The sequence below is a fragment of the Achromobacter sp. ISS7 genome, from assembly GCF_056523125.1.
This window is the reverse complement of the sequence record NZ_JAWRZD010000001.1, coordinates 4,107,530-4,332,905: the sequence shown is the minus strand read 5'-3', so window position 1 is coordinate 4,332,905 and position 225,376 is coordinate 4,107,530. Positions and strand designations below refer to the sequence as shown.

199 protein-coding genes, 2 tRNA genes and 1 pseudogene (1 of these 202 only partly in view) are annotated in these 225,376 nt (G+C 68.7%); 130 read left to right on the top strand and 72 right to left on the bottom strand.

Translation table 11 applies throughout. The features are described from left to right. From glmS to AC1HFW_RS19475, 7 genes are all read left to right on the top strand, one after another. Positions 1–1,734 carry the 3' portion of a glutamine--fructose-6-phosphate transaminase (isomerizing) gene (glmS, locus tag AC1HFW_RS19505; RefSeq protein ID WP_479284992.1) on the top strand. It extends 99 nt beyond the left edge of the window, so 1,734 of the gene's 1,833 nt are visible here — the last part of the coding sequence; its start codon lies beyond the left edge, outside the window; it ends in the stop codon at positions 1,732–1,734. A 404-nt stretch (positions 1,735–2,138) separates the two neighbouring features. Then, positions 2,139–3,122 carry a DUF1852 domain-containing protein gene (locus AC1HFW_RS19500; protein ID WP_061072715.1) on the top strand — a complete coding sequence of 328 codons (984 nt, stop codon included), beginning with the start codon at positions 2,139–2,141 and terminating at the stop codon, positions 3,120–3,122. A gap of 25 nt (positions 3,123–3,147) precedes the next feature. Continuing rightward, the gene (locus tag AC1HFW_RS19495; protein ID WP_479284991.1) at positions 3,148–4,176 is read left to right on the top strand and encodes a methionine synthase; all 1,029 of its coding nucleotides are present in this window, start codon (positions 3,148–3,150) and stop codon (positions 4,174–4,176) included. 108 nt (positions 4,177–4,284) lie between these two features. After that, a complete protein-coding gene (locus AC1HFW_RS19490; RefSeq protein WP_035359870.1) occupies positions 4,285–4,794 on the top strand; it encodes a flavin reductase family protein in 510 nt (169 codons plus the stop codon). A gap of 79 nt (positions 4,795–4,873) precedes the next feature. After that, on the top strand, positions 4,874–6,355 hold the full coding sequence (locus AC1HFW_RS19485; protein ID WP_479284990.1) for a methylenetetrahydrofolate reductase C-terminal domain-containing protein: 1,482 nt from the start codon (positions 4,874–4,876) through the stop codon (positions 6,353–6,355). A gap of 73 nt (positions 6,356–6,428) precedes the next feature. Further along, positions 6,429–7,202, top strand: a complete 774-nt coding sequence (locus tag AC1HFW_RS19480) for a hypothetical protein (RefSeq protein WP_479284989.1) — start codon at positions 6,429–6,431, stop codon at positions 7,200–7,202. Positions 7,203–7,338: 136 nt separating this feature from the next. After that, positions 7,339–8,121 carry a hypothetical protein gene (locus AC1HFW_RS19475; RefSeq protein ID WP_479284988.1) on the top strand — a complete coding sequence of 261 codons (783 nt, stop codon included), beginning with the start codon at positions 7,339–7,341 and terminating at the stop codon, positions 8,119–8,121. A 69-nt stretch (positions 8,122–8,190) separates the two neighbouring features. Here the strand turns inward: AC1HFW_RS19475 and AC1HFW_RS19470 are convergent, their stop codons facing one another. After that, positions 8,191–9,630, bottom strand: coding sequence for a DUF1254 domain-containing protein (locus AC1HFW_RS19470; RefSeq protein WP_479284987.1), 1,440 nt, complete (start codon positions 9,628–9,630; stop codon positions 8,191–8,193). A gap of 40 nt (positions 9,631–9,670) precedes the next feature. Further along, positions 9,671–11,200, bottom strand: a complete 1,530-nt coding sequence (locus tag AC1HFW_RS19465; protein ID WP_479284986.1) for a DUF1254 domain-containing protein — start codon at positions 11,198–11,200, stop codon at positions 9,671–9,673. 47 nt (positions 11,201–11,247) lie between these two features. On the opposite strand from AC1HFW_RS19465, the gene AC1HFW_RS19460 reads away from it, so the two are divergent. Further along, positions 11,248–11,505 (top strand): hypothetical protein, encoded by a 258-nt coding sequence (locus tag AC1HFW_RS19460; protein ID WP_479284985.1) that lies wholly within the window; start codon positions 11,248–11,250, stop codon positions 11,503–11,505. A 188-nt stretch (positions 11,506–11,693) separates the two neighbouring features. Here AC1HFW_RS19460 and AC1HFW_RS19455 read toward each other — a convergent pair whose 3' ends face one another. Beyond that, a complete protein-coding gene (locus AC1HFW_RS19455) occupies positions 11,694–12,182 on the bottom strand; it encodes a hypothetical protein (protein ID WP_479284984.1) in 489 nt (162 codons plus the stop codon). Between the two features lie 164 nt (positions 12,183–12,346). Continuing rightward, positions 12,347–13,432: a hypothetical protein gene (locus AC1HFW_RS19450; RefSeq protein ID WP_479284983.1), complete on the bottom strand. Its 1,086-nt coding sequence runs from the start codon at positions 13,430–13,432 to the stop codon at positions 12,347–12,349. Between the two features lie 179 nt (positions 13,433–13,611). Here AC1HFW_RS19450 and AC1HFW_RS19445 point away from each other — a divergent pair, with 179 nt between their 5' ends. Together AC1HFW_RS19445 and AC1HFW_RS19440 are read left to right on the top strand one after the other, a co-directional pair. After that, positions 13,612–14,409 carry a fused MFS/spermidine synthase gene (locus tag AC1HFW_RS19445; protein WP_479284982.1) on the top strand — a complete coding sequence of 266 codons (798 nt, stop codon included), beginning with the start codon at positions 13,612–13,614 and terminating at the stop codon, positions 14,407–14,409. Positions 14,410–14,558: 149 nt separating this feature from the next. Then, positions 14,559–15,467, top strand: a complete 909-nt coding sequence (locus tag AC1HFW_RS19440; RefSeq protein WP_061072706.1) for a DUF4261 domain-containing protein — start codon at positions 14,559–14,561, stop codon at positions 15,465–15,467. On the opposite strand, the gene AC1HFW_RS19435 is transcribed toward AC1HFW_RS19440, so the two are convergent. Then, positions 15,436–16,677, bottom strand: coding sequence for an MFS transporter (locus AC1HFW_RS19435; RefSeq protein WP_061072705.1), 1,242 nt, complete (start codon positions 16,675–16,677; stop codon positions 15,436–15,438). The genes AC1HFW_RS19440 and AC1HFW_RS19435 overlap by 32 nt on opposite strands. Before the next feature lie 113 nt (positions 16,678–16,790). On the opposite strand from AC1HFW_RS19435, the gene AC1HFW_RS19430 reads away from it, so the two are divergent. Both AC1HFW_RS19430 and AC1HFW_RS19425 read left to right on the top strand, forming a co-directional pair. Beyond that, positions 16,791–17,735, top strand: a complete 945-nt coding sequence (locus AC1HFW_RS19430; RefSeq protein WP_479284981.1) for a LysR family transcriptional regulator — start codon at positions 16,791–16,793, stop codon at positions 17,733–17,735. Positions 17,736–17,907: 172 nt separating this feature from the next. Continuing rightward, complete coding sequence (locus AC1HFW_RS19425) at positions 17,908–18,978, top strand: ornithine cyclodeaminase (RefSeq protein ID WP_241067318.1); 1,071 nt, start codon at positions 17,908–17,910, stop codon at positions 18,976–18,978. A 22-nt stretch (positions 18,979–19,000) separates the two neighbouring features. Here AC1HFW_RS19425 and AC1HFW_RS19420 read toward each other — a convergent pair whose 3' ends face one another. The 4 genes from AC1HFW_RS19420 to AC1HFW_RS19405 all read right to left on the bottom strand — a co-directional run bounded on the left by AC1HFW_RS19420 (position 19,001) and on the right by AC1HFW_RS19405 (position 24,240). Further along, complete coding sequence (locus AC1HFW_RS19420; protein WP_479284980.1) at positions 19,001–21,082, bottom strand: sensor domain-containing protein; 2,082 nt, start codon at positions 21,080–21,082, stop codon at positions 19,001–19,003. 139 nt (positions 21,083–21,221) lie between these two features. Further along, positions 21,222–22,331, bottom strand: a complete 1,110-nt coding sequence (locus AC1HFW_RS19415; protein WP_479284979.1) for a YcjF family protein — start codon at positions 22,329–22,331, stop codon at positions 21,222–21,224. 99 nt (positions 22,332–22,430) lie between these two features. Continuing rightward, on the bottom strand, positions 22,431–23,261 hold the full coding sequence (panB, locus tag AC1HFW_RS19410; protein WP_431194597.1) for a 3-methyl-2-oxobutanoate hydroxymethyltransferase: 831 nt from the start codon (positions 23,259–23,261) through the stop codon (positions 22,431–22,433). A gap of 61 nt (positions 23,262–23,322) precedes the next feature. After that, positions 23,323–24,240: a LysR family transcriptional regulator gene (locus AC1HFW_RS19405; RefSeq protein ID WP_479284978.1), complete on the bottom strand. Its 918-nt coding sequence runs from the start codon at positions 24,238–24,240 to the stop codon at positions 23,323–23,325. A gap of 259 nt (positions 24,241–24,499) precedes the next feature. Between AC1HFW_RS19405 and AC1HFW_RS19400 the strand changes: the two genes are divergently transcribed. Further along, positions 24,500–25,900 carry a sodium:solute symporter family protein gene (locus tag AC1HFW_RS19400; protein ID WP_479284977.1) on the top strand — a complete coding sequence of 467 codons (1,401 nt, stop codon included), beginning with the start codon at positions 24,500–24,502 and terminating at the stop codon, positions 25,898–25,900. Then, the gene (speB, locus tag AC1HFW_RS19395) at positions 25,897–26,943 is read left to right on the top strand and encodes an agmatinase (protein ID WP_479284976.1); all 1,047 of its coding nucleotides are present in this window, start codon (positions 25,897–25,899) and stop codon (positions 26,941–26,943) included. The genes AC1HFW_RS19400 and speB overlap by 4 nt, the downstream gene beginning before the upstream one ends. 21 nt (positions 26,944–26,964) lie before the next feature. On the opposite strand, the gene AC1HFW_RS19390 is transcribed toward speB, so the two are convergent. From AC1HFW_RS19390 to AC1HFW_RS19370, 5 genes are all read right to left on the bottom strand, one after another. Then, positions 26,965–28,419, bottom strand: a complete 1,455-nt coding sequence (locus AC1HFW_RS19390; RefSeq protein WP_479284975.1) for an ArnT family glycosyltransferase — start codon at positions 28,417–28,419, stop codon at positions 26,965–26,967. Further along, a complete protein-coding gene (locus AC1HFW_RS19385; protein ID WP_479284974.1) occupies positions 28,403–29,434 on the bottom strand; it encodes a glycosyltransferase family 2 protein in 1,032 nt (343 codons plus the stop codon). The genes AC1HFW_RS19390 and AC1HFW_RS19385 overlap by 17 nt, the downstream gene beginning before the upstream one ends. A 133-nt stretch (positions 29,435–29,567) precedes the next feature. After that, complete coding sequence (locus AC1HFW_RS19380; protein WP_479284973.1) at positions 29,568–32,750, bottom strand: CusA/CzcA family heavy metal efflux RND transporter; 3,183 nt, start codon at positions 32,748–32,750, stop codon at positions 29,568–29,570. Positions 32,751–32,766: 16 nt separating this feature from the next. Continuing rightward, a complete protein-coding gene (locus AC1HFW_RS19375; protein WP_479286529.1) occupies positions 32,767–33,990 on the bottom strand; it encodes an efflux RND transporter periplasmic adaptor subunit in 1,224 nt (407 codons plus the stop codon). A 14-nt stretch (positions 33,991–34,004) separates the two neighbouring features. After that, on the bottom strand, positions 34,005–35,258 hold the full coding sequence (locus tag AC1HFW_RS19370) for a TolC family protein (RefSeq protein ID WP_479284972.1): 1,254 nt from the start codon (positions 35,256–35,258) through the stop codon (positions 34,005–34,007). Positions 35,259–35,523: 265 nt separating this feature from the next. On the opposite strand from AC1HFW_RS19370, the gene AC1HFW_RS19365 reads away from it, so the two are divergent. The 5 genes from AC1HFW_RS19365 (at position 35,524) to AC1HFW_RS19345 (ending at position 39,741) form a co-directional block, all read left to right on the top strand. Then, positions 35,524–35,862 (top strand): hypothetical protein, encoded by a 339-nt coding sequence (locus AC1HFW_RS19365; RefSeq protein ID WP_061072694.1) that lies wholly within the window; start codon positions 35,524–35,526, stop codon positions 35,860–35,862. Positions 35,863–36,033: 171 nt separating this feature from the next. Beyond that, positions 36,034–36,723 carry a heavy metal response regulator transcription factor gene (locus AC1HFW_RS19360; protein ID WP_006392423.1) on the top strand — a complete coding sequence of 230 codons (690 nt, stop codon included), beginning with the start codon at positions 36,034–36,036 and terminating at the stop codon, positions 36,721–36,723. Next, the gene (locus AC1HFW_RS19355; RefSeq protein WP_241067292.1) at positions 36,723–38,063 is read left to right on the top strand and encodes a heavy metal sensor histidine kinase; all 1,341 of its coding nucleotides are present in this window, start codon (positions 36,723–36,725) and stop codon (positions 38,061–38,063) included. Before AC1HFW_RS19360 ends, AC1HFW_RS19355 begins: the two co-directional genes overlap by 1 nt. A gap of 97 nt (positions 38,064–38,160) precedes the next feature. Beyond that, a complete protein-coding gene (locus tag AC1HFW_RS19350; RefSeq protein ID WP_209440270.1) occupies positions 38,161–38,529 on the top strand; it encodes a hypothetical protein in 369 nt (122 codons plus the stop codon). 9 nt (positions 38,530–38,538) lie between these two features. Next, positions 38,539–39,741 carry a glycosyltransferase gene (locus AC1HFW_RS19345; RefSeq protein ID WP_479284965.1) on the top strand — a complete coding sequence of 401 codons (1,203 nt, stop codon included), beginning with the start codon at positions 38,539–38,541 and terminating at the stop codon, positions 39,739–39,741. A 60-nt stretch (positions 39,742–39,801) separates the two neighbouring features. On the opposite strand, the gene AC1HFW_RS19340 is transcribed toward AC1HFW_RS19345, so the two are convergent. The 3 genes from AC1HFW_RS19340 to AC1HFW_RS19330 all read right to left on the bottom strand — a co-directional run bounded on the left by AC1HFW_RS19340 (position 39,802) and on the right by AC1HFW_RS19330 (position 43,269). Further along, positions 39,802–41,694 carry a bifunctional metallophosphatase/5'-nucleotidase gene (locus AC1HFW_RS19340; RefSeq protein ID WP_479284961.1) on the bottom strand — a complete coding sequence of 631 codons (1,893 nt, stop codon included), beginning with the start codon at positions 41,692–41,694 and terminating at the stop codon, positions 39,802–39,804. Positions 41,695–41,842: 148 nt separating this feature from the next. Then, positions 41,843–42,952 (bottom strand): S-(hydroxymethyl)glutathione dehydrogenase/class III alcohol dehydrogenase, encoded by a 1,110-nt coding sequence (locus AC1HFW_RS19335; protein ID WP_006392429.1) that lies wholly within the window; start codon positions 42,950–42,952, stop codon positions 41,843–41,845. A 26-nt stretch (positions 42,953–42,978) separates the two neighbouring features. After that, positions 42,979–43,269 carry a metal/formaldehyde-sensitive transcriptional repressor gene (locus AC1HFW_RS19330; protein WP_006392430.1) on the bottom strand — a complete coding sequence of 97 codons (291 nt, stop codon included), beginning with the start codon at positions 43,267–43,269 and terminating at the stop codon, positions 42,979–42,981. 134 nt (positions 43,270–43,403) lie between these two features. On the opposite strand from AC1HFW_RS19330, the pseudogene hutC reads away from it, so the two are divergent. From hutC to hutI, 6 genes and pseudogenes are all read left to right on the top strand, one after another. Next, positions 43,404–44,147 (top strand): annotated as a pseudogene (gene hutC, locus AC1HFW_RS19325) (histidine utilization repressor). Then, positions 44,144–44,755: a HutD/Ves family protein gene (locus tag AC1HFW_RS19320; protein ID WP_479284958.1), complete on the top strand. Its 612-nt coding sequence runs from the start codon at positions 44,144–44,146 to the stop codon at positions 44,753–44,755. The pseudogene hutC and the gene AC1HFW_RS19320 overlap by 4 nt, the downstream one beginning before the upstream one ends. 144 nt (positions 44,756–44,899) lie before the next feature. After that, on the top strand, positions 44,900–46,591 hold the full coding sequence (gene hutU / locus AC1HFW_RS19315; protein ID WP_479284956.1) for a urocanate hydratase: 1,692 nt from the start codon (positions 44,900–44,902) through the stop codon (positions 46,589–46,591). 66 nt (positions 46,592–46,657) lie between these two features. After that, on the top strand, positions 46,658–48,076 hold the full coding sequence (locus AC1HFW_RS19310) for a purine-cytosine permease family protein (protein WP_116521505.1): 1,419 nt from the start codon (positions 46,658–46,660) through the stop codon (positions 48,074–48,076). A 29-nt stretch (positions 48,077–48,105) separates the two neighbouring features. Next, positions 48,106–49,635 (top strand): histidine ammonia-lyase, encoded by a 1,530-nt coding sequence (gene hutH / locus AC1HFW_RS19305; protein ID WP_061072686.1) that lies wholly within the window; start codon positions 48,106–48,108, stop codon positions 49,633–49,635. Positions 49,636–49,663: 28 nt separating this feature from the next. Further along, positions 49,664–50,881 carry an imidazolonepropionase gene (gene hutI / locus AC1HFW_RS19300; protein ID WP_479284953.1) on the top strand — a complete coding sequence of 406 codons (1,218 nt, stop codon included), beginning with the start codon at positions 49,664–49,666 and terminating at the stop codon, positions 50,879–50,881. Positions 50,882–50,911: 30 nt separating this feature from the next. On the opposite strand, the gene AC1HFW_RS19295 is transcribed toward hutI, so the two are convergent. Together AC1HFW_RS19295 and AC1HFW_RS19290 are read right to left on the bottom strand one after the other, a co-directional pair. Further along, positions 50,912–52,534, bottom strand: coding sequence for a methyl-accepting chemotaxis protein (locus AC1HFW_RS19295; RefSeq protein ID WP_479284951.1), 1,623 nt, complete (start codon positions 52,532–52,534; stop codon positions 50,912–50,914). Positions 52,535–52,679: 145 nt separating this feature from the next. Continuing rightward, positions 52,680–54,089: an MFS transporter gene (locus AC1HFW_RS19290; protein WP_479284949.1), complete on the bottom strand. Its 1,410-nt coding sequence runs from the start codon at positions 54,087–54,089 to the stop codon at positions 52,680–52,682. A gap of 495 nt (positions 54,090–54,584) precedes the next feature. On the opposite strand from AC1HFW_RS19290, the gene AC1HFW_RS19285 reads away from it, so the two are divergent. The 4 genes from AC1HFW_RS19285 to AC1HFW_RS19270 are packed head-to-tail and all read left to right on the top strand — an operon-like array spanning position 54,585 to position 59,212. Next, positions 54,585–55,100, top strand: coding sequence for a Csu type fimbrial protein (locus AC1HFW_RS19285; protein ID WP_035359883.1), 516 nt, complete (start codon positions 54,585–54,587; stop codon positions 55,098–55,100). Further along, on the top strand, positions 55,100–55,825 hold the full coding sequence (locus AC1HFW_RS19280; RefSeq protein WP_116521509.1) for a fimbrial biogenesis chaperone: 726 nt from the start codon (positions 55,100–55,102) through the stop codon (positions 55,823–55,825). Before AC1HFW_RS19285 ends, AC1HFW_RS19280 begins: the two co-directional genes overlap by 1 nt. 55 nt (positions 55,826–55,880) lie before the next feature. Further along, positions 55,881–58,226 (top strand): fimbria/pilus outer membrane usher protein, encoded by a 2,346-nt coding sequence (locus AC1HFW_RS19275; protein WP_479284946.1) that lies wholly within the window; start codon positions 55,881–55,883, stop codon positions 58,224–58,226. Then, entirely contained in the window at positions 58,223–59,212 is a 990-nt protein-coding gene (locus AC1HFW_RS19270) for a Csu type fimbrial protein (protein ID WP_479284944.1), read from the top strand. Before AC1HFW_RS19275 ends, AC1HFW_RS19270 begins: the two co-directional genes overlap by 4 nt. A gap of 9 nt (positions 59,213–59,221) precedes the next feature. Here the strand turns inward: AC1HFW_RS19270 and AC1HFW_RS19265 are convergent, their stop codons facing one another. From AC1HFW_RS19265 to sorA, 4 genes are all read right to left on the bottom strand, one after another. Beyond that, positions 59,222–61,285 (bottom strand): site-specific recombinase, encoded by a 2,064-nt coding sequence (locus AC1HFW_RS19265; protein WP_479284942.1) that lies wholly within the window; start codon positions 61,283–61,285, stop codon positions 59,222–59,224. A 16-nt stretch (positions 61,286–61,301) separates the two neighbouring features. Next, a complete protein-coding gene (locus AC1HFW_RS19260) occupies positions 61,302–63,005 on the bottom strand; it encodes an MFS transporter (protein WP_479284940.1) in 1,704 nt (567 codons plus the stop codon). 119 nt (positions 63,006–63,124) lie between these two features. Further along, positions 63,125–63,448: a SorB family sulfite dehydrogenase c-type cytochrome subunit gene (gene sorB, locus AC1HFW_RS19255; RefSeq protein WP_006392445.1), complete on the bottom strand. Its 324-nt coding sequence runs from the start codon at positions 63,446–63,448 to the stop codon at positions 63,125–63,127. Positions 63,449–63,462: 14 nt separating this feature from the next. Further along, the gene (sorA, locus tag AC1HFW_RS19250) at positions 63,463–64,698 is read right to left on the bottom strand and encodes a SorA family sulfite dehydrogenase catalytic subunit (protein ID WP_241067072.1); all 1,236 of its coding nucleotides are present in this window, start codon (positions 64,696–64,698) and stop codon (positions 63,463–63,465) included. Positions 64,699–64,842: 144 nt separating this feature from the next. Here sorA and AC1HFW_RS19245 point away from each other — a divergent pair, with 144 nt between their 5' ends. After that, a complete protein-coding gene (locus tag AC1HFW_RS19245) occupies positions 64,843–65,259 on the top strand; it encodes a ribosomal maturation YjgA family protein (protein WP_479284937.1) in 417 nt (138 codons plus the stop codon). Between the two features lie 133 nt (positions 65,260–65,392). Here AC1HFW_RS19245 and AC1HFW_RS19240 read toward each other — a convergent pair whose 3' ends face one another. Continuing rightward, a complete protein-coding gene (locus AC1HFW_RS19240) occupies positions 65,393–65,605 on the bottom strand; it encodes a hypothetical protein (RefSeq protein WP_479284935.1) in 213 nt (70 codons plus the stop codon). A gap of 225 nt (positions 65,606–65,830) precedes the next feature. Between AC1HFW_RS19240 and AC1HFW_RS19235 the strand changes: the two genes are divergently transcribed. The 4 genes from AC1HFW_RS19235 (at position 65,831) to AC1HFW_RS19220 (ending at position 67,727) form a co-directional block, all read left to right on the top strand. After that, complete coding sequence (locus AC1HFW_RS19235) at positions 65,831–66,562, top strand: iron-containing redox enzyme family protein (RefSeq protein WP_006392449.1); 732 nt, start codon at positions 65,831–65,833, stop codon at positions 66,560–66,562. Between the two features lie 64 nt (positions 66,563–66,626). Then, positions 66,627–66,965 (top strand): 2Fe-2S iron-sulfur cluster-binding protein, encoded by a 339-nt coding sequence (locus AC1HFW_RS19230; RefSeq protein ID WP_006392450.1) that lies wholly within the window; start codon positions 66,627–66,629, stop codon positions 66,963–66,965. A gap of 73 nt (positions 66,966–67,038) precedes the next feature. After that, positions 67,039–67,380, top strand: a complete 342-nt coding sequence (locus AC1HFW_RS19225; RefSeq protein WP_006392451.1) for a hypothetical protein — start codon at positions 67,039–67,041, stop codon at positions 67,378–67,380. Beyond that, the gene (locus tag AC1HFW_RS19220; protein WP_006392452.1) at positions 67,377–67,727 is read left to right on the top strand and encodes a 2Fe-2S iron-sulfur cluster-binding protein; all 351 of its coding nucleotides are present in this window, start codon (positions 67,377–67,379) and stop codon (positions 67,725–67,727) included. Before AC1HFW_RS19225 ends, AC1HFW_RS19220 begins: the two co-directional genes overlap by 4 nt. A 53-nt stretch (positions 67,728–67,780) precedes the next feature. Here the strand turns inward: AC1HFW_RS19220 and AC1HFW_RS19215 are convergent, their stop codons facing one another. Together AC1HFW_RS19215 and AC1HFW_RS19210 are read right to left on the bottom strand one after the other, a co-directional pair. Further along, positions 67,781–68,497, bottom strand: coding sequence for a GntR family transcriptional regulator (locus tag AC1HFW_RS19215; RefSeq protein WP_006392453.1), 717 nt, complete (start codon positions 68,495–68,497; stop codon positions 67,781–67,783). Positions 68,498–68,574: 77 nt separating this feature from the next. Next, positions 68,575–69,312, bottom strand: a complete 738-nt coding sequence (locus AC1HFW_RS19210; protein WP_479284931.1) for a sulfite exporter TauE/SafE family protein — start codon at positions 69,310–69,312, stop codon at positions 68,575–68,577. Between the two features lie 224 nt (positions 69,313–69,536). On the opposite strand from AC1HFW_RS19210, the gene AC1HFW_RS19205 reads away from it, so the two are divergent. The 4 genes from AC1HFW_RS19205 (at position 69,537) to AC1HFW_RS19190 (ending at position 74,186) form a co-directional block, all read left to right on the top strand. Then, complete coding sequence (locus AC1HFW_RS19205; RefSeq protein ID WP_006392455.1) at positions 69,537–71,069, top strand: hypothetical protein; 1,533 nt, start codon at positions 69,537–69,539, stop codon at positions 71,067–71,069. Between the two features lie 117 nt (positions 71,070–71,186). Further along, positions 71,187–72,647 carry an aldehyde dehydrogenase family protein gene (locus AC1HFW_RS19200; protein WP_006392456.1) on the top strand — a complete coding sequence of 487 codons (1,461 nt, stop codon included), beginning with the start codon at positions 71,187–71,189 and terminating at the stop codon, positions 72,645–72,647. A 20-nt stretch (positions 72,648–72,667) separates the two neighbouring features. Further along, a complete protein-coding gene (locus AC1HFW_RS19195; RefSeq protein ID WP_006392457.1) occupies positions 72,668–73,147 on the top strand; it encodes a GlcG/HbpS family heme-binding protein in 480 nt (159 codons plus the stop codon). 22 nt (positions 73,148–73,169) lie between these two features. Next, positions 73,170–74,186 carry a 2Fe-2S iron-sulfur cluster-binding protein gene (locus tag AC1HFW_RS19190; protein WP_479284929.1) on the top strand — a complete coding sequence of 339 codons (1,017 nt, stop codon included), beginning with the start codon at positions 73,170–73,172 and terminating at the stop codon, positions 74,184–74,186. A gap of 24 nt (positions 74,187–74,210) precedes the next feature. Here the strand turns inward: AC1HFW_RS19190 and AC1HFW_RS19185 are convergent, their stop codons facing one another. The 6 genes from AC1HFW_RS19185 to AC1HFW_RS19160 all read right to left on the bottom strand — a co-directional run bounded on the left by AC1HFW_RS19185 (position 74,211) and on the right by AC1HFW_RS19160 (position 80,887). After that, the gene (locus AC1HFW_RS19185) at positions 74,211–74,648 is read right to left on the bottom strand and encodes a universal stress protein (protein WP_006392459.1); all 438 of its coding nucleotides are present in this window, start codon (positions 74,646–74,648) and stop codon (positions 74,211–74,213) included. Between the two features lie 109 nt (positions 74,649–74,757). Further along, positions 74,758–76,467 carry an ABC transporter ATP-binding protein gene (locus AC1HFW_RS19180; protein WP_479284926.1) on the bottom strand — a complete coding sequence of 570 codons (1,710 nt, stop codon included), beginning with the start codon at positions 76,465–76,467 and terminating at the stop codon, positions 74,758–74,760. Between the two features lie 2 nt (positions 76,468–76,469). Next, complete coding sequence (locus tag AC1HFW_RS19175; protein WP_479284924.1) at positions 76,470–77,348, bottom strand: ABC transporter permease; 879 nt, start codon at positions 77,346–77,348, stop codon at positions 76,470–76,472. Beyond that, a complete protein-coding gene (locus tag AC1HFW_RS19170) occupies positions 77,345–78,322 on the bottom strand; it encodes an ABC transporter permease (protein ID WP_479284923.1) in 978 nt (325 codons plus the stop codon). The genes AC1HFW_RS19175 and AC1HFW_RS19170 overlap by 4 nt, the downstream gene beginning before the upstream one ends. Positions 78,323–78,334: 12 nt before the next feature. Further along, positions 78,335–80,023, bottom strand: a complete 1,689-nt coding sequence (locus AC1HFW_RS19165; protein ID WP_479284921.1) for an ABC transporter substrate-binding protein — start codon at positions 80,021–80,023, stop codon at positions 78,335–78,337. A gap of 36 nt (positions 80,024–80,059) precedes the next feature. Continuing rightward, on the bottom strand, positions 80,060–80,887 hold the full coding sequence (locus AC1HFW_RS19160; protein WP_241072854.1) for a hypothetical protein: 828 nt from the start codon (positions 80,885–80,887) through the stop codon (positions 80,060–80,062). Positions 80,888–81,116: 229 nt separating this feature from the next. Between AC1HFW_RS19160 and AC1HFW_RS19155 the strand changes: the two genes are divergently transcribed. The 19 genes from AC1HFW_RS19155 to AC1HFW_RS19065 all read left to right on the top strand — a co-directional run bounded on the left by AC1HFW_RS19155 (position 81,117) and on the right by AC1HFW_RS19065 (position 100,752). Beyond that, complete coding sequence (locus tag AC1HFW_RS19155; RefSeq protein WP_241072853.1) at positions 81,117–82,358, top strand: SfnB family sulfur acquisition oxidoreductase; 1,242 nt, start codon at positions 81,117–81,119, stop codon at positions 82,356–82,358. Positions 82,359–82,362: 4 nt separating this feature from the next. Further along, complete coding sequence (locus AC1HFW_RS19150) at positions 82,363–83,580, top strand: SfnB family sulfur acquisition oxidoreductase (RefSeq protein WP_116521524.1); 1,218 nt, start codon at positions 82,363–82,365, stop codon at positions 83,578–83,580. A gap of 20 nt (positions 83,581–83,600) precedes the next feature. Continuing rightward, positions 83,601–84,971, top strand: coding sequence for an LLM class flavin-dependent oxidoreductase (locus tag AC1HFW_RS19145; RefSeq protein ID WP_479284918.1), 1,371 nt, complete (start codon positions 83,601–83,603; stop codon positions 84,969–84,971). A 1,241-nt stretch (positions 84,972–86,212) separates the two neighbouring features. Continuing rightward, entirely contained in the window at positions 86,213–87,019 is an 807-nt protein-coding gene (locus tag AC1HFW_RS19140) for a MetQ/NlpA family ABC transporter substrate-binding protein (protein WP_061072666.1), read from the top strand. 50 nt (positions 87,020–87,069) lie between these two features. Further along, entirely contained in the window at positions 87,070–87,663 is a 594-nt protein-coding gene (gene ssuE, locus AC1HFW_RS19135; RefSeq protein WP_006392469.1) for an NADPH-dependent FMN reductase, read from the top strand. Between the two features lie 19 nt (positions 87,664–87,682). Then, positions 87,683–88,648 (top strand): sulfonate ABC transporter substrate-binding protein, encoded by a 966-nt coding sequence (locus AC1HFW_RS19130; RefSeq protein WP_479284915.1) that lies wholly within the window; start codon positions 87,683–87,685, stop codon positions 88,646–88,648. A gap of 17 nt (positions 88,649–88,665) precedes the next feature. After that, on the top strand, positions 88,666–89,838 hold the full coding sequence (gene ssuD, locus AC1HFW_RS19125; protein WP_054490989.1) for an FMNH2-dependent alkanesulfonate monooxygenase: 1,173 nt from the start codon (positions 88,666–88,668) through the stop codon (positions 89,836–89,838). After that, entirely contained in the window at positions 89,838–90,623 is a 786-nt protein-coding gene (gene ssuC / locus AC1HFW_RS19120) for an aliphatic sulfonate ABC transporter permease SsuC (protein ID WP_479284913.1), read from the top strand. Before ssuD ends, ssuC begins: the two co-directional genes overlap by 1 nt. Positions 90,624–90,648: 25 nt before the next feature. Then, positions 90,649–91,878 (top strand): acyl-CoA dehydrogenase family protein, encoded by a 1,230-nt coding sequence (locus tag AC1HFW_RS19115; protein WP_479284911.1) that lies wholly within the window; start codon positions 90,649–90,651, stop codon positions 91,876–91,878. A 28-nt stretch (positions 91,879–91,906) separates the two neighbouring features. Continuing rightward, positions 91,907–92,716, top strand: coding sequence for a methionine ABC transporter ATP-binding protein (locus AC1HFW_RS19110; RefSeq protein WP_006392474.1), 810 nt, complete (start codon positions 91,907–91,909; stop codon positions 92,714–92,716). Continuing rightward, positions 92,716–93,378, top strand: coding sequence for a methionine ABC transporter permease (locus AC1HFW_RS19105; protein WP_006387310.1), 663 nt, complete (start codon positions 92,716–92,718; stop codon positions 93,376–93,378). Before AC1HFW_RS19110 ends, AC1HFW_RS19105 begins: the two co-directional genes overlap by 1 nt. 16 nt (positions 93,379–93,394) lie before the next feature. Further along, positions 93,395–94,228, top strand: coding sequence for a MetQ/NlpA family ABC transporter substrate-binding protein (locus AC1HFW_RS19100; RefSeq protein WP_006392475.1), 834 nt, complete (start codon positions 93,395–93,397; stop codon positions 94,226–94,228). A 26-nt stretch (positions 94,229–94,254) separates the two neighbouring features. Further along, entirely contained in the window at positions 94,255–95,160 is a 906-nt protein-coding gene (locus tag AC1HFW_RS19095) for an ATP-binding cassette domain-containing protein (RefSeq protein WP_479284908.1), read from the top strand. A gap of 91 nt (positions 95,161–95,251) precedes the next feature. Continuing rightward, positions 95,252–95,467, top strand: a complete 216-nt coding sequence (locus AC1HFW_RS19090) for a TOBE domain-containing protein (RefSeq protein WP_006227327.1) — start codon at positions 95,252–95,254, stop codon at positions 95,465–95,467. A gap of 120 nt (positions 95,468–95,587) precedes the next feature. After that, a complete protein-coding gene (locus AC1HFW_RS19085; protein ID WP_479284906.1) occupies positions 95,588–96,907 on the top strand; it encodes a DUF3300 domain-containing protein in 1,320 nt (439 codons plus the stop codon). A 5-nt stretch (positions 96,908–96,912) separates the two neighbouring features. Then, positions 96,913–97,806 (top strand): DUF2950 family protein, encoded by an 894-nt coding sequence (locus tag AC1HFW_RS19080; protein WP_479284904.1) that lies wholly within the window; start codon positions 96,913–96,915, stop codon positions 97,804–97,806. 210 nt (positions 97,807–98,016) lie between these two features. Continuing rightward, positions 98,017–98,961, top strand: coding sequence for a YVTN family beta-propeller repeat protein (locus AC1HFW_RS19075; RefSeq protein ID WP_006392479.1), 945 nt, complete (start codon positions 98,017–98,019; stop codon positions 98,959–98,961). Further along, a complete protein-coding gene (locus AC1HFW_RS19070) occupies positions 98,945–99,736 on the top strand; it encodes a polysaccharide deacetylase family protein (protein ID WP_006392480.1) in 792 nt (263 codons plus the stop codon). The genes AC1HFW_RS19075 and AC1HFW_RS19070 overlap by 17 nt, the downstream gene beginning before the upstream one ends. Positions 99,737–99,738: 2 nt before the next feature. Beyond that, entirely contained in the window at positions 99,739–100,752 is a 1,014-nt protein-coding gene (locus tag AC1HFW_RS19065) for a sterol desaturase family protein (protein ID WP_061072658.1), read from the top strand. Between the two features lie 171 nt (positions 100,753–100,923). Here the strand turns inward: AC1HFW_RS19065 and AC1HFW_RS19060 are convergent, their stop codons facing one another. Next, entirely contained in the window at positions 100,924–101,421 is a 498-nt protein-coding gene (locus AC1HFW_RS19060) for an acyl-CoA thioesterase (protein WP_006392482.1), read from the bottom strand. Positions 101,422–101,499: 78 nt separating this feature from the next. Further along, positions 101,500–103,005, bottom strand: a complete 1,506-nt coding sequence (locus AC1HFW_RS19055) for a DUF1254 domain-containing protein (RefSeq protein ID WP_479284901.1) — start codon at positions 103,003–103,005, stop codon at positions 101,500–101,502. Between the two features lie 271 nt (positions 103,006–103,276). On the opposite strand from AC1HFW_RS19055, the gene fdnG reads away from it, so the two are divergent. The 8 genes from fdnG (at position 103,277) to AC1HFW_RS19015 (ending at position 113,742) form a co-directional block, all read left to right on the top strand. Then, the gene (gene fdnG, locus AC1HFW_RS19050; protein WP_479284899.1) at positions 103,277–106,345 is read left to right on the top strand and encodes a formate dehydrogenase-N subunit alpha; all 3,069 of its coding nucleotides are present in this window, start codon (positions 103,277–103,279) and stop codon (positions 106,343–106,345) included. A gap of 10 nt (positions 106,346–106,355) precedes the next feature. After that, positions 106,356–107,255 (top strand): formate dehydrogenase subunit beta, encoded by a 900-nt coding sequence (gene fdxH / locus AC1HFW_RS19045; RefSeq protein ID WP_035359897.1) that lies wholly within the window; start codon positions 106,356–106,358, stop codon positions 107,253–107,255. Next, positions 107,248–107,895: a formate dehydrogenase subunit gamma gene (locus AC1HFW_RS19040; protein ID WP_006392487.1), complete on the top strand. Its 648-nt coding sequence runs from the start codon at positions 107,248–107,250 to the stop codon at positions 107,893–107,895. Before fdxH ends, AC1HFW_RS19040 begins: the two co-directional genes overlap by 8 nt. Before the next feature lie 126 nt (positions 107,896–108,021). Continuing rightward, complete coding sequence (fdhE, locus tag AC1HFW_RS19035) at positions 108,022–108,957, top strand: formate dehydrogenase accessory protein FdhE (protein WP_238891796.1); 936 nt, start codon at positions 108,022–108,024, stop codon at positions 108,955–108,957. Between the two features lie 2 nt (positions 108,958–108,959). Then, positions 108,960–110,393, top strand: coding sequence for an L-seryl-tRNA(Sec) selenium transferase (gene selA, locus AC1HFW_RS19030; protein WP_479284895.1), 1,434 nt, complete (start codon positions 108,960–108,962; stop codon positions 110,391–110,393). Beyond that, complete coding sequence (gene selB / locus AC1HFW_RS19025; RefSeq protein ID WP_479284893.1) at positions 110,390–112,327, top strand: selenocysteine-specific translation elongation factor; 1,938 nt, start codon at positions 110,390–110,392, stop codon at positions 112,325–112,327. The genes selA and selB overlap by 4 nt, the downstream gene beginning before the upstream one ends. 12 nt (positions 112,328–112,339) lie before the next feature. Then, positions 112,340–112,435: transfer RNA gene (locus AC1HFW_RS19020), tRNA-Sec, on the top strand. 272 nt (positions 112,436–112,707) lie between these two features. Then, positions 112,708–113,742: a glycosyltransferase gene (locus tag AC1HFW_RS19015; protein ID WP_479284889.1), complete on the top strand. Its 1,035-nt coding sequence runs from the start codon at positions 112,708–112,710 to the stop codon at positions 113,740–113,742. A 59-nt stretch (positions 113,743–113,801) separates the two neighbouring features. On the opposite strand, the gene AC1HFW_RS19010 is transcribed toward AC1HFW_RS19015, so the two are convergent. Together AC1HFW_RS19010 and AC1HFW_RS19005 are read right to left on the bottom strand one after the other, a co-directional pair. Further along, on the bottom strand, positions 113,802–114,344 hold the full coding sequence (locus AC1HFW_RS19010; RefSeq protein WP_238891800.1) for a TlpA disulfide reductase family protein: 543 nt from the start codon (positions 114,342–114,344) through the stop codon (positions 113,802–113,804). Between the two features lie 14 nt (positions 114,345–114,358). Beyond that, complete coding sequence (locus AC1HFW_RS19005) at positions 114,359–115,456, bottom strand: transglutaminase-like domain-containing protein (protein ID WP_479284885.1); 1,098 nt, start codon at positions 115,454–115,456, stop codon at positions 114,359–114,361. A gap of 142 nt (positions 115,457–115,598) precedes the next feature. On the opposite strand from AC1HFW_RS19005, the gene selD reads away from it, so the two are divergent. Continuing rightward, entirely contained in the window at positions 115,599–116,660 is a 1,062-nt protein-coding gene (selD, locus tag AC1HFW_RS19000) for a selenide, water dikinase SelD (RefSeq protein WP_479284882.1), read from the top strand. An 89-nt stretch (positions 116,661–116,749) separates the two neighbouring features. Here the strand turns inward: selD and AC1HFW_RS18995 are convergent, their stop codons facing one another. Together AC1HFW_RS18995 and AC1HFW_RS18990 are read right to left on the bottom strand one after the other, a co-directional pair. Continuing rightward, on the bottom strand, positions 116,750–118,813 hold the full coding sequence (locus tag AC1HFW_RS18995; protein ID WP_479284878.1) for an LTA synthase family protein: 2,064 nt from the start codon (positions 118,811–118,813) through the stop codon (positions 116,750–116,752). A gap of 253 nt (positions 118,814–119,066) precedes the next feature. Next, the gene (locus tag AC1HFW_RS18990; protein WP_479284874.1) at positions 119,067–119,996 is read right to left on the bottom strand and encodes a LysR substrate-binding domain-containing protein; all 930 of its coding nucleotides are present in this window, start codon (positions 119,994–119,996) and stop codon (positions 119,067–119,069) included. A gap of 144 nt (positions 119,997–120,140) precedes the next feature. Here AC1HFW_RS18990 and AC1HFW_RS18985 point away from each other — a divergent pair, with 144 nt between their 5' ends. After that, positions 120,141–120,407: a DUF2917 domain-containing protein gene (locus tag AC1HFW_RS18985; RefSeq protein WP_479284872.1), complete on the top strand. Its 267-nt coding sequence runs from the start codon at positions 120,141–120,143 to the stop codon at positions 120,405–120,407. Then, a complete protein-coding gene (locus AC1HFW_RS18980) occupies positions 120,404–121,048 on the top strand; it encodes a DsbA family protein (RefSeq protein ID WP_479284870.1) in 645 nt (214 codons plus the stop codon). The genes AC1HFW_RS18985 and AC1HFW_RS18980 overlap by 4 nt, the downstream gene beginning before the upstream one ends. Positions 121,049–121,394: 346 nt before the next feature. On the opposite strand, the gene AC1HFW_RS18975 is transcribed toward AC1HFW_RS18980, so the two are convergent. After that, on the bottom strand, positions 121,395–121,772 hold the full coding sequence (locus tag AC1HFW_RS18975) for a DUF779 domain-containing protein (RefSeq protein ID WP_035359900.1): 378 nt from the start codon (positions 121,770–121,772) through the stop codon (positions 121,395–121,397). An 85-nt stretch (positions 121,773–121,857) separates the two neighbouring features. Next, a complete protein-coding gene (gene adh / locus AC1HFW_RS18970; RefSeq protein WP_006392501.1) occupies positions 121,858–123,387 on the bottom strand; it encodes an aldehyde dehydrogenase in 1,530 nt (509 codons plus the stop codon). A gap of 228 nt (positions 123,388–123,615) precedes the next feature. Here adh and AC1HFW_RS18965 point away from each other — a divergent pair, with 228 nt between their 5' ends. Beyond that, a complete protein-coding gene (locus tag AC1HFW_RS18965; protein ID WP_061072647.1) occupies positions 123,616–125,505 on the top strand; it encodes a sigma-54-dependent Fis family transcriptional regulator in 1,890 nt (629 codons plus the stop codon). An 89-nt stretch (positions 125,506–125,594) separates the two neighbouring features. Here the strand turns inward: AC1HFW_RS18965 and trpC are convergent, their stop codons facing one another. The 6 genes from trpC to rpe all read right to left on the bottom strand — a co-directional run bounded on the left by trpC (position 125,595) and on the right by rpe (position 131,285). Then, positions 125,595–126,383 (bottom strand): indole-3-glycerol phosphate synthase TrpC, encoded by a 789-nt coding sequence (gene trpC, locus AC1HFW_RS18960; protein ID WP_241068269.1) that lies wholly within the window; start codon positions 126,381–126,383, stop codon positions 125,595–125,597. Continuing rightward, complete coding sequence (gene trpD / locus AC1HFW_RS18955; protein ID WP_006392504.1) at positions 126,380–127,411, bottom strand: anthranilate phosphoribosyltransferase; 1,032 nt, start codon at positions 127,409–127,411, stop codon at positions 126,380–126,382. Before trpD ends, trpC begins: the two co-directional genes overlap by 4 nt. 12 nt (positions 127,412–127,423) lie before the next feature. After that, positions 127,424–127,990 carry an aminodeoxychorismate/anthranilate synthase component II gene (locus AC1HFW_RS18950; RefSeq protein ID WP_479284864.1) on the bottom strand — a complete coding sequence of 189 codons (567 nt, stop codon included), beginning with the start codon at positions 127,988–127,990 and terminating at the stop codon, positions 127,424–127,426. 59 nt (positions 127,991–128,049) lie between these two features. Further along, positions 128,050–129,570, bottom strand: coding sequence for an anthranilate synthase component I (trpE, locus tag AC1HFW_RS18945; RefSeq protein WP_479284862.1), 1,521 nt, complete (start codon positions 129,568–129,570; stop codon positions 128,050–128,052). 276 nt (positions 129,571–129,846) lie between these two features. Beyond that, the gene (locus tag AC1HFW_RS18940; RefSeq protein WP_006392507.1) at positions 129,847–130,554 is read right to left on the bottom strand and encodes a phosphoglycolate phosphatase; all 708 of its coding nucleotides are present in this window, start codon (positions 130,552–130,554) and stop codon (positions 129,847–129,849) included. Between the two features lie 11 nt (positions 130,555–130,565). Continuing rightward, positions 130,566–131,285, bottom strand: a complete 720-nt coding sequence (gene rpe, locus AC1HFW_RS18935) for a ribulose-phosphate 3-epimerase (RefSeq protein WP_054479312.1) — start codon at positions 131,283–131,285, stop codon at positions 130,566–130,568. A gap of 45 nt (positions 131,286–131,330) precedes the next feature. Here rpe and apaG point away from each other — a divergent pair, with 45 nt between their 5' ends. The 5 genes from apaG to AC1HFW_RS18910 all read left to right on the top strand — a co-directional run bounded on the left by apaG (position 131,331) and on the right by AC1HFW_RS18910 (position 136,167). Beyond that, the gene (gene apaG, locus AC1HFW_RS18930) at positions 131,331–131,705 is read left to right on the top strand and encodes a Co2+/Mg2+ efflux protein ApaG (protein ID WP_006392509.1); all 375 of its coding nucleotides are present in this window, start codon (positions 131,331–131,333) and stop codon (positions 131,703–131,705) included. 41 nt (positions 131,706–131,746) lie between these two features. Then, positions 131,747–133,048: a murein transglycosylase A gene (mltA, locus tag AC1HFW_RS18925; protein WP_241068268.1), complete on the top strand. Its 1,302-nt coding sequence runs from the start codon at positions 131,747–131,749 to the stop codon at positions 133,046–133,048. Next, positions 133,045–134,214, top strand: a complete 1,170-nt coding sequence (locus AC1HFW_RS18920; protein WP_479284858.1) for a UbiH/UbiF family hydroxylase — start codon at positions 133,045–133,047, stop codon at positions 134,212–134,214. The genes mltA and AC1HFW_RS18920 overlap by 4 nt, the downstream gene beginning before the upstream one ends. 129 nt (positions 134,215–134,343) lie before the next feature. Further along, on the top strand, positions 134,344–135,147 hold the full coding sequence (locus tag AC1HFW_RS18915; protein WP_479284856.1) for a DsbC family protein: 804 nt from the start codon (positions 134,344–134,346) through the stop codon (positions 135,145–135,147). A 63-nt stretch (positions 135,148–135,210) separates the two neighbouring features. Continuing rightward, positions 135,211–136,167 (top strand): D-2-hydroxyacid dehydrogenase family protein, encoded by a 957-nt coding sequence (locus AC1HFW_RS18910; RefSeq protein WP_006392513.1) that lies wholly within the window; start codon positions 135,211–135,213, stop codon positions 136,165–136,167. A gap of 110 nt (positions 136,168–136,277) precedes the next feature. Here AC1HFW_RS18910 and ttcA read toward each other — a convergent pair whose 3' ends face one another. Both ttcA and folB read right to left on the bottom strand, forming a co-directional pair. Continuing rightward, entirely contained in the window at positions 136,278–137,279 is a 1,002-nt protein-coding gene (ttcA, locus tag AC1HFW_RS18905; RefSeq protein ID WP_479286527.1) for a tRNA 2-thiocytidine(32) synthetase TtcA, read from the bottom strand. 56 nt (positions 137,280–137,335) lie between these two features. Beyond that, complete coding sequence (folB, locus tag AC1HFW_RS18900; protein WP_006392515.1) at positions 137,336–137,695, bottom strand: dihydroneopterin aldolase; 360 nt, start codon at positions 137,693–137,695, stop codon at positions 137,336–137,338. Between the two features lie 122 nt (positions 137,696–137,817). Between folB and AC1HFW_RS18895 the strand changes: the two genes are divergently transcribed. Both AC1HFW_RS18895 and AC1HFW_RS18890 read left to right on the top strand, forming a co-directional pair. Then, positions 137,818–138,720 (top strand): NAD(P)/FAD-dependent oxidoreductase, encoded by a 903-nt coding sequence (locus AC1HFW_RS18895; RefSeq protein ID WP_479284853.1) that lies wholly within the window; start codon positions 137,818–137,820, stop codon positions 138,718–138,720. A gap of 122 nt (positions 138,721–138,842) precedes the next feature. Beyond that, on the top strand, positions 138,843–139,739 hold the full coding sequence (locus tag AC1HFW_RS18890; RefSeq protein ID WP_479284851.1) for a helix-turn-helix transcriptional regulator: 897 nt from the start codon (positions 138,843–138,845) through the stop codon (positions 139,737–139,739). A gap of 27 nt (positions 139,740–139,766) precedes the next feature. Here AC1HFW_RS18890 and pcaD read toward each other — a convergent pair whose 3' ends face one another. Continuing rightward, the gene (pcaD, locus tag AC1HFW_RS18885; RefSeq protein ID WP_479284850.1) at positions 139,767–140,567 is read right to left on the bottom strand and encodes a 3-oxoadipate enol-lactonase; all 801 of its coding nucleotides are present in this window, start codon (positions 140,565–140,567) and stop codon (positions 139,767–139,769) included. Positions 140,568–140,727: 160 nt separating this feature from the next. On the opposite strand from pcaD, the gene AC1HFW_RS18880 reads away from it, so the two are divergent. From AC1HFW_RS18880 to AC1HFW_RS18820, 13 genes are all read left to right on the top strand, one after another. Continuing rightward, positions 140,728–141,654 carry a LysR family transcriptional regulator gene (locus AC1HFW_RS18880; protein WP_479284848.1) on the top strand — a complete coding sequence of 309 codons (927 nt, stop codon included), beginning with the start codon at positions 140,728–140,730 and terminating at the stop codon, positions 141,652–141,654. Positions 141,655–141,844: 190 nt separating this feature from the next. Beyond that, on the top strand, positions 141,845–143,998 hold the full coding sequence (locus AC1HFW_RS18875) for a TonB-dependent siderophore receptor (protein ID WP_479284846.1): 2,154 nt from the start codon (positions 141,845–141,847) through the stop codon (positions 143,996–143,998). A 59-nt stretch (positions 143,999–144,057) separates the two neighbouring features. Then, the gene (locus AC1HFW_RS18870) at positions 144,058–144,603 is read left to right on the top strand and encodes a hypothetical protein (RefSeq protein WP_061072639.1); all 546 of its coding nucleotides are present in this window, start codon (positions 144,058–144,060) and stop codon (positions 144,601–144,603) included. Between the two features lie 358 nt (positions 144,604–144,961). Then, complete coding sequence (urtA, locus tag AC1HFW_RS18865; RefSeq protein WP_116522310.1) at positions 144,962–146,158, top strand: urea ABC transporter substrate-binding protein; 1,197 nt, start codon at positions 144,962–144,964, stop codon at positions 146,156–146,158. Between the two features lie 64 nt (positions 146,159–146,222). Further along, positions 146,223–147,125 (top strand): urea ABC transporter permease subunit UrtB, encoded by a 903-nt coding sequence (urtB, locus tag AC1HFW_RS18860; RefSeq protein ID WP_006386745.1) that lies wholly within the window; start codon positions 146,223–146,225, stop codon positions 147,123–147,125. A 4-nt stretch (positions 147,126–147,129) separates the two neighbouring features. After that, the gene (urtC, locus tag AC1HFW_RS18855) at positions 147,130–148,176 is read left to right on the top strand and encodes an urea ABC transporter permease subunit UrtC (protein WP_479284843.1); all 1,047 of its coding nucleotides are present in this window, start codon (positions 147,130–147,132) and stop codon (positions 148,174–148,176) included. Between the two features lie 14 nt (positions 148,177–148,190). Further along, positions 148,191–148,970, top strand: a complete 780-nt coding sequence (gene urtD, locus AC1HFW_RS18850; RefSeq protein WP_081105253.1) for an urea ABC transporter ATP-binding protein UrtD — start codon at positions 148,191–148,193, stop codon at positions 148,968–148,970. Positions 148,971–148,984: 14 nt separating this feature from the next. After that, a complete protein-coding gene (gene urtE / locus AC1HFW_RS18845) occupies positions 148,985–149,674 on the top strand; it encodes an urea ABC transporter ATP-binding subunit UrtE (protein ID WP_241068259.1) in 690 nt (229 codons plus the stop codon). A 25-nt stretch (positions 149,675–149,699) separates the two neighbouring features. Beyond that, positions 149,700–150,737, top strand: coding sequence for an aliphatic amidase (locus AC1HFW_RS18840; RefSeq protein WP_061072635.1), 1,038 nt, complete (start codon positions 149,700–149,702; stop codon positions 150,735–150,737). A gap of 61 nt (positions 150,738–150,798) precedes the next feature. Continuing rightward, positions 150,799–151,605, top strand: coding sequence for a CbbQ/NirQ/NorQ/GpvN family protein (locus AC1HFW_RS18835; RefSeq protein ID WP_180180278.1), 807 nt, complete (start codon positions 150,799–150,801; stop codon positions 151,603–151,605). A gap of 2 nt (positions 151,606–151,607) precedes the next feature. Beyond that, positions 151,608–153,368 (top strand): nitric oxide reductase activation protein NorD, encoded by a 1,761-nt coding sequence (locus tag AC1HFW_RS18830; protein WP_479284840.1) that lies wholly within the window; start codon positions 151,608–151,610, stop codon positions 153,366–153,368. Positions 153,369–153,459: 91 nt separating this feature from the next. Further along, entirely contained in the window at positions 153,460–154,614 is a 1,155-nt protein-coding gene (locus AC1HFW_RS18825; RefSeq protein ID WP_061072634.1) for a transporter substrate-binding domain-containing protein, read from the top strand. Between the two features lie 29 nt (positions 154,615–154,643). Continuing rightward, positions 154,644–155,243: an ANTAR domain-containing response regulator gene (locus AC1HFW_RS18820; RefSeq protein ID WP_081105252.1), complete on the top strand. Its 600-nt coding sequence runs from the start codon at positions 154,644–154,646 to the stop codon at positions 155,241–155,243. A gap of 3 nt (positions 155,244–155,246) precedes the next feature. Here the strand turns inward: AC1HFW_RS18820 and AC1HFW_RS18815 are convergent, their stop codons facing one another. Beyond that, positions 155,247–156,008: a maleate cis-trans isomerase family protein gene (locus AC1HFW_RS18815; protein WP_006392519.1), complete on the bottom strand. Its 762-nt coding sequence runs from the start codon at positions 156,006–156,008 to the stop codon at positions 155,247–155,249. A gap of 123 nt (positions 156,009–156,131) precedes the next feature. On the opposite strand from AC1HFW_RS18815, the gene AC1HFW_RS18810 reads away from it, so the two are divergent. From AC1HFW_RS18810 to AC1HFW_RS18790, 5 genes are all read left to right on the top strand, one after another. Next, on the top strand, positions 156,132–157,013 hold the full coding sequence (locus tag AC1HFW_RS18810) for a LysR substrate-binding domain-containing protein (RefSeq protein ID WP_479284838.1): 882 nt from the start codon (positions 156,132–156,134) through the stop codon (positions 157,011–157,013). A 133-nt stretch (positions 157,014–157,146) separates the two neighbouring features. After that, complete coding sequence (locus AC1HFW_RS18805) at positions 157,147–158,115, top strand: Bug family tripartite tricarboxylate transporter substrate binding protein (protein ID WP_479284836.1); 969 nt, start codon at positions 157,147–157,149, stop codon at positions 158,113–158,115. Beyond that, positions 158,116–158,781: a 3-oxoacid CoA-transferase subunit A gene (locus AC1HFW_RS18800; protein WP_479284834.1), complete on the top strand. Its 666-nt coding sequence runs from the start codon at positions 158,116–158,118 to the stop codon at positions 158,779–158,781. Position 158,782: 1 nt separating this feature from the next. After that, a complete protein-coding gene (locus tag AC1HFW_RS18795; protein ID WP_479284832.1) occupies positions 158,783–159,487 on the top strand; it encodes a 3-oxoacid CoA-transferase subunit B in 705 nt (234 codons plus the stop codon). Positions 159,488–159,617: 130 nt separating this feature from the next. Beyond that, positions 159,618–160,610, top strand: a complete 993-nt coding sequence (locus tag AC1HFW_RS18790; RefSeq protein ID WP_479284830.1) for a tripartite tricarboxylate transporter substrate binding protein — start codon at positions 159,618–159,620, stop codon at positions 160,608–160,610. Between the two features lie 404 nt (positions 160,611–161,014). Here the strand turns inward: AC1HFW_RS18790 and AC1HFW_RS18785 are convergent, their stop codons facing one another. Next, the gene (locus AC1HFW_RS18785) at positions 161,015–162,802 is read right to left on the bottom strand and encodes a M61 family metallopeptidase (protein ID WP_479284828.1); all 1,788 of its coding nucleotides are present in this window, start codon (positions 162,800–162,802) and stop codon (positions 161,015–161,017) included. Positions 162,803–162,841: 39 nt separating this feature from the next. On the opposite strand from AC1HFW_RS18785, the gene AC1HFW_RS18780 reads away from it, so the two are divergent. The 16 genes from AC1HFW_RS18780 (at position 162,842) to AC1HFW_RS18705 (ending at position 180,918) form a co-directional block, all read left to right on the top strand. Next, entirely contained in the window at positions 162,842–163,618 is a 777-nt protein-coding gene (locus AC1HFW_RS18780; protein ID WP_006392527.1) for an enoyl-CoA hydratase, read from the top strand. 261 nt (positions 163,619–163,879) lie between these two features. Next, complete coding sequence (locus AC1HFW_RS18775) at positions 163,880–165,442, top strand: DUF1254 domain-containing protein (RefSeq protein WP_061072626.1); 1,563 nt, start codon at positions 163,880–163,882, stop codon at positions 165,440–165,442. Between the two features lie 455 nt (positions 165,443–165,897). Then, a complete protein-coding gene (locus AC1HFW_RS18770) occupies positions 165,898–166,311 on the top strand; it encodes an ATP synthase subunit I (protein WP_006392529.1) in 414 nt (137 codons plus the stop codon). Between the two features lie 87 nt (positions 166,312–166,398). Then, the gene (gene atpB / locus AC1HFW_RS18765; RefSeq protein WP_006392530.1) at positions 166,399–167,280 is read left to right on the top strand and encodes a F0F1 ATP synthase subunit A; all 882 of its coding nucleotides are present in this window, start codon (positions 166,399–166,401) and stop codon (positions 167,278–167,280) included. A 121-nt stretch (positions 167,281–167,401) separates the two neighbouring features. Next, positions 167,402–167,644 carry a F0F1 ATP synthase subunit C gene (gene atpE, locus AC1HFW_RS18760; RefSeq protein ID WP_003815363.1) on the top strand — a complete coding sequence of 81 codons (243 nt, stop codon included), beginning with the start codon at positions 167,402–167,404 and terminating at the stop codon, positions 167,642–167,644. Positions 167,645–167,786: 142 nt separating this feature from the next. After that, positions 167,787–168,257: a F0F1 ATP synthase subunit B gene (locus tag AC1HFW_RS18755; protein WP_006227275.1), complete on the top strand. Its 471-nt coding sequence runs from the start codon at positions 167,787–167,789 to the stop codon at positions 168,255–168,257. Positions 168,258–168,269: 12 nt separating this feature from the next. Then, complete coding sequence (locus tag AC1HFW_RS18750) at positions 168,270–168,809, top strand: F0F1 ATP synthase subunit delta (RefSeq protein WP_006392531.1); 540 nt, start codon at positions 168,270–168,272, stop codon at positions 168,807–168,809. A gap of 31 nt (positions 168,810–168,840) precedes the next feature. Beyond that, positions 168,841–170,382 carry a F0F1 ATP synthase subunit alpha gene (gene atpA / locus AC1HFW_RS18745; protein WP_006392532.1) on the top strand — a complete coding sequence of 514 codons (1,542 nt, stop codon included), beginning with the start codon at positions 168,841–168,843 and terminating at the stop codon, positions 170,380–170,382. Between the two features lie 99 nt (positions 170,383–170,481). Beyond that, entirely contained in the window at positions 170,482–171,387 is a 906-nt protein-coding gene (gene atpG, locus AC1HFW_RS18740; protein WP_006392533.1) for a F0F1 ATP synthase subunit gamma, read from the top strand. Between the two features lie 43 nt (positions 171,388–171,430). Then, complete coding sequence (gene atpD, locus AC1HFW_RS18735; protein WP_006392534.1) at positions 171,431–172,831, top strand: F0F1 ATP synthase subunit beta; 1,401 nt, start codon at positions 171,431–171,433, stop codon at positions 172,829–172,831. Between the two features lie 9 nt (positions 172,832–172,840). Beyond that, positions 172,841–173,266: a F0F1 ATP synthase subunit epsilon gene (locus AC1HFW_RS18730; protein WP_049070837.1), complete on the top strand. Its 426-nt coding sequence runs from the start codon at positions 172,841–172,843 to the stop codon at positions 173,264–173,266. A 183-nt stretch (positions 173,267–173,449) separates the two neighbouring features. Next, a complete protein-coding gene (locus AC1HFW_RS18725; protein ID WP_479284823.1) occupies positions 173,450–174,247 on the top strand; it encodes a helix-turn-helix domain-containing protein in 798 nt (265 codons plus the stop codon). Positions 174,248–174,347: 100 nt separating this feature from the next. Further along, complete coding sequence (hemE, locus tag AC1HFW_RS18720) at positions 174,348–175,421, top strand: uroporphyrinogen decarboxylase (protein WP_479284822.1); 1,074 nt, start codon at positions 174,348–174,350, stop codon at positions 175,419–175,421. A gap of 373 nt (positions 175,422–175,794) precedes the next feature. Continuing rightward, the gene (locus AC1HFW_RS18715; RefSeq protein ID WP_479284820.1) at positions 175,795–177,900 is read left to right on the top strand and encodes a primosomal protein N'; all 2,106 of its coding nucleotides are present in this window, start codon (positions 175,795–175,797) and stop codon (positions 177,898–177,900) included. A gap of 55 nt (positions 177,901–177,955) precedes the next feature. After that, complete coding sequence (locus tag AC1HFW_RS18710; RefSeq protein WP_054490224.1) at positions 177,956–180,019, top strand: UvrD-helicase domain-containing protein; 2,064 nt, start codon at positions 177,956–177,958, stop codon at positions 180,017–180,019. Between the two features lie 71 nt (positions 180,020–180,090). Beyond that, complete coding sequence (locus tag AC1HFW_RS18705) at positions 180,091–180,918, top strand: AraC family transcriptional regulator (RefSeq protein WP_116522825.1); 828 nt, start codon at positions 180,091–180,093, stop codon at positions 180,916–180,918. 31 nt (positions 180,919–180,949) lie between these two features. Here the strand turns inward: AC1HFW_RS18705 and AC1HFW_RS18700 are convergent, their stop codons facing one another. Continuing rightward, positions 180,950–182,008 carry a threonine aldolase family protein gene (locus tag AC1HFW_RS18700; RefSeq protein ID WP_479284815.1) on the bottom strand — a complete coding sequence of 353 codons (1,059 nt, stop codon included), beginning with the start codon at positions 182,006–182,008 and terminating at the stop codon, positions 180,950–180,952. Positions 182,009–182,146: 138 nt separating this feature from the next. Between AC1HFW_RS18700 and AC1HFW_RS18695 the strand changes: the two genes are divergently transcribed. Then, positions 182,147–182,986 carry a class II glutamine amidotransferase gene (locus AC1HFW_RS18695; protein ID WP_054479485.1) on the top strand — a complete coding sequence of 280 codons (840 nt, stop codon included), beginning with the start codon at positions 182,147–182,149 and terminating at the stop codon, positions 182,984–182,986. Here the strand turns inward: AC1HFW_RS18695 and AC1HFW_RS18690 are convergent. After that, complete coding sequence (locus AC1HFW_RS18690; protein WP_479284809.1) at positions 182,953–183,789, bottom strand: SDR family NAD(P)-dependent oxidoreductase; 837 nt, start codon at positions 183,787–183,789, stop codon at positions 182,953–182,955. The genes AC1HFW_RS18695 and AC1HFW_RS18690 overlap by 34 nt on opposite strands. Positions 183,790–183,916: 127 nt before the next feature. On the opposite strand from AC1HFW_RS18690, the gene AC1HFW_RS18685 reads away from it, so the two are divergent. Next, positions 183,917–184,849 (top strand): GlxA family transcriptional regulator, encoded by a 933-nt coding sequence (locus tag AC1HFW_RS18685; protein ID WP_479284805.1) that lies wholly within the window; start codon positions 183,917–183,919, stop codon positions 184,847–184,849. A 51-nt stretch (positions 184,850–184,900) separates the two neighbouring features. Here AC1HFW_RS18685 and dapD read toward each other — a convergent pair whose 3' ends face one another. The 10 genes from dapD to AC1HFW_RS18635 all read right to left on the bottom strand — a co-directional run bounded on the left by dapD (position 184,901) and on the right by AC1HFW_RS18635 (position 196,978). Then, entirely contained in the window at positions 184,901–185,881 is a 981-nt protein-coding gene (dapD, locus tag AC1HFW_RS18680) for a 2,3,4,5-tetrahydropyridine-2,6-dicarboxylate N-succinyltransferase (protein WP_241075791.1), read from the bottom strand. 918 nt (positions 185,882–186,799) lie between these two features. Next, positions 186,800–187,927 carry a M20 family metallopeptidase gene (locus tag AC1HFW_RS18675; RefSeq protein ID WP_006392546.1) on the bottom strand — a complete coding sequence of 376 codons (1,128 nt, stop codon included), beginning with the start codon at positions 187,925–187,927 and terminating at the stop codon, positions 186,800–186,802. 33 nt (positions 187,928–187,960) lie between these two features. Further along, positions 187,961–188,866 carry an alpha/beta hydrolase family protein gene (locus AC1HFW_RS18670; RefSeq protein WP_479284799.1) on the bottom strand — a complete coding sequence of 302 codons (906 nt, stop codon included), beginning with the start codon at positions 188,864–188,866 and terminating at the stop codon, positions 187,961–187,963. 5 nt (positions 188,867–188,871) lie between these two features. Then, positions 188,872–189,882 carry an ABC transporter ATP-binding protein gene (locus AC1HFW_RS18665; protein WP_006392548.1) on the bottom strand — a complete coding sequence of 337 codons (1,011 nt, stop codon included), beginning with the start codon at positions 189,880–189,882 and terminating at the stop codon, positions 188,872–188,874. Then, positions 189,879–190,862 (bottom strand): ABC transporter ATP-binding protein, encoded by a 984-nt coding sequence (locus AC1HFW_RS18660; RefSeq protein ID WP_061072616.1) that lies wholly within the window; start codon positions 190,860–190,862, stop codon positions 189,879–189,881. The genes AC1HFW_RS18665 and AC1HFW_RS18660 overlap by 4 nt, the downstream gene beginning before the upstream one ends. Next, a complete protein-coding gene (locus tag AC1HFW_RS18655) occupies positions 190,859–191,776 on the bottom strand; it encodes an ABC transporter permease (RefSeq protein ID WP_061072615.1) in 918 nt (305 codons plus the stop codon). Before AC1HFW_RS18655 ends, AC1HFW_RS18660 begins: the two co-directional genes overlap by 4 nt. A 5-nt stretch (positions 191,777–191,781) precedes the next feature. Next, positions 191,782–192,759: an ABC transporter permease gene (locus tag AC1HFW_RS18650; protein WP_006392551.1), complete on the bottom strand. Its 978-nt coding sequence runs from the start codon at positions 192,757–192,759 to the stop codon at positions 191,782–191,784. Between the two features lie 48 nt (positions 192,760–192,807). Then, positions 192,808–194,451 (bottom strand): ABC transporter substrate-binding protein, encoded by a 1,644-nt coding sequence (locus tag AC1HFW_RS18645; RefSeq protein ID WP_479284795.1) that lies wholly within the window; start codon positions 194,449–194,451, stop codon positions 192,808–192,810. 65 nt (positions 194,452–194,516) lie between these two features. Next, entirely contained in the window at positions 194,517–195,488 is a 972-nt protein-coding gene (locus AC1HFW_RS18640) for a M14 family metallopeptidase (RefSeq protein WP_241072924.1), read from the bottom strand. Positions 195,489–195,541: 53 nt separating this feature from the next. Then, entirely contained in the window at positions 195,542–196,978 is a 1,437-nt protein-coding gene (locus AC1HFW_RS18635; protein ID WP_479284792.1) for a M20 family metallopeptidase, read from the bottom strand. Positions 196,979–197,142: 164 nt separating this feature from the next. Between AC1HFW_RS18635 and AC1HFW_RS18630 the strand changes: the two genes are divergently transcribed. Further along, positions 197,143–198,057, top strand: coding sequence for a LysR family transcriptional regulator (locus AC1HFW_RS18630; RefSeq protein WP_006392555.1), 915 nt, complete (start codon positions 197,143–197,145; stop codon positions 198,055–198,057). A 97-nt stretch (positions 198,058–198,154) separates the two neighbouring features. Here AC1HFW_RS18630 and AC1HFW_RS18625 read toward each other — a convergent pair whose 3' ends face one another. The 3 genes from AC1HFW_RS18625 to AC1HFW_RS18615 form a co-directional block, all read right to left on the bottom strand. Next, positions 198,155–199,768: an ABC transporter substrate-binding protein gene (locus AC1HFW_RS18625; protein ID WP_061072610.1), complete on the bottom strand. Its 1,614-nt coding sequence runs from the start codon at positions 199,766–199,768 to the stop codon at positions 198,155–198,157. A 494-nt stretch (positions 199,769–200,262) separates the two neighbouring features. Then, positions 200,263–200,496 (bottom strand): hypothetical protein, encoded by a 234-nt coding sequence (locus tag AC1HFW_RS18620; RefSeq protein ID WP_006392557.1) that lies wholly within the window; start codon positions 200,494–200,496, stop codon positions 200,263–200,265. 120 nt (positions 200,497–200,616) lie between these two features. Further along, on the bottom strand, positions 200,617–201,486 hold the full coding sequence (locus AC1HFW_RS18615) for an NAD(P)H-hydrate dehydratase (protein WP_479284789.1): 870 nt from the start codon (positions 201,484–201,486) through the stop codon (positions 200,617–200,619). A gap of 99 nt (positions 201,487–201,585) precedes the next feature. Here AC1HFW_RS18615 and AC1HFW_RS18610 point away from each other — a divergent pair, with 99 nt between their 5' ends. Continuing rightward, positions 201,586–202,419 (top strand): enoyl-CoA hydratase/isomerase family protein, encoded by an 834-nt coding sequence (locus tag AC1HFW_RS18610; RefSeq protein WP_006392559.1) that lies wholly within the window; start codon positions 201,586–201,588, stop codon positions 202,417–202,419. A 30-nt stretch (positions 202,420–202,449) separates the two neighbouring features. Here AC1HFW_RS18610 and AC1HFW_RS18605 read toward each other — a convergent pair whose 3' ends face one another. Together AC1HFW_RS18605 and AC1HFW_RS18600 are read right to left on the bottom strand one after the other, a co-directional pair. Next, on the bottom strand, positions 202,450–203,190 hold the full coding sequence (locus tag AC1HFW_RS18605; RefSeq protein ID WP_006392560.1) for an enoyl-CoA hydratase-related protein: 741 nt from the start codon (positions 203,188–203,190) through the stop codon (positions 202,450–202,452). After that, positions 203,187–204,158 carry an NAD(P)H-dependent flavin oxidoreductase gene (locus AC1HFW_RS18600; RefSeq protein WP_035359926.1) on the bottom strand — a complete coding sequence of 324 codons (972 nt, stop codon included), beginning with the start codon at positions 204,156–204,158 and terminating at the stop codon, positions 203,187–203,189. The genes AC1HFW_RS18605 and AC1HFW_RS18600 overlap by 4 nt, the downstream gene beginning before the upstream one ends. 200 nt (positions 204,159–204,358) lie before the next feature. Between AC1HFW_RS18600 and AC1HFW_RS18595 the strand changes: the two genes are divergently transcribed. The 4 genes from AC1HFW_RS18595 (at position 204,359) to AC1HFW_RS18580 (ending at position 209,477) form a co-directional block, all read left to right on the top strand. Beyond that, positions 204,359–204,982, top strand: coding sequence for a TetR/AcrR family transcriptional regulator (locus AC1HFW_RS18595; RefSeq protein ID WP_006392562.1), 624 nt, complete (start codon positions 204,359–204,361; stop codon positions 204,980–204,982). 34 nt (positions 204,983–205,016) lie between these two features. Next, complete coding sequence (locus AC1HFW_RS18590) at positions 205,017–206,165, top strand: acyl-CoA dehydrogenase family protein (RefSeq protein ID WP_479284787.1); 1,149 nt, start codon at positions 205,017–205,019, stop codon at positions 206,163–206,165. Positions 206,166–206,648: 483 nt separating this feature from the next. Then, positions 206,649–207,878, top strand: a complete 1,230-nt coding sequence (locus tag AC1HFW_RS18585) for a CaiB/BaiF CoA transferase family protein (RefSeq protein WP_104021639.1) — start codon at positions 206,649–206,651, stop codon at positions 207,876–207,878. A gap of 27 nt (positions 207,879–207,905) precedes the next feature. Next, positions 207,906–209,477, top strand: a complete 1,572-nt coding sequence (locus AC1HFW_RS18580; protein WP_479284784.1) for a 3-hydroxyacyl-CoA dehydrogenase — start codon at positions 207,906–207,908, stop codon at positions 209,475–209,477. 88 nt (positions 209,478–209,565) lie between these two features. Here AC1HFW_RS18580 and AC1HFW_RS18575 read toward each other — a convergent pair whose 3' ends face one another. Then, positions 209,566–210,480 carry a c-type cytochrome gene (locus tag AC1HFW_RS18575; RefSeq protein WP_479284782.1) on the bottom strand — a complete coding sequence of 305 codons (915 nt, stop codon included), beginning with the start codon at positions 210,478–210,480 and terminating at the stop codon, positions 209,566–209,568. Between the two features lie 230 nt (positions 210,481–210,710). On the opposite strand from AC1HFW_RS18575, the gene AC1HFW_RS18570 reads away from it, so the two are divergent. Continuing rightward, positions 210,711–210,785: transfer RNA gene (locus AC1HFW_RS18570), tRNA-Arg, on the top strand. 229 nt (positions 210,786–211,014) lie between these two features. Here AC1HFW_RS18570 and AC1HFW_RS18565 read toward each other — a convergent pair. Together AC1HFW_RS18565 and AC1HFW_RS18560 are read right to left on the bottom strand one after the other, a co-directional pair. Beyond that, a complete protein-coding gene (locus tag AC1HFW_RS18565; protein WP_479284780.1) occupies positions 211,015–211,896 on the bottom strand; it encodes a LysR substrate-binding domain-containing protein in 882 nt (293 codons plus the stop codon). A gap of 130 nt (positions 211,897–212,026) precedes the next feature. Beyond that, complete coding sequence (locus AC1HFW_RS18560) at positions 212,027–213,508, bottom strand: MFS transporter (RefSeq protein WP_479284778.1); 1,482 nt, start codon at positions 213,506–213,508, stop codon at positions 212,027–212,029. A gap of 460 nt (positions 213,509–213,968) precedes the next feature. On the opposite strand from AC1HFW_RS18560, the gene AC1HFW_RS18555 reads away from it, so the two are divergent. Beyond that, positions 213,969–215,084, top strand: a complete 1,116-nt coding sequence (locus AC1HFW_RS18555) for a porin (RefSeq protein ID WP_479284776.1) — start codon at positions 213,969–213,971, stop codon at positions 215,082–215,084. 230 nt (positions 215,085–215,314) lie between these two features. Here the strand turns inward: AC1HFW_RS18555 and AC1HFW_RS18550 are convergent, their stop codons facing one another. Beyond that, positions 215,315–215,575, bottom strand: a complete 261-nt coding sequence (locus AC1HFW_RS18550) for a hypothetical protein (protein ID WP_006392578.1) — start codon at positions 215,573–215,575, stop codon at positions 215,315–215,317. Positions 215,576–215,783: 208 nt separating this feature from the next. On the opposite strand from AC1HFW_RS18550, the gene AC1HFW_RS18545 reads away from it, so the two are divergent. The 10 genes from AC1HFW_RS18545 to AC1HFW_RS18500 all read left to right on the top strand — a co-directional run bounded on the left by AC1HFW_RS18545 (position 215,784) and on the right by AC1HFW_RS18500 (position 225,362). Continuing rightward, positions 215,784–216,908, top strand: a complete 1,125-nt coding sequence (locus AC1HFW_RS18545) for a cupin domain-containing protein (protein WP_006392579.1) — start codon at positions 215,784–215,786, stop codon at positions 216,906–216,908. A 90-nt stretch (positions 216,909–216,998) separates the two neighbouring features. Then, positions 216,999–217,910, top strand: a complete 912-nt coding sequence (locus AC1HFW_RS18540) for a fumarylacetoacetate hydrolase family protein (RefSeq protein ID WP_006392580.1) — start codon at positions 216,999–217,001, stop codon at positions 217,908–217,910. A gap of 58 nt (positions 217,911–217,968) precedes the next feature. Beyond that, complete coding sequence (locus AC1HFW_RS18535) at positions 217,969–219,138, top strand: ABC transporter substrate-binding protein (protein ID WP_006392581.1); 1,170 nt, start codon at positions 217,969–217,971, stop codon at positions 219,136–219,138. Next, a complete protein-coding gene (locus tag AC1HFW_RS18530) occupies positions 219,135–220,049 on the top strand; it encodes a branched-chain amino acid ABC transporter permease (RefSeq protein WP_006392582.1) in 915 nt (304 codons plus the stop codon). Before AC1HFW_RS18535 ends, AC1HFW_RS18530 begins: the two co-directional genes overlap by 4 nt. After that, positions 220,046–221,032, top strand: a complete 987-nt coding sequence (locus AC1HFW_RS18525; RefSeq protein ID WP_035359928.1) for a branched-chain amino acid ABC transporter permease — start codon at positions 220,046–220,048, stop codon at positions 221,030–221,032. The genes AC1HFW_RS18530 and AC1HFW_RS18525 overlap by 4 nt, the downstream gene beginning before the upstream one ends. Positions 221,033–221,141: 109 nt before the next feature. Then, positions 221,142–221,897 carry an ABC transporter ATP-binding protein gene (locus tag AC1HFW_RS18520; protein WP_049070886.1) on the top strand — a complete coding sequence of 252 codons (756 nt, stop codon included), beginning with the start codon at positions 221,142–221,144 and terminating at the stop codon, positions 221,895–221,897. Next, positions 221,884–222,576, top strand: a complete 693-nt coding sequence (locus AC1HFW_RS18515) for an ABC transporter ATP-binding protein (protein ID WP_006392585.1) — start codon at positions 221,884–221,886, stop codon at positions 222,574–222,576. The genes AC1HFW_RS18520 and AC1HFW_RS18515 overlap by 14 nt, the downstream gene beginning before the upstream one ends. 20 nt (positions 222,577–222,596) lie before the next feature. Continuing rightward, positions 222,597–223,634 (top strand): carbon-nitrogen hydrolase family protein, encoded by a 1,038-nt coding sequence (locus AC1HFW_RS18510; protein WP_241066859.1) that lies wholly within the window; start codon positions 222,597–222,599, stop codon positions 223,632–223,634. An 89-nt stretch (positions 223,635–223,723) separates the two neighbouring features. After that, on the top strand, positions 223,724–224,485 hold the full coding sequence (locus AC1HFW_RS18505; RefSeq protein WP_479284772.1) for a GntR family transcriptional regulator: 762 nt from the start codon (positions 223,724–223,726) through the stop codon (positions 224,483–224,485). Further along, positions 224,478–225,362 carry an alpha/beta hydrolase gene (locus tag AC1HFW_RS18500; RefSeq protein ID WP_006392588.1) on the top strand — a complete coding sequence of 295 codons (885 nt, stop codon included), beginning with the start codon at positions 224,478–224,480 and terminating at the stop codon, positions 225,360–225,362. The genes AC1HFW_RS18505 and AC1HFW_RS18500 overlap by 8 nt, the downstream gene beginning before the upstream one ends. The last annotated feature ends 14 nt before the right edge of the window (positions 225,363–225,376 follow it).

The window sequence follows — 225,376 nt, the reverse complement described above, 5'->3', positions numbered from 1 at the left end:
GTCGCCGTGTATGCCGACGGCCACCTGCGCCGTACGCGCAGCACCCAGCGCGTGGCCGAGCTGGCCGAACAGATCGCCCAGGACAAGGTGCAAGGCTTCACCGGCATCGCCCACACCCGCTGGGCCACGCACGGCGTGCCGGCCACCCACAACGCCCACCCGCACTTTTCGCGCCTGGGCAACGACGAGCCGCGCATCGCGCTGGTGCACAACGGCATCATCGAGAACCACGACGAACTGCGCGCCGAGTTGCAGGCCGTGGGCTACGTGTTCGAAAGCCAGACCGACACCGAAGTGATCGCGCACCTGGTCAACCACCTGTACGCCGGCGACCTGTTCGAGGCCGTGCAGAATGCCGTGCGCCGCCTGCATGGCGCCTACGCCATCGCCGTGTTCTGCCGTGATGAGCCGCACCGCGTGGTCGGCGCGCGCCAGGGGTCGCCGCTGGTGGTGGGCGTGGGCCAGAACGAGAACTTCCTGGCCTCGGACGCGCTGGCGCTGGCCGGCACCACCGACCAGATCATCTACCTGGAAGACGGCGACGTCGTCGACCTGCAGCTGGCGCGCGTCTGGATCGTGGATGCCAACGGCAAGAACGTGAAGCGCGAAGTGCACACGGTGCACGTGCACACGGGCGCGGCCGAGCTTGGCCCCTACCGCCACTACATGCAGAAGGAAATCTTCGAGCAGCCGCGCGCCGTCGGCGACACGCTGCAGGACATCGAGTCCATCACGCCCGAGCTGTTCGGCGACGACGCCTACAAGATCTTCAAGGACATCGACTCGCTGCTGATCCTGGCCTGCGGCACCAGCTACTACGCCGGCCTGACCGCCAAGTACTGGATCGAATCGATCGCCAAGATCCCGGTGGCCGTCGAAATCGCCAGCGAATACCGCTACCGCGACAGCGTGCCGAACCCGCGCTCGCTGGTGGTGACGATCTCGCAGTCGGGCGAGACCGCCGACACCCTGGCCGCGCTCAAGCACGCCCGTTCGCTGGGCATGGAAAACACGCTGACCATCTGCAACGTGTCCACCAGCGCCATGGTGCGCGAGTGCAAGCTGTCGTACATCACGCGCGCCGGCGTCGAAATCGGCGTGGCCTCGACCAAGGCCTTCACCACGCAGCTGACCGCGCTGTTCCTGCTGACGCTGGCGCTGGCGCAGGTGCGCGGCCGCCTGACCGAGGAGCAGGAAGCCGAGCACCTGAAGGCGCTGCGCCACCTGCCCGTGGCCATCGGCTCGGTGCTGGCGCTGGAACCGCAGATCATGGCCTGGGCCGACCGCTTCGCCTCCAAGGAAAACGCGCTGTTCCTGGGCCGCGGCATGCACTACCCGATCGCGCTGGAAGGCGCGCTCAAGCTCAAGGAAATCAGCTACATCCACGCCGAGGCCTATCCGGCCGGCGAACTCAAGCACGGCCCGCTGGCCCTGGTGACCGAGCACATGCCCGTGGTCACCATCGCGCCCAAGGACGAGCTGCTGGAAAAGCTGAAGTCCAACATGCAGGAAGTGCGCGCGCGCGGCGGCGAGCTGTACGTGTTCGCCGATGCCGACAGCAAGATCCAGAGCGCCGAAGGCATGCACGTGATCCGCATGCCCGAGCACTACGGCAAGCTGTCGCCGATCCTGCACACCGTGCCGCTGCAACTGCTGTCGTACCACACGGCCTGCGCCCGTGGCACGGACGTGGACAAGCCGCGTAACCTGGCCAAGAGCGTGACGGTGGAGTAAGCCGCTGGCCACGCATCGTTCCCGGGACGATGCGTGTGGACCGGGATCCGGAAGGGCCGCATTCGCGGCCCTTTTTTCATGTCGAGTGCGTGGAGCCGTCGCGCCTGCCCAGGCGGGGACGCGGCATGCCGATGACGAACGTGTGCGAGGAGGGATGGCCGTGGCGTGCGGGAGGCGGAGGCCTGGCCGCGAGCCCGGTTCAGGCCGGGCGCATCACCATGAGCGAAACTAATGATTTCATGGAAATTAAATCATTATTATTCATACAAGGCCCGGCATAAAATACGACCCGAATATCGATGCTGTCAATACTGCTTAATCAAAAAAATCCAAAAAATATTGGAAATAATGAAAAGCAGGAAATAACGCGGGTTTTATCTGAGAAATTTGGGCGCTGGATCAAAATGAGTAAAGAGTTCGCATTTTCCATCAAGAGTATTTGTTTCGACGAAGATTATCGTCCCGCCGACAATACGCGAATCACGACCAACTTCGCCAATCTGGCGCGAGGCGAAAGCCGCCAGGAAAATCTGCGCAACACGCTCAGGATGATCGATAACCGTTTCAATGCGCTGGCGCATTGGGACAACCCCAAGGGCGACCGTTACGGCGTCGAACTTGAAATCATTTCGGTCGAATTGAGTATCGACGGCGAAAGCAGCGGCAATGCGCTGCCCCTGATCGAGATCCTGAAGACGAACATCGTCGATCGCAAGACCAACGAGCGTATCCAGGGCATCGTGGGGAACAATTTCTCCTCGTACGTGCGGGACTACGACTTCAGCGTGGTGCTGCTGGAGCACAACAAGGATCAGCCCCAATTCAGCGCCCCGGAAGGTTTCGGCGACCTGCATGGCAAGCTGTTCAAGAGCTTCGTGAACTCCAGCACCTACAAGGAAAACTTCAACAAGCCGCCCGTCATCTGCCTGAGCGTCTCGAGCAGCAAGGTCTACCAGCGGACGGAAAACCAGCATCCGGTGCTGGGTGTCGAGTACCAGCAGGATGAGTATTCCCTGACTGACGAGTACTTCAAGAAAATGGGGATGAAGGTTCGCTACTTCATGCCGCCGAACAGCGCCGCGCCGCTGGCGTTCTATTTCACGGGCGATCTGCTGGGTGATTACACCAATCTCGAGCTGATCAGCACCATCAGCACGATGGATACCTTCCAGAAGATTTACCGCCCCGAGATCTACAACGCGAATTCGGGCGCGGGGAAATCCTACCAACCCAGTCTGAAGCACCAGGATTATTCGTTGACCCGGATTGTCTACGATCGAGAGGAACGTAGTCGGCTGGCTGTCGAGCAGGGCAGGTTTGTGGAAGAGCAATTCATCAAGCCCTACCAGACGATTCTTGAACAGTGGTCCGCGGCCACTCCTCTTTGATTAATCAGCGCATCAGGTCATCATTGTGAAAAAACTGCTTCCCACCTCCACCGCCGGCAGCCTGCCGAAACCCTGCTGGCTGGCTGAGCCCGAGACCCTGTGGTCGCCCTGGAAATTGCAGGATGGCGGACTGCTCGAGGGCAAACAGGATGCCCTGCGCCTGTCGCTGCAGGAACAGCAACACGCGGGCATCGACATCGTCAGCGATGGCGAACAGACGCGCCAGCACTTCGTGACCACGTTCATCGAGCACCTGGACGGCGTCGATTTCGAGAACCGCAAGACCGTTCGCATCCGTGATCGCTATGACGCGAGCGTGCCGACGGTGATGGGCGCGGTTGCCCGCAAGAAGCCGGTGTTCGTCGAGGATGCCAAGTTCCTGCGCCAGCAGACCAAGCAGCCGATCAAGTGGGCCCTGCCGGGTCCCATGACGATGATCGATACGCTGTACGACGATCACTACAAGAGCCGCGAAAAACTGGCCTGGGAATTCGCCAAGATCCTGAACCAGGAAGCCAAGGAACTCGAGGCCGCCGGCGTCGACATCATCCAGTTCGACGAACCCGCGTTCAACGTCTTCTTTGACGAGGTCAACGACTGGGGCGTCGCCACGCTGGAACGCGCCATCGAAGGGCTGAAGTGCGAAACCGCCGTCCACATCTGCTATGGCTACGGCATCAAGGCCAACACGGATTGGAAGAAGACGCTGGGCTCGGAATGGCGGCAATACGAAGAAGCCTTCCCCAAGCTGCAGAAGTCCAATATCGACATCGTCTCGCTGGAGTGCCACAACTCCCACGTGCCGATGGAGCTGATCGAACTGATCCGCGGCAAGAAGGTGATGGTGGGCGCCATCGACGTGGCGTCCAACACCATTGAAACCCCCGAGGAAGTGGCCAACACGCTGCGCAAGGCGCTGCAGTTCGTGGACGCCGACAAGCTCTATCCGTGCACCAACTGCGGCATGGCGCCGCTGTCCCGTGCGATCGCGCGCGCCAAGCTGAGCTCGCTGAGCGCAGGCGCGGAAATCGTCCGCAACGAACTCTCGAACTGATTTCGAGACGGAATCTGGCCGTCGCAAGCTGCTTGCGACGGCCAGATTCGCAAGGCCCTACGTCGCATTCGCGCTGCACCCAGTCGCCAGCATTTGGCTGTACCTACCATGTCACTCCCCAGTCCTGCCATCGAGCCGTTGCGCTTTCGTGAAGCGCTCGGGCACTACGCGTCCGGTATCACGGTGGTCACCACCCACATCGATGGCGAGCCGATCGGCTTTACCTGCCAGTCGTTCCACAGCGTGTCGATGAGTCCGCCGCTGGTGTCGTTCAGCGTGATGTCCAATTCGGCCAGCTATCCGAAGATTCGCCAGGCGGGCCGGTTCGCCGTGAACATCCTGTCGGATGCGCAGGTCGAGGTGTCCAACCAGTTCGCCCGCCGCGGCACGGACAAGTGGCTCGGCATCGACTGGCAGGAATCGCCGCTGGGTAATCCGCTCATTGCCGGCAGCCTGCACTGGATCGATTGCGAGATCCATGCGGAATACGCCGCGGGCGATCATGTGATCGTGATTGGCGAAGTGAAGGCGTTGGATCTGCAAGACGCCACCGCCACGCGGCCTTTGCTGTATTTCAAAGGGCAGTATCGCAACATGGCCGCGCATGACGCGGCTTGAGCGTTTGCCGCGCTGGGCGTCATCCGCATCGGCTTGAGGCGGCGCGGTTTTCCCCTGCTTCCCACGGTATCGAGCTGTCTTGAGTTCATTGAAACAGGCGCTGGACGAAGGACGCTTCGCCTGCGTGCTGGAGGTCATTCCTCAACATTCCCCTGCGCGCCTTGCCGCGCTCGAGCCGATCGTGCGGCGCGGGCACCTGGCCGGCTGGCCGTTGCTGCCGGCCTTCGCCGATCGCGTCGGCCTGCATTCGGACTTGAGCCCCCTGGAGGGCGCGGCAGCGTTGGACGATCCCCCGGCCTGCCTGCTGCATTTTTCAGGCAAGGATCGCGAGCGCGCGGACTTGCTGCGCCAGATGGCGGCGATGCAGGCGCGCGGCCTGAAGCAACTGTTGGTGCTCAGTGGCGATCGCCTGCCCGGCCACCAGCCGGGCCAGGCGCCGGTGCGCTATCTGGAGTCGGTGCCCGCGCTGCAGATTGCCCGCGAGCACGGCCCGGACTGGCTGCTGGGCGCGGCGCTGAACCCGTTCAAGTACCGCGAGGAAGAAGGCGCCGCGCAGTACCTGAAGGCGCAGAAGAAACTGCTGGCCGGCGCGGATTTCCTGACCCTGCAACTGGGTTTCGACGCAGCCAAGCATCTCGAAGCCCAAGCCTGGATGCGCGCGCAGGGCCGCGGCAAGCCCATGCTGGCCTGTGTGATGCAACTGACCGCAAGGCGCGCGGCGGTGTTGCAGGACGTGCCCGGCATCGTCATCACCGACGCCATGCGCGAATTGCTGCACAGGGAGCAACAGCTATCTCCCGCCCATGCCAGCGCACGCAGCCTCGATCGCCTGGCGCTGCAGATCGTGGGCCTGCAATGGATGGGGTATGCCGGGGTGCATCTGTCCGGGGTGCATACGCTGGACGAACTGCTGTCGCTGGAGCAGGCGATCGCCCGGCAGCGCGACGCGGTGACTTCGCTGTCCGATTGGGTCGAGCGATGGCAGGCGAGTTGGCGGATGCCCGGGATGCCCGAGGTGTGCTTCGCCCCTGATACCGACACGTGGGCGCTGGGGCAATCCGATGTCGCCGCCACGCCTGGGGAGCGCCTGCGTTATGCGCTGCTTTCCACGGTGCATGAACAGCTCTTCAATCGCACGGGATGGCTCGGCAGCGCCTTTGGCTGGAGTGTGACGCGGCCGTTCTGGAAAACCGGCGTGGCGGCGCAGGCGCTGCACGCGGTCGAACGGACGCTCAAGCGGCCGCTGGTCGGCTGTGAAACCTGCGGGACCTGCCGCTTGCAGGACACACTCTACGTCTGCCCCGAGACCTGTCCCAAGGGCCTGGCGAACGGGCCCTGTGGCGGCACCCGGCTCAATCGTTGCGAATTCGGCGACCGGGAATGCGTGCACAGCGTCAAGTACCGGATCGCCAAGTCCGCGGATCAGTTGCCTGCGCTGGCGCAGACGTTGATTCCCGGTATCGAAGCGGGCGACAGGCATCGCAGCTCGTGGCCCGCATGGTTCAAGCCGGAGGATCCGACGCCGGGCAATGATTGCCAATCATTGCCAAAGTCTGGTTGATGCCGGGAGGCTCCCGCAGAATGCACCACGCCTTGGCGTTTGCCTGCCTGTTGCCTGAAGTGGAGCCCATCCCATGCGTATCGAGACGATTTCCAGACTGGCCGTGCTGGCCGCCGTGGCCGTGTCGGCCGGCTGCGCCCAACCCGTATCGACGCGCGAAGTCGCGCTCAACGCCGACGCCTATACCGCGCGCGCCCTGTCGCCCGATGCGTTGCCGGCCAGCGTGCGGGCCAGGCTGCCGGCGGCGGGCACGCAGCCGATGGGATTTCGCACGTTGCGGCTGATGGGCACCCAGCATACGGTCGGCATCGACCACGTCGCGGTGGACAGCGAGTACGAACTGACTTTCCACAACGACCGCGACGACGGCACGTTGCGCAGTATCTATATCGGCAAACTCAACGGCCTGCCGGTCAACTACGTGATGGCGCTCAACTATCGCAGCCTGGCGTTGCTGATGCATCAGGGCGGTGGTTTCAAGGCCGCGCACGTGCCGCCGCGCTGGACGGTGCGCAGCATCGAGCAATGGCCGGGTGACGTGTTGGCGAATCCGCCCGAAAATGCCCGTTTCACGCTCGAGAGCGAGGGCGGATGGGAGGGGCAGCGGACCGGGCCCAGGCAGACGCTGACCTGCACCAGCGGTGCCGACTTCCCGGCCAGCCGGGTGCTGGCGCAGTTGCCGGGGCAGGCGATCGACCTGAATTGCGTCGAGACGAGCGAGAACGGCGTGCCGGTGCGCAAGCTGCGTTATGTGTTCCTGCGCCAATTCGGCCTCACCATCACCACCGAAATCACGACAGCCAGAACGGCTACCACCATGACGGTCACGGCGGTCCAGGTGAAGTAGCCGCAGCGGCTCACTTCGATTTGGGCCGATCCGGCGGCCCCCTGTCGATCGCGCTGGCTGTCGCGACGCATTTCCTGCAGAATGAGCGACCCTTAACGTTTGCTTACATTTTGATGAAAGGCGGAGTGTGCGTCCCATGCGTACCGTGACGTTTTCCAGAATTACCGGTGTGTTGGCCCTGTCCGGCGCGGCCCTGTTGACCGGATGCGTGTCGCTCACGCCGATCAAGGAAGTGGCGGGCAATGCCGATGCCTACTCGGCGCGCGCCTTGTCGATCACCGCGCTGGCGCCCAGCGTGCGCGCCAGGCTGCCGGCGCCGGGGTCGCAGCCGCTGGGATTCCGCAAGCTGGTCTTCACCGGAGCCACGCACATCGTCGGCGCCGGCAACCAGTCCCTCGACAGCGAATTCGAATCCACCTTCTACAACGATCGCGACGACGGCACGGTGCGCAACGTCCACATCGGCAAGCGCAACGGCCTGCCGGTCGATTACCTGGTGGCGCTCAGCTATCGCAATGTGGCCTGGCTGATCGATCAGAGCGGTCCGTTCAACGTCACCTACATGCCGCCGCGCCTGACGGTGCGCAGCATCGAGCAATGGCCGGGAGACCTGGCCAATATTCCGGAGAACGGCACCTTCACGTTCGAGGCCGGCGCCGGCCGCGAAGGCGTGCTGGTGTCGGGGCCGAGGCAGACGGTGACGTGCACCAGCGGCACGAATTACCCCGCGAGCCGCCTGCATCCGCAGATTCGCGGGCAGGCCATCGACCTGAGCTGCGTGCAGACGCGCGACAGCGGCGTGCAGTTCCGCAAGACCCGCCGGGTGTTCCTGCGCCAGTTCGGCATCGCGATGATCGTGGAAGCGGTCACCGCAGGATCGACGGCGACCATGACCGTCAAGACCTTCCAGGTCGAGTGATGCGGCATCTCCCCGCCAGACCCTTCGGGGCCTGGCGGGGAGATGCCGCCGGGCCGCGCCCATCCCGCGTCATTGGCGCGTGAAGTCGCCCGGTTTCCAGCTCTTGTCGAAGGCCGCCGCTTCGGGGCCGTAGATGCGGATGTAGGCGAACCAGCCCTGGCCCGGGTTGGTCTGGATCCAGCGGCCCTCCTGGCCGGCCGGCGCCTTGGGGCCGAAGTACAGGGTCAGCGGCTTGCTGGTGTCGACGTCCTTCAGTTCGAACAGCGAGCGCAACGCGGCCTTGTCCTGCGTGGTCTGGACCTGCGAGCGCGTCTTGCTGTCGTACAGGGTGACCGACCAGAACAGCTTGCCCGGCACCGGTTGCGGCAACGTCAGCGTGTATTGCTTGCCGCCGTCGAGATAGGCACCCTGCGCGTCGCGCGCGCCCAGCCAGTACAGCGAGCCCGCGCCCGGGTCGCGCCGGAACATGGCGGGCGAGGTGACGATGGCCTGCGCGAACCAGCGGTCACGCGCGTCCAGGTCGATGCCGGCGAGGGTTTCGAACTGCGCGCTGCCGGGCACCAGGCCGACCCATTCCCACTGGCGATCGGGCCAGGCCTTGCGGTCGGGGCGATCGCTGTCGAACGCGGCCACCAGCATCTGGTCGCGTCCGAGGCGAGCGGCGTGCGTGAGAGTCTCGCGCAGTTTCAGGTCGGGCTTGAAGGGTTTGCCTTTCTCGATGCCGAACTCCGCCAGCAGGCCATACATGGCGCGGGCGCGCGGGTCCACGGGCTCCTGCTGGATGATGCGGTCCAGTATTTCCCAGAACTGGAAGTTGTCTTCCCATTTCAGCGACGAACTGTCGAGCTTCATCTGCGTGGTGTCGACCGGCGTGAGCGCGGGCGTGGCCTGGCCGTCGGCGGCGAGCGCGTGGATCTTGACCGCGCGCAGCGCGTCCATGGCCTTGGGCAGGTCGCCGCCTACCGGCATGGCGCGCAGCGCGAGCAGGTTCTGCAGCGTGGCCGAGCGGCCGGCGTGGTAGCCCGCCGGCACGGGGCCGGCGTAACCGGGTGGCAGCACCACATGCTTGCCGCCCTTGCCGGCGTCGGGGCCGGGCAGGCCCAGGTCCTGCACCCAACCCTGGTTGTGATCGTTGACCAGGCCGATGTAGGGGCCTGGGGGCAGCTCGATCACCACGGGGCCTTGCGACAGGTCGATCACCGCCGAGCCGTAGGGCGTGTCGGAGTTGAGCGTGAAACCCACCTGGCGTGGACCGGCCGCAGCGATACCCCATTGCTGGCCGTCGGCAATGCCGACGGCGCGGTTGCCGTTGAAGATGCCTTCCATCGATACCGTGGGGTACCAATAGCGATAGGCCACCAGCGCGCGTTGCAGCGTCTGGTCGGTGCGCACCTGCTGCGAGGTGGCGGGCGTGGGGTAGCCGCGCTCGAAGCGGTAGGCGGGGGTGTCGTGCGCCTGCACGGCGGCGGCGCAGGCCAGGGCGAGCCCGGCGACGAAGGTCTTGTGCATGGTCAATGTCCTGTCGAGGGGGACGTACATGTGCCTGACATCATGGCATCGGAATTTCTTCGAAATCGTTGAGCTTCCAGCTCTTGTCGAACCAGGGTTGCAGCGGGCCGTAGAGGCGGAAGATGGTCATCCAGCTTTTTCCGGGAATGGTCTGGATCCAGTTGCGTTCCTTGCCGGCAGGCGCGCGCGGACCGAAATAGACGTCCACCGAACCGTCAGGGTTGACGTCGATCTGCTTTTCGCTCGACAGGCTGGGAAAGGGCTGGTCGGTCTGCAGCATCGAGCGGGTCTGCGTGTCATAGACCACCACCGACCAGAAGTCCTTGACCGGCACCTTGGGCGGCACCCGCAGCACGTAGGTCTTGCCGCCGTCGAACGGCCGGCCCTTGGCGTCGTAGTTGGCGGCCGCGTATTGCGAGCCGATGCCCGGCATCGCGACCGCCATGGCGGGCGTGTCGATGGTGGCGGCGTAGAAGAACATGGTGCGGGCGTCGAAGTTGCGCGCGCCTTCGTTGAGCCACTGGTAGCTGCCACCGACGAACGGCGTGTTCCAGTGCCGGTCGGGATAGATGCGGGTGGCCGGGTCGCGGTTGGCGAAGTCGATCGCCCGGGCGGTGGCGTTGCCCACGGCGACCGCGTCGGTCAGGATGGCCTTCATGCGGGGGTCTGGCGCGAACGGCTGGCCCTTGCGCATGCCGATGGCGGCGTAGATACCGGTCATATCGGGCCCGTACGCGCCGGCCGGCTCTTCCTGGATGATCTGGTTCACCTCGTCGAAGAAGGTGTAGTCGTTGGCGTGGATGGTGTTCATCACGCGGCCCGACAGGTCGATGAAGCGGGTCGCGGGCGGCGCGCCGGCCTGCGCGTAGGGATAGACCTTGAAACCTGCCTTGACGGCGTGCACGCCGGGCGCCGGGTCGCCGTTCTGCATGAAGGCGCGGCCGAACAGCAGGTTGCCGTAGGTCGGTGAATGCACCACGAAGTAGCCCGTCTGCGGCAGCGGTCCCTGATAGCCGGGTGGCACGAACAGGTAGCGGCCGCCCTTGCCTTTGTCGGGACCGGCGTTGCCCATGTCGGTCACATAGCGGAACCAGAAATCGTCGACCACGCCCAGGATGTTGGGCGGCGTTTCGACCACCACCGGTCCGTCCTTCAAGTCCATCCAGTTCCAGAAGTAGACGGTCTCGGTATTGGCGGTGAGGAACAGCGAGCGCGAGTCCATCAGCGATTCGAATATGCCGACGGTGCCGCCGGTGGCGCCGGCCTCGCGCAGGCCGGCGCGGATCGCGACCATCGAGGCGCCCGGAATGCCGTTCAGGAAGGCTTCGACGCCGCGAAGGAAATCGAGGTTGTCGAACACCTTGCCGGCGGTCTCCGGGGTGGGCACGCCATCGAAGAACTTGAGCGCGCCGATGCGGGTCTCGACCTGGGCCGGGGTCAGGATTTGCGGTGGCGTGGGGGTAGTCATCTTGTAGGTGCCGGGCCGCTGGCCGGCGCCGCCGCAGGCGGCCAGCAAGAGGGTGGCCGAGACGACGGCGGCAAGGGGAAACGCGCGGGCAACGTATCGCATGTCAACTCCACGAAAAGACGGCGGCGGGCGGAAGGCCCGCGCGCTCAATGTCCAGCAGTGAAATTCAGTGCAGCGAAAACGGCGGGATGCGGGCGGCCATTGCGCACGGCGGCGCTGGCAAGGCCCATGTCGTGCAGCGGCAGCAGGTCCGGATCGAAGTCGGCGAAGGTAACGGGAAAGGCGGGAGCATCATCGCGTCGCGCCCGGAGAGCGGCGGCCAGGAGGCCATGGGCGGTGCGCGCGATGCGAGTGGCCGGCGCCGTTGGCGGGCCGGCCTGATAGAAACAGGGCGAACGGTGGCGTAATGTTGACATGCAACAGACCTCGTTCCTTGCCTTCGTACTTCCAACAAGCGGGTTGATGGGCACTAGCAAAGCGACGGTCGTCGCATGATCGCAAGTTTGCGATTATTCGCGGTTATCGTCAATATCTGAAATTAATGGGCTTTCTGTCGGCGCGGGATAATGAAAAACACGGCCGGATAATCAGGTCGTTATTTGACGGTCTGTCCGTTTTTATTAATGACCTGCCAGTCTCCGCCCGACCACCAGCGGTGTTCGCCGTCGCTTTCGTTCTTGCAGCCATGGCCGACACTGGCCTTGCCGTCCTTGAACGGAAAGGCGCAGTCATAGACCGGGGCCACGACGATGGCGCCGGTCTCTTCATCCGCGAAGCCGATCTTGCCGTCCAGGCGGATGCGATAGCGTCCGTCCTGCGGATAATCCGGGCCGTTGTCGAACAGATATACCTGGTACGGTTCGCGCAACTGCGCGTCCACGACGCGGAACCCGCCGGCTTCCTTGTCGAGATAGATGCAGTAACGAAACGGATTGTCGGCGACGAAACAGTCGTCGATCCATTCGGGCTCGATGGCCCGTTGCTTCAAGGTCGCACGCGCCTGCGCGGCGTCGGTGTCAGCCTGCGCGATCGCTGTCAGCGGGAGGGCCAGGAGAGTGAGCAGGAGCGGGCGGATGAGGCGCAAGGGGCGGGACCGGCGGCCGTGGCAACAAGGAGGGAGTGCCATCATATGCCGATTGCCGAGCCCCGAGCCCCGAGCCCCGAGCCCCGAGCCTTGAGCCTTGAGCCCCGAGTGTCGCCCGCCACGCGCCGCGGGCGGTGCGATGGGCGGGAGCTTCCGTCGCGGGGTCAGGCGGGTGCGGCCCCGGCGCCGCCGCCAGCATCCGCGCCGCCGATGCTCATGGCGCCGCCCATGCCGCTATCCAGGCCGCCACCCGTGCCGCCGCCTTCGATCGCCTGGGCCGTCTTGGTTGCCTCGTCCAGGGCGTCCTGGACTTCGCGGACCTGCTTCTGGGCGGCCTTGTCCTGTTGCCGTAGCTTGCTCTTGAGCATGGCGAGCAGTTCCTTCATGGCGCGGATGGCATCGCGCACGGCCTGGGCATCGTTCTGGCGCTGCTTCTGCTCGACCTGGCGTTCCTGGCGGGATTCAGCGGCGGAGGTTGTCTTGTCGTCTTCGCCGCTGGCGCCGTCGGGTTTGTCTTGTTCGCCGGGCACCGAGACGTCCTTGGCGGCGTCGCGCGACGTCGGGGTCGCGCCCTGCGTCGCGGGGGCGGTGGCCGCCGCGTCGGCCGTATCCGCGGAGGTCGCGACGGCGGTGTCGCTGGCGGCGGCATAGGCCGCCATGGCGCGCGAGGCGGTCGCGGCGCTGGGGACGGCGGCCTGGGCCGATGAGGCGTCGTCGGTAGCGTCGGACGTGGGCCCGGCGGCGTTGGCGCCCTCGGCGGCCGACGGAACCGTCACTGCGGCGCCAGTCGCGGGGCCGCTGGCGCCCTGCACCACGGGCGCCGCCATGGCGCCGCCGACGCTCGCGGCCGGCGCGGCGCCGGCGCTGCTTTTGAGCGCCGAGGCGGCCTGGCCGAGTTCGCCAGCCAGCTGGCGCAGTTCCTGCAGGATGGATTTGGCCGCGGCCTTGCCCAGGAACATCAGCATTTTCTTGAGCATCTCGATGCGCTGCTTGATCTGCGAGACGCGGGAACGGGCGAAGTCCTGGCGCGACTGGGCGGCATCGACGGCGAGCTGGGAGATGGCCTTGCGCGCCTTGGCGGCGCGTTCCAGGGCGTCATCGCTGAGCACCACGCGGACCGAGACCGGGCGGTCGCTGGTCGCGGTGTCCGGGTCCTGCGCCGCGGGGTCGGCGTCGCGTCTGGCGGCGCGCGGGTCGTTGCCCGTGGGGGCGGCGGAGGGAAGGAGGCTGTCGGTGGCCAAGGGCTGCATGGGAGGTTCCGGTAAGGCGGGACACGTGGCATCGGGGGCACGGGCCGGGTCGGCCGACGCCCGCGATGGCGAGGTGACACGACATGTACGGCAGTCCGGCGCGCATTCTTTAACCGGGAGGCGCTTGGAATCGGTCCGAGACTGCGTGGCGGCCCCATGGCGGTGGTATCTTCTGCCCCATGTCCGCCCGTGATTCCTCCCTGTCCCTGTCCGGCGCGCCGGTGGCGCCGGACGCCGCCCGCGCCAGCGCACCGGCCGCCCAACCCTACGTGCAGGCCGCCGGCACCACCCGCACCCTGCATTTTTCCGAAAAAGTCATCCAGAGCCGCATGTCGACGCTCAACCCGGATGCGCTCGACCTCGAGTACACGCGGATGATGATGGGCTTCGTGCTGTTCGCGCCGGAGCCCGCCGACATCCTGATGGTGGGATTGGGCGGCGGTTCGCTGGCCAAGTTCTGCCACCGCTATCTGGCGCGGTCGCGCATCGAGGTGGTCGAGATCGATCCGGCCGTGATCGCGCTGCGCGAGGCGTTCATGGTGCCGCCCGACGGCGACCGCTTCCGGGTGGTGCAGGCGGACGGCGCCGATCATGTGCGCGGCCTGCAAGAAGCCGCCGACGTGCTGCTGCTCGATGGTTTCGACGACGCCGGGATTCCCGACGCGCTGTGTTCGGCGGACTTCTACGCGGACTGCCACCGGGCGCTGCGCGACGACGGCATTCTGGTGATCAACTTCCATGTGAATCATCCGCTGCACCACGAGTACCTGGACCGGGTGCGGGCCGCGTTCGGCAGCGCGATGTTCGAGGTGGTGGACGACGACATGACCAACAGCATCGTGTTCGCGTGCAAGGGCGACCTGCTGGATGATCCGGCGGCGGCGGACCTGAAGCGGCCGGCCGCGATCGCCAAGGACGCCTGGCGCCAGCTGATGCCAACCCTGCGCGTGATCGGGGCGACGCGGGAATTGAAGTAGGGCCGTGGGCGGCTGATCGCGCGGCCATTCAACAGTAGCCATTCAACATCTGGTTGCGGGCGGCGGGCTTTTGTTGCATCTGGCCGGCCAACGCGTCGCGAGGGCTTGATAGCATCCCCGCTTTCCCCCGGACAGGTAGGCTCCCGACCATGAGTATCTTCTCCCGCTTTTTCGGCCGCTCCGATTCGCCTGGCGAGACCGCGGCGCTGACGGCCAATCCCGACATCGAGCATCCGCTGAGCCTGCAGGTGGTGTTCGCGGCGCCGCTGGCGGTGCAGGCCGATGCCCTGGCGGCAGCCCTGCGCGCGTACCATCCCGACATGCGCCAGGCGCGCGCCGAGATCGAGCCGGACATGCCGCAGCTGCTGGGGATGGTCGGCTGGGGCAAACACGTGGTGCGCCTGGTGGGATTCGACGCGCCGCTGCCGCACGATGCCCTGGAAGTCTGCGTGGCGCCGGCGCACTACCCGGCGCCGGTCAAGGAGCAGGTGCGCGCCCACGTCAGCCACGTGCTGCTGTACTACGCCGGCTTCGACGAGGATCCGCTGGAGCAATACGTGGCGATGGCCGCGGTGGCCGGCGCGCTGGGCCGGTTCAACGCGGTCGCGGTGCTGAACGAGCATGCGCATACCTCGCTGCCGGCCGGCGTATTCACCGACGATTCGCTGGGCGATGAAAGCCTGGAGGTGCTGCGCACGCTGCCGCTGACCATGCTGTACTGCGGCTTCGTGAAGTACGAGGTCGACGGCGTGCAGGGCGTGTGGATGCGCACCTACGGCGGCGACCGTTTCGGCCTGCCCGATTTCGCGGTGCTGGCCGACGGCCACCACCAGGGCGAGGAATATTCGAACATGTTCAACAACATCATGGCCTACATGCTCGACAGCGGCGCCGAACTGGCCGCCGGGCATACCATGCAGATCGGCGAACACAGCTACATGAAGCTGCGCGAGCCGCAGGAAGCCGAGTACTACCTGCAGGGACCGGGCCCGGTGCTGGTGGCGGAGATCATCGACGCCTCGCAGATCAACCAGCCCGAAGCCGACCCCCAACACTGAGATCCCGCCGGGTGGGCCAGACGCGCAAGGCCAGGGCGCCGACCGCCGCGGCCGTGGCCACCGCGGTCACGCCGATCCAGCCCCAGTGCGCCAGCGCCAGGCTGCCCAGCGCGCCGCCCGCGGCCATGCCGATGAATACGCTGACCATCAGCACCGCGTTGAGCCGGCTGCGCGCGGCGGGGTCGATGCCGTAGACGATGCTCTGGTGCGCGATCAGCGCCACCTGGATGCCCAGGTCGAAGCCGATGGCGCTGGCGGCGATCAGCCACAGGCCGGATTGGGCCGACAGCAGCGGCAGCAGTGCCATGGTGGCGAACGACACCGCGGTCAGCGCGGCGCCCAGGCGGCTGACGGCGTTGGGGCCGCGCCGGTCGGCATAGCGGCCGGCCAGCGGCGCCGCCAGGGCGCCAGCGGCGCCGGCCAGGCCGAAGGCGCCGGCCGCCGCCGCGCCGAGGTGGAACGGCGCCTCGTGCAGCATGACCGCCAGGGTCGACCAGAACGCGCTGAAGCCCAGCGACAGCAGGCCCTGCGCGGTCGCGGCGCGGCGCAGTTCGCCGTGCTGGCGCCACAGCCGGGGCAGCGAGCGCAGCAGTTCGGCGTAGGGCAGCCGCGAGGTCGGGGCGAACGCCGGCAGGCCGCGCCACAGGGCCGCGCCCAGCGCCACGATCGACACCGCGGCGGCCAGGAACATGGTGCGCCAGCCGAGCTGTTCGGCGACGAAGCCGCTGATGACGCGCGACAGCAGGATGCCCAGCAGCAGGCCGGTCATCACGGTGCCGACGATGCGGCCGCGATGCGCGGGCGGCGCCAGCGTGGCGGCGGCGGGCACGATGTCCTGCGCCAGGGTGGCGGACAGGCCGATGGCGAAACTGGCGGCCAGCAGCACGCCGATGGCGGGGGCGACGGCGGCCAGCAGCAGCGCCGCGGCGAGGGCGGCGGCCTTGATCAGGACGATGCGCTTGCGGTCGTAGCGGTCGCCCAGCGGCGCCAGCAGCAGGATGCCGAACGCATAGCCCAGCTGGGTCAGCGTCGGAATCCAGCCGAGCTGGCTGGCGCTGGCGTGCAGGTCCGCGCCCAGGATGCCCAGCATCGGTTGGTTGTAATACAGGGACGCAACGGCCAGGCCGGCGCCCATGGCGAGCAGCAGGACCAGTCCGGCGGACGGATCTTGGGTGGGGGGCGCGGGATGCGCCCGGGTATCGGAGGACATGAGGGGGGTTCCGTTCAGGAAAGATGCCGCGAAGGGGGTACGGCGCAGATTCTGAGCGTCCGCCCGGGCCGTGGGTAGCCGTCCGCCGGGTAGATCCGTTATACGATTGGCGTATGACCATCCCCGCCCTGCCCGCCGCGACCGGCACCGACCGCCTGCTGTTGCTCGAAACCTTCATACGTATCGTGGAGGCAGGCAGCCTGTCGGCGGCGGCTTCGCAGCTGGGGGCGACGCAGCCCACGGTCAGCCGCCGGCTGCAACTGCTGGAGCGCACGCTGGGGGTGCGGCTGCTGCAGCGCTCGACCCATGCGATCCGGCTGACCGACGACGGCCAGCGCTGTTACGAGCGGGCCCGGGAACTGATGACCACCTGGCAGTCGCTCGAGAGCGAGGTGCGCGGCGCCGGCGAGGAACTGGCCGGATCGCTGCGGGTGGTGGCGCCGCACGCGTTCGGCCAGAACCAGTTCATGGAGGCGCTGGCGCACTACCTGCGCCAGTATCCGAGGATGCGGGTGGAATGGCTGCTGCACGACCGCGTGCCGGATTTCATTGCCGAGAACATCGATTGCGCGATCAAGGTCGGGCCGGTGCAGGATCCGTCGGTGGTGGCGGTCAAGCTGGGCCAGGTGTCGCGCAGCGTCATGGCGGCGCCATCGTTGCTGGGCGACGGCCCCCTGCCCCTGCATCCGTCCGAGCTGGCGGCGCTGCCGTGGCTGGCGCTGCGCACGTTCTACCGCGACGAAGTCAGCCTGACGCACGTGCGCACCGGCGAGGTGATGTGCATCGACATCGTGCCGCGCCTGTCCACCGACGGCCTGTATGCGCTGCGCAAGGCGGCGTTGCTGGGCCTGGGGGTGGGCATCGCGTCGGCCTGGGCGCTGCGCGATGATCTGGCCAGCGGCCGGCTGGTGCAGCTGGCGCCGGACTGGTTCGCCCCGCCCTTGCCTGTCTACCTGATCTACGCGCCGTCGCGCTTGCAGCCGGCCCGGCTGCGGCGTTTCATCGAGGTCATGCGCGAGCACCTGCCGGCGGAGTTGCGCGCGAGTGACGCGGTTTAGGCGCAGTTCGCGGCATATCAGGGATTACCAGCAGCGCCACGGCCGGATTGCGACAAGTGGCATCGGCCGTTGCCAGAATGGCAGGTTCCTTGCATTTTGTGTGGAAAGTGGGCGCTAGGCATTGACCTGGGCATCGGACAGAATTTCTGTACCGAAACATCAGGGGAAAATAATGACGACACTGCTCACCACCACCGACGTCGCGAAGATCGTGGCCGCACAGGGCCCGCGCAAGGTATTCGAGGATCTGCTGGATTATCTGCTGGCCGATTTCCTGCGCTGGCAGGAGTTCGACAAGAGCGCGCGCGTCGCCAGCCATTCGGCGACCGGCGTGATCGAACTGATGCCCACGGCCGACAACGATCTCTACAGCTTCAAGTACGTCAACGGCCATCCCGGCAATCCGACGGCCGGCCTGAGCACCGTGATGGCCTTTGGCGCGCTGGCGCAGGTCAACACCGGCGAACCGCTGCTGATCAGCGAACTGACGCTGACCACCGCGCTGCGCACCGCCGCCACGTCGGCGCTGGCCGCCCGCGCCCTGGCCCGTCCGGGCTCGCGCAGCATGGCGTTGATCGGCAACGGCGCGCAAAGTGAATTCCAGGCGCTGGCGTTCCATCACATCCTGGGCATCGACACGCTGCACCTGTACGACGTCGATCCGGCCGCCACCGACAAGCTCGAACGCAACCTGGCCGGCGTGCCCGGCTTGCGCCTGCGACGCTTCGACAGCACCGCCGCGGCCGCCAAGGGCGTGGATATCGTGACCACGGTGACGGCCGACAAGGCCTACGCCACCATCCTGACCGCCGACATGATCGAGCCGGGCATGCACATCAACGCCGTGGGCGGCGACTGCCCGGGCAAGACCGAGCTGCACGCCGACGTGCTGCGCGCGGGTCCGGTGTTCGTCGAATACGAGCCGCAGACGCGCATCGAGGGCGACCTGCAGCAGATGCCCGCCGACTTCGCGGTGACCGAGCTGTGGCGCGTGCTGACGGGCCAGAGCGCCGGCCGCCAGGGCGATCGCGACATCACCGTGTTCGACTCCGTGGGCTTCGCGCTCGAGGACTTCTCGGCCCTGCGCTGGCTGCGCGACAGCGCGGTCAAGCATGGCATCGGCACCCGGGTGGAAGTGGCGCCGCGACTGGCCGATCCGAAGAACCTGTTCGAACTCGTGCGTGGCCGCCAGGCCGCCGCGCAGGCCGCGGCCCGCGCCAGCCAGGCGCTGCTCAAGGACTGAGCCGCGCCGGGGGCGCCGCGGCCTATTCGGGCTGCGGCGGCTCGTGCGACACCGGCCGTCCCAGCAGGAAGCCCTGGAAGTGCGAGCAGCCTTCCTGAGTCAGCCTTTCCAGCTGGGCCGCGGTCTCCACCCCCTCGGCGGTGGTGGGGATATCGAGGCTGCGGCCGATGCCGTTGATGGCGCGGATGATGGCCAGCGCCTCCTTGCTCGATTCGACGTCCTGCGTGAAGGACTTGTCGATCTTGATCTTGTCGAACTCGAAGGTGCGCAGGTAGCCCAGCGAGGAATAGCCGGTGCCGAAATCGTCCAGCGCCACTTTCACGCCCAGCTGCTTGAGCCGGTTGAGCGTGGTCAGGTTGGCTTCGGAGTTGGCCAGCAGCACCGATTCGGTGATCTCCAGCTCCAGCCGCCGCGCCGGCAGGCCGGACGTGGCCAGGGCCGATTCCACCAGCGAGACCAGCGCATTGTTGGTGAACTGCGTGGCCGACAGGTTCACCGCCACGGTTTCGTGCGCGTCCCAGGTCATGGCTTCGCGGCAGGCTTCATGCAGCGTGAAGGCGCCCAGCTCGTGGATCAGCCCGGTCTCTTCGGCGATCGGGATGAAGTCGTTGGGCATGATGAGGCCCTTGGCCGGGTGCTGCCAGCGCATCAGCGCTTCGCGCCCCACCGTGCGGACATGGCTGGCGTCCTTGATGGGCTGGTAGTACAGCTGCAGCTGCTGCGACAGGATGGCCTGGCGCAGGTCCATCTCCATTTCGTGGCGCTTGAGCGCGGCCGCCTCCATTTCGGGCTTGAAGAACGCCAGGCAGTTGCGGCCGTTGCGCTTGGCTTCGTACAGCGCCATGTCGGCGTAGCGCAGCAGATGGTCGGCGCCACATTCCTGCGCGGTGGCCCGGGCGATGCCGATGCTGACGCTGACCGGCACGGTGTGGCCGTCGACCTGGAAGGGTTCGCGCACCGCGTCGATCAGGCGCTGGGCCATCTGGCGCAGGTCGTCGGTCTTTTCGATGCCGGGCAGCACCACCGCGAATTCGTCGCCGCCCAGGCGCGCCAGGGTGTCCTGCTCGCGCAGGTTCTTGGCCAGGCGACGCGCCAGCTGGCGCAGCAGTTCGTCGCCGTACTGGTGGCCGAGCGTGTCGTTGACGCTCTTGAAGTTGTCCAGGTCCAGGCACAGCACCGCGGCGCTGCGCTCGCGGCCCTCGGGCGACAGCGCCTTGAGCAGCCGTTCGCGGAACAGGCGGCGGTTGGGAATGCCGGTGAGCGTGTCGTGGTGCGCCATGTAGCGCACCTGGGCCTGGGCCGCGTTCTCGTCGGTGATGTCGTCGGCGATCAGCAGCACGTAGCGCGAGCGCGGATCGCTGCTGTGGAACACCAGCGTCTTGCTGCGCAGCGTGCGCGGGCCGCGTTCGGTGACGACCTCTTCCTGGCCGGCTTCGCGCAAGGCGCCGTCCGAGCGCAGGGCGTCGTTGGTCAGGCGCTCGAAGAATTCATGGACCGCGGGCGGCAGGCATTGCTGCATGGTGTGGCCCTGCATCTGATCGCGGCGCGCGCCGAAGACGTTTTCGGTCTGCCGGTTGGCCAGCAGGATGCGGCGCGACACCGCGTCCAGCACCAGCACGCAGGACGGGATGTGCGAGACCACGGCTTCCAGGAAACTCGACAGCGAGGTCAGCTCGCTGTTGTAGCGCTCGGCCAGTTCCTTGGCGTGCAGCACCTGCAGTTCGCGTTCGCGGCGCTCGGTGCAATCGCGCGTGATCTTGGCGTAGCCGATGAGCGCGCCGGCGTCGTCGAGGATGGCGTCGATCACCACGTGCGCCCAGAACGGCGTGCCGTCCTTGCGGATGCGCCAGCCCTCGGCCTCGAAGCGGCCCTGCTCGCGGGCGATGCTCAGGCCGCGTCCCGGCAGGCCCGAGGCCTGGTCGGCGGGGCTGTAGAAGCAGGAAAAATGCCGCCCCACGATTTCGTCCCGCGTATACCCCTTGGCGCGCTCGGCGCCGGCGTTCCAGTTGGCGACGGTGCCGTCGGGGTTCAACATGTAGATAGCGTAGTCAACGACACCTTGCACGAGGTGCCGATACATGACGTCGGAATGGTCGATGATCATTGGGAGTGGGCAGGCGTTGCGGGATTCGCGGCACTACGTTTACGTCGTGCCGCCGAGATTATTTACCGGCAATGCGCGGAAAAGCCGATCCTTGCCGATCTTGACGCATTAAGTCCTATCTTTGCGTTGGGTAACAGGCTCAGGGTTTCATGCGTTGCTTGAGGGCCTGCGTGATCATGGGGATGTCGAGATCCTGGCCCGGATGCTTCTGGCAGAAGTCGTACAACACCGCGATGTAGGCGTTGCCCAGCAGTTTGGTGATGGCGCCGGCGGTGGTGGCGGCGATGGTGCCGCCGATCGCGCTGCCGGCGCCGGGGATGAACTTCAGCAGGCCCGACACCACCGAACGCCCGACCAGCGTGGCCGCGGACGCGCCCAGCGTGGACGTGACCAGCGTGCTGATGGCGGCGGTGTTCAATTCCATGCCGAAGGTGATGCCGATCTTGGCGATCATGCCGACCTGGATCGGCACCAGCGCCACGGCGTCGGAAAACGGAATCGGCGCGGCGGCGGCCGAGGCGGCCAGTCCGGCGGCGACGTTCACCTCTATTTCAGCCCGCTTTTTTTTTACTTCCAGGGCTTTCTGGTTGCGGGTCGAGAGCGCATTGGCGTAGGCGCGCTGCTGCGATTCGGGGATGAAGGCGGCGGTGGCTTCGATCAGCGCGTCCAGACCCATCGGCGGCAGGTCGGCGTCCAGTTCCTCGATGCGTTCGGGCAGCGCGCGCACCGCCACCACCTGGCGCGCGCGCGGCAGCAGCGCCCGCGCCTGTTCCAGGAAGAGGCTGTTCTTGCGGGCCTTGGTGAGCACGCCGATGACCGGGATGCCGGCATCGGCCAGCAGCGCGCACAGCTCGATCTCGGCATCCTCGACGCGGTGGCTGCTGTCCTGGATGCAGAGCCAGGCCACGTGCAGGTGCCGGTCCTGGTCGTCCGAAGCGGCGCGCTCGCGGATCAGGTCGGCCAGTTGCTGGCGCGAACGGGCGTAATCGCCGACCTCCAGGCCGCGGGTATCGATGATGGTGAGCGGATGGCCGGGCCGCGAGAATTCCTGCGTGGTCTGCGTGACCGGCCTGCCGGCGCCGGTCTTGGCCAGGTCGCCGCGGAACACCGCGTTGATGAGCGTGCTCTTGCCCACGCCGGTCTTGCCGGCGACCAGGATGTTGACGCGGCCCGCGCCGCGCGTGGCGGTGCTGATCGCGTCGGCGATCGCGTCCTGCAGCTGGGGCGTGTCGTGGCGGGGCGGGTTCATGGCTGGCGAAGGGAGAATGCGCGGCGGGCGCGGAAATCGGGCATGGCTTGATTCTAGCGACAAACGCGGACGGGGCCGGATCGCCCGGCCGCCGGCGGCCTAGCCGTACAGGTGTTCCGCCTCGGGGAAGCGGCGCGCGCGCACGTCGGCGGCGTAGTCGCGGGCGGCGTCCTGGATGCGGGCCGACAGGGTGTCGTAGCGTTTCACGAAGCGCGCCGTGCGGTCGAACATGCCGAGCATGTCGTCGACCACCAGCACCTGGCCGTCGCAGCCGGCGGACGCGCCGATGCCGATGGTGGGGCAGGCGATGGCTTCGGTGATGGCCAGCGCCAGCGGTTCGACCACGCCTTCGATCACCACCGCGAAGGCGCCCGCGTCGGCTACCGCCGCGGCATCGGCCGCGATGCGGGCGTACTCGGCGTCGCCGCGGCCGCGCGCGCCGTAGCCGCCGAGAATGTTCACGGCCTGTGGCGTGAGGCCGATGTGCGCCATGACCGGAATGCCGCGCGCCGACAGATAGGCGATGGCGGGCGCCATGGCCTGGCCGCCTTCCAGCTTGACCGCGCTGGCGCCCGTTTCCTTCAGGACCCGCGCGGCCGAGCGGAAGGCCTGCTGCGGGCTTTCCTCGTAGCTGCCGAAAGGCATGTCGACCACCACCAGCGCCTGGCGCGCGCCGCGCGCCACGGCGGCGCCGTGCGCGATCATCATGTCGAGCGTGACCGGCACGGTGGACGGCAGGCCGTAGATGGTCTGCGCCAGGCTGTCGCCCACCAGCAGCGCGTCGCAGTGGGGGTCGAGCAGTTCGGCCATGCGCGCGGTGTAGGCGGTGAGCATGACCAGCGGCTCGGCGCGCTTGCGGGCGCGAAAGGCCGGGACGGTCATGCGGCGCGGCGCGGCGGCGGCGGAATTCAAGGTGGCGGTGGTGGACATGCGGGCTCCTGGTATGCGGCGCGCGGGGCCTGGTGCGGACGCCGCGCGCGGCACAGGTATATCACGGCGGCGGGGCCGGCGCGTCCAGCAGGGCCGCGCGCATGTCCTCGAGAAAGGCCGCGGCGATGTCGTCCAGGTGGCTGCGCCGCTTCGCCACCATGCTGATCTCGACGTCGTAGTGGTAGGCGTTGGCGTCCAGCGCGTGGAGCAGGCCGGCGGCCACGTACGGCGCCGCGTAGTGCTCGGGCAGGTAGCCCAGGTGCGCGCCCGACAGGATCAGGATCAGCGCGGCCTCCATGTTGTCGGCCTCGGAGGTGATGTGGCGCGGCCGGCCGGCGAACGAGGATTCGGGCAAGGGGTAGGTGCGCCAGGTCCAGTCGGCGTCGGCGATGTCCTGTTCGGTGACGCGGCCGGCGCGCGCCGCCAGCGGATGGGTGGCGCCGCAGTAGGCGATCTGGCGTTCATGGAACAGCGCGGTGTAGTCGAGCATCGGCACCCGGTGCAGGAAGTAGCCGATGGCGACCTGCATCTCGTCCTTCAGGATCAGTTCTTCCAGTTCACGCGGACTGCGGATCAGTACCGACAGGCGCACGGCTTCGTCGCGCCGGCGGAATCTCTCGATGGCGTGGCCGATGCGCGCGTTCTGCGCCATGGTCGCGTTGCCGATCAGGCCCAGCGTCAGGTTGCCCACCAGCTGCCGATGCATGTTGCGCGCCTGCGCGCTGAAGTCGTCCAGCGAGGCCAGCGCGCGGCGCGCCAGCTTGTCGAAGCGCTGCCCCTTGGCGCTCAGGCGAAAGCCGCCGCGGCCGCGTTCGCACAGCGTGAAGCCGAGCCGGGTTTCGAGGGTGGCGAGCTGGCTGCTGATGGTGGACTGGCCCACGCCCAGCAGCGCCTGCGCGGCCGACACGCCGCCGGCGTCGACGATGGTCAGGAAGACCCGGATCAGCCGCAGGTCGAGGTCGGAGACGTTCGAGAGCATAGGGTAACTACCGACTAAACATTGATGAACATCGATGTGAATTTTCCGAACCAGATATGGATGGAAAAAGAGCGGATTCCTATTATTCCACCGGAGTTGCCGATTTGGATCGACGCCGACGCCGCCGGCGGCGAGCGAGCCGATCGGGGCCGGAATGCGCGAGTTTTCCGGATTCACTTCTACGTCAATAGCTGTTTTCCGGCGGCAGTCAATCAGCGTGCGCGCCTTGCGACGCACGCGGCGACACAAGGGGAAGGACATGGTTTTGGACATAGGCGTCGTGATGCTGTACCTGGCCGCCATGCTGCTGCTGGGCTGGTATGGCATGCGGCGGGCGAAGACGCACGAGGATTTCCTGGTGGCGGGCCGCAACCTGGGGCCAGGTTTCTACATGGGCACCATGGCGGCCACCGTCCTGGGCGGCGCCAGCACGGTCGGCACGGTCCGGCTGGGTTATGTGTACGGCATCTCCGGCTTCTGGCTGTGCGCCATGCTGGGCCTGGGCATCATCGTGCTCAATGTGTTCCTGGCCAAGCCGCTGCTGAAGCTGCGCATCTTCACCGTGACGCAGATCCTGGAGTACCGCTACAGCGCGCGCACCAGGCACGTCAGCGCGCTGGTGATGATGGCCTACGCGCTGATGCTGGCGGCCACCTCGGTGATCGCGATCGGCACCGTGATGCAGGTGTTGTTCGACCTGCCCTTCTGGCTGTCGATCCTGGTGGGCGGCGGCGTGGTGGTGGTGTATTCGGCGGTGGGCGGCATGTGGTCGCTGACGCTGACGGACATCGTGCAGTTCCTCATCAAGACCGTCGGCCTGATGTTCATCCTGCTGCCGATCTGCCTGTCGCGGGTGGGCGGCTGGGACCAGCTGGTGGCCCGGCTGCCGGCGTCCAGCTTCGAGTTCGCCACCATCGGCTGGCCCACGGTGCTGACGTACTTCCTGATCTATTTCTTCGGCATCCTGATCGGCCAGGACATCTGGCAACGCGTGTTCACCGCCCGCAGCGAGGGCGTGGCGCGGGTGGCGGGCGCGGCGGCGGGCGTGTATTGCATCGTCTACGGCCTGGTGGGCGCGTTGATCGGCATGACGGCCAGGGTGCTGCTGCCCGACCTGGACAACGTCAACAACGCCTTCGCCGCCATCGTGCAGGCGGGCCTGCCGGAGGGCATCCGCGGCCTGGTGATCGCGGCGGCGCTGGCGGCGATGATGTCCACGGCCAGCGCGGCGATGCTGGCATCGGCGACGGTGCTGTCCGAAGACCTGTTGCCGGCCTTGCGCGGCGGACGCGGTTTCACGCAGGTGCGCAGCCATCGCCTGGTGACGCTGCTGGTCGGCCTGGCCACGCTCGGCATCGCGCTGGCGGTCGACGACGTGCTGAACGCGTTGACCTGCGCCTACAACCTGCTGGTGGGCGGCATGCTGGTGCCGATCCTGGGCGCCATCTGGTGGCGCCGCGCCACCACGCCGGGCGCCATCGCCAGCATGCTGCTGGGCTGCGCCACGGCGATCGGCTTCATGATCCGCGACGGCCTGGCGGCCAACACGCCGATCTACGCCAGCCTGGCCGTCAGCGTCCTCAGCTTTGTCATCGTCAGCCTGATGGGGCGGGCCGCCGCGCCTGTCCCCGGCGACACCCCTTCCAGGAGCATTCCATGACCTTCACGCCCGAGAAGCTGGCCGCGCTGCGCGCCCGGTTCGGCGGAGCCAACGAGGCCGTCATCCACGACCCGCATTTCCGCGCGGTGGCGGCCAACGTCATCGACGAAAGCGGCACGCGCAGCGCGCCCTATGCCGGCATGCCCACCCTGCTGGACGCGCCCACGCGGCAGATCGACTGGGACCGGCCCGATTTCGGTGATCTGCAGGTGGCGCTGACGGGCGTGCCGATGGACCTGGGCGCGAGCAATCGCAGCGGCTGCCGCTTCGGACCGCGGGCTTTGCGCGCCATTGAGCGGGTCGGGCCCTATAACCACGCGCTGCGATGTGCGCCGGTGCGCGAGCTGCGGGTCGCCGATATCGGCGACGTGCCGATGCGCAGCCGCTACAGCCTGGAGCAGTCGCACGAGGATATCCACGCCGCCTACGCCAAGATCGTGGCGGCGGGCGTGACGCCGCTGTCGGTGGGCGGCGACCATTCCGTGACGCTGCCGATCCTGCGCGCGCTGGGCGCTCGGCAACCGGTGGCGCTGGTGCATTTCGATGCGCACTGCGATACCGGCGGGCCGTTCGACGGCAGCCGCTTCCATCATGGCGGGCCGTTCCGGCAGGCGGTGCTGGAAGGCGTGCTCGACCCCACCCGCGCCATCCAGATCGGCATCCGCGGCTCGGCCGAATACCTGTGGGAATTCTCGTACGAGTCGGGCATGACGGTGATCCACGCCGAGGATATTCCGCGCCTGGGCGTGGAGGCCGTCATCGCCCAGGCGCGCGCCGTGGTCGGCGACGCGCCGGTCTATGTGTCGTTCGATATCGACTGCCTGGATCCGGCCTTCGCGCCCGGCACCGGCACGCCCGAGGTCGGCGGGGTGACCGTGCGCGAGGCCCAGGCCATGCTGCGCGGGCTGGCCGGCCTGGACATCATCGGCGGCGACCTGGTGGAAGTGGCGCCGTCGTACGACGCCACCGCCAACACGGCGCACGCGGGCGCGCAGATCCTGTTCGAGATCCTGAGCCTGATGCGCTGGCGCGGCGCGCGCTGACGTGGCAGCGCGGCCGCGCCGTCAGGGCGCCGTGGCGCTCTCGCCCGTCACCAGCAGCAAGGTGTAGCGCCGGCTCGAATACAGCGGCGTGACGCGTCCGCGCCAGGTCCCCAGCAGCGTGGTGGCCTCGCGCTTGCGCACGGCCAGGAAGACCCGCTGGCAGGCGGCCGGCAGCACCGCGGCCAGGGCCTGCGGGTCGTCCACCAGGCCGGCCGTGCCGCCCGAATAGTAGCGGGCGGAGAACGGGCGGCTGCCGACGAAATAGAGCCGGTCGTCGGCCCGCATGGCGGCTTCGGCGCGCCGCACCAGCTGCTTTTCCGTCTTGTAGTGCGCCGGCTGCGCCCAGGCCAGCAGGGCCAGGACCAGCGCGGCGGCGGGCGCCAGCGCCATGCCCGCCAGTATCAGCCCGGCCGGGCGCGCGGCGCGCCACTGTGCCACCTGCATGCCCAGCGCCAGCGCCACGGGCGGCAGCGCCGGCAGCACATAGGTCCACAGGATGTTGCCCGACAGGGTGAAGAACGCTGGCGTGGCCAGCCCCCAGGCCAGCAGGTAGGTCAGGTCGGGGTCGCGCGCCGCCGTCGCGACGCGGCGCCGCAGCGGATCGTCGCGTCGCGGCCACAGCAGCAGGCCGAGCCAGGCCAGGCCCCACGGCATGGTCGCCAGCAGCCAGTCCAGCCAGATGCTGCCATAGGGGCGCTGGTGGGCCGAACCGTAACGGTCGCCCTGCCAGCCCGGATCGACGAAACGCAGGATGTGCTCGCCGACGATGAAGTAGCGCAGGAACCCGGGCGTCTTCAGTTCGGCCGCGATGTACCAGGGCAGCGCCAGCGTCAGCGTCAGGGCGATGCCCGCCGCCCACGGCAGCGCGCGTAATTGCGCGCGCCCATTGCGGTGCCACAGCATCCACGGCACCATCGCGCCGGCGGTCAGCGCCAGCGCCAGTGGGCCCTTGGCAAGCAGGCCGATGGCCAGGCCGACGAAGAAGCCATAGCGCCACAGCGGCCGCGGGTCGCGCGGCGCCAGCAGGAACGACACCATCGACAGCGTGATCCCCAGGGCCAGGAAGGCGTCGGTCAGCACCGCGCCGGCGCTGGCGTACGGCAGCAGCATGGTGGCGAACAGCAGCGTGGCCCAGCGCGCGGCCTGCTCGCCGCGCAACTGGCGCGCGCAGCGGTGGACCAGCGCCAGCACGCCCAGCATGGCCAGCCACGACGGCAGGCGCACCGCCAGTTCCGACAGGCCGAACAGCCGGATGGACAGCGCCTGGGCCCAGAAGGCCAGCGGCGGCTTGCCCCAGAACGGCTCGCCCGGCTCGAACCACGGGGTGATCCAGTCGCCGGTCGCCGCCATCAGGCGGGCGATCTCGGCGTAGCGCGGTTCGGAGGTGTCGGCGAACGGCATCATCGCCATCGCCAGCAGGCGCAGCGCCAGGATGCCGCCCAGGCCCAGCAGCAGGCCCCTAGAAGTTAACCGCATGCGGACCCTTGGCGGTGTCGGCCAGCGGCAGGGCGGCCACGGCGCTGTGCTGTACGTCGCGCACCAGGTAGACCGGGCGCTGCTTGGATTCCATGTAGGTCTTGCCCATGTATTCGCCCAACAGCCCGATGGTGATCAGCTGGATGCCGCTCAGGAACGTGATCATGGCCATCAGCGAGGGGTAGCCCTGGACGTCGTCGCCGTGGATCAGCGTCTTGAAGATGATGACGATACCGAACAGGGCGCCCAGCAGCGCGGCCGTCACGCCGGCGACCGTGGCCCAGCGCAGCGGCGCGATCGAGAACGAGGTGATGCCTTCCAGCGCCAGCCGCAGCAGCGCGAAGACGTTCCACTTGGTGGCGCCGGCGGCGCGCGGGGCGCGGTCGTAGTCGATGACGCGGGTCGGCATGCCGACCCAGGCGTACAGGCCCTTCATGTAGCGGCATCTCTCGGGCAGCCGCAGCAGCGCATCGACGGCGCGACGGCTCATCAGGCGGAAGTCGCCGGTGTCGGGCGGGATCGGGGCGCGGCTCAGCCGGCTCAGCAAGCGGTAGTAGGCGTAGGCCGAGGCGCGCTTGAACCAGCCTTCGCCGGCGCGGCTGCGGCGCCGCATGCCGACCACGTCGGCGCCCTCGCGCCAGGCGCGCACCATGTCGGGGATCAGCTCGGGCGGGTCCTGCAGGTCGGCGTCCAGCAGGATGACGGCGGCGCCGGCCGCGTGTTCCAGGCCGGCGGTCATGGCGGCTTCCTTGCCGAAGTTGCGGCTCAGGCGCACCAGTTTCAGGCCGGGCTCGCGGGCCATCAGTCCGGCGACGTATTCGGCGCTGCCGTCCTGGCTGCCGTCGTCGACGAACACGATTTCCCACGGCTCTTGCAGGGCGTCCAGCACCTGCCGCAGCCGCGCGTGGCACAGCGGCAGCGCCTCGCGCTCGTTCAGGAAGCAGATGACGACGGACAGCTGTACCGGACGCGGCGGGATGCGCGGCAGGATCGGGGTAGCGGGATGGGGACGCATTTTCGGAACGCCTTTGGGTCGATCGGTCGGGCCGCGCCGGCCGGGCGGCACCGGCGCATCGCCACTTTATTGAGCCGTCCGCGACAGCAGGCGGACGGCGACATTACATTTGCGCAAGGTGGCGCCTGCTGGGTCAGCCGGCGGCCGTCTCCTGGCGCCGCGCCTCGCTCTGCGCCAGCTCGATTTCCTCGGCGTCCTTGCGGTGCATCAGGCGGTACAGCGCGGGCAGCACCAGCAACGTCAGGATGGTCGACGAGATGATGCCGCCGATGACCACGGTGGCCAGCGGCCGCTGCACTTCGGCGCCGGTGCCGGTGGCGATCGCCATGGGCACGAAGCCGAGCGAGGCCACCAGCGCGGTCATCAGCACCGGCCGCAGCCGCGTCAGGGCGCCCTCGCGCACCGCCTGGTCGAGCGGCTTGCCGGACTCGCGCAGCGAACTGATGAACGACAGCAGCACCAGGCCGTTCAGCACCGCCACGCCGCACAGCGCGATGAAGCCGACCGCCGCGGTGATCGACAGCGGAATGCCGCGCAGCCACAGCGAGATGACGCCGCCCGTCAGCGCGAACGGAATGCCGGTGAACACGATCAGGCCATCCTTGATGTTGCCGAACATGGCGAACAGCAGTCCGAACACCAGCAGCAGCGCGGCGGGCACCACGATCTGCAGGCGCTGGGCCGCCGACTGCAGCTGTTCGAAGGTGCCGCCCCAGGCAGTCCAGTAGCCGGCCGGCACCTTGATCTTCTCGGCCAGCGCCTTCTCGGCATCCATCACGAACGACCCGAGGTCGCGGCCGCGCACGTTGGCGCTGACGACGATGCGGCGCTTGCCGTCCTCGCGCGAGATCTGGTTGGGCCCGGGCGCCAGGTCGAAGGTGGCGATCTCGGACAACGGGATGTAGGCGGTCTGCGCCTGCGCGTCGCCCTTGGGCAGGGCGATGGGCAGCTTGCGCAGGGCCGGGATGCTCTCGCGCACCGTTTCCGGCAGGCGCACCACGATGTCGAAGCGGCGGTCGCCCTGGAAGAAGGTGCCGGCCTCGCGGCCGCCGATGGCGATGCCCAGCGTGTCCTGCACGTCGGCCAGGTTCAGCCCGTAGCGGGCGGCGCGGGCGCGATCGATGTTGACCGTCAGCACCGGCAGGCCGGTGGTCTGCTCGATCTTGACTTCGGAGGCGCCGGGAATCGCCTGCAGCACCTGGGCGACCTCGGCGGCCGAGCGGTTCAGCACCTCGTTGTCGTCACCGAAGATCTTCACCGCGACGTCGCTGCGCACGCCGGAGATCAGCTCGTTGAAGCGCAGCTGGATCGGTTGCGAGAACTCGTAGTTGTTGCCGGGAATCTGCGCGGCCTCTTCCTGGATTGCCTGCAACAGCTCGGCCTGGGTCTTGCGCGGCGCGGGCCACTGGTCCTTCGGCTTGAGCATGATGTAGCCGTCGGAGATGTTGGGCGGCATCGGGTCGGAGGCGATCTCGGCGGTGCCGGTGCGGGCGAAGACGCGCTCGATCTCGGGGAATTTCTGCTTCAGCCGGGTCTCCAGCTGCTTCTGCATCTCCAGCGACTGGCTCAGGCTGGTGCCGGGAATGCGCAGCGCCTGGATGGCGATGTCGCCTTCGTTCAGGTTGGGAATGAACTCGCTGCCCATGCGCGCGGCGATCACTGTGCACACCGCCACGAACAGGGTGGCGGCCGCCAGCACCAGGGGCGTGCGGCGCAGGGCCAGGTCCAGCAGTGGCGCGTAGCGGCGCTTGGCCCACAGCATCAGGCGGTTTTCCTTTTCCGACACCTTCTTGCCGATGAACAGCGCCACCGCGGCCGGCACGAAGGTGACCGACAGGATCATCGCGCCCAGCAGCGCCAGCACCACGGTCAGGGCCATGGGGTGGAACATGCGCCCCTCGACCCCGCTGAGCGCGAAGATCGGCAGATACACCACCATGATGATGAGCTGGCCGAACAGCAGCGGCCGGCGCGCCTCGCGCGCGGCGGCGAAGACCTCGTGGAAGCGCTCGCTGCGGGTCAGCGGCCGGCCCTGCTGCTCTTGCGCGTGGCTCAGCCGCCGCACGCAGTTCTCGACGATCACCACGGCGCCGTCGACGATGATGCCGAAGTCCAGCGCGCCCAGGCTCATGAGGTTGGCGCTGACCTTGTAGGTGACCATGCCGGTGAAGGTGAACAGCATCGACAGCGGGATCACCATGGCGGTGATCAGCGCGGCGCGGATGTTGCCCAGGAACAGGAACAGGATCACGATCACCAGGGCCGCGCCTTCCAGCAGGTTCTTCTTGACCGTGGCGATGGCCTTGTCGATCAGGTTGCTGCGGTCGTACACGGTGACGGCCTGGACGCCGGCCGGCAGGGTCTTGTTGATGGCGTCGATGCGCGCCGACACCGCCTGCGACACCGCGCGGCTGTTCTCGCCGATCAGCATGAACACCGTGCCCAGCACCACTTCCTGGCCGTTGTCGGTGGCGGCGCCGGTGCGCAGCTCGCGGCCGATGCTGACGTCCGCCACGTCGCGGATGCGGATGGCCTGACCGTCCACGGCGGTCAGCACCACGTCGCGGATGTCGTCGATGGAACGCACCTGGCCGGGCGCGCGGATCAGGTACTGCTCGCCCTTGCGCTCGATGTAGCCGGCGCCGACGTTGGCGTTGTTGCGGTCCAGCGCCGTCATGATGTCGGTCAGCGACAGGCCGTAGGAGGCCAGCCGCTCGGTGTTGGGCGCGACCTGGTATTCCTTGGCGAAGCCGCCGATCGAGTTGATCTCGGTGACGCCGGTGATGTTGCGCAGCTGCGGCTTGATGACCCAGTCCTGGATCTCGCGCAGGTCGGTGGGGGTGTAGGGCGTGCCGTCTTCCTTGGTCGCGCCCGGCTCGGCCTCCACCGTCCACAGGTAGATCTCGCCCAGGCCGGTCGAGATCGGGCCCATGGTCGGCGTGATGCCTTCGGGCAGGCTTTCCTTGGCCTCCTGCAGCCGCTGGTTGACCAGCTGGCGCGCGAAATAGATGTCGGTGCCGTCCTTGAAGATCACCGTCACCTGCGACAGGCCGTAGCGCGACAGCGAGCGGGTCTGCTGCAGGCCGGGCAGGCCCGCCATGACGGTCTCGATCGGATAGGTGATGCGCTGTTCGGTTTCAAGCGGCGAATAGCCGGGCGCGCCGACGTTGATCTGCACCTGCACGTTGGTGATGTCCGGCACGGCGTCGATGGCCAGCCGGGTGTAGTTGTAGACCCCGATGGCGGCGACGCCCAGGGTAACGAAGATGACGAGCCATCGTTGCTCGATGGCGAAGCGGATCAGGCGTTCGAACATGTCTGGATGCTCCGGCTCAGTGCGCGTGGCTGGCGCTGGCCTTGCCCTGCTCGGCCTTCAGCACGAAGGCGTTGCGCGCGACGTAGCGGGCGCCGGCGGCCAGGCCCGACAGCACTTCGACCTGTTCGCCGGCGGTACGGCCGAGCTTGACCGGCCGGGCCAGGAAGCCCCCTGGCGTTTCGACGTACACCACCGATTCGTTCTCGACGGTCTGGACCGCGTCGGCCGCCACCACCACCGGCGCGTCGGCGCTGCTGGTGACCACGTTGACCGACACGAACAGGCCCGGGCGCCACGCCATGTCGGGGTTGTCGAGGGTGACGCGGGCCGTGGCCGTGCGGGTCTGCTGGCCCAGCAGCGAGCCGATGTACGAGACCTTGCCCCGGGCCTGCCCGGAGAAGGCCGCCGAGGCGACGCTGGCGGTCTCGCCGACGCGCACGTCCTGCAGGTCCTTGGGCGCGATCACGAATTCCGCCCAGACCGTGCGCAGGTCCGACAGCGTGAAGATGCTGGCCGTGTCGGGCAGCGCCTCGCCCAGGGCGATGTGCTTTTCGACCACCACGCCGTCGAACGGCGCGCGGATCTCCAGCCGGCTCAGGTCCCTGGACTGCGGCGGCGCGCCGATGGCCGCCAGTTTCTGCGCGGCGTTCTGCACTGCGATCTGCGCCTCCTGCAACGCGGTGCGCGCCTGCTGGTAGTCCTGTTCGGCCGACACCTTCTCGCGCCAGAGCTTGAGTTCGCGCTGGTGCGTGGCGGCGGCGAGGTCGCGGCGCTTGCTGGCGGCAAGCCATTCGCTGCGCAGCTCCGACAACGCGGTGCTCGACAGCGCCGCCAGCAGGTCGCCTTGCCTGACCTGTTGGCCCAGGTCCGCCGAGACCTCCTGCACCACGCCGGCCAGACGCGGCACCACGTGCGCGGTGCGGTCGGCGTTGAACTTGATCTCGCCGGGGAATTGCGAAGCGGTCTCCAGCCGCGCGGGGCCGGCCGTTTCGATGCCGAGGCCGGCGGCCTGGATCTGTTCGGCGCTCAGCGTGATCTTGTCTTCGTCATGATCGGCCGGGGCGTCGGCCTGGCCGGCCTTGCCAGCGGGCGTTGCCTCGGCGGCGGCATGGCTGTGTCCGTTGCCGGCGGCGTCGGCCAGGGCCGGGCGCGGCAGGGCCAGCGCCAGCAGGCAGGCGGCGGACAGGGCGGCGGCCAGCGCCGGGCGGGAGAAGGCGGAAAGCGCGGTGTGCATGGTCATGGCAGTGGTGGGGTTCAACGTCCGAGAATGCGATCGATGTCCGCGGCAGCCTGATAGGCGCTGGCCAGGACATTCAGGTAGCCGATGTTTCCTTGCGACAGGGTGCGTTGCGCGTCCAGCACTTCCAGGAAACTGACCTTGCCGGCCTCGAAGCCCTTGCGGGCGCTGTCGTAGGCTTCGGTGGCGCCGGGCAGCACGGCGTCGCGGTATTCGCGCACCGAATTGGCGGCCAGGTCGAACTGCGATACGGATTGCAGCAGGTCGGCGGTCAGGCGCGACTCCAGCTCGCGGTACAGGTCCTGCGCCTTGTACGACTGCATCGTGGCCGAATAGACGTTGCCCTGGTTGCGGTCGAACAGCGGCAGCGGGATCGCGACGCCGAACTGGGCCTTGTTGCGGCCCTGCTCGTTGTCGCGCGCGACGCCGGCGCTCAGGGTGATGTCGGGGTAGCGCTTGCTTTTCTCGACCTCCAGCTGCGCCCGGCCCATCTCGACCGACAGGCGGCCGGCCTCCATGCGGGGAGAGGTGGCCAGCGCGCTGCGCAGGTCGTCGATGGCCTCGCGTCGCGGCAGCGTGCCCAGGTCGGCGCCCACTTGCGTGAAGTCGGGCTGCGGCGCGCCCCACAGTTGTCCGAGCGTGCGACGCGCGGCCTGCAGCGCGCTGTCGGCGGCGCGCGCCTCGATGCGCGCATTGGCCAGCTCGACGCGGGCCTTGCTGCCTTCCAGCGGCGGCGCCTTGCCGGCCGCCACGCGCCGCTCGGCCAGGCGCAGGGCGTTCTGCGCGATCTCCACGGTGCCCTGCGACACCCGCACGGTCTCCTGCGCCACGGCCACGTCGAAGAAGGCGGCGATGACGGCGGCGCGCAGGTCGGCGCGCGCGCTCGACAGGTCGCGCTGGGCGATGTCGCGCGCCAGGCCCGTGGCCTTGATGCGCGCGGCGCGCTTGCCGCCCAGCTCCACCGGCATGCTCAGCGTGGTGGTGGTGGTGCGCGTGGCGCGGCGGTTGTCGTCGATGCCGACCTCGATGCTGGGATTCGGGATGACGCCGGCCTGCGTGAGCTGGCCTTCGCTGGCCGCGGCCTCGTTGCGTGCGGCCGCCAGCAGCGGGCTGCGTTCATAGGCGGTGGCCAGGGCCTGTTCCAGGGTCAGCGGCTGGGCGGCTGGCGCGGCGCGAAGCGGGACGGCGGGGCGGTCGGGGCCGGGCTGGGCCCAGGCCGGGGCGAGGCACAGGGCGGCCGCCAGGGCGAGCGGTATCGGGGATAAACGCATGAGGTCAACCAAGGGAGGGCGCCACGGACTCGGGCTGAGGCAGGCATTGGTGGGCACTCTATCCAACGGGCCTCGTCAGATCCCCGACAGAAAAATGACATTTCCGTAAGGTTCGCGCGCCTTACGAATTCGTAATCGGCGTGTTGGCGAATTGACGTGGTCGCGTCCGTAAAGTGTCTTCACCGCTTGGGGTCTGTCAGCCCGGCAAGCGTGCAGGCGCGGCATCCCAGCCGCCCCGGCAAGTCAACGGAACTAGGAGATATCCATGAAGCAACGCATCGTCGCCACCCTCGCCCTGTGCGGCGCCCTGGCCGTGCCGGCCCTGGCCAGCGCCAACAGCACCTGGCACCAGACCGATACCGAGATCGGCTACAGCATCGCGCCGGGCCACGCCACCGCGGGCAAGACCGGCGAGCAGGTCGCCGGCGAGCTGGCGGCCGCCAAGGCCGACAAGCGGCAGTGGTTCTTCACCTACTACAACCTGGGCAAGCCGGGCTGGGCCAAGCAAGGCACGTCGCGCACCCGCGCCGACGCGCTGGCGGAAGTCGAGGCGATGACGCCGGCCGAGCGCGCCCGCCTGGCGTCGATCTACACGCCGGGTTGACCGCGCCGCGCCCTTTCCATGTCGCCGGCGGGTCGGCCGGCCCGGCTTTCGCCGTCCCGCGCTGCGGCGCCCGGACGGCGGGCGCCGTTTTTCGCCGCCGCGAACGTAGAATAGGTGGCACCGCGGGGTGGCACTGCGTCGTGGTTCGTCCCTTTCTCCATCCGGGGCCTCATGAAGATACTGGTCATTGAAGACGAAAAAAAACTCGCCGAGTACCTGCGCCGCGCGCTCACCGAGCACAGCTACGTGGTCGACGTGGCCATGGACGGCGTCAGCGGCCTGCACCTGGCGCGTGAAAGCCAGTACGACCTGGTGCTGCTGGACGTGATGCTGCCGGGCATGGACGGCTTTTCGGTGCTGCACGAGTTGCGCAAGACCGATCGGGTGCCCGTGCTGATGCTGACCGCCCGCGACAAGCTGGAAGACCGCGTGAAAGGCCTGCGCGACGGCGCCGACGATTACCTGGCCAAGCCGTTCGCGCTGTCCGAGCTGCTGGCGCGGGTATTGGCGCTGGGCCGCCGCAGCGGCCACAACGTGGCCGAGGCCGGCGGCCAGAACGTGTTGCGCATCGGCGACCTGGAACTCGACCTGCTGCGCCGGCGCGCCTATCGGGCCGGCACCCGGCTGGACCTGACCGCCAAGGAATTCACGCTGCTGGCCCTGCTGATGCGCAAGCAGGGCGAGGTGCTGTCGCGGCTGGAACTGGCCGAGCAGGTCTGGGACATCAACTTCAACAGCAACACCAATGTGGTCGAGGTGGCGGTGCGGCGCCTGCGCGGCAAGGTCGACGACCCGTTCGAGAAGAAGCTGCTGCACACCGTGCGCGGCATGGGCTACGTGCTGGAAGTGCGGGAAGACTGATGGCCGTCGCGCGGCCCCGTTCCTTGCGCCGCTGGCTCACGCGCTGGCTGGCGATCCTGACGTTCGCCGGCCTGGGGCTGGTGTGCGTGGCGGTGTACTGGGCCACCAATCGCAATCTCTCCATCCGCCAGGAAGCGCTGCTGGCGCAGAAGGTGGAAGTCATCAAGCATCTGGTCGAGGAAAACGCCGCCAAGGGCGACTCGGCCTCGCTGCGCCACAAGCTCGAGGATTTCTTCTACGGCCGTCCCGATTTCTCGCTGGCGCTGGAAATCGATGGCGCCAGGGTGGTGTACGGCGCGCCCGACGATGGCGATGCCGGGCATGACCGCCGTATCAGTTTCACTCTGCCGGTGCCGGGTTCGCCGGGCGGTTCGATGAACGCGGAGCTGGTGCTGGACATCACCTCCGACCTGCACCTGCGCGCGGCGCTGGCGTGGACACTGCTGGGCTGCGCGCTGGCCGGCGCCATCGTGGTGTCGGCGATCGGCACGCGGCTGGTGCGGCGCGCCCTGGCGCCGGTCGATGAACTCGGACGGCAGGCCGCCAGGCTGTCGCCCGACCGCATCGGCGAACGGCTGGACGAGAGTCACCAGGCCGAGGAAATCCGGCCGCTGGTGCATCAGTTCAACGCGGTCTTGCAGCGGCTGGAGCGCGCCTACGTGCAGATGGAAGGCTTCAATGCAGACGTGGCGCACGAGATGCGCACGCCGCTGGCGACCCTGATCGGCGAGACCGAGCTGGCGCTCAGCGCCAGGCGGCCCGAAGCGGTGCTGCGCGAGATCCTGGGGTCCAACCTGGAGGAACTGCAGCGGCTGTCCGGCATCGTCAACGACATGCTGTTCCTGTCGCAGGCCGATCGGGGCGCCCGCGCCCGCGGCAGCTGGACGCCGAGCCTGGCGCAGGTGGTGAGCGAGATCGCCGACTACCACGAGGCCGAGGCGATGGATGCGGGCGTGTCGTTCGCCGTGTCCGGCGAGGCGGCGGCGCAGGTGGACCGCCCGCTGTTGCAGCGCGCCGTGTCCAACCTGGTGTCCAACGCGGTGCGCTACGCCCATCGCGGCAGCCGCATCGACCTGCTGATCGACCGCGGCGAGCAAGGCGTGCGCATCGCGGTGCGCAACCATGGCGAGCCGATCGGCCAGGAGCATCTGCCGCGGCTGTTCTACCGCTTCTACCGCATGGACGCGGCGCGGCCGTTCGACGCCAATCACCATGGCCTGGGACTGGCCATCGTCGCCGCCATCGCGCGCATGCACGGCGGGCGTCCGTTCGCCTGCTCCGAGGGCGGCGTCACCACCATCGGCTTCTGGATCGCCGGCGGCCACATTACAGAAAACTAATTTTCCTGTTCGCGTCCTGTCGCGCCGCGCTTCCTAGACTGTTCCTGTTCATCGGCCGCGCCCATCGGCGGCGCGGGGTGGGCGCCAGGGAGCAGCGATGCAGCGATGGAAACAGGCGGCCGGATGCGTCGCGGTGGTGGCGGGACTGATGGCCGGATCGCAGGCGTCGGCGGCCCGGCCGGCGCCCGCCGGCGACGCGCCGGCGGCGGCGAACAGGGCGTGCGATCTGCCGGAGTCCGTGCGCGACGCCTTCGAGCGCCGGCAGGCGCAGGGACAGCTCACGCGCGCCGAGGTGCGCGCGCAGGTCGAGGTGTGGCGCGCCTCGGGCATGTCGCAGCTGTCGCGCGCGCGGCCCCTGCCGGACGTCTACAGCGAGCGCTACCGCCAGCACTACGCGACCTATGCGCGGATGCGCAATGGCCCGGAGTACGCCGCCGCCCTGTGCCAGGCGCTACGGGAGGATTGAGGGCGGGCGATGAAGATCCTGTACACCAACTTCCACCTGGGCGACGGCGGCGGCCACACCACCTACGTCATGTCGCTGGCGCGGGCGCTGGCCGGGCGCGCCGACGTCACGGTCGCCGCGCCGCGCGGCAGCCGCTTGCTTGACGAAGCGGCCGCCCTGCCCGGCGTGCGCACGGTCGCGCTGCAGTTCAAGGGCGCGCCGGCGCGGCAATGGCGCGCCTTGCGCCAGTTGCGCGCGCTGTTGCGGGCCGAGGCGTTCGACGTGATCCACGTCAACGGCTCGGCGGACCATCGCCTGTGCATGCTGGCGGCCGCCGGCCTGGGGCCGCCGCGGCCGTTCATCGTCTACACCCAGCACAATGGCCGCCATCCCCGCAGCCTGGGCGCGCGGCTGCGCGCCATGCTGGCGACCGATCGCGTCATCTGCGTCAGCCAGCATACCTTCGACGGCATGGGCCGGTCGGCCTTCCGCCCGCGGGACCTGCGGCTGGTGCGCAACGGCGTCGACACGGCGCGCTACCGCCCGGCGGCGCCCGGCGAGGCCGCCCGGGCGCGTGAGCAGTTGCTGCCGCCGGCGTTGCGCGACCGCCTGGTGGTTGGCAGCCACGCCGGCACGGCCAGCTACAAGAATTGGCTGGACATGGTGGCGGCCGTGGCCCTGCTGCCGCCGGCGCAGCGCGAACAGGTCGCGGTGCTGATCGCCGGCCTGCCGCCCTCGGCCGCCGATCTGCGGCGTGTCGAGGCGCTGGGCATGACCGGCGCGGTGGTGTTCACGGGCCTGCTGCGCGACGTGCGGCCGCTGCTGGCGGCGATGGACGTGGGCTTCGTGCTGTCGTCGCGCCTGGAGACGATTTCCTTTGCCTGCCGCGAGATGATGGCGGCGGGCAGGCCGGTCATCGTCAGCGACACCGGCGGCCTGGCCGAGAACGTCACGGAAGGCGGCAATGGCTGGATCGTGCCGGTGTCGGCGCCGCCGCGGGTGGCGGAGACGTTGGCGGAGATCCTGGAGAACCGCATCCTGCTCGATTGGATGGCGGCCGCCGCGCGGCGCCGGGCGGTGCGGGACTTTTCGCTGGAGGCCTTCGTGCGCGATACCGAGCGGATCTATGACGAAGCCGGCCAGCGCCGCGCGCCGCGACTGCGCTACAAGCTGATGTCGGCGGGAGTACTGGTGGGCGCGGCGGTGCAGAGCAGCGCCACCTGCCTGGGCTAGCGCCGGCGGGCGCGGGTCGCGGCGCCGGCCGCGCTTTGGCGAGGCGGCCGGCGGGTGCGCTTACTCGCTGTACGTCTTGGTGCTGTACTGGCTGATCGGCAGCGGGTTCAGCACCGGCAGGCCGGACACGGGATCCCTGGCCTGCTTGTCGATGTAGGCCTGCAGGACATCCGCATCGAGCACGCCGATGTCCTGGCGGCGCGCCGCCGGCACGTTGGCCAGGGTCTTGTAGCCATCGCCGCCGGCGGCGTTGAAGCTCAGGACGAACAGCTTGTAGGTGCGGTCCGGGTCCAGCGGCAGCCAGTTGCCGCTGGCGTTGTCACGCACCTCGATGTTCGACACGCGGCTGCCTTCGGCCAGCGCGGCGTTCACGTCCCAGCGCAATCCGCCCGCATAGGGGTACGGGCCGGTCGAACCGCCGGGGCCGTAGACCGCCTGCATGCCGTCCTCCAGCATGCGCTTGACCTCGGCGCCGCTGAGCTCGAGCCGCCATAGCAGGCTGCCGAACGGCACGACTTCGACGACCTTGGCCGCGGTCACCGGACCCAGCAGCGGCACGCGCACGCCGCCGCCGCTTTGCAGCGAGATGTCGGCGCCGCCATAGCGGGCATTGGCGATCTCCAGGTAGGCCTGCGCGACCCACTGCTGGATGTCGCCGCCGTGCCGGTCGACGTTGCCCAGGGCATTGCAGGCGACGCTGGAGCGGCCGTAGTCGCGCGAACCCGGACCGCCCGGCACGCGCCGCGAGCACAGTTCGCGCGGCACCGTCGCCACCACGCTCGCGCTGAAAGCGTCGACCCGGGCCTTGAAGGGCCGCAAGGCCTCCGTGGCGAGCGGGTCGGGCGCCTGCACCCGCAGGAAGCCGCTGGCGGCGATGTCGGCCAGCAGGGCGGCCCGGTCGGCGGGGCTGGGGGCCGCGCCGGCGATCGTGAAGGCATCGCCCAGCAGCACATGCGGGGTGCCGGAACAGGCGGTCACGTCGCCGTTGCCGTCGAAGCGGACCTTCAACTCGCCCACCACCTGCGAATATTCCCAGGCCTGCACCAGGCAGACGCGCTTGCCGTCCCTGTCGCGCAGTTCGGCGGGATACGGGCCGGCGGGCGCGCCGACGCCATAGGTCGACAGCGCCGGGGGGCCCAACAGTGTGTGCGAATCGCCGCCGACCACCACGTCCACCCCGCTCAGCCGCGCAATGATCTGCCGGTCGTAGTCATAGCCGATATGGCTGACCAGGACGATCTTGTTGACGCCCTGGCCGCGCAGCGCGTCGATTTGCCGCTGCGCGGCGGTGGCCTCGTCGGAGAATCGCGTGCCGGGGTCGGGGCTGGACGACTGCCGGGTCTTGTTGGCGATGGTCAGGCCGATCAGGCCGATGGGCTGGCCGGCGCGTTGCAGCACCACCGACGGCAGCACCATGCCGGGCGCGCGCGCGGGGTTCAGGACGGAATCGGCGCCGAAGGCGACGTTGGCGCTGAGCACGGGCGTCTGGCACCGGCCCGCGTGCAGCTGCTCGATGAAGCGCCGCAGGCCGCGGTCGCCCAGGTCGAATTCGTGGTTGCCGAGCGCCATGGCGTCGAAGCAGACCGTATTCATCAACGCGGTGTCGGCCTGCCCCGGTTCGCCGGCGCGGTTGAAGTACATGGTGCCGGTGGTGGCGTCGCCGGCATGCAGCATCAGCGCGTTGGGCGATTGCGCGGCCAGCGCCTTGAAGGCGGCGGCCACCCGGGGGAAGCCGCCGACCTGCACGCCGACGGAGACGCGTGCGCCGGCGGCGTTGCGCAGCCGCAGGTTCCCGGGACGCGCGTCCAGGTTGGAATGATGATCGTTGATGTGCAGGATCGTCAGTTCCATGGGCCGGCCCGCGGGCGTGCCGCCCACGGAACCGCCGCAGGCGGCCAGCAGCGCCAGCAGGCTCGACGCCGCCATGCCGGCGGGGATTCTCCATGGGGTCATTCGCGCGCGTCCGGGTGCCATCATGGGCGACATGGTCGCGGGCCAAGGCTACCGGCAGATGAACGCCGGGCACGGCCGGGCCGCCGTTACAAACGCCACGGGCCCGACGCTCGCGCGCCGGGCCCGTGGCCGTGGCAGTCGGGCGTGATCAGTAATGGATCACGGTGCGGATCGACTTGCCTTCATGCATCAGGTCGAAGGCCTCGTTGATGCGGTCCAGCGGCAGCGTGTGGGTCACGAACGGATCCAGGTCGATCTTGCCGCTCATCGCGTCCTCGACCATGCCGGGCAGCTGGGTGCGGCCCTTGACGCCGCCGAAGGCCGAGCCGCGCCACACGCGGCCGGTGACCAGCTGGAACGGACGCGTGCTGATTTCCTGGCCGGCGCCGGCCACGCCGATGATGATGCTCTCGCCCCAACCCTTGTGGCAGCATTCGAGCGCGGCGCGCATCACGTGCACGTTGCCGATGCACTCGAACGAGAAGTCGACGCCGCCGTCGGTGAGCTCGACGATCACTTCCTGGATCGGCTTGTCGTAGTCCTTGGGGTTGATGCAGTCGGTGGCGCCCATGGCGCTGGCCAGCACGAACTTGTTGGGATTGGTGTCGACCGCGATGATGCGGCCGGCCTTGGCCTGCACCGCGCCCTGGATCACCGCCAGGCCGATGCCGCCCAGGCCGAACACGGCCACGGTGTCGCCTTCCTTGACCTTGGCGGTATTGTGCACCGCGCCCAGGCCGGTGGTGACGCCGCAGCCCAGCAGGCAGACCTTCTCGTGCGGCGCGGCCGGGTTGATCTTGGCCAGCGAGATCTCGTTGACCACGGTGTATTCGCTGAAGGTCGAGCAGCCCATGTAGTGGTAGAGCGGCTTGCCGTCATAGCTGAAGCGCGAGGTGCCGTCGGGCATCACGCCCTTGCCCTGGGTGGCGCGCACCTTCTGGCACAGGTTGGTCTTGCCCGACAGGCAGAACTTGCACTCGCGGCACTCGGCCGTGTAGAGCGGGATGACGTGGTCGCCCGGCTTGAGCGAGGTCACGCCTTCGCCGACCTCGACCACCACGCCGGCGCCTTCATGGCCCAGCACGGCAGGGAACAGGCCTTCAGGGTCGTCGCCACTGAGGGTGAAGGCGTCGGTGTGACAGACGCCCGTGTGGGTGATCTGCACCAGCACTTCGCCGCGCTGCGGCGGCGCGACGTCGATTTCAACGATTTCCAGCGGCTTGCCGGGTCCGAATGCGACTGCTGCGCGTGATTTCATAGCTTTGCTCCACGAGGTCGATGGCGTTATTTCAGATAGGAACGGACGATGCGCATGATCTGATCGATTTCCGCTTCGGGTTCGATCGTGGCGCCGGGTCGTCCGCCCTGGGCGGATTGGAGGAACGTCTCCCGGAGGTGGCTTTCCAGCACTTCGGCCATCAGGCCGGTGGCCGCGCCGCGCAGGGCGGCCAGCTGTTGCAGCAGCGCGCCGCATTCCGTGCCTTCGTTGACGGCGCGCTCCAGCGCCAGCGCCTGGCCCTGGATGCGGCGCAGGCGCGTGGTGACGCGCTTTTTCTCTGCGGGGGAATGGGGCACGGCGGGCTCCGGTAGATACAGGGGGGGAGTATACGCAGCCAGGGCCCCCGCGTCCAGCGCGGGTCGCCTGTCTGTACATGTCTAGTGGCCCCTATAATCGGTTTTCGTCCAACGGCACGACAACAGGATATTCCGTGGCTTCCAATCCGCCCAGCCTGCCGGCCCAGGCCAACACCCTGCCCGCGCCGCTTTATGCGCAACTCAAGCAGATGATCGCCCAGCAGATCCGCAGCGGCGCGTGGCCGGCGCATTACCGCGTGCCCTCGGAAAGCGAGCTGGTTCAGGAGCTCGGTTATTCCCGCATGACCATCAATCGCGCGCTGCGCGAGCTGACCGCCGAGGGCCTGCTGGTGCGCATGCAGGGCGTGGGCACGTTCGTGGCCCAGCCCAAGACGCGTTCGGCGCTGTTCTCGGTCAACAACATCGCCGACGAGATCGTGGCCCGCGGCCATCGCCACCACAGCCGCGTGGTGCGGCTGGTCGAGGAAGCGGCCGGCAGCGAACAGGCCATCGCGCTCGATATCCGCGAAGGCCAGCCGGTGTTCCATTCGCTCATCGTGCACTTCGAGGACGACGTGCCGATCCAGCTCGAAGACCGCTACGTCAACGTGCGGCTGGCGCCCGACTACCTGAAGCAGGACTTCACCCGGCACACGCCCTATGAATACCTGACGCGGGTGGCGCCGCTGACCGAGGGCGAACATGTGGTCGAGGCCATCGTCGCCAAGCCGCGCGAATGCCAGCTGCTGCAGATCGAGCGCAACGAACCCTGCCTGCTGATCCGCCGGCGCACCTGGTCGGGCTAGCGCGCCGTCACCCTGGCACGCCTGATCCACCCCGGCTCGCGCCATCGCCTGGAAGGAAAATTCTCCACATGACTTCGCCAGACGTGCGCCTGTACCGGGCACAGGACTATCCCCGCATGCCGTGGCGCAATGGCGGCGGCACCACCCAGGAGGTGGCGTGCAATGCCGGCGGCAGCAGCAGCGCGTTCACCTGGCGCCTGTCGATCGCCGACGTGGCGCAGGACGGCGGCTTTTCCGCGTTCAGCGGGTTGCAGCGCGTCATCACCGTCCTGGAAGGCGCGGGCATTGCGCTGACCGTCGACGGCCACGCCCAGGCGCCGCTGCGGGCGCGCCAGGCCTATGCGTTCTCGGGCGACGCGCGGGTTGATTGCCGGCTGCTCGATGGCCCCATCCGCGATTTCAACCTGATCTACTCGCCGCGCCATCACCACGCGCGGCTGCAATGGATCGGCGGCGCGCGCGACTGGACTTTCCACAGCGCGGCCAGCACCGTGCTGCTGTTCAATGCCGGCGACGCGCTCAACGTGCGGCGCGACGGCCAGTCGCTGCCGGCGCCGGCGCGCTACGACTGCCTGCACGTGGACAACGCGGCCGGCTCGGGCGGCCTGGCGGAATACCGCCTGGAATCGGCCACGACCCTTGATGCCTGCCTGATCGAACTGCAGCCGCGCCAGGGCTGACGCCGCCGTGCGGCGCCCGCCGAGCGCGGCGTCGTACGGGAAATCCCCTATCCGGAAGACGTCCAATCAACTTGTATATACAAGCATAGGCATCCTATGATTCGGGCAACAGGCCGCGCATCGCCCCGCGCCGCGCCATCGATCATGGAGACTGCCTTGGAACAATCGAACCGATACCGCGATGTCGAGATCCGCGCGCCGCGCGGCAACCAGCTCACCGCCAAGAGCTGGCTGACCGAAGCGCCGCTGCGCATGCTGATGAACAACCTCGATCCGGACGTGGCCGAGAACCCCAAGGAACTGGTGGTCTACGGCGGCATCGGCCGCGCCGCGCGCGACTGGGACTGCTACGACCAGATCGTCGAGACGCTCAAGCGGCTGGAGGACGACGAAACCCTGCTGGTGCAGTCGGGCAAGCCGGTGGGCGTGTTCAAGACCCACGCCAACGCGCCGCGCGTGCTGATCGCCAATTCCAACCTGGTGCCGCACTGGGCCACCTGGGAACATTTCAACGAGCTCGACGCCAAGGGCCTGGCCATGTACGGCCAGATGACCGCCGGCAGCTGGATCTACATCGGCAGCCAGGGCATCGTGCAGGGCACCTACGAGACCTTCGTCGAGGCGGGCCGCCAGCACTACGGCGGCAAGCTGGCCGGCCGCTGGGTGCTGACCGCCGGCCTGGGCGGCATGGGCGGCGCGCAGCCGCTGGCGGCGACGCTGGCCGGCGCCTGCTCGCTGACGATCGAATGCCAGCAGGCCAGCATCGATTTCCGCCTGCGCACCCGCTATGTCGATGAACAGGCGGCCGACCTGGATGACGCGCTGGCCCGCATCGCCCGCTACACCCAGGAAGGCCGCGCGGTGTCGGTGGCGCTGTGCGGCAACGCCGCCGAGGTGCTGCCCGAGCTGGTGCGGCGCGGCGTGCGCCCGGACATGGTGACCGACCAGACCAGCGCCCACGATCCGCTCAACGGCTACCTGCCGGCCGGCTGGACCTGGGCCGAATACCGCGAATGCGCCAAGCGCGAGCCGGCCGCCGTGGTCAAGGCCGCCAAGCAGTCGATGGCGGTGCACGTTGAAGCCATGCTGGCGTTCCAGCGGCAGGGCGTGCCGACGTTCGACTACGGCAACAACATCCGCCAGATGGCCAAGGAGGAAGGCGTCGCCAACGCCTTCGATTTCCCGGGCTTCGTGCCCGCCTACATCCGTCCGCTGTTCTGCCGCGGCGTGGGACCGTTCCGCTGGGCCGCGCTGTCGGGCGATCCGCAGGACATCTACAAGACGGACGCCAAGGTCAAGGAACTGATCCCCGACGACGCCCACCTGCATCGCTGGCTCGACATGGCGCGCGAGCGCATCCGCTTCCAGGGCCTGCCGGCGCGCATCTGCTGGGTCGGCCTGGGACAGCGCGCCAAGCTGGGCCTGGCGTTCAACGAGATGGTGCGCAGCGGCGAGCTGTCGGCGCCGGTGGTGATCGGCCGCGACCATCTGGATTCCGGCTCCGTCGCCAGCCCCAACCGCGAAACCGAGGCCATGCGCGACGGTTCCGACGCGGTGTCCGACTGGCCGCTGCTCAACGCCCTGCTGAACACGGCGGGCGGCGCCACCTGGGTGTCGCTGCATCACGGCGGCGGCGTCGGCATGGGCTTCTCGCAGCACGCCGGCATGGTGATCGTGTGCGACGGCACCGATGCCGCGGCCGAGCGTATCGCGCGCGTGCTGACCAACGATCCGGGCACCGGCGTGATGCGCCATGCCGACGCAGGCTATGACGCCGCGGTCGATTGCGCCCGCGAGCAGGGCCTGGACCTGCCCATGGTCAACGCCCGACGCTGATCCGGGCCCGGCGGCCACGGCACAACACCCGGGCGCCGCCGCGCGGCGCCCGCTAGGAGACAACGCATGGAGCAGGACAGCGGGTCGCACAACGGGGCGCTGATCGAGCGGCGCTCGATCGACTTCATTCCGGAAACCGAACGCCACGGCAGGCTCTACAGCCAGTTCACGCTGTGGCTGGGCGCCAATCTGCAGATCACCGCCATCGTCACCGGCGCGCTGGCGGTGGTGCTGGGCGGCGATGTGTTCTGGTCGCTGATCGGGCTGTTGCTCGGCCAGGTCTTCGGCGGCGCCGTCATGGCGCTGCACGCGGCCCAGGGGCCCAAGCTGGGCCTGCCGCAGATGATTTCCAGCCGCGTGCAGTTCGGCGTCTACGGCGCGGCCATTCCGATCGTGCTGGTGTGCCTGATGTACCTGGGGTTCACGGCCACCGGCACCGTGCTGTCGGGGCAGGCCATCGGCCAGCTGCTGGGCGTCAGCGACAGCGCCGGCATCCTGTTGTTCGCCGCGGTCATCGTGCTGGTCACGGTGTTCGGCTACCGCATGATCCACATCATCGGGCGGGTCGCCAGCGTGCTGGGGCTGATCGCGTTCGTCTACCTGTTCAGCCGCGTGATCGCGCTGGGCGACGTCGGCCAGTTGCTGCAGATCCGCCATTTCAGCTGGACCTCGTTCCTGCTGGCGGTGTCGCTGGCCGCCTCGTGGCAGATCGCCTATGGCCCGTACGTGGCGGACTACTCGCGTTACCTGCCCAGCCGCACCTCGTCGTTCAAGACCTTCCTGGCGGTGGGCCTGGGGTCGGTCGTGGGCGCGCAGATCGCCATGACCCTGGGCGTGCTGGCGGCCGCCATGGCGGCCGGGCAATTCGCCGGCCGCGAAGTGGCCTACATCGTCGGCCTGGGCGGCGCCGGCGCCACCGCGGCGCTGCTGTACTTCAGCATCGCCTTCGGCAAGGTCACCATCTCGACGTTGAACTCGTACGGCAGCTTCATGTGCATCGCCACCATCATCAGCGGCTTTCGCGGCCATGTGGAGATCTCGCGGCGCCAGCGGCTGGTGTTCGTGCTGCTGATCGTCGGCGCGGCCACCTGTGTGGCGCTGGTGGGCCAGCACTCGTTCCTGAACGCGTTCAAGTCGTTCATCCTGTTCCTGCTGGCCTTCTTCACGCCCTGGAGCGCCGTCAACCTGGTGGACTACTACTTCATCAACCGCGAGCGCTACGATGTAGCGGCACTGTCGGATCCGGACGGCCGCTATGGCCGCTGGAACTGGCCCGGCATCCTGGTGTACGTGTTCGGGGTGCTGGTGCAGATGCCCTTCATCTCGACCAAGCTCTATACCGGCCCGATGGTCGCGCGCCTGGGTGGCGTGGACATCTCGTGGATCATCGGCCTGATCGTGCCCGGCCTGCTCTATTACGTGTTCGCCCGCCGCGGGCAGGCGCCCGCGCCCCACCCGGCCCGGCGCGGACACGACATCGCATGACATCGAATATCCATCCTGGAGAATAAGAAATGGATCTGCACCTGAACCCCGGCCACCTGACCCTGGCGCAACTGCGCCAGGTGTACCAGCACGCGGGCCGCGTGACGCTGGACCCGGCCGCCTACGGCCCGATCGACGCCAGCGTCGCCTGCGTCGAGCGCATCATCGCCGAGGGCCGCACCGCCTACGGCATCAACACCGGCTTTGGCCTGCTGGCCTCCACCAAGATCGCGCGCGAGGACCTGCAGGCGCTGCAGAGTTCGCTGGTGCTGTCGCACGCGGCCGGCGTGGGCGAGCCGCTGGACGACGCCATGGTGCGGCTCATCATGGTGCTCAAGATCAACAGCCTGGCGCGCGGCCGCTCGGGCATCCGCCGCAAGGTCATCGACAGCCTGATCGCGCTGGTCAATGCCGGCGTCTATCCGCACATCCCGCTCAAGGGCTCGGTGGGCGCCTCGGGCGACCTGGCGCCGCTGGCGCACATGTCGCTGCTGTTGCTGGGCGAAAGCCGCGCGCGTTGCGACGGCGAGTGGCTGCCGGCCAAGGCCGCGCTGGCCCGCGCCGGCCTGGAGCCGCTGACGCTGGCCGCCAAGGAAGGCCTGGCCCTGCTGAACGGCACCCAGGTGTCGACGGCCTATGCGCTGCGCGGCCTGTTCGAGACCGAGGACCTGCTGGCCGCCGGCCTGGTCTGCGGCAGCCTGAGCGTGGAAGCGATGCTCGGGTCGCGCGTGCCGTTCGATGCCCGCATCCACGAGGCGCGCGGCCAGCCCGGCCAGATCGACGTGGCCGCCGTCTACCGCGACCTGCTGACCGAAGACAGCGAGGTCGGCCATTCGCACGTCGATTGCGACAAGGTCCAGGACCCCTACTCGCTGCGCTGCCAGCCGCAGGTGATGGGCGCCTGCCTGACGCAGATCCGCCACGTGGCGCAGGTGCTGGAGATCGAGGCCAACGCCGTGTCCGACAACCCGCTGGTGTTCGCCGAACAGGGCGACGTGCTGTCGGGCGGCAACTTCCACGCCGAGCCGGTGGCGCTGGTGGCCGACAACCTGGCCCTGGCGCTGGCCGAGATCGGCGCGCTGTCCGAACGCCGCATCTCGCTGATGATGGACAAGCACATGTCGCAGCTGCCGCCGTTCCTGGTGAGCAATGGCGGCGTCAATTCGGGCTTCATGATCGCGCAGGTCACGGCGGCCGCGCTGGCCAGCGACAACAAGGCGCTGGCGCATCCGGCCAGCGTCGACAGCCTGCCGACCTCGGCCAACCAGGAAGACCATGTGTCGATGGCGCCCAACGCCGGCAAGCGGCTCTGGCCGATGGCCGACAACGTGCGCGACATCCTGGCGATCGAGTGGCTGGGCGCCTGCCAGGGGCTGGACTTCCGCGCCGGGCTGAAGACCTCGCCCAAGCTGGAGCGCGCGCGCGGCCTGCTGCGCGAGAAGGTCGCGCACTACGAGAAGGACCGCTTCTTCGCGCCCGACATCGAGGCCGCCAGCCAATTGATCGCCGGCCGCCACCTGAACGCGCTGGTGCCGGCGGGCCTGCTGCCCAGCCTGTGAGCGCGGCCATGATGACGGGAGCGAGCCCATGAAACAGATCTGGCGCCACTGCCACGTGGCGACGATGGCTGGCGGCGAATACGCCGCCATCGAACGGGCGGCGCTGGTGACGCGCGGCCAGCATATCGAATGGGTCGGCCCGGAAGCCGACCTGCCGCGCGGCGACGAGGCGGCCGAACATGACCTGGGCGGCGCCTGGGTGACGCCGGGGCTGATCGATTGCCACACCCACCTGGTGTTCGGCGGCGACCGCAGCCAGGAGTTCGAGCAGCGCCTGCAGGGCGTGGACTACGCGGTGATCGCGGCCCAGGGCGGCGGCATCGCCAGCACGGTGCGCGCCACCCGCGCCGCCACCGAGCAGGCGCTGTACGCCAGCGCGCGGCGGCGCGCGCTGCACCTGCTGCGGGACGGCGTGACCACGCTGGAGATCAAGTCCGGCTACGGCCTGGACCTGCCCAATGAACGCAAGATGCTGCGGGTGGCGCGCCACCTGGGGCAGACGCTGCCGTTGACCGTGCGCGCCACTTGCCTGGCGGCGCACGCCCTGCCGCCGGAATTCGCCGGCCGCGCGGACGACTATATCGACGAGGTCGTGCGGCGCATGCTGCCGGTGCTGGCGGCCGAGGGCCTGGTGGACGCGGTGGACGCGTTCTGCGAGCACCTGGCCTTTTCGCCCGCGCAGGTCGAGCGTGTCTTCCAGGCCGCCGCCCAGCTGGGCCTGCCGGTGAAATTGCATGCCGAGCAGTTGTCATCGCTGCACGGCGCCAGCCTGGCCGCGCGCTATGGCGCGCTGTCGGCGGATCACCTGGAATACCTGACCGAAGACGACGTGCGCGCCATGGCCGCGGCCGGCACGGTGGCGGTGCTGCTGCCGGGCGCGTTCTACGCCCTGCGCGAAACGCAGCTGCCGCCGATCGACCTGTTGCGGCGCCACGGCGTGCCCATCGCGATCTCCAGCGACCTGAATCCGGGCACCTCGCCCGCGCTGTCGCTGCGGCTGATGCTGAGCATGGCGTGCACCCTGTTCCGCCTGACGCCACAGGAAGCGCTGGCGGGCGCCACCGTCCACGCGGCGCGCGCGCTGGGCCTGCAGGCCAGCCACGGCGTGCTGGCGCCCGGCATGGTCGCCGACTTCGTGGCGTGGGACATCGCGCACCCCGCCGAGCTGGCGTACTGGATCGGCGGCGAACTGCCCAAGCGGGTCATCCGCCACGGCCAGCCCGCCTGCGCGACCACGCTGGACTGACGGGGCGCCGGCCGGCGCCCCGCGCGGCGATCAGGCCGACAGCGCCAGGCGTTCGCGCACGGGCAAGGCCTGCGGCGCGTACTCGTGCTGGTTGGCCGGCAGCCGGAAGGTGCTGACCGACTGCTGCAGGCGTTGCGCCTGCGATTCCAGCGAGGCCGCGGCGGCGGCGGCCTGTTCGACCAGCGCGGCGTTCTGCTGCGTCACCTGATCCATCTGCGTGACGGCGGTGTTGACCTGATCGATGCCGGTCACCTGTTCGTGCGAGGCGCTGGCGATGTCGCCGACCAGCGTGGTCAAGCGCTCGATCGCCGCCTGGATTTCCTCCATGGTGCGGCCGGCCGTCTCGACCTGCGCCGCGCCGGCCTGCACCGTCGCGCCCGAGGCGCCCAGCAGCTGCTTGATTTCCTTGGCGGCGCTGGCGCTGCGCTGCGCCAGCGAGCGCACCTCGCCGGCCACCACGGCAAAGCCCTTGCCCTGTTCGCCGGCGCGCGCGGCCTCGACCGCGGCGTTCAGCGCCAGGATGTTGGTCTGGAAGGCAATGCCGTCGATCACGCCGACGATGTCCTCGATGCGGCCCGCGTCCTGCGCGATCTCGCGCATGGTGGCGACCGCGCTCTGCACCGCGGCGCCGCCACGGCGGGCCACTTCCGAGGCCTCGGCGGCCATGGCGTTGGCTTGGCGCGCGTTGTCGGCGTTGCTGGTCACGGTGGACAGCAGTTCTTCCATGCTGGCCGCGGTTTCCTCGAGCGAGGCGGCCTGCTGCTCGGTGCGGCTGGACAGGTCCTGGTTGCCCGCGGCGATCTCGCTGGAGCCGGTGTTGATCTCGGCCACGCCGTCGCGCACCGAGTGCACGGTCTGCACCAGGCTGGCCTGCATTTCCTGCAGATAGGGAATCAACTGGCCGACGCAGTTATTGCCGTAGGTCGCGATGGGCGCGGTCAGGTCGCCCGCGGCGATGTGCTGGAAGTGCCGCTTGACCACATTCAGCGGCCGCTGCATGAAGAGCACGACGTAGCGGTCTCCCAGCACCAGCAACAGCAGGCTGATGCCGAGCACGATGCCGATGCCGACATAGGCGTCGCGGCGCTCGACGCTGGAGCGTCCGATCAGGTCTTCCTGGCGCTGCTTGGCGTAGGCCTGGTAGTTCTCGATGCTCTTGCCGAAGGCGCGGCTGGCGGTGACGACCGGCCCCGAGGCGTGGGCGCGGGCCTTTTCGATGTCGTCCTGCGCCAGGAAATTGCGCTGCACCGCGATGCCGCCATTGACCAGCGCGTCGAAGTCGTTGCGCAGCGGGTCGAGGATCGACGCGGGGGTATCGTTCTTGGCCGATTCCAGGAACGCCTGCTGGTTCTTGCGGGCTTCCTGCAGCGCCGCGTCGATGGCGCGGCCTTCTTCGGCCGCCGGCGCGGCCAGGCCGTCGCGGGCGTATTCCAGCTGGCGGGCCAGCCGCAGGCGGGCGCGCATGATCTGGTCGTTGATGAGGGACAGCGAGGAAACTTCGTTCAGCAGGTCGTTGCTGGCTTCGAGGGCGTCGCCGGCGTGGCGCAGGCCGTTGACGCTGATGGTCGCCTGGCCGGCGAACAGGACACTGATCATGAGCAACGTGCACAGGATCATGCGGCGGATGGTGATGTCTTTCAGGAACTGTGTCATACGCGTCGTTCTAGGGTGTAGAGGAGACTGCTACACCCCGGACAACGGCCCGGCCCCATTGATATTTAGCGCGTGTTGCACATCTTACGTATGTGTCGGCCGGCCAGCGATATATAACGACATTAACTGTAATAAAAGTGTCTTTTCAGCGTGCGGCGGGCGCCTCGGCCGGTTCGATCGCGCCAAAGCGCAGGCGCGCGAAGCTCGCCAGGCTGGCCAGCGCGGCGCACAAGCCGCCCAGCCACAGCGCGATCACGGCGCCATGGGTGGTCGACACGTTGAAGCAGGCGGCCACCAGCGCCGCGCCGGTGGCCTGGCCCAGCAGCCGCACCGTGCCGATCATCCCGCTGGCCCCGCCCGCGCGCGACGGCGGCGCCGAGGTCATGATGGCGCGCAGGTTGGGCGACTGGAAGAAGCCGAAGCCGGCGCCGCACAGCGCCATGCGCCACGAGATGTCCCACGCCGAAGGCGCGGCCGGCAGCACGGCCAGCGACGCCATGCCCAGGGCCAGCAGCGCCAGCCCCACGCCACCCAGCATGCCGGCCGGATAGCGGTCCGACATGCGCCCGGCGATGGGCGCCATGATCGCCACCACCACCGGCCATGGCGTGATGAGAAAACCGGTATGCACCTGGGTGTAGCCCAGCACCGTCTGGAACAGGAATGGCAGCGACACGAACGCCAGCGCCTGCGCCGCGAACGCGCACACGGCGGTGGCGGCGGACAGCGCGAACAGCGGCCGGCGCAACAGGTCCACTGCCAGGATCGGCGCGGGGTGGCCGGCCTGGCGCCGCATCAGCAGCCACAGGCTGGCCGCGGCCAGGCCCCATTCCAGCGCCACGCGCTGCCATGGCGCGCTGTGCGCCAGTTCGTTCGAGCCCAGCACGAACAGCCCCAGCGTCATGGCGCACAGCGCCGCGGCCAGGCCGTCGAAGCCGTGCGGCGCGCGCGTGGTCAGCGGCAGGCCGCGCAGGCCCAGCGCCACGGCCAGCAGGCCGATCGGCACGTTGATCAGGAACAGCCAGTGCCACGATCCCAGCAGCAGGATGGTGGAGGCCGCGGTCGGCCCGGCCGCGAACGACAGGCCTACCACCATCGCATTCAGGCCCATGCCGCGACCCAGCACCGGGGCCGGATAGATGAAGCGCAGCAGGGCCGCGTTCACGCTCATGACGCCGGCCGCGCCCAGGCCCTGCAGGATCCGGGCGGCGACCAGCACCGGCAGCGACGGCGCCAGGCCACAGGCCAGCGAGGCCAGCGTGAACACCACGATGCCGACCATGTAGACGCGGCGGTGTCCCAGGATCTCGCCCAGCGCCGCGGCCGGCAGCAGGCCCGCGACCATCGCCAGCTGGTAGCCGCTGATGACCCAGATGGAACCCGCGTCGCTGGCCTGCAGGTCGCGCGCGATGGTGGGCAGCGCGGTGTTGGCGATGGCGGTGTCGAGGCTGGCCATGCAGACCGCCAGCATGACGGCCAGCAACGCGCCCAGGCGTTCGGAAGCCGGCAGGCCGCGGCCCGCCGGATGGATGGTGTTGCTTGAGAAGGAGAACATGGGGAGACGCGCGGCGAAACGCCGGGGCCGACGGCTGTGGGTGAGCGTTGATTCTAGTGCGACATGTCGATTCAACGCTTCGTCAGCCGCGCGCGCGGCCGGGCCGCGAACCTTGTGCCGGCGGTGGTTGGAATGCCGGGCGTGGAAGGATTATCGACAGACGGCGATTAATGCGACCGAGTGGTCACCCGCGATAGGCGCCAGATAATGCGGAAAGATTAATCGGGCGACGCGGAATAATCGCTGATCCGGCTTTATTTGTTACTAATTGAAATTATATAGAGTGCTGAATTACAACAATTTATCCGCACCCGGATTAATCGTGCTTTCATAGAGAAAATTCAATCCATTGGCCCCGATTCTTAATCCTGTTGGTGAGAAGTGGTAAGCGCGGGGTGTTGGAAATTAACGAGATTGTGCGAGGCCGATTTATTAGTCGTACGATGATTCTTCATGCAGGTCTGACAGTGCAGCAGTATTTCGTGGGGGTGATTCATGAAACGCTTGTCCTTGTGCGCGACGACTCTGACTTTGACGCTGGCAGTGGCCGGGGCATGGCCCGGCGCCGCGCGGGCGCAGACCACGGCCAACATGGCCGTGACGCTGACCATCACCGCGAACTGCACGATCGGCGCGAATAATCTCAATTTCGGCAGCCACGGTGTGCTCAATACCGCGCTGAACAACACCACCACGGTCAACGTGACCTGCACCAACACCACGCCCTATACCGTGGGCCTGAGCGTCGGCACAGGGACCGGTTCGACATTCGCCACTCGCTACATGCAGGGCACCACCACCGGCAATACCGCATCCGTCGTGTCCTATCAGCTGTACCAGCCCGCGCCCAACCAGACCGTGGTGTGGGGCGACACCGGCACCGCGGACCGCGTGGGCGGCACGGGGAACGGCTCGTCGCAGGCGCTGACGGTGAACGGCACGGTACCCGCACAGACCACGCCCGCGCCTGATACGTACTCGTCCACCGTCACCGCGACGGTGTACTTCTAGTGGCCCGCGCCCTTCGGGTACTGGCCGGGGCGGTATTGGCGGGATGGATCAGCCTGGCGGCCCTGCCCGTCCAGGCCGCCACCTTGCAGATTTCTCCCGTGCTGGTGGACCTGGCGCCGCAACAGGGCGCCACCGGCATCCAGCTGCGCAACCCGGGCGCCACGCCGATCTACGGGCAGGTCCGCGTCTATGCCTGGGACCAGACGCAGGGCGAAGACGTATTGACGCCGACGCAGGACATCCAGGCCAGCCCGCCGATCATCCAGGTGCCGCCCAACGGCGAACAGTTGGTGCGTCTGGTGCGCGTCGGCAAGGAATTGGCGCCGCTGGAGAAGAGCTACCGGCTGGTGATCGACGAGATCCCCGACCCTTCCACGCCGCTGGTCAATGGCGTGGTGCTGCGCATGCGTTACTCCGTGCCCGTGTTCGTGGCAGGCGCCACGCCGGAGCCTGCGCCCGAACTGGCCTGGCACCTGTCGCGGCAGGGCAAGGAATGGGTCCTGCGGCTCGACAACTCCGGCACCCGCTATGCGCAGGTGGCGTCGCTGCAGCTGCTGTCCGGTGCGGACGCGCCGCTGGCGAAAGTGGACGGCCTGCTGGGATATGCCCTGGCCCGTCGCGAACGGCAGTGGCGCTTTCCCGCCAAACAAGATGCGGCCGGCCAGATCAGGATCCGGGCCCTGGTGAACGGGAGCAACGTCACCATCACGCCGCGAGTCGACTGACTGATTGCGTCCCGCGCCGCCCTGTCGGCGGCCGCGGGGTAAGAGAAGGCAGCCCATGGCAGTACGTGCGATCCGTGCTTGCGGGCGCTGCGCCTGCCGCCTCGCGCTCGTATTGTCCGGCGCGACGGCGGCGGCGGCGGATTTGCCCATCCAACTGGTGTCGTTCGGCAATATCGCCGAACGCGACGTCTATTTGGAGGTGAGTATCAACGGCGTGAACACCACGCAGCTGTTGCGTTTTCGCGATGCGCAGGGCCGGTTGTCCGCCAGCCCCGGCGCGCTGGGGTCCGTCGGGGTGGACGTGAGCAAGCTCGGCGCGCCGCGCGACAGCGAGATCCCGCTCGATGACATCGCCGGCTTGCGCTACACCTACAACGCCGCCATGCAGACGGTGAACCTGGTGGTGCCCGACGCGTTGCGCCGGCCGTTCCAGGTGGACACCCGCGGCCTGCCGCAGACACCGCGCGCGACCTCGGGCCGCGGCCTGGTCGTGAACTACGAGGCCTACGCGCAGACCGATGCCTACAACAAGGTGTCGATGTACACCGAGCAGCGCTACTTCGATCCGCACGGCACGCTGAACAACACCGGCACCGCCTACCTGGGCGGGCGGGCCGACCGCTACATCCGCTATGACACCTACTGGACCCATTCCGACCAGGACACGCTGCGCACCCTGCGGATCGGCGACACCATCACGTCGTCGCTGAACTGGTCGCGCTCGGTGCGGGTGGCGGGCATCCAGTGGGGCCGCAACTTCGCGCTGCGCCCGGACCTGGTGACGTTTCCGGTGTCGTCGCTGAGCGCCTCGTCGGTGGTGCCCTCTTCCGTGTCGCTGTACGTCAATGGCGTGCAGCAGTATTCCGGCAACGTGCCGGCCGGCCCGTTCGTGGTCAACCAGATTCCCGGCGTCACCGGCTCGGGCCAGGCCACGCTGGTCACGCGCGATGCGCTGGGCCGCAGCGTCAGCACGTCGGTGCCGCTCTACATCGACACGCGCATGCTCGCGGCCGGCCTGTCCAGCTACTCCATCGAGGCCGGCGTCGCGCGGCGCCAGTTCAGCGTGCGCTCGTTCGATTACGACAAGCGGCCCGCCGTCACGGCGTCGGGCCGCTACGGCCTGAATGATGCCTTGACGCTGGAAGGCCACACCGAAATGAGCGCGGGCATCTATAACGTCGGCGGCGGCGCGCTCGTGCGGCTGGGGCAGGCGGGCGTGGTCAACGGCGCGTTGTCCGGCAGTGCCGGCCACTACAACGGCGGCCAGGTCAGCCTGGGCTATCAATACATCGAGCCGGCCTTCAGCGTCGAACTGCAGACCGTGCGCGCGCTGGGCAACTACGGCGACCTCGGCTCGCGCGAGGACGCGCCCGTGCCGCGGCAGACCGACCGGGTCACTTTCTCGCTGCCGCTGACCCAGTCGCAGAGCGTCGCGCTGAGCTATATCGGCTTTCGCATGCCGCAGGTGCCGGCCGCCAAGATCGGGTCGGCCTCGTACACCGCCAACCTGCACAGCCGCGTGTCGATGAACGTCAGTGCATACAACGATTTCGCGCAGACCAATTCGCACGGCGTCTTTGTCGGCTTTTCCATCCTGCTGGGCGATGACACCCAGATCAATGCTTCGGTCGGCCGGCAAGGAGATCAGGACATCTACAGCGTCGGCGCGCAGCGCAATGTGGACTACGACGGCGGTTGGGGCTGGGGCGTGGAGAACGGCCGTAGCGGTGGCATGCAGTACAACCAGGGCAAGGTGCAGTTCCTGGGCCGATACGGCCAGCTGACGGCCCTGGGCCAGGACTACGGCGGCAAGAGCCAGGCGGCGTTGCAGGCCACCGGGGCGGTGGTGCTGATGGACGGTTCGCTGACGCCGTCGCGCCGCATCAACGACGGCTTCGCCCTGGTCAGCACGGATGGAACGGCGGATGTGGCGGTGCTGCACGAGAACCGCAAGCTGGGCCGCACCAACAGCGCCGGCCACCTGCTGGTGCCGGACCTGAACTCCTACCAGGCCAACCGCCTGTCGATCGACCCGGACGAGCTGCCCGTGGACATGAAGCTCGAAACGACCAAGGCCGTGGCGGTGCCGCAGGCGGGCTCGGGCGTGTTGGTCAAGTTCCAGTTGCAGCGTTATGCCGCGGCCTCGGTCATCCTGCACCTGCCGGACGGCGACGTGCTGCCGGTGGGCGCGCGGGTGGCGCATGTGGAAAGCGACAAGCAGTCGGTGGTGGGTTACGACGGCATCGCTTTCGTCGAGGATCTGCAGGCCGAGAACCATCTGCGTGTCCGCGGCAGCGGCGTATCGTGCGTGGTGGAATTCCCATACCGGCACGATCCGGCGCGCCCGCTGCCCACGCTGGGGCCGTTCGTCTGCCAGCCATTGAAGGAGCCCGGCCAATGAAATCCGTCCTGTTCGTCGTGGGCGCCCTGCTGGGGCTGGGCGTGGCCGCCGATGCGCAGGCCAGTTCGTGCTCGCTGGGGGCGGGCACGACGTCGACGATCAACTTCGGCACGGTCAATCCGCTGGTGGCCACCGATACCTTCGCGGATGCCAACAGCGTCGTCGTCAACTGCAATTTCACCGCGCTGGCGCTGGGGGCGCGGCTGTGTTTCTACATGGGCGTGGGCACCACCAGCCCCTCCACCGCGGCGCGGGCCATGGGCGCTGGCGCGTTCCGCATGAATTACAACCTTTACACGGACAGCGGCCACAGCCAGGTGTGGAGTACGGCCGGCACCACGGCGCCGACCTCGATACTGCTGAGCGGCCCCGCGCTCGGGGGCAATGCGTCGGCGACGTTCTCCTACTACGCCAAGCTGCCGGGCGGCCAGAGTACCGTCTCGACCGTCGGCAACGCCAATACGCTCTACAGCGAGACCTACACCACCACCGGGTATGTCGATATCGCGATCGGGCTGCTGGCCTCCCTGCTGGTGAACTGCCCGATCGCCGCGCCGACCGTGCGGCTGTCCATCCCGCTGACCGTGCAGGCCACGGTGCAGAAGAACTGCACCATCAACACCACCGACCTGGTGTTTCCGCCGCAGGGCCTGCTCACGCAGGCGGTCACCGGGAATGCGCAGGTCACGGTGCGATGCACCAACAACAATGCGTTTTCGGTGGCGCTCAATGGCGGGTCGGTGGCCAACAATGTGTCGGCGCGCAAGATGAAGCACGCGACGGCGGCCGATACGGTGGGCTATCAGCTCTACCAGGATGCGAACTACGCGACGGTATGGGGCGATGGCGTGACGGGCGGCACCCCGCTCAACCGCACGGGAACCGGCGCCAACCAGGTGTTCACGGTGTATGGACGGGTGCCCGTGCAGACCACGCCGCGCCCAGGCAGTTACAAGGACACCGTGCTGGTCACCATCACGTTCTGAGGCGCGGGCTCAGGCCGGGGGCGGCGCGACGCGCGGCTTGACCGGCCAGAACAGCGTGGCCGGCCGTTGCCAGATGCGTTGACGCACCCCCAGCGCCAGCGCCTGGCGATCGCCGCGGCGCAGGTTGCGCGATCGCAGCGCGACATTGAAGGCCAGCGCGAAGCTCACGCCCACGTTCAACAGGCCCGTCACCGCGGTGCCCGCCACCGCCATCCAGAAGGCATGCGTGTGCACCACGTCCCAACCCAGCGCGCCGATGGCCGAACCGATCTGGCCGGCGCTGAGCGTGACGTGGCGCACTTCGACGTGCGGGCCGAAGAAGCTGACGATGGCCGGCCCCAGGCCCAGCATCAGGCCGAGCGACACGTTGCCGGCGATGCCGGAGACATTGCGTTGCCAGAAGCCGGCCCAGCGCGCCGCGCCGCGCGCGCCGAACAGGTGGCGGATGCGGCGGTCGTAGGCCATGACGTCGTGCACCCGATGCAGGGCGAACCAGTTGTCCGCCCAGCCCGCGATCAGGCTGGACAGCCACAGCAGCACGGCGGTGGCGGCGGCGTAGATCGGCGTCGGCCCCCAGAGGGAGAACGAGTCGAGCGTGGCCTGCGCCTTGGCGGCATCGATCAGGGGCCGTTGCAGCCAGTGCTGCGCCACCCACTGCACGGCCCAGGCCAGCGGGAACACCACCGCCAGGTTGCCCAGGATGGCCGCCGCGTTCGAGCGGATCATCGACAGGGTATCGTCCAGGAAGGCCTCGCGGCCCTCGGGGGTGTTGGCCTCGTCGAGCCGGTGCGCCAGGGCCGGGCCGGTCATGGCCGGCTGCTTGGTGGCCAGCGTGAAGTGGGCGAAATGGATCGCCAGGAACCCGCCGGCATAGTTGAGCGAGGCCAGCAGGCCTTCGATGAACTTGTCCAGGTGCAGCGAGACGATGAAGAACTTCAGGTAGACGGTCAGCACCATCACCAGGCCGCCGCCCGCCGACGCCTTCAGCATGGACAGGTATTCGGTGGTGTCGCGGGCGATGTAGTGTTCGCCGGTTTCGGCGGTGCGGTCCATGACGCGGCGCGCCAGTTGCGCGAACGACGACGCGGCCAGGTGGCGGATGCTGCTGCGCGCCTGGGTCGAGCGGACCAGTTCGGCGATCAGGTGGGCATACTTGCTGCGCTGGGTGGGGTCGACCCACACGCCCAGCAGCAGTTCGATGCGGGCCAGCCGCAGCTTCATGCGTTCGATCTGGAACACCACTTCGACCGATACCCCGTTCTGCTCCAGCTCGGCGTAGACCTCGCGGGTGGCGTCGCGGCAGCTGTCCAGCAGCGCCCGGAACACGTTCAGCCGCCTGCCGAAGACGTCGCGCGGCGTATCGGGGTCGCTGTCGCAGAGTTCGGCCGCGGCGGCGGCCAGCGCGAAGAACGGGCTTTCGCGTACCCGGCCGGGCAGCCGGCTGCGGATGTCCTGGCTCAGGCCGGTGGCGCGCACCTGGCTGGCCAATACCTGGATGCTGCTGGTCAGGGCATCGACCAGGTGTTGTGGCGGCGGCTCGGGCGCCATCGGGTCGGCGTGGGCGAGGCCGTCGCCGTGCCGCAGCAGCCGGCGCAGGCGGGCGCGGGTCTCTTCGTCCAGGGCTTCGATCCAGGCGGCGTCGTGCGCCTTGCGGAAGATCAGCGAGAACAGGCCGAACATGTCGCCGCGATTGGGCGGGGGCGGCAGCAGCCGCGCCTGCGCCCGCTCCCAGAACTCTCCCCAGAAGCCGGGGTGCGAGGCCACGCCGGTATCGCACAGCAGCGAGGTGGGGTCGTTGTCGGTGATGAGCGAGCGCAGCGTGGCGGCCACCGGCGCGGCCAGCGCCGGATTGTTCTCCAGCACCTGCAGCACGTAGCGCAGGCGGGCGTGTTGCGGATGGCGGCCGTCTTCCGCCGGGTCGCGCGCGGGCCGGTCGATCCAGCGGCACAGGTCGACCATCCAGAGGTTGCGCTGCGCCAGTGGCGCGTCCGGGTCGGCGCTCGCCAGCAGGGTGTCGAGCTGCGGGCCGCCATGGCGCGCGGCACGCCATTTACGCCAGAGGGAAGTCGCCATGGTCGGACCTCGCGGGTCAGAGGGATTCGGGTTCCCGGCGCAGCGAGAAGCCTTGCGCCTCGTTCATCGCCAGGTAGCTGACGTTGCGCGACACCACCGGCGGCTTGTCGCCGTCATGCAGCGCCAGCAGGCCGTCCAGCACCATCTTGTCGGCCAGCGTCATGCGGTCGATCATGCGCAGGTACTGCATCCAGCTTTCCACCAGGAACACTTCGCGCCAGACGCCGTCGCGCTCCAGGTCGCGGAACAGCTGCCATTGCTGCGCGCCGTTGCGCAGCCGCAGCAGGCGCAGGGGGCGCGCCGCGTCGATCAGGGCCGGCAGCTTTTCCTTGGGGATCAGGTATTCCACCGCCACCAGCACGGCGCCGTGCTGGGTGTTGAAGCCGGCGGCCGAGAGCGCCGGCTCGGTCGTGTCGGCGCGCGCCAGCGATTGCGTGTTGACCTGCTCCGGCAGCCGCGAGCGGTACAGCAGCGCGACGGTGATGGCCAGCATCACGCCCGCGGCCGACAGCGCGCCGGACACGCCCATGGTGCCGGCGAAGTGGCCCCACATGAACGAGCCCGCCGCCAGCCCGCCGAAGATCGCCGTCTGGTAAAGCGCCAGCGAGCGCGCCTTGACCCAGTCGGGCACCAGCATCTGCACCGTGGTGTTGTAGGTGGCCAGCACGCCGATCCAGCAGGCGCCGGACACCAGCAGCGCCGGAAACGCCAGCCACAGCGTGCTGGTCAGCCCCAGGATCAGCAGGCAGGCGGCCAGCAGTCCCGCCGCGACGGTCACCAGCCCGCTGGCGCCCCAGGCCGCCTGCAGCCGGCGCACCACGGCGCTGCCGAGGATGGCGCCGACGCCGAGCGCGCCCAGCATGTAGCCGTACAGCAGCGCGTTGCCGTCTTCCTGGGCGTAGGCCAGCAGCGGCAGCAGCGCCCACAGCGCGCTGGCCGACAGGCCGAAGGCGAATGCGCGCAGCATCACCACCCGGGTCACGGTGGAATGCTGGGTGTAGCGCAGCGCGGCGACCACGCCCTCCAGCAGCCGTTCGGGCGGCAGCCGCCGCAGCGGCACATCGCGGCGCCAGCGCCAGATGGCCCAGATCAGGCCGCCGTAGCAGACGCAGTTCAGCAGGAACACGACGGGCGCGCCGGCGGCGCCCAGCAGCAGGCCGCCGATGGCCGGCCCCACCGCGCGCGCCACGTTGTAGTTGACGCTGTTGAGCAGCACCGCGCTGCCGATGTGCTCGCGCGGCACCTGTTCGCCCACCGCCGCCTGCCAGGCGGGCGTGACGATGGCGCTGCCGATGGCGATGCAGAAGACCGACACGATCAGGGTGATGGGGTGCAGCAGGCCGATGAATGCCAGCGCGGTGATGAAGATGCCGCCGGCCAGCTCCAGCAGCATGCCGACCAGCATGACCTTGCGGCGGTCGTAGTTGTCGGCCAGCACGCCGGTCAGGATCGACAGCGCCACCAGCGGGAAGGCGGCGGCCACCTGGATCATGGCGACCATCAGCGGGCTGCTCTGCTCGGTGGTGATGACCCAGGCCGCGGCCACCGACTGCGCCCAGGTGCCCAGGTTGGCGAACAGGTTGGCGATCCAGATGATGCGGAACGCCGGGAAGGCAAAGGGGGATAGCGTGCTGACCCGCAGGACGGGTTTGGGGGCGGCGGCGGCCGCGCCCGGCGAGGTGGGGGGAAGATCGTTGTTGGCCGAGACGGGCTGGAGCATGGAAGCCTCTGTGATCACCCGGCGACGGCGGGCGGGGGCTGTCCAATGGTACGCCTATTGAGGGTCCGGGTTAAGGCGACGCGCCGCGCGTCCGGCAAACGCGCGGCGCGGGGGCGCGATCAGGGTTTGGCCTGGGCCGGGCCGGGGTAGGCCTGGTTCAGGTACTCGACGATCAGGGGCACCTGTTCGGCCGGGATCGGCGCGCCGTAGGTGCCGACCATCTTCTTGACCTCGGCATCCCAGAAGCCCAGGGGCATGGGCGGTTGCGATGACAGGTAATCGACCGAATGGCACATCAGGCACAGGGTGGCGCCCTGGGCGCCGGGGCCGGTGCCGGGATGCAGGGTGGCGGTTTCCTGGGGCAGCTGGATGTCCAGGGCGAATGCGGGCGCGACGGCGCCGGCGGCGGCCATGGCCAGGACAAGGCGGGCGAAGGGGATCATGGCGGGCTCCTGGCTCAGGCGGCGTCGACGCGCACGGTTTCGACCACGTTGCGCATGTAGCCGGCCGGATTCCACAGCGGTTCCAGCGGCTGGGTGTCGCCGGCCTGGTTGGTGGCGCGCACCTTGAGTGCGTAGCGGCCGGCCTGGGCCGGCGTGAAGTCGGCATGCCATTCGCGGAAGGAATAGCGTCCCAGGTCCTGGCCCAGCGTGGCGGCGCGCCAGGTCTTGCCGTCGTCGGCCGAGAACTGCACTTCGCGGATGCCGCGGCCGCCGTCGAAGGCGATGCCGCGCACCTGCACCCGCGCGCCCTTGGCGACGCGGGCGCCATCGGCCAGGCTGGTGATGAAGCTGCGCACGTTGTAGCGGCCGATGGGGCGGGTCTTCTCCGGCGCCTTGCCCGCGGGCGTACAGGCGCAGTCGTTGTCGGGGATGCGGTAGGCCTTCTGCATCCAGAAGCCGTCGAACTCCTTGTCCAGCACCGTGATGTCCGCCAGGTGCTTGACCCAGTAGGTGCCGTAATAGCCGGGCACCACCAGCCGCACGGGATAGCCGTTGAGCATCGGCAGGTCGGCGCCGTTCATGGCATAGGCCAGCATCACCTCGCCGTCCAGCGCATGGGCCGCGTCCAGCGCCTTGACGAATTCGGGCGTGCCCTGCAGCACCGGCCGGTCCAGCCCCTGGAACGTGACCTGGCGCGCGCCGGCCTGGATGCCGGCCTTCTCGAGCACGCGCTTGAGCGGGATGCCGAGCCAGCGGGCGTTGCCCATGGCGCCGTTGCCGAGCTGTCCGCCGCCCACGCGCGGTTCGAAGAAGCCGCGGCTGTTGCCCGAGCACTGGGTCACGGCCACCAGCTCGACCGGCTGGCCGAATTGCTGCTTCAGGTCCGCCAGCGACAGTTCCAGCGGCGTGCCCACCCGCCCGCCGATGCGCAGCCGGTAGGCGGCGGCGTCGATGGCGGTGGGAATGTTGCCCAGGTGGTAGCGCACGAAGAAGGCGTCGTTGGGCGTGATCACACTGTCGTTGAAGACCGCGAACGGCGTTTCCAGCTGTGGCGGCCGCGAGGTCTGGCGGATCAGGGGGCGTTTCTGGGGGTAGGCGATCAGGTCGCGCTCGCCATTGGCGAACGGCAGGGTGACGGTGGCGGGGGCCGCCAGGCTGGTGAGGGCGTGGCCGGCCAGCGTGCCGGTCGCGCCCAGGGTACAGGCTTGGCGCAGGAAGCGCCTGCGCCCATCCGTATCGAATGCGCTCATGCATGTCTCCTCGTGTTTTTCTAGTACCCTCGCCTGCGGCGGGGTCGAATCAGGCTACGCCCGCCGGCCTGACAAATGCGTTAACAGTTGCGTCAGCCGTTCCAATAACCGCGTTTTCGGCGCCCTGGGCGCATAGACCTCCCGATGCGACTGACCTTCAACCGACTGGCGTTCGCCGCCCTGCTTGCCGTGACCGTCGTGGAGGTGCTGATCGCCACCCTGGGCAAGCCCTACCCGCTGTTGCGCGGGTTCGTGGGCGATGTGGTGGCGGTGGGCTGGGCCTATCTGGTGTATCGCAGCTTCATCCGCGCCGGCGTGTTGCCGCTGGCGATCGCGGCGCTGCTGACCGGCTACGCGGTCGAGTTCGGTCAGTACCTGGCGCGGCTGTTCGGCTGGCGCCTGGAGCAGCCGGTGCTGCGCATCCTGCTGGGCAGCGTGCCCGACTGGTGGGACGTGCTGGCCTACACGCTGGGATTCTTCCTGGTGCTGCTGCTGGCCGGGGTGCGGCGCCAGGTTGGTCGCGCGCGCCAGGCGGGCGGCTCCCGGATCGCGGAAACCTAGGCCAGCCGGCTTCTGCGCAGGCGGGTCGCAGGCAGGCGGCCGGTAGAGAGTCTGCCTTCAAACGATCTTCAGGTAATCGGGGGCGCGCAAGGCGCCTCGGAAGACTCGCGCCCGTCATATCGGGCGATCGGCGTCAGCCGGCCTGCACGGCCGGGGCGCGCTTGTCGGCCTGGTTCGACGGCGCGGCTTGCTGCGGCCGCAGCCGGGCGTTGCGGAACGGCGCAAGGCATTCCGACCACGACGAGGGGAACAACGGGGTGGCATGGCGCACGGCATCGCGGCCGGCGTAGTGGGCCAGCAGCTGCTGGCCGATCGGGGCGTCTCCCAGGGGATGGCGGGTGGTCATGGTATTTCCGTATTGCATTGAAAGTGTATTCATTGTACCAGCGGTCGATCCGCTCGGGCAACCGCGGTAGCGCACGCCAAGTCATTGATATCAGAGGGACCGTCCCTCTTAACAGAAACCTGCAACGGGAATACCCTAGTCGCTCAAAACGGTAGACGGTATACAATGTTCATCAACGGTCGATGGTTTCGGCCGGCCCCTCCCTCACCAGACCTGGAGCGCGTCATGGCTGAACTGATGAACCGAGATGAATTTCGTACCGCGTTGGAAAACGCAATCAAGGGCAAGAGCGCCAACGCCTCGCCGTTTTCGATCGCCTGGGCCGAAGGCAAGCTCAGCCGCGAACACCTGTCGCGCTGGGCCGAGAACCACTACCACTACGTCGGTCCGTTCGCCGACTACCTGGGTTACCTGTATGCCCGCACGCCCGACACCTACACCGAGGCCAAGGATTTCCTGCTGGCCAACATGTACGAAGAGGAAATCGGCGGCGACCGCCATACCGACCTGCTGATCCGCTTCGCCGAGGCCTGCGGCACCACCCGCGCACGGGTCACCAATCCGGACAACATGTCGCCCACCACGCGGGCGCTGCAAAGCTGGTGCTACGCGGTGGCGATGCGCGAAGACCCGATCGTGGCCGTGGCCGGCCTGGTGGTGGGCCTGGAATCGCAGGTGCCGTCGATCTACCGCAAGCAGACGCCGACCCTGCGCGAGAAGTACGGCTTCACCGACGAGGAAGTCGAGTTCTTCGACCTGCACATCGTGTCCGACGAGATCCACGGCGAACGTGGCTACCAGATCGTGCTGGAGCATGCCAACACGGTGGAACTGCAGCAGCGCTGCCTGAAGATCTGCGAGATCGGCGCGCAGATGCGGCTGCTGTACACCACCGCGCTCTACACCGACTACGTGCAGCAGGAAATCGCCCTGCCCGAACTGGGCCTGGCGGCCTGAGCTTCCCGCCCGCCATCGCCGCCCGCCCGGACGGCGGCGGCGGGCGCAACCGGATACCTGATCCATGCCTACCGTCGTATTCCACAAAGACGGCCAGACCCATACCGGGGTGGTGCCGGACAACGCCAACCTGGTGGTGCGCGCCGGCATCCGGCAGTTTCCCTTTCCGCACCTGCGCTACGAATGCGGCATGGGCAAGTGCGCCAAGTGCGCCTGCCGCGTGCTGGCGGGGGCGGAACACCTGCCGCCCGTGAACTGGAAGGAAAAGAAGCAGCTGGGCGAGCGCATCGACGCGGGCTACCGGCTGGCCTGCCAGCTGTGGCTCGACCACGATATCGAGCTGGCGCAGGACGTCGAGGCGGCGGCGCCGCGCGAGGCCGTTGCCGCCGCCGAGCAGCGCTAGGCGCTTTCACGATCGGCAACGCCGAGGCAACCCCGATTTTTCCCGAACGCAATGTGATGCAAAGGAACCGCGCATGACCCGCGACGCGAATGACCCCGTGTTCGTGATCCTGACGTCCAAGCCCGGCGTGTACCGCACCGAGGCGGACGCGCTGGCCGAGATCGTCGAGACCTACGACTACGCCTGCGACGGCCGGTTGCGCGCGGTCTTCAGCATCGCGCGGCTGCGCGGCCCGAGCCGGCTGGTCGTGACCGAGGAAACGCCGCCCTATGTGGTGAACCGGGTGCCGTCCAAGTTCCTGGAGGCCTTCGCGTCGCTGGAAGCCGCGCGCCAGGAGCTGGTCCACCTGACCCGGTTCGGCAGTATCGATACCACCCTGACGCGGCATCCCGACCGCGTCGCCGCGGAGCAATGAGCAGCATGGTCAAGATCACGTTTCTATCGAATGGCGGCAAGGTGGCGCAGGCCCCGGAAAACAGCAATCTGCTGCGGGTGTCGCTGAAGGAAAAGGGCGGCATTCCGTTCAAGTGCGGCGGCGGCCTGTGCGGCACCTGCAAGTGCCGCATCGAGCAGGGCATCGAGAACACCGACGCCATCAAGCCCAAGGAGCGCAAGCACCTGCGGCCCGAGGACTTCGAGGCCGGCTACCGCATGGCCTGCCAGACCTTCGTGCTGGGCGACGTGGCCGTGTCTTGGGAGGTGCGCGACGGCAAGGGCGTGGTGACGGACACGGCGGCGCAAGCGGCGCCCGCCGCGCCGTGACGGCCGCGCGCTGACCGCCCCAGCGCCAACGGTCAGCCCGTAACGGCCTGCGCTCAGGCAGCCGAGGAGTGCGCCTGGCGCGTTTCCGTGTAGGCCTTGGCGGCGTTGTGCACGTGCTGGCTGGCCAGCAGCGCGGCCAGGTCGCCGTTGCCGGCGATGACGGCATTCAGGATCTGCGAGTGCTCGTCCCAGTTCTGCTTGGCGCGATGCATGTTGCTGGGCGCGAACAGCAGCGCCGTGCGGTCGCGCAGCGAGCGCATCAGGTCGGTCAGCACCACGTTGCCGCCGATGGTGGCCAGCATTTCGTGGAACTGCGAATTCAGCGCCAGGAACTTGTCGAGCTGTTCGCCGCGCGCGGCCTCGGTGCCTTCGCGCAGGAAGGCCTGCAGGCGTTCGACGGTCTTGTCGTCGCGGCGCTGCGCGGCCAGCTTGGCGTTCAGGCCTTCCAGCGTGGCGCGCACTTCCACCATGTCGTAGGCCACCGCGTCCGACAGCACCGACACCGACGCGCCGCGGCGCGGCTCGATGGTGACCAGTCCTTCGGCGGCCAGCGCCCGCAGGGCTTCGCGCACCGGGATGCGCGACACGCCCATTTCCTCGGACAGGCGGCCTTCGACCAGGCGGTCGCCGGGCGTGAATTCGCCGCTGAGGATGCGCTCGCGCAGCTTGTCGCGGATGACCGCGAACAACTGCGGATGCTGCTCGCCGATCTTCAGCGGAGCAGATTGCTGCGTGTCTACGGCTTGCGAGCTGACGGGCGAAGTGGTCATGGCGAGCAGGTCTGGCGGAATGGATACAGTCTTCATTGTATTACCGGGCGGGGCGACGACGGCGTTGGCGGGCGGCGTCAGCCGAGCCACAGGGCCTTGGCGATCACCCCGAGCGCGCCGATGGCGCAGGCGCCCAGCAGCACGGCGCGCACCGCGCGCGGCGGCAGCCGCGAGCGCAGCCTGCCGGAAACGGCGAAGCCGGCCAGCAGGATCGGCGCCAGGCTGAGCGCCAGCGCGGCGTGGTAGCCGGTATAGCGGTCGGCCAGCGCCAGCATCGTCAGCGAGAAGATCGACCCCAGGAACAGCACCATGCCCAGCGTGGCGCGCAGCCGCGGCGGCTCGGCGTGCTGCAGCACCAGGGCGATCGGCGGGGCGCCGACCGAGGTCATGGTGCCCATGATGCCCGAGGCCACGCCGGCGCCCGAGACGCGGCCCGGGGTGGCGGCAAAGCGCAGGCCGGCGGCGCTGAGGGCGACCGCCGCCAGGATCATGGCGGCGAACAGCAGGCCCAGCGCCTGCGGCGCGAAGCGCGCCATGGCGTAGATGGCGATCAGCGTGCCGGCGGCGCGTCCGGTCAGCGCGTAGCCGACCGCCGGCCAGTCGATCGCGGCGCGTTCGCGCAGCGCGGTCAGCAGCGAGATGAAACCGCCCAGCGTGAGTAGCGGGCCGGGCGCCAGCTGCGGAAAGCACAGCGCCGCCACCGGCGCGGCGAACATGGCGAAGCCGATGCCGCCCACGCCCTGCGCCAGCGCGGCGCCGAAGACGACCGCGGCCATGGCGGCGTAATGCCAGAGATCGGGAAGGGCAAAGGGCATGCCAGAGCACTCTTTTATGTATACGGTAGTCTGATTGAAAACCGGCGATGCACCAAGATTGGGCCTATGCGCCAACTTAATGCACTGATTTTCCTCGAATATTCATGGAAATTTCAGAATTATCGCTTTCCCTAGGCACTGCATATTTCGGTTGGTATGGCTTCAAACGAAATATAGTATACCGAAGTGGCGACTCAACAGCCACGTCACAAGGGGAATAGCGCATGCAATCGGACGTCGTCCTCAACGCCGCTCACTGGATGTACCTGGTCAGCGTCGCCGCCATCATCCTGACGATGATCCTGCGGGCCAACGTGGTGGTGCCGTCGGTCATTGGCACCTTTCTGGTGGTGCTGGCCATCACCGGCAATCCGATCAGCGCGCTGATCGGCATCTTCTCGGCCAGCTTCGTGGCCGCCAAAGAGCTTTTCAACATCTTCCTGGTCATCACCTTCATGACCGCCCTGCTCAACGCGCTCAAGACGCTGCAGGCGGACGTGCGCATGGTGCAGCCGTTCCGGCGGGTGATGCGCGGCGGCCATTCGTCGTTCGTCATCATCGCCCTCTGTACCTATGTGATCTCGCTGTTCTTCTGGCCGACGCCGGCGGTGCCGCTGGTGTCCGCGATCCTGCTGCCGGCGGCCATCGCGGCCGGGCTGCCGCCGCTGGCGGGCGCCATGGCCATCGCCATCGCCGGGCAGGGCATGGCGCTGTCGTCCGACTACGTGATCGGGGTGGCGCCCGGCATCAGCGCCAAGGCCGCCGGCGCCGCCGTCAGCGCCGCGGTGGTGGCCGACCGCGCGCTGGTGCTGTCGCTGATCACCGGCGCGGTGGCGCTGACCGTCGCCTACCTGTTGATTCGCAAGCACATCGTGCCCGCCAATGCGGGCCTGTTGTCGGCCTGGCAGGCGCGCGCCCAGGACGGCAGCCTGGCCGAGATCGAGCATTCCGGCTCGTTCGACAAGGCCGAGCTGGCGCGTGGCACCATGGGCGCCAACCCGGCGCTGCCGCGCGGCCCCGGGCTGGACGACGAGGAACGGCGCCGGGTGCGCTGGTCGCGCGTGTTCGCGGTGGTGACGCCGCTGGCCTTCCTGGGCGTGATCGCGGTGATGGTGCTGCCGCGGCTGTTCCCGTCGCTGCCGGCGTTGCGCGGCGGCGACGCGGCGGCGCTGGTGGGCGGCGTGGCGTTCGTGGTGATGATGCTGGTGACGCTGGCCGCCGAAGGGCCGCGCAAGATGCTGGACGTCTGCCCCGAGCACGTCACCGATGGCTTCGTGTTCGCCTTCAAGGCGATGGGCTCGGTGCTGCCGATCGCCGGCTTCTTCTTCGTCGGCGCCAACGAGACCGCCGCCCAGATCCTGGGCATGCCGCAGGCGCAGGCCCCCGGGCTGCTGTTCGAGGTGATCTCGGCGGGCCAGCACCTGATTCCCGAGAACCATTTCCTGGTGGCGTTCGGCGTGCTGCTGGTGGGAATGATCACCGGCATCGACGGCTCGGGCTTCGCCGGCCTGCCGCTGACGGGCACGCTGTCGGGCGCGCTGGGGCCGGTGGTGGGCGTGGATCCGGCCACGCTGGCGGCGGTGGGCCAGATGGGCGCGGTGTGGACGGGCGGCGGCACCCTGATCGCCTGGTCTTCCTTGATCGCGGTGGCGGGGTTTGCGCGGGTCCACGTGCTGTCGCTGGTGCGGGCGCTGCTGCTGCCCGTGCTGCTGGCGCTGTTCGTGTCGACGATCTGCGCCGTGCTGATCTGGCATTGACGCCGATTCGGGTTTACGCGGATCGAACCATTTAGATTAAAGTATACAATGTTCAGAAATTACCTCAGACGGCCAATTTCAGGGCATACCGGCCAGCCCGGCAAAGGAAGGACTTCCGTGGACGAGCTTTCGCAGCAGGCATTTCTGAATCACATCGGGGGCGAATGGGTCGCCTGCGCCTCGGGCGCGACGGCGCCGAACCTGAACCCGGCCGACAGCGCCGACGTGGTGGGACGGTTCCAGCAATCGGACGCCACCGACGGCGCCCGCGCGGTGGCGGCGGCCGCCGCCGCCTTTCCCGCCTGGCGCGACACGCCTATCTCCAAGCGCGCCGCCATCCTGCTGCGCGCCGCCCAGCTGCTGGAAGACCGCGCCGACAGCGTGGCGCGCGAACTGACCCGCGAGGAAGGCAAGGGTCTGGCGCTGGCCCGCGACGAAGTGCTGCGCTCGGCCCAGACCCTGCGCTTCTACGCGGTGGAAGGGCAGTCCTTCACCGGCGAGACCTTCGTCAACGACGATCCGGACATGGTGGTCTACAGCCAGCGCGAGCCGCTGGGGGTGGTGACGGTGATCTCGCCGTGGAACTTCCCGATCTCGATTCCGGCGCGCAAGATCGCGCCCGCGCTGATCACCGGCAATACCGTGGTGTTCAAGCCGTCGTCGGACGCGCCGCTGTCCGGCTACCGCCTGGCGCAGGCGCTGGTCGAGGCGGGGCTGCCGCCGGGCGTGCTGAATTTCGTGACGGGGCCGGCCTCGAAAGTGGGGCAGGCCATCACCACGGCGCCGGCGGTGCGCGCCATTTCCTTCACCGGCTCGACGTCCGCCGGCGAGCAGATCCACCGCGGCGCCGGCCTGACCACGCGCACGCAGATGGAACTGGGCGGCAAGAACCCGCTGATCGTGCTGGCCGACGCCGACCTGGATCGCGCGGTGGACCTGGCGGTCAAGGGCGGCTTCTCGCTCAGCGGCCAGGCCTGCACCGGCACCAGCCGGCTGCTGGTCGACCGCAAGGTGCTGCCGGCGTTCACCGAGAAACTGCTGGCGCGCATGGCCAAGCTGACCATCGGCAATGGCCTGGAGGGCAACTTCGACCTGGGCCCGCTGGCCACCCGCAAGCAACTCGACACGGTGCTGAGCTACGTCGCGCTGGGCAAACAGGAAGCCACCCATCTGATCGGCGGCGATCGCCTGGACGGTCCGGGCTACGAGCGCGGCTATTACGTGACCCCGGCCCTGTTCACCGACGTGACGCAGCAGATGCGCATCGCGCGCGAGGAGATCTTCGGCCCGGTGCTGGCGCTGATCGCGGTGGACGGCTACGACGAGGCCATCGCCTGCGCCAACGACACCGAGTACGGCCTGGCGGCCGCCATCGCCACCACCGACGCGCGCTACGCCCATCGCTTCGCCCGCGACATCCAGGCCGGCACCGTCAAGATCAACCGCACCACCACCGGCAATCTCATCAATGCGCCGTTCGGCGGCCTGAAAAGCTCCAGCACCTCGACCTTCCGTGAATCGGGCCGGGTCGGGCTGGAGTTCTACACCCAGATCAAGACCGTCTACCGCGCCGGCTGACGGCCCTTTGGAGAACAGACATGAAGCAGATCTATCGCCTGGAACTGGAAGAAGCGCGCGCGATGGTGCGCGCGGCCATCGCCCGATCGGAACAGATCGGCGTGCTGGAATCGGTGTGCATCGTCGACGACGGCGGCTACCCGATTGCGCTGGAACGCATGGACGGCGCCCGCATCACCGGCCCGCAGATCGCCTGGAACAAGGCTTTCACCGCCGCCGGCCACAAGCGCTCGACGCACCTGTTCACCACGCCGCCCAACGGGCCGGCGCTGCCCGGCAACGAGGCCTTCGGCATCCAGTGGAGCTTCGAGGGCAAGTTCGCGGCGTTCGTAGGTGGCTTTCCCATCGTGGTCAACGACGAGGTCATCGGCGGCGTCGGCCTGAGCGGCGGCAATGGCGAACAGGACACCCAGGCGGGCCTGGCGGCGCTGACGGCGCTGGCGGAAATGCTGGAGCCGCGCGGCATGAAGGTGCTGGTGCAGGCGGACATCAAGAAATAAGCGCCGGCTGACGGGGAATTCCATGGCATATCGCGTCCATCTGCTCGAGACCGGCCAGAGCTTCGAGGCCGAGGCCGGCGAATCCGTGCTGGCGGCGGCCGAGCGCGCCGCGGTGCGGCTGCCGCACGAGTGCACTTTCGGCGGTTGCGGCACCTGCCGCATCAAACTGGCCGAAGGGACGGTCGCCTACGACGAGTTTCCGATGGCGTTGACGCCGGAAGAGGCGGCCCAGGGCTATGCCCTGGCCTGCCAGGCGCGGCCGTGCGCCGACCTGACCATCAGCGTCGCCAATACCCGGCAGTTCGCCGAGCCGCGGCGGCTGGGCGCCACCGTGCATCGCATCGCGGCGCTGTGCGACGACGTCACCCACCTGACGCTGGCGCTGCCGCCGGACGCGCCGCTGGACTACGCGCCCGGACAGTACATGAACGTGGTGCTGCCGGACGGCGCCACCCGCAGCTTCTCGATGGCCTCGGCGCCCGCCGGCAACCTGGTGGACTTCCACGTGCGCCGCATTCCGGGCGGCCGCTACACCGACCATTGGCTGGGCCAGGCGCGGCCGGGCGCCGCGCTCGAGATCGAGGCGCCGCTGGGGGTGTTCAGTTACCACGAGGAAGACTGGCGGCCGATGATCATGATGGCCACGGGAACCGGCATCGCGCCGATCAAGGCCATCCTGGAATCGCTGCTGGACAACGACGATTGCCCGCCGGTCACGCTCTATTGGGGCATGCGGACCGAGGCCGACCTGTACCTGCGCGATCAGATCGCGGGCTGGGCGGGTCGCCTGTATGAGTTCAATTTCGTGCCGGTGCTGTCGCGCGCCGACGCCGGTTGGCAGGGCCGCCGCGGCCACGTGCAGCAGGCGGTGCTGCAAGACCACGGCGATCTGTCCGAGCACGCCTTCTATCTGTGCGGCGCGCCGGCGATGATCAGCGAGGCCTCCGCGCTGCTGGCAGGGCGCGGCGCCAGCCTCGACCACGTCTACGCCGACAGCTTCACCTTTCAGCATGCGCCGGCCACGGCGGCGATGCCGTAGGGCGACGCCGCCGGCAAAGCCCGCCTAGCGGAACACCAGCACTGGCAGCTTGGTGCGCGCCAGCACGCGCTGGGTTTCGCTGCCGAGCAGGAATCCGGTCATGCCGTGGCGGCCATGCGATCCCATCACGATCAGGTCGCAGCCGCGTTGCTGCGCCGTGTCGACGATGGCTTCGTGGGGATGGTCGTTGACGGCGACGGCGGTCTCGCACGGCACCAGTGCGTGGCGCGCCTCGGTTTCCAGCCCGTCGAGATAGGCGGTGGCGTTCTTGCGGGCCTGGTCGGTGTGCTGGGCCTGGTGCGCGCCCAGCATCTCGGCCTGGTAGACCGTCAGGTGATCTTCCGGAATGGCCCGCAACAGGGTGATGGAGGCGTTCATTTCCTTGGCGAAAACGAGCGCCTTCTTGAACGCCGACTCGGACAGCAGGGAGCCGTCCACGGCGATGAGCAGATGCCTGTACATGTTGCGTCTCCTTTGAGAAAAGGAACGTCCAGCAAGGGCGAATCCAGTATAGGCCCGCCCCTGCCCGCAATCCAGTACCGCGTTCGGATGATCGTCGCGCCGCGCCGCGTCAGGCGCGGCGACGCAGGGTTTCCCCTTCCCCGTCCAGGCCGCGCGGCAGCGCTTCGATCAGGCTGCGCGTGTAGGGGTGGCGGGCCTCGCGCCACAGGGTGGCGTTGGGGCCTTCCTCGACGATGCGGCCGGCGTGCATCACCAGCACCCGGTCGGCCAGGTAGTGCACCACCGACAGGTCATGCGAGATGAACAGGTACGACAGGTTGAACTCGGCCTTCAGGTCGACCAGCAGGTTCAGGATCTGCGCCTGCACCGACACGTCCAGCGCCGACACGGGTTCGTCGCAGATCACCAGCGACGGCCGCAGCACCAGGGCGCGGGCGATGCCGATGCGCTGGCGCTGGCCGCCCGAGAACTCGCTGGGGTAGCGCGCCAGGGCGCCGTGCGGCAGGCCGACCGCGTCCAGCATGTGGGCGATGCGGCGGCGCCGTTCCTGGCGGTCGGCCACGTGGTGGATGCGCAGCGCCGATTCCAGGATGTCGTTGACCGTGTGGCGCGGGTTGAGCGAGGCGTAGGGGTCCTGGAAGATCATCTGCACGCTCTGGCGGTACGCCGCCAGGCCGCGCCGGTCCAGGCGCGCGGTGTCCTGCCCGCGCAGCAGGATCTGCCCGGCGGCGGGCGCCAGCAGCCGCACCAGGGTGCGCGACAGGGTCGACTTGCCGCAGCCGGATTCGCCCACCAGGCCCAGCGTTTCGCCCGGCGCGATCTGGAACGACACGCCGTCCACCGCGTGCTTGGCGCCCTGGCGCGTGGCGTAGTCGACCCGCAGGTCGCGCACCTGCATCAGGGGCAGGGGATGGGGATCCCCGGCCGTCGCATCGTTGGCCGCCGCCACGCGCGGCGGCGTCACCAGGCCGAAGACCGGGCGGCCCGAGGCCGGATCGAGCCGCGAGCGGATCTCCGGCAGGCGCCGCTGGCGGTAATGGGTGGCGTCGTCCAGCCGCAGCGAGGCGCCCAGCAGGCCCTGGGTGTAGGCATGACGCGGCCGCGACAGCAACGTGGCGGCCGCGCCTTCCTCGACTTTTTCGCCGCCCACCATCACCGCGACGCGGTCGGCCCAGTCGCCGACCACCGCCAGGTCGTGGGTGATCAGCAGCAGGCCCATGCCCAGCTCCGAACGCAGATCGTCCAGCAGCCGCAGGATCTGCGCCTGCACCGTCACGTCGAGCGCGGTGGTGGGCTCGTCGGCCACCAGCAGCGCGGGTTCGCAGGCGATGGCGGCGGCGATCATGGCGCGCTGGCGCTGGCCGCCCGACAGCAGGTGCGGGTAGTCGTCGACGCGGCGCTGCGGCTCGGGCAGGCGCACCAGGTCCAGCAGTTCGATCGCGCGTTGCCGCGCGGCCTGTGCCGATGCGCCGCGATGCAGGCGCAACGCTTCGCCGATCTGCTGGCCCAGCGTCAGCACCGGGTTCAGGCTGGTCATGGGTTCCTGGAAGATCATGGCGATGCGGTCGCCGCGCAGGGCGCAGCGCTGGCGCTCGGTCAGCGCCAGCAGGTCGCGGCCCTCGAACAGGATGCGGCCGCTGGCGCGGGCATGGCGTGGCAGCAGGCCCAGCAGCGCCAGCGCGGTGGTGGACTTGCCGCAGCCGGATTCGCCCACCAGCGCCAGGGTCTCGCCGGCGGCGATGCGCAGGTCCAGCCCGCTCACGGCCTGGTGGCCGGGGAAGGCCACGTTCAGCCCTTGGATGTCGATCAGTGTGCTCATGTTCAGGGCGTCGGTAATGGAGCGGCGGGCGCGGCGGCGGTGCGCCGCCGCAGCTTGGGGTTGAGCGCGTCGTTGACGGCATCGCTCAGCAGGTTCAGGGCCAGCACGGCCGCCATGATGGTCAGGCCGGGCAGGGCGGTCATGTACCAGGCGGTGCGCAGCGCTTCGCGGCCGGCGCCGACCATGCTGCCCCAGCTGACCACGTTGGGATCGCCCAGCCCGAGGAACGACAGGCCGGCCTCGGACAGGATGGCGTTGGCCACCAGCACGGCGGTGGTGACGATGATGGGCGGCAGCGCGTTGGGCAGGATCTCGCGGAAGATGATGCGAGCGTGGCCGGCGCCCAGCGCCTGCGCGGCCCGCACGAATTCGCGTTCGCGCAGGGTGATGAACTCGCCGCGCGTCAGGCGCGCGATGCCGGTCCAGGAGGTCACGCCCAGCGCGAAGATGATGGTCGACAGCGACGGCCCCAGGATCGCCACCAGCACGATCGCCAGCAGGAACGACGGCACCGTCTGGAACAGTTCTGTCAGGCGCATCAGCACGGCGTCCACGCGCGGCCCGGCGTAGCCGGCGATGGCGCCCACCAGCAGCCCCAGCGCCAGGGCGATGGCGGCGGACGCGCCGCCCACCAGCAGCGAGACGCGGGCGCCATGGAACAGGCCGGCCAGGATGTCGCGGCCCATCAGGTCGGTGCCGGCCGGAAACTCCGCGTCGGCGCCCGGCCAGGTGAAGGGGGCGCCGACCATTTCGAGCGGGTCGCCCGGATACAGCCAGCCGGCCGTGGCGGCGGCGCCCAGCAGCAACAGCAGGACGGCGGCGCCGATGGCGGCGGAAGGCGCGCGCAGCAGGCGCGCCAGGGCGATCAGGGGGCGTTTCATGCTTTCCTCACGCGCGGGTCGAGCAGGCCGTAGCAGGCGTCCACGGCGATGTTCATCGCCGCCACCAGCGCCGCGCTCATCAGCAGGATGCCCAGCAGCAGGTTGACGTCGCGGCTGGCGATGGCCTCGAATGACAGCTGGCCCAGGCCGGGCCAGGCGAACACGGTCTCGACCACGATGCTGCCGCCCAGCAGCGCGCTGCTCTGCAGGCCGAGCATGGTGACCACCGGCAGGATGGCGTTGCGCAGCGCGTGGCGCCAGATCACGCGGGCCTCGCCGTTGCCGCGGGCGCGGGCGGTGCGGATGTAGTCTTCCTGCAGCGTCTCGATCATGGAGGCGCGCGACAGCCGCGCGTAGATGGCGACGTAATAGATCGCCACCGTGGCCACCGGCAGCACCAGGTGGCGGGCATAGTCCAGCCATAGCGCGCCGCCGCTGTAGGCGGCGCCGACGTCGCGGATGCCGCCGACCGGCAGCCAGTCCAGGCGCACGCCGAAGCCGACGATCAGCATCAGCGCGGTCCAGAACATCGGCGCCGAATAGCCCGCGGTGGCCAGGCCCGACAGCAGCGTGTCCAGCAGGCCGTGTGGCCGGCGCGCCGCCAGCACGCCCAGCAGCACGCCCAGCGCCACCGACAGCGCCAGGCCGGTGCCGATCAGCGCCAGCGTGGCCGGCAGGCGCCCCAGGATCAGGTCGGCCACCGGCTCGCCATAGCGGAACGAGTAGCCCAGGTCCAGCGACGCTAGGCTCTTGAGGTAATACCCCAGCTGCGACAGCACGCCCTGGTCCAGCCCGTAGGCCTGCCGCAGCTCGGCCACGTGGGCGGGGGTGATGCCGCTGTTCTCGGCGGCGATCACGTCCACCAGGTCGCCCGGCACCAGCTTGAGCAGGAAGAAGTTGGCCACCCCGGTGGCGGCCACCACGAACAGGATCTGCAGCAGGTAGCGGACGGGGCGGGGCAGGCGCGCGAGCATGGTGCCTGACCCTCAGGCCTTGCCGAGCCAGACGTTGGCGAAGTTGTTGCGCGAGTGCGACGAGGCGTCGGTCACGTTGCGCAGCTGCTTGTCCCAGACGCCGAACCAGCGGAACTCGAACAGGCCGATCAGCGGCAGGTCCCGCTGCGCCAGCCGCTGCAGCTCGTTGTACTGCTCGATGCGCTTGTTGGGATCGGTCTCGACCTGGGCCGCCTCGATGACGCGGTCCATCTCCGGGTTGTTGTAGCCGGATACGTTGTACCAGGGCGTGCCGCGGGCCTCGGCCTTGCTCCAGTAGCGCGTCTCGACGCCCAGCTGCGGGTCGATCAGCACCGTGCCCCACGAACTGATGAGCTGGAAGTTGTAGTCGGTGAAGACGTTGCGGGTCCAGGTGGCCAGGTCCAGCCCGCGCAGGGTCACGTCGATGCCGATCTTGCGCAACGCCTGCCGCACGAATTCGCCGGTGCGGCGGTAGTCGTCGCCGAACGGAATGTAGTCGTGCGTCAGCGCGAAGCGCCAGCCGCCGGCGCCGCGCGGATAGCCGGCCTCGTCCAGCAGCTTCTCGGCCAGCGCCGGGTCGTAGGCGTACTGTTGCACGTTGGGGTTGTGATACGGCTTGACCAGCGATGGCACCGGGCTGACGAACGGCTCGGCATAGCCGTTCCACACGGTCTTGACCAGCGCCTGCTTGTTGACGGCGTGGGCGATGGCCTGGCGCACCTTGAGGTTGGACAGGATCGGGTCGCGCAGGTTGGCTTCCAGCCACAGCCAGGCGGCGAAGCCGTTGTAGCCGGAGGTGTCGACCGCCAGCTTGGGCAGCCTGGACAGGCGGGTGGCGTCGGTGAACGCCACCGGGTTGCGCTCGCCGTACGAGACCGCGCCCGTCTCCAGCGCGGTGGCGCGGCCGGACACGTCGGGCACGATCTTCCAGACGATGCGGTCCAGGAACGGCCGTTCGGGCTGCCAGTAGCGTTCGTTGCGCTCCAGCACGATGTAGTTGCCGCGGTTCCATTCCTTGAAGACGAACGGCCCCGTGCCCACCGGCTTGTTGTTGTACGGGTTGTTCTGGATGTCGGTGCCCTCGAACAGGTGGCGCGGCAGGATCGGCGCGCCCAGCGAGTCGATGGCGTTCAGCGCCACCGGCGTGGGCTGTGACAGGTGCAGCACCACGGTGTGGTCGTCGGGCGTCTCGACCCGTTGCAGGTACTGGAACACGCGCCGCGCGCTGGGCGCGTGCTTGAGCCAGACTTCCTCGGCCGACCATTTCACGTCGGCGGCGGTGAACGGCTTGCCGTCGTGCCACTGCACGCCCTGGCGCAGCTTGAAAGTGATGGTCTTGCCGTCGTCGGCCACGCTCCAGCTTTCCGCCAGCTGCGGCCGCGGCTTCAGGTCGGGGCCGTATTCCACCAGGCCGTCGAAGATCTTGCTGGCGACCGCGCCGGTGGGGGTGGACGAGTTCAGGTAGAAGGCCAGCGTCGGCGGCTCGGGATGCACCACCGCGTTCAGCACGCCGCCCTTGGCCGCGCCCTGCACCGTGTTCGGCAGGCTCTGGGTATCGGCGTAGGCGGGCGCGAAGATCACGTTGGGGAAGAGGGCGCCGGCGCCCATCAGCGCGCCGGCGCTCATCAGCCAGCGGCGCAGGGGGTTGACGTCATCCTGCGGCGCGTCGGTCGCGGGCGCCGGGGGCAAGGGCTGGGTCATGCGGATTCCTTCGGTCGTGAGGGGAGTGCGGCCGCGTCAGGCGGCCAGGCTGGTCAGGGCGGGCAGGTCGTCGGGCGCCACGCGCAGGAGGGTGGCGAGCAGTTCGCGCCGCCAGGCGTCGTACAGCGCGACGTGGCCGCGGGTGTCCAGGCCGGTGGCGCGCAGGTTCAGTTGCCAGGAATCGCGCAGGTAGGGGCCGAGGATGCGCTGCACGTCCTCGTCGGCCTGGATCAGGCCTTGGGTCCATTCGTGGCGTTCGCTCTCGCTGGCGCCGGCCAGCTTGCGCAGCCACCACTGCGTGATGCGGATGCGGTGCGCCTCTTCGTCGGGCAGGATGCGGTTCTCGCCGAATTCGCGATGGCCGAAATCCAGCACCCGCGCGGTGCGGCGGTTCACGAACAGGCGCGCCAGGATGTAGTGCTCGTAGTGGAACTGCCAGGCCAGGAAGTTCTGCCAGTTGCGCAGCGCGAAGCCGCCGACCAGGTCCCAGGCGTCGCGCACACCCTGCTCGACCTCGGGCCGGACATCGCGCTCCAGCAGCAGGGTGGCGCGCGCCAGCGAGAATTCCGCGTGGGCCGCGTCATCGCCCAGCTGGCGCGCCAGCGCGAACTGGAAATCGGTGTCGTCGCGGAACAGGCCGGCGATGGCGTGCGCCGCCACCTGGGTGATGAACAGGTCATGCACGGTGTTCCAGATGGCGTATTCGCCGGCGGCCTGCCGCTCGGCGGCGCTGGCCAGGTCGCGCGGCGGATCGATGCGCGCGGCCGGAATGGTTGGCGCGGCCGCCAGGCGGATGTCGTCGAACAGGCGCGTTTCCAGCGTGCCGTCGTAGTCCAGGGCAATGGGCAGATCCAGTTCGGGCATGAGGGCAACGCGAGGCGGTCAGGAGAAAAGCTCGACTCTAAGCAAGCGCCAAAGCGCGCCGCAAACACTCTTTCGTGATTTGGATATGCCGGCGCGAGGGCTGCTAATAAGGGGGATGGGCGCGCGCCGGCGCATATACCGATTCCAAATATCCGCATGAGAAATCCGTCCTTCCGCGCGCCGCGGCGGGCCGATAGGCTGCACCTTTCTCCTTCGCCCGCATCGTCCCATGCCGCAAGCCGCGAGTTCTTCCCTGCCGATCGAATCCGACGAGGCCCCGCGCGTGGTGCCCGCCGCCCGCCTGCGTGGCGACAGCGAGGCCATCGACGCCGCCCACGCGCTGGCGGCGGACTTCGCCCAGGGCGCGGCGCAGCGCGACCAGGCGCGCAGCCTGCCGTGGCGCGAGATCGAGCGCTATTCGGCCAGCGGCCTGGGCGGCATCACGGTGCCGCGCGAGTATGGCGGCGCGCAGGTGTCGCACGTGACGCTGGCCGACGTGTTCCGCATCATCAGCGCGGCCGACCCATCGCTGGGCCAGATCCCGCAGAACCATTTCGGCGCGCTCAACCTGCTGCGGCAGGTCGGCACGCCGCAGCAGAAGCGGCGCTACTACGAGGGCGTGCTGGCCGGCCGGCGGCTGGGCAACGCCGGCCCCGAACGCCACACGCGCCATGCGCGCGACGTGCAGGCGCGGCTGGTGGCGGATGGCGACGGCTACCGCCTGTCGGGCCGCAAGTTCTATTCGACCGGCGCGCTGTACGCGCACTGGATCCCGACCAAGGCGCTGGATACCGAGGGCCGGCTGGTGACGGTGCTGCTCGAGCGCGGCGCGCCCGGCCTGACGGTGGTGGACGACTGGTCCAGCTTTGGCCAGCGCACCACCGCCAGCGGCACCGTGCTGCTGGACAACGTGCGGGTCGAGGCGGACACCGTGCTGCCGGCCTGGACGCTGCTGGAGGCGCCCGCGCTGCAGGGCCCCTTCGCGCAGCTGATGCAGGCCGCCATCGACGCCGGCATCGCCGAGGCCGCCCTGAACGACACCGTGAAATTCCTGCGAGAACGCGCCCGGCCGTGGGCCGAGGCCGGCGTCGAGCGCGCCACGCAGGACCCTTACGTGATCGGCGACGTGGGCCGGCTGTTCATCGACCTGCACGCGGCGCAGGCGGTGCTGGCCGAGGCCGCGGCGCACCTGGACGAAGCCACGCCGCGCACGCTGGACAGCGACGATGTCGCCGCCGCCTCGATCGCGGTGGCGCGGGCCAAGGCGCTGACCACCGAGATCGCCCTGGCGGCCAGCGAGACGTTGTTCGAACTGTCGGGCGCGCGCGCGTCGCTGGCGGAATTCAACCTGGACCGCCATTGGCGCAACGCCCGCACCCACACGCTGCACGACCCGGTACGCTGGAAATACCACGCGGTCGGCAATTACCTGCTGAACGGGCGTCGCCCCAACCGCCATTCCTGGATCTGATGCCATGACCGACATCGCCATCTCGACCCTGGCGCCGCGGCGCGCCGCGATCATCGGCAGCGACGCAGAGGCGCTCGACGTCGCGCGCGAACTGGCCGCGGACTTCGCCCGTGAGGCCGGCGCGCGAGACCGCGAGCGGCGCCTGCCGCTGCCGGAGCTGGAGCGCTATTCGCAATCCGGCCTGTGGGGCATCACCGTGCCGCGCGAGCATGGCGGCGCGGGCGTGTCGCGCGTGACGCTGGCCGAAGTCACCGCGATCATCTCCGGCGCCGACGGCTCGCTGGGCCAGATCCCGCAGAACCACTACTACGCGCTGGAGGTATTGCGGGTCAACGGCAACGCCGACCAGCAGCGCCGCTTCTACGCCCGCGCCCTGGCCGGCGAACGCTTCGGCAACGCGCTGGCCGAGATCGGCACGCGCACCGCCGCCGAGCGCCGCACCCGCCTGTCGGCCGACGGCGAGGGCGGCTGGCGCATCAACGGCAGCAAGTTCTATTGCACCGGCGCGCTCTACGCGCAATGGATCCCCACCGCGACGGTGGGCGAGGACGGCCTGCAGCGGCTGGCCTTCGTGCGGCGCGACAGCCCGGGCGTGGAGGTGATCGACGACTGGTCGGGCTTCGGCCAGCGCGTGACGGGCAGCGGCACCGTGCTGTTCAAGGACGTGGCCGTGCCGGCCGCCGACGTGATGGTGCTGATCGATCCGGCGGCGCCGCCCAACACCATCAAGCCGCTGGCGCAGATCATCCACGCCGCGATCGACCTGGGCATCGGCCAGGCCGCCCTGGCGGATGCGCTGGATTTCGTGCGCGAGCGCTCGCGCCCGTGGATCGACGCGGGCGTCGAGCGCGCCGCCGACGATCCATTGACCGTCAGCGAGTTCGGCCGCCTGTCGATCCGCCTGGATGCGGCCCGCGCGCTGGTGGCCCGCGCCGGCCGCATCCTCGACGTCGCCACCGCCGATCCGCAACCGCACTTGGTGGCGGCCGCCGCCATCGCGGTGGCCGAGGCCCGCGCGCTGACGACGGAATCGGCGCTGGCCGCCGGCACCAAGCTGTTCGAGCTGGCCGGCACCCAGGCCACGCTCGACCAGTTGAACCTGGACCGTCACTGGCGCAACGCCCGCACCCACACGCTGCACGACCCGGTGCGCTGGAAGCGCCACGCGGTCGGCAATTACTACCTGAACGACGCCGCGCCCGGCCGCGTCGGCACCACCTGATCCCTACGGAACGGCACGCCATGGCGAAGAAGCAGATCCTCCTGAACGCGTTCAACATGAATTGCGTCGGCCACATCAACCACGGCCTGTGGACTCATCCGCGCGATACGTCGACGCAATACAAGACGCTGGACTACTGGACCGACCTGGCGCGCCTGCTGGAGCGCGGCCTGTTCGACGGGCTGTTCCTGGCCGATATCGTCGGCGTCTACGACGTGTACCAGGACTCGGCCGACCTGACGCTGCGCGAGTCGATCCAGCTGCCGGTCAACGACCCGCTGCTGACGGTCTCCGCCATGGCCGCCGCCACCCGCCACCTGGGCTTCGGCGTGACGGTGAACCTGACCTACGAGGCGCCTTACCTGCTGGCGCGCCGCTTTTCGACGCTGGACCACCTGACCAACGGCCGCATCGGCTGGAACATCGTCACCGGCTACCTGGAAAGCGCGGCGCGCGCCATGGGCCTGTCGGAACAGATCGCGCACGACGAACGCTACGACCGCGCCGACGAGTTCCTGGAGGTGGCCTACAAGCTGTGGGAAGGCAGTTGGGACGATGACGCGGTGCGCGCCGACCGCCGCGCGCGCGTCTATGCGGATCCGGCCGGGGTGCGTCGCATCGACCACCAAGGCAAGTACTACAAGGTGCAGGGCTATCACCTGTCGGAACCCTCGCCCCAGCGCACGCCGGTGCTGTACCAGGCCGGCTCGTCGGGCCGCGGCCAGGCTTTCGCGGCGCGCCACGCGGAATGCGTGTTCGTGTCGAGCCAGACCAAGGAAGGCCTGCGCAAGCTGGTGGCCAGCGTGCGCGAGTCGGTGGCGCGCGAAGGCCGCGACCCGCGCGACATCAAGTTCTTCATGGGCGTGACGGCGGTGGTGGGCCGCACGGAGGCCGAGGCGCGCGAGAAGCACGCGGAGTACCTGCGCTACGCCAATCCGGAAGCCGGCCTGGCCCACTATGCCAGTTCGACGGGCATCGATTTTTCGCGCTACGCGGCGGACGAGCCGATCCGCTACGTGAAGAACAACGCGATCGAGTCGGCGGTGAAGAACCTGACGGTGGCCCGCACGGACCGCACGGTACGCGACCTGCTGGCCGACATGGCGCTGGGCGGCCGCTACCCGGCGCTGGTAGGCAGCGCATCGCAGGTGGCGGACGAGCTGGCGTCGTGGGTGGAAGAAACGGACATCGACGGCTTCAACCTGGCGAGGACGGTGACGCCGGAATGCTATGCGGATTTCGTCGATCTGGTGGTGCCGGAGTTGCAGGAACGCGGGGTGTACAAGACGGCTTATGCGGAGGGGGCGTTGCGGGAGAAGCTGTTTGGGGCGGGGCGGGCTTTGTTGCCTGGTGAGCATGTTGCTGGGGAGTATCGGCGGGTGGTTGCTTAGGTTTTCTTGGGGGCGTTGGTCTTCGTAGGTCGCCCCTCGGGCAGGCGGACCCGGTGGCGGGCGCCCACGATTGCGGTCCGGAGCGTTCGCTCCGGACTGCCCCGTCGTCATCCTCGTACGCCTTCGGCTCCCTACGGATTCCCTCGGGCGCATCGAGGTTGCCCGCCACCGGGTCCGCCTGCCCGAGGGGCTACGTGCGTCTTGGCCTGTCGCGCTGCTAGACCTGTGTGCAGGGAATGGAACTTCTGGGACGCCAATTGTGGCCGCGCGGGCGGCCGCAATTGGCGTTGGCGCATCTGCAATTGATGCGGGTGCGCTGCGCGCGGTTGTCGAGCGGTTTTCTAATGATTTCGCACGTCGGGGGAGGGGCGGTGGTGGTCGGCGCGGCGCAAAGCGTATTGCGAGTGACGAACGGCTCGCGCCGCCCACAAACAGTCGGTGTGCCGACAGGCTTTCAATAGCAAACGATTCTGCGGCTTCCACACGCGCGAGCGGCATCACAGATCGCAAGACACCGCGTAAGCCTCAAAAGGCCGCCCGCGCGGCCGGTTTGAGGCGGGCATCGTCCCACCATTCCCCGCAAGCGCGAAGCGGCATCCTCAATCGCAAGACATTGCGGATGCCCCCGATGGCCGCCCGCGCGGCCGAGGAAGGGCGACCGACGCAAAATCTCCCACTTCCAAGCCACCGCAGCGCAAGAACACCAACACCCCCACCCACACGCGAGAGCGCCGTACCCCCGACGCAACACACCGCGTAAGCCCCAAACGGCCGCCCGCGCGGCCTTTTGGGGCGGGCCCCGCAAATCTCTCTCCCCACCCTGACGTTGCACAAGCATGCCAAGCACACGGCTCGCCCCGAAGCCCGAGGCTAAGTCTCATCGCGAGCGCGTGGTGGGGTCGGTGGGGGATGGCGGGGCGTGTAGATGCGCCCGAGGGAATCTGAAGGAACAGCCGAAGGCTGTGACGAAGATGACGAAGGGGCAGTCCGGAGCGAACGCTCCGGACCGCAATCGTAGCCCCGCCATCCCCCACCGACCCCACCACGCGCGCCTTAAGAACCCAAACCCTTCGCAAACCCCACCCCCCAAAACCCCCAGCAATAACCTCATATTTCCAAAACCCCAAACCTCAAAAAAAAACCAACCCACAACACATATCCTCATACCCACTAAGTATTTTTCCCAAAGATTTCGCAATGACAGAATCCACTCATCCCATTCGAATCCCGTCGGAAAAAAGATGTCCCTCACCCGCCACCTGCTCACCGCCACCACCCTGGCCCTGACTCTCATCGGCACCGCCCACGCCGACACGCAGGAAAAAAAGACCATCACCGTCGGCATCTCCGTCGGCACCACCGAGAAGATCTTCGACGTCGTCAAGCAAGTCGCCGCCCGTGAGGGCCTGGAGATCAAGCTGGTCAAGTTCAATGACTACCAGCTTCCCAATGCCGCGCTGAACGCCGGCGACCTCGACGCCAACGCTTTCCAGCACAAGCCCTTCCTCGACAACCAGATCAAGGCGCGCGGCTTCGATATCGTGCCGGTCGGCCTGACCGTCACCGCGCCGCTCGGCTTCTACTCGCGCAAGATCAAGTCGCTCAACGACCTGCCCGAAGGCGCGTCGGTGGGCATCCAGAACGACCCGTCCAACGGCAACCGCGCCCTGCGCCTGCTGGCCGCCTACAAGCTCATCACCCTCAAGCCCGAGGCCGAGCAGAAGAACAACGCCACCCCGCTCGACGTGGTGTCCAACCCGCGCAAGCTCAAGCTGGTGGCGCTGGACGCGGCGCAACTGCCGCGTTCGCTCGATGACCTGACGGCCGCCTCGATCAACAACGACTACGCCACCCAGGCCGGCCTGGTGCCGGCGCGCGACGCCATCGGCCGCGAGGCCGCCGACGGTCCCTATGCCAACGTGATCGCGGTGCGCACCAAGGATCGCGACCAGCCCTGGGTCAAGAAACTGGTGGCCGCCTATCAGTCGCCTGAAGTGCGCACCTTCATCGAAAGCGAATTCAAGGGTTCGCTGATTCCCGCCTTCTGAGCCGGCCTGGCGCCGCGCACGATTCTTCAACGCAACACCGGCCAACCCACATGAGCATCCTCACCCTGGCGGGCAGCCCGTCGCAGCGTTCCCGTTCTTCCGCCTTGCTGCGCCATGCCGCGCAACTGCTGCGCACGCGCGGGCTGGCCATCAGCGAGCTGGGGCTGCGCGACCTGCCCGCCGAGGACCTGGTCGAGGGCCATTACGCCGGGCCGGCCGCGCATGCGCTGCGGGCGCGCGTGGCGGCGGCCGACGCGGTGCTGATCTCGACGCCGGTCTACAAGGCGTCGTTCTCGGGCGGCTTGAAGGCGGTGCTGGACCTGCTGGACGAGAAGGCGCTGGCCGGCAAGGTGGTGCTGCCGATCGCCACGGGCGGCAGCCCGGCCCATCTGCTGGCGCTGGAATACGGCCTCAAGCCGGTGCTGTCGGCGCTGGGCGCGCGCCACATCCTGGCAGGGGTCTACGCCACCGACAAGCAGGTGCGCATCGATGACGACGGCGCCAGCGTGATCGACGACGACGTGCGGACGCGGCTGGAGGATTCGGTGGAACGCCTGGCCGAGCAGGTGCGCCCGCGCGGCGTCGTCGTCAACGAAGCATTCGATCTTGGCCGGCTCGCGCTCGCGGGCGGCTTCAGCGTCTGAACCAATCAAAGGGGCTCGCATGCGCAGCATGATCTGGATATCGCGTCTTTCCGTCTTCCGCTGGCTGGCGGCGCTGCTGTGCGCGGCGCTGTTGTGGCCCGCCGCGCAGGCGCAGGACGCCAAGACGCTGCGCATCGGCTTCCAGAAGTACGGCACGCTGACCATCGTGCGGGCCCTGGGCGACCTGGACAAGCGCCTGGCGGCGCAGGGCATCACCGTGAAGTGGACCGAGTTTCCCGCCGGGCCGCAGCTGCTGGAAGGCTTGAACGTCGGCTCCATCGACTTCGGCACCGTCGGCGAGGCGCCGCCGGTGTTCGCGCAGGCCGCCGGCGCGGCGCTGGTGTACGTCGGCAACGAACCGCCGTCGCCCACCAGCGAGGCCATCCTGGTGCCCAAGGATTCGCCGATCAAAAGCGTGGCCGACCTGAAAGGCAAGAAGGTCGCGCTGAACAAGGGTTCCAACGTGCACTACCTGCTGGTCAAGCAGCTGGAACGCGCCGGCGTGCCGTATACCGACGTGAACGTGGCCTACCTGACGCCGGCCGATGCCCGCGCCGCGTTCGAGCGCGGATCGGTCGACGCCTGGGTGATCTGGGATCCGTTCCAGGCGGCGGCCGAGAAGCAACTGGGCGCGCGGGTGCTGGCCGATGGCACCGGCGTGGTCAAGAACTACCAGTTCTTCCTGGCGGCGCGCGCCTACGAGAAGGCGCATCCCGAAGTGATCCAGACGGTATTGGATGAAATCCGCAAGGGCGACCTGTGGGCCCGCGACCACCGCGCCGAGGCGGTGGCGCTGCTGCAGCCGGTGCTGGGGCTGGACAAGGCGGTGGTCGAACTGGCCGCCGAGCGTCTGGCCTATGGCGTGCAGCCGATCACGCGGGAAGTGCTGCAGGAACAGCAGCAGGTGGCCGATGCGTTCCACGCGCTCAAGCTGATTCCCAAACCCCTCAACGTGTTCGACGCCGCGCCGTCGGGCCTGAAATAGACAAGGGCAGGCATTCCATGGACGTCTTCTGGTTCATCCCCACCCACGGCGATTCGCGCTACCTCGGCACCAGCCGCGGCGCGCGCGCGGCCGGCTACGACTACTTCCGCCAGGTGGCGGTGGCCGCCGACACGCTCGGCTACGACGGCGTGCTGCTGCCCACCGGGCGTTCCTGCGAGGATGCGTGGGTGGTGGCGTCCAGCCTGATCGGCGCCACGCGCCGGCTCAAGTTCCTGGTGGCGATCCGCCCCGGCGTCAGCTCGCCGCAGTTCTCGGCGCGCATGGCCGCCACCTTCGACCGCCTGTCCGAAGGGCGGCTGCTGGTCAATGTGGTGACCGGCGGCGACCCCGGCGAGCTGGAGGGCGACGGCGTCTTCGTCAGCCATGACGAGCGCTACGCCATCACCGCCGATTACCTGCGCATCTGGCGCGGCATCCTGGAAAACAGCCACGAGGCCGAGGGCTACAGCTTCGAAGGCGAGCAGCTGGTGTCCAAGGGCGGCAAGGTGATCTATCCGCCGGTGCAGAAGCCCTATCCGCCGCTGTACTTCGGCGGCTCGTCGGAAGCGGCGCACGAACTGGCCGCCGAGCAGCTCGACGTGTACCTGACCTGGGGCGAGCCGCCCGAGGCCGTGGCGCGCAAGATCGCCGACATCAAGGCGCGCGCGGCGCGGCATGGCCGCACCGTGCGCTTCGGCATCCGCCTGCACGTCATCGTGCGCGAGACCGAGGCCGCCGCCTGGGCCGCCGCCGACGCCCTCATCAGCCACCTGAGCGAAGACGCGGTGCGCGCCGCGCAGACGGCGTTCTCGAAAATGGATTCCGAAGGCCAGCGCCGCATGGCGGCCTTGCACGGCGGCAAGCTCAATGACGAGCACGGCGGCCGCAAGCACCTGGAGATCTCGCCCAACCTGTGGGCCGGCGTCGGCCTGGTGCGCGGCGGCGCGGGCACGGCACTGGTGGGCGACCCCGAGACCGTGGCCGCGCGTATCCAGGAATACGCCGACCTGGGCATCGAGACCTTCATCTTCTCCGGCTATCCGCACCTGGAAGAGTCGTACCGCTTTGCCGAGCTGGTGTTCCCGCTGCTGCCCGGCAAGGGCGGCAAGCAGGTCGGCAACACCGTGCTGACCGGGCCGTTCGGCGAAGTCATGGCCACCGAACTGGTGCCCAAGGAAGCGGCCAGCTGATGGCCGACGCCCGCAAGCCCGGCGGCTGGCGCGCGGCGCTGGCGCCCTGGCTGGTCCCCGCCCTGATCCTCGGCCTCTGGCAGTTGTCTGCGCAGGCCGGCTGGCTGTCGTCGCGCATCCTGCCGGCGCCGTCGGCGGTGGCGGCCTCGGGCTGGTCGCTGGCGGTGTCGGGCGAGCTCTGGCAGCACGTGCGCGTCAGCGCGCTGCGGGCGCTGTGGGGCCTGCTGCTGGGCGGGGGGCTGGGCCTGGCGCTGGGCCTGCTCAACGGTTCCTCGCGCACCGCCGAGACCCTGCTGGACACCACCTTGCAGATGATCCGCAACATTCCGGTGCTGGCGCTGATCCCGCTGATCATCCTGTGGTTCGGCATCGAGGAGACCGCCAAGCTGGCGCTGTTGTCGCTGGGCGTGTTCTTCCCGGTCTACTTGAATACGTTCCACGGCATCCGCTCGGTCGATCCGGCGCTGATCGAGATGGGCCGCTCGTACGGCCTGACGGGCTGGCGGCTGTATCGCGACGTGATCCTGCCGGGCGCGCTGCCGTCGATCCTGGTGGGCCTGCGCTTCGCGCTGGGGCTGGTGTGGGTGATCCTGATCGTGACCGAGACGATCTCGGCGCAATCGGGCATCGGCTACATGACCATGAACGCGCGCGAATTCCTGCAGACCGACGTGGTGCTGCTGGGCATCCTGCTGTACGCGCTGCTGGGCAAGGCCGCCGACACCCTGGCGCGGTTGCTGGAGCGCCGCCTGCTGCGCTGGAACCCGGCCTACCGGCCGGCCTGACCCGCCTTTTCCACGACGAGATTCCATGGCCAAGATCCAGACCGACCCCGATACCGCTCGCGCGCCCGCCGCCGGCGCCGCGCCGGCGCGCGTGGCCGACGACATCCCGCGCGCCGTCCAGGCGTTGGCCGACCAACTGGCCGCCACCGCCGTCGAGCGCGATCGCCAGGGCGGCCACGCCGCCGCCGAACGCGAACGGATCCGCGCCAGCGGCCTGCTGCGCCTGTCGGTGCCGACCCAGCACGGCGGCACGGGCGCCAGCTGGTCCACGGTGCTGGCGGCGGTGCGCACGCTGGCCGAGGCCGACAGCGCGCTGGCGCACGTGTTCGGCTTCCACCACCTGCAAGTGGCCGGCGTGCTGCTCTATGGCACGCCGGCGCAGCACGACTACTTCCTGCGGCCCACGGTGGAGCGCAACCTGTTCTGGGGCAATGCGCTCAATCCGCTCGACCGCCGGGTGGTGGCGCGGGCCGAGCTGGACGGCTACCGCATCGATGGCGTCAAGAGCTTCAGTTCCGGCTCGGTCGGCTCCGACCTGCTGACCTTTTCCGCGTGGCACAAGGCCTCGGACAGCGCGCTGATCGCGGCGCTGCCGACGCGCGCCGAGGGCATCACCGTCAACCCCGACTGGGACGCGTTCGGCCAGCGCCAGACCGACAGCGGCACGGTGCGTTTCGACCACGTACGGCTGGAGCCGGTGCAGGTGCTGCAGGCGCCTGGCGTCGAGCCCACGCCGCGCGCCACGCTGCGCTCGCAGGTGGCGCAGCTGATCATGACCAACCTGTACCTCGGCATCGCCCGCGGCGCCTTCCGCGAAGCGCGCCGCTACGTGCGCGACGACGCGCGGCCGTGGTTCGCGTCCGGCGTGCAGCGCCATGCCGACGATCCCTATGTGCAGGAGCGCTTCGGCGAGTTCTGGCTGCGGGTGCAGGCGGCGCAGGCGCTGGCCGACGTGGCCGGCCTGCGGCTCGACGCGGCGCTGGCGCGCGGCCCGTCGCTGACCGCCGACGAGCGCGGCGAGGTGGCGGTGGCCGGCGCCCAGGCCAAGGTGCTGGCGCACCGCGCCGCGCTGGAGGTGGGCGATGGCCTGTTCGATGTCACCGGCGCGTCGTCCACCGCGGCGCGCTACGGCTACGACCGCTATTGGCGCAACGCGCGCGTGCACACGCTGCACGACCCCGTGGCCTACAAGATCCGCGACCTGGGCCGCTATGCGTTGCTGGACCAGATTCCCGAACCCACCGCGTATTCCTGATGCGCATGACCTTCACCTCGATTCACCGATGACCGATCTTTCCTCCCTTCCCGACCTGGCCTCGCTGCCGCAGCCGCTGATCCGGCTGGACGCGGTGAGCAAGTCGTTCGCCACCCGCGCCGGCCGTTTCGACGCGGTGCGCGACGTGTCGCTGTCGATCCGCGCCGGCGACACCTTCGGCATCATCGGCAAGAGCGGCGCCGGCAAGTCGACCCTGCTGCGCCTGATCAACCTGCTCGAACGGCCCGACGCGGGCACGGTGCGCGTCGGCGGCACCGAACTGACCGCGCTCGGCAAGCCCGCGCTGCGCGCCGCGCGCCAGAACATCGGCATGATCTTCCAGCAGTTCAACCTGCTGCAGAACGAGACCGTGTTCGAGAACGTGGCGTTTCCGCTGCGCGTGCACGGCGGCCGCGGCCGCGAGCAGATCGCGGCGCGGGTGCGCGAATGCCTGGAAATCGTCGGCCTGACCGACAAGACCGCCAGCCATCCGGCGCAATTGTCCGGCGGCCAGAAGCAGCGCGTGGCGATCGCCCGCGCGCTGGCCAGCGAACCCGCCGTGCTGCTGTGCGACGAGCCGACCTCGGCGCTCGACCCCGAGACCACGCGCTCGGTGCTGAGCGTGCTGCGCGACATCAACAAGCGCCTGGGCGTGACCATCGTCATCGTCACGCATGAGCTGGCCGTGGTGCGCGCATTGTGCCGCCACGTGGCGGTGATGGAGAACGGCCAGGTGCTGGAGCAGGCCGAGATCTCCGGCGCCGGCGTGCACCTGACCTCGGCGCTCGGCCGCGAGCTGATCCGCGAGGCCACCCATCCCTACGAAGAGGTCGCCTGATGCTCGATACCTTTGTGCAATTGCTGCCCGAGCTGGGCGTGGCGGTCGGCCAGACCTTCCTGATGCTGGGCATCGCGCTGGCCGCGTCGATCCTGCTGGGCGGGCCGCTCGGCGTGCTGGTGTTCCTGACCGGCCCCGGCCAGTCGCTGGACCGTCCGCTGGCGCACCGGCTGCTGAGCTGGACGGTCAATACCGTGCGCTCGTTCCCCTTCATCATCCTGCTGGTGGCGCTGGTGCCGTTCACGCGGGTGATCGCCGGCACCTCGATCGGGCCGGTGGCGGCGGCGGTGCCGCTGTCGTTCGCGGCGATCCCGTATTTCGCCCGGCTGGTCGAGCAATGCCTGCGCGAAGTTCCGCGCGGCGTGATCGAGGCCGCCCATGCCGCCGGCGCCTCGGAATTGCAGATCGTGCGCCGGGTGCTGCTGGTGGAGGCGCGCTCCGGGCTGGTGCTGGCCCTGACCGTGCTGGCGGTGAGCTTCCTGTCGTATTCCGCGGTGGCCGGCGTGGTGGGCGGCGGCGGCATCGGCGACCTGGCCATCCGCTATGGCTATTACCGCTTCCAGACCGACGTGATGGTGCTGACCGTGGCGCTGCTCGTGGTGCTGGTGCAGATCATCCAGTTCGCCGGCAATACCGTCGCGCGACGCATCGACAAACGCTGATCCCGAGAGGAACCCCATGTCCGTCAAACGCAATCTCCTGAGCCTGGCGCTGGCCGCCGCCGTCCTGTCGCTGTCCGGCGGCGCGCAGGCGGCCGATCCGGCCAAGAAGGAAATCGTCTTCGGCGCCACCGCCGGCCCCTACAGCGACCAGATCAAGCTCGGCATCAAGCCGATCCTGGAGAAGCAGGGCTATACCGTGCGCATCGTCGAGTTCAACGACTACGTGCAGCCGAACTTCGCGCTGGCGCAGGGCGCGCTGGACGCCAACGCGTTCCAGCATATCGTCTACCTGAAGAACTTCGCCGCCAAGAACAAGCTGGAACTGTCGGAGCTGGTCAAGGTGCCGACCGCGCCCATCGCCATCTACAGCCGCAAGTACAAGAGCGTGGACGCCGCGCCCGAGGGCGTGAGCGTGGCGGTGCCCAACGATCCCACCAACCAGGCGCGCGCGCTGGTGGTGCTGCAGGAGCTGGGCTGGATCAAGCTGCGCGAAGGCTACGACCCGCTGCAGGTGTCGGAGAAGGACGTGGCCGTGAACGTCAAGAAGATCAAGCTGATCCCGCTGGAGGCCGCGCAGCTGCCGCGTTCGCTGGAGGACACCGACTACTCGTTCGTGAACGGCAACTTCGCGCTGGCCTCGGGCCTGAAGCTGACCGAGGCGCTGGCGCTGGAGAAGACCACGCCCACCTACCAGAACCTGGTGGCGGTGCGCACGGCCGACCTGGACAAGCCCTTCGTCAAGGACATCGCCGCGGCCTATGCCTCGCCCGAGTTCCTGGCGGTGACCGAGAAATCGTTCGCCGGCTTCGTCAAGACCGACTACCAGCAGAAGCTGGCGGCGGCCCGCTGAGGGCGACGCGCCAGGAGGGCCGGACCATGTTCATCCACCCCAGTGAGTACGAGCTGCTGCAGCACCTGGACGTGCCGGGGCGGGTCGAGCCCGACCCGGGGCCGGACGAGGGCGCCCCGGCCAGCCCCGCGCTGCGCGTGACCCTGCGCCAGTTGTCCAAGCGCTATGGCGAGCGCCTGGTGCTCAAGGGGCTGGACCTGGAGTTCGCGCCCGGCGAGTTCGTGGCCGTGGTGGGGCAGAGCGGCTGCGGCAAGAGCACGCTGCTGCGGCTGCTGGCCGGGCTGGAGACGCCCAGCGCGGCGCAGGGCGGCGTGCCGGCGCGTTCGCCGGTGCTGTTCGACAACTTTCCGCAATGGTCGGCCGACAGCCGGGTGCGGATGATGTTCCAGGACGCGCGCCTGCTGCCGTGGAAGAGCGTGCTGCAGAACGTGGCGCTGGGCCTGCCCGGGCAGGCCCGGGCGCAGGCGGCGGCGGTGCTGCGCCAGGTGGGGCTGGGCGACCGCGGCGGTGATTGGCCGGCGCAGCTGTCCGGCGGCCAGCGCCAGCGGGTGGCGCTGGCGCGCGCGCTGGTGCATCGGCCGGGCCTGCTGCTGCTGGACGAACCGCTGGGCGCGCTGGACGCGCTCACCCGCATCGGCATGCAGCAGCTGATCGAGGACATCTGGCGCCGCGACGGCTTCACCGCGGTGCTGGTGACGCACGACGTCGGCGAGGCGGTGGCGCTGGCCGACCGCATCCTGGTGATCGACGAGGGCCGCGTGGTGCTGGACGAGCGCGTCGAACTGGCGCGGCCGCGCGCGCGCGGGTCGGCCGCCTTCGCGGCGCTGGAGGCGCGGGTGCTGCGGGTGGTGATGAAGCAGGAAGCGCCGGCGGCGGGGGACAGGCCCCTGGCGCCGGTCATACAGATACGGCACCTGCGGCTCGCCGTCTAGGGCGCGGCCACGGGTGCGGTTTTCCTGGCAAGCGCCACCCCGGCGCGAGCGGGATCCAACGGAAATCCTTCCATTTTTCAGGAGCAGGACCATGAGCATTCAATCCATCAACGCCCGCAACCAGTTCCGCGGCAAGATCAAGGAAATCATCCTGGGCCCGGTGGTCTCGGAGGTCGACGTGGACACGCCCGCCGGCATCGTCACGTCCGTCATCACCACCCGTTCGGTCAAGGAACTGGACCTGCAGGTGGGCACCGAGGTGCTGGCCTTCGTCAAGGCCACCGAGGTCTCGGTCGCCAAGCTGTAGGCGCCCGCCGCCGAAATCGGCGCTTGTCCGGCGCCGGTTTCGGTTTATATTTGTCTGCGCGGTATCCGGCGGTTCACTCCAGGTTTGTGGCTTTTGCGTTGCGATCACGGAGAACAGGAAATGCGTCGACTGCAAGCGTGGTTATTCGGCTGTCTGTGCCTCGGGTTGGCGGCCTGCCTGCCCGCCACGGCCCAGACCCGGCTGGACAAGGGGCAGCTGGACCAGCTGCTGGCGCCGGTGGCGCTGTACCCGGACTCCCTCCTATCCCAGGTCCTCATGGGGGCCACCTATCCCGACGACATCGCCGCCGCGGCGCAATGGTCGGCCGCGCATGCCGGCCAGTCGGGCGACGCCGCCGTCAAGGCGGTCGAAAGCGAATCCTGGGATCCCAGCGTCAAGTCCCTGGTGGCGTTTCCGTCGGTCATGGACATGATGGGGCGCCAGCCCGCCTGGGTGAAATCGGTGGGCGACGCCTTCCTGGCGCAGCCCGACGCGGTCATGGACTCGGTGCAGCGGCTGCGGGCGCAGGCCAGGCAGGCCGGCAATCTCAAGAGCACGCCACAGCAGAAGGTCACCTCGACCGACACCGGCGGCAAGAGCGTGGTGGTGATCGAACCGGCCGATCCGCAGGTGATCTACGTGCCCAGCTACAACCCCACCGTGGTCTACGGCGCGTGGCCCTATCCCGCGTATCCCCCCGCCTACTACCCGCCGCCGCCCGGTTCGGTGTTCGCCACCTCGCTGGTGGCCGGCATCGGCTTCGGCCTGGGCGTGGCCGCGGTCGATTCCCTGTGGGGCGGCTTCGACTGGGGCCACAACGACGTGAACATCAACGTCAACCGCTACAACAACATCAACGTGAACCAGCGCATCAACGCGGCCAACATCAACGGCAACAACGTCGCCTGGCAGCACAACCCCGCCAACCGCGGCAACGCGCCCTATGGCGATCCGGCCAGCCGCCAGAAGTTCGACGGCCAGCGCCAGGCCGGGCTGCAAAACCGCGCGCAGGGGCAACCCGGCGGACGGTCCACGCCGGCGCCCGGGTCGCGCGACGCGGCCCGCGACCGCGCGGCGCAATCATTCCAGGGCCGCACCGGCCAGTCCATCGAGGGGCACGGCGGACCGCGCGGCGGCAACCTGGGGCAGGGCGGGGCGGGGACGCGGGCCCAGGGCCCGGGCCACGCCTCGGCGCAGGATCGCCAGGCGGCCGCGCAGCGCCAGCGCAGCGATGCGGCCGCCGCGCGTGACCGCTCGCGCGCCAACAACGGCGGCAGCGCCCTGCGCGACGCCGGCAATGGCGAACGCATGCGGCAACAGGCGCAACGCGGCGGCGGGGCCGGGATCACGCCGCGCGGCGGGGGCGGAGGCTGGCATGGCGGAGGTGGCGGCGGCGGCCATATCGGCGGTGGCGGCGGACATTTCGGCGGACGGAGGTAGGCACCATGATCAGCGGAGTCTCGATGATGAATGCGCTCGTCCGTGCCCGCGGCCGCTGGCCGCGCCGGATGGGTCACGCCCTGTGGCTGGCGCTGGCGCTGCTGGCCGCGCCCGCCGCGGCGCAAAGCGTCTATCCCACGCCTGGGGCCGCGGCCGACGCCTTCGGCGAGGCGCTGGCCACCAGCGACCCCGTGGCCCTGGCCAAGGTGCTGGGGCCGGATCACCGCCAGATCGTGCCGGGCGGGGTCGGGCAGGATGACGTCTATCGCTTCCTGGCCGCCTGGGCTCGCAGGCACGAGGTGCTGGCCGACGGCGAACGCCGCGCCTGGCTGAGCGTGGGCGATTCCGGCTGGACCCTGCCGGTGCCGATCGTGCGCGTGGCGCAGGGCTGGCGGTTCGACCCGGCCGCCGGCAAGGCGGAGATCGCGCGCCGCGCCATCGGGCGCAACGAGCTCAACGCCATCGACACCCTGCGCGAACTGCATGCGGCCCAGATCCGCTACCGCGACGGGGTGGGCCAGGGCCGCTACGCCGACCGGCTGGTGAGCCGGCCCGGCACGCTGGACGGGTTGTACTGGCCCGAACTGCCCGGCTACCCGGCGCAGGCCTACGGGCCGGACGCGCTGGCGATGGGGCCGGACGTGCCGGTGGCGGACGCCTATTACGGCTACCGTTACAAGGTGCTGCCGGCGCGCGGCGGCGACGGCTACTGGATCCTGGCCTGGCCGGCCCGCTATGGCCACACCGGCATCGGCAGCTTCGTCATCGACGCGCGCGGCGAACTGCGCGAGGCCGATCTGGGGCCGGCCACCGGGCGCCGCGCGGCCACGCTGCAGGGCACCGATGTGTCGTTCGGAACCTGGACCAGCATTCCCGCGCAACCCATTGGCGCCAAATGATTTTTCCGATTGTTTCCGGCGCCGCCGGGCAAGCGTTGTAGCGGTGCCGCAAACCGCGCGGCGGTTTGCCCGGCGGGCGCCGGCTTACGGTTTTTTGACAGTTGGCTATGCCAAAATGGCGAGCACTGGGATCGGCGCCCGATCCCCTTTTGTCGGACCTGGAAATTGAATCCCTTGCATTTTGTCCGCTGCGCCATTCTTGGCGCAGGGATGGCGCTCAGCGCCGCCGCGGCGTCGGCCCCGATCTTCGTCCTGAACTCCCTGGACGCCAACGTCAGCATCGTCGACCCTGCCACCTATACGGAACTGCGGCGCGTCCCGACGGGCAAGGAACCGCACCACCTGTATCTCACGCCTGACAAGAAGTCGCTGATGGTGGCCAACGCCACCGGCGACTCGATCACGCTGATGGACCCCAAGACCGGTGAGGTGCAGCGCACCCTGACCGGCATCGTCGACCCCTACCAGCTGCAGTTCTCGCCGGACATGAAGTGGTTCGTCACGGCCGCCAACCGCCTGGACCACATCGACATCTACGCCTGGAAGCCGCTGGAAAAGGGCTTCGACCTGAAACTGGTCAAGCGCATCCCGGCGGGCAAGACGCCCAGCCACATCATGATCGACGCCAAGAGCACCACGGCGTACGTCACGCTGCAGGACAGCGACCAGCTCATCGCCATCGACCTGGCCACGCAGACGCCCAAATGGACCGTCTCGGTCGGCAAGACCCCGGCCGACGTGTTCCTCACGCCCGACCAGAAGACGCTGCTGGTGGCGCTGACCGGCGATTCCTACGTCGAGGCCTATGACGTCAGCAAGGGCCCGGCCAAGCTGATCTCGCGCATCAAGACCGCCGCTGGCGCGCACGCCTTCCGCGCCCAGGGCGACCAGCGCCACCTGTTCGTCAGCAACCGCACCGCCAACTCCATCAGCCGCATCGACCTGCAGACGCTGGCCGTGGTCGACACCTTCCCGGTGCCGGGCGGCCCCGACTGTATGGACGTGCTGGCCGACGGCAAGACCCTGCTGGTCACCTCGCGCTGGGCCCGCAAGCTCACCGTGGTGGACCTGGAGCAGAAGAAGGTCGTCAAGCAGGTGACCGTCGGCAAGTCGCCGCACGGCGTCTGGACGCTGAACCATGCGCCGACCCGCTAAACGGCTGGCCGCCGCCGTCTGCCTGGCGCTGGCGGCGCAGGCCGCCACGGCGGCCCCGGCGTCCTGTGACAAGCCGGTCTACCTGACCTTCGACACCGGCCACATGGGCGTGGCGCCGCTGATCGCCGACGTGCTGGCGCGCCACCACGTCAAGGTCACGTTCTTCCTGGCCAACGAGCGCACCCTGACCGACGGCAGCAGCCTGGACGACCAGTGGGCGCCGTGGTGGAAGGCGCGCGCCGCCGAGGGCCACGTGTTCGGCTCGCACACCTACGACCACGTCTACTGGCAGGGCGACCTGCCGGACGGCAAGTTCCGCGTCAAGCCCAGCGCCGGCCCCGACACGGGCAAGCGCGAGACCTGGACGGCCGAGCAGTACTGTGCCGAGATCAAGCGTTCCGCCACCCGCTTCACGCAGATGACCGGCAAAAAGATGCTGCCGCTGTACCGCGCGCCGGGCGGCAAGACCTCGCCGGCCCTGCTGCGCGCCGCCAAGGCCTGCGGCTTCGAGCACGTGGGCTGGGCGCCGGCCGGTTTCCTGGGCGACGAACTGCCCAGCGACAAGTACCCCAACGCCAAGCTGCTGGAGCAGGCGCTGCGCACCATCAAGCCCGGCGACATCCTGCTGGCGCACCTGGGCATCTGGTCGCGCCAGGACCCCTGGGCCCCCGCCGTGCTCGAGCCGCTGATTGAAGGCCTGCAGCGCAAGGGCTATTGTTTTGCTACTTTGGATACGCATCCCGCTTACCGCGACTGGATCGCCACGCATCACTGATCATGGATACGCTTAGTCAATGGTTCGGGAACTGCCAGCAATGGCTGTTCGAAACCCTGGTGCAGCCCGCGCTGTTCCACCTGGGCCTGAGCAACTTCATCGAGGACGGCTACGACGCCACCATGTGGCTGCTGGTCGGCCTGTTGCAGGTGGCGTTGCTGTTGCTGGTGTTCGGCCCGCTGCAGCGCCTGCGCCCGGTCGAGCCGGTCACCGACCGCCGCCAGATCGGCATCGACGTGATCTACACGTTGATCCACCGCCTGGGCGTGTTCCGCCTGGCGCTGTTCTTCACCATCGACCCGTTCTGGGACGGCATCTTCGGGCAGCTGCACATCTGGGGCTTCGCGCCGTTCCAGCTCGACCAGTACTGGCCCGGCGTGACCGACCAGGCCTGGGTCAGCCTGATCATCTACCTGCTGCTGTTCGACCTGGTGGACTACCTGTACCACCGCGCCCAGCACCGTTTCGCGTGGCTCTGGGCGCTGCACGCGGTGCACCACAGCCAGCGCCAGATGACCGTCTGGAGCGATGACCGCAACCACCTGCTGGACGACATGCTGCGCGACGTGGTGGTGGTGTTCGTGTCGCAACTGGTGGGCGTGCCGCCCGCGCAGTTCGTGGCGATCGTGGCCATCACCCAGCTGGCGCAGAGCTTCTCGCACGCCAACCTGCGCATGCACTTCGGCGCCATCGGCGAACGCCTGCTGGTCAGCCCGCGCTTTCACCGCCATCACCATTCCATCGCCTACGACGCCTCGACGCCGGGGCCGGCCGGCGGCTACAACTTCGCCGCGCTGTTCCCGATCTGGGACGTGCTGTTCCGCTCGGCGCGCTTCGGCGTCGGCTACGGCCCCACCGGCATCCATGACCAGCAGCCGGAACTGGGCGGCCGCGACTACGGCCGGGGCTTCTGGTCGCAGCAGTGGCTGGGCCTCAAGCGCATGGTCGGCCGCGACCGCGAGCCCTCCGTGACGGCGCCGCCGTCGCGCCCGCCAGGCGCGGCCGAAGGCGCGTGACGCTGTCGCCAAAAAGAACCGGGCACTCAAGCCCGGTTTTTTTTCATGTCTGCTCACTGTTACCTGGACGCAGCTCGTCGCAAGAATACCCGCCCGTCCGCCGGGCCGCCCCAAGGGCGGGCAGCCCCCTCGGGGGGCAGCTAGCGCGCGAAGCGCGCGCGGCGTGGGGGCTCACCCCTCATTCGTGGTTTCGCGCTTGATCTCGTCGTGGCGCCGTTCCATTTCCTGGCGCAGTTCGCGGCGCAGGCGGGCGGCCTCGAAGCGCTGCTTTTCCTCGAGGTTGCGCGGCGCCAGCGGCGGCACCGCGGTGGGGGCGCCGTTGTCGTCCACCGCCACCATCGTGAAATAACAGCTGTTGGTGTGGCGCACCAGCTTCTTGCGGATGTCCTCGGTGACGACCTTGATGCCGATTTCCATCGAGGTGCGGCCGGTGTAGTTCACCGCCGCCAGGAAGGTCACCAGCTCGCCCACGTGGATCGGCTCGCGGAACACGACCTGGTCGACCGACAGCGTCACCACGTACTGGCCGGCGTAGCGGCTGGCACAGGCGTAGGCGACCTGGTCCAGGTATTTGAGGATGGTTCCGCCGTGCACATTGCCTGAGAAATTCGCCATATCGGGCGTCATCAGGATGGTCATCGACAGTTGGTGGCTAAAGGCGTCGTCCATGGCGGGCGTTCTACTCGGCGATAAAACGCCTATGGTAGTGGCGAAACCCTGTCATATCGCCGTCTGCCGCCAGGTTTGTCAGGGTTTCTTCGCGGCCGCGGGCGGCGGCGTGGCGACGGGCGCCGCGGCGGCCGCGGCCGGCTCGGGTTGCGCCTCGGGTTCGGGCGCCGGTTCGTCGCGCACCGCGGGCGGCGGCGTCCACAACCCGTCCAGCAGCGCCGGGCCGGGGCCGTAGGCGCGCAGCAGCACGTAGACCGGGCCGGTGGCCGCCAGCGGCAGCCAGTTGGCCTGGGCGCCCGGCTCGGGGGCGGCGTGGCTGATCACCAGGTCGAGCGAGCCGTCGGCGTTGTACTGCAGCGGATCGCGGTCGCCCAGGGCGTAGCGGTCCAGCGGATTGGCCATCGGCAGGCCCTGGCCGTCGTAGGCCGCCAGCGACCACAGCGCGCTGGCCGGCGGCAACTGGCCACTGTCGAAATGCAGCACGTAGCGGTGCGCGCCATCCAGCGGCCGGCCCTGGCTGTCGGCCGCCAGCAGCAACGCGGTCAGGTCCTCGGGCAAGCCCGAGCCGGGCTGCGCCTGGGTGGCCAGCGCGCGGCGCAGGTAGGCGTTGCCGTAGACGCCCAGGCTGGCCGTCTCCAGCTGCCAGCCGTTGACGCTCTTGAGGGTGGCGCCGGCGGCGGCTTCCATGCGTTCGCGCGCCTCGCGCAGGCCGCGGCGCAGGCCCTGCTTGACCGGGTTGTCGAGCTTGTCGAAGTCGAACGGCCGGCCGGGGATCAGCCCGACCCGGCGCAGCTTGGCCAGCACCGGCTGGTCGGTGGCGTGCGGCGGGTTGCGGCGCAGCAGCTCGGCGGCGCGGACGAAAAAGGCCTCGGTTGGCATCGCGTCGACCTGCTCGCGCACCGGGATCTTCAGATCCAGGGACGGGTCGGCCTTGATCCGCTGCGATTGCGGCGGCAGGTTCCACTGCGCCAGCGGCGTCAGCGTGAAGCCGTCCTGCAGCGCGTTGACCGCGCCGTACTCGGCCGGGCCGTCGGCCTGGATAAGGGCGCGGGCCCAGACGTAGGCGGTGGGCGCGTCGATGCGCGGCATGCCGGAGGGCAGCGTGCCGCTCCAGCCCGGCGGCACGATCGCGGTGTTGCCGCGCGCGGTACCGGTGCTGCGCTTGCCCAGCGTGGCGAAGGCGTCGTTCCACATGTCCAGCAGGGTCAGGGTGTACAGGCGGCCATGGCTGTCGGGCGTCGACAGCACCACGGGGCCGGCCGTCAGGTCGAGCCAGGCGGCGCTGCGCAGCATGTCGGGGTTGGCCCAGGGCGCGGCCGCGCCGGGGCGGGGCAGGGTGCGCGTGTGCTGGAAGGTGTTGGCGGGCGCGCCGTCGGCGCCCTGCGCGGGGTGCGTGAACTGGCGCCGGGTCAGGTCCAGGGTCAGCAGCGGATAGAAGTACAGATAGCCTTCCATCGCCGCTTCGCGGGCGGACTCGGTGGCGGCGGCGGCCGGACTCGGCGCCGGCGCGGCGGTGGCGGGGGCCGGCGCCAGGCTCGGGGCGGCCAGCGACAGGGACAGGGCCAGGGGGGCAAGACGGCGCATCGGCGCTCCAACGGGCATGCGGGACGGGCGGAAAAGCGGGCCGGAGCCCGCCGCCGGCAATGGTAGCAGTCTCGCGATCATCCAAAATCCGCGAAAAAGCCCGATCCTGGCCGTAAATCGTTCTCATTGCCTGATTTCGCGCTCGGGGGACGCAAGGCATGGAAACTCGTTCACGCTGCGCCTATACTTGCTTGCATATCCTTGGAATTCGTAGGGCTTTTCCCCGGATCGGCCCGCGGCTTCCCCCTATTCACCCGGAGAGGAGTGCTTCATGGTCAACATGAACCGCCGCCAGTTCTTCAAGGTGACCGGTACCACGCTGGCTGGCTCGAGCCTGGCATTGCTGGGGGTAGCCCCCGGCACGGCCATGGCCGAAGTGCGCCAGTACAAGCTTGCGCGCATGACGGAAACGCGCAACACCTGTCCCTACTGTTCGGTCGCCTGTGGTCTGCTGATGTATGGCCTTGGCGATGGCGCCAAGAATGCCCGCGCCAGCATCATGCACATCGAAGGCGACCCCGACCACCCCGTCAACCGCGGTACGCTCTGTCCCAAGGGCGCGGCCCTGATCGACTTCATCCACAGCCCCAACCGCCTGAAGTACCCGGAATACCGGGCGCCCGGTTCGGACAAGTGGGAGCGGATGTCGTGGGACGACGCCCTGACGCGCATCACCAAGCTCATGAAGGCCGACCGCGACGCCAACTTCGTCGAAAAGACCGAAGACGGCAAGACGGTCAACCGGTGGCTGACCACCGGCATGCTGGCCGCCTCGGCAAGCAGCAACGAGGTGGGCTACATCACGCACAAGACCGTGCGCAGCATGGGGATGCTGGCGTTCGACAATCAAGCCCGTGTCTGACATGGCCCGACGGTGGCAGGTCTTGCCCCGACGTTTGGCCGTGGAGCGATGACGAACCATTGGGTCGACATCAAGAACGCGGACGTAGTACTGATCATGGGCGGCAATGCCGCCGAGGCCCACCCGTGCGGGTTCAAATGGGTCACGGAAGCGAAAGCCCATAACAAGGCGAAGCTGATCGTCGTGGATCCGCGCTTCACGCGCTCGGCATCCGTGGCGGACTTCTACGCGCCCATACGCACCGGCACCGACATCATCTTCCTGGGTGGCGTCATCAAGTACCTGTTGGATCACGACAAGATCCAGCACGAGTACGTGCGCAACTACACCGACTTTTCCTACATCGTGCGCGAGGACTTCACGTTCGACGCGGGCCTGTACTCCGGCTACAACGCCGAGAAGCGGACCTACGACAAGGCCAGTTGGGACTACGAGCGCGGCGATGACGGCTTCGTCAAGACCGACCCGACGCTGGAGCATCCGCGTTCGGTCTACCAGCTGCTCAAGAAGCACTACTCGCGCTACACCGAAGAGATGGTCGAACGCGTCTGCGGCACGCCGCGCGACAAGTTCCTGAAGGTCTGCGAGATGCTGGCGTCCACCGCCACCACCAATCGCGCCGCCACCATCCTGTACGCGCTGGGCTGGACGCAGCACTCGATCGGCTCGCAGATCATCCGCACCGGCGCCATGGTGCAGCTGCTGCTGGGCAACATCGGCATCGCCGGCGGCGGCATGAACGCGCTGCGAGGGCACTCGAACATCCAGGGCCTGACCGACCTGGGCCTGATGTCGAACCTGCTGCCCGGCTACATGACGCTGCCCAACGAGCCCGAGCAGGACTACGGCAAGTACATCGCCACGCGCGCGCTCAAGCCGCTGCGGCCCAACCAGCTCAGCTACTGGCAGAACTACAGCAAGTTCCACGTGAGCCTGATGAAGGCCTGGTGGGGCAAGGCCGCGACCGCCGAGAACAACTGGGCGTTCGACTACCTGCCCAAGCTCGACAAGCTCTACGACATGCTGCAGGTCTACGAGCTGATGAGCCAGGGCAAGATGAACGGCTACCTGGCGCAGGGCTTCAACCCGCTGGCGGCCGCGCCCAACAAGGCCAAGCTGAACGCCGGTTTCGCCAAGCTCAAGTTCCTGGTCATCATGGATCCGCTGGTCACCGAGACCTCGGAATTCTGGCGCAATGCCGGCGAGGCCAATGACGTCGATCCCAAGCAGATCCAGACCGAGGTGTTCCGCCTGCCCACCACCTGTTTCGCCGAGGAAGACGGCGCGCTGGTGAACTCCGGGCGCTGGCTGCAATGGCACTGGAAGGGCGCCGAGCCTCCGGGCGAGGCCAAGAGCGACATCGAGATCATGTCGCTGATCTTCACGCGCCTGCGCAAGATGTACCAGGAAGAGGGCGGCAAGTACCCCGACCCCATCGTCAACCTGTCCTGGCCGTATTCCAATCCGCAAAGCCCGACCGCGGAAGAGCTGGCCAAGGAATACTCGGGCAAGGCGCTGGTCGACCTGGTCGATCCCAAGGACCCCACCAAGGTCACGCGCAAGGGCGGCGAGCAGCTGGCCGGCTTTGCCGAGCTGCGCGACGACGGTTCCACGGCCAGCGGCTGCTGGATCTTCGCCGGCGCCTGGAGCCCGGCCGGCAACCTGATGGCGCGCCGCGACAACAGCGACCCGACCGGCATCGGCCAGACCCTGAACTGGGCCTGGGCCTGGCCGGCCAACCGCCGCATCCTGTACAACCGCGCCTCCTGCGACGTCTCGGGCAAGCCGTTCGACCCGCGCCGCAACCTGATCTCGTGGAACGGCAAGGCCTGGGTCGGCGCCGACATTCCCGACTTCAAGGGCGATGAGAATCCGGATGGCGGCATGGGGCCGTTCATCATGAACCCCGAGGGCGTGGCGCGCTTCTTCGCGCGCGCCGGCATGGCCGAAGGGCCGTTCCCGGAACACTACGAGCCGTTCGAGACGCCGCTGGGCTACAACCCGCTGTATCCGAAGGCCAAGGGTGTCACGAGCAACCCGGCGGCGCGCGTGTTCAAGGACGACCTGGCGGCGATGGGCACGGTGGACAAGTTCCCCTACGTGGCCACCACCTACCGCCTGACCGAGCACTTCCACTACTGGACCAAGAACGTCCGCATCAACGCGATCCTGCAACCCGAGCAGTTCGTCGAGATCAGCGAGGTCATGGCCAAGGAACTGGGCATCGCCAACGGTTCGCGCGTCAAGGTGTCGTCCAACCGCGGCTACATCAAGGCGGTGGCGCTGGTCACCAAGCGCCTGCGGCCGCTGACCATCGAGGGCAAGACCGTCTACCACGTCGGCATCCCGATCCACTGGGGCTTCGTGGGCCTGGCCAAGCCCGGCTTCCTGACCAACACCCTCACGCCATTCGTGGGCGACGGCAATTCCCAGACACCGGAATTCAAGTCGTTCCTGGTGCAGGTCGAGAAGATTTAGGAGAGCGCTCATGTCAATGCAATCCCTGGACATCAAACGGCGCTCGGCCACCACCACGCCGCCGCCCGGCATCCGCGAACCCATCACCGGGTCCGTGGCCAAGCTGATCGACGTCTCCAAGTGCATCGGCTGCAAGGCCTGCCAGAGCGCGTGCATGGAGTGGAACGACCTGCGCGACGAGATCGGCACCAACGTCGGCGTCTACGACAACCCGGCCGACCTGACCGAGCATTCCTGGACCGTCATGCGCTTCTCGGAATACGAGAACCCGCAGGGCGACCTGGAGTGGCTGATCCGCAAGGACGGCTGCATGCATTGCGAGGACCCGGGCTGCCTGAAGGCCTGTCCGTCGCCGGGCGCCATCATCCAGTACAACAACGGCATCGTCGACTTCCACGAAGAGAACTGCATCGGTTGCGGCTACTGCATCACCGGCTGTCCGTTCAACGTGCCGCGCATCTCCAAGAAGGACCACAAGGCGTACAAGTGCACCCTGTGTTCCGACCGCGTGGCCGTCGGCCAGGAGCCGGCCTGCGTCAAGGCCTGTCCCACCGGCGCCATCGTGTTCGGCACCAAGGACGACATGAAGCAGCACGCCGCCGAACGCATCGAGGACCTGAAGTCGCGCGGCTTCGAGCAGGCCGGCCTGTATGACCCGCAAGGCGTGGGCGGCACGCACGTGATGTACGTGCTGCATCACGCCGACCAGCCCGGGCTGTACCACGGGCTGCCGAAGGATCCGCAGATCAGCCCGATGGTGTCGCTGTGGAAGGGCATCGCCAAGCCGCTGGGCGTGGCCGCCATGGCGCTGACGGCGCTGGCCGGCTTCTTCCACTACGCCCGCGTCGGCCGCAACGAGGTCGACGAGGAAGACGAACGCCGTGCCGAAGAGGAGATCCGCCATGAGTGACGATCGCCATCACCGCCGGATCAAGCGCTACTCGCCCGGCGAGCGCACCAACCACTGGATCATCGCCTTCACCTTCATCCTGCTGGCGCTGTCCGGGCTGGCGCTGTTCCACCCGTCGATGTTCTGGCTCACCAACCTGTTCGGCGGCGGTCCCTGGACCCGCATCCTGCACCCGTTCATCGGGCTGGTGATGTTCTTCTGCTTCGTGGTGTTCGCCGGCCACATGTGGCGCCACAACATGATGACGAAGGCCGACCGTCAGTGGCTGCGCCAGCTCAACGACGTGGTCGAGAACCGCGAGGAAAAGCTGCCCGAGGTCGGCAAGTACAACGCCGGCCAGAAGCTGCTGTTCTACGTGCTGATCCTGTGCATGCTGGGGCTGTTCGCCAGCGGCATCGTGATCTGGCGCGAGTTCTTCGCCTTCTACTTCCCGATCTGGGTGGTGCGCGCCGCCTCGGTGCTGCATGCCGTTTGTGCATTGGTGCTGATTTGCGCGATCATTGTGCATATTTATGCGGCGATCTGGGTCAAGGGCTCGCTCACGGCGATGCTGCGCGGCTACGTGACCGCGGGCTGGGCGTGGAAGCACCACCGCGCCTGGTTCCGGGAACAAATCGGCAAGCAGTCCACGACGAAATAGGCGGGTCCCGCCCGGCGGGCGCCACCCTGCGGTGGCGGCCTGGCCGGGCCGGCTCCGCCCGATCCCACCGCACGGCTGCCTCCCCTTTGCGGGGCGGCAGCCGTGTTTGTTTATCTGGAGACGCAATTGCAGCGAATTCTTCCGCGTGGCGAGATCGAGGCGCTCGATCACAACACCATTCCCCGCATCCAGCTGCCGGCGCGCGAGTCGGTTTTCGCGACGCGCGCGGCGCGCCTGCGGCAACTGGCCGTGGACAGCCCGGTGGCCGACTACCTGCTGCTGATGGCGCGGCTGGTCGACGCCCAGCAGAACGCCTTGCGCGGCTGCAACGCGCCGCCCGCCTCGGAAGACCGCATCGCCCTGGCGCAGGCCCACGGCATGCCGCCGCTGCAGGCGGTGGGCTGGCCGCGCGACCCGCTGTGGCGCGACATCCTGCGCCAATTGGTCGACGAGGTCGCCGGCGGCCAGGACCTGCCGGCCGAGGCGCTGGAAGTGTGCGCGGCGCTGCGCCGCGCGCTCGATGAAGACACCGAATCGCTCGAGGACCTGGCCGAGGCCGTGCTGTCGGAACAGCATCGCGGCGTCGACGGCGCCGCCGCGCCGTTCGTAATGGCCGCGCTGCAGGTCTACTGGACCGACCTGGCCAGCCGCTTCGACGAAAAGCAATTGCCGGTGGCCTCGCCGTTCGGCGTCTGCCCGGTCTGCGCCAGCCTGCCGGTGGCCAGCGTGGTGCGGGTGGGCGGCCAGTTCGAAGGCTACCGCTACCTGTGCTGCAGCCTGTGCGCGACCCAATGGCACATGGTGCGGGTCAAGTGCTCGCACTGCGAGGACGTCGAATCCGTGGCCTACCAGGCCATCGAGGGCCGTGCGCCCGCCATCAAGGCCGAGACCTGCGACCGCTGCCACACCTACCGCAAGATCTTCTACCAGGACAAGGACCTGCACGTGGAGCCGGTGGCCGACGACCTCGCCAGCCTGATGCTGGACGTGCTGGTGGGCGAGGCCGGCTATTCGCGCGCCAGCGGCAATCCGCTGCTGTGGCACGGCGCCGAGGAGGAATAACCATGACCGGGTTCGCCGCCGCCGCCGACATCCCCGCGCTCGACCGGCTGCTGAACGCGCCGGCGCTGGCCGCGGCGCTCGATACGCATGGCCGCACGCAAGTGGTGGCGGCGCTGCGCCAGCACCTGGACGGGCTGCGGCAACGCGCCTTGGCGGGCGAGCTACCGCGCGCCGAGCTGGCCGAGGCTGCGGTGGCCGCGGCCGTCGGCAGCGCCCTGGCGCGCGCCGCCGCGCCGCGCCTGCGCGCCGTCTACAACCTGACCGGCACCGTGCTGCACACCAACCTGGGCCGCGCCCTGCTGCCCGACGAGGCGGTGGCTTCGGTGCTGCGCGCGCTGACCACGCCGGCCAACCTGGAATTCGACCTGGACAGCGGCGGCCGCGGCGACCGCGACGACCTGATCGACGACCTGCTGTGCGAACTGACCGGGGCCGAGGCCGCCACCGTGGTCAACAACAACGCGGCCGCCGTGCTGCTGATGCTGAACGCGCTGGCCGACCGCCGCGAGGTGGTGGTGTCGCGCGGCGAGCTGGTCGAGATCGGCGGCGCCTTCCGCATCCCGGACATCATGAAGCGCGCCGGCGCCAAGCTGGTCGAGGTCGGCACCACCAACCGCACCCACGCCACCGACTACGAGAACGCCATCGGCCCGCGCACCGCGATGCTGATGAAGGTGCATTGCAGCAACTACGCCGTCACCGGCTTCACCAAGAGCGTCGGCGTGGCCGAGGTGGCGGCGCTGGCGCATGCGCGCGGCCTGCCGGCCACGGTGGACCTGGGCAGCGGCACGCTGGTGGACCTGACCCAGTTCGGCCTGCCGCGCGAGGACACGGTGCGCGAGACCATCGCCGCCGGCGCCGACCTGGTCACCTTCAGCGGCGACAAGCTGCTGGGCGGCCCGCAGGCCGGCCTGCTGGTGGGGCGCGCCGACCTGATCCGCAAGATCAAGAAGAATCCGCTCAAGCGCGCCCTGCGCGTGGGCAAGCTGACGCTGGCGGCCCTGGAACCGGTGCTGCAGCTGTACCGCGCGCCGGAATTCCTGGCGCAGCGCCTGACCACGCTGCGCCTGTTGACCCGGCCGCAGCGCGAGATCCAGCCGTTGGCCGAGCGGCTGCGCGGCGTGCTGGCGCACGCGGCGGGCGCGGACTACGAGGTCGAGGCGGTGCCGATGTTCAGCCAGATCGGCAGCGGCGCCCTGCCGGTGGACCAGCTGCCCAGCCATGGGCTGGCGCTGCGCTATCGCGGCAAGGGCCGCCCCGGACGCCATCTGGACCGCCTGGAGACGCGCTTGCGCAACCTGCCGGTGCCGGTGATCGGCCGCATCGCCGATGACGCGCTGTGGCTCGACCTGCGCTGCCTGGAGGCGCGCGACGAGGCCGCCTTCGCCGACCAGCTCGCCAGCCTCGCGGCGTCCGCCACGGAGCCGTCGGCATGATCGTCGGCACCGCCGGCCATATCGACCATGGCAAGACCACGCTGGTGCGGGCGCTGACGGGGGTCGACACCGACCGTCTCAAGGAAGAGAAGGCGCGCGGCATTTCGATCGAGCTGGGCTATGCCTACACGCCCCTGCCCAATGGCGACGTGCTGGGCTTCATCGACGTGCCGGGCCACGAGAAGCTGGTGCACACCATGGCGGCGGGCGCCAGCGGCATCGACTTCGGCCTGCTGGTGGTGGCCGCCGATGACGGCGTCATGCCGCAGACGCGCGAGCACCTGGCCATCCTGGCGCTGCTGGGCGTGGCGCGCGGGGCGGTGGCACTGACCAAGGCGGACCGCGCCGACGCGGCCCGGCTGGCCGCGGTGCGCGCCGAGATCGCGGCGCTGGCGGCCGACACCTTCCTGCAGGATGCGCCGGTGTTCGACGTCTGCGCGGCGCGACCGGGCGATGAGGGCGTGGCGCGCCTCAAGCAATATCTGGACGAGGCCGCGCAGGCGCTGGGCGCGCGCGACGGCGCCGGCCTGTTCCGGCTGGCGGTGGACCGCGTCTTCACGCTGGCCGGCCACGGCACGGTGGTGACGGGCACGGCGCACGGCGGCCGCGCCCGCGCTGGCGATGACGACGCCGACCTGCGCCTGATGCCGGCCGGCACGCGGGTGCGGGTGCGCGGCATCCATGCGCAGAACCAGCCCAGCGAGACCGGCGCGGCCGGACAGCGCTGCGCCCTGAACCTGGCGGGCATCGACAAGAGCGCGATCACGCGCGGCGACTGGATCGCCGATGCGCGCTGTTTCCTGCCGTCGCGCCACGTCGATGTGGCGCTGACGCTGCTGCCGTCGGCCGAGGCGCCGTTGCGGGCCTGGACGCCGCTGCACGTGCACATCGGCGCGGCGCGCCACGTGGCGCACGTGGTGCCGCTGTCGGCCGACGCGCTGGCGCCGGGCCAGTCGGGCTGGGTGCAACTGGTGTTCGACGAAGCGGTGTGCGCGATGCCGGGCGACCGCTACATCGTGCGCAACGCGCAGGCCACGCGCACGGTCGGCGGCGGCCGGGTGCTCGATCCGAACGCGCCGGACCGCAAGCGCCGCGCGCCGGCGCGGATGCAATGGCTGCAAGGCGTGGCGGACATGCTGGCGGGCGGTGGATTGCAGCCGCTGCTGGCGCAGGCCGCGCTGGGCCTGGACGAAACGGCGCTGCAACGCCTGGCGGGCAGGCCGGTGCGCGATCTGGCGGCACCCGATGGCGCGATCTGGATCGAGCCGCGCACGCCGCAGGGCGCGCGCACGCTGATCCTGGCCGCGCACTGGGAGGCGCTGCGGGCGCGGGTGGAGCAGGCGCTGGCGACGTTCCACCAGGGCGCGCCTGACGAGCCCGGGCCGGACGGTTCACGCCTGCGGCGCATGGCGCTGCCGGCGGCGCCGGAAGCGTTGTGGCAGGGGCTGCTGGACGATCTGCAGAAGCAGGGCCGGGTGCTGCGCAACGGGCCGTGGCTGCATCTGCCGGGGCACACCGCGGCGCTGGCCGAAGTCGAGGCGCAACTGGCGCAACGTTTGCTGCCGCTGCTGGCGGCGGGCGCCTACGATCCGCCCAGGGTGCGCGACCTGGCGCGTGCGCTGGGCGAGCCGGAGGAGCGGGTGCGGCAGGTGCTGCGCAAGCTGCTGCGGCGTGGCGAGGTGGCACAGGTGGTGAAGGATCTGTTCTATCACCGCGAGCGGGTGGCGGAGCTGGTGGCGCTGGCGGTCGAGCTTGCGGGCAAGCCGGAAGGGTTGAACGCGGCGGTGTTCCGGGATGCGACGGGGTTGGGGCGCAAGCGGGCGATCCAGATCCTGGAGTTCTTCGATCGGACGGGGCTGACGCGGCGAGTGCGGGATGCGCATCTGCTGCGCACCGATAGTGCGTATCTGGGGGCGGGTCAGGCGGTATCATAGGCGGGTCTTTTTGGAAGGCATCCGTGTCCGGTGGCACGGCCGGGCTTCAAACCCGGTTGGGGGCGTCAGACGTTCCCAGGTAGGTTCGACTCCTGCTGCCTTCCGCCACTCTTTCCTGTTGCGGGCATCGTGCATGGCTGAGCGCCGACTGCACCCGCGCCCGCCATTGCGCGACCCATGGCGAGACCCGCCCCATCGGGTCGCAGCATCGAAAGAAACGGATCGGTCCTGTATTCGCCGGTCTTGTCCCCAAGGCCTGCGAATCCGGCGTAGCTTACCGATCCTCCCGCGCCTGTTGGGCAACCGCTCCCTTCTCGAATACCCACGGCAAGACTCGTGGTTCAAGGCGCGAGGATCCTCGATCCTACGTTTCACCGAATATGCGCCACCTCGAACCCGCCGCGCCACAGATCAGTCTGATCGTCCCCGTATACAACTGCGAGCAGTATCTCTCCGATCAACTGGACACGCTGTTGGGCGATGCCTCCCTGCGCATGGAAGTGATCGTGGTGGACGACGGCTCGTCCGACGCCAGCATGGCGATCATGCAGGCCCATGGCGCCAAAGACGCGCGTCTTCGGATCATCAAGCAGCCCCACCTCGGGCTCGGCGCCGCGCGCAACGCGGGCCTGCAAGCCGCGCTGGGCACCTGGGTCGCCTTCGCCGATGCGGACGATCTGCTGCCAGCCGCCGGGATCGCCCGCTGGCACGGGCAGGCGGTCTCGCACGACCTGGACGTGCTGATCGGGAACGCCTACCGGTTCACGGAAACGCCGCCTCCCGCTCCCCGGCCCCCCGTCCTGACCCGGCAGCCGGTCGATCGAATCATGACGGGCCAGGACTGGATCGCGCACTGCGTCGCGGTCGGCGAGTGGCCGCATTACGTATGCCTGCAGATGATAAAGCGCGCGCTCATCACCAGGAACTGGCTGGCGTTCGACCCCTCGATGTTTCACGAAGACATTCTTTGGACCACCCAGCTCGCGATCCTGGCCAAGCGGATCGGCTTCGCGCCGGAACCCGTCTATGGCTATCGTCGGAACCCCGCGTCGATCACCCTGTCGCCTTCGCCGCAGGTGCGCCAATGGCGTGGCGCAAGCTACGTCCGCATCATCGAGTCGCTGTTGACCTTGTCCGCGCGGCAGGATATCGGCGCGCGGACACGCCGTTCGATCATCCGCCACGTGCTGCACGAGCTCCTGTGTTTCGTCGATCTGCTGCGCAAGGATATCGACAATCCGCAGATACGGGCGCGGCTGGCGCGATCGGTGCTCGACCTGCGCGCCTGGCGCGGCCTGGTCCGCCATGCGCGTGGGGTGACCGATCTTCGACGCCTGCTCAAAGCGTACTGGCGCCTGCGGCGCATGGCAAAGGCCGACGGTTCCTTCGCGACGGACATGACCGCCAGCCCATAGGCCCGACCTTCACCGTCCTGCATTGCCGCCTGCGGCCCGTGAAGGGCTTGCGGCGGCATTCACGCGCGCAGCATCCGGGTGACCACGCTAGTGACGTTCGCGGCTTTCCAGTCGAGGGCGCCCAGGTGCCAGTGGCGGATGCTGCCGCCGCGGTCGACCAGGTAGTTGGCGGGCAGGCCGACGGCGTCCCATTTCTTGGAGACGGTGCTGTTGCGGTCGTGCAGGACGGTGCCGGCGACGGGCCACTTGGCCAGGAAGGTGGTGATCTTGCCGAGGGCCTCGCCGACGTTGACGGCGACCAGGCGCAGGCCTTCTTCGCGGTGGCGTTTGGCCATGGCGGACATGAGGGGGATTTCGTCGCGGCAGGGGTCGCACCAGGTGGCCCAGAAGCTGACGATGACGACGTTGCCGCGCCAGGCGGCGAGTTTCTGTTCGCGGCCGGAGAGGTCGGGCAGGACCAGGGGCGGGGTGGGGGCGGTCCAGGGGGCCCAGTCGGGGCCGGTGGCGGCCTTGAGGGCGCTGTCGCTGGCGGCGGCGCGGGCCCAGGCGGGCAGGGCCGCCAGCGACAGGGCGGATTGCAGGAGGAGGCGGCGGCTGACCATGGGACGGCGCCGGCTCAGGTGGACAGGGGGCGGGCGGTCAGGGTGTAGCGGAAGCGGTCGGGGTCGAGGCTGTCCAGGCGGCCGTCGGCGGTTTCGCCGTTGGGGTACATCAGGAACGGCACGGGGCCGTGGGCGGAGCCAGGCAGGGCGACGTCGTGGCCGTGGTTGTAGGCGACCCAGTTCATTTCCCAGGCGCCGAACAGCATGACGCGGGCGCTGCGCACGCGGGCGTCGGTGGCGGGCAGGTCGCCAGGAGGTTCTTCCAGCATCACCTTGCGCACGTCGGCGGGGTCGACCGGGATCCAGCCGTAACCGTCGGCGTAGAACTCCGCGCGGCAGTGCTGCGCGCGGGTGACGTCGCCGGCCTTGCCCAGGCTCTTGAAGCCGAGCTGCGAATCGGCCACGCGCAGGCCGTAGGCGTCGCGGGCGGGAATGCCGGCGGCGCGCGCCAGGGCGACGAACAGCGCGTTGATGTCGGCGCATTTGCCGTTCAGGTCGTTGGCGGTCAGCATGTAGCGCACGTCGCCGGTGCCGCAGCCGCGGGTGGCGGCGGTGCGGCAGGTGTTCTCGACCACCCAGTCATAGATCGCCCGGGCCCGCGCCAGCGTGCCCTGGTGGCCCTGGGTGATGCGGTCGGCGGTGGCCTTGACGATGCCGTCGGTGGGCAGCAGTTCGGTGGGCTGGATGAATTCGCGCAGGGTGGCGGCGCTTTCGCGCGGGGCGCCGGGAGGCGGCTGGGTCAGGTCGACGCGGCGGTTGCGGGTCTGGAAGCGGCTGGTCACCGTGACCTCGCGCGGCGCCTGGGCGTCGGGCCACTGCACCGCCAGCATGCGCACGTCGTAGCCGGGGGCCTGCGCCAGCTGCGCGCTGCCGCCGCCGCTGACCAGCCAGGCGCTTTGCGCGCCGCGCTGGTAGGACGTGTCGGCGGCATAGGGCAGGGGGATCCACAGGCGCGGATGGGCGCCGGGGTCGAGCACCTGGATGTGGGTGGTCAGTTCGAAGCCGCGCCAGTCGGCGCTGACGGGCGCCTGCTCGGCGCGCGCGGCCAGGGGCAAGGCCGCCTGGGCGGCGCACAGGGCGCCCGAGAAACGGAGGAAGTGTCGGCGATCCATAAAGCCCTCACGCACGGTGAAGTTTGGCTGTCGGTGCGCCCGGTGGCGGGCGGGCCGTCCGTTGCTGCCTGCTGCCGGATCATCATAGGGCCATTCGGGGGCGCGATGCTATCCTTTTCCCATCACTTACGGAGAGACTGACATGACCCAGGATGCTGCGTCCGCGGCGGTGCCGCGCTTGACTTCGCTGTCCCACGGCGGCGGCTGCGGCTGCAAGATCGCGCCCGGCGTGCTGTCGCAATTGCTGGCCCGCTTCGGGCCGGCCGCCAGCTATCCCAACCTGCTGGTGGGCACCGAGACGGCCGACGATGCGGCCGTCTATCGGCTCAACGACGAGCAGGCGCTGATCGCGACCACCGACTTCTTCATGCCGATCGTCGACGATCCCTACGACTTCGGCCGCATCGCGGCCGCCAACGCGCTGTCGGACGTGTACGCCATGGGCGGCACGCCGATCATGGCGCTGGCGATCGTCGGCATGCCCATCAACGTGCTGCCGCACGACGTCATCGCCGATATCCTGCGCGGCGGCGAATCGGTCTGCAAGGACGCCGGCATTCCGGTGGCCGGCGGCCACAGCATCGATTCGGTCGAGCCGATCTACGGCCTGGCCGCGATGGGGCTGGTGCATCCGGGCCGCATCAAGCGCAACGCCGACGCGCGCGCCGGCGACGTGCTGGTGCTGGGCAAGGGGCTGGGCGTGGGCATCCTGTCGGCGGCGCTGAAGAAGAACCGGCTGGACGATGCCGGCTACCGCGTGATGATCGACACGACCACGCGCCTGAACCGGCCGGGCGCGGCCCTGGCGGCGCTGGACGGCGTGCACGCCATCACCGACGTCACCGGGTTCGGGCTGCTGGGCCACACGCTGGAGATGGCGCGCGGCGCCGGGCTGACCGCGCGGCTGCGGCGCGAGGCGCTGCCGTGGCTGCCGGGCGTGCAGGCCTTTGCCGCCGACGGCGTGATCACCGGCGCATCGGGCCGCAACTGGAACTCATACGGCGAATCGATCCGGCTGGGTTCGGGCGTCAGCGACACCGAGCGCGCCCTGCTGACCGATCCACAGACCTCCGGCGGCCTGTTGGTGGCCTGCGCGCCCGACGCGGCGCAAGCGGTGCTGGACCTGTTCCACCGCGATGGCTTCGAGGATGCCGTGGTGGTGGGCGAGATGACGGCAGGGGATCCGGTCGTGCGCGTCGACTAGCCTGGCCTTGCCCGCGCCGGTCGACGCGTTCGCGCCGACGCGCGCGGCCCGCATGCCGGCGCCGCGCGGCCGCTTGCGCTTTCCATCCGTCAGGGCCGATCCGGACGCGGCGGCAGCTGGTCCTGCACCTGGTAGTTGATCTGCCATTGCAGCAGCGGCGCATAGGCGTCGAGCCGCGCCAGTTCGGCCGCCTGCGCCGGCGAGGCGTCGCGCTCGAACGTCAGCGCCAGGCCGGTGGCGCCGGCCCAGGGCAGCAGGCGGCCCGGCCGGTCGCGCCGGTAGGCGCCGTCGCGGGTGATCAGCAGGTTCGGATTGTTGAAGCCGAAGCACCATTGCGGATCGGGCCGCGCGGCCAGCAGGTCGCAGCCGCTGCGGAAATAGGGCGTGTCCGGCAGGCTCAGGTGGTACAGCGTGGGCAGGATGTCCTTGTGGCTGCCGGGGCGCGACGGGTCATAGGTCGATTGCCCGCGATAGGCGGGCGGCACATACAGGTAGAACGGCACCGCGCGCGCCAGCACGGCGTCGGTGTCGAGCGCATAGTCGACGCCCAGGATGTTGTGGTCGCCGGTGACGGCGACGATGGTGTTGGCGCCGTTGGCCGACGCCTTCAGGCCGGTCAGGAAGCGTCCCAGCTGGTCGTTGGCGTAGCGCAGCGTGTCGAAGGCCTGGTCCAGGCCGGTCCAGTCCTGGTAGTAGGGCAGCCGTTCCACGTCGGCCAGGTCCAGCCCCGCGCGCTGGCCGCCCGCCGGCAGCAGGAAGGGCGGATGGTGGGTGGTGGACAGGGCCACGATCAGCAGGCGCTCGCCCGCGCGGTCCGCCTGCGCCAGGCGCGCCGCGATGTAGCGGAACATGTATTCGTCCGGCACGCCCCAGACGCCGGGCTCGGCCTCGGGATAGCGCTGCCGCAGCGCCAGCTGGTCGATGAATTCGTGCGCGCCCAGGTGGCTGGCGAAACGCCCCAGGTCGCGCCAGGTGGCGGTGCCCGAGGTGACGAACACCACCCGGTAGCCGTGCGCCAGGAAGGGCGTGAAGGCGTTGCTGGCGAAGGTGGCATTGGCCGCCGACGACTGGCTGATGGCCGGCACCGGACTGCGCACCAGCAGCCGGCTGAGCGAATCGATGGTGCCGTTGCCCTCGGACAGGAAGCGATCGAAGCGCCAGTCCTCGCGCCAATGCGGACGCAGCGCGCCCAGCAGGTCGCGGCCGGGGCGGTCGAACGTATTCATGTGATGGCCCATGCTCTCCATCACCTGCAGCACCACGTGCGGCGGCCGGGCGCGGGCCTGCGGATTGGCGCCGGTGCTGGCCATGAAGGGCTGCAGGCCGTGTCCCGGCTGGCCCAGGAAGCGCTGGTACAGCGCCGCGCCCTCGTCGTCGGCGACGGGCGAGAAGCGCTTGTCGTTGTCGCGTTCGGACAGCGCCCAGAAGAACGCCGAGATGCCGTTGGGCGCGATGTCATTGAGCAGCCGCAGCGACGAGATGCCGGCGTCGTCCTTGTTGAGCGGGAAGGTGCCCAGCGAGCCGCGGCAGGCCAGCACGGTGATGCCGATGATCAGCGTCAGCCGCAACGTGCTCGGCGCCAACGCGCGCCGCGCCAGCCGCGCGCGCAGGACGCTGGCGCCCCAGCGGCGCACCAGCGCATAGGTGATGCCCAGCACGGCCGCCAGCAGCGCCAGCGTGCGCAGGATCGGGTAGCCGTGCCACAGCGTCACCAGGATGGCGTGGGTGTCGTCGTCCATCAGGCCGAACACGAAGATGTCGATCGAGCGCGAGAAGGTGGCGAAATAGCAGACGCTGACCACCGTGCTGGCGGCGAACAGGGTCGCCAGTATCGCGCCCAGCCAGGGCAGGCTGCGCAGCCACAACGCGTGCGCGACCGGCCGCGCGGCCAGCAGCAGCGCCGCCAGCAGCGGCACCGAGAACGCGATCGCCGCGACCTTGATGTCGAACAGCAGGCCGATGCCCAGCGTGCGATGCACGTCCTGCGCCAGCGTGGCGTAGGCGCCTGGCGGCGCGTAGGTCGCCAGCAGGTAGACGCGGCCGGCGCTTTGCACCAGCACCGACACCAGCCAGGGCGCCAGCAGGATCAGGAAGGATCGCTGGAAATTGAGGCACCAGGCTTGCCAGGCGTTGGCCGAACGGAAGAGCTTCATCTGCGTCGGAAAAGAAAAGCGGAGCGTTGCGCCGGGAAAAAGGCGTAACGGGCCCGCGAGCCGGCCGTCGGGACGGAGGCGCGGGGTTCATTCGCAGGGGGGAGCTCGGATCCGTGCGTGCTATGCAGGCCGCAATCTACAGCAGGGGGGACGCGAATCTATGAAGGTTTGTATAGAACTTGTAGTGCGCCGGACAAGACGTGAAGCCCGTCCGCCAGTCTGATACTGCTGACGGGCCGGGCGTGGGCCGTGTTTATCGGGCGGATTCCGGGGTCAACAGGCTGGCCGTGGTGGCGGCCTGCTGCACCAGCCAGCGTGTCACGATCTCGGCGTCGGGCGTGCTGCGGCGCGCGTTGCGCACCAGCCAGTAGGCATGTTCGGTGGCGTCGGCGGGTTGGCCGCCGACCGTGGCCAGGCGGTGATCGGCCAGCATCGGCGCGATCAGCGCCAGCCGCCCCAGCGCGATGCCGTGGCCGGCCAGGGCCGCATGCACGATCTGGTCGTACTGGTTGAAGCGCAGCATGCCCTTGGGCCGCACGCGGCCCAGGCCGCGCGCGTTGAGCCATTCCGACCATTGCAGCCAGGGGCGGGTGGGGTCGTCGAATTCCAGCAGCACGTGGCGCTGCAGCTCGCGCGCATCCAGGGCGCGGGCCTTGAGCGACGGGTGCGCCACCGGCACCACCGATTCGCCGAACAGCCAGACGGCGCCGTCCGGCACCGTGTCGCGCAGGCTGTAGCGGATGGCGATGTCGACGCTTTCGCGGTCGATGTCGATGACGCGGTTGTCCGCGGCCACGCGCACGTCGATGTGCGGATAGGCGGCCTGGAAGTCGCCCAGCCGCGGCAGCAGCCAGAGCGAGGCCACGCCGATGGTGGTGGTGACGGTGACCGGCGTGCGGCGCTCCGGCGCGCGCAACTGCTCGGTCAGGTCGCCCAGCTGGCTCAGCCACGCGTCCGCCATGCGGAACAGCTGCGCGCCCTCGGACGTGAACGAGACGCTGCGAAAGCCCCGCAGCAGCAGCGGCACGCCCAGGTGCGCCTCCAGCGCCCGGATCTGCCGGCTGACGGCCGATTGCGTCACGTGCAGGTCCTGCGCCGCCAGCGTGATGCTCATGCGCCGGCCCACGGCGACGAAGCCTCGGACCAGGTCAAGCGGGGGAAGTTTGGCCAGCGGGTATGACATTCGTGAAACTCATGCGTAGGCGGCGGAAATGTCGCTTGTGCAATATAACGCCTGCGGCGTCCAATATGACTCAGACGACGGGCGAAGCGGCAACACGCCAACCACGCCCGGCACGCTGGCCGCGGTTGCGGCGGGGGACGCGCCATGATCCGGCTATGTTGCACTGCGGGAATGTCATTCCGTTTGACCCGGGGTTCGACTATGCTGCTCAGGCGCGCGTCGGGCCTGCGGATCGAGTGCCGTGCCGGCACGGTCTGGCTGTCCGAATACCGACGACCGGACGACAGCCTGCTGCAGGCCGGCGAGTCGATCATCGTGGCCAGCAATCGCGACGTCGTCCTCAGCGGCCTGCCGGATGCGCAGGTCGCGCTGGTTTCCCAGGTTCCCAAGCCATTGGAGCTCTTGTCATGAATGCGCCCATGCCCGCCACGCCCCGCCTCGAGATGTGGTTCGATTTCGCCAGCCCCTACAGCTATCTGGCGATCGAGCGCATCGGCGAGCTGGCGGCGCAGGCGGACGTGCGGGTCGACCTGCGGCCGTTCCTGCTGGGCCCGATCTTCCAGGCCCAGGGCTGGAACGACACGCCGTTCCGCCTGTTTCCCGGCAAGGGCGCCTACATGATGCGCGACATCGCGCGGCTGGCCGAAAAGTACGGCGTGCCCTACAACCGGCCGCGCCTGTTCCCGCGCATGAGCGTGCTGCCGGCGCGCATTGCGCTGCTGGGCCAGGACGAGCCCTGGGGCCGCGATTTCTGCCTGGCGGTGTTCCGCGCCAATTTCCAGCACGACCAGGACATCCAGGCCGAGGACGTGGTGCACGCGCTGCTGACCGGCCTGTCGCTGGACGCCGACGCGCTGATCGCGCGCGCCAAGTCGGAAGCCGCCAAGGAGGCGCTGCGCCGCCGGGTCGACGAGGCCCGTCACCTGGGCCTGTTCGGGGCCCCGACTTTCCTGGTGGACGGCGAAATGTTCTGGGGCAACGACCGCCTCGAGGACGCGCTCGAATGGACCCGCCGCGCGCCCGTCAGCGCCTGGAGCGCCGCGGCCGGCTGATTTTCCGGCGGTCTCGATGCCGCCGTCCGGTCTGCGGCGGCCGTCGTGCTGACGGCCGCCAAGCCACCCTGTTTCTTCCCCTCGATGCTTTATCCGCAATGAAAAACAGCAGCAGTCCGCTACGCGGCGCACCCATGCCGGGCGGCCGTTCGTTCACGCAATTCCGTGCCGCGCGCATCCGGCGCGTGTCCTTTCAATGGCGGCAGGCGGCCGCCGAGCCGTCGCCCGGCGGCAAGGGCGACGGCTCGCGCCGAACCTGAAGGGCGCTCGCGGCGCCGCGATAGGCACGATCGCTGGCCTGTCCTGTCCAGCCCCGGCGCGCGCCCTGGCTGGCGACGCGCCGCGTTCAGCCGCGCGTGACCGGGGCCACCTGGGCCCATTCCTCGTCCGAGTACAGCCGCGAGCGCAACAGGAAGCGCTGGCCTTCGGCGCTGTCCAGGGAAAACGCGCCGCCGCGTCCGGGCACGGCGTCGATGATGAGCTGGGTGTGCTCCCAATACGTGAACTGGTCCTCGCCCATGTAGAACGGGCAGCCTTCCAGCTCGCCGAGCAGCACGTCCGAGCCGCCCACCATGAATTCGCCTTGTGCATAGCACATGGGCGAACTGCCGTCGCAGCAGCCGCCCGATTGGTGGAACATCAGCGGGCCATGCTTGGCGCGCAGCGTGTCGATCAGCGCGCGCGCCGCGTCGGTGGCGATCACGCGCGGGGTAGGTCCTGGCATAACGAGGCTCCCGCGGTCTCGCGCCGGCCTGCGCTAGCCGCCCCTCGCGGAGCGGCCGGCGCGGCGGCGCGAGGCCGCCCGTCGGTCAGAAGAAGCCCAGCTTCTTGGGCGAGTAGCTCACCAGCAGGTTCTTGGTCTGCTGGTAGTGGTTGAGCATCATCTTGTGGTTCTCGCGGCCGATGCCCGACTGCTTGTAGCCGCCGAACGCGGCGTGCGCCGGATAGGCGTGGTAGCAGTTGGTCCAGACCCGCCCGGCCTTGATGGCGCGGCCCATGCGATAGCACGTGTTGGCGTCGCGCGACCAGACCCCCGCGCCCAGGCCGTAGAGCGTGTCGTTGGCCAGCGCCAGCGCGTCGTCGGCGTCCTTGAACGTGGTCACGGCCACCACCGGCCCGAAGATCTCTTCCTGGAACACGCGCATTTTGTTGTGGCCCTTGAAGACCGTGGGCTGCACGTAATAGCCGCCTTCGAGCGCGCCCTGCATCTTGGCGCGTTCGCCGCCGGCCAGCACCGCGGCGCCTTCCTGCTTGCCGATGTCCAGGTACGACAGGATCTTCTCGAGCTGCTCGGTGGAGGCCTGCGCGCCCAGCATGGTGTCGGCGTCCAGCGGGTTGCCCTGCTTGATCTCGGCCACGCGCTTGAGCGCGCGCTCCATGAACTTGTCGTAGAGCGATTCCTGGATCAGCGCGCGGCTGGGGCAGGTGCAGACCTCGCCCTGGTTCAGCGCGAACATGACGAAGCCCTCGACCGCCTTGTCGAGGAAGTCGTCGTCCTGCGCGGCCACGTCGGCGAAGAAGATATTGGGCGACTTGCCGCCCAGCTCCAGCGTCACCGGGATGATGTTCTGCGACGCATACTGCATGATCAGGCGGCCGGTGGTGGTCTCGCCGGTGAAGGCGATCTTGGCGATGCGCTTGCTCGAGGCCAGCGGTTTGCCCGCTTCCAGGCCGAAGCCGGTGACCACGTTGAGCACGCCCGGGGGCAGCAGGTCGCCGATCAGTTCCATCAGCAGCAGGATGCCCAGCGGCGTCTGCTCGGCCGGCTTGAGCACCACGCAGTTGCCCGCCGCCAGCGCCGGCGCCAGCTTCCACGCGGCCATCAGGATCGGGAAGTTCCACGGGATGATCTGTCCGACCACGCCCAGCGGTTCGTTGAAGTGGTAGGCCACGGTGTCGTGGTCGATCTCGGACAGCCCGCCCTCCTGGCTGCGGATGCACGAGGCGAAGTAGCGGAAGTGGTCAATCGCCAGCGGGATGTCGGCGGCGCGGGCCTCGCGGATCGGCTTGCCGTTGTCCCAGGTCTCGGCGGTGGCCAGGCGTTCCAGGTTGGCTTCCATCACGTCGGCGATGCGCATCAGGATCTGCGCGCGCTCGGCAGCCGGGGTCGCACCCCATTTGGGCGCGGCGCGATGCGCGGCATCCAGCGCCAGGTCGATGTCGCGTTCTTTCGAGCGGGCGTTGCGGGTCAGCACCTGGCCGGTGACCGGCGTGACGTTGTCGAAGTACTCGCCGTCGGCGGGTTTTTGCCATTTGCCGTCGATGAAGTTGTCGTACTGCGTCCTGAGGTCCAGGCGCGTGCCATAGGATTCGGGGGTGACGCGGGTCGCGATGTCCATGCTTGTCTCCGGTATTGTGGGAATGACGGCAGTCGGGTGCCTGTTTTCCATCAAGCAAATCGCGTGCCATCCGGGGGTTCTTCGCTGGACAAGCGCGCGTGCCGCGTGCGAAAGTAGATTTCCACGCGCCGGCAAAGGGCGTGGGCGGCGGATCGCCGCCTCAAGGTGTCGCGTTTCGCGACACTGTCGCGGAACAGGTGTCGCAGAACACCGTCCAAGGAGACATGCATGGCCACTCAATCCCGTCGGCAATCGCTGACGCAAGCGCGCCAGCTGTTCAACCAGCAAGGCGTCGTGCCCGGCGGGCTGGTCGCCGAGCCCATCCTGCGATCCTGGCGCCGCTGCGCCGATCTGGGCTTCGACATGCGCGGCGCGCGCCGCGCCGAACCCATGACGGCCGGAGAGCTGCGCGAGGCGCGCGAACGCAACGAGGCCCTGCGGCGCCTGTCCGAACCCGCCATGTCGCTGCTGCGGCGCGAAGGCGGCAGCGACGGGCTGGTGATCCTGTCCGACGCGCAGGGCCTGGTGCTCGACAGCGATGGCGATATCGATTTCGCGCAGCGCGCCTCGCGCGTGGCGCTGATGCCCGGCGCGCCGTGGGACGAAGCCGCCGCGGGCACCAACGCCATCGGCACCGCGCTGGTGGAAGGCCGGCCCATCGTCGTCGATGGCGCCGAACACTATTTCGAACCCAATCGCATCCTGACCTGCGCGGCGGTGCCCATCACCGACAGCGAGGGCCGCATGCTGGGCGTGCTGGACCTGTCGAGCCCGGCGCGCGAGATCCGTCCCGACGCGCTGGCGCTGGTGCGCGCGGCGGTCGACCTGATCGAGCATCAGCTGTTCGACACGGCGCACGAGCCCTGCGCGGTGCTGCGCCTGCATGCCGACCGCTCCGGCCTGGGCACGCCCGGCGAGGCCCTGCTGGCCTTCCAGGGCGACCTGCTGGTGGGCGCCAACCGCCGCGCCCTGCAGATGCTGGGCCTGGCGCCCACGGCGCTGGGCGTGTATCGCTACGGCGACCTGTTCGATGGCGACCTCGATCACAGCCCCGACGCGGCCGGCCGGGTGCATGCGCGTGCCGGCGCGATCTACCATGCGCGCCTGCGCCTGCCGCGCGCGCGTGCGCCGGTGGCGCCGCAGCCGACCCTGCGCCTGCCCGCGGCATCGCCGTCGCCGGCGCCCGTGGCGCGCGGCGGCCTGGCCAGTTTCGATGCCGCCACCCTGGGCGCGCTGGCGCGCGCGGTGCACCTGTCGGACGCGGGCGTCTCGATCCTGCTGCAGGGCGAGACTGGCGCGGGCAAGGAGATCTTCGCGCGCCAGTTGCATGCGCGCAGCCGGCGCGCGGCCGGCCCCTTCGTGGCGGTCAATTGCGCGGCGCTGCCCGAGAGCCTGATCGAGTCCGAGCTGTTCGGCTACGAGGACGGCGCCTTCACCGGCGCGCGCCGCCAGGGCAGCAAGGGACTGCTGCGGCAGGCGCATGGCGGCGTGCTGTTCCTGGATGAGATCGGCGACATGCCGCTGGCGCTGCAGTCGCGCCTGCTGCGGGTGCTGCAATCGCGCGAGGTGTCGCCGCTGGGCGCGGCGCGGCCGGTGCCGGTGGACTTCACGCTGGTGTGCGCGACGCATCGCGCGCTGGCCCACGATGGCCCCGATGCGCCGGTGCGCGCCGACCTGTATTTCCGCATTGCCGAGTACACGGTGACGCTGGCGCCGCTGCGCGCCCGCGCCGACCTGCGCGAGCTGCTGCGTTCGCTATGGGCCGCGCAGGGCGCGGGGCCGGTGCTGCCGACCGAGATCGAGGACACGCTGGCGCACTACGCCTGGCCCGGCAACTACCGGCAGCTGGCCGCGGTGCTGCGCACGCTGCACGTGCTGGCCGGGGCCTCGGGCGTGGTCGATCGCGAGATGCTGCCGGCGGACATCCGCGGCCTGCCGGCGCCGGCGCCCGTGGCGGCCGCGGGCACCGCCAACCTGCAAGCCCTGGCCGACGACGCGATCCGCGCCGCGCTGGCCGCGCATGCGGGCAACGTCAGCGCCGCGGCGCGCGCGCTCGGCGTGCATCGCAGCACGCTGTACCGGCGGGCGGCGGCGCTCGGCCTGGCGCGGCCGCACTGAGCGCGCGAACGCCCGCCCGGCGCGGCCGGGACGGGCCGCGCCACCGGGCAGGCCGGCACTGCGTGAGGAGGGAAGGACGCGGGGCTGGCTCAGCCGACCACGCGCGCCAGTTCGGCGCCCGGGTCCGAGGCGCGCATGAAGGCCTCGCCCACCAGGAAGGCGTCGACCTTGTGCTCGCGCATCAGCTTGACGTCTTCCGGCTTGAGGATGCCGCTTTCGGTCACCACGCGCTTGCCCGCGGGAATGCGCGGCAGCAGGTCCAGCGTGGTCCGCAGGCTGGTCTCGAAGGTGCGCAGGTTGCGGTTGTTGATGCCCAGCAGCGGCGTCTTCAGCGTCAGCGCCACGTCCAGTTCCTGGGCGTCGTGCACTTCCACCAGGACGTCCATGCCCAGCTCCATCGCCAGCGTTTCCATGTCGCGCAGCTGCGTGGGCGTGAGCGCGGCCACGATCAGCAGCACGCAGTCGGCGCCCATCGCGCGGGCGGCGATGATCTGGTACGGATCGATCACGAAGTCCTTGCGCAGCACCGGCAGCGAGCACGCCGCGCGCGCCTGGCGCAGGTGGTCGTGCGAGCCCTGGAAGAACTGCACGTCGGTCAGCACCGACAGGCAGGCCGCGCCGTGCACGGCATACGAGGCCGCGATTTCAGCCGGTTGAAAGGTCTCGCGCAGCACGCCCTTGGACGGCGACGCTTTCTTGATTTCGGCGATCACGCCGGCCTTGCCCTGCGAGATCTTGTCTTCGATGGCCTGGGCGAAGCCGCGCACGTCCTGGCGCGCCTGCGCCTCGCGCAGGACTTCGGCTTCGCTGCGCATCTGGCGCGCGGCGGCGACTTCCTCGACCTTGACGGCGAGGATCTTCGCGAGAATATCGTTCATTTCTGGAATTTCCGGGTATATGCGCAGAAATCTTCCAGCTTGGCTCGTGCCGCGCCGGTGGAAATCAGTTCAAATGCTAGCGCTAACGCTGCGGGAATGGAATCGGCTTTATTGCCTGCGTAGATGGCGAGACCCGCATTCAGCGCGACGATGTCGCGGGCGGTGCCCTCGACATTGTCCAGCGCCTCTATGACAAGCTCGCGCGACTGTTCGCGATTGGACACCTTGATGCTGCGATTGGACATCATGGATAGCCCGTAGTCCTCGGGATGGATCTCGTACTCGCTGACCTTGCCGTCCTTGAGCTCGCCCACCAGGGTGGCGCCGCCCAGCGAGGCCTCGTCCATGCCGTCCTTGCCGTGCACCACCAGCACGTGGCGCGAGCCCAGGCGTTCCAGCACCCGCACCTGGATGCCGACCAGGTCGGGGTGGAACACGCCCATCAGCTGGTTGGCGGCGCCGGCCGGGTTGGTCAGCGGACCGAGGATGTTGAAGATGGTGCGCACGGCCAGTTCCTTGCGGACCGCGGCCACGTTCTTCATGGCGCCGTGGTGCGCCGGCGCGAACATGAAGCCGATGCCGGTGGCCTGGATGCACTCGGCCACCTGCTCGGGCGTCAGCACCAGGTTGGCGCCCAGCGCTTCCAGCACGTCGGCGCTGCCGCTCGAGGACGAGGCGCTGCGGTTGCCGTGCTTGGCGATCGGCACGCCGGCCGCCGCCGCCACGAACATGGCGGTGGTGGAAATGTTGAACGTGTGGCTGCCGTCGCCGCCGGTGCCGCACATGTCGAGCAGGTCTTCGGGGTTGGGCGTGACCACCGGCGTGGCGAATTCGCGCATGACCTGCGCGGCCGCGGTGATTTCACCAACCGTTTCCTTTTTCACGCGCAGGCCCATCAGCAGCGCGCTGGCGATCTGCGGCGACATCTCGCCGCGCATCAGCATGCGCATCAGGTGCAGCATTTCGTCGTGGAAAATTTCGCGGTGCTCGATACAGCGCGTCAGCGCTTCGGAGGGGGAGATCGTCACGGTGCGTCCTTCTTAGGCGAGGTTCAGGAAATTGCGCAGCAGGGCGTGGCCGTGTTCGCTGAGCACGGATTCGGGGTGGAACTGTACTCCGTACAGGGGCAGCGTCTTGTGGCGCACGCCCATGATGTCGCCATCCGGGGCCGTGGCGGTCACGGTCAGGCACTCGGGCAGGGTCGCCGGGTCGATGGTCAGCGAGTTGTAGCGGATGACAGTGTACGGCGTCGGCAGATCGGTGAAGATGTCCGTCCCGGTATGCGAGATGCGCACGGTCTTGCCGTGCATGATCTGCTGGGCGCGGACGATGTTGCCGCCATAGGCGGCGCCGATGGCCTGGTGGCCCAGGCACACGCCCAGGATCGGCTTCTTGCCGGCGAAGGCCTGGATGACGGGCACCGAGATGCCGGCCTCGGCCGGCGAGCACGGGCCGGGCGACACGCAGATGCGGTCGGGGTTGAGCGCGGCGATCTCTTCCAGGGTGATCTGGTCGTTGCGTGCCACGCGCACGTCCTCGCCCAGTTCACCGAAGTACTGGACCAGGTTGTAGGTAAACGAGTCGTAGTTGTCGATCATCAACAGCATTTTTTTCTCCAGGCGGGCCGGCTCGCGGCCCGGGGCGGTCATTGGGGGCGTCGGGCGTCTCAGATGGGCTCGTCCAGGCCGTGCTGGACCTGCTCGGCGGCGCGCAGCACGGCGCGGGCCTTGGCCTCGGTCTCGGCCCATTCGGCTTCGGGATTGGAGTCGGCGACGATGCCGGCGGCGGCCTGCACGTACAGCGTGCCGTCCTTGATGACGCCGGTGCGGATGGCGATGGCCACGTCCATTTCGCCGCCGTAGCTGAGGTAGCCGGCCGCGCCGCCGTAGATGCCGCGGCGCACCGGTTCGAGTTCGTCGATGATCTTCATGGCCTCGACCTTGGGCGCGCCGGTCAGCGTGCCGGCCGGGAACGAGGCGCGCAGCACGTCCATGCTGCTCATGCCGGGATTCAGGTTGCCGGTGACGTTGGACACCAGGTGCATCACGTGCGAATAACGCTCGATCACCATGGTGTCGCTGACCTTGACCGAACCCACTTCGGCCACGCGGCCGACGTCGTTGCGGGCCAGGTCGATCAGCATCACGTGCTCGGCCACTTCCTTCGGATCGGCCTTGAGCTCGGCGGCCAGGGCGGCGTCCTCCTCGGGCGTGGCGCCGCGCTTGCGGGTGCCGGCCAGCGGACGGATGGTGACCTGCGACTTGGGTGCGCCGTCCACCACCACGCGCTCCTGGCGCACCAGGATCTCGGGCGACGCGCCCACCACCTGGAAGTCACCGAAGTTCCAGAAGTACATGTAGGGGGAGGGGTTGAGCGACCGCAGGGCGCGGTAGAGGGAGAGGGGCGAATCGCGGAAGGGCTTGGCGATGACCTGGCCGATCTGCACCTGCATCAGGTCGCCGGCGGCGATGTGTTCCTTGGCGCGGTGCACGGCCGCCAGGTAGTCTTCCTTCTTGAAGTCGCGCCGTTCCTCGGTCTGCATGCTGGCGTGGCTGTACGGGATTTCCACCGGGCGTCGCAGGCGCGCGCGCAGGTCGTGCAGGCGCTGCTGGGCGCGGCTGTAGCTTTCGGGCTGGCCCGGGTCGGCGTAGACCATCAGGTAGATGCGGCCGGCCAGGTTGTCGACGATGACCAGCTCGTCCACGTGCATCAGCATCAGGTCGGGCGTGCCGCCTTCCATGCCGGCCGGGAACGGCTTGACGGCGGGGCCCAGGCACGGCTCGATGTGGCGCACGGTGTCGTAGCCGAAGTAGCCGGCCAGGCCGCCGCAGAAGCGCGGCATGCCCGGGCGCAGGGCGACCTTGAAGCGGCCCTGGTACTGCTCGATGAAGGCCAGCGGGTCGCCGTCATGGGTTTCCACCACCTTGCCGTCGTGCAGCACCTCGGTGCGGGTGCCGCTGGCGCGGATCACGGTGCGGGCCGGCAGGCCGATGAAGGAATAGCGGCCGAAGCGTTCGCCGCCCACCACCGATTCCATCAGGCAGGTCATGCGGCCGGCCTGCTGGCCGGCATGGGCCAGCTTCAGGTAGATGCCCAGCGGGGTGTCCAGGTCGGCGTAGGTCTCGGCCACCAGCGGGATGCGGTTGTAGCCTTGGGCGGCGAGGGCTTTGAATTCGATTTCGGTCATGTCGGTCTCGGGGGCGATGGGTATCTGCTTGGGACCAGGCACACAACAAAAAGCCCGGTCCAGGTTACTGGTTCCGGGCTTGGCTCTGTGTTCTACACAGTATCGGCGCTAGGCGGTGTGGTACGCGTCTAGGGCCGGGAAGGGAATCATCGCCACCCGGAAGACAAACGCCACCAGCGCCACGAGGCGCCGAGCATTTGGTTCTGGATGGAAACGTTCATCAGGGAGATATCGGTTCGATAGTCAGGTATGCCGTCAAAGGCGTGGACCCCGGCTTCAGGCCTGGGCTTTCGCGGCGTTCTGGTTTTGATTCCAGAGCTCCACCCACTGGGCGGCGTTGACAAGCGTGTCCACTATACCATCGACATCGAGCTCGCGCACGTCACGTCCTTCGTTGTAGCCATACGGCACCACCAGCACCTGGGTGCCGGCGCTGCGGCCGGCCTGGGCGTCGTTGATGGAGTCGCCGATGGTGACGGCCTCGGCCACCGTCACGCCCAGCAGTTCGCAGGCGTGCAGCACCTGGTCCGGGTCGGGCTTGCGGCGGGCGCAGGTGTCGCCGCACACCACCGCGTCGAAAAACCCGGCCAGGCCGGTGCGTTGCAGCAGCGGCAGGGTGAATTCGGTGGGCTTGTTGGTGACCACGGCCAGCTTCAGGCCCTGTTCGCGCATGTGCTTGAGGCCCTCGATGACGCCCGGGTAGACCTGGGCGCGTTCGCCGTTGACCAGGTGGTAGTGGCGGTAGAAGGCCTCGCGCGCCCGGTCGAAGTCCTCGGGCGAGGGATCGGCGGCGTCCAGGCTGCCGGCCAGGCTGCGGCGCACCAGGTTGTCCACCCCCTTGCCGACGAAGGTGGCCACGACATCCTCGCGCAGCGCGATCATGCCGAGTTCCACGCGCATGGCGTTGGCCGCGAAGGCCAGGTCGGGGATGGAGTCGAGCAGGGTGCCGTCCAGGTCCAGCAGCGCGGCGCGAAAGGGAGTCATGGCGGGGTTCCTCAGACGGCGGTGGTTTCGCCGATGGCGATCTGCTCGCGCATGGACTTGATGATGCCGGGGTAGTCGGGCTTGCCGAAGATGGCCGAGCCGGCCACGAAGGTGTCGGCGCCGGCGCGGCGGATCTCGGCGATGTTGTCGATCTTCACGCCGCCGTCCACCTGCAGCACGATTTCCTGGCCGCCGGCCTGGGTCCAGGCGTCGATGCGGGCGCGGGCCTCGCGCAGCTTGGTCAGCGCGCCGGGGATGAAGCTCTGGCCGCCGAAGCCGGGGTTGACCGACATGATCAGCACCAGGTCGACCTTGTCCATGACGTGGTCCAGGTAGGACAGGGGCGTGGCGGGGTTGAACACCAGGCCGGCCTTACAGCCGTTCTCGCGGATCAGCGACAGGGTGCGGTCGACGTGGCGGCTGGCTTCCGGGTGGAAGCTGATGTAGTTGGCGCCGGCCTTGGCGAACATCGGCACCAGGGCGTCCACCGGCTCGACCATCAGGTGCACGTCGATCGGCACGGAAACATGGGGACGGATCGCCGCGCAGACCATCGGGCCGATGGTCAGGTTGGGCACGTAGTGGTTGTCCATCACATCGAAATGGATCCAGTCGGCGCCGGCGGCGACGACGTCACGCACTTCCTCGCCCAGGCGGGCGAAGTCGGCGGACAGGATGCTGGGCGTGATGCGGGTGGTGGTAGACATGGCGTTCGGGGTGGGTGAAGGCATAATGTGCCATTATTGCAGCTTGCTCGTGCCACACAGGAAAGGACTGTGAAACCCTACGACCTGAGCGTCTCCGTCTCGCCGCGCTTCGTGCCAGAACAGTCCGATCCGGGTGAGCAGCAGTTCGTGTTCGCCTATACCGTCCGCATCACCAATACCGGTGAGCATCCGGCCCAGGTGATCAGCCGCCACTGGATTATCACCGATGGCAACCAGCGCGTGCAGGAAGTGCGCGGGCTGGGCGTCGTGGGCCAGCAGCCCCTGCTGGCGCCCGGCGAGACCTTCGAGTACACCAGCGGCTGTCCCTTGCCCACGCCGGTCGGGACGATGCGCGGCACCTACCATTGCGTCGGCGAGAACGGCATTCCGTTCGAAGTGCCGATTTCCGAATTCGTCCTGGCCATGCCGCGCACCCTGCACTGACGCGGGGCGCGGCCACACGTTGTACGGTTTTCCATCTGCTCATGAAGCGCATTCTTAGCCTGTCCGTGCTGTCGGTTCTGCTGGCGGCATGTACCACCACCTCAGAGATCCCGCCCGAATCCGGCGAACCCGGCGCCACCGGCGCGCGCCCCGCGGCCGTCGACGGCCCGCTGGTGGTGCCGTCGCTGTCGGCCCTGCCCGACACGCCGCCGCGCGCCCTGGCCGGCAAGTACAAGCCCGGCACCTGGGCCGAGATGCCGGGCTGGACCAGCGATGACCTGGCCCAGTTCTGGCCCCTGTTCCTGCGCAACTGCAAGGGGCTGATGCGGCCGACCAGCGGCAACCTGGCCGCGCCCGCGCGCGCCGCCCCGCGCGCCTGGCAGCCGGTCTGTGCCGCCGCGGCCGACTCGGCCCGGGCGCCGGCCGCCAACGACCCCGAGGGCGTGCGCCGCTTCCTGCAGACCTACCTGCAGCCGTGGCGCCTGAACGCCGCCGACGGCAAGCCGGCCGCCAACACCGTCACCGGCTACTACGAGCCGCTGGTGCGCGGCTCGCGCCGCCAGGGCGGCAACTACCAATGGCCGCTGTACGCGGTGCCGGCCGACCTGCTGACGATCGACCTGGGCTCGGTCTACCCCGACCTGGCCGGCAAGCGCGTGCGCGGCAAGCTGGAAGGCAAGCGCGTGGTGCCCTACGACACCCGCGCGGCCATCGAGTCCTCCGGCCGCCGCCCGCCGGTGGTGGTGTGGGTGGACGATCCGGTCGACAACTTCTTCCTGCAGGTGCAGGGCTCGGGCCGCGTGCTGCTGACCGACGGCCCCGACAGCGGCAAGACCATCCGCGTGGCCTACGCCGACCACAACGGCCAGCCCTACGTGTCCATCGGCCGCTGGCTGGCGGACCGCGGCGAGCTGTCGGCCGACCAGGCCTCGATGCAGAACATCCGCGCCTGGGCGCAGCGCAATCCCAAGCGCGTGCCCGAAATGCTCAATGCCAACCCGGCCGTGGTGTTCTTCCGCGAAGAGCCGGTGATCGACCCCGAACTCGGCCCCAAGGGCGCCTATGGCGTCAACCTGGCGCCGAAACGCGCCATCGCGGTGGACGCCGGCTTCGTGCCGCTGGGCACGCCGGTGTTCCTGGCCACCACCTTCCCGGCCTCCGACCGGCCATTGCAGCGCCTGGTGTTCGCGCAGGACACCGGCACCGCCATCCGCGGCGCGGCGCGCGCCGACTTCTACTGGGGCTACGGTGACGAGGCCGGCCAGCAGGCCGGGCGCATGAAGCAACGCGGCCAGATGTGGCTGCTGTGGCCGAAACAGGCCGGGGAGCCGAGCGCAAGATGACACACCAGATCGTGGTTTGCGGGGCCGGCATCGTCGGCCTGGCCTCGGCCCTGGCGCTGGCCCGCCGCGGCCAGCGCGTGGCCCTGCTGGCGCCGCGCGTGACCGTGCCGCCGGCCGATCCCAACCATTACCATGCGCGCGTCTACGCCATTTCGCCCGCCAGCCAGCGTTTCCTGGCCGAGCTGGGCGTATGGGACGCGATGCCCTCGGCCCGCCTGACGCCGGTGCAGGCCATGGAGATCCATGGCGACGCCGACGGCCTGGTGCACCTGAACGCCTGGCAGGCGGCCCTGCCGCAACTGGCCTGGATCGTCGAGTCGGGCGAGATCGAGCGGGTGCTGATCCAGGCGGTGCGCATGTTCGGCATCCCCTGGCTGGAAGACCGCTGCACCGGCTACCAGGCCGGCGCGGTGGACACCGAGAGCGGCGCCCGCATCCAGGCCGAATTGTTCGTCGGCGCCGATGGCGCGGCCTCGCCGCTGCGCACCGCCGCCGGCCTCAAGCACGACGCCGTCTCCTACAACGACACCGGGCTGGTGGTGAACCTGGACGCCGAGCGCGCCCACCAGGGCACCGCCTTCCAGTGGTTCCGCGACGACGGCGTGCTGGCGCTGCTGCCGTTGCCCGACACCGCCGATGGTCCGCAGGTGTCGATGGTCTGGTCCATGCGCAACGAGCAGGCCCGGGAATTGCTGGCCTTGCCGCCCGAGGAACAGTCCGCGCGCCTGGAATCGATGCTGGAACACGCGGCGCAGGGCCGCTTGGGCCGCCTGAAGGTGCGCAGCAAGCTGCACGGCTTCCCGCTGACGCTGGAACGCGCCCAGATGGTGGCGCCCGGCATCGCGCTGGCCGGCGACGCCGCGCACCGCCTGCATCCGCTGGCGGGGCAGGGCCTGAACCTGGGCCTGGGCGACGTCGAGGCGCTGGCCCGCACCGTGGCCGGACGCGAACCCTACCGCCAGGCCGGCGACCTGCGCGTGCTGCACCGCTACCAGCGCGCGCGCGCCGAGCCGGTGCTGGCGCTGCGGCTGGCCACCGACGGCCTGCACAAGCTGTTCGGCTCGCGCGCCACGCCGCTGGTCTGGCTGCGCAATGCCGGCATGCACTGGGTCGAGCGCGCGCCGCTGGTCAAGCGCCGCCTGATCGCCGGGGCATCGACCAATTAGGGACCGGTTCCAGGGCGGAACCTGCCCGCCACTGGGCCGGTCTGATTCCCTGGAGGCCGGGCCGGGCATGGCGCCGGATCGGTTACGCTTTCGGCCAACGAAGGCGACACGTCACATACAGGAGTCCCCATGAATTTCCGTTTTTCCGCCACGCTGGCCGCCTGCTTCATGGCCGCGGGCCTGGGCCTGTCGGCCGGCGCCCAGGCGCAGGCGACGGGCGACAAGTCCGTGTCCACCAGCACGGTCGGCCAGGCGGGCAAGGGCAGCAAGAGCTATTCCACCACCCAGATGGCGCCGGCTGACCCCGTGGCGGACGCGGTCAAGGACCGTTTCAAGCAGCGCTTCACCGGCATGGACGTGACCGCCGTGCGCCGCACGCCCTATGGCCTGTTCGAAGTGCAGCTGGGCATGGACCTGCTGTACACCGATGAAAAGGTGACCTGGGTCATGGAAGGGCCGTTGATCGATGCCATGACGCGCCGCGACGTCACCCGCGAGGCGCAGGAAAAGCTCGGCTCCATCCCGTTCGACCAGTTGCCGCTGGACCTGGCCATCAAGCAGGTCAAGGGCGACGGCTCGCGCAAGGTCGCCATCTTCGAGGACCCCAACTGCGGCTACTGCAAGCAGTTGCGCAAGACGCTCGAAGACGTCGACAACCTGACCGTCTACACCTTCCTGTACCCGATCCTGTCGCCCGACTCCAACGTCAAGGTGCGCGACGTCTGGTGCGCGAAGGACCCGGGCCAGGCCTGGGACGACTGGATGCTGCGCGGCCAGAAGCCGGCCACCGCCAATTGCAGCGTGCCTGAAGACAAGCTGCTGGCGCTGGGCAAGCAACTGATGGTGCGCGGCACGCCCACCTTGTTCTTCGCCGACGGCACGCGCATCAGCGGCGCGCTGCCGCTGGACCAGCTCAAGGCCCGATTGAACTGACCGGCGCGGGTCGCGTCGGCCGGGCGGCTGGCGCGGCAAGCGCCACGCCACCCGGAGACAGACTTGAAAATCGCAATACTCGACGATTACCACGACGTCGCCAAGCGCTACGCGGATTGGGGATCCCTGGGCGGAGACGCCGAAGTGCGGATCTTCAACAACTTCATTCCCGATGACCAGGTCCTGGCCACGCTCGAGCCCTTCGACGTGATCGTGGCCATGCGCGAGCGCACGCCGTTTCCCGCCGACCGCATCCGCGCGCTGCCGAACCTGCGCCTGCTGGTCACCACCGGCATGCGCAACAACGCCATCGACATGCAGGCCTGCGCCGCGCAGGGCATCGTGGTCAGCGGCGCGCCCGGCAGCGCCGACGCCAATACCGCCACCGCCGAACTGGCCTGGGCCCACATCCTGGGCCTGTTCAAGCACCTGCCCGCCGAAGACGCCGCCATGCGCCGCGGCATGTGGCAGACCGCCATGCCCGAGCCGCTGGCCGGCAAGCGGCTGGGCGTGCTGGGGCTGGGCAAGCTGGGCAGCGCGGTGGCCAAGGTCGGCCAGGCGTTCGGCATGGACGTGGTGGCCTGGAGTCCCAACCTGACCGACGAGCGCGCCGCCGAGGCGGGCGTCACGCGGCTCGACAAGCATGAGCTGTTCGCCACGTCCGACGTCATCAGCCTGCACCTGATCCTGTCCGATCGCAGCCGCCACATCGTCGACGCCGCGGCGCTGGCCGCGATGAAGCCGACCGCCTACCTGGTGAACACCTCGCGCGCCGGCCTGGTGGACCAGGCGGCGCTGATGGACGCGCTGGTGAAGTTCCGCATCGCCGGCGCCGGCCTGGACGTCTATCCGGAAGAGCCGCTGTCGCCCACCGACAACGTGCGCGACCTGGACAACGTGATCCTGACGCCGCACCTGGGCTACGTCAGCCGCGAGAACTTCGAGGCCTTCTACCGCAACGCGCTGGAGGCCGTGAAGGCCTGGCGCGGCGGCCAGCCGGTGCGGGTGCTGAACGCCTGAAGCGCCATTCTTGAGGCGGCTCGGCGATGAAAAGGCCCCGAATATCCGGCTCGCACGCGGGATGTTTTGGGGCCTTTTACCGTCCGCGCCGAGCGCGGACGGGGCGGCGTTCAGCCGCGGGTGAAGGTGACTTTCTTTTCGACGATGCCGGCCGCATCCGGCGTGGCCGGCGTGTCGCCACAGGCCTCGTCCGCATCGTCCGACGGATCGACCGCGTCGAACGCCGTGTCGCCGTTGGCGTCGGGCACGCCGGTCGGCTTGAGGCCGACGAAATCGAACAGGTCGCGGTCCATCAGGTGCGACGGCACCACGCGCGACAGCGCGTTGAAGACGTTCCACGAGCGGCCCGGGTGCTGCCTGTCCCATTCCTTGATCATGCGGCCGACTTCCTTGCGCTTCAGGTTTTCCTGGGAGCCGCACAGGTTGCAGGGAATGATCGGGAACTGCTTGAGTTCGGCGTAGGCGATCAGGTCGGTTTCCGGCACGTAGGCGAGCGGGCGAATGACCGTGTGGCGGCCGTCGTCGGACACCAGCTTGGGCGGCATGCCCTTGGCCTTGCCGCCGTAGAACAGGTTCAGGAAGAACGTGCCCAGGATGTCGTCGCGGTGATGGCCCAGCGCGATCTTGGTGGCGCCCAGTTCCGAGGCCACGCGGTACAGGATGCCGCGGCGCAGGCGCGAACAGAGCGAGCACATCGTCTTGCCCTCTTCGAGCACGCGCGTGACGATCGAATAGGTGTCCTGCGTCTCGATGTGGAACGGCACGCCCAGCTCGGTCAGGTAGCGCGGCAGGATGTCGGCGGGAAAGCCGGGCTGCTTCTGGTCGAGGTTGACCGCGACCAGCTCGAACGGGAACGGCGCGCGCTTCTGCAGCTGGAGCAGGATGTCCAGCATGGCGTAGGAGTCCTTGCCGCCCGACAGGCACACCATCACGCGGTCGCCCGCCTCGATCATGTTGTAGTCGGACAGGGCGCGGGTGGTCTCGCGCGCCAGGCGCTTGGTGAGCTTGTTGCCTTCGTGGCGGGCTTTTTTCTCGTCGGGCCGCCCCACGGGAAAAACGCCCCCTTGGGGGGCAGCAAGCGCGCTTTGCGCGTGCGGCGTGGGGGCCTTGATTTCTTCGGCTTCGGTGCGGAAGCGGACTTCGGGGGGAGTGGCGATGTCGTTCATGGTCAACGCGAGATCTGGATTTCCACGCCCACCGCCGCACAGTCGGAAAAGGCCATGGGCTTGCTGATGCGCAGGCGCAGCGAGCGGATTTCATGGAAGTCGGCCAACAGGCGCGCGGCGACTTGTTCCACCAGGGTTTCGATCAGGTTCACGTGCGCCTGGGTGCACTCCTCGACGATGGCCTCGCGCAGGCGGCGATAGTCCAGCACGCTGTGGATATCGTGATCGTCGACCGAGCGCTGGATGTCGACATCGAACTCGGCATCGACGTGCAGCGGCTGGGTGGCGCGGCGTTCGTGTTCGAGGATGCCGATGCGGGCGTCGAGCGCGAGTCCGGAAAGGATGATGCGGCGTGTGGGCATGATGAAAACCTGGGTGGAATCCCGGAATTGTAAGGCGGCGGCGGACCGGGCCGGCGCGCTGGCTACAATTCGGCCATGGCCGGGCGCCCGCGCGAGGGCGGGGACGGCAAACAAGGGATGAAATGCAACAGATGCACGATGCGGTCATTGTAGGGGGCGGCCCGGCCGGCGCTTCCTGCGCCCTGTGGCTGGCCCGGCTGGGCCTGGCGCCGCTGCTGGTCGAGGCCAGCGGCCGCCTGGGCGGCCTGAGCGTGGACAACCCGTTCGCCGACGACTGGATCGCGGTGCTGCCCGGGATGACCGGCCAGCAGGTGGCCGCCAACATCGACACCAGCGTGCGCGCCGCCGGCGTGCCGCTGCGCCTGGACACCCGGGTGACGGCGGTGCGCCCGTGCAAGGGCGGCGTCGAGGCGACCCTGGCCGACGCCAAGGGGGACGTATCGCAGGTCCGCGGGCGCACCCTGGTGATCGCCTCGGGCGTGCGCGCCAAGGGCTTTCCGGAACATCCGCCGGGGGCCAACTGGCCCGGCGTGCTGATCGGGCCGGGCTCGCCGATCGTGGCGCAGGATTACTCCGGCCTGTCGGTGGCCGTGCTGGGCGGGGGCGACAACGCCTTCGAGAACTACGTCTATGTGCGTAACCGCGGCGCCCGCGCCGTGCATCTGTACGCCCGCAGCGTGCGGGCCCAGCAGCAATGGGTGCTGCGTGCCGGCAAGGAAGGCGTGCGCATCGGCCCCTACCAGGTCGACCCGGCCACGCGCAGCGTCGACGGCCAGCGCTACGACCTGATCCTGGTTTTCTACGGCTGGGAGCCGCAGGCGGCGTTTGCCGACGGCCTGCAGCTGGCGCGCGACGAGCGGGGCTACATCCGCACCGATTTCGCCACCGCCGAGACCAGCGTGCCGGACATCTACGCCATCGGCGAGGTGGCCCACCGCATGCATCCCTGCGTGGTCACGTCGATGGCGGACGGCGTGGTGGCCGCCAAGGCGATCCAGCGGCGCTGGGAACGGGCCGGGGAGTAGCGGCGGGCGCGCCGCCACGATGTCCCGCCGGGCGTGGACGGGTCCGGATTGAGTTCCGCCTGCGCGCAGGTAATAATAATTATTCTCAAATAAACCTGTCCGGCCCTTCCGGATCGTTTCCCATGTTCCATTCCCGCGCCGGCCGCGCCACGGCCGCCGCCGACTATCACCGCGTCGACGCGGCCTTCGATCTCGCCAACGGCCGCGGCCTGCGCGCCGGCGTGTTCCGCCGTGGCCGCACCGAATGGCGCGAAGAAGCCCTGTATCCCGGCCTGAAGGTCATCCTGCTCGACGGGCGCGTCAGCAGCCGGGTCGAGGACCGCCAGCCGCTGGCGCTGCGCGGCCCGGTGCTGTGCCTGGCCTGGACGCCGGGGCAGGCGCGCGGCGCCGACGCGTTCGAGGCCGGCGTCGACCAGCAGTTCACGCTGGCGACGTTGCCGGCGGCGCAACTGCGCGACGAACTGGGCATCGATCCTGATTTCCTGCGCGGCCTGGATCCCGCGGCGGGCGCCGACGGCCCCGTCTTCTGGCACGGCGCGGCGGGCCGCGAGGCGCGGCGCATCGCGGCCCAGGTGCGGGTCTGCCGCTACGAGGGCGCGGCGCGCGCGCTGTATCTGGCGGCCAAGAGCCTGGAATTGGCGGCGGTGGCCCTGGCCCAGGCCGGGCAGGCGTTGCCCGCTGGCGGCGCCGCGTCGCCGGTGGCCGCCGCCCGCGAACTGGATGCGGCGCACGAGGCGCACCGCCGCCTGGCCGCCGATCTGCGCGAGGCGCCATCGTCCGCGGCGCTGGCGCGCGAACTCGGGCTCAACGCGCGTCAGCTGGACCTGGCGTTCAAGCGCGCCTTCGGCGTCAGCATGGCGCGCCATCTGCAGGAAACACGCCTGACGCGTGGCCGCGAGCTGATCCTGAACGGCGGCCTGAGCGTGTCCGAAGCGGCCTGGCACGTGGGCTACGCGCCCGCGCATTTCTCGGTGGCCTTCCGGCGCCGTTTCGGCGCCGCGCCCAGCAGCCTGCGCTGAGCGCGCCGGGTCCGTCGGGCGCGGGCTTCAGCGCGCCAGCAGGAACCCCAGCACCGCTTCGCGGAATTCATCCGGCCGTTCGATGTTGGACAGGTGCACCGCCTCCAGCAGGCGCCATTGCGCCCCGGGCACGGTCGCGGCGATCTGTTCGCCATGGCTGGCGGCGGTGACGGTGTCGTCGCGGCCCGCGATCACCAGCGTCGGCCGCGGGATCAGCGCGATGGTGCGGCGCAGGTCGGCATCGCGCACCGCCGCGAACGCGCCCGCCAGGCCGTGCCGGTCGGTGTTCAGCAACATGTCGCGGAACGTGTCGATGACCGGTCCGCCGGCCTGCAGCATCGCGGCCGGGAACCAGTTCGCCAGGAAGGTCTCGGCGGACGCCTTCATGTCCGGCGCCAGCAGCGTGGCGGCGATGCGCTCGTCCCATTGTGGCGCGGGCCCGAGGTAGGGCGAGGTGTTGGCCAGGATCAGGCGGTCGATGCGGTCCGGCGCGTGCACGCCCAGCCATTGGCCGATGATGCCGCCCAGCGACAGGCCGAGGAAGTGGGCGCGTTCCACGCCCAGCGCATCGAACAGCTCCAGCACGTCGCGGCCGAGCCGGTCCAGCGAATAGGGGCCGGCCGGCACGCTGGAATCGCCATGGCCGCGGGTGTCGAAGCGCAGCACGCGGAAGTGCCGCTCCAGCGCCGGCACCAGGTCGTCCCACATGCGCAGCGTGGTGCCGATGGAGTTGGACAGGGCCAGCACCGGCAGGCCGGCGTCGCCGTCCCAGCGGTAGGCGATGCGGGCGCCGTCGCCCGTGGTGATGAAAGTCGTGTCGGTAGGCATGATGAGCGTCCTGTCTGGTATGAGGGGTGTGCGGGGCTCTGGGCGATGTCGCGCTCATCTGCCGGGCCGGGCAACGGTGTCGACCGTGAGACGGATCGTAGTTGCGGCCCATCCTGAAAGAAATTACAAAGATCGCACAGTCACTGTAGGAAAACCTGACATGAGCGAATTCACGCTGCACGACCTGCAGTGCTTTGACGCGGTGGTGCGGGCCGGCGGCTTCCAGGCCGCGGCCGAGACGCTGCATCGCTCGCATCCCGCGGTGTTCGCGGCCGTGGCCAAGCTGGAACGGCAACTGGACCTGGCGCTGCTGGACCGCAGCGGCTACCGGGTGCGGCTCACCGCCGCCGGGCAATCGTTCCATGCGCGCGCCCAGGCGCTGCTGCGCGAACTGGCGGGCCTGCGGGCCCATGCCGAGCAACTGGCGATGGGCCAGGAAAGCGAATTGAACGTGGTGATCGGCGACTTCTGTCCGCGCCCGCTGCTGCTGGGGCTGCTGGGCCAGTTCTTCGCGCAGTGGCCGGCCACGCGCCTGAACCTGCACTTCGAGGCCGTGACCGGCCCGTGGGAACGGCTGCTGGACGGCGACGCCGACCTGATCCTGCATCGCGTGGAGCCGGGCGACGCGCGCGTCGAATGGCTGGAACTGGGCAGCGTGCCGTTCGTGCCGGTGGCCGCGCCGGGCTATCTGGCGCCGTCGCCACGCGCCCTGCGGCCCGAACACCTGCGCGACTACACCCAGTGCGTCATGCGCGACACCGCCCGCCACACGCCGGCGCGCGACTACTTCATGGTCGAGGGGGCGCGCCAGTGCACCGTGGCCGACCAGCTGATGAAGAAGGAGATCATCCAGCAGGGCCTGGGCTGGGGCCACATGCCGCGCTTCCTGGTCGAAGATGAATTGCGCGACGGCCGCCTGCTGTCGCTGGCCAACCGCCACCTGCCGGGCAGCACCGAGACGCTGGCCGCCGCGCGGCGCGCCGACCGGCCGCAGGGACCGGTCATGGCGCGCCTGTGGGAGGCCCTGCGCGCCCACGCGCCGGCCATCCGCCAGGCGGTGTCGCCGGTGAAAAAACGAAAGCCTTAATCCGGAATTCGAAAGCCTTTTGCATTGCCCGCCGCGGCGCCGTTGAAGATGATTATCAATCTTGTTGAGCGGGCTGGAAGCGGAGGCAATGGTGGGTATCGAGACACGTGGGATTCGCGCGAAACGGGGGCGTCCGGCGCGCGGGCGGGCATCTTCCCACAACGGCGCCGCATGGCTGCGGCGCGGCGCCATGATGGTGGGGCTGGCGGCAGGCGCGCACGCCGGCGCGCAAACGGCTGGGCCCGCCGGCACGGCCACGCTGGCGCCGGTGACGGTGCGGGGCGAGCAGGTCGGCGTCACCGAAGGCAGCGCGTCCTACACCGCGCCCAGCGTCACCATCGGCGGCAAGCTGCCGCTGTCGTTGCGCGAGATTCCGCAGTCGGTATCCGTCATCACGCGCCAGCGCATCGAGGACCAGAACCTGGCATCGCTGGAGGATGCCATGGCGCAGACGCCGGGCATCACCATCGACCTGATGGGCACCGCCGCGGTGCCGCAGTTCTATTCGCGCGGCTTCCAGATCGAGTACTTCCAGTACGACGGCGTGCCGATGCAGACCGGCGGCGCGTCGTGGGCCCAGCCCGACCTGTTCATGTTCGACCACGTCGAGCTGTTGCGCGGCGCGGCCGGCCTGTTCAACGGCGCGGGCCAGCCGGGCGGCGTCATCAACCTGGTGCGCAAGCGCCCCACGCGCGAACTGCAATTCACCGGCTCGGCCAGCGCCGGATCGTGGGACAACTATCGCGGCGAGCTCGACCTGTCGACGCCGCTGAACGCATCAGGTTCGGTGCGCGGCCGCATCGCCACCGCGCAGGAAGACCGCAAGTACTTCTACGACGTGGCCAATTCGCAGAAGCAGGCCTACTACGGCATCGTCGAGGCCGACCTGGGCGAGCGCACGCTGCTGACCGTGGGCGGCAGCTACCAGAAGCGCGACTGGCTGCCCTACATGATGCAGCTGCCGCGCTACAAGGATGGCGGCGATCTCGGCCTGACGCGCGGCACCTACCTGGGCGCCGACTGGAACCGCTGGGACTTCGAGAACACGCAGGTGTTCGCCGAGCTGGCGCACCAGTTCTCGTCGGACTGGACCGTCAAGCTCAACGTCAACCAGGCCGAGGAAACCAGCAAGCTCAAGTACGCCTACGTGCGCGGCGCCGTCGACCGCCAGACCGGCCTGGGGCCGCGACTGTACGGCGGCGGCAACCAGTACCGCAATGAACAGCTGGGCGTGGACCTGATGGTGACCGGCGCGTTCGAGGCGCTGGGCCGCCGCCACGAACTGGTGTTCGGCGGCAACTGGTACGACCGCAGCGCGCGCGCCTACAACGCCTATGCGCTGCCGGGCTTCGCGGCGCGGGCGGTGGACGTCTTCGACTACGACGTGCACGACTATCCGGAGCCGGCCGATCCGCAATGGGGCAGCAAGAGCGACGTCAAGACGCGCCAGTCGGGCATCTACGCGATGGCGCGCCTGAAGGTGGCCGACCCGCTGACGCTGGTGCTGGGATCGCGCATGAGCTGGTGGCGCACGCAGAGCACCAATCTGGTCAGCGGCCACAGCGATCCGGCCATCAGCGAGCATGGCCGCATGACGCCGTACGCCGGGCTGGTGTACGACATCGACAGCCACTGGACCGCCTACGCCAGCTACGCCGACATCTTCCGCGTGCAGAGCGACCTGCGCTCGGCCAGCGGCGGATCGCTGCCGCCGGTGGTGGGATCCAACTACGAGGCGGGCCTGAAAAGCGAATGGCTGGACGGCAGGCTGAACACCTCGTTCGCATTGTTCCGCATCACCGAACGCAACCGCGCGCAGCGCGACCCGAACTACCCCGAGGTCGGCGATTGCTGCTACGAGGCCAGCGGCCAGGTGCGCAGCCAGGGCTTCGAAACCGAGGTGTCGGGGCGGCTCGCGCCAGGCTGGGAAGTGGCGGGCGGCTACACCTTCAACACCACGCGCTACCTGAAGGACAACACCAACGGCGGCGCGGTCTTCCGCACCTTCACGCCCCGGCACATCTTCCAGCTGTGGACCACCTACCAGCTGCCCGGCCAATGGAACCGCTGGAGCGTGGGCGGCGGCGTCAACGTCAAAAGCGGCATCTACACCGAAAGCGCTGCGCAGGGACCGGTCAGCGGCAGCGCCGTGCGCGTGTCGCAAGGCGGCTACGCGATCTGGAACGCGCGCGTCGGCTACCGCGTCAACGAGCACGTCTCGCTGGGGCTGAACGTCAACAACCTGTTCGACAAGGTCTATTACCAGCGCCTGGGCAACGCCGACATGGGCAATGCCTATGGCGAGCCGCGCAGCGTCATGCTGAGCATGCGCGTCAAGTACTGACGCCGGCCTGGAACGCATCAACCGAGTGCCCTTGGGGCACGCATCACAAGGAGAACACCATGCACGCCTTCCTGTCGCAGCCACTGCGCGCCGCCGTCCTGGGGCTGGCGCTGTGCGCGGGCGCCATGGCGCAGTCCGCCGCGCCCGTGGCCGCCACCACGGCGTCGGCGCCGGCCGCGTCCGCCTGGGTCGCCGGCGAGTATCGCTGGCACATCGACGATCGCAACGGCGAGCCGCCCTACACCTTGCGGCTGTACGTGCAGCCGCTGCCGTCGGGCGATTACGTCCTGACTGGCAGCCTGCTGCTGGACGATGCCGAACTCGGCGCCCACGGTTCGGCGCGGTTGCGCGATGGCAAGCTGGTGCTGGACCTGGTCGCCAGCGGCGGCGTGCTGCAGGCGCCGATGGACGAGGGCAAGCGCCGCCTCTATCCCAAGGGCAAGGCGCCCGCGCGCGTGGACTCGGCGGGCTTTGCCACGATGCGCGCGCTGCTCGATCCGCGATCGCTCGAAGGCGTGGTGCAGCGCTACCAGACCAACGTCGTCACGGGGCACCACGTGCAAGGGCCGATGTATGCCAACAGCGTGATCCGCCGTATGCCCTAGTCCGCCCGCGAGGCCGCGTCCGGTAAGGGAAAATACGCATGGCACGAGGCCGTGCGCTTCTTCAGAATGCCTTCCAGACGCAAGATCGTCTTCCAATTTTCGCCGACTGCCAGTGTTGCCAGTCAGGCGTGGGGCAAAAAGGCCCGAGCCGGAGTTTCCGGCTCGGGCCTTTTCGTTTTCCGTTTGCACAACGTCTTCTTTCGAATGGCGCAACGACGCGCCGTGGGCGGAGCCTTGCCCGAAGAAACGTGCACGACGGTCGGACGGTTGTCGTCGTGATGTGGCTGCCTCTGATGACCGCCCAATCCCGGGCGGCCAGGCCGCAGGCTTGCCTTCGCCAACGCACAGGAGCGTATCGATGAGCGCATACAACCGCCGCCGCTTTTTGCAGCACAGTGGTTCCATGGTCCTGCTGGGCGCCACGTCGGGGATGGCCGCATTGCCCCGCGCCGCGTTCGCGCAGGACGGCAGCGTGAAACTTGGCCTGCTGCATTCCCTGTCCGGCACCATCGCCATCGCCGAGGCGTCGCTGGTGGACGCTGAGAAACTGGCCATCGAGGAGATCAACGCCGCGGGCGGCGTGATGGGCCGCAAGATCGAGCCGGTGGTCGAGGACGGCGCCAGCGAGAACGCCGTGTTCGCCGAGAAGGCGCGCAAGCTGCTGGACCGCGACAAGGTCGCGGCCATCGTCGGCTGCTACACCTCGGCCTCGCGCAAGGCGCTGCTGCCGGTGCTGGCGCGCAGCAAGGGCCTCCTTTACTACCCCACCTACTACGAAGGGCAGGAGCAGGACGCGCGCGTGTTCTATCCGTCGCAGGAGGCCACGCAGTCGGTGATCGCGGCGGTCGAGTGGATGGCGCGCGAGAAGGGCAAGACCTTCTTCCTGGTGGGCTCGGACTACATCTATCCGCGCACCTGCAACAAGATCGCCAAGCCGGCCATCGCGCACATGGGCGCCAAGGTGGTGGGCGAGGAATACGCGCCGCTCGGGCACACCGAGTTCTCGTCCATCATCAACAAGATCAAGGCCGCCAAGCCGGAGTGCATCTACAGCACGGTGGTGGGCGGCTCCAACGTGGCCTTCTACAAGCAGCTGCGCGCGGCCGGGCTGGACGGCACGCGGGTGGTGCTGCTGTCCACCGTGGTGTCCGAGAACGAGATCGAGGGCATCGGCAAGGACAACGCCGCCGGCTACTACGCCTGCATGGGCTATTTCCAGAGCCTGAAGAATCCGGCCAACGAGAAATTCGTCAAGGCCTTCAAGGCCAGGTACGGGCAGGACCGCGTCATCGGCGATCCGATGGAGGTGGCCTACAACAGCGTCTACCTGTGGAAGCTGGGCGTGGAGAAGGCCGGCTCGTTCGACCCCGACAAGGTCATCGCGGCTTCTGCCGGGCTGACGCTGGAGGCGCCCGAAGGCACGGTGCGGGTGCACGAGAAGAACCATCACGTCTGGAAGAAGGTGCGGGTGGGCCGCGCCCGGCCCGACGGCCAGTTCGACGTGGTGTGGGAATCGGCCGACCTGATCGAACCCAATCCCTTCCCGAAGCTGTAAGCCGGGCCCGCAGGACGCCGGCGGCGGGACCGCCGGCGGTGGCAACGCGACATGGAACGCGATCATGAACATCGACATCGCCGCAATGCAGCTTTTCAACGGCATCAGCCTGTTCAGCATTCTCCTGCTGATGGCGATCGGCCTGGCCGTGGTGTTCGGCCTGATGGGCGTCATCAACATGGCGCACGGCGAGCTGATGGCCATGGGCGCCTACACCACCTACCTGGTGTCGGTGGCGTTCCAGCATTGGGCGCCGGGGTGGATGGACGTCTACCTGTTCGTGGCGATTCCGCTGGCGTTCCTGGTGACCTCGGCGTTCGGCTACCTGCTTGAGCGCGGCTTCATCCGCTGGTTCTACAACCGGCCGCTGGACACGCTGCTGGCGACCTGGGGCCTGAGCCTGATCCTGCAGCAGGCCTACCGCTCGATCTTCGGCGCGCAGGAGGTCAGCGTGCCGCTGGCGTCGTGGCTGAGCGGCGCCTGGGAGCCGACGCCCGACCTGCAGTTTCCGCTGAACCGCATCTTCATCCTGGGCCTGACGCTGCTGGTGGCGCTGGGCGTGTACCTGCTGCTGTACCGCAGCGCCTGGGGCCTGCGGGTGCGCGCGGTGACGCAGAACCGTGCCATGGCCGGGGCCGTGGGCATCAACACGCGGCGGGTCGACGCGCTGACGTTCGCGCTGGGCTCGGGCCTGGCGGGCATCGCGGGCTGCGTCTTCACCATGATCGGCTCGACCAACCCCGGCACCGGCCAGCTGTACATCGTCGACTCGTTCATCGTGGTGGTGTTCGGCGGCGTGCAGAGCCTGCTGGGCACGGCGTTCTCGGGCCTGGCGATCGCGCAGTCGCAGACCACGCTGGAATACCTGATGAGCGGTTCGATGGCCAAGGTCACCATCCTGGTGCTGGTGATCGCGGTGCTGTACTTCCGCCCCAACGGGCTGTTCGCCACCAAGACGCGAGGATGACGCGATGAAGGCATTGCACCGCAGGACCGAAGAGATCGCGCTGGCGCTGGTGGCGCTGCTGATCCTGGCCGTGTTGCCGCTGGCGCTGGACCCGTTCCGGCTCAACCTGGTCGGCAAATACATGGCCTTCGCCTTCGTCGCCATCGGCATCGTGCTGACCTGGGGCTACAGCGGGGTGCTGAGCCTGGGGCAGGGCATCTTCTTCGGCCTGGGCGGCTACATGATGGCCATGTTCCTGAAGCTGGAGGCGTCCGCGCCCGACCTGCCCGACTTCATGGTGTGGAGCAGCGTCGACAGCCTGCCGGCCTGGTGGCTGCCGTTCCATTCGCTGGGCTGGACGCTGCTGCTGATCGTGGCCTTGCCCGGCCTGGCCGCCTACCTGTTCTCGCTGGCGATCTTCCGCAAGCGGGTCAGCGGCGTGTACTTCGCCATCGTGACCCTGGCGCTGGCCATGACGCTGACGGTGCTGATCATCGGCCAGCAGGGCGACACGGGCGGGGCCAACGGCATCACCGATTTCCGCACGCTATTGGGCTGGGACATCGTCGGCGACGACGGCAAGCTGGTGCTGTACCTGATCGAGGCGGCCGCGCTGACGCTGGCCATGCTGGCGGCGCTGGCGATCGTGCGCAGCCGGCTCGGCAAGATCCTCATCGCCATCCGCGACCGCGAGGACCGCGTGCGTTTCTCGGGCTACGACACGGCCCACGTGAAGGCCTGCGTGTTCTGCGTGGCGGCGGTGCTGTCGTCCATCGGCGGCGCGTTCTTCACCTTGCAGGTGGGGCTGATCTCGCCCGGGGCCATCGGTGTGGTGGCGTCGATCGAGATGGTGATCTATGCGGCGGTCGGCGGCCGGCTGTCGATCCCGGGCGCCGTGGTCGGCGCGCTGCTGATCGGCTTTCTCAAATCCTATCTGTCCGAGACGTTCCCCGAGATCTGGCTGTACTTCCTGGGCGCCATCTTCATCGTGGTGGTGGTGGCGATGCCCAATGGCCTGGCCGGGGTGGTCAGCCAGTGGCAGGCGCGCCGCGCCGCCGGAGGGGCGCGATGAGCACCGCCCTGGATATGACGGAGTCGCCCGCCATGGACATGCGCATCGACCGCCCGAGCGCCGGCGCCATCCTGAGCGTCGAGGATCTGACCGTGTCGTTCGACGGCTTTCGCGCCGTCGACGGCCTGAGCCTGAGCGTGGCACAGGACGAGCTGCGCGTCATCATCGGGCCCAACGGCGCCGGCAAGACCACGCTGCTGGACATCATCTGCGGCAAGACGCGGCCGTCCGCGGGCCGCGTCATGTTCGAAGGCCGCGACCTGGTGCGCATGGCGGAATTCGACATCGTGCGCGCCGGAGTCGGCCGTAAATTCCAGACGCCATCGGTGTACGAAGACCTGACGGTGCTGGAGAACTTCGAGATCTCGCTGCCGAACGCGCACGGCGTGATCCGGTCGCTGCGCTTCCGGCGCACCGGCGAGGTGCGCGCGCGCATCGAGGCGATGGCGGCGCAGGTGTTCCTGGCCGACCGGCTGGCGGAAAAGGCCGGGCGCCTGAGCCACGGCCAGAAGCAGTGGCTGGAGATCGGCATGCTGCTGATGCAGGAGCCGCGCCTGTTGCTGCTGGATGAACCGGTGGCCGGCATGAGCCCGCGCGAACGCGAACAGACCGCCGAGCTGCTGGCGCGCATCGCGCGCGGCAAATCGGTGGTGGTGATCGAGCACGACATGGATTTCGTCAAGCGCATCGCCCACAAGGTCACGGTGCTGCACCAGGGCCGGCTACTGAGCGAGGGCAGCGTGGCCGAGGTGCAGGCCGATCCGCGCGTGCTCGACGTATACCTCGGCCATTGACAGGGAGGCCCCCCATGTTCCGCATCGACAGGTTGAATGTGAGCTACGGCGAATCGCACGTCATCCGCGACGTCAGCTTCGAGGTGGCGCCGGGCGAGTCGGTGGCCATCATGGGCCGCAACGGCATGGGCAAGACCACCTTGCTCAAGGCGCTCATCGGCATGCTGCGCTCCGGCTCGGGCAGCATCCGGCTCGACGACGCCGAGCTGTCCGGGCTGGAGAGCTACCAGCGGGTGCGCAACGGGCTGGCCTTCGTGCCGCAGGGGCGCATGATCTTCCCGTTCCTGACGGTCGAGCAGAACATCATGACCGGCGCCGAGCGCAGCGGCCTGAAGGCGGTGCCGGACTACCTGTACCGCTTCTTTCCGGTGCTGCAGGAGATGCGCCGGCGCAAGGGCGGCAACCTGTCGGGCGGGCAACAGCAGCAGCTGGCGATCGCCCGCGCGTTGGTCTCCAACCCGCGGGTGCTGATCCTGGACGAACCCACCGAGGGCATCCAGCCTTCCATCATCAAGGACATCGCGCGGGCGCTGAACGCGCTGCGGCAAGAGCGCGGCTTCGCCATCGTCGTTTCCGAACAGATGCTGGGTTTCGCGCTGGACCTGGCCGACCGCTTCCTGGTCATCGACCGGGGCCGCATCGTGCACGAGGCCGGCCGGGCCGGCGTGGACCAGGACAAGATCAGGTCTTTCCTGACGGTATGACCGTCAACCAACGAGGAGCATTGTCATGAGACACGGAGATATCTCCAGCAGCAACGATTGCGTGGGCGTGGCCGTCGTGAACTACAAGATGCCGCGCCTGCACACCAAGGCCGAGGTGATGGACAACGCCCGCAAGATCGCCGACATGGTGGTGGGCATGAAGCGCGGCCTGCCCGGCATGGACCTGGTCATCTTCCCCGAGTACTCGACCCACGGCATCATGTACGACGCCAAGGAGATGTACGACACCGCCTCGGCCATTCCCGGCGAGGAGACCGCCGTGTTCGCCGAGGCCTGCCGCCGCGCCAACGTCTGGGGCGTGTTCTCGCTGACCGGCGAGCGCCACGAGGAACATCCCAACAAGGCGCCCTACAACACGCTGATCCTGATGAACAACCAGGGCGAGATCGTGCAGAAGTACCGCAAGATCATGCCCTGGGTGCCGATCGAGGGCTGGTATCCGGGCGACTGCACCTACGTGTCGGACGGCCCCAAGGGCCTGAAGATCAGCCTCATCATCTGCGACGACGGCAACTATCCCGAGATCTGGCGTGACTGCGCCATGCGCGGCGCCGAACTGATCGTGCGCTGCCAGGGCTACATGTACCCGGCCAAGGACCAGCAGGTGATGGTGTCCAAGGCCATGGCGTGGATGAACAACGTCTACGTGGCGGTGGCCAACGCGGCCGGCTTCGACGGCGTCTATTCCTACTTCGGCCACTCCGCCATCATCGGCTTCGACGGCCGCACGCTGGGCGAATGCGGCGAGGAGGAAATGGGCATCCAGTACGCCGAGCTGTCGACCAGCCTGATCCGCGACGCGCGCAAGAACATGCAGTCGCAGAACCACCTGTTCAAGCTGGTGCATCGCGGCTACACCGGCAAGATCAATTCCGGCGAGGAAGCCACCGGCGTCGCCGCCTGCCCCTACAACTTCTACGCCAACTGGATCAACGATCCGGAAGGCACGCGCAAGCAGGTCGAGTCGTTCACGCGCTCGACCGTGGGCACGCCGGAATGCCCGATCGACGGCATTCCCAACGAGGCGCCGCAACACCGCTAGTTCCCTTTCGTTCGCCAGGTCCGGCCGCGCGCCGGCCGGACCGCTGCACAGGATCCACGCCGTGGCCGCTCCGCTCGACTCCTACCGGATTGCGCAAGAACCCTATTACCGCCCCAGCGGCCGCGAGGCCGAGCTGTACGCGCATGCCTATGCGCACAGGCTGCCGCTGATCCTGAAGGGCCCCACCGGCTGCGGCAAGACGCGCTTCGTGGAATACATGGCCTGGAAGCTCGGCCGGCCGCTGGTGACGCTGGCCTGCAACGAGGACATGACGGCATCCGACCTGGTGGGCCGCTACCTGCTGGATGCCGATGGCACCGCCTGGCACGACGGCCCGCTGACGCTGGCGGTGCGCCACGGCGGCATCTGCTACCTGGACGAAGTGGTCGAGGCGCGCCAGGACACCACGGTGGTGATCCATCCGCTGACCGACGCGCGCCGCATCCTGCCGCTGGACAAGAAGGGCGAGGTGGTCCACGCGCATCCCGACTTCCAGCTGGTGGTGTCGTACAACCCCGGCTACCAGAGCAGCGCCAAGGATCTCAAGCCGTCCACGCGCCAGCGCTTCGTCGCGCTGGATTTCGATTATCCCGACGCCGGGCATGAAGCCGCGATCGTGGCGCACGAGGCCGGCATCGACGCCGGCCTGGCGCGCCGGCTGGTGCGCATCGCGCACAGTTCGCGCGAGCTCAAGCACCATGGCCTGGACGAAGGCGTGTCGACCCGCATGCTGATCTATGCCGGCGTGCTCATCCGCGACGGCGTCAGTCCGGCCGAGAGCTGCGACATGACCATGACGCGCGCCCTGACCGACGACCCCGACATGGCGGCGGCGTTGCGGGCGTTGATCGACGCCAACCTGGAATGACGATGCGCGGCCTGCATCCGCCGGGGGCAGGGGAGGGCGCGGCGGTCGCGCGGGTGCGTTCGGCCGTGCCGGATCCTGCCCGACCGGGACTGTCGTGGCTGCTGTGCGGCCTGGCCGGGCGCGCCGTGGCGGTCGAGTCGATGGACGCGCAAGCGGCGGGCGCGCCGCCGCGGCCGGTGCTGACGGCCACGCATCTATTGCTGCCGGCCGGCGCGCAGGACGAGGCCGTGGCCGGCGAGGCGACGTCGGCGGTCGGCGTGCCGCGCGTCGATGCGCCGGGTGGCGTGGAGCTGGATGCCGCCGCGTTGCGCCGCGCCGCCGTGGCGCACGCGGCCGCGCACCTGCTGTATTCGCCCATGGCCCAGCCGGTCGCCAGCCTCAAGCCGATGGGCCTGGCGGTGGTGTCCGCCATCGAGGACGCGCGCGTGGAGCGCGTGCTGGCGAACCTATACCCCGGCGTGCGGCGCTGGTTCCGTCCGTTCGTCCCGCCGCCACCCGATCCGACCGACCTGAGCTTCACCGCGCTGGTGCAGCGCCTGTGCCGCCTGCTGATGGATCCCGCGCTGCGCGACGACAACCATTGGGTCAACAAGGCGCGCGACCTGTTCGAGGCGCAGGCCGCCGCCGACCTGGCGGATGTCGCCGCGTTCCGCCGGCTGGCTTCGTTGCTGGCCAACGACCTGGGACAGATGCGGGTGCGCTTCAATCCGCTGCAGTACGTGGTGCCGGTGGCCTACCGCGACGACAACAGCTACCTGTGGGACTACGGCGAGGCCGCCGAGCCGCCGCCCGCGCTGGCCCTGGGCAGCCAGGGCGCGGCGCCGCGATCGCGCGAGGCGGCGCCCGGCGATGCCCAGGCGGCGTCGGACGAGGACGTCGAACTGGGCCGCTACGGCTATCCGGAATGGGACTACCGGCTGGCGCGCAGCCGGCCGGACTGGTGCACCGTGATCGAGCGCCTGCCCGGCTGGCGCGCCGACGCGTCGCTGCTGGCGGGGCTGCGGCAGCAGCGGCTGGTGCTGCCGCGCTCGCGCCGCCTGGACCGGGCGCGGCGCCTGCGGCGCCAATGGGAGGGCGATGACATCGACCTGAACGCGGCCATTGAAGTCATGATCGACCGCCGCCTGGACCTGGCGCCGGACGCGCGCTTCTTCCAGCGGCCGGGCAGCCAGCCCGGCGTCTGCAGCACGCTGGTGCTGCTGGACCTGTCGGCCTCGGCCAACGACCCCGCGCCGCGGGACGGCGCCACGGTGCTCGACCTGGAGAAGCGCGCGGCCGCGCTGCTGGTGGGCGCCGTGGCCGGGCACGGCGACCACATCGCGGTGCATGGCTTCTGCTCGGACACGCGCGCCGCGGTGCACTACTACCGCCTGCTGGACGCCGGCGCCGCGCCCACGGGCGCGGCGCTGGGCCGCATCGCGGCGGCCCGGGCCCGTTATTCCACGCGCCTGGGCGCCGCGCTGCGCCATGCCGGCGAGCTGGCGCTGCGCACGCCGGGCGAGCGGCGCGCCCTCATCGTCGTCACCGACGGCGCGCCGTCGGACATCGACGTGCACGACCCGCGCTACCTGGTGGACGACGCGCGCGAGGCGGTGCTGGGGTTGCGCCGCCGCGGCCTGCGGGTGCAATGCGTGGCGCTGGACGCCCGCGCCGAGCCGCAGCTGCGGGCGATGTTCGGATTCCGCGGCTACCGCATCGTGCTGAACGCGGCGGCGCTGCCGGCCGCGCTGGCGCATGGCTACAGCCGCGCGACGCTCGGCTGACCCCCAGGAATCCACGTGTTGACGCCACGCGCGCCTATGCTGAAACTGATCACCTCGACCGATTGACCTCTGTGCGGCGGTTCCTCCGACCATGGCAAACAAAGATCCTATCCGCGTGGGCGTGTTGTTCTCTGAAACGGGGGCCACATCGACCATAGGCCGTTCCCAGTTGCAGGGCACGCTGCTGGCGATCGACGAGATCAACGAGGCCGGCGGCGTCGACGGGCGCGAGATCGTGCCGGTGCGCTACGACCCGCGCTCCGACCCGGCCACCTACAGCGTGCTGGCCGAACGGCTGATCACCCAGGACCGCGTCAACGTCATCTTCGGCTGCTACATGTCCAGCAGCCGCAAGGCGGTGCTGCCGGTGGTCGAGAAATGGAACCGGCTGCTGTTCTACCCGACGCTGTACGAAGGCTTCGAGTTCTCCAACAACATCATCTACACCGGCGCCGCGCCCAACCAGAACAGCGTGCAGCTGGCGGAATTCATGACCGCCAACTTCGGCGCCCGCGTCTACCTGATCGGCTCGGACTACATCTATCCCTACGAATCCAACCGCATCATGCGCGAGCTGGTGCTGCAGCGCCAGGACAGCGCCAAGCTGGGCGAGCGCTACGTGCCGCTGACCGCGACCGAGCGCGATTACCGCGAAATCCTCGACGACATCCGCAACAAGCGGCCGGACTTCATCTTCTCGACCGTGGTGGGCAACTCCACCGCCTGCCTGTACCGCGCCTACGCCGACGCCGGCTTCGATCCCAAGACCATGCCGATCGCCAGCCTGACCACCTCCGAGGCCGAGATCTCGCAGATGGAACCCGAGGTGGCCGCGGGGCATTTCACGTCGGCGCCGTACTTCCAGTCGATCGACTCCGAGGTCAACCACCGCTGCCTCGAACGGCTGCGGCGGCGCTTCGGCCAGGACTGCGTGCCCAACCTGTGCTGGGAGGCGGCCTACTTCCAGATGCACATCTTCGCCAACGCCTACCGCGACACCGGCACCGACGAGATCGCGCAGATCCTGCCGCGGGTGCTGCAAAGCGAGTTCCAGGCGCCGCAGGGCCGGGTGCGCATCGACCCCACCAACCACCACACCTGCCTCTATCCGCGGGTGGGGCGGGTCAACGGCAAGGGGCAGTTCACCATCGTGCGCGAGGCCACGCGGGCAGTGCATCCCGACCCGTACCTGGTCACCCATTCGCTGGGCGACTGGACGGCGACCCTGAGCTCGCTGGAGATCTGACGGTGGAGCCGGCCAGCCGCCTGCGCGTGATGCGCGCGACGCCTTCCCTGCTGAAAGACCTGCGCACCCTGCGCATCGCCGTCTACCATCCGGACGACGCCGACGGCAGGCAGCTGACGCAGCAACTGCAGCGCATCGGCTGTCAGGTGCAGACCTTCTGGCCGCCCGCGCCGACCCTGCCCGAGGGGCTGGACGCGGTGTTCCTGGCGGTGCGGCCGGACGTGATCGACCTGGGCTTCGAATGGGCCAAGAGCGACGACGGGCCGATGGTCATCGCCATCGTCACCTATGAGAATCCGACCATCGTCGAAGCGGTGCTGCGTATCGGCGCCAAGGCAGTGCTGCCGTCGCCGGTGCGGTCGTTCGGCCTCTTGTCCACGCTGGTGGTGGCGCGCCAGGTCGATGACGACATCCGCTCGCACGCGCGCCGGCTGCGCAAGCTGGAAGGCAAGCTGCTGGGCGCGCGCCGCATCGCCGAAGCCAAGAGCATCCTGATGCGCACGCGCAACGTGACCGAAGGGCAGGCCTACGACCTGATCCGCGAACAGGCCATGAACAAGCGCGTCACGACCGAGGAAATCGCCGGCGCCATCGTCAACGCCAACGAGATCCTGTCGCTCGGGAAATAGCGGTCAATACTTGCCGGTCAGCAGTTCGCCGGCGTCGGGCACGCGCGTTTCCAGGTCCAGCACCTTGAGCATGCGATAGACCGTGGCCGCGGCGGCGGTCACCACCGGCAGGCCCAGGCGGTCCTGCACCGGCTGGATCGACGCCAGCGAGGGCATCTGCACGCAGGCCGACAGCACCACGGCGTCGACGCCGCGCGTATCCAGGCGCTCGACGTGGCTGGCGGGCGCCATCGGGTCCTGCGCGCCCACCTTCAGGTTGTCGGCGATCTCCAGCGACAGGCTGTCGTGCACTTCGATGCCTTCGTGTTCGATGTAGTCCACCACCAGCTTGGTCAGCGGCTTCATGTAGGGCGTCAGGATCGCGACCTTGCGCGCGCCGATGGCGTGCAGGCCTTCGACCAGCGCGCCGGCGCTGGAGACGATGGGCGCGGGCGCGCCGTTGTCCACGGTGGCCTGGTGCAGCCGTTCCTGCGAGGCGCGGTGGTAGCCCAGGCCCTGCGCCATGATGGCCACCAGGCAGGCATAGCCCAGCACGTCGACGCGGGCGTCCGACAGTTCCTGCGCGCAGCGGTCGGATTCGCGGTCCATCGAGGCCAGTTCGGCCGCCGTCACCTGCTTCATGCGCATGCGGCTGGAATGGAAGGTGAAGCGTTCGGGCGCGATGGTCTCGCGCCGGCGCAGCATGGCGGGGATCTCCGTTTCCATGGTGGTGTTGGAACTGGGAACGATCTGGCCGATGCGCAGGACGCGGGGCGACTGGGTCATGGCGGGTCTCCGGTGGGCGTTGTCTGCGCCGGATTGGCGCGCAAACAATTCTGCTCGCCGCCAACGATAGTTTCCAATATAGTTTTTGTCTGGTTTCATATCTTTTGCAAATCATTCGCCGCCATGGAAATCCGCCAACTCCGTTATTTCGCCGTGCTGGCCGAAGAACTCAACTTCACCCGCGCGGCCGCCCGCCTGCATATCTCGCAGCCGCCGCTGAGCCTGCAGATCGCCCAGCTCGAGCGCGAGCTCGAGGTCAAGCTGTTCGACCGCACCAACCGCCGGGTGTCGCTGACGGCCGCCGGCGCGGCGTTCCTGAACGACGTGCGCGCCACGCTCGCCGGCATCAAGGACGCCACGGCGCGGGTGCGCGCGGTGGACCAGGGCCGCGCGGGACGGGTCGAGATCGGCCTGTCCGGCTCGCACTTCCTGGGGCCGGTGCCGGCGCTGATCGCGCGCCATGCGCGCACCCATCCGCAGGTGTCGGTGCTGCTCAACGAAATGAACCCGGCCGCGCAGCTCGACGCGGTGCGCGGCCACCGCATCGACGTCAGCATCTCGCGCACCGCGGTCGATGACGACGTGCTGCAATCGCAGGCGCTGTGGCCCGATCCGGTGGTCGCGGCATTGCCGCCCGATCACCGCCTGGCCGGCCGCAAGCGCGTGGCCCTGGCGGACCTGGCGCAGGATGCGTTCGTGATGCTGCGCGCCGAGACCTCGGCCTTTGCCCGCGAATTGGCCGACACCTGCGCCCGCGCCGGCCTGGCGCAATCGGTGGCGCAGCGCGTGGCGGAAGTGCCGGCGCAGCTGGCGCTGGTGGCGGCCGGGCTGGGCGTGGCGCTGGTGCCGAAATCGGCGTGCGGCCATTTCGGCGCGCGCATCGCGGTGTGCGCGCTGCCGGCCAGCGTGGGCAGCGGCACGGTCTACGCCGTCACGCGGCGCGACGACGGCAACCGCGCGCTGCAGGCGTTCCTGCGCACGGCGGCGCAGATGGCCGCGCGCTGACACCGCAGGCGCGGCGCGCTCTTTTGCGCAGGCGAAGCCGCTCCTCCAGATTCCGGAATAGGCATTTCGCGGCATCGCGGCCACACTCCTTCGCACAAGTTGATCCGCACCAGGATCACGCAGGGAGACAAGCATGCTGCACTCGCAACGCTGGCTGGCCGCCGGCGCGCTGTGGCTCGCCATGGCAGGCCCCGCCCTGGCGGCGTGGCCCGAACGGCCCCTCACCCTCATCGTGCCGGCCTCGCCGGGCGGCACCACCGACATCGCGGCGCGCCTGATCGCCGACAAGCTGGCCGCGAAACTGGGCCAGCAGGTCATCGTCGAGAACCGCGCCGGCGCCGCCGGCATCATCGGCGCCCAGACCCTGGCGCGCGCCAGGCCCGACGGCTACACGCTGTTGATGGGCAACATCGGCCCCAACGCCATCAACTACGCGCTCTACAAGACACTGCCTTACAAGCCGGCCGACTTCGCGCCGGTGACGCTGGTGATTTCCGTACCCAATGTGCTGGTGGTCAACGAAGCCTCGCCCGCGCGCAGCGTGGCGGACCTGCTGGCGCTGGCGCGGCGGGACCCGGGCAAGGTGTCGTTCGGCAGCTCGGGCAGCGGCCAGTCGCCGCACCTGTCGGCCGAACTGTTCAAGCAGCGCGCCGGCATCGGCGGCACCCACGTGCCCTACAAGGGCGCCGGCCCCGCGGTGGCCGCGCTGCTGGGCCAGCAGTTCACCTTCATGATCGACAACCTGCCCAGTTCCATGCTCTACATCCAGTCGGGCAAGCTGCGCGCGCTGGCCGTCACCAGCGCGCGGCGCCTGGCGGAATTGCCCGACGTGCCCACCATGGCCGAGGCCGGCGTGCCCGACATGGTCGTCACCGCCTGGTTCGGCCTGGTGGCGCCGGCCGGCACGCCCGCCACCGTCATCGACACGCTGTATGCCGCCACCCGCGACGTGGTGCGCAGCCCGGACATCACCGAGCGCTTTCGCGCCATGGGCGGGCAGGCCGGCGGCAATACGCCGGCCGAGTTCGCCGCCTTCATCGACCAGGAACGCGCCCGCTGGAAACAGATCGTGGACACCGCGGGCATCGCGCAGGAGCAATAAGTGATCGACAAGATTCAAGCCTCCCTGCGGGATGCCGTGGCCGTCATCCCCGACAGCGCCAGCGTGCTGGTCGGCGGCTTCGGCGAAGCCGGCGTGCCGTACGAGCTGCTGCACTGCCTGGCCGAACTGGGCCGGCGCGACCTCACCATCATCGCCAACAACGCCGGCACCCATGACCGCGGCATCGCCGCGCTGCTCAACCGCCGCCAGGTGCGCAAGATCATCTGCTCGCATCCGCGCCCGCCCAATTCGGAAGCGTTTGCCCGCGCCTTCCGCGCCGGCGAAGTGGAACTGGAATGCGTGCCGCAAGGCACCCTGGCCGAGCGCCTGCGCGCGGCCGGCGCCGGGCTGGGGCCGTTCTACACGCCCACCGGCTACGGCACCGAACTGGCGCAAGGCCGCCGCCAGGAAGTGATCGACGGCGTAGGCTACGTGCTCGAACAGCCGCTGCGCGGCGACTACGCGCTGGTGCGGGCGCACCAGGGTGACCGCTGGGGCAACCTGATGTACCGCCACGCCGCGCGCAATTTCAATCCCGTGATGTGCATGGCCGCCGGCCACGCCATCGCCCAGGTCGACGAGGTCGTGCCGCTGGGCGCCTTCGTGCCCGAGCACATCATGACGCCCGGCCTGTTCGTGAAAACCGTAGTGCGGGTGGAGACCTGAGATGCCGACGATCACGCCCATGACCCGCCAGCAGGTCGCGCAGTTGCTGGCCGGCGACATCCCGGATGGTTCGGTCGTCAACCTCGGCATCGGCATGCCGACCCTGGTCGGCGACTACCTGCCACCCGACAAGGACATCCTGCTGCACAGCGAGAACGGCATCACCGGCATGGGGCCCGCGGCGGTCGGGGATGCCATCGATCCCGACCTCATCAACGCCAGCCGCCAACCCATCACCCTGCTGCCGGGCGCATCCATCACCGAGCACACCGTGTCGTTCGCCATGATGCGCGGCGGCCATCTCGACTACGCCGTGCTCGGCGCCTTCCAGGTCTCGGAACGCGGCGACCTGGCCAACTGGAAGACCGACGCCGCCGACGCCATTCCCGCTGTCGGCGGCGCCATGGACCTGGCCGTCGGCGCGCGCCAGGTGCTGGCCATGATGGAACACCGCGGCCGCGACGGCGCGCCCAAGATCCTGCGCCAATGCCGCTACCCGCTGACCGGCGCCGGCGTGGTCACGCGCATCTACACCGACCTGGCCGTGATCGACGTCACGCCCGCCGGCCTGCGCGTGCACGCCATGCTGCAAGGCGTCAGCGCCGACGACCTGCAGGCCGCCACCGAAGCAGCCCTGCAGTTTCCCGACACGCCTTCGGTCATCACGCTGGATGCCGCCGGCGCGCCGCGCTACGTCGGGGGCTGAGGCAAGCCCCATGCCCCGATCATTGCCGGCCAGTGCCGGGGCGTTGCCGCATCGTTCTTCCACGCCGCGGGTTGTCGCATGGGACGCCGCCAGCATTCCCCGCCCTGTCCGAGTCCTTCCGGAGTCTGCCATGTACCGTCCTTGCCTTGCCGTCCTGGCAACTGCCAGCCTGCTGTTCGCCGCGGCGCCCGCCGTCCGCGCGCAACCCGCCGTTCCAACGCACGCCGGCGCCTATCCCGACAAGCCCATCACGCTCTTGATCCCGTACCCGCCCGGCGGCAGCGCCGACATGCTGGCGCGCCCGCTCGGCGCGGCCCTGCAGAAAAAGTGGAACCAGCCCGTGGTGCTGGAATACAAACCCGGCGCCGGCGGCGCCATCGCCTCGTCGCAACTGGCTCGCGCCAAACCCGACGGCTACACCCTGCTGATGGTCCTGGCCGCCCACGCCATCAACCCCAGCCTCTATCCATCGCTGCCCTACGACACCCGCCGCGACTTCGCCCCGGTCTCGCTGGTCGCGACCCTGCCCATGCTGGTCTCGGCCCCGCTGTCCACGCCCGCCAACAACATCCCGGAACTGATCGCCTACGCCAGGCAACATCCCGGCAAGCTCAGCTTCGCCTCCGCCGGCAACGGCAACACCAGCCACCTGGCCGCCGAAATGTTCAAGCACCGCACCGGCACCGACATGCTGCACGTCCCCTACAAAGGCAGCGGCCCCGCCGTCGTCGCCCTGCTGGGCGGCGAAGTCTCCCTCATGTTCGACAGCATCTCCACCTCGCTGCCCCAGGTCCAGTCCGGCAAGCTCAAGGCCCTGGCCGTTACCGGCGAGCACCGCTCGCCCCTGTTGCCCAACGTCCCCACCGTCGCCGAAGCCGTCCCCGGCTTCGTCGTCAACGGCTGGTACGGCATCCTGGCCCCCGCCAACACGCCGCCCGCCATCCTCGACACCCTCAGCACCGCCATCGCCGCCGCCATCAACACCCCCGACCTGAAGGCCCAACTGAACAGCTACGGCTACGAAACCGTAGGCTCCACCCCCGCCGCCTTCGCCGACCACATCAACATGGAACTCGACACCTGGAAACAAGCAGTCGAAGTCTCCGGCGCCAACCTGAACTGACGCACACGCCACAGCATCATCCCAAATCGCAAGACACAACGTAAGCCGCAAAAGGCCGCCCGCGCGGCCGCCTTGCGGCGGGCCCCGCAAGATCCTCCACGCCAAGCCAACGTTGGCCAACACCCCAAGCACACAACCCGCCCCAACACCCGAGGCCAAGTCTCATCGTGAGCGCGTGGCGGGGTCGGTGGGGGATGGCGGGGCGTGTAGATGCGCCCGAGGGAATCTGAAGGAACAGCCGCAGGCTGTGACGAAGATGACGAAGGGGAAGTCCGGAGCGAACGCTCCGGACCGCAATCGTAGCCCCGCCATCCCCCACCGACCCCACCACGCGCGCCTCAAGAACCCCACCGCCCCAATACAAAAAGGGCCTTCCAAAAAGAGAAGGCCCTAAAAAAACAAACTCACCCAAACGACAACAAACAATCCAACCCCTCAGGCTCATTCAAACGCACCTGAAACACCCTCAACTCATCCCGCCTGAACACATGCACGCCAACGCGATCCCCCACCCGGTACTGCCCCAGCAGCACCTCCACCCCGGCAGCTCCCTCGACCTTCAACCCATCGATCGCCACCAGCACATCCCCCGCCGACAACCCGCCCTTGTGTCCGGCCCCGCCTTCCAGCACCGTCGCCAACACCAGCGACTCGCCCTGCTTGCGCGTGCGCACATCCAGCGAAGGAATATTGACCGAAGGCTTCCACTGCAGCTTGATCCCCTGCGGCGCCAGCAACTCCGCCAGCGGCACATCCGCCGTTCCATAGGCATGCCGCGCAATGAAGCGCCGCGCGTCCACGCCCGTCGCTTCCTTGATCAGCGCCGGCAGCCCATCCTCCGGCAGCCCCTGCGCCTTGCCGCGATAGAAATCGCGCCCATAGCGCTGCCACAGCAGGCGCATCACGTCATCCAGCGAATGCGCGCCCGCCGACTCCTGGCGGATCAGCAGGTCCAGCCCCAACGCCACCAGCGCGCCCTTGGTGTAGTAGCTGACCAGCGCATTGGGTGAGTTCTCGTCCTGCTTGTAATAGCGCGTCCAGGCGTCGAACGAGCTTTCCGCCACCGACTGCTTGTGCCGGCCGGGCGTGCGCGCCACGCTGGTGATGGTCTTGGCCAGCAGGCGCAGGTAATCGTTCTGCGTGATGGCGGTGGAACGCAGCAGCAGCAGATCGTCGTAATAGGACGTGAAGCCTTCGAACACCCACAGCAGGCGCGTCAGGTCCGGCTGCGCCAGGTTGTACGGCACGAACGCCTGCGGCTTGATGCGCTTGACGTTCCAGGTATGGAAATACTCGTGGCTGACCAGCCCGAGGAAGCCGCGATAGCCTTCGCCCTGGCCCTGCTGGCCCAGCACCGGCAGGTCCTTGCGCGCCGTCATCAGCGCCGTGCTGGCGCGGTGTTCCAGGCCGCCGTAGCCGTCGCCGGTCACCATCGTCATGAAGACATAGCGGTCGCTGCTGTCCAGGAACGGCGCGCGCTTGCTGCGCGGCTCGAAGAAGGCGATCTGGGTTTCGCAGATCTTGCGCACGTCGGCGGTGATGCGGGCCAGGTCCAGGTTGGGCGCCACGCCGGTGAACACCAGTTCGTGCTCGGCGCCATGCGCCGTGAAGCTGGCCACCTGCGGCGTGCCCATCTCGACCGGATGGTCGATCAGCGCGTCGTAGTCCGGCGCCAGGTACAGGCCGAAGCCGTGGCGGCGTGCCGCGCCCTTGTGGCCGCGGGCCTCGGGCAGGCTGGTGTAGACCTTCCAGCCGTCGATGCCGCGCGGCGGCGCCAGGTCCACCAGGCAGGGCAGGTGGTCCTGTCCATGCACGCGCAGGAACACGCTGGTGCCGTTGAAGAAGCCGTGCGTTTCGTCCAGGTGCGCGCCGCGCACCGACAGGTCCCAGGCATAGACCGTGTACTCGACCCGCAGCGGGCCGTCGCAGGGCGCGGCCTGCCAGGTGTGATTGTCTATTTTGTCGACAACCACGCGCCGGTTGCCCGAATAGGCCGCCACCGACTCGATCTGGCGCGAGAAATCGCGGATCAGGTAGCTGCCCGGAATCCAGGCCGGCAGCGACAGTTGCTGGCCTTCCGGCGCGGGCGCCTGGACGGTTAGGGTTATCCGGTAGCGGTGGCCGGCGGGGTCATGCGGCGCAAGGCGGTAAAGTACGGGGAAAGACACGGGGAAAGCGGCAGTTTTTTCCATCCGTATATCTTATTTCATCCCATCCTCTGGAGACAGGTAATGAGCGAGTCGTTTGTGCTGGTCGAAACCCGCGGCCGCGTCGGTCTGCTGACGCTGAACCGCCCCAAGGCGCTCAATGCGCTCAACGATCAACTGATGAACGAGCTCGGGGCGGCGCTGCTGGCTTTCGAGGCGGATGCCGACATCGGCGCCGTGGTCATCACGGGCAGCGAAAAGGCCTTCGCCGCCGGCGCCGACATCGGCGCCATGAAAGACTGGTCGTACATGGACGTCTACGGCAGCGAATACATCACGCGCAACTGGGAAACGCTCAAGCGCATCCGCAAGCCGGTGATCGCCGCGGTCGGCGGCTACGCGCTGGGCGGCGGCTGCGAGCTGGCCATGATGTGCGACATCATCATTGCCGCCGACACCGCCAAGTTCGGCCAGCCGGAAATCAAGCTGGGCGTCATCCCCGGCGCCGGCGGCACGCAACGCCTGCCGCGCGCGGTGGGCAAGGCCAAGGCCATGGACATGGCCCTGACCGCCCGCATGATGGGCGCCGAGGAAGCCGAGCGCGCCGGCCTGGTGTCGCGCGTGGTGCCGGCCGACAAGCTGATGGACGAGGCCCTGGAAGCGGCCACCGTGATCGCCTCGATGTCGCTGCCGTCGGTCATGATGGCCAAGGAATGCGTCAACCGCGCTTTCGAGGGTTCGCTCAACGAAGGCCTGCTGTTCGAGCGCCGCGTGTTCCATTCGCTGTTCGCGACCGAGGACCAGAAGGAAGGCATGGCCGCCTTCACCGAGAAGCGCAAACCGGACTTCAAACACCGTTAAACCTTGTTACGCCCTGGTCATCCCGCCGGATGGCCATGAAACGTCCCCACGCGCCCATCACGGGCGCGTTTTCGTTGGCGTCGCCACGGGGTCGCGGGCGTTGCGCCTTGAAACTTTTAGGCTGCACCTTGTTGCAGTGTTCGGCCCTATCCTGGAAAGGCGTCACTCAAAAAGTAGAGGTGCCGCGCCAGAGAGGCTTGCCCGAACTGGTAAGCCACGCGCGGCGGCTCGCCTGCAAACAATAGCAACAAGGAGCCTTGCATGCGTACTTCCCCTTTTACTCGCCGGTGCTCCGCCGCCGCGCTCGCGGGCGCCTTGAGCGTCTGCTTCGTGGCCGCCACGCAAGCGCAATCGCCGCGCCCGTCGATGCGGCTGGTGTCTGAAACGCCGTACCCCGCCGCCGCGGCGCCCGCGCCGCAGATGAGCGCGCAGGAGCTGCGCGACATCGCGATCGACGCCTACGTCTACGCCTATCCGATGGTGGTGATGGAACTGGCGCGCCGCAAGGCCACCGCGGTGCAGTCGCCGCTGGAAGGCAAGGCGCCCGTCAACCAGTTCGGCCACAAGGCCGCCTTCCCCGACCCGCGCGCGGCCGACACGCCCTGGCCCAGCGCCGACGCGCTGTATTCGAGCCTGTGGTTCGATGTGTCGCGGGCGCCGCTGATCGTGCGCCTGCCCGACACCGGCAACCGCTACACCGTGCTGTCGGCGCTCGATATGTGGAGCGACGTGTTCGCCTCGCGCGGCACGCGCACCAACGGCCCCGGCGCGCAGTCGTTCGCCATCGTCGGCCCCAACTGGCAAGGCGCGCTGCCGCCGGGCGTGGACGTGATCCAGAGCCCGACCTCCACCGGCTGGCTGATCGGCTGGACCCAGGCCGGCGGCCCGCAGGACTACGCCGCGGTCAACCAGATCCAGGCCAACATGTCCGCCAGCCCGATGGTGGCGCCGGTGGCGCCCGTGCCCGGCCGCCATCGCGGTCCCGGCAGCACCACGCCATATCCGCAGACCGGGCCGGGCGTGGGCACCGCGCCGATCGGCAGCGACGTGCCGATGCCCATGTCCACGCCGGTGACGGTGGGCGAGGGTACGCCGGCCGAACAGGTCGCGGGCATGGACGCGGCGTCGTTCTTCACGCTGTTCTTCGATGTCATGCGCAACAATCCGCCGCATGCCAACGACACGCCGATCCTGGACCGCATGCGCCGCATCGGCCTGGATGGCCGCCAGCCGTTCTCGTACGGCCGCCTGAGTCCCGCCGTGCAGCAGGCGCTGACCGAGGCGCAGCCGCTGGCCGGCCGCCGCATCGCCGACGGCGTCTCGCGCCTGGCCACGCCGATGAATGGCTGGAACACCGTGCTCACCGGCATCGGCACCTACGGCACCGACTACACGCGCCGCGCCGCCATCGCCTATGCCGGGCTGGGCGCGCCGACCGCGGAAGACGTGCTCTATCCGGTCACGGTCGCCGACAGCAAGGGCCGCGCGCTCAACTCGAACGAGGACTACGTGCTGCATTTCGAGAAGGGCCAACTGCCGCCGGCCAATGCATTCTGGTCGCTGCATGTCTATAACGACAAGCACGGCTTCGCCGACAACCCGGCCAACCGCTATGCGCTGCGCAGCACCGACGGCCTGAAGTACAACGCCGACGGCTCGCTGGATATCTACATCCAGCGTCGCGACCCGGGCGAGCGCAAGCGCGCCAACTGGTTGGCGACGCCGGCCGCCGACGGCCCGTTCCTGCTCAGCATGCGCCTGTACTGGCCGCAGGACGTCGCGCTCGACGGCCAGTGGGCGCCGCCGCCGGTCAAGCGCGACTGACCGATCCGACGCCGCGCGGCCCGTGCCGCCGGCGCGACCGACGGCCCCGCGAGGGGCCGTTTTTCTTTGCCGGCGCGCCGTCCGCGCGACCCGCGGCTCGCGGAAGGGCTTCCCGATTTCGCGTCCCCAATTTTTCGCGCCATGGCTCGCCCGGCGGGCGCTGTTGTCGCCTTACAAACCCCCGAAAGTTCATTTGCTCGGGTAAAAAGAATCACGCTATACTCTGCGGGTTTGACGCTTGCGGGATAAGAACACATGGCAAGGATTTCGCCAGGGTTCTGACAGGGGCAAGGCTGGCGGTATAAGGCTTTAAGCGGGGAAGTTTGATGCAGCAGAACACAGTGCGGCACGAACCTGCGCGCGGTTGGAATGAAACCCGGGAGCAATCCTGTGGGGGGAATCAGCAACCAGCACGGCAGGGCGAAGCACGCCAGGTTCTGGCGGATCAGGATCCGGTGGACCGGGTGCTGGTTCTCAGCGACGCGGACCGCGCGGCGCTGAATGCGCAGGCTGGCCGCGGACTCTTGTTGGCACTGGCGGCGCAAGGCGCCATGGGGCTCGCAGCAGCAGTAATAGCGGGGGTTGTCGGAGGGGCGGCGGCAGGTTGGTCGGCGCTGGCGGGGGCAGGAGCGTATTTCATACCCAATGCGTTGTTCGCATTGCGCCTGGCTGTCAGCGTTCGGGCCGGTAAGGCCAGTCCCTTTACCTTTCTCTCTGGTGAGTTGATCAAGTTGTTCGCAACGGCTTTGCTGTTGTGGCTGCTTTCGCGTGTGGCGCAGGACAGCATCGTCTGGCCCGCCGCGCTGCTGGGTCTGATACTCACCCTGAAGGGATATCTCCTGCTTTTGATGTTCCGCAAGTTGTCATAGCGCTGCCGGGTGGGTTACGGCAAACGGAATCGTGGAATCGTCCGGCTCGCAAGGGCTCGGGCATACAGCAAATAGGGTAGGATTCAAATGGCTGCTGCCAGCGACGTGTCGCCTCAGTCCGCGTATATTCAGCATCACCTGGTGCATCTGAACAATACGGGCGAGAAACAGAGCGCAATTGCTCAGTTCGACATCATCAATTACGACTCGTTGTTCTGGTCCGGCCTGACGGGTCTGATCGTCATCTTCTTCCTGTGGCGCGCCGCCAGCCGCGCGACCGCCGGCGTTCCGGGCCGCTTCCAGGCCTTCGTGGAAATGATCGTCGACATGGTCGATGATCAGGCCAAGGGCATCGTCCACAACGCCAAGAGCCGTCTCTTCATTGCTCCGCTCGCGCTCACCGTGTTCCTCTGGATCATCCTGATGAACGCGCTGGACCTGCTGCCCGTCGACCTGCTGCCCTCGATCTGGCGCTGGACCGGCCTGGGCGCGCACCACGGCGACCCCCTCTACTACCACCGCGTGCTGCCGACGGCCGACCTGAACGTGCCGATGGGCATGTCGCTGGGCGTGCTGCTGCTGATGTTCTACTACGGCATCAAGATCAAGCACCCGGGCGGCTTCGTCAAAGAGCTGTTCACCGCGCCGTTCCACGCCCATGGCGTCGGCGCCATCGTGCTGGCTCCGTTCAACCTGCTGCTGAACCTGATCGAATACGCCGCCAAGTCCGTGTCGCTGGGCATGCGGTTGTTCGGCAACATGTTCGCCGGCGAATTGATTTTCATGCTGATCGCCCTCTTGGGCGGTGCCTGGACCGGTTTCAACGGCGCCAGCATCGGCTTGGGAATCGGCCACGTGCTGGCCGGCTCGATCTGGGCCATCTTCCACATCCTGATCGTGTTGCTCCAGGCCTTCATCTTCATGATGCTGACCCTGGTGTATCTCGGCCAGGCGCACGAAGGCCACTGATCCCCCGAATTTCCGGCGTCGGCCTCCCGGCCGGCGCTGGATAGCAAGATCATCTTGCATTGAGCAGTACCACCATTCTTTTTTTGTTTTTTGACTTCAGATTTCTAACCAAGGAGTTGTCATGACCAACGTCGCTTTCGTTGCTCTCGCTTGCGGTCTTATCATCGGTCTGGGCGCTATCGGCGCTTGCATCGGCATCGCACTGATGGGCGGCAAATACCTGGAAGCTTCGGCTCGTCAGCCTGAACTGATGAACGCTCTGCAAACCAAGATGTTCCTGCTGGCTGGCCTGATCGACGCGGCATTCCTGATCGGCGTGGGTATCGCCATGCTGTTCGCCTTCGCCAACCCGTTCGTCGGCTAAGGCACGCCCGCCGGCGAAAAGGCGGGTCATGACGCTGGCGGCGATGAGGGCTTGAGCCCCGTCGCCGGCCGGCAAAGTATCGAGTGCTCCGCGTTGCCCACCCCGGGTGCCGTCGGAGCCGCAAGGTGTTAAAGGAACGACCGTGAATCTGAACGCGACGATCATTTTCCAGATGCTCGTGTTCTTCGTTCTGGGCTGGTTCACGATGAAATTCGTGTGGCCTCCTCTGACGAAGGCGATGGACGAGCGCCGCCAAAAAATCGCCGACGGCCTTGCCGCCGCGGAGAAGGGCAAGGCCGATCTGGCCCAGGCCCAGGCGCGCGTCAGTCTGATCGAGGCTTCTGCCAAGTCCGAAAACCACGCCCGCATCATCGAGGCCGAGAAGCAAGCCGCCTCCCTGATCGAGCAGGCCCGCCGTGAAGCGGAAGCCGAGCGTGCCCGCATCGTGGCGCAAGCTGCACAGGATGCCGCGCAGGAAGTCCAGCGCGCCCGTGATTCGCTGCGCGACGACGTCGCCGCGCTGGCCGTCAAGGGTGCTGAACAGATCCTCAAGCGCGAGGTTGACGCCCGCGCCCACGCCGAGCTGCTGAACCAGCTCCGCGCGCAGCTTTAATCCGGGACCGTCATGGCTGAACTTTCCACTGTTGCCAGGCCGTACGCCGAAGCCCTGTTCGCCGCCGCGCGCGACGACAAGGCCGGCCTGCAGGCTTGGGCCGACCTGGTCAGCGAGCTGTCGCAGGTCGCCTCCAACCCCGACGTGCGCGAGGCCATGGCCGACCCGCGTCTGGGCGACAAGCAGCGCGTCGAGCTGTTCACTGGCCTGGTAAAGGCCGAACTGCCCCAGGCCGCCCGCAATTTCATCGAGCTGCTGGTCGAAAACGACCGGCTGCTGCTGCTGCCCGAGATCGCCACGCAATTCGTGGTGCTGCGGAACCGTCACGACGGCACGGCGCAGGCGGAAATCACCAGCGCGTTCGAGCTGAGCGATGCCCAGGTCCAAGAACTGGTCGCCGGTCTCGAGAAGAAATTCGGCCTGAAGCTCAAGCCCGTCGTCACCGTCGACCAGTCGTTGATCGGCGGCGTGCGCGTGGCCGTCGGGGACCAGGTGCTCGATACTTCCGTACAAGCCCAATTGGCCCGCATGCGCGATACGCTCGCCGCTTAAAGGCAGCACTAACAGGATTCCAGGAGTCAATATGCAACTCAATCCCTCCGAGATCAGCGAACTGCTCAAGAGCCGCATCGAGGGCCTGGGCGCTTCGGCTGATGTCCGTACTCAGGGCACCGTCGTGTCCGTGACCGACGGTATTACCCGCATCCACGGCCTGTCCGACGTGATGCAGGGCGAAATGCTCGAATTCCCCAACAACGTCTTCGGTCTGGCGCTCAACCTCGAGCGTGATTCCGTCGGCGCCGTTATTCTCGGTGACTACACCGGCGTGTCCGAAGGCGACGCGGTCAAGACGACCGGCCGCATTCTGGAAGTGCCGGTCGGCCCCGAGCTGAAAGGCCGCGTGGTCAACACGCTGGGCGAGCCGATCGACGGCAAGGGCCCGGTCAACGCCAAGGCCACCGACATTATCGAAAAAGTAGCCCCCGGCGTTATCGCCCGCCGCTCGGTGTCTCAGCCGCTGCAAACCGGCATCAAGGCTATCGACTCGATGGTTCCCATCGGCCGTGGCCAGCGCGAACTGATCATTGGCGACCGCCAGACCGGCAAGACCGCCGTGGCCGTCGACACCATCATCAGCCAGAAGGGCAAGGGCGTCACCTGCGTGTACGTCGCCATCGGCCAGAAGGCTTCGACGATCAACAACGTGGTGCGCAAGCTGGAAGAGCACGGCGCGATGGAATACACCATCGTCGTGGCCGCTTCGGCTTCGGACTCCGCCGCCATGCAGTACCTGGCCGCCTACGCCGGCTGCACGATGGGCGAATATTTCCGCGATCGCGGCGAAGACGCCCTGATCGTCTATGACGACCTGACCAAGCAAGCCTGGGCCTACCGCCAGGTCTCGCTGCTGCTGCGCCGTCCGCCGGGCCGCGAAGCCTACCCGGGCGACGTGTTCTACCTGCACTCGCGCCTGCTCGAGCGTGCCGCTCGCGTGAACGAAGACTACGTCGAGAAGTTCACCGATGGCGCCGTCAAGGGCAAGACCGGCTCGCTGACCGCGCTGCCGATCATCGAAACCCAGGCGGGCGACGTGTCGGCCTTCGTTCCGACCAACGTGATCTCGATCACGGACGGCCAGATCTTCCTGGAAACCGACCTGTTCAACGCTGGTGTGCGTCCCGCCATCAACGCCGGTATCTCGGTGTCGCGCGTGGGCGGTGCCGCCCAGACCAAGGTCGTCAAGAAGCTGTCCGGCGGTATCCGTACCGACCTGGCGCAGTACCGTGAACTGGCCGCCTTCGCGCAGTTCGCCTCGGACCTGGACGACGCCACCCGTCGCCAGCTCGAGCGCGGCAAGCGCGTGGTCGAACTGCTCAAGCAGCCGCAATACCAGCCGCTGCAAGTGTGGGAACTGGCCGTCACGCTGTACACGGTCAACAACGGCTACCTGGATGACGTGGACGTGGCCCAAGTGCTGTCGTTCGAGAAGTCGCTCAAGGACCAGCTCAAGGCCAAGCACGCGGCCCTGATCCAGCGCGTCGAAGACACCAAGGAACTGTCCAAGGATGACGAAAGCGAACTCGCCGCCGCCATCCAGGAATTCAAGAAGCACGGTGCTTTTTAAGAAAGTGATGGGTTAGGCGTCTGCGGCGCCTCACCCATCCTTATCGGATGGTTGAGGCGCAAGCGACAACCCATCGGCCAGTCTTCACAGGAAAGCGCAATGCCCGGAATTAAGGAAATCCGAACCAAGATCAAGAGCGTGCAAAACACGCGCAAGATCACCAAGGCGATGGAAATGGTCGCCGCATCCAAGATGCGCAAGGCGCAGGAGCGGATGCGCGCGGGCCGTCCGTACGCCACCAAGGTGCGCGAGATCGCCGCGCACCTGATGCAGGCCAACCCCGAGTACAGCCACCCGTACCTGGTCGAACGCGAAGTCAAGGCGGTCGGCGTGGTCATGGTGACGACGGACAAGGGTCTGTGCGGCGGCTTGAACACCAACATCACCCGCGTGGTGTTGACGAAGCTGAAAGAGTTCGAGAAGAACGGCATCGCCGTTCAGGCGACCGCTTTCGGCAACAAGGGCGTGGGCGTGCTGTCCCGTATCGGCGCCAAGCTGGTTTCCCAGGAAGTGCAACTGGGCGACAAGCCGCAACTGGACCGCCTGCTGGGCGCGATCAAGGTGCAGCTGGACGCCTACCTGGAAGGCCGCATCGACGCGCTGTACGTGGCTTCGACCCGCTTCGTCAATACGATGAAGCAGGAGCCGCTGTTCCTGCGTCTGCTGCCCCTGGCCAGCGGTTTGGAAGATCCGTACCAGACGGGCGCCGAAAGCCTGGCCAAGACTTCGGAAGTGAAATCGGATTACAGCTGGGATTACATCTACGAACCCGACGCTCGTAGCGTGATCGACGACCTGCTGCAGCGTTACGTTGAAGGCCTGCTGTACCAAGCCGTGGCCGAGAACATGGCTTCGGAGCAGTCGGCCCGGATGGTCGCCATGAAGGCGGCGTCGGACAACGCCAAGAAGGTCATCGGCGATCTGCAGCTGGTCTACAACAAGACCCGCCAGGCCGCGATCACCAAGGAAATTTCGGAAATCGTAGGGGGCGCTGCCGCCGTCTGAGGCAGGCAGCATCCCGTCAAAAGCTATCAAGCAAGGAATCGACATGAGCAACGGAACCATCGTTCAGTGCATCGGCGCCGTGGTGGATATTCAGTTCCCCCGCGATCACATGCCCAAGATCTACGAAGCGCTTACTCTGGTCGACGAGGGTTCCTCGTTCGCCGAAAAGGGTCTGACGCTGGAAGTGCAGCAACAGCTGGGTGACGGCGTGGTGCGTACCATCGCCCTGGGCTCCAGCGACGGCCTGCGCCGCGGCATGAAGGTCGCCGGCACCGGCGCCCCGATCTCGGTGCCCGTCGGCACCGGCACGCTCGGCCGCATCATGGACGTGCTGGGTCGTCCCATCGACGAAGCCGGTCCGATCCAGCACGAAGAAAAGCGTGGCATCCACCAGGCGGCTCCCCGTTTCGACGAGCTGTCGCCGTCGGTGGAACTGCTGGAAACCGGCATCAAGGTTATTGACCTGGTGTGCCCGTTCGCCAAGGGCGGCAAGGTCGGCCTGTTCGGCGGCGCCGGCGTGGGCAAGACCGTCAACATGATGGAACTGATCAACAACATCGCCAAGCAGCACAGCGGCTTGTCGGTGTTCGCCGGCGTGGGTGAGCGTACCCGCGAAGGCAACGACTTCTACCACGAAATGGAAGAGTCGAACGTTCTGGACAAGGTCGCCATGGTGTTCGGTCAGATGAACGAACCCCCCGGCAACCGTCTGCGCGTGGCGCTGACCGGCCTGACGATGGCCGAGAAGTTCCGCGACGAAGGCCGCGACATCCTGTTCTTCGTCGACAACATCTACCGCTACACCCTGGCCGGTACCGAAGTGTCGGCACTGCTGGGCCGTATGCCGTCGGCGGTGGGCTACCAGCCCACGCTGGCCGAAGAAATGGGCAAGCTGCAAGAGCGCATCACGTCCACCAAGACTGGCTCGATCACCTCGATCCAGGCCGTGTACGTGCCGGCGGATGACTTGACCGACCCGTCGCCCGCCACCACCTTCCAGCATTTGGACTCGACCGTGGTGCTGTCGCGTGACATCGCCGCCCTGGGTATCTACCCGGCCGTGGACCCGCTGGATTCGTCCAGCCGCCAGCTCGACCCGCAAGTCGTCGGCGAAGAGCACTACGCCGTGGCCCGTGGCGTGCAGCAGACGCTGCAGCGCTACAAGGAACTGCGCGACATCATCGCGATTCTGGGCATGGACGAACTGTCGCCGGAAGACAAGCAGGCCGTGGCCCGCGCCCGCAAGATCCAGCGCTTCCTGTCGCAGCCGTTCCACGTGGCCGAAGTGTTCACCGGTTCGCCCGGCAAGTACGTGCCGCTGGCCGAAACCATCCGTGGTTTCAAGATGATCGTGAACGGCGAGTGCGATGCGCTGCCGGAACAGGCCTTCTACATGGTCGGCTCGATCGACGAGGCCTTCGAGAAGGCCAAGAAACTGCAATAAGGAACCGATATGGCTACCCTGCATGTGGATGTCGTCAGCGCAGAGGAAGCGATCTTCTCCGGTGAGGCGAAGTTCGTGGTGCTGCCTGGCGAAGCGGGTGAACTGGGCATTTTGCCCGGCCACACCCCGCTGATTTCGCGCATACGCCCCGGGACGGTCAAGATCGTTCGTGCCGACCAAGGCGAGGAAAACATCTTCGTCGCCGGGGGCATTCTGGAAGTGCAGCCGGGCAGCGTGACGGTCCTGGCCGACACCGCCATCCGTGCCGCCGACCTGGACGAGGCCCGTGCCCTGGAAGCGCGCAAGCGCGCCGAAGAGGCCCTGGCCAACGCCAAGGACAAGGCCGACATCGCGGTTGTCGAAGCCGAGCTGGCGATGCTGGCGGCGCAAGCCGTCGCCGCGCGCAAGCTGCGTCAAGGCGGTCGCTCGCACTGAGCGCACGACCTGCCGGGGTTCGCCCCGGATCCGAAAAAAGCGGCCGATGGCCGCTTTTTTCATGCCCGCTCGCTGGCGGGGCACTTCGGTCGGCCGCAGCCCCGCTTGCGTTCACTACGAATGGCTGGCCACGTTCTGCAACGGTAGCCTGCAATCTTTGGAACGCAAGCCGGGAGGAACTGCATGCGAGAAACCATGGATTGCGGGGTGCTGCTCGCCCCGGGCCACGAAATCACCATGGGCCATTGGGTCGCGCGCGACCAGCCCCGGCTGGCGCGGGTGCGCCTGCACCTGGTGCCGCTGCGCACGCCGGGCGGCGCGCCGGATGGCCCCGACGTCCACGCGCTCGCCGGTCTGGCCGTCGGCCTGCGGCGCTACGATCACTGCATCCTGCCGGTCGCGCCGGCATCGCTGGCCTGGACCCGCATGTCGCTGCAGCAGGCCGCCGGCGCGCTTGCCACGCCCATCCTGCTGTTCGTGCACGACATGACCGCGCCCGCCATCGAGGATCTGCTGCGGCTGGGCGCGTCGGACTTCCTGGCCGCGCCGTATTGCCTCGAAAGCCTGCGCGTGCGGTTGGGGCGGCTGGCCCGGCGCGCGCCATTGCTGGCCGATGGCTTGCGCGAACCCGAGGCCGCGTACGCCGCGGGCGGCGCGCGGCCGCCCGGCAAGCCTTGCGGCGGCCGGCCACAGGTGCCACGGCAGGTGTTGCAGCAGGGGCTGGCCGGGTTGCGCTACCAGCCCGGCCGCGACGCGCAGGAGGCCTTCCGGCTGGCCAAGGCGCGGGTGGTCGATGGGTTCGAGTCTGATTACATCCGCCTGGCGCTGTCGCGCCATCACGGCAACGTGGCGCGCGCCGCGCGCGCCTCCAGCAAGCACCGGCGGGCGTTCTGGGCGCTGATGCGCAAGCATGGCATCGATGCTGCGCCGTATCGGCGCCAGGCCGCCCTGCATGCCGAAGACGCGGCCGACGCCGGCTGAAGCCGGCCGGTTTGCGCGCCGGCAAACGGCGGCGGCGCCACTGCCAAGCCCTGTCAGCTTGGGGCAGTAAAATCACGGCTTCCGATCATCGAGGATAGTCGTGTCTGCTTCCGTCTTGAAGAACGATGTGTTCTTGCGCGCGCTGTCGCGCGAGCCCGTGCCCTACACCCCGATCTGGCTGATGCGCCAGGCCGGCCGCTACCTGCCCGAGTACCGCCAGACGCGGGCCCGGGCCGGTTCCTTCATGGGCCTGGCTCAGAATCCGGACTACGCCTCGGAAGTCACGCTGCAGCCGCTGGAGCGCTTCGACCTGGACGCGGCCATCCTGTTCTCGGACATCCTGACCGTGCCGCACGCCATGGGCCTGGGCCTGGACTTCGCCGAAGGCGAGGGCCCGCGCTTCGCCCGTCCGGTGCGCACCGAGGAAGACGTGGCGCGCCTGGCCGTGCCCGACATGGACAAGCTGCGCTATGTGTTCGACGCCGTCAGCACCATCCGCCGCGACCTGGACGGCAAGGTGCCGCTGATCGGCTTCGCCGGCAGCCCCTGGACCATCGCCTGCTACATGGTCGAAGGGCAGGGCAGCGACGACTACCGCCTGATCAAGACCATGCTGTATGCGCGGCCCGACCTGCTGCATCGCATCCTGGAAATCAACGCCGAGGCCACGCTGCAGTACCTGAACGCGCAGATCGCCGCGGGCGCGCAGGCCGTGATGCTGTTCGACAGCTGGGGCGGCGTGCTGGCCGATGGCCTGTTCCAGCAGTTCTCGCTGGCCTACACCCGCAAGGTCGTGGCCGGCCTGACCCGCGAACACGAAGGCCGCCGCGTGCCGGCCATCGTCTTCACCAAGGGCGGCGGCCAGTGGCTCGAGGACATCTCCGCTTGCGGCTGCGATGCCGTCGGGCTGGACTGGACGGTGGACCTGGCCGCGGCGCGGCGCCGCACCGGCGACTCGGTCGCGTTCCAGGGCAACCTCGATCCCATGGCGCTGTTCGGCGGCGCCGACGCCATCCGCGCCGAGGCGCGCCGCGTGCTCGACGCGTTCGGCCCGGTGGGCAAGGGCGGCCATGTCTTCAACCTGGGGCATGGTATTTCGCGCTTCACGCCACCCGAAGCGGTAGCCGAATTGGTCGACGAAGTCCACCATCACAGCCGTTCGCTCAGAGGGTAAGTGAGTGAACGCTTCGGCCCGCAGGGCCGGGCATCGAGGCCCCCGGAGCGCAGTTGTGCACAGCAAGATTGCGCTCGGGGAAAACCCTCTAGAAGCTAGTTTACAATCTTGGAAGTTTGCTTAAGTCGATGTTTTTAATGGAATAAAATAGGTTTTCAACAGGGTTGCAAGAGTTGATGCAATCTTGCCTTATTCCAATTTCTAACGTTGCTCTCGCCTTTTCCCCAAAGTTATCCACAGGCAGGGGCTGGAGTCCCGGCAGGGATTGCGGCGACAATCCTTCCTGGTCCGGGCGCCGGCCCGGCCCGCTCCTCCAGGCACCGTCATCGCGCCCGTTTCGGGCCAGTTCCGTTCATGTTCCGTTCCCTTCTCCATGTCTGAAGACTTCGCGCTGGTCGAATCCACGCCGGCCGCGCCGGCGGCGGTCTGCTGGGTGCGCGTGGCGCTCGACGTGCCGCTGCCCGGCCCGTTCGACTACCGTCACCACGAACCCGTCGAGGCGGGCCTGCGGGTGATCGTGCCGTTCGGGCGCCGCAAGTTGATCGGCGTGGTGGTGGACAACCCGGCCGAGCCGTCCTACGAGCCCAAGCAGATCAAGCCGATCGAGGAAGTGCTGCGCGACCTGCCGCCCTTCGACGAGGCCTGGCTGCGCCTGGCGCGTTTCGCCGCCGAGTATTATCAGCGGCCGCTGGGCGAGGTGATGCTGCCGACGCTGCCGCCGCCGCTGCGCAAGCCGACCGCCTATCAGGGCAAGCGCTCGGCCGGCGGCCCGGTGGCGCGGCTGGACGGACGCAAGCGCAAGCCGGTCCGCAATCCGGCCGAGGCCGACCAGCCGCCCGAACTGAACGATGCGCAGCGCGAGGCCGTGGACACCATCGCCGGGCTCGCCAAATTCAAACCGGTGCTGCTGTACGGCGTGACCGGCAGCGGCAAGACCGAGGTCTACCTGCGCGCCGCCGAGAAAGTGCTGGCCGCCGGCCGCCAGGTGCTGCTGCTGGTGCCGGAAATCAACCTGACGCCGCAGCTGGAGGGCGCCTTGCGCGCCCGGCTGGAAGGCCTGGTGGGCACGGATGGCCTGGCGGTGCTGCACAGCGGCCTGTCCGATGGCGAGCGGTTGCAGGCCTGGGCGCGCGCGCAGCGCGGCCAGGCGCGCATGCTGCTGGGCACGCGCATGGCGATCTTCGCGCCCATGGGCGAACTGGGCCTGATCGTGGTGGACGAAGAGCACGACGCCTCGTACAAGCAACAGGACGGCCTGCGCTATTCCGCGCGCGACCTGGCGGTGTGGCGCGCGCACGACCTGGACATCCCGGTGGTGCTGGGCTCGGCCACGCCGTCGCTGGAAACCTGGCAGCACGCCGAGCGTGGCCGCTACCTGCGGCTGGCGCTGCCGGCGCGCGCCCGCGCCAGCTCGCTGCCGGCCATGAAGCTGGTGGACACGCGCCGCCTGCCGATGAAGCACGGCATGTCGCCGCAGCTGCTGGAAGCGTTGGCCGAACGGCTGGCGCGCAAGGAACAGTCGCTGATCTTCCTGAACCGGCGCGGTTTCGCGCCGGTGCTGCACTGCCAGTCCTGCGGCTGGGTCAGCAACTGTCCGCGCTGCACCGCCTTCACGGTGCTGCACCGCACGGCCGGCCGCGGCCATCGCCTGCAGTGCCACCACTGCGGCTACCAGGCGCCGGTGCCGCACGCCTGCCCCGAATGCGGCGACCAGGACCTGGCGCCGATGGGGCGCGGCACGCAGCGGGTCGAGGAACACCTGGCCGAACTGTTTCCCGAGGCGCGCATCCTGCGCATCGACGCCGACAGCACCCGCAAGAAGGGCAGCGCCGAGGCGCTGTTCGCGTCGGTGCACGCGGGCGAGGTCGACATCCTGGTCGGCACGCAGATGGTGTCCAAGGGCCATGACTTCGCGCGGCTCGGGCTGGTGGGCGTGCTCAACCCCGATTCCGCCCTGTTCGCGCACGACTTCCGCGCACCCGAACGGCTGTTCGCCCAGCTGATGCAGGTGGCCGGCCGCGCCGGCCGCCACCAGGGCAACGGCCAGGTCATCATCCAGACCGGCTATCCCGAGCAGCCCGTGTATCAGGCGCTGCTGCGCCACGACTACGCGGGCTTCGCGCGCCACGCCCTGCAGGAACGCGAAAGCACCGGCCTGCCGCCGTTCGCCTACCAGGCGCTGCTGACGGCCGAGGCGCGCGAGCTGGCGGTGGCGCAGGCCTTCCTGCAACAGGCGCGCGCCCTGCCCGAAGGCGAGTGGGCCGCCGACTTCCCGGGGCTGGACGCGGTCATGCTGTACGACCCGGTGCCGCTGCGGGTGGTGCGGGTGGCCAACGTCGAGCGCGCCCAGCTGCTGGTCGAAAGCACCAGCCGTCCGGCGCTGCAGGCCTTCCTGGCGTCGTGGTCGCACCATCTGCCGTACCTGGCCAACGAGGCCCGGGTGCGCTGGCAGCTGGAGGTCGACCCGCTGGAAATCTGACACGCGCCGCGCGCCCGTCCGATTACTCTATGTCGTTCCCCTTTTCCCGAATCCCATGTCCGCACACGAACCCATCGGCCACGGCCTGAACCCCGCGCAGAAAGAGGCGGTGCTGTACCTGGACGGCCCCTGCCTGGTGCTGGCCGGCGCCGGCAGCGGCAAGACGCGCGTCATCACGCAGAAGATCGCGTACCTGCTGCGCGAGTGCGGCTACATGGGCCGCAACGTGGTGGCGCTGACCTTCACCAACAAGGCCGCGCGCGAGATGGACGAGCGCGTCAAGACGCTGGTGGACCGCAAGCTGGGCAAGGGCCTGACCATCAGCACCTTCCACTCGCTGGGCGTGAAGCTGCTGCGCGAAGAGGCGCGCAATGCCGGCTTGAAGCCGACCTTCTCGATCCTCGACGCCGATGACGCCATGGCGATCATCCAGGAACTGCTGGCCACCACCGACAAGGGCCGCCTGCGCCACGTGCAGGGCATCATCTCGCTGTGGAAGAACGCGCTGATGGAACCCGACGACGCCGCGCGCGAGGCCATCACGCCGGGCGACGTCGAGGCCGCCAACGTCTACCGCAGCTACGCCGCCACGCTGGCCGCCTACCAGGCGGTGGACTTCGACGACCTGATCCGCATTCCGGCGCTGCTGCTGGCCAACAACGAAGAGGTGCGCACGCGCTGGCAGAACCGCGTGCGCTACCTGCTGGTCGACGAATACCAGGACACCAACGTCTGCCAGTACCGGCTGGTGCAGCTGCTGACCGGGCCGCGCGCCATGTTCACCGCGGTGGGCGACGACGACCAGGCCATCTATGCCTGGCGTGGCGCGACCATCGAGAACCTGGCCAAGCTCACCACCGATTACCCGAACCTCAAGCTCATCAAGCTGGAGCAGAACTACCGCTCGGTGCAGCGCATCCTGGCCGCGGCCAACCAGGTGATCGAGAAGAACCCCAAGCTGTTCGACAAGAAGCTGTGGTCGGACCTGGGCGTGGGCGAGCCGATCCTGGTGTCGCCGATGGACGGCGAGGAACACGAGGCCGAGTCCATCGCCATGAAGGTCTCGGCCGCGCGCTTCGAGCGCCAGGCGCAGTGGAAGGACTTCGCCATCCTGTATCGCGGCAATCACCAGGCGCGCATCCTGGAGCAGGCGCTGCGCAACCTGAAGATCCCGTACACGATCTCGGGCGGGCAGAGCTTTTTCGACAAGGCCGAGGTGCGCGACATCCTGGCCTACCTGCGGCTGCTGGCCAACGACGAGGATGACCCCGCGTTCATCCGCGCCGCCACCACGCCCAAGCGCGGCATCGGCCAGGCCACCCTGCAGACGCTGGGCCAGTACGCGGCCAGCCGCGAGCTGTCCTTGCTGGCCGCGGTCGACGAGACCGGGCTGGAGAGTCTGCTGGCCCCGCGCCAGCTCGAACCGCTGCGCACTTTCACCGAATTCATCCGCCGCATGCAGTGGCGCGCGGGCCGTGGCGCCGCGTCGGCCAAGGACGCCGCGCCGGCCGAGCCCGCCGGCGTGATCCTGGACGACCTGGTGCAGGCGATCCAGTACGAACGCCACCTGTTCGAGCTGTTCGAGGAGCGTCCGGCGCAGACCCGCTGGCAGAACGTGCTGGAACTGACCGGCTGGCTCAAGCGCAAGGCCGAAGAGGACAACATGACCCTGTTCGAGCTGGTGCAGCACGTGGCGCTGGTGACCATGCTCGAGCGCGGCGAGGAAGAGGAACTGGACGCGGTCAAGATGTCGACGCTGCACGCGTCCAAGGGCCTGGAGTATCCGCACGTGTACCTGGCCGGGGTCGAGGAAGGGCTGCTGCCGCACCTGGGCAAGGACGACGAGGATGGCGATCCGGCGCGCGCCGCCGAGAACCTGGCCACCCGCATCCAGGAAGAGCGGCGGCTGATGTACGTCGGCATCACCCGCGCGCAGCGCACCTTGAACCTGAGTTGGTGCAAGCGCCGCCGCCGGGCGCGCGAGGATCTGGTGCGCGAGCCGTCGCGCTTCATCGAGGAAATGGGGCTGGACGACCCGACCATCAAGGAAGACGAGACCACCGCCGCCATGAATCCCAAGGAGCGCATGGCCATGCTCAAGGCCTTGCTCAAGAAGTGACGCCGCAATAAATTACAAGACCGGGAGGCGCGTCCAGGCTATACCTGCCGCTTTGCACCATGGCGTTACCGATGAAGGATGACGTGCGTTATCAACCGGTGCCCGGCACGCCGGGCCTGGTGCTGGGCGTGGCGCGGCTGGTCGATTTCGAGTTCGACCGGCATTACCACGTCGATTACCACATCGGCCTGGTGACCCAGGGGGTGCAGCGCCAGAACTTCCGCGGCCGCAGCACGCTGCTGGGGCCTGGCGGCATCGCCTTGATGCCGCCCGGCGAGGTCCATGACGGCGCCGGCGTGGCCGATTATGGCGAGTCCTACACCCTGAAGACCTTCCGCCTGTCGCCCGACCTGATGCGCGATTTCATCGCCGAGGTCTCGGGCGGCGCGCCCGGCGAACGGTTCCTGGGCACGCTGATCGAGGAACCCGCGCTGGCGGCCCGCTTCATGGCGCTGCACGCGTCCTGGATGGCGGACGCGGCCGCCGGGCCGCTGGCGCACGAGTCCGCCTCGCTGGCCCTGATGGGGGCGCTGTTCGCGCGTACTGGCGCGGTGACGCCGCAGGCGGTGCGTGGCGGCCTGTCGCTGCCGCACCAGCGGGCCGTGCTGGATTACTGCCAGGCGCATCTGGGCGACAAGATCGGCCTTGAAGACCTGGCGCGGCTGTGCGGCCTGAGCCGCTACCAGTTCCTGCGCCGCTTCGCGCTGTCGGTGGGGCTGACGCCGCACGCGTGGCTGACGCGGCTGCGCCTGGAGCGGGCCTGCGCCGCGCTGGCGCGGGCGCGCGCCCCGATCGCGCAGGTCGCGGCCGATGTCGGCTTCTATGACCAGAGCCATTTCAACCGCGCCTTCCGCACGGCCTACGGCGTGCCGCCTTCGGCTTACCGGCGCGCAGCCTGAGCGCGCCGTTTCCCGCGTCGCCCGGGAGCCGCTATCGCACCAGCGCGCGCAATGCCGCCAGGAAGTGGTCGACATCCTGCTCGCGCGTGGTGAACGAGGTCACCAGCCGCGCCACGCCTGGGCCCCAGCGGTCGTGGTAGAAGCGAAAGCCCTGGGCCAGCAGGCCGTCGACGGCGGCGGCCGGGAGCTGGCAGAACAGGATGTTGGCCTCGGCCGGTCCCTGCAGGGTCACGCCGGGCAGGCCGGCCATGCCTGCCGCCAGCCGCGCCGCCATGGCGTTGGCCTGGCGCGCGTTGTCCAGCCACAGGTCGTCCGCCAGATAGGCCTCCATCTGCGCCGACAGCAGCCGCATCTTCGAGAACAGGTGGCCGCCGCGCTTGCGCCGGTAGGCCAGTTCCGTGGCGTGTCCGGGTTCGAACAGCACGATGGCCTCGGCGCCCAGCACGCCGTTCTTGGTGGCGCCGAACGACAGCGCCGCGACGCCGGCCTTCCAGGTCATTGCCGCGGGCGTGCAGCCCAGGCTGACCAGCGCATTGGCAAAGCGCGCGCCATCCATGTGCAGCGGCAGGCCGGCATCGCGGCAGACGGCGCCGATGGCCTGGATTTCGTCCAGTGTGTACACGCTGCCGGTCTCGGTGGCCTGGGTGATGCTGACGCAGGCGGGCGGCATCGAGTGCACGTCGCCGGCCTTGCGGCGCGCTTCCGCCGCGAGCTGGGCGGGGTCGAGTTTGGAGGCCGCGCCCTCGAGCAGCGCCAGGCGCGCGCCGCCGCTGTAGAACTGGGGGGCGCCGCATTCGTCGTTGGCGATGTGGCTGTGCGCGTGGCACAGCACGCTGCCCCAGGGCGGCGTCAGCGCCGCCAGCGCCACCGAATTGGCGGCGGTGCCGGTGGGCACCAGCAGCACGTCGACCTCGCGCTCGAAGATGTCGGCCAGGCGCCGTTCGACGCGTAGCGTGATGTCGTCGGCGCCATAGGCGGGGGCCTGTCCCTCATTGGCCCGTAGCAGCGCGGCCAGGATCTGCGGGCTGGCGCCGGCGGTGTTGTCGCTGGCGAAACCCAGTTGGGGCGGGCGAGAGGCGGGGGTGTCCAAGGCGGGGCTCCGGTAAAGACAGACTGGCCCCCACTATGCCCGCCGGCGCCCGGCCGGGCTTGTAGAAAATTGCGCCGCGCTCCTACACTGGGACGGACCCCGCGGCTGCCCGCCGGGTCGGTTCACAAGGAGCGCATCATGTGCCGCTGGCTGGCCTACACCGGGAGTCCTCTGCAAATGGAGAGCGTGCTGTTCAAGGCCACGCACTCGCTGATCGACCAGAGCCTGCATGCGCGGATGGGCGCCACCACCACCAACGGCGATGGTTTCGGCCTGGGCTGGTATGGCCGGCCGCCCGAGCCGCCGTTCCGCTACCGCAGCGTGCATCCGGCCTGGAACGACCGCAACCTGCGCGAGGCCGCGCGCGCCATCCATTCGCCGCTGTTCGTGGCCCACATCCGCGCCGCCACCGACACGCCGGCGCAGGAAACCAACTGCCATCCGTTCCGCCACGGCAACTGGCTGTTCGTGCACAACGGCGTGATCCGTGACTATCCGCTGCTGCGGCGCGACCTGATGCTGATGATCGCGCCGGCCTATTTCGGCTCGCTGGAAGGGTCGACCGATTCCGAGGTGATGTTCCTGCTGGCGCTGACCTTCGGCCTGGAGGAGGACGCGCTGCCGGCGCTGGCGCGCATGGTCGGCGCGGTCGAGGAGACCGGCCGGCGCCACGGCGTGGCCCGGCCGATCAACATGACGGTGTGCGCGCTGGACGGCGAGCGCCTGATCGCGGTGCGCTATTCCAGCGAACGCGATTCGCGCACGCTGTTCCACAACACCTGCGTGCGCCATCTGCGCGAACTCTATCCCGACGACCCGAAGGTCGCGGCGCTGGACGACGACGCTTTCCTGCTGCTGTCCGAGCCGCTGACCGAGATGCCGGGGGCCTGGGAAGAGGTGCCCGAGTCCACCGCCATCATCGCCGCCCGCGGCCAGGTCGAGCACTATCCGTTCGTGCCGGTGCCGCCAGGAGCCTGAAGCCCGTAGCGCGCCGCCGGCGCGTTGCGCGACAGTTCCGGCCCGAGGGCCTGGCGCGCCGCTTCCAGGCGTTGCAGCAGCGCCGGATCGGTCAGCGACGGAATGGTGACGAACTCGCCCTGGTCCAGGCCCGCCAGGGCGCTGCGCACCATGTCGTCCGCGCTCATCACCATGGCGGACGGCAGTTCGCTGGCCGGCTTGCCGGCCAGGTCCCAGAACTCGGTGCCGGTGGCGCCGGGCAGCACCGCCTGGACGCGCAGGCCTTTGTCCGCCAGCTCATGGCGCAACGATTGCGAGTAGGCCAGCACATAGGCCTTGCTGGCGCCGTAGACGCCGTTGAGCAGCTCGGGGTGCAGTCCGACGATCGACGCGATATTGATGATGGTGCCGCCGCCGCGCGCCACGAAGGCGGGCGCGGCCGCCATGGTCAGGTGGGTGAGGGCGCTGATGTTCAGGTCGATCATGGCCTGCATCTGGCCGGGATCGGATTGCAGCAGCGGCGCCACCGAGCCGATGCCGGCATTGTTCACCAGCAGGGTCAGCGAATCGTCTTCGCGCAGCGCCTGCCCCACGCGTTGCACGCCGTCGGCCCGCGACAGGTCGGCCGGCAGCACGCGCACGTCGCGGCCGGTTTCGGCGCGCAGGCGCGCGGCCAGGGTTTCCAGGCGCTCGACGTTGCGCGCCACCAGCGTCAGGTCGTGGCCGCGATGGGCCAGATGGTGGGCGTAGCGCGCGCCGATGCCGGACGAGGCGCCGGTGACCAGGGCGCGGCCGGGGGAGGTGTGAAGCGGGGTGTTGCTCATGGGGGAACTCCGAAAAGAGGGACGGCGGTTCGTGCCGGTACGCTTGCAGAGTAGAGTCGCGCTGGAATATCCTCAATGACATAGAAACGTCTTTTCAGGACATATAACGAAAATGCAGGGGCAAACCATGAAGACCATCGCGATCCTGTTGCATCCGGGTTTCCAGCTCATGAGCCTGGCGGCCTGCGCCGTCTTCGAGATGGCCAACCGCCACACCGGCGAGCCGGCCTATCGCGTCGTGCTGGTGTCCGAGCATGGCGGTCCGGTCGCCAGTTCGCTGGGGTTCGCGCAGGACACCATCAAGCTCGGCCGGCGCACGTTCGACACCCTGATCGTTGCCGGCGACAACACCGGCGATGGCGCGTCCGAGAGCCTGTTGCGCACGCTGCGCGGCGCCAGCACGCGGGTGCGCCGCTGCGCCTCGATGTGCACGGGCGCGTTCGTGCTGGCGCAGGCCGGCCTGCTCGACGGCGGCCGCGCCACTACCCACTGGTTCTATGCGCGCCGCCTGCAGCGCGAATATCCCCGGGTCAAGGTGGACGAGGACCGCATCTTCGTGGCCGACGGCCCCATCTGGACATCGGCGGGCATGAGCGCCGGCGTCGACCTGGCGCTGGCCATGGTGGAGGCGGACCTGGGGGCGGAAATGGCGCGCACGGTGGCGCGCAAGCTGGTGCTGACGCAGCGCCGCGCCGGCGGACAGTCGCAGTACTCGGCGTTGCTGGAGCTGGATGCGAAGTCCGACCGGGTGCAGACGGCGCTGGCCTACGCCAAGGCCAACCTGAAGGCCGAATTGTCAGTGGACGAATTGGCGCGCGCCGCGCACTTGAGCCCGCGCCAGTTCAGCCGGGTGTTCCGCCAGGAAACCGGACAGTCGCCGGCCAAGGCGGTGGAGCACCTGCGCCTGGAAGCGGCGCAGGACATGATGCAGTCGGGCCGCCATGCGGCCGAGGTGGTGGCGCGCGAGACCGGCTTTGGCGACCGCGACCGCATGCGCAAGGCCTTCCTGCGCGCGTTCGGCCAGTCGCCGCAGGCGATGCGGCGGCTGCTGCACGCCTGAGGCGGGGCGGGGGCCGGGCGCGCCAGATCGCGGCGGCCAGACCCGCCGGCGTCAGTGGCCCGTGTGCAGGGCCGGGTTCAAGGTGCCCCAGGCCGCCGTGCGCACCAGCGTCTCGACCGCGCCGCTCTGCGAATTGCGGCGGAACAGCAGCCCGTGCTGGCCGGCCAGTTCCACCGCTTTCACCACCGCGCCTTCCGGCGTCAGCACGCGCGTGCCGGCGGTGACGTAGCAGCCCGCTTCGACCACGCAGTCGTCGCCCAGCGAGATGCCGATGCCGGAGTTGGCGCCGAGCAGGCAGCGCTTGCCGATGGCCACGACCTGCTTGCCGCCGCCGGACATGGTGCCCATGATGGACGCGCCGCCGCCGATGTCGGTGCCGTCATCGACGATGACGCCGGCGCTGATGCGGCCTTCGACCATCGACGCGCCCAGCGTGCCGGCGTTGAAGTTGCAGAAGCCTTCGTGCAGCACGGTGGTGCCGGCCGCCAGGTGCGCGCCGAGCCGCACGCGGGCGGTGTCGGCGATGCGCACGCCGGCGGGCACGACGTAGTCGGTCATGCGCGGAATCTTGTCGACGCCACGGATTTCAAGGATCTGCCCGGTGGCGCGCAGCTGCCAGCGCAGCGCCTCGACCTGGTCGACGGCGCAGGGGCCGGCGGAGGTCCAGGCGACATTGGCGAGGACGTTGAACAGCCCGTCCAGGTTGGCGCCGTGCGGCCGGATGAGCCGGTGGCTAAGCAGGTGCAGGCGCAGGTAGGCGTCGTGCGCGTCTGCGGGCGGCGCGTCGAGCGAGGCGATGGCGGTGCGCACGGCGACGATGTCGACTTTGCGCCGCGTATCGCGCCCCAGCGAGGTGGGCACGTGCTCGCCGAGCGCGGCGCGCGCTTCTTCAGGCGTCAGGTGCCGGGTGCCGCCGGCGGGCGTCTTGTCTGTCAGGGACGGACGCGGATACCAGGTATCAAGGACGGTGCCGTCGGTGGCGATGGTGGCCAGGCCGTAGGCGATGGCGCTGTTTGCGGGGTGTTCTTGCATGGGCTTTTTTTGTGGGGCTTCTCTTGGGAATATTCTAGGCGATGGTGGGTTTCTGCTGGTAGGCCGGGTGCCTTCGTAGGTCGCCCCTCGGGCAGGCGGCCCTGGCGGCGGGCGCCCACGATTGCGGTCCGGAGCGTTCGCTCCGGACTGCCCCATCCTCATCCTCGTTGCCGCCTGCGGCGGCTGCCTTCGGATTCCGTCGGGCGCATCGAGGTTGCCCGCCGCCAGGGCCGCCTGCCCGAGGGGCTGCGTGCGTCTGGGCTTGTCGCGTCGCTGGACCTGTGTTCAGGGGATGGAATCTGCGGGGTTGCCCATCGTGGCCGCGCGGGCGGCCGCGATGGGCGTCTGTGTATTTGAAAGTGTGGCGGGTGCGCTGCGCGCGGGTGACGAGTGGTTTTCTGTTGCTTCCCCACGTCGGGGGAGGGGCGGTGGTGGTCGGCGCGGCGGAAAGAGTGCTGCGCGTGACGAGTCACTCGCGCCGACCACAAACAGTCGTGGTGCCACCGGACCTTCAATAGCAAACGACTTCGTAGCCACCCGCGTGAGCGTCATCACATGACGCAAGACGCCGCGTAAGCCTCAAAAGGCCGCCCGCGCGGCCGGCTTGAGGCGGGCCCCGCAAGACCCTCTCCCCACCCCCTGATGGTCACCAGCACGCCAAGCAAACCGTTCCTCCCCAGCGACCGGAATGAAGCCTCATCGCGAGCGGGTGACGGGGCAGGCGGGGGATGGCGGGGCGTGTAGATGCGCCCGAGGGAATCCGAAGGAATCGCCGAAGGCGACGACGAGGATGACGAAGGGGGGGGCCGCCTAGGCAAGTCCGGAGCGAACGCTCCGGACCGCAATCGTAGCCCCGCCATCCCCCGCCTGCCCCGTCACCCGCGCCTAAAGAACTCCAACCCCCCCGCAAAAAGAACCCTAAGCAAGTTCCTTCAACAACAACTCCCAAAACTTCAACCGCTGCTCCAACGTAGAAACCAAGATGTACTCATTCAACGTATGAGCCCCATCCCCATCCGCCCCAAGGCCATCCAGCGTCGGAATCCCCATGGCGGAGGTGAAGTTGGCGTCGCTGCCGCCGCCGGTCATCGGCGCGTCTTCCAGCAGGAAGCCGGCGCGTTCCGCGTAGCCCTGCACCAGCGCCAGCAGCGCGGCGGCTTCTTCGGTCTTCACCATCGGCGGGCGGTTCAGTTCCACGTCGATGTCCAGTTCCACATCCGGGCCCACCGCGCACAGCTCGCGCATGCGGCGCAGCACGTCTTCGGCCGCGCCCATGTCGGGCACGCGGAAGTCCACCACGCAGCGGCACAGCGCCGGCACGGTGTTGGTCACGGTGCCGCCGGCGATCGTGCCCACGCTCACGGTGATGCCGCGCTCGTAGTCCGTCATCGCTTCCAGCGCCAGCACCTGGTGCGCCATTTCGCGGATCGCGCTGCGGCCCTTCTCGTGCTGCATGCCGGCGTGGGCCGGGCGGCCCTTGACGTTCAGGTTCAGCATGCCGGTGCCCTTGCGCGCCGTCACGCACTTGCCGCCGTTGGGGCGGGCCGGTTCGCACACCAGCGCGTACTTGGCGTTGGCGGCGAAGCGCTCGATGTGCACGCGCGAGGCGTGGCTGCCGGTTTCCTCGTCTGGCACCACCAGGAAGTCCACCGGCAGTTGCGTCGCGCCGGGACGTGCCACGCTGGCCAGCGCCGTCAGCGCCAGGTAGATGCCGGCCTTCATGTCATAGCTGCCGGGGCCGTAGAGACGGTCGCCGTCGATGCGCACCGGGTTCTCCAGCAGCGTGCCGACCGGATGCACCGTGTCCATGTGCGCTAGGATCAGGATGCCGGGGCGGGTGTCGCCGGGGGCGCGGTTGGTGGCGTACAGCAGCGGGCCGGTGGTGGGGCCGAGCGACGACAGTTCCACCGTCAGGCCGGCCGCGGCCGCGTAGTCGGCGATGATGCGGGCCATGGCGGCGATGCCATCGGGGAAGTTCGAGGGCGATTCGCATTGCAGCCAGCTCTGGATGCCGGCGACGAGTTGTTCAGTGCGGGAAGTGGACATGGCGATTCTGCTAGCGGGAATGAAAGGGAACGTTCAGGCGACCTGCTGGCCGGCCAGGCGGGCCAGCTCGGCGTCGCTCGGCATGGCGCCGTCGAACCACAGGCTGGCGCAGACCGCGGACATGGCGCGGCCGTCGTGGCCGATGCCGGGCACCACCTGCAGCGTCCAGTTGAACGACACGCCGCGGCGTTCGGCCTCCTTGCGGCCGGCCTCGAAGTAGTTGTGGGCGCGGGCGAAGCGGTGCGGGCCCTGGCGCATGGCGGCCGGTTCCGACGGCAGGTTGGGATCGTCGGTGGCGATGTCCTGGTCGCCGGCCAGGATGGTCATCGGGTAGGCCAGCAGCTTGACCAGGTGGTCCTCGGTCAGGCCGACGCCGTCCATGCCTTCGGGGAACGGGTGGTCGAAGGTCGGCAGCGTGTACCAGCCGGGATTGCCCGCCGCCACGGCCTTGAACGGCGCGTGCGACTGGCTGCTCATCAGGCGGTGCACGAACTGGCCGCCGGCCGAGTGGCCGAACAGGTAGACGTTCTGGCCGACGGTGATCTCGGCGTCGATCATGTCGCGGATCACGTTGCCCACCAGCGCGTAGGTCCAGCCGTCGATGTGGCGCGGGTTGCCGCCGGCCGAGAACACGCGGCCGTTGTTGTAGCTTTCGACGCCCGGCCAGATCTCGTTGGAGAAGGTCAGCGCCACGATCAGCAGCTTGTGCTTGTCGGCGGCCTCGACCCAGAAGTCGCGGTATTCGTCGCCGTTGCGCAGCACGCCGTGCTGCACGATCACCACCGGGCGGTCCGGGGTGTAGCCGTAGGGACGATAGGTCTGCAGCTTGAACGGGCGATCGGAATTGCGATCCTCGTCGATATAGGCGATGGCGTTGCGGCCGGCATGGCCCATTTCGATGGCGATGCGGTCCACGTTGGACATGTCAGAGGGTTTCATGGCGTTCAGGCGGTGGCTTCGTTCAGATGGCAGGCCGACCAGTGGCCCGGAGAGATTTCCTTCAACGTCGGCGCCTGCTCGCGGCAGCGCGGCATGGCGTGCGGGCAGCGCGGGTTGAAGGTACAGCCCGACGGCGGGTTCAGCGGCGACGGGATTTCGCCCTTGATGGGCGTGAACTTGCGGCCGCGGCGGGCCACGTCCGGCACCTCGGCCATCAGGGCCTGGGTGTACGGATGGTTGGCGCGCGCGAAGATCTCGGCCGAGGTCGAGATCTCGACGATCTTGCCCAGGTACATGATGGCCACGCGATCCGAGATGTGGCGCACCACGCCCAGGTCGTGGCTGATGAACAGGTAGGTGAAGCCGTGCTGCTCGCGCAGGTCCATGAACAGGTTGATCACCTGCGCCTGGATCGACACGTCCAGCGCCGCCACCGGCTCGTCGCACACCAGGAACTTGGGCGCCACCATCAGCGCGCGGGCGATGCCGATGCGCTGGCGCTGACCGCCCGAGATCTGGTGCGGGAAGCGGTCGCGGTACTCGGTGTCCAGGCCCACTTCGGTCAGCGCCTGGTCGATGCGCGCGGGAATCTCGGCCGACGGCGCCAGCTTGTGCACCTTGAGCGATTCGCCCAGGATCTGGCGCAGGCGCTGGCGCGGATTGAGCGAGGCCTGCGGATCCTGGAAGATCATCTGCACGCCCAGCGTGTAGGCCAGCTTGTCGGCGCCGCGCAGGCGGCGCGCGTCCTGGCCCTGATAGAGCAGGTCGCCTTCGGTCTGGCGGTGCAGGCCGGCGACGACGCGGCCCAGGGTCGACTTGCCGCAGCCCGACTCGCCCACCAGGCCGACGACTTCGCCGCGGCCGATGCGCAGGTCGACGCCGTTGACGGCATACACGGTGCGGCGGTCGATCGGGCGGCCGCCCAGGGCCAGGATGCGCTGGGCCAGGTCGGGACGCTGTTCGAAGCGCTTGTGGACGTTCCTGAGCTCGATGACAGGGGTATCGGCTTGACTCATGCTTGCTCGGCCTCGCGGGCGATCGGGACGTAACAGCGATAGCTGCGCGGACCTTCGGTGGTGACGGTGGGGGCTTGCTCGGTGCAGCGCGTGACCGCGTGGGTGCAGCGCGGCCGGAAGGCACAGCCCGACGGGCGGCCGGCCAGGCTGGGCGCCATGCCGTTGATCTGGTGCAGGCGCGCGCCCGGCGTGGTGGCGCCGGGCATCGAGTCCAGCAGGCCGCGGGTGTAGGGGTGGCGCGGCGCGTCCAGCACCTGTTCGACCGGGCCGCTCTCGACGATGCGGCCGGCGTACATGACCGCGACGCGGTCGGCCAGCTCGGCCACCACGCCCAGATCGTGGGTGATCCAGATCAGCGCCGTGTTGTGCTCGCGGCAGATCTCCTGCATGCGGTACAGGATCTGGCCCTGGATGGTGACGTCCAGCGCCGTGGTCGGCTCGTCGCAGATGATCAGGTCGGGCTTGTTGAGCATGGCGATGGCGATCGCCACGCGCTGGCGCATGCCGCCCGAGAACTCGTGCGGATAGCTCTTCAGGCGCTTTTCCGGCGACGGGATGCCGACCATGGCCAGCGCCTCGCGGCAGCGTTCCATGGCCTCGGCGCGCGGCACGTCCTCGTGCGTCAGGATGGCTTCCATCATCTGCTCGCCGATGCGCAGCACCGGGTTGAGCGTCATCAGCGGGTCCTGGAAGATCATGGCGATGCGGTTGCCGCGCAACTGGCGCATCTGCTCTTCGGAGAGCTTGCGCAGGTCGTTGCCCTTGAACTTCACTTCGCCGTCGACGACTTCTCCGGGCGGATCGATCAGCCCCAGCAGCGAGAAGCCGGTGACCGACTTGCCCGAGCCGGACTCGCCGACCAGGCCCACGATCTCGCCGCGGCGCACCGTCAGGTCGACGCCGTCGACCGCCAGCCACGCGCCGGCCTCGGTATGGAATGCGGTGCGCAGTCCGCGCACATCAAGAAGGACGTCGCTCATCGCTTGGGGTCCAGGCTTTCGCGCAGGCGGTCGCCCACGATGTTGATGGAGAGGATCAGCAGCAACAGCGCGATACCCGGGAACAGGCTGATCCAGTAATCGCCCGACAGCAGGTACTGGAAGCCGTTGGAGATCAGCAGGCCCAGCGAGGGTTCGGTGATCGGCACGCCGACGCCCAGGAACGACAGCGTCGCTTCCAGCGCGATGGCGGTGGCGATCTGGATGGTGGCGAACACCATGACGGGGCCCAGGCAGTTGGGCAGCAGGTGGAACACCATGATGCGCCAGGCCGGGAAGCCCAGGTTGGCGGCAGCCTCGACGTATTCCTTGCGCCGCTCCTGCAGCGCGCGGCTGCGCATGATGCGGGCGTAGTGGCCCCACTGCACCAGCACCAGCGCCAGGATCACCTTGTCGACCCCGCGCCCTAGCACCACCAGCAGCACCAGCGCCACCAGGATGGTCGGGAAACCCAGGATGAAGTCGACGATGCGCATCAGCACGGTGTCGACCAGGCCGCCGATATAGGCGGCCACCAGGCCGACCGCGCCGCCCACGGCGGTGGCCAGCACCACGGCCGACAGGCCCACCATCAGGCTGATGCGCAGGCCGTACAGGATGGCGCTGAGCATGTCGCGGCCCTGGTCGTCGGTGCCGAGCCAGGCGATGCTGCCGTCCATCAGCGCCTGGCGCGGCGCCAGGCGGCCGTCCATCAGCGACAGGTTGGCCAGGTCATAGGGATTCTGCGGCGCGAAGTAGGGGGCGAACACCACCAGCAGCACCAGGATGGCGAGCGCGATGACCGAGCCGCGCACGGTCGGGCGGGCCCGCAGTTTCTTCAGGATCGAGGCGCGCTTGGGCGTATCGGCCAGGGGCTGGACGGTACGGGTGCGGCCGGTATTGGGAGATTGAGCCATGGCGATTATTGAGCGGGGGTCACGAGCTGCACGCGCGGGTCGAGCGCGGCGTACAGGATGTCCACAACCAGGTTGATGACCACGAAGATCAGGGTGACCAGCATCACGTACGCGACCACCACGGGCCGGTCGAGCTGGTAGACGCTGTCGATCAGCAGCTTGCCCATGCCGGGCCACGCGAACACGGTCTCGGTGATGGTGGAGTAGGCGATCAGGCTGCCGAATTCCATGCCGATGACGGTGACCACCGGGATCAGGATGTTGCGCAGGATGTGGCGGCGCACGATGCGGCCGGGCTTGATGCCCTTGGCGCGCGCGAACTTCACGTAGTCCTGGCTGCGGGCCTCGACCACGCCCGAGGCGGTCAGGCGCAGCACCAGCGCGATGTTCGCCAGCGCCAGGTTGATGGCCGGCATGATCAGGTGCGACCAGCCGTCGGCCGTCAGGATCGACAGGCGCACGCCCAGCACCGTCACGGTGTCGCCGCGGCCGGTGGCGGGCAGCCAGCCGAGCCACACCGCGAACAGCAGGATCAGCATCATGCCCTGCCAGAAGTTCGGCAGCGAGAAGCCCAGCACCGACGACGCCATGATGCCGCGGCCCAGCGGCTCATCGCGGTACAGGCCCGCGACCAGGCCCAGTGGGATGCCGATCACACAGGTCAGGCCGATGGCCACGATCACCAGCTCGAAGGTGGCGGGGATGCGTTGCACGATCAGCTCGATGGCCGGGATGCCGTGCACGAACGACGTGCCCAGGTCGCCGTGCAGCGCGCGCCACAGGAATCCTGTGTATTGCTGCCACACGGGCAGGTCCAGGCCGAGGCGGGCGATCATCGCCTCGCGCGCCGCCTGGCTGGCTTCGGGGCTGACCAGCAGCTCGATCGGGTCGCCCACGGCATACACCGCGAAGAAGACCACGACCGAGACGGCCAGCAGCACGAACAGACTCTGGATCAGTCTGCGTAGGATGAAAAGGGCCACGTGATATTTCCTTGGTGGGCTCGGGTTGCAGGCGCCGGATCGGCGATCTTAATTGGCGGGCTTGGCCGACATGGCCAGGGTGTATTGGTCGGCGCGGCCTTCGTACGTCAGGCCCTTGCGGAACGCCCAGATGCTGCTTTCGAAATGCAGCGGAATGCTGGGCAGGTCGGCGAGCGCCAGGGTCAGGGACTCTTGCAGCAGCTTTTCGCGCACGGCCGGATCGACCGTGGTCAGGGCGCGCTTGAAGACCTTGTCGAAGGCCGGGTTGTCATAGCCGCCATAGTTGCTGGTGCCCAGGCCGTGTTCCTTGTCGAAGGCGCTGACCCAGTACTGCAGGAACGACGAGGCCTCGCCGGTTTCCGACGACCAGCCGCCCATGGCGAAGCTGAACTCGCGCTTGGCGCGCTTGGGGAAGTAGACCGAGCGCGTCATGGCGTCCACGGTCGTCTTGATGCCGACGCGCGACAGGTACTGGGCCACGGCCTGCGAGATCTGCGCGTCGTTGATGTAGCGGTCATTGGTGGACGAGATGGTCAGCTCGAAGCCGTCCGGGTAGCCGGCCTCGGCCAGCAGCTTCTTGGCGGCGGCCGGATCGTACTTCAGTTCGGGCGGCGGCTGCAGCGTGCCGAACATGCCGTCGGGCAGGAACTGGTTGGCCGGGGTGGCGGCGCCGTCCATGATGCGGGCGGTGATGGCCTTGCGGTCGATCGCCATCGAAATCGCGCGGCGCACGCGCAGGTCCTGCAGCGGGTTCTTGCCGTCGGCCGCGCGCACCATCGGGCTGGGGCTGCGCGCCACGTCGAACTGGAAGTACACCACCCGCACCGACGGCGTGATGACGTAACCGAAGCCCGGCGTTTCCGAGATGCGCTTGACGTCGCGCGCGGCGGGGTTCTCGATCAGGTCGAAGTCGCCGGCCAAGAGGCCGGTCAGGCGCGGGCCGGCGGCCGGCACCGGAACCAGGCGCACGTTCGGCCAGGCCGGCTTGTCGCCCCAATAGGCGTCATTGCGCGCCAGCTCGATGGCGCTGCCCTTGACGTACGACTTGAGCGTGTACGGACCTGTGCCGATGGCGGACTTGCCGCTGTTGAAGTCGCTGATGGTCGGCCAGGGGCCGGTCACGCCGCAGCCGGTCTTGGGCTCGAAGCGGATCGGGCCGTGCTCGACGATGCCGCTCCACAGCATGGCGTTGCGGGTCAGGTCGTTGGGCAGCAGCGGGTAGGGCAGGTGGGTCTTGATGACCAGCACGTTGCCGTCGCGCACGTCGATGCTGGCCAGCTTCTGCACCACGCTTAGGTACGAGCCGCCGATCGACTGCTCGTTGTGGAACGCGCGGCACAGCGTGAAGATCACGTCCTGCGGCGTGAACGGCTGGCCATTGGAGAACTTCACGCCCTGGCGCAGGGTGAATTCCCAGGTGGTGTCGTCCAACGCCTTCCAGGCGGTCGCCAGCCGCGGCACCAGGTTCATCTTGGCGTCCTGGCCGATCAGGGTCTCGAAGATGTGCGAGGTCATCGCGTCGTTGGGCGTGACCTGGTGATAGTGCGGGTCCATCGCCGTGGGTTCGGACGACAGGCCGATCCGCAGCGTCTGCGGGGCCGACTGGGCCATGGCGGCGGACGCGCCGGCGGCCATGGCGGCCACCAGCGTACAGGTGGATAACGCGCTGCGAATGAAAACGTTTGCGGACATGCGGCTTCCCTTGGCGGTTTTTTTATATGAGGCGGCGCGCCATCGAGGGCGCGCCGCGCGATGAATCAGACGATCGGTTGCGCCAGCCGCACCACGGTGACGCCGGCCCGCAGGTTGGCGCTGGACGGCATGATCAGCACGCAGTCATCGTAGGGCGTGGTCACGGCCTCGCCCTCGGACCAGCCGATGACGGTGCCGGCGCGCGCCAGCGTTTCCAGGCCCTTCCAGGGCTCGGCGAAACGGAAATCGGCGCTCTTGGCGGCGATGGCGTGGGTCACGCGCAGCGCGCGCTGCGCGCTGGCCTGCGGCGCGAACCAGGCGGCGGGCAGGTCGGCCTCGTCGACCGTGCCGGCCGCCACCAGGAAACGCGCCATCTGGTCGAGCGCCACGCCGCGCGCCTCGGGCGCGCCATGGAAGCCGCATTCGATCAGCAGCGAACGGGTGCCGTTGTCGCCGGCTTCTCCGAAGCGGCCGTAGTCGCGCATGCGCACGCCCGCGGCGTGGCCGGCGTCGGCGATGATGGTGGCGGGATTGCCCAGCGACAGGGCCAGGTCGATGTTGCGCTGTTCCATGCCGGTCAGCTGCAGCGGCACCTCGGAATTGCTCATCGAGTGGAAGTCCAGCAGCCAGTCGGCCTGCGCCACCCACGGACGGATGGCGGCGGCGCGGCGGCGTTCCTGGCTGATGGGCTGCGCCAGCTTGTCTTCGCTCCAGACCCGGTTCATGTCTTCGTCGACGAAGCGCGACGGCGCGTAGTTGGCGGGATCGAAGCGGTCGAACGCGGCCAGGTTGCAGAACGCCAGCGTCAGCGAGCCGCGGCGCGGGCGCAGGCCGGCGGCCAGCGCGTCCTTCAGGGCCCAGGCGCCGCACAGCTCGTTGCCGTGGACCAGGGCGCTGAGCATCACGCGCTTGCCCGGCACGCCGGAGTCGAAATGCCAGACGCCGGGGGTATCCGTGTTGCCCACGCGCTCGGCCGCCAGATCCGGACAGGCGAGAAGGAAGGGACGCGGACGGGGCGCGGGAGAGGACGAGGACATGGGAACTCCGATCAAGCGAGGGGGATTGTATAAGGGATGGCGCCCGAAGGCGGTCAGGTGGCGGTCAGGCGCGCGCGTTGCGCGGCCACGGCCGCGCCCTGTTCGCCCAGGTCCCAGAACAGGCCGGCCATGACCGCCGCGCCCTCCCGCGCCACGGAGGCGAGCAGGTGTTCGTCGGGGCCATGCTGGCAACAGGCGGGATACGAGTGCGGCACCCAGACGGTGGGCAGCCCGAGCACGTCCGAGAAGGCGTCGTTGGGCACGGTGCCGCCCAGGTTGGGCAGCAGCGCGGGCGTCTTGCCGGTGGTGGCGGCCAGCGAGGCCACGGCCCAGCGCGCCCACGGATCGTCCGGGTCCAGCCGGGTGGCCGGGGTGCCGCGCCGCACGCGTACGGCGACCTGCGTCAGGCCCAGCGCGTCCAGGTGGCGGCGCAGGATGCCCTCGGCCTGGCGCCAGTCGGTGCCGACCACGAAGCGCAGGTTGCAGGTGGCGCTGGCGCGCGGCGGGATCGCGCCCACCGGGTTGTCGGGGTTGCCGGTCTTGTAGGCCAGCACTTCCAGCGTGTTCCAGCCGAACAGGCGCTCGGCCAGCGACAGGCCGGGCTCGCCCCAGTCCGGGTCGATGTCGGGGGCGTCGTCGTCCTGGCCGACCTGGATGGTCGCCAGCGCCTCGCGCACGGCGGGCGGGATGGCGGGCGGACGCAGGCCGTCGACAAGCAATCGGCCGCGCGCGTCCACCAGGCTGGCCAGCGCGTTCGCCAGGATGATGCCGGGATTGGGCAGCACGCCGCCCCAGTTGCCGGAGTGGTGCGCGTGGCCGCGCAGGTCCACCGTCAGGTCGAACAGCAGCGTGCCGCGCGAGCCCAGGAACAGCGTCGGCAGGTCGGCCGCCAGCCGCGGCCCGTCGGAAGCGATGAAGACTTCCGCCGCCAGCGACTCGCGCCAGGCGGCACAGGCCTGGTGCAGGCCGGGCGAGCCGACTTCCTCGCCGCATTCCACCAGCATGCGCAGATTGAAGCCCAGGCGCCCGCCGCGTTCGGCCCGCACCTGTTCCAGCGCGGTCATGTTGACGCAGTACTGTCCCTTGTTGTCGGCCGTGCCGCGGCCGTACCAGCGGTCGCCTTCGGCGGTCAGCCGCCAGGGCGCCAAGCCGTCACGCCACTGCTCGTCGTAGCCGCGCACCACGTCGCCGTGGGCGTACATCAGCACGGTGGGCAGGGCGGGGTCTTCGATGCGTTCGGCCAGCAGGAACGGCGGGCCGCCGGCGACGGGGTTGTCCTCGACGCGCCAGGCACAGCCCAGGCGCTCCAGGCGCGGGGCGACCGCCGCGCGCAGGTAGTCGTAGAGCGCGGGGCGCTGGTCCGGGTCCTGGCTTTCGGTGCGGTGCGCGACCAGTTCCGCCAGGTCGCGCTGCAAGGCGCCGCTATCGGCGTACGCGACCGCGCGGCCGATGGCGGCGGCGCGGCTGGCGCTCGTGACTGCTGCTGGCACGGACTTCCCCTTGTTTGGCGGGGCGCGTCATTGCGCACCCTGCTGAATCGTTGCGCAAATTCTAGGATCAGGGAAGCTTTCTCTACAATTAGAATATTTATCGGCAGCTTTGCAAAAAAGGCAAAGCTATTTTCATCGGCGTCAGGCCCCAGCGAGGGGGAAACATGCACGGCATCGCCCTGCGATACTTTGTCGAGGTGGCCCAGGCGGGCAGCCTGAGCGGGGCGTCCGAACGCCTGCACGTGGCGGTGTCCGCCATCAGCCGCCAGATCGCCAAGCTGGAGGAAGAAGCGGGCGCGCCGCTGTTCGAGCGCGCCGCGCGCGGCATGGTGCTGAGCGAGGCCGGCCGGCTGCTGCTGGCCCACGCGCGCCGCACGCTGCTGGAATCGGATTCGGTGCTGCAGGAGATCGCCGCGCTCAAGGGCATGGCGCGCAACGAGATCCGCATGGCGGCGGTCGAAGGCGTGGCGCGCATTTTCCTGCCGTCGGCCATGGCGCGCTTTCGCCGCGACTGGCCCGAGGCGCGCTTCGACCTGCACGTGGGCACGCCGGCCGACGTCGCGCGCCGCGTCGCCGAAGGCAGCGTCGAACTGGGCATGACCTTCAACGTCGAACGCCTCAGCGGCGTCAGCGTGCGCTATTCGCGGCGCGCGCCGGTGCACGCGGTGATGGCCGCGGGCCATCCGCTGGCCGGCCGCAAGAGCGTCAGCCTGCAGGACCTGGGCCGCTATCCGCTGGCGCTGACCGGCCCGGGCACCACCACCCGGCACCTGTTCGAGATGGGCTGCCTGCTGGAGTCGGTGCAGCTCGAACCCACCCTGACCTGCAACGATTCCTCGCCGCTGCATGGCTTCGTGTTCGGTTCCGACGCCATCATGCTCAGCGGCTACATCTCGGTGGCCTGGAGCCTGAAGCGCGACGAACTGGTGGCGGTGCCGATCTCCAACGCGCAGCTGCAGTCGCGCACCTTGCAGCTGCACGTCATGCAGGGGCGCCAGCTGCCCTCCAAGACGGAGGCCTTCATCGACCTGCTGTCGCGCGAGCTGGACGTGCTGCTGGAGGAAGGGCCGGGCGCCTGAGGCCGCCACGAGGCCACCGGGCGTTTCGGCGGCGCCGCCCGCGCCCAAAGAAAAACGGCTGCCCGAAGGCAGCCGTTTTCATGTCGCGCGCGCCGGATTACTTGGCGTCGGGCTTGACCGAGGTGGCCAGCGTGAACTGGTCACGGCGGCCTTCGTAGGAGATGCCCTTGCGGAAGGCCCAGATGCTGCTTTCGAAGTGCAGCGGGATCAGCGGCACGTTGTCCAGCGCGATCTGGGTGGCTTCCTGCAGCAGCTTCTCGCGCTTGGGCGCGTCGACCGTGACGATGGCCTGCTTGTAGACCTTGTCGAAGTCGGCGTTGGTGAAGCCGCCGTAGTTGCTGGTGCCCAGGCTGTTGGGCGAGTCGAGCGAGGCGACCCACAGCTGGAACAGCGCCGAGGCTTCGCCCGTTTCCGCCGGCCAGCCGCCCATCGAGAAGCTGAACTCGCGCTTGGCGCGCTTGGGGAAGTAGATCGAGGCGGTCATGGCGTCGACGTTGGTCTTGATGCCGACGCGGGCCAGGTACTGGGCCACGGCTTGCGCCACCTGGCCGTCATTGACGTAGCGGTCGTTGGTCGACGACAGCGTCAGCTCGAAGCCATTGGGGTAGCCGGCTTCGGCCAGCAGCTTCTTGGCGCCTTCCGGGTCGTACTTGATTTCCGGGGCCTTGGGCAGCGCGCCGAACATGCCGTCGGGCATGTACTGGTAGGCCGGGGTGGCCATGCCGTCCATGATGCGGGCGGTGATGGTCTTGCGGTCGATGGCCATCGAGATGGCGCGGCGCACGCGCAGGTCCTGCAGCGGGTTCTTGCCGTCGGCGCTCTTGACGAACGGGCTCGGGTTGCGCGCCACGTCGGGCTGGAAGAACACCAGGCGGGTCGAGGGCGTGGCCACGAAACCGAACTTGGGGTTGTCCTTCAGGCGCTGCAGGTCACGCGCGGCGGGGTTCTCGATCATGTCGAAGTCGCCCGACAGCAGGCCGGTCAGGCGCGGGCCGGCGGCCGGCACCGGCACGAACTTCACTTCCTTCCAGTAGGGCTTCGGGCCCCAGTAGTTCTCGTTGCGCACCAGCTCGATGCCGGTGCCCTTGACGTACGACTTCAGGGTGTACGGGCCGGTGCCGATGGCGTCCTTGCCGTTGTTGAAGTCGGCCACCGTGGGCCATGGGCCGGTCACGCCGCAACCCTTCTTCGGGTCGAAGGTCAGCTTGCCGTGCTCGACGATGCCGTTCCAGACGATCGGCAGCGAGCGCGCCATTTCGGCGGGCATCAGCGGGAAGGGGGCGCCGGTCTTGATGATGACGGTGTGCGCATCCGGCGTCTGCACGTCGGTGATCAGCTTGGTCGTGTCCATGTAGGACTGCGACACGTTGGTCTCGTTGTTCAGCGTGCGGCAGATCGTGAACAGCACGTCTTCGGACGTGAACGGCTTGCCGTTGGAGAACTTGACGTCGTCGCGCAGCTTGAATTCCCAGGTCAGGTCGTCCAGGTTCTTCCAGGACGTGGCCAGCGCGGGCACCAGCTTCATGTCGGCACTGCGGCCCACCAGCGAACTGTAGACGTGCGCGGAGAACGCGTCGTTCTGCGTCATCTTGTGGTAGTGGGGGTCGGCCGAGGTGGGTTCGGCGGACAGGCCGATCTTCAGCGTCTGGGCCTGGGCAGCGGCCAAGGGAATGGCGGCGGCCACAAGGGCCAGGGTGGTGCGCAACTTCATGGTGACAACTCCGGATGGGGAACGAACCGGATCGTGCTGGGGGCGGGGAACAGCGGGCGGGCCAACCGGGGAAACGCAACGTCGGCCGGGGGGCTTGCGGTGTTTTTGGCGCCAGGCACGACGGCAAGGGGCCGATTATCGGTAGGGGGTTCGCGCGCTGTCAATGCGCGCCGGGCCGACGCTAGGGTAAACGCCGAGAGGGGCGAACGCCGCCGTTGCCGCGCACAAAATGACCATCGCCCCAGTGCGAGGCGGTCCCGCTTCGGGACGGCTTCGCACTGGGGCGACAGGGGTATTGCGTCGTGGAGGGCGTCGCGGGGGCCCCGCGAAGGGGGCCGGCGCGGCGCGATGGCGCCCGGTGAGGGGGAGGGCCCGAGGCCCCGGACGCCAGGTCCGATGCAACGGGCGCCGCATGGGCGGCGGGCGTTACACCGGCAGCGCGCCAGTGCTGAATCGCGGGAGATCGGTCGCGACTCAGTCCGGCACGGCTGGTCTTACCACTGCGAACCGGAGAAGCGCGAGCTGGCGGCGCGGGCCTTGTTCATCGATTCGTTGACTTCGTCGATGAAGGCGAACACGCCAGCAACGGCGGCGGCGATCGCCTGGCCAGCCTTCTTCAGGTTGGTCAGCGGGTGGGAATTCGGTTGGTTCTCGAGGGCGCCGCGGAGCAGGTCACGCTCCAGCGCGTCGGTCAGGCGGGCAGTGTGGTTCAGGGTCAGTTCGCTCATGGTTGGCTCCAGTCCGTTTCGTCTTGGGGTAAACCATTATAGGGATAACCCTAAAATAAAAGCAACGCGTTTTTAGGGGTAAACCCTAGGATGTTGTAAAAATGTATTTGTGCCGGGGACTTAGGCCATCGGCCCGCCGTTGCGCAGGCCCCGGGCGGCATCCGCCAGCTCGCCCGCCGTCAGTCCGATCGGCCCGATGCCCCGGGCTACCAGGGCGTCGGCGGCTGCCCCGTGCAGCCAGACCGCGCCGGCCACGGCCTGTTCCAGTGGCAGGCGCTGGGCCAATAGCGAGCCCAGGATGCCGGCCAATACGTCCCCGGTTCCGGCCGTGGCCAGCCCCGGGTTGCCGCTGGTGTTGCGGCGCCACCTGCCGTCGGGGGCGCAGACCACCGTGCCGGCGCCCTTCAGGACCACCCAGGCGCCGAAACGCCGCGCCAGCGCCTGGGCCGCCGCCGGGCGGTCGGCCTGGATGCGGGCGGTGTCCTGGGCGAGCAGGCGGCCGGCCTCGGCCGGGTGCGGGGTCAGCACCACCGGGCCATCGTCCCAGTTGGGCTGGATGCCGCCGCTGGCCAGCAGGTTCAGGCCATCGGCGTCCAATACCAGCGGCGCGCCCTGGCGCAGCACGAACAGTTCCGACAGGGCGTTGGCGGCGGTCGCGCCGGTGCCGCTGCCGCACCCGGCGACCCAGGCGGTCACGCCCCAGTCCGTATCCAGCAGCGAGCGCGCGTCGCGCAGCATCAGTTCGGGTTGCAGCGGATCGCAGGGCAGCGGCGCCGCGTCCTGGGCGAAGCCCACCAGTACTTTGCCGGCGCCGGTCTTGAGCGCGGCGCGCGCGGCCAGCAGCGCCGCGCCTTCCATGCCGCGTCCGCCGCCCACCACGCCGACGGTGCCGAAACTGCCTTTATGGGTGTCCGGATCGCGCACGGCGAACAGGGCCGGCAGGTCGTCGCGGCGGATCTCGCCGGCGAAGGAGGAGGCGGGGGTGTTCATGGGCTGAGGCTCCGGGATCGGCGGGGGCGTCGGGACAGGGGCTATCCACTATAGTGCCCCAAAACGCGCGGCCTTCCGCCCGCGCCTCCGGAGACGACAATGACCGATATCACGCTGGAACACTATTCCGCCTACGAGTCCCTCAAGCTTCGCCGCCATCCCAACGGCGTGCTGGAGCTGATCATGGGGTCCAAGGACGGCAAGCCGGGCAAGCTGTCCACCGCCGACGACCGCATGCACCGCGAGCTGGCCGACATCTGGCGCGATATCGACACCGATCCCGACACGCGGGTGGTGGTGATCCGCGGCGAAGGCAAGGGCTTCTCGGGCGGCGGCGACCTGGACCTGGTGCAGCAGATGGCGGACGACTTCGACGTGCGCACCCGCGTCTGGCGCGAGGCGCGAGACCTGGTCTACAACATCATCAACTGCAGCAAGCCGATCGTGTCGGCGATGCACGGCGCCGCGGTCGGCGCCGGCCTGGTGGCCGGCCTGCTGGCGGACATCTCGATCGCCGCGCGCGACGCCCGCATCATCGACGGCCACACCCGCCTGGGCGTCACGGCCGGCGACCACGCCGCCATCGTCTGGCCGCTGCTGTGCGGCATGGCGCGCGCCAAGTACTACCTGATGCTGTGCGAAACCGTGAGCGGCGAAGAAGCCGAGCGCATTGGCCTGGTGTCGTTGTGCGTGGACGAGGCCGAGCTGATCGGCCGCGCCTTCGAGGTGGCCAACCGCCTGGCGGCCGGCTCGCAGACCGCGATCCGCTGGACCAAGTATTCGCTGAACAACTGGCTGCGCATGGCCGGCCCGACGTTCGATACGTCGCTGGCGCTGGAATTCATGGGGTTCGGCGGGCCGGACGTGCGCGAAGGCGTGCAGTCGCTGCGCGAGCGGCGGGCGCCGAACTTCCGGCCCGACTCGCCGTTCTGACGGGGACGGCTGCCGTTCTCATCCGGCCCATCACTTCTTGAAGAACGCCGCGAACGCGGCCTGTGCCTCTTCCGTCTGCAGGCGGGCGCGGAACTGCTGCGCCTCGTAATCGAGCGTGTCCTGGATCGCCTGCCGGTCCGGGCGCTTGAGCATGGCCTTGGTCAGCCTCAGGGCGGCTGGCGGCTGCCTGGCCAGGCTGGCGGCGGTTGCCTGCGCGGCCGCCAGGGCGCCGCCCTTGGCCGTGACCGCGGTGGCCAGGCCGGCGTCGCACGCGTCCTGCGCCGAGAACGCCTTGCCCTGCAACAGCCACTCGGCGGCGCGGCGGGCGCCGGCCAGGCGCGGCATCAGCAGGCTGGACGCGCCCTCCGGGCACAGGCCCAGCGCCACGAACGGCATGCGCAGCGTGGCGCCTTCGCCGACATAGACGAAATCGCAATGCTGCAGCAGCGTCACGCCGATGCCGATGGCATAGCCCTCGACGGCGGCGATGACCGGCACGTCGGCCTGCGTCAGGGCGCGCAGGAAGGTCAGGCCGGCGCTGTCGCCGGCGCCGCGCTCGGCCTGGAAGTCGCGCAGGTCGTTGCCGGCGGTGAAGTGTTCGCCGGCGCCGGCCAGGATCACCGCCGACACGCCGGTGTCGGCAGTGGCCAGCGCGAGCTGTTCGGTCAGCGCGGCGTAGGTGGCCGTGTCGAGGGCGTTGCGGCGGTCCTGGCGGTCGATCACCAGCGTCAGCACCGCGCCGTCGCGCGTGACCCGCAGCCCGGCGCTCATGCGAAGGTCCTGGCGGCCAGTTGGGTCTTGGCCTCGGCGTACTCGCGGCGCAGCGTGTCGACGATCTGATGCGTCGGCTGCACGCTGCCGATGTTGCCCACGCCCTGGCCCGCGCCCCAGATGTCCTTCCACGGCTTGACGCGGCTGGAACCGAAATTGGAGGCGCCGCTGTCGGGCTGCGGCAGGTTGGCCGGATCGAGGCCGGCGGCGCTGATGCTGGCCTTGAGGTAGTTGCCGGGAATGCCGGTGAAGAACGGGGTGTAGAGGATGTCGGAGGCGCTGGCCTCGACGATGGCGGACTTGTAGCCCTCGCTGGCGTTGGCTTCCTCGCTGGCGATGAAGCGCGTGCCCATGTAGGCGAAGTCCACGCCCATGGCGAGCGCGGCCAGCACCTGGGCGCCGGAGGTGATGGCGCCCGACAGGATCAGCGGACCGTCATAGAAGCGGCGCACTTCGGACACCAGCGCGAACGGGCTGAGCGTGCCGGCATGGCCGCCCGCGCCCGCGCACACCAGGATCAGGCCGTCCACGCCCGCTTCCAGCGCCTTTTCGGCGTGGCGGATGGTGGTGACGTCGTGGAACACCTTGCCGCCCCAGTCGTGGATGCCTTTGACCAGGTCGCCGGGGGCGCGCAGGCTGGTGATGATGAGCGGCACGCGGTGGCTGGCGCACACGGCCAGGTCCTGCTCGAGCCGGTCGTTGGACTGGTGGATGATCTGGTTGACGGCATAGGGCGCGACCGCGGCGCCGGGGTTGGCCTCGCGGTACGAGGCCAGGCCGGCCTGGATTTCGTCCAGCCAGTCGGTCAGCAGGCTCTGCGGACGCGCGTTGAGCGCCGGAAACGAACCGACGATGCCGCTCGTGCATTGGGCGACGACCAGCTTCGGGTTGGACACGATGAACATGGGGGCGCTGATGACCGGCAGGGACATCTGGCCATACAGATCTGTCACTAGGGAGTGGGGCATAACGGCGTCACGTGTGGTTTCGGGTTGAGCGCCCAGGCCGCGCTTGAAGGGCGGAAAGGGATGTGCCTATAATTACCTACCGACCGTCCGGTAATTAATTAATCTTTATTTAACGGCAAGCGTCGAACCGCTGTCAATGGAACGGAACCGCCCGCGGTCCGGCATTGGCGCCCTCGACGCCGCCCCAACCAGGCCTGCCCATGGCGACTTCCGCTGCCCCCGCCTCCAAACGCGCCCGCGCCGGCCGTCCGCCGACCCTGGCGGCGCCGCGCGAACGCATCCTGGCCGAAGCCGCCAAGCTGTTCGCGCGCAGCGGCTACGACGGCAGTTCGGTGTCGGACCTGGCCGCCGCCATCGGCGTGTCCAAGGCCGCCATCTATCACTACTTCACCACCAAGCAGGACATCTACGACGCCATCATCCTGGCCGTGCTCAATGGCCTGACCCAGAACGTGGGCCAGGACGTGGCGCGCGCCGAGGGCGGCGCCGCCCGCCTGCGCGCCTTCATGGTGGGCCACGCCCGCTACTTCGAGCAGCACCACGCCGAGTTCGTCACCATGCTGATCGGCTATTCCGGCATGGCGCTGCCCGAGCGCGAGGATGCCGCCCGCCTGCGCGACGGCTACGAGAAGCGCCTGCGCGACCTGATCGCGCAAGGCGTGGCCGAAGGCGCGTTCCGATCGCTGGACGTGCCCGCCACCGGCCGCGCCGTGCTGTCGATGCTGAACTGGATGGTGCGCTGGTACAAGCCCGGCCAGGGCGACAGCGCCGAGACCATCGCCGCCGGCTATTTCGATTTACTGGTTGGCGGCATGCGCCCCTGAGCGCCGCCGCCCCGCACCCCGAGAGACTCTGATCATGGCCCTGGATACCGAAACCCTGACCCTGTTGCTGGACGCCGTGCGCCGCTTCGTGCACGAACGCCTGATTCCCGCCGAGGACGAACTGGCCGCCAGCGGCCAGGTGCCGCCGGACATCGTCGCCGAGATGCGCGAGCTGGGCCTGTTCGGCCTCTCGATCTCGCCCGACCATGGCGGCCTGGGCCTGACGATGGAAGAGGAAGTGAAGGTGGTGTTCGAACTGGGCCAGACCTCGCCCGCGTTCCGTTCGCTGGCCGGCACCAACATCGGCATCGGCTCGCAGGCCATCGTGCTGGCCGGCACCGACGAACAGCGCGCCCGCTACCTGCCGCGCCTGGCCAGCGGCGAGCTGATCGGCTCGTTCGCGCTGACCGAACCCGACGCCGGCTCCGACGCCATGGCGCTGCGCCTGGCGGCCGAACGCGACGGCGACCACTACGTGCTCAACGGCACCAAGCGCTACATCACCAACGCGCCCATCGCCGGCCTGTTCTCGGTGATGGCCCGCACCGCGCCCGAGCGCCGCGCCAACTCGATCTCGTGCTTCCTGGTCGAAGCCGGCACGCCGGGCCTGATCATCGGCAAGCCCGACAAGAAAATGGGCCAGGCCGGCGCCCTGACCAGCGACGTGGTCTTCGACAACTGCCGCGTCCCCGCCTCCGCGCTGCTGGGCGGCGAAGAGGGCAACGGTTTCCGCACCTCGATGCGCGTGCTCGACAAGGGCCGCCTGCACATCTCGGCCCTGTGCGTCGGCATCGCCGACCGCCTGCTGCGCGACGCCGTCAAATACGCCACCGAACGCAAGCAGTTCGGCCAGCCCATCGCCGAGTTCCAGCTGATCCAGGCCATGATCGCCGACAGCCAGGCCGAACTCTATGCCGCCCGCTGCATGGTCCTGGACGCCGCCCGCATGCGCGACCGCGGCGAGAACACCACCATGCAGGCCGCCTGCTGCAAACTCTACGCCACCGAAATGGTCGGCCGCGTCGCCGACCGCGCCGTCCAGATCCACGGCGGCGCCGGCTACATGTCCGAATACGCCGTGGAACGCTTCTACCGCGACGTCCGCCTCTTCCGCATCTTCGAAGGCACCTCCCAGATCCAGCAACTGGTCATCGCCCGCGAGGTCATCAAGGCCAACAGCTAAGCCGCGCCGCGCGCCGCGTCGCTCGCACCCAAGCGAGACCGCCTCCACCCGCGCGCAGCGCCATCACTGAAACGCAAGACCCCACGTAAGCCAAAGAAGGCTGCCCGCGCAGCCGCCTTTGGCGGGCCCCGCACTCCTCTCTCCTCCGCTCATGGTCGCCGCCAGAATGCCAAGCACACGGTCGGTCCCAACGTCTGTCATGAGCCTTCAATGCAGCCCTTTGCGGGGTGGGATCGGGAATGGGGGGCGTGTAGATGCGCCCGACGGAATCCGAAGGAGTCGCCGAAGGCGAGGACGAGGATGAGGATGGGGGAGTCCGGAGCGAACGCTCCGGACCGCAATCGTAGCCCCCCGTTCCCGATCCCACCCCGCAAAGGGCGTCTCAAGAACCCAACCGTCCACGCCCTGACCACCCCAACACACCCAAGCCCCCACCGGCTAATATCCCCACTGACCTACTACTCTTTGGCGAAAAGATAAAAGATGTCGCAACGTCCCGCTCCCCTGACAGGCATCCGCGTCCTGGACCTGACCCGCGTCCTCGCCGGCCCCTGGTGCACCCAGAACCTGGCCGACCTCGGCGCCGAAGTCATCAAGATCGAACGCCCCGGGGCCGGTGACGACACCCGCGCCTGGGGCCCCCCGTACCTGAAGGACGCGGCCGGCAACGACACCACCGAAGCCGCCTACTACCTCTCGGCCAACCGCAACAAATTCTCCGTCGCCCTCGACATCGCCTCGCCGCGCGGCGCCGAACTGGTGCGTGAACTGGCCTTGCAGAGCGACATCCTGGTCGAGAACTTCAAGGTCGGCGGCCTGGCCAAATACGGCCTGGACTACGCCAGCCTCAAGGAAGTGAATCCGCGCCTGATCTACTGCTCCATCACCGGCTTCGGCCAGACCGGCCCCTACGCCAGCCGCCCCGGCTACGACTTCATGATCCAGGGCATGGGCGGCCTGATGAGCATCACCGGCGAGCGTGACGACCTGCCTGGCGGCGGTCCGCAGAAAGCGGGCGTGGCCGTGGCCGACCTGATGACCGGCATGTACTCCACCGTCGGCATCCTGGCCGCACTGCACGAGCGTTCGGTCAGCGGCCTGGGCCAGCACATCGACATGGCGCTGCTGGACTGCCAGGTCGCCATGCTGGCGAACCAGAACCTGAACTACATGACCTCCGGCAACGCCCCGCGCCGCGCCGGCAACGCGCACCAGAACCTGGTGCCGTACCAGGTTTTCGCCGCCAGCGACGGCCACCTGATCGTCGCCGTGGGCAACGACAGCCAGTTCCGCAACTACTGCGGCGCCATCGGCCTGCCCGAGCTGTCGGCCGATCCGCGTTTTTCCACCAACCCGCAGCGCGTCAAGAACCGCGAGGCGCTGGTGCCGCTGCTGGCCGAGCGCATGGCCACCGGCGCGCGCGACCACTGGCTCGCCTCGCTCGAGGCCGTGGGCGTGCCGGCCGGCCCGATCAACACGCTCGAGCAGGTCTACGAAGATCCGCAGGTGCTGGCGCGCGGCATGAAGCGCGAGCTGCCGCACCCGACGGCTGGCACCGTGCCCATGGCGGCCAGCCCCCTGAAGTTCTCGGGCAGCCCGGTCGAATACCGCCGTGCGCCGCCCATGCTGGGCGAGCACACCGCGCAGGTGCTGGCCGAAAAGCTCGGGCTGACGGCCGCGGAAATCCAGGCGCTGGCGCAAAGCCCGTCCTGATCCGCCGGCGACGTCCGGTCGCCGCGCATGGCGCGGCGCACACACCATTCCAATGACAGGCAGGAGAAGTTGATGACGGAGATTCAAACCATCGGCGTCGTGGGCGCCGGAGCCATGGGGCGGGGCATCGCCCAGATCGCGGCGCAGGCCGGCCTGCGCGTGCGCCTGTACGACACCAGCGCCGACGCCGTGGCCGCCGCGCGCGAGTCGCTGCGCCAGACCTGGGACAAGCTGGCCCAGAAGGGCAAGCTGACCGCCGCCGACGCGCAGGCCGCGCTGGCGCGCGTCGAGTCCGCCACCGCGCTGACCGACATGTCGCAATGCCAGCTGGTGGTCGAAGCCATCGTCGAGCGCCTGGACGTCAAGCGCGACCTGTTCGCCGCCCTCGAAGGCGTGGTGGCCGATGATTGCATCCTGGCCTCCAATACCTCGTCGCTGTCGATCACCGCCATCGCCGCGGCCTGCAAGCTGCCGCAGCGCGTCGCCGGCTATCACTTCTTCAACCCGGTGGCGCTGATGAAGGTGGTCGAGGTCATCGACGGCCTGCGCAGCGCGCCCGAGACCGGGGATGCGCTGGCCGAGCTGGCCCGCCGCATGGGCCACACGCCGGTGCGCGCCAAGGACATGCCCGGCTTCATCGTCAACCATGCCGGTCGCGGCATGAACACCGAAGGCCTGCGCGTGGCGCAGGAATCGGTGGCGAGCTTCGCGCAGGTCGATGCCATCATGCGCGAGCAGGCCGGTTTCCGCATGGGCCCGTTCGAGCTGCTGGACCTGACCGCGCTGGACGTCTCGCATCCTGTGATGGAATCCATCTACCGCCAGTTCTTCGACGAGCCGCGCTTCCGTCCGTCGCCCATCACCACCGTGCGCCTGGCCGGCGGCCTGATCGGCCGCAAGGCCGGCGAGGGCTTCTACAAGTATGTCGACGGCCAGAAGCAGGTGCCGGCCGAGCCGCCCGTGCCGGCGCTGCCGGAAGGCCTGAAGGTGTGGGTCAGCCCGCGTCATCCGGAAGGCTACGCGCGCGCCACCGCGCTGCTGGAAAAGCTGGGCGCGCCGCTGGTCTCCGGCTCCACGCCGGCGGCCGACACGCTCATCATCGTCACGCCGTTCGGCGAGGACGTGTCCACCACCGTCTCGGTCCAGGGCCTGGATCCGGCGCGTTGCGTCGGCCTGGACACCCTTTACGCGTTCGACAAGGCCGCCCGCCGCACCCTGATGGTGTCGCCGGCCACGCAGGACAAGTGGCGCGACGCCGCGCACGCGCTGCTGGCCGGTGACGGCGTGCCGGTCTCGGTGGTCGAGGATTCGCCGGGCTTCGTGGCCCAGCGCATCGTGGCCATGATCGTCAACATCGCCGCCGACATCGCGCAGCAGCAGATCGCCACGCCGGAAGACATCGACCGCGCCGTGACGCTGGGCCTGGGCTATCCGGTGGGTCCGCTGGCCCTGGGCGACGCGCTGGGCGCCGAGCGCATCCTCGAGATCCTCAAGAGCCTGCAGCGTGTCACGGGCGATCCGCGCTATCGCCCCAGCCTCTGGCTGCAGCGCCGCGTGCAACTGGGCATGTCGCTGCTGAAGACATCCGCGGCCGATTGAGGCCACGCCAAATGAAAAGCCCCTCGATGCATCGAGGGGCTTTTTTTCGTCCTGCGCGGTGGCCGCGCGGGACGACCGGCGTGCGGGCTTACTTGGCCGCGTCCACCATGTACTGCACGGCCGCGCGGATGTCGTCTTCCGAGGCGTTGGCCGCGCCGCCCTTGGGCGGCATGGGCGGCTTGCCCTGCATGGCGACCTTGACCATCGCGTCCATGCCCGTCTTGATGTACGGGTCCCAGGCGGCCTTGTCGCCGAACTTGGGCGCATTGGCGACGCCGGTGGCGTGGCAGGCGAAGCAAACACTCTTGTAGAGCTTCTCGCCAGCGGGATTGACCGCGGCGGTCTGCTGCGGCGCGGGCGCGGCGGCAGGCGCCGGTGCGGCTGCGGCAGGTGCGGCCGCGACAGGAGCCGGGGCAGCCGCCGCGGGAGCGGCAGCAGCCGGCGCGGCAGCTGCCGGCGTGGCGTCGGCTTCCTTCTTGGCGCCTTCTTCAGCGGGCGCGGCCGGTTCGGGCAGCGAGCCGCCGGACTTGTTGGCCATGTAGACCACGGCGCGGGCGACTTCGAAGTCGGACAGCGTCGGGTTGCCGCCCTTGGCCGGCATGCCGCCCTTGCCGTGCAGGGCCACGTTCATCATGGCGTCGAAGCCGGACTGGATGAAGGGCGCCCACGCGGCGTTGTCGCCGATCTTCGGCGCGCCGGCGACGCCGGCGGTATGACAGGCCGTACAGACGGCGGTGAAGACTTGCTCGCCGGTCTTGAAGACCTTGGGCGCGTTGGCGTCGACGAGGGCGAAACCTGCTACCGGGGCAATGCGTTTAGTGACGGCTTCGCTGGACAGCGTATCCGAGCCGGCGCCCACTTTGGTGCCCGAGGTCACCATGTTCACCAATAGGATGATGATGGCGATGGGCACCACGAAGGCCAGAATGACCGTGACGATCAGTTGCTTCGGGGTCTTGATGGGGGAGGAGTGCTCTTCTATGTGTTCCTGCTCGTTGCTCATGACCAAATCCTGCTAACGGGTACCGGGGCGCCTGGCGGCGGCAACAGAAAATCAGTACTGCACAAAGGGCGGCAAAAGCAGACCGCCTTGCAAGCAAACGCTGGATTATATAACGGTGTCATGGACACTCGTCCAACGGCCGGACAGGGGTTTTCGATGAGTTTGCGGCCATAATTGATCCACTTCATGCAGACCGCATAAAACTAGGTACAATACCGCCTCCTTGCGCTGCGCCCGTAGTTCAATGGATAGAATGAGAGTTTCCGAAGCTCTTGATACAGGTTCGATTCCTGTCGGGCGCGCCAATATCAAAGCAAGACCCGTCAAAAAACCGCCAAAAAAGCGCCGCGTCGAAAAGCACCGCGGTCAAGAATGGCGCTGGGTCAGGCTGGTTCAATAACCGGTCATCCAATCAGCCGCATGCACATGCGGTCACCAAGCGCCTGCTGGCGGATTTTCCTTTCTCCCGTTTTTCCCCGTGCGGACGGTATGGTCCGTTGCTTGCGTCTCGCCATGGCGGCGCCGCGCGCAGGGTCATGCCCGGGCCGTGGTCCGTTTGATCTGATCGACGAAGTGGCGCACGGCCGGCGAGCGCTCATGCCGCCGGTGGAGCGCGGCCACCTCCGAATCGATGGCGGCGCCCGCCAGTTCCCGGAAGACGACGTTCGGCAGTTTCATGACCTCGACCAGGACGCTCGGCACGACGGCCACGCCCATGCCGAGCGAGACATGCGTCAGCACGGTCAGCAGGCTGCCGGGAGCCGCCACCACATCGGGCGTGAATTTCCCGCGCCGCGCCACTTCCAGCAGGCCCAGGATCTGCTCGGGCACGATGAAGGCTTCCCTGGCCAGTGAGCGCGCGGCGATGGCGCCCGTCGCCGATGCGAGCGGATGGTCGGCGGGCAGCGCGACGCAGAACCGGTCGCGGATCAGCATGTGGCTGGCGATCGAGGGCGGCAGGGCGATCGGCATGCGCACGAAGGCGATGTCGATGCGGCCGTCCTCGAGCGCGCTCGCCAGTTGGTCCGTGGGCATTTCGCGGGTCTGCACCAGGACGTCGGGCCAGGCCGCGTGGTAGCGCCGGCATTGGTCCTGCAGGACGCCAAAGAACACCGCCGAGCCCACATAGCCGATTTCGACGCGGCCCAGCTCGCCCCGCCCGGCGCGCAGGCCGACGTTGAGGGTACGTTCGAGTTGTTCGAGCGTGTTGCGCGCCTCGATCAGGAAGACTTCGCCGGCCGAGGTCAGCGCGACGGACCGCTTGGTGCGGTTGAACAGGCGGACCTGCAGCGCGCGCTCCAATTCCTGGATGTGGGCGGTCAGCGTGGGCGCGGACAGGTCGAGCTGTTCCGCAGCCTGGGCGAAGTGCAGCGTGCCGGCAAGCGTCACAAAGGCCTTCAGATGACGGATCTCCATGCGCTGGCCCCTGCCGCGTTGGTGGAAGTGACGCCATCATATCGCTGCCCGGGCCGGCACAACCGGGCTTGGCGCGACGGCATGGCGCCAGGTCGCATGCCACTGCGCGAGTCGCCACGGCCCCGCGCGCTCAGCGCGCGGGGCGGGCGTCGCGCATCAACAGCTGGACCGCCAACGCGCAAGCCGCGGCCATGGCCGCCGCCAGGGCGAAGGCGCTGGCGAAGCCGACGGCGTAGCTGTCGCGGGCGATGGGCATCAGCACCGCGGCCACCGCGGGGGAGTAGGCCGACATTGCCCGCTCGAGATCGCCGGCGATGACCTGGTCGTAGTAGCTGGCGGCCACGTGCAGGCCGGTGCGCTGCGTCGCGGCCTCAGCGTAGTGGTGGATGCTGCTTGCCAGCACCGCGCCGAAGCCGGAGAACCCCAGCAGGATGCCGGTGAAGCGGGACGTGGTGCTGATGCCCGACGCCATGCCGGAGCGGCCATGGGGCAGGGTGCTCATGATGGCCTTCTGCGTCTCGCCGTTGAGCAGGCCGCCGCCCATGCCCAGGATGGCCATGCTGCCGATCAGCGGATAGCCGCTGGCCTGCCGGGTCGCCAGGATCATGAGCAGGTTGCCGATCGCCACCACCGCGAGGCCGATGCTGAGCACGCCGCGGGAATCCAGCCGCGCCGACAGTCTGCGGCCGACGTGGGGAAACACCAGCATCGCCAGCGCGAAGGGCAGCATGCTGGCGCCCGCCATCAGTACGGTCTGTCCGCGCGCGTTCTGCAGGTACATGGGAAGCACCGATGCCATCACCTGCGCCGTCGAGGCGTAGGCGAACATCGCGATGACGGCGCCGACGAACGGCTTGCTGCGGAACAGTCCCAGTTCCACCAGCGGGTGGGGATTGCGTGATTGCGAACGCAGGAACGCACTCAGGCACAGCAGGCCGAGGACCGCGACGATGGCCACCGCCGGGCTGCGCCAGCCGATGGCCGGCCCCACGATCAGCAGCCAGGTGGCGGAAAACATGGAGCCGGTGAAGAACAGGATGCCGACCGTATCCAGCGGGCGGTTGTCCGGCTCGCGCGATTCATCGATGCAGCCGCACGCCGCCAGATAGAGGATGACGCAGATCGGCAGGTTGATATTGAAGGCCCAGCGCCAGCCCAGCAGGCTGCCGATCAGGCCGCCCAGCAACGGCGCCAGCACCATCGTCAGGCCCATCACGCCGCCCCAGGCCGCCCAGGCCCGGTTGCGCGCCTCGGGTTGGTGGAACGCATTGCCGATGACGGCCAGCGCGGGAGCCAGGAGGAAGGCGGCGCTCAGGCCCTGGCCCGCCCGCGCCAGGTACAGCACCGTGGCCGAGGGGGCCAGGCCACAGAACAGCGAGGTCGCGGCGAATGCCAGGATGCCCAGCTTGAACACGCGTTTGCGGCCATAGCGGTCGGCAATCGAGCCGGCAGGCAGCAGCATTGCCGCGAAGCACAGGACGTAAGCGCTGATCACCCACTCGATGTCGGCGAACGAGGCGTTCAAATCGCGGGCGATGGCCGGCAGGACCACGCCGACGACGTTGGCGTCCAGCACCGTCATCGCGCAACCCGCGGAGGCGACGAGCAGCACGGCGCGGTCTCGCGATGGGGCTGCGGAAAGGGCGGGAGAGGGGAGTGCCGTTGGCAAGATGATGTCCTGTAAGCGTGGGGCCGGGTGACCAGCCGCGCTCATTTCAGCATCGCCGCGCACAGGGTTCAATAAACGGGAATCGCTGAATAATTCGGAATTTCCGAATACTGAAGTCGGTGGATTCCTGGGGAACGTGAAGAAGGTATGCCTGTCGTCGTTGCGTGATTCCTCATAAATAGCATGCGGGTATGACAGGCTTGCGCGCATGCCGTGATGCATTGTCGTGTGTGCGTCTCGCGCCACAAAAACGCCTGAATTCGCGAATCGGGCATTGTTTTTCGCGATGTCTCAAAAACTGACATACAGCGTTTTTAGACTTCGTCCCGTCATGTGCCGAGTTGCTGCTTGTGCTGCTTGCCGACTCGCATGCGCATGTCTGTTCAATCAACGGGAATCTGTAATGAAAAAGACTCTGATCGTCACCGCCCTGTTCGCCGCCCAGTCGGGCGTCGCGCACGCTGAAACCTCGGTGACGCTGTATGGCTTGATCGACACCGGCGTGGGCTTCCAGCGCATCAAGGGCAACGACGGCTACAAGGAATCGAAGGTCGGCATGTCCAACGGTCTGTCCAGCGGTTCGCGCTGGGGCCTGCGTGGCGCCGAAGACCTGGGCGACGGCCTGAGCGCCGTGTTCACGCTGGAAAGCGGCTTCAACTCGGCCAACGGCCAGTCGGGCCAAAGCAGCCGCCTGTTCGGCCGCCAGGCCACCGTCGGCCTGAAGGCTGATTCGTGGGGCCTGCTGGAATTCGGTCGCCAGACCAACATCGCGTCGAAGTACATCGCCGCGATCGACCCGTTCGGCGCCAGCTACGGCCAGGCCAACGTCGGTGCCGCCTTCGGCGCCGCCAACACGGTCCGCCACGACAACATGGTCATGTACCAGACCCCGTCGTTCAGCGGCTTCCAGTTCGGCCTGGGCTACTCGTTCAACGTGGCCGACACGACCGCCGCGCAGACCGGCTTCAAGACCGCCGACAACACCCGCGCGATCACCACCGGTATTCGCTACGCCAACGGCCCCCTGAACGTGGCCCTGACGTATGACCAGCTGAACATGGCCAACCAGCTCGGTTCCGACGAGAAGCCGAAGCAGTGGATCATCGGCGGTTCGTATGACTTCGAAGTGGTCAAGCTGGCGCTGGCCTACGGCCAGACCCGCGACGGCTGGTTCACCGGCCAATCGCTGAACAACTTCAGCAGCGCGGTCAACCCGTCGGGCAAGAGCTTCAGCTCGAACGTGGTCGCCAAGGACTTCAAGTCGAACTCGTACCTGGTCGGCCTGTCGGCCCCGGTCGGCGGCGCTGGCAGCATCATGGCTTCGTGGCAGCGTGCTGACGCCAACAACACCAAGTTGACCGGCGACGACGCGACCATGAACATCTACAGCCTGGGCTACACCTACAACCTGTCCAAGCGCACCAACCTGTACGCGCTGGGTTCGTACGCCACGAACTTCGCGTTCGTCGACGGCCTGAAGAGCACCGTCGGCATGGTCGGCGTGCGTCACCGCTTCTAAGCGGCGATTCGCCTCGTCCGGCGGCGCGCGCGGGTTGCGCGTCGCCGGATGCCGCGGTTGCATTGAGCGGACTGGGCGTCTTACCCGGCCACAGACGCGAAAAAAGCGGCCACCTCCCTAGCTCCACTCTCAGTCCGCTCACCCCAACCCTGTGTGGGATGAGCTCCCCGAAGCGGCATGTGCGCCGCCGGCATGCAGATGCCGGCGGCGTTTTGCTTTCGGCTCGAAGGTCAGTCGTCGAGCGACGGCACGGTGCCGATCTGGGCGAGGATGCGGGGCGACTCCATGTCGCCGGTTTCCTTGTCGATCATGACCTCGTAGGCGGCCACGCCGGCGAACTTGGAGGCCATGGAGTTGGCGATGCGGATGGCGCCGAACTCGCTGCTGGCGGGGCGGATTTCTCCGGGGGCGACGCCATTGGCGGCGGCGCGGTAGGGAATGACGATGTATTGGACGACGTGGGTCTGGGCGATTTGAGCGGCTTCGGACACAGGAGTCTCCTGGACGACGTTGTGCGGGCGAGCGAAATGTAGCATGTTGCACTGTGTTTTTGTACAGTGTTTTTCGCCGTCCCACAAATATTTTCGGGACGGGGTCGCCGACCCAGGAAAACCCCTAGCGCGCAAAGATTGCCCAAATGCCCGCTCGCCTCTAATATTTTCGAAAATCTTCTGATTTTTATAAAAAAGAGGCAAGGGAATGGAAGCGAACAGGTACGACGCCTACCGGGAAGACACCGCCGGCCGCGCCAACGTGGCGGACTCGCCGGAGCGCATCGCCTATTACCAGGAGCTGGCGCGGCTCGAGACCGGCGCGCTCTGGACGGTGGCCAACAAGATCGAGCCGTGGGCGCCGCGCTCGGCGTCGGTGCCGGTGGTCTGGCGCTACCAGGAGTTGCGCGGCCATGTGTTGCGCTCGGCCGAGCTGGTGTCGCCGGAAGAGGCCGGCCGCCGCGTGATCTACCTGAACAACCCGGGCCGGCGTGACGTTGCCGCCGCCGTCGGCTGGCTGTATTCGGGCCTGCAGGTGATGCGGGCGGGCGAGCTGGCGTCGGCGCACAAGCACTCGCATTCGGCGCTGCGCTTCATCATGGAAGGCAAGGGCGCCTTCACGGTGGTGGACGGCCACAAGATGACGCTGGGCGCGAACGACTTCGTGCTCACGCCCAACGGCACCTGGCACGAACACGGCGTGGCCGAGGATGGCACCACCTGCATCTGGCAGGACGGGCTGGACATCCCGCTGGTCAACGCGTTCGAGGCCGGCTTCTATGCCGTGCATCCCGACCTGAACCAGACCGTGACCTATCCGGTCGACGACACCAGCGCCCTGTGGGGCAGCGCGGCGCTGCGGCCGCAGACGACCGGCTGGACCAAGCCGTATTCGCCGCTGTTCAAGTACGAATGGGAGCCCACCTACGAAGCGCTGCGCCGCCATGCGCGGGTGTCGGCGGGCAGCCCCTATGACGGCATCCTGATGGAATACGTCAACCCCGCCACCGGCGGTCCGGTCATGCCGACCATCGGCGCCAGCATGCAGCTGCTGCGTCCGGGCGAGCACACCAAGGCGCACCGCCACACCGGCAGCTTCCTCTACCAGGTGGCCAAGGGCAGCGGCTTTTCGGTCATCGACGGCAAGCGCTACGACTGGACCGAGCGCGACATCTTCTGTGTGCCGTCGTGGGCCGTGCACGAGCACGCCAACCTGTCGTCCAACGATGACGCCTGCCTGTTCTGCTTCAACGACCTGCCGGTGATGCGCGCGCTGGCGCTCTACCGCGAGGAAGCGGTCAAGGACAACGACGGCCACCAGAAACTGATCTAGCGGCTGGCGCCAACCCCACTGAATTTTCATCCGCCGCCCGGCGCGAGCCGGGCGCCTGTCTCAACTCGTCTTGAATTTCCTGGAGTTCCTATGCGCTTGGTAACTTTTCGCGCCCATCCCACCGCCGCCGCCCGCCTGGGCGCGCTGGCCGAAGGCTATGTGATCGACCTGGCCCTGTTGGGCGAGGCCGGCGGCGTGGCGCTGCCGGACGACATGCTGGCCTTCATCGACCTGGGGCCCGTGGCCGTGGCGCAAGCCTCGAAGCTGATGGAGTCGTACCGCGGCGCCTGGCCCGTGGGCACCGCGCTGCCGCAGGAGAACGTCAAGCTGCTGGCGCCGATTCCGCGTCCGCGCAAGAACATCTTCGGCATCGGCCTGAACTACGTCGAGCACGTGGCGGAATCGAGCCGCACGCTCGATACCTCGGCCGACCTGCCCAAGCAGCCGGTGATCTTCTCCAAGCCGCCCACCACCGTGATCGGGCCGGGTGACGCCATCGAGCACAACGCCAAGATCACCCAGCAGCTGGACTGGGAAGTCGAGCTGGCGGTGATCATGGGCCGCCGCGCCACGCGCGTGGCCGAGGCCGATGCGCTGTCGTACGTGTTCGGCTACAGCGTGATGCTGGACATGAGCGCGCGCGACTGCCGCCGCGCCGGCCAGTGGATCTATTCGAAGGGCCAGGACACCTACGCCCCGTTCGGCCCCTGCATCGTCACGGCCGACGAGATCCCCGATCCGCAGGTGCTGGACCTGTGGCTGACGGTCAACGGCGAGAAGAAGCAGGGCTCGAACACGCGCCACATGCTGTTCAAGGTGCCGTTCCTGATCTCGGACATCAGCGCCGGCATCACGCTGGAGCCGGGCGACATCATCGCCACCGGCACGCCCGAAGGCGTGGGCGCGGGCCGCAAGCCGCAGGAATGGCTGTGGCCGGGCGACGTGGTGGTGGCGTGCGTGGAAGGCATCGGCACGCTGCGCCATCCGGTGGTGGCGGTCTAGGCGAAATTCCAGCGCGCGCCGCGGGGCGGCGCGCGCGGCGGTCTCCAAGGGGAAAACAATGATCAAGCAAACAATGTTGGCGGCGGGCCTGGCCTGGACGCTGGGTGGCGCGGCGCATGCGGCCGAACCGGTCAAGATCGGCTTCATCGCCACGCTGTCGACGCCGGCCGGCTACATCGGCGAGGACGAGCGCGACGCCTTCAACCTGGCGATCAAGCAAGGCGGCGGCAAGCTGGGCGGGGTGCCGGTGCAGCTGGTGATCGAGGATGACGGCCTCAAGCCGGCCAACGCCAAGCAGGCGGCCGACCGCATGCTGCAGTCGGGCATCAAGCTGTTCACCGGCGTGAACTTCTCCAACGTGCTGGCGGCGGTGGCGCCGGGCGTGGTCAAGTCGGGCGCGTTCTACGTCAGCCTGAACCCCGGCCCGTCCAGCTTCGCCGGTGAGAAGTGCGATCAGAACTATTTCGTCGCCTCGTACCAGAACGATGCCTTCCACACGGCGGGCGGCGTGGCCGCCAACGAGCTGGGCTACAAGCGCGTGGCGCTGCTGGCGCCCAACTACCAGGCCGGGCGCGACGCCATCGAGGGCTTCAAGCGCACCTACAAGGGCGAGGTGGTGGCCGAGATCTACACCAAGCTGGACCAGTCGGACTTCTCGGTCGAGCTGGCGCGGGTGCGGTCGCTGGCGCCCGACGCCGTCTATCAGTTCCATCCGGGCGGCACCGGCATCAACTTCGTCAAGCAGTACGCCGCGGCGGGCCTGAACAAGACCGTGCCGATGCTGATGCCGAGCTTCTCGATGGACGCGCGCATGATCAAGGCCACCGGCGACGCGGCGCAGGGCGCCTACATCACCGGCATCTGGTCGCAGGACTTCGACAATCCGCAGTCCAAGGCTTTCGTGCAGGCGTTCAAGGAAGCCTACGGCCGCGTGCCCACCGACTACGCCATGCAGGCCTATGACACGGCGCAATTGATCGGCGTCGGCCTGAAGGCCACCGGCGGCGACCTGTCGCGCCAGGCCGAGTTCCGCGCGGCGCTGCGCAAGCCGGAGTTCGCCTCGTTGCGCGGCAAGTTCAGCATGAACACCAACCAGCACCCGGTGCAGGACCTGTACCTGATGCGCATCGAGAAAGATGCCGATGGCGGCCTGTCGCCGCACCTGGTGCGCAAGCTGGTGTCCGATGACAAAGACGCCTACGCCCAATTCTGCAAGATGCCGTCATGACATTGCTCTTCGAACAGTTGCTCAACGGGCTGCAGTTCGGCGCGATGCTGTTCCTGCTCGCCGCCGGGCTGACCCTGATCTTCGGGATCATGGGCGTGGTGAACCTGACCCACGGCTCGTTCTACATGGTGGGCGCGTACTGCGCGGCCTACGCCATCGGCACCACCGGCTCGTTCCTGGCGGGCGTGCTGGCGGCGCTGCTGGGGGCGGGGCTGTACGGCCTGTCGGTGGAGGTGCTGGTGATCCGCAAGCTGTACAAGCGCGACCACCTGTACCAGGTGCTGGCCACCTTCGGCCTGCTGCTGTTCTCCAATGAGGCGGTCAGCCTGATCTTCGGCCGGCGCCCGCCGCTGGTGGGCATCCCGTCCTTCCTGGAGGGCGCGGTGACGCTGGCGCCGGGCTTCCAGTATCCGTTGATCCGGCTGTCGTTCATCGCCGTGGGCGCGCTGGTGGCCGTGGGGCTGTGGTGGCTGGTGAACCGCACCCGCATCGGCATGCTGATCCGCGCCGGCGCCGACGACCGTGAAATGGTCGACGCGCTGGGCGTGGACATCAAGAAGCTCTACACCCTGGTGTTCGGCCTGGGCGCGCTGCTGTGCGGACTGGCGGGCGTGATGGCCGCGCCGCTGCTGGCGGTGGAGATCGGCATGGGCGAGCGCATCCTGATCACCACTTTCGTGGTCATCGTGATCGGCGGCGTGGGCTCGGTGCGCGGCGCGCTGGCCGGAGCCCTGCTGGTCGGCATGGTCGACAGCATGGGGCGGGCCTTCCTGCCGCAGCTGCTGGGCGCGGTGTTCTCGCCGGCCACGGCGGATCCCCTGGCGGCGGGCCTGGCGTCGGCCAGTATCTATGTGTTGATGGCGATCGTGCTGATCGCCAAGCCGGGCGGCCTGTTCCCGGCGCGAGGATGATGATGGCAAAGACACTTTCGAATCGCGCGCGCTGGGGGTTGGCCGGGCTGATCCTGCTGCTGGCGCTGCCGGGCGCGGCGGCGGCCACCGACACGCCCTTCCTGATCGGCGTGGTGACGCGCTTTCTGATCTACGGCCTGGCCGCGGTCAGCCTGGACCTGGTGATCGGCTACGGCGCCATGGTCAGCTTCGGCCATGCGATGTTCTTCGGGCTGGGCGGCTATGCGGTGGGCATCATCGCCTTCCACACCACCGAGGCCGGTCCCTTGTTCGGCTGGGCCGGCAGCAACGCCGCGCTGGTGGTGTGGCCGATCGCCATGGTGGTGTGCGCGCTGGCGGGCTGGCTGTTCGGCTACCTGGCGCTGCGCACGCGCGGCGTGCAGTTCATCATGATCACGCTGGCGTTCGGGCAGATGGTGTATTTCATCCTGGTGTCGCTGCAGTTCTATGGCGGCGACGACGGCCTGATGATCTCGCAACGCAACGTGCTGCCGGGCCTGAACCTGGAGAACCCACTGACGTTCTACTACGTCTGCCTGGCGCTGCTGACCGCCTGGACGCTGTTGTGCATCCGCATCACCAACTCGCGCTTCGGCATGGTGCTGCAGGCGCTGCGCCAGAGCGAGCGGCGCGCCATCAACCTGGGCGTGGCGCCCACGCCGTACCGCCTGAGCGCCTTCGTCCTGTCGGCGGTGGGCACGGGGCTGGCGGGCGTGCTGTGGGCCAACTACGCGGGGCTGGTGACGCCCGACATGGCGGCCTGGACCAAGTCGGGCGAGCTGATGGCCATCGTCATCCTCGGCGGCGTGGGCACGCTGCTGGGGCCGATCGCGGGCGCGGCGGTGTTCCTGGGGCTGGAGCAGATGCTGTCGTCGCTGACCGAGCATTGGCTGCTGTACATGGGGCCGGTATTGGTGCTCGTGGTGTTGTGGGGCCAAAAAGGATTGTTCGGCCGCCTGCTGGAGACGCGCCATGCTGATTGAGCCCACCCCCGAAGCGCTGCGCGCTTCCCCCTCCAGGGGGCATGCCAGCGGACCGGCGGAGCCGGCTCCGCGGCATCCCGATGAGGCATCGCCATTGCAGACGACTGATATGCAGACGCTGTTGCGTCTATCCGGGCTGCGCAAGGCCTTCGACGCGGTCGTCGCCACCAACGGCGTGGACCTGGACGTGCGCGCCGGGGAGATCCACGCCATCATCGGCCCGAACGGCGCCGGCAAGTCGACGCTGATCGCGCAGATCTGCGGCGAGATCCGGCCGGACTCGGGCACCATCGAGCTGGACGGGCGCGACGTGACGGCGCTGCGCGCCTTCGAGCGCGCCCGCCTGGGGCTGGGCCGCTCGTTCCAGATCACCGAGCTGTGCCAGGAATACACCGCGCTGGAAAACGTCATCCTGTCCAGCATGCTCAAGGGCGGCCGCGCCTTTGGCGCCTGGTCAGATCCGCGCCGCGACGCGGGCCTGAAGGCGCAGGCGATGCAGTGGCTGACGCACGTCGGCCTGGCGGACCGGCGCCACGTGCGCACCGCCGACCTGGCGCACGGCGAGAAACGCCAGCTGGAACTGGCGGTGGCCCTGGCGCGCTCGCCGCGCCTGCTGCTGCTGGACGAGCCCATGGCCGGCATGGGGCCGGAGGAATCCGCGCGCATGACGCGCCTGCTGCTGGGCATGAAGGGCGACTACGGCATCCTGCTGGTGGAGCACGACATGGACGCGGTGTTCGCGCTGGCCGACCGCATCAGCGTGCTGGTCTACGGCAAGGTGGTGTTCAGCGGCGCGCCCGACGAGGTGCGGCGCCATCCGGAAGTGCGCGCCGCCTACCTGGGAGAAGAACATGTTGAAGGTTGAGGGCCTGACCGGCGGCTACGGGTCGAGCAAGGTGCTGTTCGGCATGGCCTTCGAGGCCGCCGAGGGCGAGGTGATTTCGCTGATCGGCCGCAATGGCATGGGCAAGACCACCACCATCAAGACGCTGATGGGCATGCTGCCGGCCACCGGCGGCCAGGTGCGGTTCCGTGGCCAGACGCTGGCGCGGCCGGCGCCGAGCGTCGTGGCGCGGCTGGGCGTGGGCCTGGTACCGGAAGGACGGCGCGTGTTCGGCTCGCTCTCGGTGGAAGAGAACCTGGTGGCCACTTCGCGCGCCGCGCCGGGCGGCTGGGACCTGGCGCGGGTCTACACGCTGTTTCCGCGCCTGAAGGAGCGCCGCGCGCAATCGTCGCGCACGCTGTCGGGCGGCGAGCAGCAGATGCTGGTGGTGGGCCGCGCGCTCATGACCAATCCCAAGCTGCTGATCCTGGACGAAGCCACCGAAGGATTGGCGCCGCTGATCCGCCAGGAAATCTGGCGTTGCCTGCGGGCCTTGAAGGCCGAGGGCCAGACCATCCTGGTGATCGACAAGAACCTGCCCGAGATGGCGACGCTGGTGGACCGCCACTACATCGTCGACAAGGGCCGCGTGGCCTGGTCGGGCGCGCCCGCGGAACTGTCCGCGCAGCCCGAACTGGCGCAACGTTATCTCGGCATCTGACCGCAATAGGAGCCACACGCATGTTGAACCTGCCCGTCTTCAAGGCCGCCGCCGTCCAGGCGGCCCCGGTTTTCCTGGACACCGACGCCACCGTCGACAAGACCTGCGCGCTGATCGCCGAGGCCGCCGGCAACGGCGCCAGCCTGGTGGCCTTTCCCGAGGTGTTCGTCTCGGCCTATCCCTACTGGAGCTGGGTGATGAACCCGGTGCAGGGCAGCCCCTGGTTCGAAAAACTCTGCAAGAGCGCCATCGAACTGCCCGGCCCGGAGATCCGCCGCATCGCCCAGGCGGCGCGCCAGCACCGCGTCAACGTGGTGGTGGGCGTGAACGAGCGCAGCCGCCATGGCGTGGGCACGATCTACAACACCATGGTCTTCATCAACGAAGAGGGCCGCGTCCTGGGCCGCCATCGCAAGCTGGTGCCGACCTGGGCCGAAAAGCTCACCTGGGCGCATGGCGACGGCGAATCGCTGCGCGTCTACGACACCTCGGTCGGCAAGCTCGGCGGGCTGGCCTGCGGCGAGAACACCAACACGCTGGCGCGGTTTTCGCTGCTGGCGCAGGGTGAAATGGTGCACGTCGCCAGCTATATCTCGCTGCCGGTGGCGCCGCCCGATTACGACATGGCCGAGGCCATCCGCCTGCGGGCGGCGGCGCATTCGTTCGAGGGCAAGGTGTTCACGGTGGTGTCGTGCTCGACCATTTCCACCGAGATCCAGGACGCCATCAGCGCCAGCCATCCGGAAGCGCGCGAGATGCTGGCGCGCCGCAACAGCGCCTTTTCGGGGATATTGGGGCCGGACGGCCGCGTCATCGGCGAGCCGCTGATCGACGACGAGGGCATCGTCTACGCCGACATCGACCTGTCGCGCTGCATCCAGCCGCGCCAGATGCACGACATCGTCGGCCACTACAACCGTTTCGACGTGTTCGACCTGCGCGTGAACCGGCGTCCGCTGCAGGCGGCGCGCTACGACGACCAGGACGGACCGGCAGGCGACGAGGCGGGCTGGGACCTCGATCCGCAGCCGGAAACGCCGCGCGAGGCGCGCGGGTGAGCACGGCCAGGCCGGCGGGTAGAATGGGCCGCCTGAGCGCCCGCTGGCCCCGGGGCCGGCCAGCCGGCCGCTGACATCTGGAGAGCACGTTGAAGCCAAGAATCAAAGCTTCCCGCCAGGACGAGCCCGGAGCCGACGGGAACGCCGAGGTAGAGGAAATCACGCTGTCCGAGCAGGTCTACCGCCTGCTCCGGCGCGACATCATGAGCGGCGCGTTCGCGCCCGGGCAGTCGCTGCGCCTGGAATTGCTCAAGCAGCGCTACGGCAGCAGCTTTTCCCCGATCCGCGAGGCCCTGAACCGGTTGCGCAGCGAACGCATGGTGATCACCACCACCTCGCGCGGCTTTCGCATCGCGCCGCTGTCGGTCGAGGAAATGTGGGACGCCTGCGAAACCCGCATCCTGATCGATTGCGAGGCGCTGCGGCGCTCGCTGGCCAATGCCGACGATGCCTGGGAAGCGCGGCTGGTTGGCGCCTACCACGCGCTGACACTGGCCGCGCAGCGCGCCGGCGAGGCCGTGCCGCCCAGCCAGGAGCTGGAGGAATCGCTCGAGGCGCGCCACCTGGATTTCCACCACGCGCTGATCGGCGCCTGCCGCTCGCACTGGCTGCTGGACCTGTCCACGCAGCTGTACGCGCAGACCGAGCGCTACCGCCGCCCGGCGCGTGCCGGCGCCACGGCCTACGGCCCCGAACGCAATGTCGACGACGAGCACCGCCAGTTGCTCGATGCCGCGCTGTCGCGCGACGTCGAGCGTTCGGTGGCGATGCTGGCGGCGCATTACCGCAAGACGGCGCAGTTCATCGAACACATCATTTCCCAGGACGACAGGCAGGCCATTCATGCGTGACGCGGACATCGATCTCTTTTTTCCCACCATCGCCGAGCGCGAGGTGCAATACAACGCCCGCGAGTCGGTGGCGGACTTCGACGCCTGCGTGCGCCGCTACGCCGAATCTGCCGCCGCGGTGAAGTCGCGCCGCCCAGGCCTGCTGAACCTGCGCTACGGCATGGGCCAGGACGAGCGGCTGGACCTGTTCCTGCCCGCCGCCAACCGCGGTCCGGCGCCGTTGTTCGTGTTCATCCACGGCGGCTACTGGCGCGCGCAGCGCAAGGAAGACGCGCCGGTCATGGCCGAGGCCTTCAACGCGGCCGGCGCCGCGGTGGCGGTGCCCGAATACACGCTGGCGCCCGAAGCGACGCTGCCGGAAATCGTGCGCGAGATGCGCTCGGCGCTGGCCTGGCTGTATCACAACGCGGCGGCGTACGGCGTCGATCCCGAGCGCATCTACGTCGGCGGCAGCTCGGCCGGCGGCCACCTGGCCGCGATGCTGGCCGCGCCCGCCTGGCCGGCGAGCTACGGCGTGCCGGACGACGTGGTCAAGGGCACGCTGGCGCTGAGCGGCCTGTTCGACCTGCGGCCGTTGTGCGACGTCCTGCCCAATACCTGGCTGCGGCTGACGCCGGAACAGGCCGCGCGTCACAGCCCGATCTTCAACCTGCCCGAACGCGCCGGCCCGATGCTGCTGGCGGTCGGCGGCCTGGAGACCCAGGGTTTCAAGAACCAGACCGAAGCCTTCGAGCGCGCCTGGACCGGCGCCGGCCTGCAAGCCACGCGCATCCCGACGCCGCATTGCAACCACTTCGACCTGGTGAACGAGCTGGAGGATCCGGCCAGCGACCTGACCCGCGCCACCCTGGCGATGATGGGCCTGGCGCAAGCCTGAGCGGGTTGACGGAT

What these genes read in the sequence shown, in the direction of transcription:
- AC1HFW_RS19500 (WP_061072715.1), top strand. Translation starts at nt 2,139, where the DNA reads ATGAGTAAAGAGTTCGCATTTTCCATCAAGAGTATTTGTTTCGACGAA.
- AC1HFW_RS19490 (WP_035359870.1), top strand. Translation starts at nt 4,285, where the DNA reads ATGTCACTCCCCAGTCCTGCCATCGAGCCGTTGCGCTTTCGTGAAGCG.
- AC1HFW_RS19480 (WP_479284989.1), top strand. Translation starts at nt 6,429, where the DNA reads ATGCGTATCGAGACGATTTCCAGACTGGCCGTGCTGGCCGCCGTGGCC.
- AC1HFW_RS19475 (WP_479284988.1), top strand. Translation starts at nt 7,339, where the DNA reads ATGCGTACCGTGACGTTTTCCAGAATTACCGGTGTGTTGGCCCTGTCC.
- AC1HFW_RS19470 (WP_479284987.1), bottom strand. Translation starts at nt 9,630, where the DNA reads ATGCACAAGACCTTCGTCGCCGGGCTCGCCCTGGCCTGCGCCGCCGCC.
- AC1HFW_RS19465 (WP_479284986.1), bottom strand. Translation starts at nt 11,200, where the DNA reads ATGCGATACGTTGCCCGCGCGTTTCCCCTTGCCGCCGTCGTCTCGGCC.
- AC1HFW_RS19460 (WP_479284985.1), top strand. Translation starts at nt 11,248, where the DNA reads ATGTCCAGCAGTGAAATTCAGTGCAGCGAAAACGGCGGGATGCGGGCG.
- AC1HFW_RS19450 (WP_479284983.1), bottom strand. Translation starts at nt 13,432, where the DNA reads ATGCAGCCCTTGGCCACCGACAGCCTCCTTCCCTCCGCCGCCCCCACG.
- AC1HFW_RS19445 (WP_479284982.1), top strand. Translation starts at nt 13,612, where the DNA reads ATGTCCGCCCGTGATTCCTCCCTGTCCCTGTCCGGCGCGCCGGTGGCG.
- AC1HFW_RS19440 (WP_061072706.1), top strand. Translation starts at nt 14,559, where the DNA reads ATGAGTATCTTCTCCCGCTTTTTCGGCCGCTCCGATTCGCCTGGCGAG.
- AC1HFW_RS19435 (WP_061072705.1), bottom strand. Translation starts at nt 16,677, where the DNA reads ATGTCCTCCGATACCCGGGCGCATCCCGCGCCCCCCACCCAAGATCCG.
- AC1HFW_RS19430 (WP_479284981.1), top strand. Translation starts at nt 16,791, where the DNA reads ATGACCATCCCCGCCCTGCCCGCCGCGACCGGCACCGACCGCCTGCTG.
- AC1HFW_RS19425 (WP_241067318.1), top strand. Translation starts at nt 17,908, where the DNA reads ATGACGACACTGCTCACCACCACCGACGTCGCGAAGATCGTGGCCGCA.
- AC1HFW_RS19420 (WP_479284980.1), bottom strand. Translation starts at nt 21,082, where the DNA reads ATGATCATCGACCATTCCGACGTCATGTATCGGCACCTCGTGCAAGGT.
- AC1HFW_RS19415 (WP_479284979.1), bottom strand. Translation starts at nt 22,331, where the DNA reads ATGAACCCGCCCCGCCACGACACGCCCCAGCTGCAGGACGCGATCGCC.
- panB (WP_431194597.1), bottom strand. Translation starts at nt 23,261, where the DNA reads ATGTCCACCACCGCCACCTTGAATTCCGCCGCCGCCGCGCCGCGCCGC.
- AC1HFW_RS19405 (WP_479284978.1), bottom strand. Translation starts at nt 24,240, where the DNA reads ATGCTCTCGAACGTCTCCGACCTCGACCTGCGGCTGATCCGGGTCTTC.
- AC1HFW_RS19400 (WP_479284977.1), top strand. Translation starts at nt 24,500, where the DNA reads ATGGTTTTGGACATAGGCGTCGTGATGCTGTACCTGGCCGCCATGCTG.
- speB (WP_479284976.1), top strand. Translation starts at nt 25,897, where the DNA reads ATGACCTTCACGCCCGAGAAGCTGGCCGCGCTGCGCGCCCGGTTCGGC.
- AC1HFW_RS19390 (WP_479284975.1), bottom strand. Translation starts at nt 28,419, where the DNA reads ATGCGGTTAACTTCTAGGGGCCTGCTGCTGGGCCTGGGCGGCATCCTG.
- AC1HFW_RS19385 (WP_479284974.1), bottom strand. Translation starts at nt 29,434, where the DNA reads ATGCGTCCCCATCCCGCTACCCCGATCCTGCCGCGCATCCCGCCGCGT.
- AC1HFW_RS19380 (WP_479284973.1), bottom strand. Translation starts at nt 32,750, where the DNA reads ATGTTCGAACGCCTGATCCGCTTCGCCATCGAGCAACGATGGCTCGTC.
- AC1HFW_RS19375 (WP_479286529.1), bottom strand. Translation starts at nt 33,990, where the DNA reads ATGACCATGCACACCGCGCTTTCCGCCTTCTCCCGCCCGGCGCTGGCC.
- AC1HFW_RS19370 (WP_479284972.1), bottom strand. Translation starts at nt 35,258, where the DNA reads ATGCGTTTATCCCCGATACCGCTCGCCCTGGCGGCCGCCCTGTGCCTC.
- AC1HFW_RS19365 (WP_061072694.1), top strand. Translation starts at nt 35,524, where the DNA reads ATGAAGCAACGCATCGTCGCCACCCTCGCCCTGTGCGGCGCCCTGGCC.
- AC1HFW_RS19360 (WP_006392423.1), top strand. Translation starts at nt 36,034, where the DNA reads ATGAAGATACTGGTCATTGAAGACGAAAAAAAACTCGCCGAGTACCTG.
- AC1HFW_RS19355 (WP_241067292.1), top strand. Translation starts at nt 36,723, where the DNA reads ATGGCCGTCGCGCGGCCCCGTTCCTTGCGCCGCTGGCTCACGCGCTGG.
- AC1HFW_RS19350 (WP_209440270.1), top strand. Translation starts at nt 38,161, where the DNA reads ATGCAGCGATGGAAACAGGCGGCCGGATGCGTCGCGGTGGTGGCGGGA.
- AC1HFW_RS19345 (WP_479284965.1), top strand. Translation starts at nt 38,539, where the DNA reads ATGAAGATCCTGTACACCAACTTCCACCTGGGCGACGGCGGCGGCCAC.
- AC1HFW_RS19340 (WP_479284961.1), bottom strand. Translation starts at nt 41,694, where the DNA reads ATGACCCCATGGAGAATCCCCGCCGGCATGGCGGCGTCGAGCCTGCTG.
- AC1HFW_RS19335 (WP_006392429.1), bottom strand. Translation starts at nt 42,952, where the DNA reads ATGAAATCACGCGCAGCAGTCGCATTCGGACCCGGCAAGCCGCTGGAA.
- AC1HFW_RS19320 (WP_479284958.1), top strand. Translation starts at nt 44,144, where the DNA reads ATGACTTCGCCAGACGTGCGCCTGTACCGGGCACAGGACTATCCCCGC.
- hutU (WP_479284956.1), top strand. Translation starts at nt 44,900, where the DNA reads ATGGAGACTGCCTTGGAACAATCGAACCGATACCGCGATGTCGAGATC.
- AC1HFW_RS19310 (WP_116521505.1), top strand. Translation starts at nt 46,658, where the DNA reads ATGGAGCAGGACAGCGGGTCGCACAACGGGGCGCTGATCGAGCGGCGC.
- hutH (WP_061072686.1), top strand. Translation starts at nt 48,106, where the DNA reads ATGGATCTGCACCTGAACCCCGGCCACCTGACCCTGGCGCAACTGCGC.
- hutI (WP_479284953.1), top strand. Translation starts at nt 49,664, where the DNA reads ATGAAACAGATCTGGCGCCACTGCCACGTGGCGACGATGGCTGGCGGC.
- AC1HFW_RS19295 (WP_479284951.1), bottom strand. Translation starts at nt 52,534, where the DNA reads ATGACACAGTTCCTGAAAGACATCACCATCCGCCGCATGATCCTGTGC.
- AC1HFW_RS19290 (WP_479284949.1), bottom strand. Translation starts at nt 54,089, where the DNA reads ATGTTCTCCTTCTCAAGCAACACCATCCATCCGGCGGGCCGCGGCCTG.
- AC1HFW_RS19285 (WP_035359883.1), top strand. Translation starts at nt 54,585, where the DNA reads ATGAAACGCTTGTCCTTGTGCGCGACGACTCTGACTTTGACGCTGGCA.
- AC1HFW_RS19275 (WP_479284946.1), top strand. Translation starts at nt 55,881, where the DNA reads ATGGCAGTACGTGCGATCCGTGCTTGCGGGCGCTGCGCCTGCCGCCTC.
- AC1HFW_RS19270 (WP_479284944.1), top strand. Translation starts at nt 58,223, where the DNA reads ATGAAATCCGTCCTGTTCGTCGTGGGCGCCCTGCTGGGGCTGGGCGTG.
- AC1HFW_RS19265 (WP_479284942.1), bottom strand. Translation starts at nt 61,285, where the DNA reads ATGGCGACTTCCCTCTGGCGTAAATGGCGTGCCGCGCGCCATGGCGGC.
- AC1HFW_RS19260 (WP_479284940.1), bottom strand. Translation starts at nt 63,005, where the DNA reads ATGCTCCAGCCCGTCTCGGCCAACAACGATCTTCCCCCCACCTCGCCG.
- sorB (WP_006392445.1), bottom strand. Translation starts at nt 63,448, where the DNA reads ATGATCCCCTTCGCCCGCCTTGTCCTGGCCATGGCCGCCGCCGGCGCC.
- sorA (WP_241067072.1), bottom strand. Translation starts at nt 64,698, where the DNA reads ATGAGCGCATTCGATACGGATGGGCGCAGGCGCTTCCTGCGCCAAGCC.
- AC1HFW_RS19245 (WP_479284937.1), top strand. Translation starts at nt 64,843, where the DNA reads ATGCGACTGACCTTCAACCGACTGGCGTTCGCCGCCCTGCTTGCCGTG.
- AC1HFW_RS19240 (WP_479284935.1), bottom strand. Translation starts at nt 65,605, where the DNA reads ATGACCACCCGCCATCCCCTGGGAGACGCCCCGATCGGCCAGCAGCTG.
- AC1HFW_RS19235 (WP_006392449.1), top strand. Translation starts at nt 65,831, where the DNA reads ATGGCTGAACTGATGAACCGAGATGAATTTCGTACCGCGTTGGAAAAC.
- AC1HFW_RS19230 (WP_006392450.1), top strand. Translation starts at nt 66,627, where the DNA reads ATGCCTACCGTCGTATTCCACAAAGACGGCCAGACCCATACCGGGGTG.
- AC1HFW_RS19225 (WP_006392451.1), top strand. Translation starts at nt 67,039, where the DNA reads ATGACCCGCGACGCGAATGACCCCGTGTTCGTGATCCTGACGTCCAAG.
- AC1HFW_RS19220 (WP_006392452.1), top strand. Translation starts at nt 67,377, where the DNA reads ATGAGCAGCATGGTCAAGATCACGTTTCTATCGAATGGCGGCAAGGTG.
- AC1HFW_RS19215 (WP_006392453.1), bottom strand. Translation starts at nt 68,497, where the DNA reads ATGACCACTTCGCCCGTCAGCTCGCAAGCCGTAGACACGCAGCAATCT.
- AC1HFW_RS19210 (WP_479284931.1), bottom strand. Translation starts at nt 69,312, where the DNA reads ATGCCCTTTGCCCTTCCCGATCTCTGGCATTACGCCGCCATGGCCGCG.
- AC1HFW_RS19205 (WP_006392455.1), top strand. Translation starts at nt 69,537, where the DNA reads ATGCAATCGGACGTCGTCCTCAACGCCGCTCACTGGATGTACCTGGTC.
- AC1HFW_RS19195 (WP_006392457.1), top strand. Translation starts at nt 72,668, where the DNA reads ATGAAGCAGATCTATCGCCTGGAACTGGAAGAAGCGCGCGCGATGGTG.
- AC1HFW_RS19190 (WP_479284929.1), top strand. Translation starts at nt 73,170, where the DNA reads ATGGCATATCGCGTCCATCTGCTCGAGACCGGCCAGAGCTTCGAGGCC.
- AC1HFW_RS19185 (WP_006392459.1), bottom strand. Translation starts at nt 74,648, where the DNA reads ATGTACAGGCATCTGCTCATCGCCGTGGACGGCTCCCTGCTGTCCGAG.
- AC1HFW_RS19180 (WP_479284926.1), bottom strand. Translation starts at nt 76,467, where the DNA reads ATGAGCACACTGATCGACATCCAAGGGCTGAACGTGGCCTTCCCCGGC.
- AC1HFW_RS19175 (WP_479284924.1), bottom strand. Translation starts at nt 77,348, where the DNA reads ATGAAACGCCCCCTGATCGCCCTGGCGCGCCTGCTGCGCGCGCCTTCC.
- AC1HFW_RS19170 (WP_479284923.1), bottom strand. Translation starts at nt 78,322, where the DNA reads ATGCTCGCGCGCCTGCCCCGCCCCGTCCGCTACCTGCTGCAGATCCTG.
- AC1HFW_RS19165 (WP_479284921.1), bottom strand. Translation starts at nt 80,023, where the DNA reads ATGACCCAGCCCTTGCCCCCGGCGCCCGCGACCGACGCGCCGCAGGAT.
- AC1HFW_RS19160 (WP_241072854.1), bottom strand. Translation starts at nt 80,887, where the DNA reads ATGCCCGAACTGGATCTGCCCATTGCCCTGGACTACGACGGCACGCTG.
- AC1HFW_RS19155 (WP_241072853.1), top strand. Translation starts at nt 81,117, where the DNA reads ATGCCGCAAGCCGCGAGTTCTTCCCTGCCGATCGAATCCGACGAGGCC.
- AC1HFW_RS19150 (WP_116521524.1), top strand. Translation starts at nt 82,363, where the DNA reads ATGACCGACATCGCCATCTCGACCCTGGCGCCGCGGCGCGCCGCGATC.
- AC1HFW_RS19145 (WP_479284918.1), top strand. Translation starts at nt 83,601, where the DNA reads ATGGCGAAGAAGCAGATCCTCCTGAACGCGTTCAACATGAATTGCGTC.
- AC1HFW_RS19140 (WP_061072666.1), top strand. Translation starts at nt 86,213, where the DNA reads ATGTCCCTCACCCGCCACCTGCTCACCGCCACCACCCTGGCCCTGACT.
- ssuE (WP_006392469.1), top strand. Translation starts at nt 87,070, where the DNA reads ATGAGCATCCTCACCCTGGCGGGCAGCCCGTCGCAGCGTTCCCGTTCT.
- AC1HFW_RS19130 (WP_479284915.1), top strand. Translation starts at nt 87,683, where the DNA reads ATGCGCAGCATGATCTGGATATCGCGTCTTTCCGTCTTCCGCTGGCTG.
- ssuD (WP_054490989.1), top strand. Translation starts at nt 88,666, where the DNA reads ATGGACGTCTTCTGGTTCATCCCCACCCACGGCGATTCGCGCTACCTC.
- ssuC (WP_479284913.1), top strand. Translation starts at nt 89,838, where the DNA reads ATGGCCGACGCCCGCAAGCCCGGCGGCTGGCGCGCGGCGCTGGCGCCC.
- AC1HFW_RS19115 (WP_479284911.1), top strand. Translation starts at nt 90,649, where the DNA reads ATGGCCAAGATCCAGACCGACCCCGATACCGCTCGCGCGCCCGCCGCC.
- AC1HFW_RS19110 (WP_006392474.1), top strand. Translation starts at nt 91,907, where the DNA reads ATGACCGATCTTTCCTCCCTTCCCGACCTGGCCTCGCTGCCGCAGCCG.
- AC1HFW_RS19105 (WP_006387310.1), top strand. Translation starts at nt 92,716, where the DNA reads ATGCTCGATACCTTTGTGCAATTGCTGCCCGAGCTGGGCGTGGCGGTC.
- AC1HFW_RS19100 (WP_006392475.1), top strand. Translation starts at nt 93,395, where the DNA reads ATGTCCGTCAAACGCAATCTCCTGAGCCTGGCGCTGGCCGCCGCCGTC.
- AC1HFW_RS19095 (WP_479284908.1), top strand. Translation starts at nt 94,255, where the DNA reads ATGTTCATCCACCCCAGTGAGTACGAGCTGCTGCAGCACCTGGACGTG.
- AC1HFW_RS19090 (WP_006227327.1), top strand. Translation starts at nt 95,252, where the DNA reads ATGAGCATTCAATCCATCAACGCCCGCAACCAGTTCCGCGGCAAGATC.
- AC1HFW_RS19085 (WP_479284906.1), top strand. Translation starts at nt 95,588, where the DNA reads ATGCGTCGACTGCAAGCGTGGTTATTCGGCTGTCTGTGCCTCGGGTTG.
- AC1HFW_RS19080 (WP_479284904.1), top strand. Translation starts at nt 96,913, where the DNA reads ATGATCAGCGGAGTCTCGATGATGAATGCGCTCGTCCGTGCCCGCGGC.
- AC1HFW_RS19075 (WP_006392479.1), top strand. Translation starts at nt 98,017, where the DNA reads ATGGCGCTCAGCGCCGCCGCGGCGTCGGCCCCGATCTTCGTCCTGAAC.
- AC1HFW_RS19070 (WP_006392480.1), top strand. Translation starts at nt 98,945, where the DNA reads ATGCGCCGACCCGCTAAACGGCTGGCCGCCGCCGTCTGCCTGGCGCTG.
- AC1HFW_RS19065 (WP_061072658.1), top strand. Translation starts at nt 99,739, where the DNA reads ATGGATACGCTTAGTCAATGGTTCGGGAACTGCCAGCAATGGCTGTTC.
- AC1HFW_RS19060 (WP_006392482.1), bottom strand. Translation starts at nt 101,421, where the DNA reads ATGGACGACGCCTTTAGCCACCAACTGTCGATGACCATCCTGATGACG.
- AC1HFW_RS19055 (WP_479284901.1), bottom strand. Translation starts at nt 103,005, where the DNA reads ATGCGCCGTCTTGCCCCCCTGGCCCTGTCCCTGTCGCTGGCCGCCCCG.
- fdxH (WP_035359897.1), top strand. Translation starts at nt 106,356, where the DNA reads ATGTCAATGCAATCCCTGGACATCAAACGGCGCTCGGCCACCACCACG.
- AC1HFW_RS19040 (WP_006392487.1), top strand. Translation starts at nt 107,248, where the DNA reads ATGAGTGACGATCGCCATCACCGCCGGATCAAGCGCTACTCGCCCGGC.
- selA (WP_479284895.1), top strand. Translation starts at nt 108,960, where the DNA reads ATGACCGGGTTCGCCGCCGCCGCCGACATCCCCGCGCTCGACCGGCTG.
- selB (WP_479284893.1), top strand. Translation starts at nt 110,390, where the DNA reads ATGATCGTCGGCACCGCCGGCCATATCGACCATGGCAAGACCACGCTG.
- AC1HFW_RS19015 (WP_479284889.1), top strand. Translation starts at nt 112,708, where the DNA reads ATGCGCCACCTCGAACCCGCCGCGCCACAGATCAGTCTGATCGTCCCC.
- AC1HFW_RS19010 (WP_238891800.1), bottom strand. Translation starts at nt 114,344, where the DNA reads ATGGTCAGCCGCCGCCTCCTCCTGCAATCCGCCCTGTCGCTGGCGGCC.
- AC1HFW_RS19005 (WP_479284885.1), bottom strand. Translation starts at nt 115,456, where the DNA reads ATGGATCGCCGACACTTCCTCCGTTTCTCGGGCGCCCTGTGCGCCGCC.
- selD (WP_479284882.1), top strand. Translation starts at nt 115,599, where the DNA reads ATGACCCAGGATGCTGCGTCCGCGGCGGTGCCGCGCTTGACTTCGCTG.
- AC1HFW_RS18995 (WP_479284878.1), bottom strand. Translation starts at nt 118,813, where the DNA reads ATGAAGCTCTTCCGTTCGGCCAACGCCTGGCAAGCCTGGTGCCTCAAT.
- AC1HFW_RS18990 (WP_479284874.1), bottom strand. Translation starts at nt 119,996, where the DNA reads ATGTCATACCCGCTGGCCAAACTTCCCCCGCTTGACCTGGTCCGAGGC.
- AC1HFW_RS18985 (WP_479284872.1), top strand. Translation starts at nt 120,141, where the DNA reads ATGATCCGGCTATGTTGCACTGCGGGAATGTCATTCCGTTTGACCCGG.
- AC1HFW_RS18980 (WP_479284870.1), top strand. Translation starts at nt 120,404, where the DNA reads ATGAATGCGCCCATGCCCGCCACGCCCCGCCTCGAGATGTGGTTCGAT.
- AC1HFW_RS18975 (WP_035359900.1), bottom strand. Translation starts at nt 121,772, where the DNA reads ATGCCAGGACCTACCCCGCGCGTGATCGCCACCGACGCGGCGCGCGCG.
- adh (WP_006392501.1), bottom strand. Translation starts at nt 123,387, where the DNA reads ATGGACATCGCGACCCGCGTCACCCCCGAATCCTATGGCACGCGCCTG.
- AC1HFW_RS18965 (WP_061072647.1), top strand. Translation starts at nt 123,616, where the DNA reads ATGGCCACTCAATCCCGTCGGCAATCGCTGACGCAAGCGCGCCAGCTG.
- trpC (WP_241068269.1), bottom strand. Translation starts at nt 126,383, where the DNA reads ATGAACGATATTCTCGCGAAGATCCTCGCCGTCAAGGTCGAGGAAGTC.
- AC1HFW_RS18950 (WP_479284864.1), bottom strand. Translation starts at nt 127,990, where the DNA reads ATGCTGTTGATGATCGACAACTACGACTCGTTTACCTACAACCTGGTC.
- trpE (WP_479284862.1), bottom strand. Translation starts at nt 129,570, where the DNA reads ATGACCGAAATCGAATTCAAAGCCCTCGCCGCCCAAGGCTACAACCGC.
- AC1HFW_RS18940 (WP_006392507.1), bottom strand. Translation starts at nt 130,554, where the DNA reads ATGACTCCCTTTCGCGCCGCGCTGCTGGACCTGGACGGCACCCTGCTC.
- rpe (WP_054479312.1), bottom strand. Translation starts at nt 131,285, where the DNA reads ATGCCTTCACCCACCCCGAACGCCATGTCTACCACCACCCGCATCACG.
- mltA (WP_241068268.1), top strand. Translation starts at nt 131,747, where the DNA reads ATGAAGCGCATTCTTAGCCTGTCCGTGCTGTCGGTTCTGCTGGCGGCA.
- AC1HFW_RS18920 (WP_479284858.1), top strand. Translation starts at nt 133,045, where the DNA reads ATGACACACCAGATCGTGGTTTGCGGGGCCGGCATCGTCGGCCTGGCC.
- AC1HFW_RS18915 (WP_479284856.1), top strand. Translation starts at nt 134,344, where the DNA reads ATGAATTTCCGTTTTTCCGCCACGCTGGCCGCCTGCTTCATGGCCGCG.
- folB (WP_006392515.1), bottom strand. Translation starts at nt 137,695, where the DNA reads ATGCCCACACGCCGCATCATCCTTTCCGGACTCGCGCTCGACGCCCGC.
- AC1HFW_RS18895 (WP_479284853.1), top strand. Translation starts at nt 137,818, where the DNA reads ATGCAACAGATGCACGATGCGGTCATTGTAGGGGGCGGCCCGGCCGGC.
- AC1HFW_RS18890 (WP_479284851.1), top strand. Translation starts at nt 138,843, where the DNA reads ATGTTCCATTCCCGCGCCGGCCGCGCCACGGCCGCCGCCGACTATCAC.
- pcaD (WP_479284850.1), bottom strand. Translation starts at nt 140,567, where the DNA reads ATGCCTACCGACACGACTTTCATCACCACGGGCGACGGCGCCCGCATC.
- AC1HFW_RS18880 (WP_479284848.1), top strand. Translation starts at nt 140,728, where the DNA reads ATGAGCGAATTCACGCTGCACGACCTGCAGTGCTTTGACGCGGTGGTG.
- AC1HFW_RS18875 (WP_479284846.1), top strand. Translation starts at nt 141,845, where the DNA reads ATGATGGTGGGGCTGGCGGCAGGCGCGCACGCCGGCGCGCAAACGGCT.
- AC1HFW_RS18870 (WP_061072639.1), top strand. Translation starts at nt 144,058, where the DNA reads ATGCACGCCTTCCTGTCGCAGCCACTGCGCGCCGCCGTCCTGGGGCTG.
- urtA (WP_116522310.1), top strand. Translation starts at nt 144,962, where the DNA reads ATGAGCGCATACAACCGCCGCCGCTTTTTGCAGCACAGTGGTTCCATG.
- urtB (WP_006386745.1), top strand. Translation starts at nt 146,223, where the DNA reads ATGAACATCGACATCGCCGCAATGCAGCTTTTCAACGGCATCAGCCTG.
- urtC (WP_479284843.1), top strand. Translation starts at nt 147,130, where the DNA reads ATGAAGGCATTGCACCGCAGGACCGAAGAGATCGCGCTGGCGCTGGTG.
- urtD (WP_081105253.1), top strand. Translation starts at nt 148,191, where the DNA reads ATGACGGAGTCGCCCGCCATGGACATGCGCATCGACCGCCCGAGCGCC.
- urtE (WP_241068259.1), top strand. Translation starts at nt 148,985, where the DNA reads ATGTTCCGCATCGACAGGTTGAATGTGAGCTACGGCGAATCGCACGTC.
- AC1HFW_RS18840 (WP_061072635.1), top strand. Translation starts at nt 149,700, where the DNA reads ATGAGACACGGAGATATCTCCAGCAGCAACGATTGCGTGGGCGTGGCC.
- AC1HFW_RS18830 (WP_479284840.1), top strand. Translation starts at nt 151,608, where the DNA reads ATGCGCGGCCTGCATCCGCCGGGGGCAGGGGAGGGCGCGGCGGTCGCG.
- AC1HFW_RS18825 (WP_061072634.1), top strand. Translation starts at nt 153,460, where the DNA reads ATGGCAAACAAAGATCCTATCCGCGTGGGCGTGTTGTTCTCTGAAACG.
- AC1HFW_RS18820 (WP_081105252.1), top strand. Translation starts at nt 154,644, where the DNA reads ATGCGCGCGACGCCTTCCCTGCTGAAAGACCTGCGCACCCTGCGCATC.
- AC1HFW_RS18815 (WP_006392519.1), bottom strand. Translation starts at nt 156,008, where the DNA reads ATGACCCAGTCGCCCCGCGTCCTGCGCATCGGCCAGATCGTTCCCAGT.
- AC1HFW_RS18810 (WP_479284838.1), top strand. Translation starts at nt 156,132, where the DNA reads ATGGAAATCCGCCAACTCCGTTATTTCGCCGTGCTGGCCGAAGAACTC.
- AC1HFW_RS18805 (WP_479284836.1), top strand. Translation starts at nt 157,147, where the DNA reads ATGCTGCACTCGCAACGCTGGCTGGCCGCCGGCGCGCTGTGGCTCGCC.
- AC1HFW_RS18795 (WP_479284832.1), top strand. Translation starts at nt 158,783, where the DNA reads ATGCCGACGATCACGCCCATGACCCGCCAGCAGGTCGCGCAGTTGCTG.
- AC1HFW_RS18790 (WP_479284830.1), top strand. Translation starts at nt 159,618, where the DNA reads ATGTACCGTCCTTGCCTTGCCGTCCTGGCAACTGCCAGCCTGCTGTTC.
- AC1HFW_RS18785 (WP_479284828.1), bottom strand. Translation starts at nt 162,802, where the DNA reads ATGGAAAAAACTGCCGCTTTCCCCGTGTCTTTCCCCGTACTTTACCGC.
- AC1HFW_RS18780 (WP_006392527.1), top strand. Translation starts at nt 162,842, where the DNA reads ATGAGCGAGTCGTTTGTGCTGGTCGAAACCCGCGGCCGCGTCGGTCTG.
- AC1HFW_RS18775 (WP_061072626.1), top strand. Translation starts at nt 163,880, where the DNA reads ATGCGTACTTCCCCTTTTACTCGCCGGTGCTCCGCCGCCGCGCTCGCG.
- atpB (WP_006392530.1), top strand. Translation starts at nt 166,399, where the DNA reads ATGGCTGCTGCCAGCGACGTGTCGCCTCAGTCCGCGTATATTCAGCAT.
- atpE (WP_003815363.1), top strand. Translation starts at nt 167,402, where the DNA reads ATGACCAACGTCGCTTTCGTTGCTCTCGCTTGCGGTCTTATCATCGGT.
- AC1HFW_RS18750 (WP_006392531.1), top strand. Translation starts at nt 168,270, where the DNA reads ATGGCTGAACTTTCCACTGTTGCCAGGCCGTACGCCGAAGCCCTGTTC.
- atpA (WP_006392532.1), top strand. Translation starts at nt 168,841, where the DNA reads ATGCAACTCAATCCCTCCGAGATCAGCGAACTGCTCAAGAGCCGCATC.
- atpG (WP_006392533.1), top strand. Translation starts at nt 170,482, where the DNA reads ATGCCCGGAATTAAGGAAATCCGAACCAAGATCAAGAGCGTGCAAAAC.
- atpD (WP_006392534.1), top strand. Translation starts at nt 171,431, where the DNA reads ATGAGCAACGGAACCATCGTTCAGTGCATCGGCGCCGTGGTGGATATT.
- AC1HFW_RS18730 (WP_049070837.1), top strand. Translation starts at nt 172,841, where the DNA reads ATGGCTACCCTGCATGTGGATGTCGTCAGCGCAGAGGAAGCGATCTTC.
- AC1HFW_RS18725 (WP_479284823.1), top strand. Translation starts at nt 173,450, where the DNA reads ATGCGAGAAACCATGGATTGCGGGGTGCTGCTCGCCCCGGGCCACGAA.
- AC1HFW_RS18715 (WP_479284820.1), top strand. Translation starts at nt 175,795, where the DNA reads ATGTCTGAAGACTTCGCGCTGGTCGAATCCACGCCGGCCGCGCCGGCG.
- AC1HFW_RS18710 (WP_054490224.1), top strand. Translation starts at nt 177,956, where the DNA reads ATGTCCGCACACGAACCCATCGGCCACGGCCTGAACCCCGCGCAGAAA.
- AC1HFW_RS18705 (WP_116522825.1), top strand. Translation starts at nt 180,091, where the DNA reads ATGAAGGATGACGTGCGTTATCAACCGGTGCCCGGCACGCCGGGCCTG.
- AC1HFW_RS18695 (WP_054479485.1), top strand. Translation starts at nt 182,147, where the DNA reads ATGTGCCGCTGGCTGGCCTACACCGGGAGTCCTCTGCAAATGGAGAGC.
- AC1HFW_RS18690 (WP_479284809.1), bottom strand. Translation starts at nt 183,789, where the DNA reads ATGAGCAACACCCCGCTTCACACCTCCCCCGGCCGCGCCCTGGTCACC.
- AC1HFW_RS18685 (WP_479284805.1), top strand. Translation starts at nt 183,917, where the DNA reads ATGAAGACCATCGCGATCCTGTTGCATCCGGGTTTCCAGCTCATGAGC.
- dapD (WP_241075791.1), bottom strand. Translation starts at nt 185,881, where the DNA reads ATGCAAGAACACCCCGCAAACAGCGCCATCGCCTACGGCCTGGCCACC.
- AC1HFW_RS18675 (WP_006392546.1), bottom strand. Translation starts at nt 187,927, where the DNA reads ATGTCCACTTCCCGCACTGAACAACTCGTCGCCGGCATCCAGAGCTGG.
- AC1HFW_RS18670 (WP_479284799.1), bottom strand. Translation starts at nt 188,866, where the DNA reads ATGAAACCCTCTGACATGTCCAACGTGGACCGCATCGCCATCGAAATG.
- AC1HFW_RS18665 (WP_006392548.1), bottom strand. Translation starts at nt 189,882, where the DNA reads ATGAGTCAAGCCGATACCCCTGTCATCGAGCTCAGGAACGTCCACAAG.
- AC1HFW_RS18660 (WP_061072616.1), bottom strand. Translation starts at nt 190,862, where the DNA reads ATGAGCGACGTCCTTCTTGATGTGCGCGGACTGCGCACCGCATTCCAT.
- AC1HFW_RS18655 (WP_061072615.1), bottom strand. Translation starts at nt 191,776, where the DNA reads ATGGCTCAATCTCCCAATACCGGCCGCACCCGTACCGTCCAGCCCCTG.
- AC1HFW_RS18645 (WP_479284795.1), bottom strand. Translation starts at nt 194,451, where the DNA reads ATGTCCGCAAACGTTTTCATTCGCAGCGCGTTATCCACCTGTACGCTG.
- AC1HFW_RS18640 (WP_241072924.1), bottom strand. Translation starts at nt 195,488, where the DNA reads ATGTCCTCGTCCTCTCCCGCGCCCCGTCCGCGTCCCTTCCTTCTCGCC.
- AC1HFW_RS18630 (WP_006392555.1), top strand. Translation starts at nt 197,143, where the DNA reads ATGCACGGCATCGCCCTGCGATACTTTGTCGAGGTGGCCCAGGCGGGC.
- AC1HFW_RS18625 (WP_061072610.1), bottom strand. Translation starts at nt 199,768, where the DNA reads ATGAAGTTGCGCACCACCCTGGCCCTTGTGGCCGCCGCCATTCCCTTG.
- AC1HFW_RS18620 (WP_006392557.1), bottom strand. Translation starts at nt 200,496, where the DNA reads ATGAGCGAACTGACCCTGAACCACACTGCCCGCCTGACCGACGCGCTG.
- AC1HFW_RS18615 (WP_479284789.1), bottom strand. Translation starts at nt 201,486, where the DNA reads ATGAACACCCCCGCCTCCTCCTTCGCCGGCGAGATCCGCCGCGACGAC.
- AC1HFW_RS18610 (WP_006392559.1), top strand. Translation starts at nt 201,586, where the DNA reads ATGACCGATATCACGCTGGAACACTATTCCGCCTACGAGTCCCTCAAG.
- AC1HFW_RS18605 (WP_006392560.1), bottom strand. Translation starts at nt 203,190, where the DNA reads ATGAGCGCCGGGCTGCGGGTCACGCGCGACGGCGCGGTGCTGACGCTG.
- AC1HFW_RS18600 (WP_035359926.1), bottom strand. Translation starts at nt 204,158, where the DNA reads ATGCCCCACTCCCTAGTGACAGATCTGTATGGCCAGATGTCCCTGCCG.
- AC1HFW_RS18595 (WP_006392562.1), top strand. Translation starts at nt 204,359, where the DNA reads ATGGCGACTTCCGCTGCCCCCGCCTCCAAACGCGCCCGCGCCGGCCGT.
- AC1HFW_RS18590 (WP_479284787.1), top strand. Translation starts at nt 205,017, where the DNA reads ATGGCCCTGGATACCGAAACCCTGACCCTGTTGCTGGACGCCGTGCGC.
- AC1HFW_RS18585 (WP_104021639.1), top strand. Translation starts at nt 206,649, where the DNA reads ATGTCGCAACGTCCCGCTCCCCTGACAGGCATCCGCGTCCTGGACCTG.
- AC1HFW_RS18580 (WP_479284784.1), top strand. Translation starts at nt 207,906, where the DNA reads ATGGCGCGGCGCACACACCATTCCAATGACAGGCAGGAGAAGTTGATG.
- AC1HFW_RS18575 (WP_479284782.1), bottom strand. Translation starts at nt 210,480, where the DNA reads ATGAGCAACGAGCAGGAACACATAGAAGAGCACTCCTCCCCCATCAAG.
- AC1HFW_RS18565 (WP_479284780.1), bottom strand. Translation starts at nt 211,896, where the DNA reads ATGGAGATCCGTCATCTGAAGGCCTTTGTGACGCTTGCCGGCACGCTG.
- AC1HFW_RS18555 (WP_479284776.1), top strand. Translation starts at nt 213,969, where the DNA reads ATGAAAAAGACTCTGATCGTCACCGCCCTGTTCGCCGCCCAGTCGGGC.
- AC1HFW_RS18545 (WP_006392579.1), top strand. Translation starts at nt 215,784, where the DNA reads ATGGAAGCGAACAGGTACGACGCCTACCGGGAAGACACCGCCGGCCGC.
- AC1HFW_RS18540 (WP_006392580.1), top strand. Translation starts at nt 216,999, where the DNA reads ATGCGCTTGGTAACTTTTCGCGCCCATCCCACCGCCGCCGCCCGCCTG.
- AC1HFW_RS18535 (WP_006392581.1), top strand. Translation starts at nt 217,969, where the DNA reads ATGATCAAGCAAACAATGTTGGCGGCGGGCCTGGCCTGGACGCTGGGT.
- AC1HFW_RS18530 (WP_006392582.1), top strand. Translation starts at nt 219,135, where the DNA reads ATGACATTGCTCTTCGAACAGTTGCTCAACGGGCTGCAGTTCGGCGCG.
- AC1HFW_RS18525 (WP_035359928.1), top strand. Translation starts at nt 220,046, where the DNA reads ATGATGATGGCAAAGACACTTTCGAATCGCGCGCGCTGGGGGTTGGCC.
- AC1HFW_RS18520 (WP_049070886.1), top strand. Translation starts at nt 221,142, where the DNA reads ATGCAGACGCTGTTGCGTCTATCCGGGCTGCGCAAGGCCTTCGACGCG.
- AC1HFW_RS18515 (WP_006392585.1), top strand. Translation starts at nt 221,884, where the DNA reads ATGTTGAAGGTTGAGGGCCTGACCGGCGGCTACGGGTCGAGCAAGGTG.
- AC1HFW_RS18510 (WP_241066859.1), top strand. Translation starts at nt 222,597, where the DNA reads ATGTTGAACCTGCCCGTCTTCAAGGCCGCCGCCGTCCAGGCGGCCCCG.
- AC1HFW_RS18500 (WP_006392588.1), top strand. Translation starts at nt 224,478, where the DNA reads ATGCGTGACGCGGACATCGATCTCTTTTTTCCCACCATCGCCGAGCGC.